Annotated in this window: 150 protein-coding genes, 1 tRNA gene and 10 pseudogenes (2 of these 161 cut by a window edge); 93 read left to right on the top strand and 68 right to left on the bottom strand. The window is 40.8% G+C overall.

Annotated features, from left to right (window positions below; genetic code table 11):
* Window positions 1–233: pseudogene (locus IPI59_14385) on the top strand (IS5 family transposase) (it extends 534 nt beyond the left edge of the window).
* Between the two features lie 92 nt (window positions 234–325).
* On the opposite strand, the gene IPI59_14380 reads toward IPI59_14385, so the two are convergent.
* The 5 genes from IPI59_14380 to IPI59_14360 all read right to left on the bottom strand — a co-directional run bounded on the left by IPI59_14380 (window position 326) and on the right by IPI59_14360 (window position 10,230).
* Window positions 326–907, bottom strand: a complete 582-nt coding sequence (locus IPI59_14380) for a PepSY domain-containing protein (GenBank protein ID MBK7528698.1) — start codon at window positions 905–907, stop codon at window positions 326–328.
* Between the two features lie 6 nt (window positions 908–913).
* Entirely contained in the window at window positions 914–1,702 is a 789-nt protein-coding gene (locus tag IPI59_14375) for a site-specific DNA-methyltransferase (GenBank protein MBK7528697.1), read from the bottom strand.
* A 132-nt stretch (window positions 1,703–1,834) separates the two neighbouring features.
* On the bottom strand, window positions 1,835–3,232 hold the full coding sequence (lpdA, locus tag IPI59_14370) for a dihydrolipoyl dehydrogenase (protein ID MBK7528696.1): 1,398 nt from the start codon (window positions 3,230–3,232) through the stop codon (window positions 1,835–1,837).
* Between the two features lie 134 nt (window positions 3,233–3,366).
* Window positions 3,367–4,065: a GTP cyclohydrolase I FolE gene (gene folE, locus IPI59_14365; protein MBK7528695.1), complete on the bottom strand. Its 699-nt coding sequence runs from the start codon at window positions 4,063–4,065 to the stop codon at window positions 3,367–3,369.
* Between the two features lie 141 nt (window positions 4,066–4,206).
* Window positions 4,207–10,230 carry a gliding motility-associated C-terminal domain-containing protein gene (locus IPI59_14360; GenBank protein MBK7528694.1) on the bottom strand — a complete coding sequence of 2,008 codons (6,024 nt, stop codon included), beginning with the start codon at window positions 10,228–10,230 and terminating at the stop codon, window positions 4,207–4,209.
* 310 nt (window positions 10,231–10,540) lie between these two features.
* Between IPI59_14360 and dnaN the strand changes: the two genes are divergently transcribed.
* Window positions 10,541–11,680, top strand: a complete 1,140-nt coding sequence (gene dnaN / locus IPI59_14355) for a DNA polymerase III subunit beta (GenBank protein MBK7528693.1) — start codon at window positions 10,541–10,543, stop codon at window positions 11,678–11,680.
* Window positions 11,681–11,767: 87 nt separating this feature from the next.
* Window positions 11,768–12,691 (top strand): methylmalonyl Co-A mutase-associated GTPase MeaB, encoded by a 924-nt coding sequence (meaB, locus tag IPI59_14350; protein MBK7528692.1) that lies wholly within the window; start codon window positions 11,768–11,770, stop codon window positions 12,689–12,691.
* A 23-nt stretch (window positions 12,692–12,714) separates the two neighbouring features.
* Here the strand turns inward: meaB and xseA are convergent, their stop codons facing one another.
* Complete coding sequence (xseA, locus tag IPI59_14345) at window positions 12,715–13,956, bottom strand: exodeoxyribonuclease VII large subunit (protein MBK7528691.1); 1,242 nt, start codon at window positions 13,954–13,956, stop codon at window positions 12,715–12,717.
* Window positions 13,957–14,116: 160 nt separating this feature from the next.
* On the opposite strand from xseA, the gene IPI59_14340 reads away from it, so the two are divergent.
* From IPI59_14340 to tgt, 6 genes are all read left to right on the top strand, one after another.
* Entirely contained in the window at window positions 14,117–16,531 is a 2,415-nt protein-coding gene (locus tag IPI59_14340) for a PAS domain S-box protein (GenBank protein MBK7528690.1), read from the top strand.
* Between the two features lie 46 nt (window positions 16,532–16,577).
* Window positions 16,578–16,994, top strand: coding sequence for a response regulator (locus tag IPI59_14335; protein ID MBK7528689.1), 417 nt, complete (start codon window positions 16,578–16,580; stop codon window positions 16,992–16,994).
* A 171-nt stretch (window positions 16,995–17,165) separates the two neighbouring features.
* Window positions 17,166–17,816, top strand: a complete 651-nt coding sequence (locus IPI59_14330) for a ribulose-phosphate 3-epimerase (protein ID MBK7528688.1) — start codon at window positions 17,166–17,168, stop codon at window positions 17,814–17,816.
* A gap of 160 nt (window positions 17,817–17,976) precedes the next feature.
* Window positions 17,977–19,668: a L,D-transpeptidase family protein gene (locus tag IPI59_14325; GenBank protein ID MBK7528687.1), complete on the top strand. Its 1,692-nt coding sequence runs from the start codon at window positions 17,977–17,979 to the stop codon at window positions 19,666–19,668.
* Window positions 19,669–19,735: 67 nt separating this feature from the next.
* Complete coding sequence (locus IPI59_14320; GenBank protein ID MBK7528686.1) at window positions 19,736–20,194, top strand: C40 family peptidase; 459 nt, start codon at window positions 19,736–19,738, stop codon at window positions 20,192–20,194.
* A gap of 16 nt (window positions 20,195–20,210) precedes the next feature.
* Window positions 20,211–21,347 (top strand): tRNA guanosine(34) transglycosylase Tgt, encoded by a 1,137-nt coding sequence (tgt, locus tag IPI59_14315; GenBank protein ID MBK7528685.1) that lies wholly within the window; start codon window positions 20,211–20,213, stop codon window positions 21,345–21,347.
* A gap of 115 nt (window positions 21,348–21,462) precedes the next feature.
* Here tgt and IPI59_14310 read toward each other — a convergent pair whose 3' ends face one another.
* The 5 genes from IPI59_14310 to IPI59_14290 all read right to left on the bottom strand — a co-directional run bounded on the left by IPI59_14310 (window position 21,463) and on the right by IPI59_14290 (window position 33,367).
* Window positions 21,463–22,194, bottom strand: coding sequence for a hypothetical protein (locus IPI59_14310; GenBank protein ID MBK7528684.1), 732 nt, complete (start codon window positions 22,192–22,194; stop codon window positions 21,463–21,465).
* A gap of 234 nt (window positions 22,195–22,428) precedes the next feature.
* Entirely contained in the window at window positions 22,429–28,680 is a 6,252-nt protein-coding gene (locus IPI59_14305; GenBank protein MBK7528683.1) for a hypothetical protein, read from the bottom strand.
* Between the two features lie 175 nt (window positions 28,681–28,855).
* A complete protein-coding gene (gene rlmN / locus IPI59_14300; GenBank protein MBK7528682.1) occupies window positions 28,856–29,926 on the bottom strand; it encodes a 23S rRNA (adenine(2503)-C(2))-methyltransferase RlmN in 1,071 nt (356 codons plus the stop codon).
* Between the two features lie 160 nt (window positions 29,927–30,086).
* Window positions 30,087–32,699 carry an ATP-dependent chaperone ClpB gene (clpB, locus tag IPI59_14295; protein ID MBK7528681.1) on the bottom strand — a complete coding sequence of 871 codons (2,613 nt, stop codon included), beginning with the start codon at window positions 32,697–32,699 and terminating at the stop codon, window positions 30,087–30,089.
* 242 nt (window positions 32,700–32,941) lie between these two features.
* Window positions 32,942–33,367 (bottom strand): NUDIX domain-containing protein, encoded by a 426-nt coding sequence (locus IPI59_14290; protein MBK7528680.1) that lies wholly within the window; start codon window positions 33,365–33,367, stop codon window positions 32,942–32,944.
* 127 nt (window positions 33,368–33,494) lie between these two features.
* Here IPI59_14290 and IPI59_14285 point away from each other — a divergent pair, with 127 nt between their 5' ends.
* From IPI59_14285 to IPI59_14275, 3 genes are all read left to right on the top strand, one after another.
* Window positions 33,495–34,346, top strand: coding sequence for a phosphoribosylformylglycinamidine synthase subunit PurQ (locus IPI59_14285; protein ID MBK7528679.1), 852 nt, complete (start codon window positions 33,495–33,497; stop codon window positions 34,344–34,346).
* A 188-nt stretch (window positions 34,347–34,534) separates the two neighbouring features.
* Window positions 34,535–34,705 (top strand): hypothetical protein, encoded by a 171-nt coding sequence (locus tag IPI59_14280; GenBank protein MBK7528678.1) that lies wholly within the window; start codon window positions 34,535–34,537, stop codon window positions 34,703–34,705.
* Window positions 34,706–34,828: 123 nt separating this feature from the next.
* A complete protein-coding gene (locus IPI59_14275; GenBank protein MBK7528677.1) occupies window positions 34,829–35,641 on the top strand; it encodes a hypothetical protein in 813 nt (270 codons plus the stop codon).
* Window positions 35,642–35,778: 137 nt separating this feature from the next.
* Here IPI59_14275 and IPI59_14270 read toward each other — a convergent pair whose 3' ends face one another.
* Window positions 35,779–36,654: a diacylglycerol kinase family lipid kinase gene (locus IPI59_14270; protein ID MBK7528676.1), complete on the bottom strand. Its 876-nt coding sequence runs from the start codon at window positions 36,652–36,654 to the stop codon at window positions 35,779–35,781.
* 87 nt (window positions 36,655–36,741) lie between these two features.
* Window positions 36,742–37,713 (bottom strand): hypothetical protein, encoded by a 972-nt coding sequence (locus tag IPI59_14265; GenBank protein ID MBK7528675.1) that lies wholly within the window; start codon window positions 37,711–37,713, stop codon window positions 36,742–36,744.
* A gap of 148 nt (window positions 37,714–37,861) precedes the next feature.
* Between IPI59_14265 and IPI59_14260 the strand changes: the two genes are divergently transcribed.
* From IPI59_14260 to IPI59_14230, 7 genes are all read left to right on the top strand, one after another.
* The gene (locus IPI59_14260; GenBank protein MBK7528674.1) at window positions 37,862–38,476 is read left to right on the top strand and encodes an inorganic pyrophosphatase; all 615 of its coding nucleotides are present in this window, start codon (window positions 37,862–37,864) and stop codon (window positions 38,474–38,476) included.
* Between the two features lie 135 nt (window positions 38,477–38,611).
* Window positions 38,612–41,287: a CotH kinase family protein gene (locus tag IPI59_14255; GenBank protein MBK7528673.1), complete on the top strand. Its 2,676-nt coding sequence runs from the start codon at window positions 38,612–38,614 to the stop codon at window positions 41,285–41,287.
* Between the two features lie 142 nt (window positions 41,288–41,429).
* Window positions 41,430–42,656, top strand: coding sequence for a prolipoprotein diacylglyceryl transferase (locus IPI59_14250; GenBank protein MBK7528672.1), 1,227 nt, complete (start codon window positions 41,430–41,432; stop codon window positions 42,654–42,656).
* A gap of 147 nt (window positions 42,657–42,803) precedes the next feature.
* Window positions 42,804–43,586 carry a MotA/TolQ/ExbB proton channel family protein gene (locus IPI59_14245; GenBank protein MBK7528671.1) on the top strand — a complete coding sequence of 261 codons (783 nt, stop codon included), beginning with the start codon at window positions 42,804–42,806 and terminating at the stop codon, window positions 43,584–43,586.
* A 120-nt stretch (window positions 43,587–43,706) separates the two neighbouring features.
* Complete coding sequence (locus IPI59_14240; GenBank protein ID MBK7528670.1) at window positions 43,707–44,045, top strand: hypothetical protein; 339 nt, start codon at window positions 43,707–43,709, stop codon at window positions 44,043–44,045.
* Window positions 44,046–44,224: 179 nt separating this feature from the next.
* Window positions 44,225–44,764: a biopolymer transporter ExbD gene (locus IPI59_14235; GenBank protein ID MBK7528669.1), complete on the top strand. Its 540-nt coding sequence runs from the start codon at window positions 44,225–44,227 to the stop codon at window positions 44,762–44,764.
* Between the two features lie 114 nt (window positions 44,765–44,878).
* Window positions 44,879–47,662 carry a hypothetical protein gene (locus IPI59_14230; GenBank protein MBK7528668.1) on the top strand — a complete coding sequence of 928 codons (2,784 nt, stop codon included), beginning with the start codon at window positions 44,879–44,881 and terminating at the stop codon, window positions 47,660–47,662.
* Here the strand turns inward: IPI59_14230 and IPI59_14225 are convergent.
* Window positions 47,659–48,576 carry a hypothetical protein gene (locus tag IPI59_14225; protein ID MBK7528667.1) on the bottom strand — a complete coding sequence of 306 codons (918 nt, stop codon included), beginning with the start codon at window positions 48,574–48,576 and terminating at the stop codon, window positions 47,659–47,661. The genes IPI59_14230 and IPI59_14225 overlap by 4 nt on opposite strands.
* A 165-nt stretch (window positions 48,577–48,741) precedes the next feature.
* On the opposite strand from IPI59_14225, the gene IPI59_14220 reads away from it, so the two are divergent.
* On the top strand, window positions 48,742–49,134 hold the full coding sequence (locus IPI59_14220) for a hypothetical protein (protein ID MBK7528666.1): 393 nt from the start codon (window positions 48,742–48,744) through the stop codon (window positions 49,132–49,134).
* Between the two features lie 204 nt (window positions 49,135–49,338).
* Window positions 49,339–52,244, top strand: a pseudogene (gene polA, locus IPI59_14215) (DNA polymerase I).
* A gap of 59 nt (window positions 52,245–52,303) precedes the next feature.
* Here the strand turns inward: polA and IPI59_14210 are convergent.
* Window positions 52,304–52,576 carry a CDGSH iron-sulfur domain-containing protein gene (locus IPI59_14210; GenBank protein ID MBK7528665.1) on the bottom strand — a complete coding sequence of 91 codons (273 nt, stop codon included), beginning with the start codon at window positions 52,574–52,576 and terminating at the stop codon, window positions 52,304–52,306.
* 14 nt (window positions 52,577–52,590) lie between these two features.
* The gene (locus IPI59_14205) at window positions 52,591–53,259 is read right to left on the bottom strand and encodes a hypothetical protein (protein MBK7528664.1); all 669 of its coding nucleotides are present in this window, start codon (window positions 53,257–53,259) and stop codon (window positions 52,591–52,593) included.
* Window positions 53,260–53,273: 14 nt separating this feature from the next.
* On the opposite strand from IPI59_14205, the gene IPI59_14200 reads away from it, so the two are divergent.
* Both IPI59_14200 and IPI59_14195 read left to right on the top strand, forming a co-directional pair.
* Complete coding sequence (locus IPI59_14200; protein MBK7528663.1) at window positions 53,274–54,215, top strand: diacylglycerol kinase family lipid kinase; 942 nt, start codon at window positions 53,274–53,276, stop codon at window positions 54,213–54,215.
* A 115-nt stretch (window positions 54,216–54,330) separates the two neighbouring features.
* Window positions 54,331–55,284, top strand: coding sequence for a DUF4349 domain-containing protein (locus tag IPI59_14195; GenBank protein ID MBK7528662.1), 954 nt, complete (start codon window positions 54,331–54,333; stop codon window positions 55,282–55,284).
* Between the two features lie 147 nt (window positions 55,285–55,431).
* On the opposite strand, the pseudogene IPI59_14190 reads toward IPI59_14195, so the two are convergent.
* A pseudogene (locus tag IPI59_14190) lies at window positions 55,432–56,684 on the bottom strand (MFS transporter).
* Window positions 56,685–56,916: 232 nt separating this feature from the next.
* Here IPI59_14190 and IPI59_14185 point away from each other — a divergent pair.
* The gene (locus IPI59_14185; GenBank protein ID MBK7528661.1) at window positions 56,917–59,295 is read left to right on the top strand and encodes a fibronectin type III domain-containing protein; all 2,379 of its coding nucleotides are present in this window, start codon (window positions 56,917–56,919) and stop codon (window positions 59,293–59,295) included.
* A gap of 259 nt (window positions 59,296–59,554) precedes the next feature.
* Here IPI59_14185 and IPI59_14180 read toward each other — a convergent pair.
* Window positions 59,555–60,321, bottom strand: a pseudogene (locus tag IPI59_14180) (IS5 family transposase).
* A gap of 204 nt (window positions 60,322–60,525) precedes the next feature.
* Here IPI59_14180 and IPI59_14175 point away from each other — a divergent pair.
* From IPI59_14175 to atpG, 7 genes are all read left to right on the top strand, one after another.
* A complete protein-coding gene (locus IPI59_14175; GenBank protein ID MBK7528660.1) occupies window positions 60,526–61,539 on the top strand; it encodes an amidase in 1,014 nt (337 codons plus the stop codon).
* A 356-nt stretch (window positions 61,540–61,895) separates the two neighbouring features.
* Window positions 61,896–63,170: a F0F1 ATP synthase subunit A gene (gene atpB / locus IPI59_14170; protein ID MBK7528659.1), complete on the top strand. Its 1,275-nt coding sequence runs from the start codon at window positions 61,896–61,898 to the stop codon at window positions 63,168–63,170.
* A 132-nt stretch (window positions 63,171–63,302) separates the two neighbouring features.
* Window positions 63,303–63,554 carry an ATP synthase F0 subunit C gene (gene atpE / locus IPI59_14165; protein MBK7528658.1) on the top strand — a complete coding sequence of 84 codons (252 nt, stop codon included), beginning with the start codon at window positions 63,303–63,305 and terminating at the stop codon, window positions 63,552–63,554.
* Between the two features lie 357 nt (window positions 63,555–63,911).
* A complete protein-coding gene (gene atpF / locus IPI59_14160; protein ID MBK7528657.1) occupies window positions 63,912–64,415 on the top strand; it encodes a F0F1 ATP synthase subunit B in 504 nt (167 codons plus the stop codon).
* Window positions 64,416–64,514: 99 nt separating this feature from the next.
* On the top strand, window positions 64,515–65,072 hold the full coding sequence (gene atpH / locus IPI59_14155; GenBank protein MBK7528656.1) for an ATP synthase F1 subunit delta: 558 nt from the start codon (window positions 64,515–64,517) through the stop codon (window positions 65,070–65,072).
* A 32-nt stretch (window positions 65,073–65,104) separates the two neighbouring features.
* Window positions 65,105–66,691 carry a F0F1 ATP synthase subunit alpha gene (locus tag IPI59_14150; protein ID MBK7528655.1) on the top strand — a complete coding sequence of 529 codons (1,587 nt, stop codon included), beginning with the start codon at window positions 65,105–65,107 and terminating at the stop codon, window positions 66,689–66,691.
* A gap of 116 nt (window positions 66,692–66,807) precedes the next feature.
* Window positions 66,808–67,734, top strand: coding sequence for an ATP synthase F1 subunit gamma (atpG, locus tag IPI59_14145; GenBank protein ID MBK7528654.1), 927 nt, complete (start codon window positions 66,808–66,810; stop codon window positions 67,732–67,734).
* A 106-nt stretch (window positions 67,735–67,840) separates the two neighbouring features.
* Here atpG and IPI59_14140 read toward each other — a convergent pair whose 3' ends face one another.
* Entirely contained in the window at window positions 67,841–68,722 is an 882-nt protein-coding gene (locus tag IPI59_14140; GenBank protein MBK7528653.1) for a methionine-R-sulfoxide reductase, read from the bottom strand.
* 44 nt (window positions 68,723–68,766) lie between these two features.
* Complete coding sequence (locus tag IPI59_14135) at window positions 68,767–69,438, bottom strand: hypothetical protein (GenBank protein ID MBK7528652.1); 672 nt, start codon at window positions 69,436–69,438, stop codon at window positions 68,767–68,769.
* A gap of 278 nt (window positions 69,439–69,716) precedes the next feature.
* On the opposite strand from IPI59_14135, the gene IPI59_14130 reads away from it, so the two are divergent.
* From IPI59_14130 to IPI59_14090, 9 genes are all read left to right on the top strand, one after another.
* On the top strand, window positions 69,717–70,523 hold the full coding sequence (locus IPI59_14130) for a (Fe-S)-binding protein (protein ID MBK7528651.1): 807 nt from the start codon (window positions 69,717–69,719) through the stop codon (window positions 70,521–70,523).
* A gap of 186 nt (window positions 70,524–70,709) precedes the next feature.
* On the top strand, window positions 70,710–71,849 hold the full coding sequence (locus IPI59_14125; GenBank protein ID MBK7528650.1) for a cysteine desulfurase: 1,140 nt from the start codon (window positions 70,710–70,712) through the stop codon (window positions 71,847–71,849).
* A 59-nt stretch (window positions 71,850–71,908) separates the two neighbouring features.
* Complete coding sequence (locus tag IPI59_14120; protein ID MBK7528649.1) at window positions 71,909–72,439, top strand: DUF4339 domain-containing protein; 531 nt, start codon at window positions 71,909–71,911, stop codon at window positions 72,437–72,439.
* A gap of 214 nt (window positions 72,440–72,653) precedes the next feature.
* Window positions 72,654–73,529: a succinate--CoA ligase subunit alpha gene (gene sucD / locus IPI59_14115; protein ID MBK7528648.1), complete on the top strand. Its 876-nt coding sequence runs from the start codon at window positions 72,654–72,656 to the stop codon at window positions 73,527–73,529.
* A 135-nt stretch (window positions 73,530–73,664) separates the two neighbouring features.
* A complete protein-coding gene (gene fabG, locus IPI59_14110) occupies window positions 73,665–74,426 on the top strand; it encodes a 3-oxoacyl-[acyl-carrier-protein] reductase (protein ID MBK7528647.1) in 762 nt (253 codons plus the stop codon).
* A 200-nt stretch (window positions 74,427–74,626) separates the two neighbouring features.
* A complete protein-coding gene (locus tag IPI59_14105) occupies window positions 74,627–75,562 on the top strand; it encodes an SDR family oxidoreductase (protein MBK7528646.1) in 936 nt (311 codons plus the stop codon).
* A 75-nt stretch (window positions 75,563–75,637) separates the two neighbouring features.
* Window positions 75,638–77,680, top strand: a complete 2,043-nt coding sequence (locus tag IPI59_14100) for a DUF3857 domain-containing protein (GenBank protein ID MBK7528645.1) — start codon at window positions 75,638–75,640, stop codon at window positions 77,678–77,680.
* Window positions 77,681–78,006: 326 nt separating this feature from the next.
* Window positions 78,007–79,374, top strand: a complete 1,368-nt coding sequence (locus IPI59_14095; protein ID MBK7528644.1) for a hypothetical protein — start codon at window positions 78,007–78,009, stop codon at window positions 79,372–79,374.
* A gap of 187 nt (window positions 79,375–79,561) precedes the next feature.
* On the top strand, window positions 79,562–81,352 hold the full coding sequence (locus IPI59_14090; protein ID MBK7528643.1) for an OmpA family protein: 1,791 nt from the start codon (window positions 79,562–79,564) through the stop codon (window positions 81,350–81,352).
* Window positions 81,353–81,562: 210 nt separating this feature from the next.
* Here IPI59_14090 and IPI59_14085 read toward each other — a convergent pair.
* Window positions 81,563–82,329, bottom strand: a pseudogene (locus IPI59_14085) (IS5 family transposase).
* Window positions 82,330–82,481: 152 nt separating this feature from the next.
* On the opposite strand from IPI59_14085, the gene IPI59_14080 reads away from it, so the two are divergent.
* The 4 genes from IPI59_14080 to IPI59_14065 all read left to right on the top strand — a co-directional run bounded on the left by IPI59_14080 (window position 82,482) and on the right by IPI59_14065 (window position 88,716).
* Entirely contained in the window at window positions 82,482–83,675 is a 1,194-nt protein-coding gene (locus IPI59_14080; GenBank protein MBK7528642.1) for a GlmU family protein, read from the top strand.
* Between the two features lie 450 nt (window positions 83,676–84,125).
* A complete protein-coding gene (locus tag IPI59_14075) occupies window positions 84,126–84,272 on the top strand; it encodes a hypothetical protein (protein MBK7528641.1) in 147 nt (48 codons plus the stop codon).
* Between the two features lie 5 nt (window positions 84,273–84,277).
* Complete coding sequence (locus IPI59_14070; protein ID MBK7528640.1) at window positions 84,278–86,728, top strand: T9SS type A sorting domain-containing protein; 2,451 nt, start codon at window positions 84,278–84,280, stop codon at window positions 86,726–86,728.
* Window positions 86,729–86,826: 98 nt separating this feature from the next.
* Window positions 86,827–88,716: a T9SS type A sorting domain-containing protein gene (locus IPI59_14065; GenBank protein MBK7528639.1), complete on the top strand. Its 1,890-nt coding sequence runs from the start codon at window positions 86,827–86,829 to the stop codon at window positions 88,714–88,716.
* A 383-nt stretch (window positions 88,717–89,099) separates the two neighbouring features.
* Here IPI59_14065 and IPI59_14060 read toward each other — a convergent pair.
* Window positions 89,100–89,893, bottom strand: a pseudogene (locus IPI59_14060) (transposase).
* Between the two features lie 674 nt (window positions 89,894–90,567).
* On the opposite strand from IPI59_14060, the gene IPI59_14055 reads away from it, so the two are divergent.
* The 6 genes from IPI59_14055 (at window position 90,568) to IPI59_14030 (ending at window position 96,200) form a co-directional block, all read left to right on the top strand.
* Window positions 90,568–91,395, top strand: coding sequence for a M48 family metallopeptidase (locus IPI59_14055; GenBank protein MBK7528638.1), 828 nt, complete (start codon window positions 90,568–90,570; stop codon window positions 91,393–91,395).
* A gap of 134 nt (window positions 91,396–91,529) precedes the next feature.
* Window positions 91,530–91,826: a thioredoxin family protein gene (locus IPI59_14050; protein MBK7528637.1), complete on the top strand. Its 297-nt coding sequence runs from the start codon at window positions 91,530–91,532 to the stop codon at window positions 91,824–91,826.
* Window positions 91,827–91,888: 62 nt separating this feature from the next.
* Window positions 91,889–92,782, top strand: a complete 894-nt coding sequence (locus tag IPI59_14045; protein MBK7528636.1) for a hypothetical protein — start codon at window positions 91,889–91,891, stop codon at window positions 92,780–92,782.
* A 52-nt stretch (window positions 92,783–92,834) separates the two neighbouring features.
* On the top strand, window positions 92,835–93,662 hold the full coding sequence (locus tag IPI59_14040; protein MBK7528635.1) for a 1,4-dihydroxy-6-naphthoate synthase: 828 nt from the start codon (window positions 92,835–92,837) through the stop codon (window positions 93,660–93,662).
* A 272-nt stretch (window positions 93,663–93,934) separates the two neighbouring features.
* Complete coding sequence (locus IPI59_14035; protein ID MBK7528634.1) at window positions 93,935–94,594, top strand: murein L,D-transpeptidase catalytic domain family protein; 660 nt, start codon at window positions 93,935–93,937, stop codon at window positions 94,592–94,594.
* Between the two features lie 133 nt (window positions 94,595–94,727).
* Complete coding sequence (locus tag IPI59_14030) at window positions 94,728–96,200, top strand: DUF4403 family protein (protein ID MBK7528633.1); 1,473 nt, start codon at window positions 94,728–94,730, stop codon at window positions 96,198–96,200.
* A 19-nt stretch (window positions 96,201–96,219) separates the two neighbouring features.
* On the opposite strand, the gene IPI59_14025 is transcribed toward IPI59_14030, so the two are convergent.
* The 3 genes from IPI59_14025 to IPI59_14015 all read right to left on the bottom strand — a co-directional run bounded on the left by IPI59_14025 (window position 96,220) and on the right by IPI59_14015 (window position 101,306).
* Entirely contained in the window at window positions 96,220–98,523 is a 2,304-nt protein-coding gene (locus IPI59_14025) for a CHAT domain-containing protein (protein MBK7528632.1), read from the bottom strand.
* Between the two features lie 13 nt (window positions 98,524–98,536).
* A complete protein-coding gene (locus IPI59_14020) occupies window positions 98,537–99,184 on the bottom strand; it encodes a tetratricopeptide repeat protein (GenBank protein MBK7528631.1) in 648 nt (215 codons plus the stop codon).
* 73 nt (window positions 99,185–99,257) lie between these two features.
* Window positions 99,258–101,306: an ABC-F family ATP-binding cassette domain-containing protein gene (locus IPI59_14015; GenBank protein ID MBK7528630.1), complete on the bottom strand. Its 2,049-nt coding sequence runs from the start codon at window positions 101,304–101,306 to the stop codon at window positions 99,258–99,260.
* Between the two features lie 376 nt (window positions 101,307–101,682).
* On the opposite strand from IPI59_14015, the gene IPI59_14010 reads away from it, so the two are divergent.
* Complete coding sequence (locus tag IPI59_14010; protein ID MBK7528629.1) at window positions 101,683–102,198, top strand: hypothetical protein; 516 nt, start codon at window positions 101,683–101,685, stop codon at window positions 102,196–102,198.
* A 132-nt stretch (window positions 102,199–102,330) separates the two neighbouring features.
* On the opposite strand, the gene IPI59_14005 is transcribed toward IPI59_14010, so the two are convergent.
* On the bottom strand, window positions 102,331–103,026 hold the full coding sequence (locus IPI59_14005; protein MBK7528628.1) for a zinc metallopeptidase: 696 nt from the start codon (window positions 103,024–103,026) through the stop codon (window positions 102,331–102,333).
* 164 nt (window positions 103,027–103,190) lie between these two features.
* Between IPI59_14005 and IPI59_14000 the strand changes: the two genes are divergently transcribed.
* The gene (locus IPI59_14000) at window positions 103,191–104,180 is read left to right on the top strand and encodes a hypothetical protein (GenBank protein ID MBK7528627.1); all 990 of its coding nucleotides are present in this window, start codon (window positions 103,191–103,193) and stop codon (window positions 104,178–104,180) included.
* A 15-nt stretch (window positions 104,181–104,195) separates the two neighbouring features.
* On the opposite strand, the gene IPI59_13995 is transcribed toward IPI59_14000, so the two are convergent.
* Both IPI59_13995 and IPI59_13990 read right to left on the bottom strand, forming a co-directional pair.
* The gene (locus IPI59_13995) at window positions 104,196–105,362 is read right to left on the bottom strand and encodes a glycosyltransferase family 4 protein (protein ID MBK7528626.1); all 1,167 of its coding nucleotides are present in this window, start codon (window positions 105,360–105,362) and stop codon (window positions 104,196–104,198) included.
* A 225-nt stretch (window positions 105,363–105,587) separates the two neighbouring features.
* The gene (locus IPI59_13990) at window positions 105,588–105,923 is read right to left on the bottom strand and encodes a hypothetical protein (protein ID MBK7528625.1); all 336 of its coding nucleotides are present in this window, start codon (window positions 105,921–105,923) and stop codon (window positions 105,588–105,590) included.
* A 344-nt stretch (window positions 105,924–106,267) separates the two neighbouring features.
* On the opposite strand from IPI59_13990, the gene IPI59_13985 reads away from it, so the two are divergent.
* The 3 genes from IPI59_13985 to IPI59_13975 all read left to right on the top strand — a co-directional run bounded on the left by IPI59_13985 (window position 106,268) and on the right by IPI59_13975 (window position 108,662).
* Window positions 106,268–107,212 carry a TraB/GumN family protein gene (locus tag IPI59_13985; protein ID MBK7528624.1) on the top strand — a complete coding sequence of 315 codons (945 nt, stop codon included), beginning with the start codon at window positions 106,268–106,270 and terminating at the stop codon, window positions 107,210–107,212.
* A 157-nt stretch (window positions 107,213–107,369) separates the two neighbouring features.
* Window positions 107,370–108,176: a hypothetical protein gene (locus IPI59_13980; protein ID MBK7528623.1), complete on the top strand. Its 807-nt coding sequence runs from the start codon at window positions 107,370–107,372 to the stop codon at window positions 108,174–108,176.
* Window positions 108,177–108,257: 81 nt separating this feature from the next.
* Window positions 108,258–108,662, top strand: coding sequence for a T9SS type A sorting domain-containing protein (locus tag IPI59_13975; protein ID MBK7528622.1), 405 nt, complete (start codon window positions 108,258–108,260; stop codon window positions 108,660–108,662).
* A 246-nt stretch (window positions 108,663–108,908) separates the two neighbouring features.
* Here the strand turns inward: IPI59_13975 and IPI59_13970 are convergent, their stop codons facing one another.
* From IPI59_13970 to IPI59_13950, 5 genes are all read right to left on the bottom strand, one after another.
* A complete protein-coding gene (locus IPI59_13970) occupies window positions 108,909–109,394 on the bottom strand; it encodes a YbjN domain-containing protein (GenBank protein MBK7528621.1) in 486 nt (161 codons plus the stop codon).
* Between the two features lie 157 nt (window positions 109,395–109,551).
* Entirely contained in the window at window positions 109,552–110,316 is a 765-nt protein-coding gene (locus tag IPI59_13965; protein MBK7528620.1) for a hypothetical protein, read from the bottom strand.
* Between the two features lie 15 nt (window positions 110,317–110,331).
* On the bottom strand, window positions 110,332–111,546 hold the full coding sequence (gene mqnE, locus IPI59_13960) for an aminofutalosine synthase MqnE (GenBank protein ID MBK7528619.1): 1,215 nt from the start codon (window positions 111,544–111,546) through the stop codon (window positions 110,332–110,334).
* Window positions 111,547–111,722: 176 nt separating this feature from the next.
* Window positions 111,723–112,814 carry an RluA family pseudouridine synthase gene (locus IPI59_13955; GenBank protein ID MBK7528618.1) on the bottom strand — a complete coding sequence of 364 codons (1,092 nt, stop codon included), beginning with the start codon at window positions 112,812–112,814 and terminating at the stop codon, window positions 111,723–111,725.
* Between the two features lie 356 nt (window positions 112,815–113,170).
* Window positions 113,171–113,656 (bottom strand): translation initiation factor IF-3, encoded by a 486-nt coding sequence (locus IPI59_13950; protein MBK7528617.1) that lies wholly within the window; start codon window positions 113,654–113,656, stop codon window positions 113,171–113,173.
* Between the two features lie 484 nt (window positions 113,657–114,140).
* Between IPI59_13950 and IPI59_13945 the strand changes: the two genes are divergently transcribed.
* The 3 genes from IPI59_13945 (at window position 114,141) to truB (ending at window position 116,570) form a co-directional block, all read left to right on the top strand.
* On the top strand, window positions 114,141–115,040 hold the full coding sequence (locus IPI59_13945) for a DMT family transporter (protein ID MBK7528616.1): 900 nt from the start codon (window positions 114,141–114,143) through the stop codon (window positions 115,038–115,040).
* A 23-nt stretch (window positions 115,041–115,063) separates the two neighbouring features.
* Entirely contained in the window at window positions 115,064–115,759 is a 696-nt protein-coding gene (gene trmB / locus IPI59_13940; protein MBK7528615.1) for a tRNA (guanosine(46)-N7)-methyltransferase TrmB, read from the top strand.
* A 94-nt stretch (window positions 115,760–115,853) separates the two neighbouring features.
* On the top strand, window positions 115,854–116,570 hold the full coding sequence (gene truB / locus IPI59_13935) for a tRNA pseudouridine(55) synthase TruB (GenBank protein ID MBK7528614.1): 717 nt from the start codon (window positions 115,854–115,856) through the stop codon (window positions 116,568–116,570).
* Between the two features lie 237 nt (window positions 116,571–116,807).
* Here the strand turns inward: truB and IPI59_13930 are convergent, their stop codons facing one another.
* From IPI59_13930 to IPI59_13905, 6 genes are all read right to left on the bottom strand, one after another.
* A complete protein-coding gene (locus tag IPI59_13930) occupies window positions 116,808–117,431 on the bottom strand; it encodes a DNA-3-methyladenine glycosylase 2 family protein (protein ID MBK7528613.1) in 624 nt (207 codons plus the stop codon).
* Window positions 117,432–117,456: 25 nt separating this feature from the next.
* Window positions 117,457–118,485 (bottom strand): PorP/SprF family type IX secretion system membrane protein, encoded by a 1,029-nt coding sequence (locus IPI59_13925; protein MBK7528612.1) that lies wholly within the window; start codon window positions 118,483–118,485, stop codon window positions 117,457–117,459.
* 376 nt (window positions 118,486–118,861) lie between these two features.
* A complete protein-coding gene (locus IPI59_13920; protein ID MBK7528611.1) occupies window positions 118,862–121,393 on the bottom strand; it encodes an ATP-dependent Clp protease ATP-binding subunit in 2,532 nt (843 codons plus the stop codon).
* A gap of 371 nt (window positions 121,394–121,764) precedes the next feature.
* Entirely contained in the window at window positions 121,765–122,859 is a 1,095-nt protein-coding gene (locus IPI59_13915) for an MCE family protein (protein MBK7528610.1), read from the bottom strand.
* Between the two features lie 178 nt (window positions 122,860–123,037).
* Complete coding sequence (locus IPI59_13910; protein ID MBK7528609.1) at window positions 123,038–124,003, bottom strand: hypothetical protein; 966 nt, start codon at window positions 124,001–124,003, stop codon at window positions 123,038–123,040.
* A 200-nt stretch (window positions 124,004–124,203) separates the two neighbouring features.
* Complete coding sequence (locus tag IPI59_13905; GenBank protein ID MBK7528608.1) at window positions 124,204–125,265, bottom strand: class I fructose-bisphosphate aldolase; 1,062 nt, start codon at window positions 125,263–125,265, stop codon at window positions 124,204–124,206.
* Between the two features lie 240 nt (window positions 125,266–125,505).
* Between IPI59_13905 and IPI59_13900 the strand changes: the two genes are divergently transcribed.
* Both IPI59_13900 and IPI59_13895 read left to right on the top strand, forming a co-directional pair.
* Window positions 125,506–126,432, top strand: a complete 927-nt coding sequence (locus IPI59_13900; GenBank protein ID MBK7528607.1) for a MoxR family ATPase — start codon at window positions 125,506–125,508, stop codon at window positions 126,430–126,432.
* Window positions 126,433–126,462: 30 nt separating this feature from the next.
* Window positions 126,463–127,488: a Gfo/Idh/MocA family oxidoreductase gene (locus tag IPI59_13895; protein MBK7528606.1), complete on the top strand. Its 1,026-nt coding sequence runs from the start codon at window positions 126,463–126,465 to the stop codon at window positions 127,486–127,488.
* Between the two features lie 7 nt (window positions 127,489–127,495).
* Here IPI59_13895 and IPI59_13890 read toward each other — a convergent pair whose 3' ends face one another.
* From IPI59_13890 to IPI59_13875, 4 genes are read right to left on the bottom strand one after another with little or no spacing between them, the layout of a single operon-like run.
* Window positions 127,496–128,320: a hypothetical protein gene (locus tag IPI59_13890; GenBank protein ID MBK7528605.1), complete on the bottom strand. Its 825-nt coding sequence runs from the start codon at window positions 128,318–128,320 to the stop codon at window positions 127,496–127,498.
* A 45-nt stretch (window positions 128,321–128,365) separates the two neighbouring features.
* Entirely contained in the window at window positions 128,366–128,791 is a 426-nt protein-coding gene (locus tag IPI59_13885) for a hypothetical protein (protein ID MBK7528604.1), read from the bottom strand.
* A 57-nt stretch (window positions 128,792–128,848) separates the two neighbouring features.
* A complete protein-coding gene (gene kdsB / locus IPI59_13880) occupies window positions 128,849–129,604 on the bottom strand; it encodes a 3-deoxy-manno-octulosonate cytidylyltransferase (GenBank protein MBK7528603.1) in 756 nt (251 codons plus the stop codon).
* Between the two features lie 17 nt (window positions 129,605–129,621).
* A complete protein-coding gene (locus IPI59_13875) occupies window positions 129,622–132,411 on the bottom strand; it encodes a hypothetical protein (protein ID MBK7528602.1) in 2,790 nt (929 codons plus the stop codon).
* Window positions 132,412–132,944: 533 nt separating this feature from the next.
* On the opposite strand from IPI59_13875, the gene IPI59_13870 reads away from it, so the two are divergent.
* Window positions 132,945–133,568, top strand: a complete 624-nt coding sequence (locus tag IPI59_13870) for a C39 family peptidase (GenBank protein MBK7528601.1) — start codon at window positions 132,945–132,947, stop codon at window positions 133,566–133,568.
* Between the two features lie 34 nt (window positions 133,569–133,602).
* On the opposite strand, the gene IPI59_13865 is transcribed toward IPI59_13870, so the two are convergent.
* A complete protein-coding gene (locus IPI59_13865; protein ID MBK7528600.1) occupies window positions 133,603–134,601 on the bottom strand; it encodes an NAD-dependent epimerase/dehydratase family protein in 999 nt (332 codons plus the stop codon).
* Window positions 134,602–134,711: 110 nt separating this feature from the next.
* Entirely contained in the window at window positions 134,712–135,668 is a 957-nt protein-coding gene (locus IPI59_13860; protein MBK7528599.1) for a hypothetical protein, read from the bottom strand.
* 215 nt (window positions 135,669–135,883) lie between these two features.
* On the opposite strand from IPI59_13860, the gene IPI59_13855 reads away from it, so the two are divergent.
* Both IPI59_13855 and gldC read left to right on the top strand, forming a co-directional pair.
* Entirely contained in the window at window positions 135,884–136,618 is a 735-nt protein-coding gene (locus tag IPI59_13855) for an RDD family protein (protein MBK7528598.1), read from the top strand.
* A gap of 68 nt (window positions 136,619–136,686) precedes the next feature.
* Window positions 136,687–137,064 (top strand): gliding motility protein GldC, encoded by a 378-nt coding sequence (gldC, locus tag IPI59_13850; GenBank protein ID MBK7528597.1) that lies wholly within the window; start codon window positions 136,687–136,689, stop codon window positions 137,062–137,064.
* A gap of 95 nt (window positions 137,065–137,159) precedes the next feature.
* Here the strand turns inward: gldC and panB are convergent.
* Window positions 137,160–137,976: pseudogene (gene panB, locus IPI59_13845) on the bottom strand (3-methyl-2-oxobutanoate hydroxymethyltransferase).
* Between the two features lie 219 nt (window positions 137,977–138,195).
* Here panB and IPI59_13840 point away from each other — a divergent pair.
* Window positions 138,196–138,789, top strand: a complete 594-nt coding sequence (locus IPI59_13840) for a GNAT family N-acetyltransferase (GenBank protein ID MBK7528596.1) — start codon at window positions 138,196–138,198, stop codon at window positions 138,787–138,789.
* Here the strand turns inward: IPI59_13840 and IPI59_13835 are convergent.
* Together IPI59_13835 and IPI59_13830 are read right to left on the bottom strand one after the other, a co-directional pair.
* Window positions 138,747–139,826 carry a stage II sporulation protein M gene (locus IPI59_13835; GenBank protein MBK7528595.1) on the bottom strand — a complete coding sequence of 360 codons (1,080 nt, stop codon included), beginning with the start codon at window positions 139,824–139,826 and terminating at the stop codon, window positions 138,747–138,749. The two genes, IPI59_13840 and IPI59_13835, sit on opposite strands and share 43 nt — an antisense overlap.
* Window positions 139,827–139,956: 130 nt before the next feature.
* Window positions 139,957–146,160, bottom strand: coding sequence for a T9SS type A sorting domain-containing protein (locus IPI59_13830; GenBank protein ID MBK7528594.1), 6,204 nt, complete (start codon window positions 146,158–146,160; stop codon window positions 139,957–139,959).
* Between the two features lie 5,211 nt (window positions 146,161–151,371).
* On the opposite strand from IPI59_13830, the gene IPI59_13825 reads away from it, so the two are divergent.
* The 3 genes from IPI59_13825 (at window position 151,372) to IPI59_13815 (ending at window position 161,242) form a co-directional block, all read left to right on the top strand.
* Window positions 151,372–152,343 carry an IgGFc-binding protein gene (locus IPI59_13825; protein MBK7528593.1) on the top strand — a complete coding sequence of 324 codons (972 nt, stop codon included), beginning with the start codon at window positions 151,372–151,374 and terminating at the stop codon, window positions 152,341–152,343.
* Between the two features lie 83 nt (window positions 152,344–152,426).
* The gene (locus IPI59_13820) at window positions 152,427–156,548 is read left to right on the top strand and encodes a PKD domain-containing protein (protein MBK7528592.1); all 4,122 of its coding nucleotides are present in this window, start codon (window positions 152,427–152,429) and stop codon (window positions 156,546–156,548) included.
* Window positions 156,549–156,574: 26 nt separating this feature from the next.
* Window positions 156,575–161,242 carry a gliding motility-associated C-terminal domain-containing protein gene (locus tag IPI59_13815; protein ID MBK7528591.1) on the top strand — a complete coding sequence of 1,556 codons (4,668 nt, stop codon included), beginning with the start codon at window positions 156,575–156,577 and terminating at the stop codon, window positions 161,240–161,242.
* Window positions 161,243–161,310: 68 nt separating this feature from the next.
* On the opposite strand, the gene IPI59_13810 is transcribed toward IPI59_13815, so the two are convergent.
* Window positions 161,311–162,024, bottom strand: a complete 714-nt coding sequence (locus IPI59_13810; protein MBK7528590.1) for a hypothetical protein — start codon at window positions 162,022–162,024, stop codon at window positions 161,311–161,313.
* A gap of 147 nt (window positions 162,025–162,171) precedes the next feature.
* Here IPI59_13810 and IPI59_13805 point away from each other — a divergent pair, with 147 nt between their 5' ends.
* Window positions 162,172–162,912 carry a hypothetical protein gene (locus tag IPI59_13805; GenBank protein ID MBK7528589.1) on the top strand — a complete coding sequence of 247 codons (741 nt, stop codon included), beginning with the start codon at window positions 162,172–162,174 and terminating at the stop codon, window positions 162,910–162,912.
* A gap of 13 nt (window positions 162,913–162,925) precedes the next feature.
* Here IPI59_13805 and IPI59_13800 read toward each other — a convergent pair whose 3' ends face one another.
* Both IPI59_13800 and IPI59_13795 read right to left on the bottom strand, forming a co-directional pair.
* On the bottom strand, window positions 162,926–163,351 hold the full coding sequence (locus tag IPI59_13800; protein ID MBK7528588.1) for a DUF5606 domain-containing protein: 426 nt from the start codon (window positions 163,349–163,351) through the stop codon (window positions 162,926–162,928).
* Between the two features lie 42 nt (window positions 163,352–163,393).
* Window positions 163,394–163,780: a hypothetical protein gene (locus tag IPI59_13795; protein MBK7528587.1), complete on the bottom strand. Its 387-nt coding sequence runs from the start codon at window positions 163,778–163,780 to the stop codon at window positions 163,394–163,396.
* A gap of 332 nt (window positions 163,781–164,112) precedes the next feature.
* Here IPI59_13795 and IPI59_13790 point away from each other — a divergent pair.
* Window positions 164,113–164,878 (top strand): annotated as a pseudogene (locus IPI59_13790) (IS5 family transposase).
* On the opposite strand, the gene IPI59_13785 reads toward IPI59_13790, so the two are convergent.
* Window positions 164,868–165,509, bottom strand: a complete 642-nt coding sequence (locus IPI59_13785; protein MBK7528586.1) for a hypothetical protein — start codon at window positions 165,507–165,509, stop codon at window positions 164,868–164,870. The pseudogene IPI59_13790 and the gene IPI59_13785 sit on opposite strands and share 11 nt — an antisense overlap.
* Before the next feature lie 280 nt (window positions 165,510–165,789).
* Here IPI59_13785 and IPI59_13780 point away from each other — a divergent pair, with 280 nt between their 5' ends.
* The 6 genes from IPI59_13780 to IPI59_13755 all read left to right on the top strand — a co-directional run bounded on the left by IPI59_13780 (window position 165,790) and on the right by IPI59_13755 (window position 172,958).
* Complete coding sequence (locus IPI59_13780; GenBank protein MBK7528585.1) at window positions 165,790–166,698, top strand: PrsW family intramembrane metalloprotease; 909 nt, start codon at window positions 165,790–165,792, stop codon at window positions 166,696–166,698.
* Window positions 166,699–166,708: 10 nt separating this feature from the next.
* The gene (locus IPI59_13775; protein ID MBK7528584.1) at window positions 166,709–167,296 is read left to right on the top strand and encodes a dephospho-CoA kinase; all 588 of its coding nucleotides are present in this window, start codon (window positions 166,709–166,711) and stop codon (window positions 167,294–167,296) included.
* A gap of 193 nt (window positions 167,297–167,489) precedes the next feature.
* Window positions 167,490–169,754: a T9SS type A sorting domain-containing protein gene (locus tag IPI59_13770; GenBank protein MBK7528583.1), complete on the top strand. Its 2,265-nt coding sequence runs from the start codon at window positions 167,490–167,492 to the stop codon at window positions 169,752–169,754.
* Window positions 169,755–169,771: 17 nt separating this feature from the next.
* Window positions 169,772–170,632 carry a hypothetical protein gene (locus IPI59_13765; protein ID MBK7528582.1) on the top strand — a complete coding sequence of 287 codons (861 nt, stop codon included), beginning with the start codon at window positions 169,772–169,774 and terminating at the stop codon, window positions 170,630–170,632.
* Window positions 170,629–172,149: a hypothetical protein gene (locus IPI59_13760; GenBank protein MBK7528581.1), complete on the top strand. Its 1,521-nt coding sequence runs from the start codon at window positions 170,629–170,631 to the stop codon at window positions 172,147–172,149. Before IPI59_13765 ends, IPI59_13760 begins: the two co-directional genes overlap by 4 nt.
* A gap of 20 nt (window positions 172,150–172,169) precedes the next feature.
* Window positions 172,170–172,958, top strand: coding sequence for a prolipoprotein diacylglyceryl transferase (locus IPI59_13755; protein ID MBK7528580.1), 789 nt, complete (start codon window positions 172,170–172,172; stop codon window positions 172,956–172,958).
* On the opposite strand, the pseudogene feoB reads toward IPI59_13755, so the two are convergent.
* From feoB to IPI59_13730, 5 genes and pseudogenes are all read right to left on the bottom strand, one after another.
* A pseudogene (gene feoB, locus IPI59_13750) lies at window positions 172,942–175,052 on the bottom strand (ferrous iron transport protein B). The gene IPI59_13755 and the pseudogene feoB sit on opposite strands and share 17 nt — an antisense overlap.
* Before the next feature lie 5 nt (window positions 175,053–175,057).
* Window positions 175,058–175,309, bottom strand: coding sequence for a ferrous iron transport protein A (locus IPI59_13745; protein ID MBK7528579.1), 252 nt, complete (start codon window positions 175,307–175,309; stop codon window positions 175,058–175,060).
* A 90-nt stretch (window positions 175,310–175,399) separates the two neighbouring features.
* Window positions 175,400–176,701 carry a replication-associated recombination protein A gene (locus tag IPI59_13740; GenBank protein ID MBK7528578.1) on the bottom strand — a complete coding sequence of 434 codons (1,302 nt, stop codon included), beginning with the start codon at window positions 176,699–176,701 and terminating at the stop codon, window positions 175,400–175,402.
* Between the two features lie 134 nt (window positions 176,702–176,835).
* Entirely contained in the window at window positions 176,836–179,577 is a 2,742-nt protein-coding gene (locus tag IPI59_13735; protein MBK7528577.1) for a TonB-dependent receptor, read from the bottom strand.
* A gap of 74 nt (window positions 179,578–179,651) precedes the next feature.
* Complete coding sequence (locus tag IPI59_13730) at window positions 179,652–180,416, bottom strand: class I SAM-dependent methyltransferase (GenBank protein MBK7528576.1); 765 nt, start codon at window positions 180,414–180,416, stop codon at window positions 179,652–179,654.
* Window positions 180,417–180,588: 172 nt separating this feature from the next.
* Here IPI59_13730 and IPI59_13725 point away from each other — a divergent pair, with 172 nt between their 5' ends.
* From IPI59_13725 to ruvX, 3 genes are read left to right on the top strand one after another with little or no spacing between them, the layout of a single operon-like run.
* Entirely contained in the window at window positions 180,589–183,606 is a 3,018-nt protein-coding gene (locus tag IPI59_13725) for a DUF2723 domain-containing protein (GenBank protein ID MBK7528575.1), read from the top strand.
* A 34-nt stretch (window positions 183,607–183,640) separates the two neighbouring features.
* Entirely contained in the window at window positions 183,641–185,224 is a 1,584-nt protein-coding gene (gene hemC, locus IPI59_13720) for a hydroxymethylbilane synthase (protein ID MBK7528574.1), read from the top strand.
* 23 nt (window positions 185,225–185,247) lie between these two features.
* On the top strand, window positions 185,248–185,658 hold the full coding sequence (gene ruvX / locus IPI59_13715) for a Holliday junction resolvase RuvX (protein MBK7528573.1): 411 nt from the start codon (window positions 185,248–185,250) through the stop codon (window positions 185,656–185,658).
* 5 nt (window positions 185,659–185,663) lie between these two features.
* Here the strand turns inward: ruvX and smc are convergent, their stop codons facing one another.
* The 5 genes from smc to IPI59_13690 all read right to left on the bottom strand — a co-directional run bounded on the left by smc (window position 185,664) and on the right by IPI59_13690 (window position 194,861).
* Window positions 185,664–189,218, bottom strand: coding sequence for a chromosome segregation protein SMC (gene smc, locus IPI59_13710; GenBank protein MBK7528572.1), 3,555 nt, complete (start codon window positions 189,216–189,218; stop codon window positions 185,664–185,666).
* Between the two features lie 115 nt (window positions 189,219–189,333).
* Window positions 189,334–190,905: a DUF853 family protein gene (locus tag IPI59_13705; protein MBK7528571.1), complete on the bottom strand. Its 1,572-nt coding sequence runs from the start codon at window positions 190,903–190,905 to the stop codon at window positions 189,334–189,336.
* 206 nt (window positions 190,906–191,111) lie between these two features.
* A complete protein-coding gene (gene rplS / locus IPI59_13700; GenBank protein MBK7528570.1) occupies window positions 191,112–191,483 on the bottom strand; it encodes a 50S ribosomal protein L19 in 372 nt (123 codons plus the stop codon).
* 150 nt (window positions 191,484–191,633) lie between these two features.
* The gene (def, locus tag IPI59_13695) at window positions 191,634–192,227 is read right to left on the bottom strand and encodes a peptide deformylase (GenBank protein MBK7528569.1); all 594 of its coding nucleotides are present in this window, start codon (window positions 192,225–192,227) and stop codon (window positions 191,634–191,636) included.
* Window positions 192,228–192,356: 129 nt separating this feature from the next.
* Entirely contained in the window at window positions 192,357–194,861 is a 2,505-nt protein-coding gene (locus IPI59_13690; protein MBK7528568.1) for a carboxypeptidase-like regulatory domain-containing protein, read from the bottom strand.
* 667 nt (window positions 194,862–195,528) lie between these two features.
* Between IPI59_13690 and IPI59_13685 the strand changes: the two genes are divergently transcribed.
* Both IPI59_13685 and IPI59_13680 read left to right on the top strand, forming a co-directional pair.
* A complete protein-coding gene (locus IPI59_13685) occupies window positions 195,529–196,470 on the top strand; it encodes a hypothetical protein (GenBank protein MBK7528567.1) in 942 nt (313 codons plus the stop codon).
* Window positions 196,442–197,092: a T9SS type A sorting domain-containing protein gene (locus tag IPI59_13680; protein MBK7528566.1), complete on the top strand. Its 651-nt coding sequence runs from the start codon at window positions 196,442–196,444 to the stop codon at window positions 197,090–197,092. Before IPI59_13685 ends, IPI59_13680 begins: the two co-directional genes overlap by 29 nt.
* 173 nt (window positions 197,093–197,265) lie before the next feature.
* On the opposite strand, the gene IPI59_13675 is transcribed toward IPI59_13680, so the two are convergent.
* From IPI59_13675 to rpsP, 4 genes are all read right to left on the bottom strand, one after another.
* Window positions 197,266–197,338 (bottom strand) — tRNA-Phe (locus tag IPI59_13675).
* Between the two features lie 118 nt (window positions 197,339–197,456).
* Window positions 197,457–199,682, bottom strand: coding sequence for a thioredoxin family protein (locus tag IPI59_13670; protein ID MBK7528565.1), 2,226 nt, complete (start codon window positions 199,680–199,682; stop codon window positions 197,457–197,459).
* Between the two features lie 594 nt (window positions 199,683–200,276).
* Entirely contained in the window at window positions 200,277–200,849 is a 573-nt protein-coding gene (gene rimM, locus IPI59_13665) for a 16S rRNA processing protein RimM (protein MBK7528564.1), read from the bottom strand.
* 91 nt (window positions 200,850–200,940) lie between these two features.
* Window positions 200,941–201,546 (bottom strand): 30S ribosomal protein S16, encoded by a 606-nt coding sequence (gene rpsP, locus IPI59_13660; protein ID MBK7528563.1) that lies wholly within the window; start codon window positions 201,544–201,546, stop codon window positions 200,941–200,943.
* Between the two features lie 890 nt (window positions 201,547–202,436).
* Here rpsP and IPI59_13655 point away from each other — a divergent pair.
* From IPI59_13655 to IPI59_13625, 7 genes are all read left to right on the top strand, one after another.
* Window positions 202,437–203,309: a hypothetical protein gene (locus IPI59_13655; protein ID MBK7528562.1), complete on the top strand. Its 873-nt coding sequence runs from the start codon at window positions 202,437–202,439 to the stop codon at window positions 203,307–203,309.
* 266 nt (window positions 203,310–203,575) lie between these two features.
* Entirely contained in the window at window positions 203,576–208,075 is a 4,500-nt protein-coding gene (locus IPI59_13650) for a T9SS type A sorting domain-containing protein (GenBank protein ID MBK7528561.1), read from the top strand.
* A gap of 63 nt (window positions 208,076–208,138) precedes the next feature.
* Complete coding sequence (locus IPI59_13645; GenBank protein MBK7528560.1) at window positions 208,139–209,971, top strand: PKD domain-containing protein; 1,833 nt, start codon at window positions 208,139–208,141, stop codon at window positions 209,969–209,971.
* A gap of 238 nt (window positions 209,972–210,209) precedes the next feature.
* A complete protein-coding gene (locus IPI59_13640; GenBank protein MBK7528559.1) occupies window positions 210,210–213,296 on the top strand; it encodes a SusC/RagA family TonB-linked outer membrane protein in 3,087 nt (1,028 codons plus the stop codon).
* An 83-nt stretch (window positions 213,297–213,379) separates the two neighbouring features.
* Entirely contained in the window at window positions 213,380–214,729 is a 1,350-nt protein-coding gene (locus IPI59_13635; protein ID MBK7528558.1) for a RagB/SusD family nutrient uptake outer membrane protein, read from the top strand.
* A gap of 63 nt (window positions 214,730–214,792) precedes the next feature.
* Entirely contained in the window at window positions 214,793–215,278 is a 486-nt protein-coding gene (locus IPI59_13630) for a hypothetical protein (GenBank protein MBK7528557.1), read from the top strand.
* A gap of 133 nt (window positions 215,279–215,411) precedes the next feature.
* Window positions 215,412–216,272 (top strand): hypothetical protein, encoded by an 861-nt coding sequence (locus tag IPI59_13625; protein ID MBK7528556.1) that lies wholly within the window; start codon window positions 215,412–215,414, stop codon window positions 216,270–216,272.
* Window positions 216,273–216,333: 61 nt separating this feature from the next.
* Here the strand turns inward: IPI59_13625 and IPI59_13620 are convergent, their stop codons facing one another.
* Together IPI59_13620 and IPI59_13615 are read right to left on the bottom strand one after the other, a co-directional pair.
* Entirely contained in the window at window positions 216,334–219,219 is a 2,886-nt protein-coding gene (locus tag IPI59_13620; GenBank protein MBK7528555.1) for a class I SAM-dependent DNA methyltransferase, read from the bottom strand.
* 114 nt (window positions 219,220–219,333) lie between these two features.
* Window positions 219,334–221,349, bottom strand: a complete 2,016-nt coding sequence (locus IPI59_13615) for a PD40 domain-containing protein (protein MBK7528554.1) — start codon at window positions 221,347–221,349, stop codon at window positions 219,334–219,336.
* A 341-nt stretch (window positions 221,350–221,690) separates the two neighbouring features.
* Here IPI59_13615 and IPI59_13610 point away from each other — a divergent pair, with 341 nt between their 5' ends.
* The 6 genes and pseudogenes from IPI59_13610 to IPI59_13585 all read left to right on the top strand — a co-directional run.
* Window positions 221,691–222,674, top strand: coding sequence for a pyruvate dehydrogenase complex E1 component subunit beta (locus IPI59_13610; protein ID MBK7528553.1), 984 nt, complete (start codon window positions 221,691–221,693; stop codon window positions 222,672–222,674).
* Between the two features lie 471 nt (window positions 222,675–223,145).
* Window positions 223,146–225,923, top strand: a complete 2,778-nt coding sequence (locus IPI59_13605; protein MBK7528552.1) for a cold shock domain-containing protein — start codon at window positions 223,146–223,148, stop codon at window positions 225,921–225,923.
* A 35-nt stretch (window positions 225,924–225,958) separates the two neighbouring features.
* Window positions 225,959–227,056 (top strand): agmatinase family protein, encoded by a 1,098-nt coding sequence (locus tag IPI59_13600; GenBank protein MBK7528551.1) that lies wholly within the window; start codon window positions 225,959–225,961, stop codon window positions 227,054–227,056.
* A gap of 65 nt (window positions 227,057–227,121) precedes the next feature.
* Window positions 227,122–228,888 (top strand): aromatic amino acid lyase, encoded by a 1,767-nt coding sequence (locus IPI59_13595; protein ID MBK7528550.1) that lies wholly within the window; start codon window positions 227,122–227,124, stop codon window positions 228,886–228,888.
* Between the two features lie 172 nt (window positions 228,889–229,060).
* A pseudogene (locus tag IPI59_13590) lies at window positions 229,061–230,205 on the top strand (cystathionine gamma-synthase).
* Window positions 230,206–230,309: 104 nt separating this feature from the next.
* Window positions 230,310–230,686: the 5' portion of a Crp/Fnr family transcriptional regulator gene (locus IPI59_13585; GenBank protein MBK7528549.1), read on the top strand. The gene runs 331 nt beyond the window's last position; the window shows 377 of its 708 coding nt (coding positions 1–377); it begins with the start codon at window positions 230,310–230,312; its stop codon lies beyond the right edge, outside the window.

Genomic DNA, 230,686 nt, shown 5'->3' with positions numbered 1-230,686 from the left:
GAGTTAATTGAAAATACCCGCAAAACGTTTGGGTGGGTGGTTGAGGTTGTAAGTAGATCGAATACAGCCTCGAAATTCGAAGTATTGCCAAAAGATGGATTGTTGAAAGAACTTTTGCATGGCTCGAAAGCTATCGAAGATTGAGTAAAGACTTTGAGTTCCAAACCGAAACGAGCCAGACAATGATCCAACTTGCCATGATAAAATTGATGCTTAATAGAATTAGAAAATAAAATTTAGACAGGCTCTTAGAGTTTGCTTTAATATTATATTTTGGTCTTTCGCCTTTAACATCCGGATTAAGCCAGTAGATGACACTGCCTTTTTAGTTCTCTGTTGTTTTTTTTCTCATTCTTTTGGGCCCATACCAAAGCCAAAATCCGGTTACGGTAAATATTAACAGGGCAACTCCCATAACAGAGGTATAAATTAGTTTAATTTGCCCCGAATTTGTTCCTGCATAATGGTCAAGTATTGAACCGTCATGTATTTTTTCAATAAAGTCTGACCGTCTTCGCTCAAGGTGGAGCAGTTTTCCGGTAGCCCCATCAAGTTGAACTCCCCAATAATGGTCGCTAAAAACAAATTTAACCATTCCTTTATTTTTGCGAATGTCTATTCTATCAAGCTCAAGCGATAAATCTTTTGAAACAGAGCCATGAAGCGTTTGACATGCAATTGTATGTAAACTGTCAATGGGTAACCAATCTTTCAGGTTTGTCGATGTTCCTTGGTATGACTTAGAAAGGATATATCCACCGCTGTGTTTTTTCCAACCCAATAAAATACCTGTTACCGCTATAAAAAAGAAAAATACAAACAGGCATGCACCAGTAATACGGTGAATTTTCCGGAAGTTTCTTAACACTTTTGCTTGTTTATTTCTTTTATTGCTGTTATCTGCCATTTTGTTTTATAGGTCGGCTACTTTTAAAATTCTGTTTTTTGCCAGTTCAAAATAGTTGGGGTCTAATTCAGTTCCTATTGATTTTCTGTCAAGATTTTGAGCGACCAGCAAAGTGGTTCCACTACCTGCAAACGGGTCAAAAATCAAATCGTTTTGATAGCTGAATAATTTTATGCATCTGTAAGGCAGTTCCTTTGGAAAGGGTGCTGGGTGCCCAATTCGTTTTTTACTTTCGCCTTTAAAAACCCAAACGCCTTGTGTCCAATTTTTAAATTCATCGCTTGTAATATCTGATATTTTGCTTCCGTTTGTTTTTTTCCATTCGTCTTTGTATAGCACTACAATAAGCTCAACCGGTGCAATTACAACGGGTGCCGAAGCCGATTTCCAAGAGCCCCAAGCTGTTCTTCTTGAAATATTCCCTTCGTTCCACACGATTGTTGATTTATATTTCCATCCAACGTTTTGCGCAATTTTTGTCAAGTCGGCACCAACAGCCCTATGTCCTCCTTTGTTTTTGTCTAACGGAATATTTAAACAAAACCTTGCCTGTGTTTTGCTCCAACTATAACAATTTTTCATCCATTGCTCTGAAAAGTCAAGATATTGCTCGTAAGTTAATCCGTCATTATTTGAATTATAGTTTATTCCAACATTATAAGGTGGCGAAGTTACAATGAGGTCAATAAATTGCTGGTCAAATAGCTGGTTGTCGAGTATATCGGCACGAAAGAGTAAAGTATTTTTATGACAAAAATAGGTATTGTTAAGTTTATGGTTTGGCGTTTGAGCCATATTTAATAAATTTCTTACTATTTCGTCCATTAAATTTTAATTGGCTGATAAAACTGCGTTGGCTATTACTTTTTTGCTTCGGATTACCCTAATAAAAAAATCAATAACTTTTTATGGACAAGCAACAAAAAATTACAAATGTATGACTTCGCCATAAGCGGCGGCGGCGGCTTCCATAACGGCTTCGCTCATGGTGGGGTGTGGGTGTACGGCTTTAATTATTTCGTGGCCGGTGGTTTCTAATTTCCGGGCGGCAACAATTTCGGCAATCATTTCAGTTACATTGTAGCCTATCATGTGTGCGCCTAACAGTTCGCCGTATTTGGCATCGAACACTAATTTTACAAATCCACCACTATGTCCGGCGGCTTTTGCTTTGCCCGATGCAGTAAATGGGAATTTGCCGACTTTTACTTCGTAACCGGCGGCTTTTGCTTTGGTTTCGGTATAGCCAACCGAGGCTATTTCGGGCGAGCAATAGGTACAGGCTGGAATATTGTTGTAGTCTAATGGTTCGGGGTGGTGGCCGGCAATTTTTTCAACGCAAATAATACCTTCGGCGCTGGCAACGTGTGCAAGGGCTTGTCCGGGCGTAATATCGCCAATGGCATAAACACCGGCTACATTGGTGCGGTAAAACTCGTCTGTAACAACCAAGCCTTTTTCGGTTTTAATGCCTAAGGTTTCTAAGCCAATGTTTTCGATATTAGCAGTTTGCCCCACAGCCGATAGCACTACATTGCAGGTAATTTCGAGGGCGTCGCCGCCTTTGTTGGGGGTTATTTTTACTTTACAGTCGTTACCTTTGGTATCAACGCCTTGTACGGCGTGGGCGGTAAGCACTGTTATACCCATTTTTTTATAATGTTTTTCTAATTCTTTTGATACTTCTTCGTCTTCGTTGGGGGCTATGCGGTCTAAATATTCGACTATGGTAACTCTGGTGCCAAGGCTGGCATAAAAATAGCCAAATTCGAGGCCAATAGCGCCCGCACCAACAACAACCATGGACTGGGGTTGGGTAGGCAGGCTCATGGCTTCGCGGTAGCCAATTATTTTTACGCCGTCTTGTTGCAGGTTGGGTAAGCTGCGACTGCGGGCGCCTGTTGCCAAAACAATATGGTTAGCAGTATAATCGGTGTTTTTTCCTTCGCTGTCGGTTACACTTATTTTATTGGCTGCTGTAAGTTTAGCAGTACCCATAATGGTGGTAATTTTATTTTTGCCCATCAAAAACTGGATGCCCTTGCTCATGCCGTTAGCTACCGAGCGACTGCGGCCTATAATTTTTTCAAAATTGGCTTGCACGTTGCCTACCGAAATGCCGTATTCGTCGGCATGTTTGAGGTATTCAAAAACTTGGGCGCTTTTTAACAGTGCTTTGGTTGGAATGCAACCCCAGTTGAGGCAAATACCGCCAAGGGCTTCGCGTTCAATAATGGCTACTTTTAATTTTAATTGAGCGGCTCTAATGGCTGCTACATATCCGCCGGGGCCGCTGCCCACAACAATCAAATCGAAATGACTCATGGTATAAAAAGAATGAACAAAATTAAATCCGGATGATTGGTTGCAAAGGTACAAATTTTTAAAAACTTAGGCTAATTTATCCGGAAAAGAACTTGCGAGGTAGTCGGTTATTTACAAGGTTTAGCTTTTAAATCTTATTCTATCTTAATCATGCGCAGAAATTCATTTCTAAAATCGGCCTGTTCAAATTTGCCAAAGTATTTTGCCGTAACAGTACTCGATTGCTGGTCGCCAACTCCGCGCGAGGCTACGCAGGCATGGTCGGCAACAAGTAAAACCGCCACATCGGGGGTTTGTAGGGTTTGAAGCATTTCATTGGCAATTTGCAGGGTTAGCCGTTCTTGCACTTGTGGGCGGCGGGCATAATATTGAACTAAACGGTTAATTTTACTTAAACCAATTATTTTATCTTTTGGAATATAGGCTACGTGGGCTTTTCCGGTTATTGGCACAAAATGATGTTCGCAGTTAGAATGGAAACTAATATTGCGTTCAATTAGTATTTCTTTGTAATTGTAGGTATTTTCAAACAAAGTTACCGAGGGTTTGTTTTCGGGATGTAAGCCCTGAAAAAATTCTTTTACATACATTTTTGCAACCCGGTATGGAGTTCCACAAAGGCTGTCGTCATTTAAATCGAGACCCAAAATCTCCATTATTGCCTTAAAATGTAGTTCAATTTGGGCAATTTTTTCATCATCGGTTAAGGTAAACGCATCGGGCCGTATTGGCGTATTGATATTGTGCAAAACATGGCTGTCGCCCAACAAGTCGTAGTACGCTTTGTCGGGGTACAAATCCGATTCACTTATTTTTTTTAATGTATTTTTCAAAATATATATATGATTAAAAGACAGTTAAATTTTTGCTTTTGCAACAATTATTGCTAATAACAAATAACGCAATAAAAAGTTGTTTCAAACAGCTTTTTGTGACTAAAAAAAGGATTTTCTTTGTTTGTAAAATGCAGTTTATTACCGTATTAAACTAATATTTCCGTGCCTGATTACTTCGTTTTTTTCATTATATAAAATAAACGAATATACTCCAATATTAATGTGCTTGTTTTTGTCTTTGCCGTCCCATCCGGATAAAGCGGCACCGGAAAAGAGGTTTTTACCATAACGATCGTAAATTTTTAACTTGTATTCTTGAAAAATGGCATTGTCTGCATCTGCAATTAAGGTTAGCCTATCGTTTATGCCGTCATCATTTGGCGAAAAGGCCGTTGGCAGGACCCATCTAATAGTATCGGAGTTTGTGGTGTTCACAGTTATTAAAAGGCTGTCGGAGGCAATACAACCTAACGAGTTTTGGGCCATTGCCACAATGCTGTAATTACCCGGATACAAAGCGTGTATGGTTGCCGTAGCAATATCAGTTGCTGCAATTTTTAAGGCGGCGGTATCGGTTGTAGCCCATGTTAAACTATACGGCAGTTGATGCGTAGCTGTTACTTCGCTTGTTATTAATGCCGATTGCCCTGTTTGTAGGATATTACTTGTAGCATTTATATCCAATTCAATATTAGTTACATGAACCGAGTCGGTATGGAAAGCGAAACAGCCGTCTTTTTCAACTGTTAAATTGAGTGCAAAATTGCCGGTTTTGGTTAACACTGTTCCGGGTATATTCCATCCGGAAAAATCTGGAGCCAAGCCGTCTAAATCCCAATACAATAGGGCATCACTTGGGCTTACGCCATTAGGGTTAATTTTTAAGGTATCGCCCAGGCAAAACCATGTAGCGTTAGTGCCAAAATTGGCGTTTGGTAATGGCAAAACTGTTAAAGTAAAACTGGTATCGTAGCTACATGCCGAATTAATATCGGTGTATTTATATAGTAAGATGTATTGGCCTTCGCCTACAATTTCCGGATAAAATTGACCATCAATAACACCTGCACCAAATAAATCTCCTCCTTCCGGATAAACTATTACAGCAACGGGTTCAGCATCGGCACAAAGTACGGTTTCGTTTAAATTGGTTTGCAAATTAACAGGTGGGCAACCATTTGTAACACAATTTACAGCTGCCGAGGTTAAACTGTTGCCACATGGCGCATTGCCTAAGGCCATAATGGTAATTGTTGCAGATTCATTGGGTTGTAAATTATTTATTGTCCAGTTTAATTCTGTTGGAGGCAAAATTTCGCTTCCTCCGGCCCAGTTTATCAAATAACCCGTATTGCCAATTACTTCGTTCCAGCCAAAAGTTATGCTGTTAATGGTGCTACTCAAGCAAAAAGGCTCGGGCGTAACTAAGGGTTCAATAACAGTTACCAAATTGGTAATTGGGTTTGCAGCGCAGCCGTTTAAGGCAGCAACTAATGTAACCGAATAAGTTCCAGCCGTTGGCCAGCTAATTGTATGGGGGCCTGGGCTGTTTAACTCGCTTGGATTTCCGCCTTCAATCGTCCAAACAAAGTCCATGCCGGGCAATACAGGTTCGGTGTAGTTGATTGTTATTTGTTGATTTGTGCAAACAAGGGTATCGCTTAAAGCCATGCCAACCGGTGGAAGTGGTAAAACAGTAAGGATATGCGTTTGGCTACTATCACAATTATTGCTTTGTGCGGTATAGGTAACGTCAAAATTGCCTTGCCCAAGGGCAGCAGCATTAAATTGAGTGGCTAAATTGCCATTGATTGTCCAAGTGCCGCCAGGCGTTGCGTTTGGCAGCAACAAACTGTTTAGGTCAATTGGGGCGGCCTCGGCACATATAGTTGGGTTAGTGGGCAGCCAGGCAGGGTCGGGTAGGGGGTTAATAATTATATTTTGATTAAAATTTGCACTACAAACACCATTGCTCACCACGTATTCAACATTTATTGAACCTGTACCCCAATTATTTGCATTTAAAGCGTTGGTGGATATGCCGTTAATGGTAAAACTTCCGCCAGATGTGCTATTAGCAGTTAAACTACTAATTAAATCAATGGGCGGGGCATTGAGGCAAAGGCTAGTTGGAAGCAAAAAATCGGCTGTTGGTTGCTCAAAAATTGTAATTGTAATGATGGTGTCGGCGGGGCATCCGGATAAAGGATTTTGGAGGGTAAAACTGATTTCATACATTCCCGGATCGGCATTATTGGCATCAATGGTTATGCCGTCTGGTAAAAAATGCGGATTATTGCCCAAAGGTGCGTTGATTATAGTCCAAGTTCCCAATTCAGGGGTAAGTTGGTAGGTGCTCAAATTAAGGGTTTGGGTATTGCAAATATCGGGCACAGCGCTAATTGCCAACGGTGGGCAAAGACAATTTTCTACCAGTACTTCTACAAAATATACCATATCGCTGCATGGCGCAGCGTTAGGCAAAGTGTAAGAAAAAGTATAATTTCCGGGACTAACACCGTTAAAATTCCAAATTCCGGCATTAAATATCGCTCCGCTATTATCAATATCAGTCCAAGTTCCATTACTGTTGCCATTTGAAATTAGGTCGGCAATATTCAACTCGCAACCTATGCCAACAGGCGCATTACAAACCTGCACGTTGTTTAATAGCTGTGCCGTATCGGGCGCAAAAACCTCGATAGTTGCCGTTGTACTTGCAGTATTGCACAAGCCCAAGGGGTCTGTAAACATATAATTAAAAGTATAAATGCCGGGCAGTTGCCCCAAAGCGTTAAAACTGCCATTAATAGCATTAAAAGCGTTGTTTTGCGATGGGGTAGCAGATGTTTCGCTCCACAGGCCGTTGCTGTCTTCGTTTATTAGCAAATCGGCAAGTATTTGTATGGCGTTGTTACCGTTACACAAGGGTAGGGTAGCAGGGGCTTGGCCGGCATTTGGGGCAATATATGTAGTCAGGGTTTGGGTGGCGGTGTCGGGGCAATTGCCGTTTGTTGTATAAGTAATGGTGTAGGTATTTGGTGCAATTAACGAAGCAGTATCTATTTGTCCTAAACTATCTATGGTAGCGCTGCCCGAAATGCTAAAATTGCCACCAGGGTTAGCAATACTATTTACAAATGGGGGGGCATTATTACTACCTAAACAGTAGTCGTTTGCCGACAAAGTAAAATTTGCTATAATTTGATTTTGTATTGATATGTTTTGGCTAAATGTAGCTACACAAGTGCCAGATGTAGTATAAGTTAGCGTGTAATTTCCGGATACACTGTTTGCAGGGACAATTAATCCGGATAAATTATCGAAAGCTAATCCGGATGGCGTAGCTGAAAAAATTCCACTTGTAGTCGTTTGAGGGTCAAAAATGGGCAAAAAAGTAGGATCGGTGGTGCAGGCGGCGGCCACCGGAAGGGTAAAATTGGCAATTTCGGGGGTATTTAAAATTATATTTACCAACTGCACATCGGTACAATTTCCAAGCGAAACCACTACCCAATAGCTGCCACTTGTATTAACTATGCTGCCAGTGAGCTGCGCCCCCGGCTGGCCGCTATTATCATAATGGTACGAAACATTTGCCAAGCCTAAATTTTGCCCTGTTAAGCCGATATTTGCTAAATCGGTACTTAGGGCACAAAGGGTTAAATCGGGAATAGGGTCGAGCAACGGGATAGCTTCAATAGTTATGGTTATTGACTGCGCTAAGCTGTTGCACGAGCCATTTGTTGCTTGTACCCAAACCGTGTAAATACCGGGGATAGTATTGTCGGCAATTAATCCGGATAAATTTGTGCCTGGCAAGATACTTCCCAAACCCAATAAAATAGCACCCGGATTTGAATCTGGGTCTTGATTGTACCAATAGATACTGTCAATACTTGTTGCACTTAGGCTGGGCAGCACCTGACCCGCGCAAATAGTTGCCGGTTGAAAAACAGTAAGTGCCGGAGTGGGTAAAATGCTAACAACCACTTCGGCGGCTTGGCTGGCGCAACCGTTTACCATCTCGACCACCCAAAAGGTATAATTTCCGGGCGCATTACCGTTGTTAACAAAGGTAGCGTAATCGGCACTAAATAAGGTGCTGCCATTGCCTATAACGGGGCTTGTAGGGTCAAGCGTTGGATTAGTGGCGTACCACGTTATTGAACCACCGTTATTGACTGTGGCGCTCAAATTTGGCAGAGATTGGCCGGCACAAATTGCTGCAGGGTTTTGTGTAAATGGTGCTACAGCCGGGGCTAAAACACTTATTATTAGCTCGGCGGCGATGCTTGGGCAATTGTTTTCGCTAAGGGTAGCCCATAACGAGTAACTGCCTGGCAAACCGGTATTTACATAGCTGCTGTAATTAGATGCCTGCAAAGGGTTTCCAAACCCAATAGGCAGCGCTAAGGGGTCAATATCGGGGTTGGTGGCATACCAAATAGGTTGGCCAATACCTGTAGTTATTAAATTAGGCAAGGGGCTGTTTTGGCACACAAAAACGGGTACCGGTATTGGTGGCATTGTTTGGGGCTGAACGGTAATTTGCAATGCTGTTGCCAGACTTGCACAGTTTTGTGGATTGGTTTGGTTTACCCAAATTGTATAAATTCCGGGCACAGTGGTGTTTACCCAAGCATTGTATTGTAAGGGTGGTAAATTGTTACCTGTTCCTATTGGCAGGGTGGTAGGGTTTAAATCTGGGTTTTGGGCATACCATACTAATGTGTAACCAGCTCCACTGCCGGTAGCACTTAAGTCTGGCAAGGCTTGTCCAAAACAAAGCGTCATCGGCAGCACAAGAGGCGCAGTTGGCAAGGGGTGTACGACCACATCAATAGTGTGGCTGCCAACACAGCCTGTTTGGTCGGTAACTTCAAGTAAAAGCGGGTAGGTGCCGGGTTGTAAGCCAGTTGTGTTTAGCGTTGTAGTTAAACTGTTGGTATTGCTAAGGTTGGGTGTTAAAATGCCTTTCCATTCGTAGAGGGTATAAATACCACTTGCGCCGGCAGCAATGGCATTAAAAGTGAAGGTTTGGTTTTGGCAAATTTGTAGTAAATTGGGTTCGGGTGGATTAATATTTACTTGCGGCGAAAAGCCAACATTAGTATAAATTGGAATGCTTGAGGCTTTTGTACTGCCCGAAAGCCCAATACCATCATCGGTAATAGTTATAACAATATCTAAATCTTCCGGATTAGTACACGCAAGGTCAATATCGCCCGTAAAACAAAATGTATATTTATAACAATCGTAGTCGCCGTCGTTGCCATCTCCGTGGGCGGGGTTATCTAAACGTGTATATTCCCAGTGAATTGTTTGGGTTACATCGTCAAAATAAGCATCCCAGTCGCCGGTATTGTAAAATCCGGTATTTATACCATCCGGATAAAAGCTGCTTAGGTTTTGCCAGCAATTACCCACTTGTACATCAAAATATTTTACCCACTCCCATCCACTATTTTCAATATAAACATCGTAGCAAAGTTGGCCACTTTGACCTGGCGAAGGGCAATATAAATCGTTGTTGTTCCACAATGTAGTATAACCGTTGCCAGTTGCACCGGCGCAGGGTGTTCCGCTGTCTGTTAGTCCGTCAGTATCAAATTCAATTCCCGAGGCAAAGCAGTCGGTTGAAATATCGTATTGGGTTACGCCGTCGCCTTCGCTGTCAATTACCAAATAGTAGGTGCCGCCGCCCGTTGGCACATTAAAATCGGTAACGGGCAAATTGGTGTCGGTAAAAGTACCGTTGGCAATATTAAAGGCAGCCCAGTCGCCGATTACGGCATCGCAAATACTGTTCGAGCAAACCACGCCCACTAAAAATACAACCAAATAAGGGTCGTTATCGGTAACATTGGTTAAGCCTATGCGCAAAATGGCTGCATCTGTTTCAACCGAGATTGCGTAAAAACGGTCTTTTCCGGGCAACGGAATAAGGTTTCCAAAGCCATCTGTGTAACAGTCGAAACTATTGGCAGCATTGGTTTCGGTTAGCGTTGATTGGTTGGTAAGCGTTTGGCTGCACAATAAGGCTACGGTATTTCCACATCCGGCATGGGTATAAAAACACCATCCGGATAAAAGCCATATTGCTAACAAGATAAAATCTTTTTTAGGTAGCTTGATATTATATGTGTATTGACAGGTCATTTTATGCATCCGGAGGTAAATGGGTCATTTTTAAGGGAAAATTACGAATTAAAATTGAAATGGGTTGTGTTTTTTTTAAATTACTGTTGTTTTTAAGTTATTCAGAATTTTAAGGGCGCAATTTGTTAGGGCAAGATGTTAAAGGAGAAATTTTTTGCCTTTAAATTAAGGAGCTAATTGTTAAATTTTAAATTGGATTTTGTACCTTTGACCTTTAGTTAAAAAATGCCTTGAGAATTTTTATCCTCAATTATTTTATTGACTTTTTGTATTTTGCCTAATTATTTCTTCATCTTGCTTATTTATATATATGACTCGTTTTGTTGTATCGGCTACTAATTTACTTAAAACCTTGCAAACTGTAAGCGGGGCAATAGGTACGAACGCTACTTTACCCATTTTAGAAGACTTTTTACTTGAAACATCAGGTGATTTGTTGACCATTTCCGCTTCAGACTTAGATACATCAATTGTACGAAGCATTGAAATACAGGGGTCCCCGGGCAATAACAGCGTTGCAATTCCTTCGCGTATTTTGTTGGATACACTTAAAACACTGCCCGAGCAACCCATTACGTTTGCCATTGACGCAGACCTGAATCAGATAGAACTAATTTGGCAAAACGGCTATTCTAAAATTGCCACTGAACCAGCCCGCGATTTCCCTCGCATTCCTGAAGTAACCAACGAAAAAAATGGCTTTTCTATACAAAGCAGTATTTTACACAATGCAATTAACCGTACCTTGTTTGCGGTTGGTAACGACGATTTGCGCCCCGCCATGAACGGCGTTTTAACGGCTATAAACAGCGAAGGTATTGTTTTTGTGGCAACCGATGCTCAAAAATTAGTTAAGTTTACCCATAACGAAGTTACCAGTGCCGAGCATGTTCAATTTATATTGCCCAAAAAAGCCTTAAATTTATTAAAAACTGCATTGCCTGTAAACGAAGACATAGCTGTTGCTATTAAATACGATGCCACTAATGCCCATTTTTTATTTAACGACACACATATTGTTTGCCGGTTAATTGATGCGCGCTATCCAGATTACGAGATGGTAATTCCACGCAATAACGATAAAAAACTTGTTGTAAACCGCAAAGATTTGCAAAATGCGTTGCGTCGTCTTTCCCTTTTTTCAAGTAAAAGTACTTATCAGGTGGTCTTTAAAATTTCTGCTGATATATTAAACTTAACAGCCCAAGACCTCGATTTTTCAAACGAAGCACACGAAAATATCCCTTGCCAGTTTGACGGCACTGAAGATATAAGCATAGCGTTTAATGCCAGGTTTTTACTTGACATGTTAAATAATATTGAAACCGAAGAGGTGCTATTTGACTTTTATTCACCTATCCGCGCCATTTTAATGTTGCCAACAGCCAACCAACCCAACGAAGATTTATTGATGCTGGTTATGCCAATTATAATAAGCTATAGCTCGTAGGGCAACAGATAAATAATTAAAGAGCCAATAAACAAATAAAATCAAGAGCTGACTGCAGTTTAACCTTTGCGACAGCAAAAAACAAAAATGCTACCAACAACCATTGCCAATTTATTACAATTAGTACAATTGGGGCAAATTAAGGCTTTGGCAAGGGCAATTTCATTAGTCGAAAATAATGCCGAAGGCAGCAATTTGTTGCTTCAATCGCTGCATTTTGAAAAATACACACCTGTTATTGGTATAACCGGTCCACCCGGGGCGGGTAAAAGCACCTTGAGCAGTGCCCTTACTGCCTTATGTGTGGCAAATAATAAAAAGGTTGCTATTGTTGCCGTTGATCCAACTTCGCCGTTTAACTACGGTGCCTTATTGGGCGACCGCATTCGGTTTAGCCAATGGTTTAACCACCCAAACGTATATATACGCTCGGTGGCTACACGCGGCTCGTTAGGTGGCCTGTCCGAAAAAATTATTGAAATCATTGATGTTATAAAACAAGCTCCTTTTGACTATATTTTTGTAGAGACAGTTGGCGTTGGTCAGTCGGAGGTTGAAATTGCAGGTTTGGCCGATACTACTGTGGTTGTTTTTATTCCGGAGGCGGGCGATGAAATTCAAACCATGAAGGCCGGAATCATGGAAATAGCCGATATTTTTGTCGTAAATAAAGCCGACCGCCCGCAAGCCGATTTGTTTGCCCTTAACTTAAAGAAATTAGTACACGAGCGGCCATATTCCGGATGGAAAATACCTGTGCTTAAAACAGTAGCAACAGCAAATACTGGTATTGCCGAGGTTTTAGAGCAAATAGAAAATCATACCCTTTCGGGCACGCAAAACCCAAAGCGGTTACATCTGCTAACTCAAAAGGCCCTGCATTTAATTCAGCAATTCCGCATGAGCGATGTCAATACCGTACTTTTACAACAAAAGATTAACCATGCTATAACAGAGAATCCGGCGTTTAACCTTTACGCATTTTTAAGCAAAAATGGCTATATGAAATAGTGTTATTCAAACAGGTTTACGCTTTATTCAACTTTTGACCTTAATTTGCCACTGTGCAATACTGTTTCAATTATTTGCCCTTTTGTAACTTGCTCATTATCAGTAATTAATTTGCCATTGCATCGCGTAATACTAAAGCCGCGGCTAAGTAGTTTTTCTACGTTATAGGCGTTGGTAATAGCCATAAGTTTTGCTAAATACTGGCTTTGGGTGTTTAAAAAATACTTAGTATAAACAGTTAGTTTTTGCTTGTTGTTTTGCAATATTTGTGCTTGTTGGTTTAAATTAAGAGCAGTATTTTGTTGTAATAATTGTTTTAATTGTAACAATTCAGTTGCCGATTTTTGTAGCAATTGGTTGGCAAATTGTTGTACGTTCAAACCTAATTGTTTTATTGCCCCTTCGAACCATAAAAATGAATTCAGCACCATTTCGGCCACTGCGGTTGGCGTTTTTAAAGCTGTGTGTGCCACTAAATCTGCAATAGTGTCGTCTTGTTGATGCCCAATGCCGGTAAGTATGGGCAGTGGGTGGTTGGCTATTGTTTGGCCTATTAAGTAGCTGTTAAAGCAGGCTAAGTCTAATTTGCTGCCGCCACCGCGTATTATAATAACGGCATCAAAAAGATGGGCTTGTTGGGCAATTTGATTTAACGCAGCGCAAACTTCGGGTTCGGCAGCATCGCCTTGCATGGCGGCGGCAAATAATTGGGTTTTAACAGCATAATTATATGGATTGTTGGCTAAATGATGCAAAAAATCGCCCAAACCTGCTGCTGTAGGAGACGAGACAATGGCCAAACGTTGTAAAACTACCGGAAGCTCTTGTAGGGCATTGAGGCCAATTAATCCTTCGTTGGTTAGTTGTTCAATAATTGCCTGCCGTTTTAGTTCTAAATCGCCAAGGGTAGCCGAAGGGTCTAAGCCTGTTACAATAAATTTAAAACCATAAACGGAGTGGTAGTCGAGGCTGCCTTGCAATAATAATTTGTTGCCTTTTTTTAGCAAATGGGTTAGGTCGCTGCCCCAACGCACACGCAAAGACTGCCCCGTGCCCGCCCAAATAACGGCAGGCATCCGGGCTAAAATTTGCCCATTTTGCTGCTCAACCAAATCGAGGTATAAATGCCCTGATGTTGCCGATTTTAGCTCTGAAATTTCGGCTAAAACCCAAAAACTTTGTGCTGCTAAAGGCTGAAACTGTTGCTTAATTAGCTCACTTAATCCGGATAAACTTAGTTCGCTGCGCGGCAAAATGGTACTCATGGTGTAAAATTGCAAAAAAAAACAGCAAAAATTGTCTAAATCCGGAAAAAAATTTGGTAGTTCGGCAAATATCGCCTAAATATGCAGAAAACTACAAAGACCATATTATACATGGCACTTTTTTTAGTTCTAACTTTGTATTTTTTTTATCTGATTCGCTATGCCTACTTATACAAATATCAAAAAACTTGAAGAAGAAAAACTGCTTTTACAAGAAGAGATAGAGCTTTTGCGCTCGCAGGTTGAGGCAATTAATGGCGATTTACGAGAGAGCGAGTTGCGTTTTTCGCAGTTGTACGAAGCAACTTTAGAAGGTATTACAATTTATATTGACAACAAAATTGTGTTGTTTAATAAGGCGATGTGCAATTTGTTTGGTTATACCGAAGCCGAACTTATTGATAGTTATATTGAAAGTTTATTTCATGCCAAAAGTTTTCATGAGGCTATGCAGCAGCTTGGGCAAAAAAATACTGAAGCCTTTGAATGCTCGTGTGTGCGCAAAAACGGAAAAGTTTTCCCTGCGCTTGTTCATGGCAAATTTGTACTGCATAAAGGGGTCGAGGCCAAAGTATTGGTGTTTAAAGATTTAACAAGAAGCAAAGAAGTTGAGCAAGAGCTAAATCAAAGTGAGCAGTTGTATCAAAAACTGTTTGAGGAGTCGCGCGATGCAATTTATATCTCGGGTGTTGATGGCGAGTTATTGCAAGTAAATGATGCTACCATTCAGCTATTTGGTTACGCCCCCGACGAAATACCAAATCTTAAAGCCTGGGATTTGTATGCCAGCGTTGAAGACCGTTTAGGATTTATGCGGGCTATGGAAGAATTTGGCTCGGTTAGTAATTACGAAGTAAAATTAATAAAGCGCGATGGCACCATTATGGATTGTTTGCTGTCGAGCAGTACCCGCCGCAATGCCAACCAAGAGGTAATTGGCTACCAAGGCATAATACGCGATATTACCGAGCGCAACCGCAACCGCGAGCTTGTAAAAGCGAAAGAAGTAGCCGAGCAGTCGGCATCATTGAAAGCCCGTTTTTTGGCCAATATGAGCCACGAAATACGGACCCCGATGAACGCTGTTGTAGGTATGACGAATTTACTTTTAACTACCGAAATTGACCCCGAACAAGAAAAATACGTAAAAGGTATTCAGGCGGCATCAGAGCATTTATTGGTTTTAATTAATGATATATTAGATTTTTCAAAAATTGAGGCTGGCAAACTGCAACTGGATATGGTTGATTTTAATTTGCAGGAGCTATTAGAGAATGTGCTGGAAACTTTTAAATTTAAAGCAAAAGAAAAAAATTTAACTTTAAAATTGGTGATGATGGAGGATACACACGCCTTGCCGCCAATTTTGGTTGGTGACCCCACCCGGATAACTCAAATTGTAATAAATTTAGTGTCGAACGCGATAAAATTTACCAACGAAGGCAGTATAGAAGTTAAAGTGGGCTTGTTTGCCGAAGATATTAAAAATGCCACCCTTTCTATAACAGTATCTGATACGGGCATAGGTATTCCGGAAGAAAAATTAGAACATATTTTCCATTCGTTTGAACAGGTCAGCCAAAACACAACCCGCTTGTTTGGCGGCACCGGATTAGGCTTGGCCATCACCAAAAAATTGGTTCAAATACATGGCGGCTCTATATCTGTGCGAAGCGAAATTGGCAAAGGCTCGTCGTTTGTGTGTTCTATTAAAGTGGGCAAAGGGCATGGGCGAACCAAAAGTTCGGCATTTATCAGACCCGATAAAGGTTTGGCACAATTAGACAATATCCGGATTTTGCTGGTTGAAGACAACGAATTAAATCAAGTTGTTGCCGTAGAAACTATTAAAAAATGGGGGAAAGACATACAAATTAATGTGGCCAATCATGGCCGCGAAGCCATTGATATCTTATCTAAAGATCCGGATTATGATTTGGTACTAATGGATGTGCAAATGCCCGAAATGAATGGCTACGATGCTACCCGACATATCAGAAAAGTACTGAAATTAACCCAATTGCCCATTTTGGCCATGACTGCCTATGCAACTACCGGAGAAGCTGAAAAAACTATCATGTCGGGTATGAACGATTATATTAGCAAACCTTTTGATCCGGTAAAACTGCACCGGAAAATTAGCAAATTAGCACTCCAAAACGGGCAACCTAACGAACAAACACAAGCAAGTAACGATATAGAACCCGAAACGCCAACCTCGGCCCCCGACCATATAACCAATTTTAGCTTTCTAAACGAAGCAACGAGTAATGATAATAGCCTTAAAATAAAGATGTTGGAAATTATGCTCCGAGAAACCCCCGATGAAATAGCCTTAATGGAACAATATTGCAATGACCAAAACTGGGAAAGATTAGGCAAAATAGCCCATAAATTCAAATCGACTATTACTTATTTAGGTTTAAACAACATTAAAGAAGTGTGCAAAACAATTCAATTTAATGCCGAACACAAAACTGATTTACAATTACTACCCGCAATGGTAGAACAGGTTAAAAATATTGCGCAATTAGCTTGTAACGAAATAAAAGCTGAATTGGCCAAACTGTATTAAAATAAAATTAAAATATATTATTTAACAAAAACAAACAAACATTATTATGAACGAGAATAATTACAAAATCTTTTTAATTGATGATGATATTAAAACCCTCATCATGTTAAAAAGCCAAATTGAGAACAGCGTTAACCTGCCCATTACAGTAAACGTATTTGCTTATGGCGAAAATAGCCTCGATAGAGTAACCGAAAACCCCGATATTGTTGTTTTAGATTACTTTTTGGATGGCATTCAAGAAAATGCTAAAACCGGATTAGATATTTTAAAACAAATTAAAGCCATTAGCCCCGATACAGCCGTTATTATGCTGTCGGGGCAAGAAGATATGGAAACAGCTTTGGAAACTATCCGGAATGGTGCCTACGATTACATCATAAAAAGTGAAAACTCAAATAATCGTTTGATGTTTACCATAACCAAACTTTTACTTGAAAAACAAGCCCAACAAGCGCAATAAATGAAAGAGCAAAAATATTGCCTGCTGTTGTAAGTTGGCTTTTAATTTTTAAGAATATCTTTGTTAGGGCAATTAGCAATACTTCATTAACTTTGTTAATTGCCCAATTTTATTTGAAAATATCTTTTCTCAAATCACATTTGTTATTTTAATTAAATTAACTGTTTGGTTATGCCAATTGTTGCCCCATCTATACTATCGGCCAATTTTGCCAACTTAGCTGCCGACATACAATTAATAAATCAAAGCCAGGCCGATTGGTTTCATGTTGATATTATGGACGGCGTATTTGTGCCTAATATTTCGTTTGGATTTCCGGTATTAAAGGCACTGCAAAAATTAGCTACCAAACCCTTAGATGTTCATTTAATGATTGTTGACCCCGATCGGTACATAAACGCATTTGCCGATTGTGGCGCTTCAACGCTAACCGTGCATTACGAGGCATGCACCCATTTGCACCGCAGCATTCAGTCAATACGCAAGGCGGGTATGCGGCCGGGCGTAGCCATAAACCCACATACGCCGGCAAATTTGTTGCAATATATTTTGCCCGATATTGATTTAGTTTGTGTCATGTCGGTTAATCCGGGCTTTGGGGGCCAAACTTTTATAAAAAGCAGTCTGCTAAAACTAAACGAACTGAAAACAATGCGGCAAACCTTATCGGCAAACCATGTTTTGCTTGAGGTAGATGGCGGCGTAGATTTTAATAATGCCCAAGAAATTTTAACAGCCGGAGCCGATATTTTAGTGGCCGGAAATACAGTTTTTTCCGCTGCAAATCCGGAACAAGCTATTGCTCAATTAAAAAATTTGTAACCTTTCAATTTGGTTACTTTCTAAATATAATACCGCATCTAAGTTGATTTAAATAAAATAAGACAATAATTTGTTCAAGTCGGTCTTTTAAATTAATATTGTGCTGTATTTTGCGCAGCTGTTTTTTTCTTGTATGCTTGTAATATAACAAATATGTTTTATGAATAAACCAGTACTTAGCTTTTTTTATGCAATTTCGCTCTTGTTGTTGCTAATTTTTAATGAAGCCTGTAAATCTAAATCGTCTAAAAAAGATGCCGCCAAAGAGGTAAAACCTGTTGATCTAACGGTTACAGCAGAAAATGCCTACTTTCCGGCTTTTTTCGATAGTACCTCAATTGACTCATTTTTACAACGCAACCCTTCATTTGCCGTCCACTCGTTAGAAATTAAAAATTTTTACCGGCAGCGCAATTTCCAATATGCTTGGCACGATTCGGTAGGCTTGGCCGAACACACCAACGCATTTATGAACCGCTTAGAGCAATCCTTAAATGCCCAACAACAAGCCGATTCAAACTTGGTGCACCAGGTTCAGGACATTAGCGACCGCGTGTATTGGGGTGCTAACAACAAAGTGAGTACCGAGCCAAATATTGAAGATGACCTGTTGTTGACGGCTATGTTTTTTCAATATGTAGCCCGCGAAAACAGCACAACCTCCGAAAAAGATATTAAAGAATTGGGTTGGTATATCCCTAAAAAGAAAATAGATTACCTGCAAGCACTCTCGGCCCTGCTTAACGATACCAACAAAATTGGGCAAATGCACCCCATGTATTTTTTATTGCAAAAACAATTGGTTGCCCTTAAAAAAATACAAGCCGATTACGATGCCAACCCAATAACCCAAAAACTGTCGAAATCAATACCCCCCGATGGAACCGACCCCATCGTTAAAACCATACGCAAAAAATTATACCAACTTAACGACCTTAAAACTCCCGATACAACAAGCGAAATTTATTCGAAAGAACTTTACGAGGCCGTAGTAAATTTCCGGAAAAGGCATGGCCTAAAACGCGACACAACCATAGCCGCCGACATGATTACCGCTTTAAACGTTCCCATCGCGCAACGAATAAAAACCATGTCTATTAACATGGAACGATTGCGCTGGATGCCCGCCGATATGTACCCCGACTATTTGTTGGTCAATATTCCGGAGTTTAAAGTACACGCCTTTAAGCACGACTCGCTGCAATGGAGCATGCGGGTAGTGGTAGGTAAGGAAAACACCAAAACCGTAATTTTTAAAGACGAAATGACGCACGTGGTATTTAGTCCATACTGGTACCCACCGCGAAGCATTATTCGGGGCGAAATATTTAACAACCTGAAACGCAATCCATCCGGATATTTAAGCCGCCAAGGGATGGAAATTGTAAACTCTGAGTCCGATAAAACACCCGTTTCTCCCGCAAGTATTGCCTGGAAAAACTACAACGCCGACAATTTTCCGTACATCATTAGGCAAAAATCCGGAGCTAAAAATGCGTTAGGCAAAGTGAAATTTATTTTTCCTAACGAACACAGTATTTATATGCACGACACCCCCTCAAAAAGCTTTTTTGAAAATACAACCCGCGCCCAAAGTCATGGTTGTATCAGGCTGGCCGAGCCGCAAAAAATGGCCGAATGGGTGCTGCGCAATAACCCCGAATGGACAACCAAAAAAATTGTAGAGGCAATGAACAAAGGAAGTGAAGTTTACGCCAAAATTACCCCCCCATTGCCCGTAATTATAGGCTATTTTACAAGCTGGGTTGATACTAAGGGAAACCTTAATTTTCGCCCCGATATTTATGAACGCGATTTAAGCATGGCTAAAAAATTATATGCTGAAAAATAAAGGAAAAATACTGTTTCTAATGTGGATTTTATTTGTTAGTGCGTTTATTTGGGCGATGATAAACCAAATGCCTCACAAAAACATTCCCGAACCCATTAAAATAGCTGTTCCGGAAACAAAACCAACCTCAAACGTAAATCCGGATAGTATATTGGCAACTGCACAAAAATTATTGGGTTCGCCCTATTTGGAAGGTGGTGAATCGCCCAAAGGTTTCGATTGTAGCGGCTTCGCTTATTACGTTTATCAGCAAAATGGGCTAACAATTCCGCGCAGTTCGCAAACATTATTCCAAGACGGGCAACCTGTCGATAAATGTTCAGCGACCAAGGGCGATATTATTGTTTTTACCGGGACCAATGCTAACGACACTACTGCCGGTCATGTAGGTATTGTTATAGAAAATATAGATTGTAAAATATCGTTTATCCACTCCTCTTCGGGTAAAGTTAATGGCGTAACCATCAGTTATTTAACCGATAGCCATTACGAAAAACGCTTTCTAAGCATTAGAAGATATTTGTGATTATTTACTGCTTTTTATGGTTTTTGAAATTAATAAATCAGATGCACACAGCAATGCACGTGCCGGAACAATAACAACCCAACATGGACAAATTGCCACTCCAATTTTTATGCCCGTTGGCACTAATGGCGCTGTTAAAGCAGTACACAGACACGAGTTGGCCAACGACATTAAAGCCCAAATTATTTTAGGAAACACGTATCACCTTTATTTACGTCCCGGATTAGAAGTTATTAAAGCTGCCGGAGGGCTGCATGCTTTTACGGGATGGCAACGCCCTATGCTAACCGATAGCGGTGGCTATCAGGTATATTCGTTGGCAACTATGCGAAAAATTACCCCCGAAGGCGTAAAGTTTCAATCGCATATTGATGGCTCAAGGCATTTGTTTACCCCCGAAAATGTGATGGATACCCAACGCATAATTGGCGCTGATTTTATAATGGCTTTTGACGAGTGCACCCCTTACCCCTGCGAATACCCGTATGCACAAAACTCTATGCACTTAACCCATGCCTGGTTGCAACGCTGCATAACAAGGTTTAACCAAACGCAGCCGCTTTATGGCTACCAACAAACGCTGATGCCCATTGTACAGGGCAGCACCTACCCCGATTTGCGCACCCGCAGCGCCGAGTTTATAGCCCAGCAAAACTGTCCTGCTAATGCCATTGGTGGCTTGTCGGTAGGCGAGCCAGCCGCCGATATGTACGCTATGACCGACCTTGTTTGCCAAATTTTGCCCCACAACAAACCGCGCTACCTAATGGGCGTAGGCACCCCCGAAAACATCCTCGAAAGCATTGCGCTTGGTATTGATATGTTCGATTGTGTTTTGCCTACCCGCAATGCAAGACATGGCCTGTTATATACTTGGCAAGGCGTTTTACACATAAAAAATAAACAGTGGGAGCGCGATTTTACCCCAATTGATGCACAAAGCACCACCCCAACAAGCCAATACCATACCAAAGCATATTTGCGCCACCTATTTAAAGCCGGCGAAATGCTTGGCCCTCAGTTGGCCTCCTTACACAATTTGGGTTTTTACTTAGATTTGGTTACACAGGCGCGACAGCAAATTTTATCCGGAAATTTTACCGCATGGAAAGCTGCTATTTTGCCAAAACTACGCCAAAAACTTGGGAGTTAAGCCAAACCTCATCCATCCGTTTAGAAGTAAGACCAAAGACACTAATTTTTTAATCCGGATAATTTTTAGCATTAAATAATATAGATATTTACTTTATAATGGGCAAAAACTTTGCCTATTTCACTGTGTTTCGTACAGCTCCAATATTAAATCCAAAACCCAAAAATGGGTTTATGGCTTTGGGTTTTGGCAAATCTACGAGCGCGTTATTGCTGTTTGCCCAAGTATAAGTTGACAAAAATCGCAGACCGCCAGTTAAATAAAAACCATATTGGAGTTTCAGTATATTTAGGTGCTTTTGTACTGTAAGCGCTAACTCAAGGTAGCTGCCCTTGCCTTTAAAAAGATAGGTTTTATTTTGCAGTGAATCGGGTAAAAACACATCTTTTACTTGTAATTTATCGGCGTATGGCAATAAGAGCAAATTATGATTAGTAAGGAATCCAAAATGTAGCGCGGGGCTGAGCAAAAACTTTTTAGGTAACTGATAATTATATTGAGGCCCGGCAAAAAAACTCAAACCATTTAATTGCGTTTGTTTAGTTGAAACACTGCTATTTTTGGCCGAACCTATTGTATAGCCTGCGCCTATATTTAGCGAAAGAGGATTGCCGGCGCCTAAAGTTAGGCACACCTCAAAATTTGCTACGCTATTGTCTAAACTGGGGTAGCCGTATTGGTTGAGCACCGCATTTACTTGGTCAAAATTTATCCTGTAAGCCTTACCAACAAATCCAACTGTAGTGTTTGGTTTTTGGCTAAACAAAGGCAGGCAAAATGAAAATAGAATTAAATATATCAAATGCTTTACGAAGTTGCTCGTATTATTAGCCAAGCTTTTTTTCATTTTAATAATGGTTATAGTATAGATTATTTGCAATATTGCAGCAGCAAATTTATTATAATTTTCTGACGTAGATAAACAAAATTTTATTTTTTTAAAAACTCATAATATTCAGGCAAGCTAATACCAAAATAAAGCAGGTAATTTTTTATGATTCAATAAAAAACTACCTGCATATATTATAGTGTTGCCAAAACCAACAAATATTTGTTTTTGGTACGTTATTAATTTACTTTGCTATTCAATGGTAAGCCTTATGCCTTCGCTGTGGCTGGCAAATTCGGGGGCATACATACATTGCATGGCGGTAATACCGTTCGAGAAATTGCCTTTTAGTTGCGCCCGCATGGGGTATTCAAATACATAAGTACCTTTGGGCAACCAATCAATAAAAAAGTTGGTAGCGGCATCTCCGGTACTTTCGTAATAGCCCAATCCCTCTTGCCATTTGTAGCGCGACAAAACATTTTCGGGTTCAAAGCCAGCGGCGCGCATATCTTTTAAATGCACATACTCCATGTCTCTGTCCACTCGTATTTCAATCCGGACTTTTACGCGGTCGCCAACTTTAAGGCGGGCATTATCGGTTAAGGCTACCAATTTTGCTCCCGATTTGGTAATTTCTTCTTTAAACACTTGTTTTTTAATATTCAAAGGAGTAGCGGCGGGGGTAATTTTATCTAAGTTTTCAAAATACTGCCAGTAAATTGCACCCCAGCCCGGACCTTCATCTTTTTTAGATACGGTAATATTTTTCATATTAGGCTGAATTTGGTCGCGTGTCCAGTTGGTTTTAAAATAGCCCGTTCCGGCTTCAACCTGAACTTCGGGCATATTGCGTGGGTTTAAGGTTTGGTTACCTATGGTAATTTCAACTAATTGGTCGCTTGCCAGCCAACTTGTACCTTTAAGCAGCAAGGCATAACAAGCTTCGGCGGTAGCTTTGGTTGTTTTCCAATCTTGGGTTTGTTTTTGTTTAAGCAACCAAATACGCATTTCCTCAACAGATTTTGCATCTTTTCCTACCTCGTCAAAGGCTTCAATTAATAAGGCTTGTGTTTCAATTGGCGCTTGGTACCAATACCATCCGGGCTGAACGTCTTTAAAATACATACCCATTTCTTCGTTGTAGGTGGCATTTTGGCGCATACTTTCTATTATTTTTTGGGCTGTTTGGTTGTCGCCATTATTAAACCTATGCAAAGCTAAGGCAATAAAACCTTGTAAATATTTGCTGCGGGTTAGCCAATATTTGTTGGCTTGTTTTAGGTAAAAATCAACGGCTTTTTTGCTTTCCTGCGCAACAGGCCACTCGGTATAAAAACTCCGGGTATATAAATAATGTGTTTCGGTATAGCCTAAATGGTCTTTCTCTAAATCAACTTTTGCCCTAACAAGGCGTTGGTAATCTTCGTCAATTTGGCGGTCTAAATAGGCAACGGCGTTTTGCAGCATATTTTTTATATCAGGGTCTTCGGTGGCTTGCCTTATACCTAATTTTTGCAAATGTCCAAACCCTGAGACAATATGTTGTGTAACCCAACGGCTGGTGGGCATTCCGGGGAACCACGAGAACCCACCATCGCCATTTTGGCGTTTTAACAGTTCTTTTTCAACACCTTTTAGTTCGCGGGTTATGCGTTCAATATCCAATAAAGTGCCAAGGCGTTTTTTTCGTTCGCTTTCGTTTTTGGCTTCGGCCACCCAGGGGGTTTCTTGCAAGAGCAACATTTTTAGCTCTTGATTTTTTTCTAAATTCGATAAGAGAGCCTGCCCTTGCGTGGAGTTGCCATTGGCGGCGGCAAGGGCTTCTTTTGTCCAGGTGTCAAACACTTTCCGGATGCGTGGGTCGCTGTTGGCAATATGGCTGGCAATACTGTTGGCATAATAGCGGCTGTAAATTTGCTCGGTACACTCGTAAGGAAATTCCATTAAATACGGCAGGGCTTGTATGGCGTACCATGCTGGTTGCGAGGTGTATTCGAGGGTTAGCGATTGATGTTTTAAGGTGTTTGACTGCTGGGCTTTTTCTAAATTGGTAAAGATAAAATTTTTGGTTTGTTTACCTCTAATGGGCAAGGGCATTGTTTCGGTAACTAACATGCGGTTTGTAAGTACGGGCACGCTGTTTTCTTCGCCGTCGCTAAAATTGCCTGCCCGCACTACCACCCGCCAAGTAACGGCTTGCACCGACTCGGGGACTTGAATTTGCCAATTTAAAGCCGAGCTTTGGCCGGCGGCAGCATTAAAGCTTATCCGGTTATTTTTATTGTTAAACAAGGCATCAACTGGCTGCATGGTTAAGGCATCGAATAGCAGCAGCTCGGCAGTTCCCGTTAAAGGTTTGTCGGTTAAATTGCTAACTTTGGCACTAAAGGCAAAGGCATCGTCTTCGCGCATAAAGCGGGGCGGATTGGGCATTACCATTAAGTCTTTTTGGGTTACAGCTTGCTCGTTTAAGTAGCCAATTTCTAAGTTTTTGGTATGAGCCAAACCTTTTAAATTCCAGCGGGTAAGGGCTTCGGGGATGGTAAACACCATTACCAACTCGCCTTTTTCGTTGGTTTGCAAATGCGGCATAAAAAAGGCTGTTTCGTTTAGGTTTTTCCGGATTTGAACTGGGGCATCAGCTTCGGTTTTTTGGTTTATATTTGCAGTTTTGTTGCGCTTGTCTTTGGGTTGCACTCCATCTATTACTGGTGCTTTTGATTCTTCTTCGGGTTCAGCGGCTAAAGTTACTATGCCATTTGTGGCCTTGTCTTCATCTCGGCTGTCGCCATTTTTCATGCTTTTCTTTGGTTGGGCTGCGGCAGGCATAGCACCACCAGCGCGGCTTTCGGAAAATCTGTAGGACATGTACCGATATTGGTAGAAACTAAAACCAAACCATTGCAGGGCATCGTAATATTGGCCGCTTGTGCCGGGGTAGTGGTTCCAGTTTGGGTCGTAAACCTGTGCCGATTGGTTGCTAAATAAATTATCGAAATTTATTTGGTTGTGGTAGTAATAAGTTGGGTAAATACTCATGCCGTAGCTGTGCGGCAAAAAAGCATCGAGCGAGGCATCGTACAGGGTTGCTACCATTTCGGCAGCCATTTTTTCGCCCTTGGGGCCTTTAACGGTAAAACGCCACTCTTCGTTTTGGCCGGGCAATAATTTGTTTCTGAAAGTTTGGGTTTCTATTGATAAATCTTTGTTGCTCCATGGCACATTAATATTAAAAGTTTGGCTAAAAGTTCGATTTAAACTGACGCAGGTTAAATAAACGGCAAATCCTCCACGCCAGGCCTCGTCCACTTTAATTTTAGTGGTTTGCTGGCCTTTTCCGGATGGTAGCCATTCGCGGCGCAGCAATTTGTCGTCAAATTTTACTTCTAATAAATAGTAGGCATTTTCTAAGGCCGAGCCGTAAGATACCATAATGGTTTGCCCAGGCTGGGCTGTTTGTTGCGAGCATTGTGCCCAAAACTGTTCAGCATCCGGAATTTTATCGTCATCAAAACTAAACAAGGTAAAGTATTTTTGCCATTTTACTTCTTGTCCAAATTTATCTTTAGTAGTTAATTCGGCCAAAAAATGCCCATTTTGTTGTTTGCACAATTTTTCAATATTAATTTTACTATCGGGCTTGGTGGTAATTTTTTCGTCAATTATTTTATCGGCAAGCGGCCATTTATCGGGGCGGTTTTCGTTGTTGTAAATATCGTTTGGGTAATTTGTTGTATAGTCGTTGTTGGCGAGCACAAATTTTGTTGGTTGTCCCCAAAGGCGTTTGCGCAAAACTTTGTTTGGCGTTTGTAATTTATGGATGGTTATATGCACGTCGGCTGCTTCGAACTGGCCGTTGAGGTTTTGTGTAGAAATAGCATAAGTGCTGCAAGTGTCGCGGTTTACGTTGTCGGGCAAACCGATATTGGCCAACAAGGCAACATAGCCAACGTTTACATTGGTGGTACTGCTGCGGGTTTCGCCGTTTAGGTCGGTAATATCGGCGGTTACGACATAGGTAAATTGTGGGCGGTCTTTGGCATCGAGAGAGCGGTCGGGGATGGCCACAAATTGAATGGTGAACTCACCGTTGGCATCGGTTAGGGCGGTGCCGTTGGCTATTTCGCGTTCGGGGCTTGATGGGTAAGGTCGCCACCACCAGCACCAAAACGGGTAATTAGCGCGGCGCACTACCCGGTATTTTACTTGTGCGTTGTCAATATTTGATCCGGCATAAGCTTTTGCCTGCCCTTTTACGGTAACTTGCTCGTCTATTTTATATGTTCCCTCAACAGGTTTAAAGGTAACTTCAAATTTAGGGCGTTTATATTCTTCAACTTGCACGTTTGTTGAGCCGTGGTCATTACTAATTGTCATGCTACCTTTTAACAATCCGGTTGGGGCGGTAAATTTGCCGTTAAAACTGCCGTATTCGTTTGTTTTTAGGTCTAAACTTGCTATCATTTCGCCATTAACATCATAAAATTTAACTGTAGATTTTGTGTCAGTCAGCAATTTGTTTTTGCCTTTGCCGTTGCTGGTTAGCATAATGCCTTTAAAGAAAATGGTTTGCCCGGGTCGGTAAATACTGCGGTCGGTAAAAAAGAAAGTTTGCCTGTCTTCGTAAAAATTGTTACTGGCGTAGCTATTATTTAAATAATTGCTATGTGTTAGGTGATCGTTTGTGTTGTTGTTGGTAAGCTCAATGCGTATATTGCCGTATTCATTAGGGCGTTTTTTTACTACAATAGCGCCGTTTTTGTCAGTTATTCCTTCTTGAAATTTATTGTCTTCGTATTTGCTGTTGCGGTTGTTGTAGCGGTTTAGCCAAATAGAGTAGGCTATATTTGGCAATGGCTGCCCTGTTTGCCGGTTCACTACGTAGTAGCTACTTTCGGTATTTTCAAAACCGTTGGTGTTTTCAAAAATTGCTAAATTGGTAATGCTAATTTCGGAATATGCCAAAGCGTTCGAGCCATCGGCGGTAAATTTTTCGTCGGCACTGAGCAATAAAATATAATCTTCGCCAATTTTTCCGGATTGGGTACTGATTTCGGCACTGTTTGGCTGGTAATCTTTATCGTTTGGCAAGGTGTATTGCCATGTTTTTTCGGGTGCTAAACTGGTCAAATAGCGCATTAGTTTGGCTTCGCGGTCGTTCCAGTCTGCGTTTATGCGTTTAATTTCTTTTTTAATGGCGGGTGTTGTGTGTATCCAGCGGCAAAATACGTGGTCAATATTTTTGTATTGCACCAAGGCGCGCCCTAGTTTGTCGGGGGCGTTGCTGGCCTCAACTTGTGCATTTAGGCTTTTGCCTTTGATTCGGGTTATTAGCGCTTTGCAATTTGTAGCACCACAGCTATCCAGAAATTTTTCAATGACCTTGTTGCAAATGTCAACGGCTTTAACTAAATCTTTTTGGTACGATGGGGCTGTTTCAGCATTGTATTTATTGCCTTGTTGTTGCCAGTACTTGGCAATTTCGTAGCTTATTAAGGCACTTTCGGGGTGGGTACTGTATATTTTTTGTAATTTCTCGTGAGCTTCTAAGCGCAATTCGGCTTTTCCGGGCAAAGTAGAATTGTTGTAAGCAAAGTTTAAGCGGTTCAGTTCAAGGTCAAGTAAGGGGGCAATATCTTTATCGTTCAGATGAAAACGGGTTAAGGCCTGAAAAATTTGAAGCGCGTAGTATTTCGTAGAAAGGGTGTCGGTGTTAGCAAAAGCAAATCCGGAAAAATTAGCTGCCTCGGCAAAAGCTTCGGGCTGGTTAAGTTCAAACTGGTCGGCAGCCTTTGTAATATTTGCCTGGTCGTTGGTAAAATAATCGAGGGTATTGTGTGCCAATAAATCGTAAAGGCTTGGGCGAAGTTGTTTTGAGCCCGCTTCTTCGTTTAAAATGGCCGAGTACCCTGCAAGTGAAATATTTTGCAGCGCATTGGTATTTTTAAGCGATTCTAAATATAAATTTGTTATTTCGAGGGTTAAACGGTTGGCGTCCCATGTTTCAAAATCTTCGGCGGCACCCGTTGGTGCTTCGGTACGGTTTAAAATTTGCCAACGGTTGTTTTGAAAGTGCTGCCAATAAACGCCGGCCAAAATATTTTGCAATAAAGGCTGTAAAGGTGGCTGCGAGGTGGCAATTTTTTGTTTTAGTTCGTTTACAATATTTTGTTGGCTGTTTTCTTCTTTGTAAGTGCGGTATTTGTAAATGTGCAGCAGTGCTTTTACCTGTTGTGGTATATTGTTTTGTGCGGTTGCTTTTTCGTAAATAGCGTTTACGGCTTTTTCGGCATCGAGGGTGCGCCCTTCGTTTTCGAGGGCAACCACGGTTTGCCAATCTTTTTCGTAATTGTCGGTGGGTGGGGTCATGGGCATGGTTTTATTAAATTTTTTAGGACTTGACGTGAAAGCGTAGCTTGCTATCCCTAAAACAATACATAAAAGCAGGGTGGCAGCAAACCAAAATTTAGTTTTCAAATGATGTTTGGTGTTGTTAGTCATGGTATAATTTTGTTGTTTTCTTGAAAGGGTAGCGTTGCTGTGCTATTTGTGTTAAAATTTGCACTAAATTTTTTAATTAAATTGATAGACAACAAGTAATAAGATGCAAAAAAAATGATTTTAGGTGCATGGCCTATCCGGCAATTGATTGATTAATTAGTTAGCTCAACAGGGCTTAATTTTTATTGGCTAACTGACCGCAGGCGGCATCAATATCTTTACCCCTGCTGCGGCGCACGGTTGTATTTACTTTGTTGGCCATTAAATAGTTTTGAAACTGAGTTAAACGATCTTCGCTGCTTTTGTGGTAGGGAACGCCCTCAACTTGGTTGTACTCAATTATATTAACTTTACAAGGTACGTATTGGCAAAATTTTACTAAATCGCGGGCATCTTCAATATTGTCATTAAAGCCATTAAAGGCAATATACTCGTAAGTAACTTTTTGATTTGTTTTTTTGTAGTAATATTGTAGGGCTTCGGCCAAAATAGCCAGCGAGTTTGTTTCGTTAATATCCATAATTTGGTTGCGCTTATAATCATTTGCCGCGTGTAACGACAGGGCTAAGTTACAACCGGTGTCATCGTCTGCAAATTGTTTTATTAGTTTGGCAACCCCAGCCGTTGATACGGTAATTCGCCAAGCAGCCATATTAGCCCCGGTTGCCGAAGTTAGCAGGTGCAAACTGCGCAACATGTTTTTATAGTTCAGCATAGGCTCGCCCATGCCCATATATACAATATTAGAGAGTGGTAAGTTGTAGTATTGTTGTGCCTGTTGGTTAAGCCAATAAACTTGGTCAACAATTTCGTCGGCATTTAAATTGCGAATACGCGCCATTTTTCCGGTAGCACAAAATTTACAAGCTAAACTACAACCTACTTGCGAGGAAACGCAAGCCGTCATTCTATTGTCGGCCGGAATAAGTACACCCTCAACCAAATGAGCATCGTGCAAAGCAAAACCTAATTTTATGGTGCCGTCGTTGCTGTGTTGTTGTTTGGCAATACTAACGGCTTTAATAATAAACAAGTCGTTGAGTTTGTCGCGCAGTGGTTTCGACAAATTGGTCATGGCGGCAAACGAATGTGCATTTTTTTGCCACAACCATTGGTAAACCTGGTTTGCCCTAAAAGCCGACTCGCCCATGTCGGTAAATTCTTGCCGTAACTGGGGCAGTTCGTAGCTTCGGATATCTTTTTTTATAACTGTTAATTCTTGTATAGGTGGATTTGCGCTGGTCATCATAAACACAAAATTACGTCAAAAATTGCAATATATTTATATTTTTTCCTGAAGGAAAAGTACGAACAAAGTATAGTGTATTGGTCCTAAAAAAATATCCGGATGCTTTGGCTATGTTAGCTAAACATCCGGATAATTAAATTGTTGAACGGTTATTGTTTTAAACTGTTACAGCCTCGTTTTTGCTGTAAAACACTAAGTCATCATCAATGGCATCTACCCATAAAATGCGGTCCTTATTGAGTTCGCCGGCTAATATTTGTTTCGATAAGGCGTTCACCACATATTTTTGGATCACTCTTTTTAGTGGTCTTGCCCCAAATTGCGGGTCGTAGCCTTTTTGTGCCAGCCAATCTAAGGCATCGGGGGTAATATGAATTTGGAAACCCTGTTTGGCAATCATTTCGTTAAGTTCGTTAATGCGCAACTGCACCACCTCGCGTATTTGGATTTGGCGCAAGGGTTCAAATACTATTATTTCATCAACCCGGTTTAAAAATTCGGGTCTGAACGACCTTTTCAACAATTCATCTAACTGCCGTTTGGTTTTTTGCAAGGTAGCATCCCAATCGCGTTCGTTTAATTGGTCAAAATTTTCTAAAATCATCTCTGCGCCTAAGTTCGAGGTCATAATGATAATAGTATTTTTAAAATTGGCAACCCGTCCTTTATTGTCGGTAAGTCGGCCTTCGTCGAGCATTTGCAACAATATATTAAAAACATCCGGATGTGCTTTTTCAATTTCATCGAGTAGTATTACCGAGTAAGGTTTTGTTCGCACTGCCTCGGTAAGTTGCCCACCCTCGTCGTAGCCAACGTATCCGGGAGGCGCACCTACCAACCGCGACACAGCGTGTCTTTCTTGGTATTCGCTCATATCAATTCGGGTTAAAGCATTTTCGTCATTAAACAAAAACTCGGCTAAGGCTTTGGCCAATTCGGTTTTGCCCACACCCGTGCTGCCTAAAAATATAAACGAGCCAATTGGGCGTTTGGGGTCGTGCAGGCCTGCCCGGCTGCGCCTTATTGCATCGGCTATTGCGGTAATGGCTTCGGTTTGCCCAATTACCCGGCGACCGATTTCTTCTTCTATGCGCAATAATTTAAGTTGTTCGCCTTCTAACATTTTGCTTACCGGCACCTGCGTCCATTTCGATACGACTGTGGCAATATCTTCGGCATCAACGGCTTGTTTTATAATTCGGTTGCTGCCTATTTGTTGTAGTTGTCCTTCTAATTGTTTAATTTCATCTTCGGCTTTTTTTATCAGGCCATAACGCAATTCGGCTACACGGGCATAGTCGCCGGCGCGCTCGGCTTGTTCGGCTTGTAGTTTATAGCTTTCAATTTGCAATTTTTGATGTTGAATTTGGTCTATCAGGTTTTTTTCGGTTTTCCATTTTGTCAAAAAGGCATCTCTTTGCTCGTTTAATCCGGATAATTGTTGGTTTAGCTGTGCGATTTTTGCTTCGTCATTTTCGCGTTTTATGGCTTCGCGTTCAATTTCCAAGAGTCTGATTTTGCGTTCTAAATTGTCTAATTCCTCCGGAAGTGAATCCATTGTCAGGCGCAATTTGGCAGCGGCTTCGTCCACCAAATCAATGGCTTTATCGGGCAGTTGCCTGTCGGTAATATACCTCGTCGAAAGCTCAACGGCGGCAATAATGGCTTCGTCTTTAATTTTTACTTTATGGTGGGTTTCGTATCGCTCTTTTAAACCGCGCAAAATGGCTATTGCATCTGTTTGGTTTGGCTCATCAACCAATACTTTCTGAAAACGACGCTCTAAGGCTTTATCTTTTTCAATGTATTTTTGATATTCGTTTAAGGTGGTTGCACCAATAGCTCTAAGTTCGCCGCGTGCTAAGGCCGGTTTTAAAATATTGGCGGCATCTAAGGCGCTTTCGCTTGCGCCCGCACCTACAAGCGTATGAATTTCGTCTATAAACAAAATAATTTCGCCCTCACTTTTTACCACTTCTTTTATTACTGCTTTAAGGCGTTCTTCAAACTCGCCCCGGTATTTTGCACCCGCCATTAATGCCCCCATATCTAAGGCAAAAACGGTTTTGTTTTTAAGATTTTCGGGCACATCTCCGCTAATAATGCGTTGGGCAATGCCTTCGGCAACTGCGGTTTTGCCCACACCGGCAGCACCTACTAAAATGGGGTTGTTTTTGCGCCGGCGGCTTAAAATATGGAGCAATCGCCGTATTTCTTCATCGCGGCCAATTACCGGATCAAGTTTTCCTTCAAGGGCTTGGTTGTTTAAATTGATAGCATACTTTTCGAGGGCGTTGTATTTTTCTTCGGCACTTTGGTCGGTTACTTTTTCGCCCTGCCGCAGTTCGGCAATAGCTTTTTCAATAATTGCGGCGGTGCATCCGGCCTCTTTTAGCAAACTGCTGGCCTGGCTGCCTACCTCAATAAGTGCCAGCAATAAATGCTCTACCGATACAAAATCGTCTCCACGTTTTTTTGCTATGCCCTGCGCTTTAAACAGCACTTGGTTGGCGGGCTGCGTCATGTATTGCTGGCCAACCTCGCCCTTGGTTATAGGCATTTGCTCCAATGCTTTATCGGTATTTTTTGTTAGCGATACCATATTTACACCTGCTTTTTTAAGTAAAAATGGCGTTACGCTGTCGTCGGTATTTAACAAACTGCGCAAGAGGTGCAACGGTTCAATAGCCTGATGGCCTAAATTATAAGCCAAACTTTGGCTGCCAGCTATAGCCTCTTGCGATTTGATGGTGAAATTATTAATATTCATGGTAATGTTGTTTTCGGTTGTTTTTATTTGTAAAATTAAGGGTTAAAATGCTTTCTATCTGCTTGTTATGCAAATGGTGTACCTAAGTAATAAAATCGGAAATTTTGCCCTGCACTTTTCCGGATATACGAAAAAATGGCAGCCGCATCCTTGTTATTGAGCCATAATGGCAGGATTGCAAATGCTTGATTTCAAAAATCACCCTCAAAATAAACAAAACTTTGTAGTAAAGGTTAAATTAATTACCAATTGTGTTCGCTGTACATTTGCCCGTTTTGGTAGGCCGCCAAAGCTTTAAGTGCGGCGCTGTGAGTGCGCGAAGGTAGTTCGTTTGTATTATACCATGCCACCGATTGAATTAGGTTGGGTTCGGCAGCGACTGGCTCGCCTTTAAATATGTCGGCAACAAAAAACAAATGAATTTTAGGTAATCCGGGCGTTTTTCGGTGCATAACGTGTATTAGTCGCAGGTTTTTGCGTTTAATTTTTATACCTGTTTCTTCAAATACTTCTCGTTTTAGTGCCTTATAAGCTGTTTCGTTGGCATCAACGTGGCCGCCGGGCAAGGTAAAACCTCCGCCTTGTAATAATTGCCGCTCCATGAGCAAAATTTGACCTTCTTTTTCTAAAAATAGACTTACCAGAATTAAATGAACGGCTTGTTTCAAGGGTAAAATTGTGGTTTGCTATAAATTTTTTAACGCGCAAAGGTAGTATTTTGTAATTAGTTTAAAATCAAAATTTTGTAATTGTTTTGCTTTGCGTAACTTTGTGCCTTAACTCCACCTAATTTATATGACAAATAATATTACTGTAAAAGCCTTGGTAATTACTGGGTATGGCATTAATTGCGAAGAAGAAATGGCAGCAGCCTACCAGTTTAGCGGGGCCAAGGCTGATATTGTTTTTATTAACGATATTTTAGAAGGTGATATTAGTATTCATGATTATGATATTGTTAATTTTCCCGGTGGATTTTCCTTTGGTGATGATATTTCCTCCGGAAAAGTGTTGGCTAATAAAATTAAATTCAAACAATTAACATCCGGAAAGACCTTGTTAGACGAATTGCAAATATTTCTAAACAATGGAAAGTTTGTAATGGGTGTTTGTAATGGTTTTCAGGTATTGGTAAAATTAGGGCTGCTGCCTAATATTGCCGGCAATTTTGCCCCTGAAACAACCCTTACCAATAATAACTCGGGGAAATACGAAGACCGATGGGTTTATTGCAAGGTGAACCCAAACAGCAAAACCCCTTTTTTATCCGGAATTGATAAAATTGCCCTTCCGGTTAGACATGGCGAAGGTCGTTTGTTAATAAAAAACGACTCGTTGCGCCAACAAATTATCGAACAAAATCTTAATTGCCTTAGTTATTGCGATGCTGCGGGCACAATTACCGGCGAGTATCCGCTAAATCCTAACGGTGCCGAACTTAATTGCGCTGGACTTTGTAGCCCAAACGGTCAGGTTTTTGGCTTAATGCCTCACCCCGAGGCGTTTTTAAGTTTTTATAACCATCCTAACTGGGGGCAATTGAAAAGGCAAAATCCAAACCACACCGAAGATGGCGAAGGGCTTCAAATTTTTAGAAATATTGTAGCGCATATAAAACTGCAGTATTTGCAGGCAGTTGCGCTTTAATTGTGCCTGTTTTTGGGTGGCCCTAAGCATGTTTGATGCTATTATTAGCAATTTATAAAAGTAAAAGAAGTATTTTTATGGCCTAATGCAATTGTATATTGACTTTGTATAATTTAAGACATTTCAGGCTAATTTACTAAGTTTTCGGTCCACAGTACAATTAAATTTATGGGTAACTACTCAGGTAAGTGTTCAAAGCAATATTTTATTGGCTAAAGAAAAAAGGTTACCTTAGCGCCGAGGCAGGCACTATCGAATCACGAACAGGCGGTTCTAATACCATGAATGCTGTCTTTGAAAGTGGTGCGCCAGGCCAGCGCGGCAACACCGACACTGCTTGGACTACCAACGGCGTTTAATTCGGTGCAATGGTAGTGTTATGCGCCTCAATTCTATCAATACCAATAAAAGCTGCACAATTGTACCATAAGATTAACTCGTTCTAAAAAACATAATAAATTAACTATTTCAATCCTACCACTATGACAAAAGAAGCATTACTTGACCTGCTTGCAAATAGCGAAATAGACAAGCTATTTGAGCAGCTAAAAAAGCATCAAGACAACGCCGAAGAGTATATACAGCTAAAAAGCCAATGGAACAGCCTAAAAAGTCGGCAGTTTTCAGGTACGGTTTCCGATGAACAAGCAAACCTCGAAACGGCAAAAGTACGCAAGGGTTTGCTCCACCTAGTTAACTCGTCTTTTGACGAATCCTCTACTGCTTCTACAGCCCCAACACACAATGGAGCATTTGCAAAATCGAATCGCATGCTACTATTGGGCTTAGGTGCCCTTTTGGCAGGCATTTTTCTGTTACTTCTATGGCAGCAAATAAAACAGAACCCCACCAATCCGTCACTTCCAAACAATGAACCCACAGCAGCGGCTACTACTACCAGTTCAAGCCCAAAAGTAGGTAATGCAGTTGGCAAATTAGACTTGTCGGGGGCGCAGCCTATTACATTGGCACCCGGCGACAACCAATACGAGCGCATCTATTCTGTAACAGATGGTGTTATAAAAAGCGTAGGCGGCGGGAAAAACCTTATTACTTTAAAGATAATTTTAAATTGTAATAATATCCTTAATTGTACATTTTACAGCAATAAACTCAGATTAGAAGCCCCCGAGCTTCCCGGACTTCTTGCCCCTTCTAACCATGTTGCAGAAGTCGTAGATGGTCATAGTTCTAGTGAGCGCGAGTTTAATTTTGAAGTAGATGATAAAATTAAGCAATTTAGCATTATTTTAGAAGACAAGGAAGATAAAAGATGGCATTTTAGCGTTCGCTAAAAACAAAAATATATATATTTTGTTAAGTATGTTTTTAAAATTGATTTTAAGTTGCCGCTCGAAGATTAACCAAACAATGATTGACGGCGTTTATTTAGGCCAAAATGCACCCTACGACCTTTACCATCAAGCGTAAATTACGGCACAATTACATTTAATGCGCTGGGCTTAATACCTATATGTAGTTCGTTGGTTGGATTTTTATAGGCATCGCCGTCAATTTGAACGTAGGCGTTGGGTGGTAATAACACTTTTGCCTGTGTTATAGAATGCAGTGAAACATAGTCGCTTGATTGTGCCCGCCCCATAGCCATTAAAGGTATTAAATAGCTGGCGCGCCAGCGCGGAAACTGTTTTACAATAGCCATTTCTAAAACACCATCATTTAACTGCGAATTGGGCGACAAGCCTACCTGGTAGCCGTATTGCCCTGTATTGCCAAAATTTAGCATAAAAATGCGCTCGGTAATAGTTTGGTTTGGCAGTTCAATATGGTAAGTTTGGACTTCGTAGCTAAAGTATTGATTGGCAATTACCCTTGTGTACTCGTTAAATCCGCGCCGTTTTATATTGTTAAAATGCTGCACTACTACGGCTTCAAAACCTGCCCCACAGTTGCTAAAAAAATAGCGGTCATTAACGGTGCCAACATCTATTAATTGGGTGTTGCCTTGGTTAAGATAGTTAATTGATTTGCGGGCGTTAATAGGAATTTTTAATTTGTAGGCAAGCCCATTTCCCGAACCCAAAGGAATTAACAACAAGGTGCAATTGGTGCCTACCAAAGCCGAGGCTACTTCGTTAATAGTGCCGTCTCCGCCGGCACCGCCTATGTATTTGTAGCCGCGCTGTACGGCTTGAGTTGCTAATTCTTGGGCGTGTTGGGGGCCTTCGGTAAATACAGTTTCAAAAACAAAACGCTTTTTATCAAGGGTTGAGCGCACTACGTCTGGTACTCGTACTTTGCTGCGCGCGCCTGCGATAGGGTTTATAATGATGAGTACTTTTTCCAAAATGGGCTACAAAACTAAATTGTGGTTTCCGTTGGGCGGCAAAGATAAAGGATTTACCCCTAAAAAAGTACAAAATAAAATTATTAGCTACCAATTGGTGGCATGCTGCAATTCGTATATAAGTAACGCTATAAATATTATAACTATTATAACAAAAATATAATGCTGGTATTTAAAAAACCAATTTTTAAAGGTGGTTATATAGCCCGATGCCGCGGATTTAGGCGGTTGTTCTATTTGCTGTGTGGATGGTGTTACTTGCGAATTGCCTATTACGCGGGTTAAAACGGGGGTTTTAGGTAGCGTTGGTGCTGTTTCAATGGCAGAATTAGATGTTTGCATGTCAATAGGGTAGGGTGGTGGGGGCGGTGGATTTTTTTTCCGTTCTAATTCGGCTTTAATGGCATCGGCAAACGACCCGGTATCGTTTTTTATTTTCTCTTCGAATGTAGGCGCGGCAGTAAGTTGTTTTAACGCCTCGGCTTTGGTTTCTTCGTCTAAATATATGGTTTTACCTCCAAAATTGTTTGTTATGGCTTGTTGCAGCCAGGCATCGGTAAACAACAAGCCGTTTGCAATAATTTCGTCAATTTGGTCGAGGTTAATTTGGTTTGCTTTGAAAAAATCGCCAACTAAAGTATTTATTTTTTTTGCTAACTGTGAGGTGTAATTGTTTTTAATTTCATTGCGTGGTATTATTATTGTGCGCTCGTTATACAAAAGGGTAAAATTTCGTTGAAGCTCCATGCTGTTACTTTTTTGAAAATCGAGCAGTAAATCCGGAAAATTAAGCTGGGGCAATAATTTAGTTAAATAGTTGCGCTCTTCGTTCGACTCCGGAATTGGCGGTTCAATGGCTTCTACTTCTATCAACTTTTTATAAACTAAAAAATATAATGTTTGGTATAATCGGTCATCTAAGCCTTCGTTTTCAAAAATTGTTGTTTTTGGGGCTTGCTGGTAGTAGTTTATATTTTCGGGGTGGGTAAAAAAAATGTACAACCTTAAATGGTCATCCGTTTGTTCGAGCAACAAGTAGGTATGGTTTAGCTGTAACATTTGCTTATTTTTAATGAATACAAAGGTAAGATATTTTTTAATTTTATAACGCTGTTTTGCCAAGACCGTGTTTTAAATACACGCATATTTAAAATTATCCGGAAAACGAAGTAAATTTGCCCCAAAATTAATATAAGCTATACAAAAAATGCCTCAACCTTTATTCAAAGCTCACCCTTGGCATGGCATTTCAATAGGTGCTAATGCTCCACAGGTAGTTACCGCTTTTATTGAAATAGTTCCGACAGATACCGTTAAATACGAAATAGATAAAACCTCCGGATATTTAAAAATAGACCGCCCGCAGTTATTTTCTAATATTGTGCCTGCTTTATATGGATTTTTGCCTCAAACGTATTGCGGAGAACAAATAGCCCAATTTTGCCGCACCCAAACGGGCAACAATTTGGTAACCAAAGGCGATGGTGACCCGTTGGATATTTGTGTGCTTTGCGAAGCAACCATTCCGCACGGCGATATTATAATTCAATGTATTCCTATTGGAGGATTTAGATTGATTGACAAAAACGAGGCCGATGATAAAATTATTGCCGTTTTGCAAAACGACCCCGCTTTTGGCCATTTGACCGAAATTAGCCAAGTGCCGCCTAAACTTATTAACAGATTGATACATTATTTTTTAACCTATAAAACATTGCCGGGCAATGCCCCCACGGTGCAACTATGCGGCACTTACGAGGCAGAAATTGCCCATCAAGTGATAAAGCATAGTGTATTTGACTATAAAAATGAAATAGCCTAATTTTAAGCTAATTCTTTCATAAATTTTTTTATGGCAATTTTATTTAATTTAAAATAACCACAACCTTTTCTTTTACAAAAAAACAATACCTTTACCCACAAAATCCAATCACCAAATTACTCAAATATTTCGTTTATGCTCCCAAATCAACACTTTAAATCTTTAACTACACTTATTTTATTTTTATTTGTTGGCTTTAGTATTAAGGCACAAACTATTGTCATTAACGAATACTCGTGCGCTAACCTCGACCAATATGCCGATGCTTATGATAAACATGAAGACTGGATTGAGTTATATAATCCGGCAGATCTGCCCGTAGATATTAGCGGCTATCATGTAAGCGATAAGAAAGAAGACCCTACAAAATGGACTTTTCCGGCCGGAACGACTATAAAAAGCAAGGGCTATTTGCGTTTATGGGCAAGTGGTCGCAACGAAGTTAGTGGGCAACACTATCATACAAATTTTAAATTGGTACAAACCAAAAAAACCTCCGAAATGATTACCCTGGCCAAACCCGATGCAGTAATTATTGATACCGTTGAAGTAAAAAAAACGCAAAAAGGCCATTCGCGGGGGCGTGTTACCGACGGTGCTGCCCAGTGGGGTATTTTTATGAAACCCACTTTGTTAAAAGCTAATCAAGGTAGTGTGGTTTACAACTCGTATGCCGACCGCCCAGATTTTGACCAGGTTGCCGGCCAATATCCGGGCCCAATTACGGTTAAAATTACCAATAACGAACCAGCTTCTACAATTCATTACACCCTTGACGGATCACATCCCGTTGTGTCCTCGCCAATATATACCGAGCCTATTGAAATAAGCAAAACAACCGTGTTAAAAGCCATTGCAATTAGCGATTCAAGTAATGTTATACCAAGCTTTATTGAGTTCTCGACCTACTTAATCAACGAAAACCACACTATTCCCGTCGTATCAATTGCAGGATATAATTTAGATAAATTAGCTAATGGCAACGAAAATCTTAAACCGCACGGAAGCATTGAATATTTTAATGTTGCCGGAGAGCGCAAAGCACGTGCTTACGGCGAGTATAATAGCCATGGGCAAGACTCGTGGGTTAATGACCACCGAAGCATTGACATTGTAGTGCGAGACGAAATGGGCTACGCACAACACTTAGACGAAAAAATATTTAGCCTGACCGACCGCGAGGAGTTTCAACGATTAATTTTAAGGGCTGCCGGAGATGATAATTATCCGGGCAATTTTTTACCCGACCACGAAGGTTGCGCGCACGTGCGCGATGCCTATATTCAAAACTTGGTAAAAGCCGGCAATATGCACTTAGATGTTCGCACCGCAACCAAAGCCATCATCTATTTAAATGGGGTTTACTGGGGCGTTTACGACCTGCGCGAACTGCCCGACGACCACGATTTTACCGAATATTACTACAACCAAGGCAAATACGACCTGCAATATGTTTTAACATGGGGAAATACATGGGCCGAATATGGCGGCGACAAAGCTATGGCCGATTGGGAAGACCTTGCCGATTTTGTATTGGATAATGACATGACAAAAGATGCAAATTTAGCCAAAGTTGAAGCCGAATTAGATATTGCCAGCTTAATTGATTATGTTATTGTAAATACTGTTACCGTTTGCTCAGACTGGCTTAATTACAATACCGGATGGTGGCGCGGATTTAACCCCGAAGGCGAACACAAAAAATGGGGCTATATTTTATGGGATAACGATGCCACTTTTGGCTACTACATTAATTATACCGGAGTTAAAGATACCTCAACCGAGGCCTTGCCTTGTAACTCTGAATTGCTTGAATTTCCTTCTAAAATTGAAATTGAAGATTCTTGGTATTATGTGAGCGATACCGTAGAGTGGAATGGTAAAACCTACTACCCCGGCGACTCAATTTTTATCAAAGGCTACGAATATACCGTAAATCCCGATAAAAACGACCACATGGCGGTATTAAATAAATTGCGCGAAAATCCAAAAATTCAACAATACTATTTATCAAGGTATGCCGATTTAATGAATACTGTGTTTAGTTGTGACAATATGTTGTATCAGTTAGATTCGATAGTAGCCGTTATTGAGCCCGAAATGCCTCGCCAAGCTGCACGCTGGGGTGGAAGCGTAGCCGACTGGAAGAAAAACGTAGAACGCCTCCGCAATTTTATAGCCAAACGCTGCAATGCTATTTATGACGGTATGACAGATTGCTACGACCTAACAGGGCCTTATGAGGTCGATTTTAACGTTAATCCACAAGATGTAGGAAAAATACAAATAAACTCAATTACCGTTGATAACTTGCCATTTAAAGCAAAATACTTTGCCGGATTAGATGTAAATTTAACGGCAATACCTAACGACGAAACTGCTTACGCCTTTAAAGAATGGACAACAACTGGAACAGGCATTGTAACCGATAAAAATACAGCTGCTACCACCTTGCAAATTGGCGGAAATACAGGTGTAACAGCTCAACTGTCAAAAATTGTTGGCATTGAAGACCCTGCCATAGATAGCCATACTTTCGAGGCAATAGCTGCCCCATCGGTAACGTACGGCCCAATAAATATCCGGATAAATTTGCCCCAGAACGCACAACAACTCAATGCAGTTTTGTTAAACTCAAACGGTGTTATTATGGGTAATTTGTTTCAAACAACAAAAACATTACCACAAGGCCAATACAATTTAGCCTTAAATTTGCAGGAAATACCCAATTTAACCCCCGGAATGTATTTTATTCATTTAAATACCGAAACTGGGCACCAAAAAACTATTATGGTTATGTTACAACCTTAATAACCCATTGAAATAAAAAATTATGTTTTAAGGGTGCAATAGTGCCAATTGTTCAACAAAATACCATTATTGCACCTTTATTATTTAGTTTGGCCATATACAAGGCTTGAATACGCACCACAATTAATTATATCAGAAATACATGTATCCACAAATTAGTGATTTATTGAGCGACCTATTAGGCATTAATATATGTTTACCCATACAAACCTTTGGTTTTTTTATGGCCTTGGGTTTTTTTGCCGGATTTTTGTGGCTTCGGTACGAGTTTAAACGACTTGAAGCGGCAGGAAATTTAACGGGTAAAAAAATAAATATTGCCATTGGCCAAAACCCAACAGCAGCCGAACTACTTGTTAATGGCCTAATTGGCGGCTTGTTGGGCTTTAAATTAGTGCCGATTGTGGCTAATTGGTGTGCGTTTTCAAAAAATCCACAAGATTATTTAGTAACCCGCGATGGAAGTTTAATAGGTGCTATTATCGGCGCTGTTTTAATATCCGGATTAATTTGGTGGAGCAAAAAAAAACAAGCCTTGCCCAAGCCGCAAATCGTTGAAGAAACAATATATCCACATCACCGCGTTGGCGATATTATTATAATTGCCGCCATTTTTGGCATACTTGGCGCAAAATTATTTAATTGGATTGAAGACTGGGAGGGTTTTTTGCGCAATCCTGTTAACCATTTATTATCGTTTGCCGGATTAAATTTTTATGGGGGCTTAATATGTGCCGCTATTGCACTTCTTGTGTATGCGCACAAGCAAGGCATACCGCCAAGGCGCTTGTTAGATGTAGCCGCCCCAGCATTATTCATAGCCTATGGTGTAGGCAGGCTTGGTTGCCATTTTTCGGGCGATGGCGACTGGGGTATAGCTAACCCACAACCCAAACCGTTCGATGGCATGCCAAACTGGGCATGGGCTTATCATTACCCAAATAACGTGGTTATGGCAATGAACCCCTCCGAAATTGCCTGCTATCAAAACCAGCAAACCCTCGAAATTATTACTAAAGATGTCCACGCTGCCTTGCCACCCGCCGAGGCTGTCCAATATGCCCACGCACTATGCGAGCCTGTATGGCCTACTTCGGTGTACGAGTTTATGTTGTGCAGTATCCTTTTTTTAATTTTGGTTGCCTTGCGCAAGCGACTGACCCCAGTTCCGGGTATTTTGTTTGCTATGTATTTGATTTTTAATGGTGTCGAGCGTTTTTTAATTGAAACCATACGTGTAAATGAGCGGTACAGCTCTTTTTTCAACTTAACTCAAGCCCAAACAATTGCTATTGCACTAATTATTTTGGGTATAGGGTTGGGAATATTTTTTTACCAGAAAAAAAACGAGCAGCCAAATTTAAGCTAATAAACTTGCCATTTGTTTGAACCATTTTAGCCACAATTTTTTAAAAAGTTGTATCTTTCCGCCCAAATTATAACGCCCCTTTTATATCCGGATGGTAAACATTAGTACCTTCCATTTGGATATTGTACTTCGATTGCATTAAATACCATGTCAGTTTTTATCCGGATATATCATAAAATACTATTACGCCCCTATTTGCCCCTTGTTGTTTTAGGTGTAGTATTGCTTTTTCTACTCAACCTAAATTTAGCGGCACAAACCAGCACAGGCATACCCGTTGACGAAACTAACCAAACCATGTTAAAACGCTATTTTGTTGAAGGCGGCTGGCAATACATGGGTTCAATACTAATTTGTTTTGTTTTAGGGCTGGCTATATGTATAGAGCGAATTTTACTGTTAAACCTCTCGACGACCAATAATCAACGCCTGCTCGACCGACTTGAAACAAGTTTTAAAAACAACGACCTAAACCAAGCAAAAGAAATTTGCCGAGCTACACGCGGCCCTGTTGCCGCTATTTTTCATCATGCCCTCGAAAGGGTAGGTGATGGCAGCTTAGATTTGGTCGAAAAATCAATAGCTTCGTATGGTTCGGTACAAACAGCAAAATTAGAGCGCGGCTTAACCTGGATAGCTTTATTTATTGCCATTGCCCCCATGCTGGGTTTTTTGGGTACTGTAATTGGTATGGTTCAAGCCTTTGATGCTATTGAAGCCGCCGGAGATATTTCGCCCACTTTGGTTGCACGTGGTATTAAAGTTGCCCTGCTAACAACCGTTTTTGGTTTAATTGTAGCTATTATTTTACAAGTTTTTTACAACTATTTAGTATCTAAAATAGACCATTTAATTATAGGTATGGAAGATGCCGCTATTTCGCTGATAGATTTGCTGGCAAAGTATAACACAACTAATCCACCAGAATAATATTAAGCTTCTAAACTTATTTTATCCGGATTTTTTTACTCCTTACTGAGAAGAGCACAAGCAAGCAACAAACAAAAATATCGAAAGAAAAAAATAAGCTTAATTTACTATTTATTTGTTATGCAAACATTCTTTACCAATTTTGGCATTCCGACAACTATAATTATGGTTATAGCGGCCATAGTAATATTGATTTGTTTGGAAATATGGCAATTGGTAAAACATTTGCGTGAAGACGATGTGAGAAGTTTAAAATCTTTGTATTCTTTTTTCGCTTTATCTGGATTAATTTTGGTTAGCTGGATTTTTGCCCGTCTTATGCCAATACCCTATTCAGCACAAAAATTAGCAATCACACAATCTCAAATTATTGACATAGGTATATATTTGACTATTTCTTTATTAGTTGTTGCCATTTTTGCCACTGTAGTAACCGAAATAATTAAGATGCTCCGCTAAAAGCCACCAGCCAAAAGCCACCAGCCAAAAGCCACCAGCCACCAGCCAAAAGCTAACAGCCAAAAGCTAACAGCCATCAGCCAACAGCTAAAAGCCATCAGCCAAAAGCCATCAGCCAAAAGCCATCAGCCAACAGCCACCAGCTAAAAACCATCTGCCCCCTACAAATCATATAAACAATGTTTTACAGGCAAAAACGCAGTATCCCCGAAATAAATGCCGCCTCAATGGCCGATATTGCATTTCTATTGCTCATCTTCTTTTTACTTGCCACCACAATGGATGTTGAAAAAGGATTGATGGCTACATTGCCACCGCTTGAAGACCCGGCCTTACCCGCCGCTCCACCACAAGAGGTATTGCCCCAAAACGCCCTCGAAATTACAATTTTGGCCGACAATACCCTGCAAGTCGAAAAATCTACCTTGATGATTGAACAATTACAAGAATATACCGAAAATTTTTTTAACAACTATGGCACAGACCCCCGTTTAAGCGAACACCCCACGAAAGGGGTAATTGCCTTAACAGTCGATAAAAATAGTACCTACCAAACCTATATTGAAGTACAAAATGCACTGAAATTGGCAGTTGATAACCTTCGCAATAACTGGAGCACCAAAACTTACGGCCAGCCTTACTTAAATATGCCCGAAGCAGAGCAAAAAAAAGCGCGCGACCTTTTCCCGCTAAAAATATCCGAAACCCAACTACCTTAATTAATACATAAAATTGATTGGACTAAGCAAATTCAACCTTTTTTGCTTAACTTTGTTCCTGTCTTTTTATACAATCATCATTCTAACGTCCAAACTAAATTATTTTATTTTAAAATGAATAAGAAAATCATGCATAAATATTTTACATTACTATTAGTGTTAATGGCTGGTATCTCCGGATGGTATGCTGTTAAACTAATTGAGAAGTATGAAAACAAAAACGAAATAGCCCCAAGAAGTTTTAAAGGCAAATATAAAATTAAAGATGAAGCGGGTAACGACCGATTTATAACGGGTGCACAGGGCGGCTTTGAATTAAACCTTCAACGAAGAGCCAATCAAAATACAGGATTAATACACCCCGAACATGTTTGGAAAGCGCGTTTTGAAGCCTACAACCAAGAAATCTCAAAATCTTGCGATGATAATGAAATTAAAAAGCCATTAATATGGGAAGAGTTAGGCCCAATTAACGTAGGTGGCCGAACCCGCTCGCTGGTTATTGATAAAAACAATCCCAACATGCTTTACTGCGGTAGCGTAGCTGGTGGCCTTTGGATGAGCAAAGATGCGGGCAACAACTGGAAACAAATTGCTATTGACGCAAATATTAACAGCAATACCATATCGGCCATGACACAAGCTGCCGATGGAAATATTTATATAGGCACAGGCGAATACCGATTTGATTCGGGAATTGCCGGCGACTCGAAAAGTTATTCCGCTTTGCCCGGCACAGGCGTTTTTAAATACAATCCAATTTCCGGAGAAATAACCCAATTACCACAAACCGTACCTAACTACGCCGGCGCTCCCGAGCAGTACGATTGGGCTTTTGTAACCAGCATTTCAGCACATCCAACAAATGCAAATATTGTTTACGCCTCAACAAACCGAGGCGTGTACATGACCAATGACGGTGGCACAACATGGTTTCAACCAAATGGTCTAAAATCAAAAGCGGCCGGATGGGATGTTGCCGTAGCTGCCAATGGGCGTGTATGGGCTGCGGTAGGTAGTACCGTTATGGTTTCGGATGCTAATGGTGAGAATTTTAGCAATTATGCTGGAAAAAACGGATTGCCGAGCAAGGATGTCCGGAAAAAAATTGCTATTTCGCCAACGCATCCTAATTATGTGTATATAGTCCTCTTAGGGAAAGACTTTGGCTGCATTAGTGGTATTTTTGAAACTACTAATGGCGGAGAACATTGGAACGAAATTACCGGAGAAGAAAACGCCTTGTTTAGCCCTTGCGCCTCGCATTGCCAATGCTGGTACGACCTTGCTATGACAGTTGACCCCTTTAACCACCGCCGCTTGTTTTTAGGTGGCGTAACCCTTTGGACATGGGCTGAAGACACCGGCTGGAATAGCGCAGCTAACGGAAATAGCGACCCATCAAACTATTATTATATACACTCCGATATTCATAATATTATTTTTGACCCTACCAAAAAAGGCCGCGTTTATGTAATTGGCGATGGAGGGGTGTTCAGAAGCACCGATGCCGATAATTTATATCCAACATGGAAGCATGTTTCAAAAAATTTTAACGTTACCCAGTTTTATGCCATGGGTGCCGGATTTTATGGCAATATTTTGGGGGGCACCCAAGATAACGGAACACAATACATATCTTACGACTATAATTCGAAAAAAAGCGCTACACACGTATTTGGCGGCGATGGATTTTATTCAGAAATATCGAGTATCAAACCTAAAGTATTGTTTTGCGAATCGCAATATGGAAATATGGAACGCTCCTCTACCGATGGTGATTCGTGGACATCTTTTTTTGATGACCATATAGATGCCGACCAAGATGGCAACATTGACGGGGGTGCTCCGTTTAGTACTGCTTTCTTTTTGTGGGAAAATTTAACCCGCTTCTACGACCTTGATGGTGTTATTGAGGCGAAGTTTGTTACAGGTGGCAATAATGGCATTGTTTGGGCTACCGACGAACCATTAAAATTATCGACCATACCCTATTGGTATAGTTTGGGCAAATTTAAATCGGGATTTTTAAGTGATTTTAGTTTTGTAACAAACGGAAAAACCGGATATGCAATTTCGAGCAGTGGCTCGTTAATGCGTTTTAAAAATATTGGCGCGGACTTGAAGGTTGAGGCCACCGAAATTGCCGCCTCTTCATTTAATGGCCGTTATGGCACTGGTGTTTACGTTGACCCCGGTAACCCAAACAATTTGGCTGTTACCTTGGGCAATTATGGCAATAATGATTATGTGTTCCTTTCAACTAACGCCTTTGGACTGTCGCCAAGTTTTACCTCCATACAGCATAATTTGCCCAAAATGCCTGTTTATGCCGTTGTAATGCTGCCCGATAATCCCGAGCATTATGTGATAGTTGGTACAGAACTTGGCGTGTGGTCGTATAACAAAAATACCGAATGTTGGACTGAATTTAGCAACGAAATGGGCCGCACTCCCGTGTTTAGACTTATTTTGAAAGACATGAAAACAGTAGGCTGTAAAGTTTTATACGCCGCAACACATGGACGCGGAATGTTCCGCTCAACAACTATTACCTACCCATTTTGCGATACCGCCTTGCCCGAAACTTTAACAGACTCTAATAATTTACAAACAAGCCAGCCAACCTTAAAAATATCGCCTAATCCGGCTTCAACCGTTGCCATTATTGATTTAAGTTTGCCAACCCAAGCACTTACTTCACCTACACAAGCAACCGTGCGGTTTTACTCCATTGATGGGCAGTTGGCTAAAACTGAGACAATTAACGATTTATTGACCGAACAACATACCGTTGGAATTAATTTGGCCGGATTAGCCGCCGGCATGTACTTGGTTGAGGTGGCGACACCCGCTTGGAGGGTGGCAAAACCTTTGTTGATACAAACAGCGAATTAATATTTTCCGGAATTTCTTTTGTTGCTTGCAGTTTTTTCTTCTAATAAATAATGTGCCAAATGGTGCGCGGGGCTTTGTATAATTTTCCCGACATGGTTAATATTGCGGGTTGCTAAGCAGTTGCGTAAAATTTGGGCAAAATGATGCGCTATTGAACCTACAAAATGCACCGTAACCGGAGATTTTGCCGGCGGCGTAAAAAGTAAATGTCCAAAAGGCTGAATAAGTTGGTTTTGTATAAATTCGTTAAAACAATGCTCAATTTGCTGCTTTACCCAGCTATTTTGCGCGTGTTCAAAAGCAAACAAGGCAAACCCCGACAGAAATTTTTTAGGATGTTTGTTGGCGTAAACTTCGGCTAAAACGGCTTCTTTATTAATATGAGGATACTTTTTTTTAAAATCATTCATCAATTCATCCGGAAGTTGCTTGTATAAATAGCCTTTAAGCATCCGGATTCCTATTTGTGTGCCGCTGCCCTCGTCTCCTAAAATAAAATCTAACGAGGGGTTGCCTTCGTATAAGGTTGTACCATCATAATAACAAGCATTTGAGCCGGTACCCAAAATACACGATATACCCGCATTTTTACCACAGGTGGCATAAGCGGCGGCTAAAATATCATGTTCAACAATAATTTGCCGGGCATCCGGAAAAACCTGACGCAGAGCTGTTTCAATTTTAAAACACCTTTCGGGGCTCGAGCATCCGGCACCAAAAAAATACAAATCCTTAAACTGGTTATTTGTTTGCATTAGTCCTGAGTTGGCCTTAATGCCGGCAACAATATCGGGCAACAAATGATGCACAGGGCTAAATCCCATTGTTTCAAATTCGGCAATAATGCCTGCTTTGCTGTTAGCCAATAGCCACGAAGTTTTGGTTGCACCGCTTTCGGCAATTAATATTGTCATTTTTTGTGTTAGATGGTTTGTGTTAAGCGTTGTAGTGGCAAAGTTACAATTTATCATTTAATTGAGCTTGGGGCTTAAATTTTCTTCGTCTAAAAATTGAGTGTATTAAATAAATTTACCGTATCTTGTGCCAAACTTTTTTTTAATTCAAAACATATCCTCCAAATGAAAAATTTACTTTTTATTTTATTGCTTGTAGCAACTGCTTGTTTTGTAGGTTGCAAAAAAGACAAAAGTTGCGCGATGGAAGGCAACTGGGATGCCAAATCTATAACCGTAGATGGCGTAGAAACTGTTGGTGCCGGAATAAACTCGGCAACTATTGAGTTTGAAGCCTGCGAAAACAATGTAGGCGATTTTAATATTGATTTTTTATACATAGATGGCACTTCTGAGAAATTGACGGGCGAATACGAAGTAAAAGAAGGCGATGAACTTCGTTTAACTTATAACGATGGCAGTTTTGAAGATTGGGACTTTGTAGTTAAAAATAACGATTTAACGCTAACAGGTAATATAAATGGCACAAGTATGATTATGAAGTTTGAAAAAGACTAAATTTAGCATTTTGCCCTTATATTAATAAAAGGCTGCAGTTTATAAGTGTTTATATACTGCGGCCTTTTTTGTATTTTAAGTTTAATAGAAAGTAAAATTACTTATCAACAACCCTCTTAACCATAAACCTTTGCGCGGCCACTATTTTGCCCAACCTAAGGCAAAACAAACAAAAAATATTATTTTTGCCCTAAATTTATTGCCATGCCCGCTTTAACCAAACCAAATCCAAACGCTAAACGACTGTTTTTGCTCGATGCGTATGCCCTAATTTTCAGGGCACATTTTGCATTTATTCGCAATCCGCTAATTAACAGCAAAGGCCTCAACGTGTCGGCAATTACGGGGTTTATGAATAACCTTTGGGATATAATCTCCAACGAAAAACCAACCCATTTGGGCGTAGCCTTCGATGTAGGGCAAACCGACCGCGCTGCCGAATATGAATTTTACAAAGCAAACCGCCCCGACTCGCCCGAAGATATAAAATTAGCTGTACCGTACATTCATCGTATCTTAAAAGCCATGAATATACCCGCCCCCGGCGTAGCCGGCTTCGAGGCCGACGATTTGATTGGCACCTTAGCCAAACAAGCCGAGCAACAAGGTTATGAAGTGTATATGGTTACCCCCGACAAAGATTATGGGCAATTGGTAAGCGACAAAGTGTTTATGTACAAGCCCGCATCGGGGTTTAGCAAAGCCGAACTGCTGGGCGTTAATGAAATACTAACAAAATGGGATATTAGCCGCGTTGACCAAGTTATTGATATGTTGGGTTTAATGGGCGACTCAGCCGATAATATTCCGGGCATTAAAGGGGTAGGCGAAAAAACAGCCATCAAATTATTAAAAGAGTTCGACAATATTGAAAATTTACTTGCCAATACCCATCTTTTATCCGGAAAAACCCGCGAACAAGTGGAGGCAGGTCGCGAAATGGCTTTGGCCTCAAAAAAATTGGCTACCATCATTTGCGATGCTCCAATAACATTTAATCCGGATGATTATGCAATAAATGAAATAGATAAAACAGCTTTGAGCGCAGTTTTTGCCGAACTCGAATTTAGAACCCTCGGCAAACGCATTTTAGGAGACGATTATGCGCTTAATACTGCTAAGGCTACCGCTGCTAAAAACCCACCAATGCAGCAACAAAATCCGGAAAAAAACACCACTTCAACAACAACTACTACCACCCAACTTGATTTGTTTTCTCAGCCCGCAGCTACTCAACAGCCTGCACTGCCTCAAACAGGTAGCACTGCTTTATTTGAGGAAAAAATTGAGCATGGGCGCACTATTGCCAATACACCACACGAGTATCAGTTGGCCGATACACCCCAAAAACGAGCGCTGTTAATTAGCGAACTGTTGCTACAAAAATTGGTGGCTTTTGATACCGAAACAACCGGAATTGATGCCAATAACAGCGAATTAGTTGGGTTGTCGTTTAGCTGGCAGGCTACAAAAGGCTGGTATGTGCCTATACCACCCGAACAAGATGCGGCAAAAGCAATTGTAGCCGAGTTTAAGCCTTTTTTGAAGCCCAAAACATAATAAAAATTGGTCAGAATATTAAATATGATTTGTTGATGTTGCGCTGGTATGCTATGGAAGTTCAAGGCGTATTAGAAGATACTATGGTAGCGCATTATTTATTAGAGCCCGAAATGCGCCACGGGATGGATTATTTAGCTGAAACATATTTAGGCTACACACCCGTTTCAATTGAAACTTTAATTGGCAAAAAAGGTGCTAAACAGCTAAGTATGCGGCAAGTAGCCGTTGAACGTGTGGCCGAATATGCCGCCGAAGATGCCGATATTACCTTGCAATTACATCAAAAATTTGCCCCTTTGGTGCACGCACCGCACCAGCAAAAATTGTTTGCTCAGGTTGAAATGCCTTTGGTTCGTGTTTTAACCAATATGGAGTTTGAAGGTGTTAAAGTTGATGTTGATTTTTTAAACAAATATTCAACCGTTTTAACCGATGAAATTGAAATCCTCCGGATTAAAATTTACAGCGAAGCAGGTGTGTCTTTTAATTTAGAGTCGCCAAGGCAATTGGGCGAAGTGCTTTTTGACCGGATGAAAATACCTTACGAAGGGCAAAAAACCAAAACAGGGCAATACAGTACCAACGAAGAAACCTTGTCGGCATTGGCTTTTAAATACCCCATTGCCGCTACTTTGCTCGACTACCGCGAATTAACCAAATTGCGTAGCACTTATGTAGATGCGCTTCCGCAGCTAATTAACCCCCGCACCGGACGCATCCATACCACTTACCAACAAACGGTGGCAGCTACAGGGCGTTTAAGTTCACAATATCCTAATTTGCAAAATATACCCATCCGCACCGAGCGCGGTCGCGAAATACGCAAGGCATTTATTCCGCGCGCCAGCGAATTTACCTTGTTAAGTGCCGACTACTCGCAAATTGAACTGCGCCTAATGGCAGCACTTAGCCACGACCAAAATATGCTCGATGCTTTTATGCAGGGTTTAGATATTCATACAGCTACGGCAGCGCGGGTATTTGGCGTTGCCCTGGATAGTGTTGATAAAGATATGCGGCGCAAAGCAAAAATGGTAAATTTTGGCATCATCTACGGCATTTCGGCATTTGGCTTAGCGCAACGCTTAGGCGTTCCGCGCAGCGAAGCCAAACAAATTATTGACGAGTATTTTAAGTCGTATCCACGCATTAAAGGTTTTATGGACGAGTGTGTAGCAAGTGCCCGGACAAATGGTTACACACAAACAATTTTAGGCCGTCGCCGATATTTAAAAGATATTAGCTCTAAAAACCCTACTATCCGGAATTTTGCCGAGCGCACCGCCATCAACTCGCCCATACAAGGCAGCGCTGCCGACCTTATTAAGGTGGCCATGGTAAATATTAACATAGAAATGGAGAAACGCAATTTAGAGTCGCGCATGATTTTACAAGTACACGACGAGTTGGTTTTTGATGTGTATAATCCCGAAATTGCCGAAATGCAGGACATAGTTAAAACCCACATGGAACAAGCAATTCCGGATTTGGCCGTACCTATTAAAGCTGAAACCGGAACAGGTAAGAATTGGTTAGAAGCGCATTAAACAAAAAGATAAAAAATTAGCAGAATTGTTGCCTAATCTTGGTAAACACGTGTTGTTTGTTAGGTTAACTTTTTATGCGAGCCATCGCAGTAGCCCAAGGGATGTTTGGTTTGCTTGCATCCACAAAACCAAACCGTAGTAGTTTCTTCGTAAAAATGAGTAATGGGGCGCAAATTGCAAGTAGTCTTATGCGTGCCATCGCAGCGTGGGTCGGTTTGGCTTCGCCCGCACGAGCACCACGAGAATTTTTTTTGTGCCTCGATGGTAACACAGTAGGGCGATTTTTGCTGAATAATGGGTTTGTCGGGGTCGTTATTTGGGTTATCGGTCATTAAGTTATTAAAAGTTATTTGTTGCTGTTTGAATTAGTATTTGTAGTATTTGTTTTTTGCGGAAAAGTGCTAAACTTTGTTTTACTATCCGGATTTGAAACGGCAATTTGTTTGGCATTTGCATCTAAAATAATTTGGGGTTGCCCATTTTGTGCAAGGTTTAGGTACCCACATCCTGCCGCATCATTGCCCGCATATAACATGGCTTGCCCTTGCGAGTTAAACAATTTTATACTGCACCCATCGGACTTGTTGCTTAGTTGCAAATTGCTGTTGTTAACCATATTGTTTAGTTGTACTAAGGCTCCTGATCCGGTTTGGTCGGCACTGAGGGTTATTATTTCTTTTCCTTGCATATTATAAATTGCCAGCGAACCGGTGGTTTGGCGAGGTTCAAGCACCATTAAGGTTTTTCCGGCCTCGTTTACCATTTCAAAGCGGTTGGCTTTTACAACAGGCTCTATTTGGGCAAAATTTGGAGCGTTGCTGCGCGTTGCACTTACAAATAATAAGGTTAAAAAACACAAGCCTAAAATGCCATTTAACAAGGTTAGGCGTTGAACTTTTGTTTCTAAACTGCTAATTTTATGCTCAAGGTTTACCATAAAAATAAAGGTATAAATTTTATTCGTATTGTTAATAATAGTTGGCAAAATTAGGCAATAAACACTAACTTGCAGCATTATTTTAAAGGGTTATGGGCTTATTAACAAAAAATGCTTGGTTTGTAATATTAAATCCTGCCTCGCGCATGGGAAAATCGTATAAAATATGGCAAAAAACGATTAACCCTTTATTACAGCAGTTGGGCATAAAATATGAATTGTACCAAACAACAGCCCCCTTACATGCTGCCGAATTAGTACAGCAGGCTGCTGCACAAGGTTATACCCAAATTTTGGCTGTTGGAGGAGACGGTTTATTACACGAAGTTGTGAACGGTTTAATGAAATTGCCAGCAGAAAAACGCCCTTTGTTAGGCGTAATACCTTGTGGCACTGGCAACGATTGGGTTAAAACGTTGGGAATTCCGGTTCAGCCCCAAAAATCGCTTGCCGCTTTTAGGACGGGTAAAATTAAATCTTTTGATGTTGCTAAGGTGAACGTTTCGCAACCCAATGGTACAAGTTCAAATTTTTATAGCTGTAATGTTGCCGGAGCAGGGTTTGATGGCTATGTAGCACAGGCAATGCTGCATTGGCCAAACGCAAAACGCTGGGGGCGGGCATCGTATTTTGCCGCTATTTTAAAAAGTATGTGGGCGTATAAAAATGTAAATTGCACGGTTACAACCAACGAGGGCCAAATTTATGAAGGCCCCTTGTATTTAATGGCAGCCGGAATTGGCAAATTTGTTGGCGGCGGCATGATGCTTTGCCCCAACGCAAGCCCCCACGATGGCTTATTAGATGTAACGTTAATAAAAGGCTTAAATAAATTGCAAGTACTACAACAATTACCCAATTTGTATAATGGCAAATTTATAGGCCATCCACAAATAGCTGTTTTTACTTGTAAATGGATTACCATTAATGCAGAAACACCTTTGTATTTACAGGCCGAAGGCGAGTTATTAGGGCATACGCCTATCCGGATAGAAATTATTCCGGAGGCAATACAAGTGGTAGTTCCAAATTAATTTTTCAATTTATGCACCTTTCCGGATATTTTTTGCATCTGTTTTTAATTACAACGTAACTAATTATTTACTTGTAAACATCTAAAAAAAAACTAAACCTTCAAACATACCAACCATGAAAAATCTTAGTTTTATTTGCCTTGTCGCAATTTTTTACCTAACTGCATGTGGCGGAGCAAATTATGAAAATAAAGCAGCTTATTCGTACAAAAGCGAAGCAGATGCAAGCACCCAAAGTCGTTCGATGCCTAATGTAGAGGCACAAGCAGCGCCGGCTGCCGGCAGTGGCGAAATTGCATTGGAAGGCAATGAAGACAGCCGCTTAAATCAAACAGGTACAACTGTTAGTTCCGGCCAAATTGAAACTGCTAAAAAAATAGTCAAAACGGCTAATATTGAGTTTCAAGTACAAAAATTTGAGGAGGATGGCAAAGCTATTAAAGCCTTGTGCGGCAAATATAAAGCCGATATTACCAACGAAAGTCAGCAAAGCGAGTCGTATAAGACGCGCAATTATTTAACCATACGTATTGCAAACGACCAGTTCGACAGTTTTATTGAGGAACTCATGGCTTTGTCGGTATATACCGACCAAAAAAACATCAGCACAGACGATAAAACAATGGAGTATGTAGATATTGATGCCCGCCTCAAAACCAAATTAGCGCTTGAAGCTCGCTACCGCGAAATTTTAAAACAGGCCAAATCCATTAAGGAAATTTTAGAGGTCGAGTCGCAAATTGGCCAAATAAGGGCCGAAATTGAATCGGCGCAAAGCAGGCTGAACGAAATAAACCGCAGTGTAGCGCGCAGTACTATTCACCTTACATACTACCAGAAATTGGACTATAAACCTCAGCCCACTATTGGCTTTTTTGGAAAACTGCTACAAGCCCTTGAAAATGGTTGGCGCGGATTTTTAGAGTTAATAATAGGCTTGGTAAATATTTGGCCTTTGATTATTTTGACGTTTTTGGGTGTTTGGTTGATAAGAGCATTTTTGAGGCGCAGGTCGGCTAAAAAATTGAAACTGCCCACCACCAACAACAACCAACAAAATATTAATTGATTAAATTAGGAAAAAGAAATCGAACTGTTCCTCGGAATTTGCAAGGCTTAGGTTTATCTAACTGAATTTTGAAGCAATCCGGATAAGTGTATGATTACAACCTTTAATAAACCAGACCAAAACAATAAGCTGATTTATTAAAGGTTTTTACTCCTCAACATAATCTAAGTTTTTGCCGTAAGTTTCATCTAAAAAATAAACGGCAAGAACAGCTATAACTGTGCTTGTTAGGCCTACAATTAAAGCTCCGTTAATGTAGCCAAAATTATTGCGTGCCAATAAAAACAAAGCAGTTATGGGCACTAAAAATCCGCGTGCCATATTGGGCACGGTTGTGGTGGTGGTAGCCCTTAAATTGGTGCCAAAACTCTCGGATGCCATTGTTACAAATACCGCCCAAAGCCTACCCCAAAACCCAATAAAAAGCATTTAAAATACAACATGTTTAACGAAATATTACTGCCCGAATACAAGTAAAAAAGCACCGTTAGCATTGATATGCCGTGAAATAAAAACATTACTTTCCGGCGACTTTTCCAAACCTGACTAAGCACACCTGTAACCAAATCGCCGACAGTTAAGCCTATATAACAATATAACACAGCTTCGGCCCCAGTTTTTGGTGGGTTAGCCATTCCAAACCCATTTTTGGCAAATTCGGGGGTTAGCGTAACCAAAATACCAACTACAAACCAAGTAGGCAAACCAATTAAAATACAGTTAATATAACGAAAAGCACGGCGTTTATTATTAAATAGCTGCAACAAATTGCCCCGTTTTACCTTAGCCTTCGATAAGTTTTTATACATTCCCGACTCGAAAGCCGAAACACGCAACACTAACAACAATAATCCTAAGCCACCGCCAACAAAATAAGCCGTGCGCCAGTCGAAAGTTTTGGCTACAAAATAAGCCATTACCGCCCCCACCATGCCTACTGTTGCTACTAATGTTGTGCCGTACCCCCGCGACTCTTTGGTCATAACTTCGCTAACCAAGGTAATACCAGCCCCCAACTCGCCTGCTAAACCAATACCGGCAATAAACCGCAGCCATTCGTACTGCTCAACCGTTTGCACAAAACCATTGGCAATATTAGCCATCGAATAAAGTAATATCGAGCCAAATAATACCGATATACGGCCAAATTTATCGCCGCTTATGCCCCATAAAACGCCGCCCAGCAACATGCCGGCCATTTGCCAATTTAGCAATAGCAAACCTGTGTCGGCTATTTGAGTAGGGTCGGTAATACCAATATCTTTAAGGCTTTGAACGCGAACAATGCTAAACAAAATTAAGTCGTAAATATCGACCAAATAGCCAAGTGCAGCTACAATAACTATTATATTAAAAACCGAGTTGCTTTGGTTGGGCGTTGAAGGTAAGTTTTCTGTCATAAATAGGCGTAAAAAGTCATTGTGTTTATAGAGAGGCGAATACTTAAATTGCGCCCCAAGTTACGAGATTTTTTAAACAAGAATAAAATCAAAATCCCAAAACAAGCACAAACATCCGGATATAATAAAAAACAAGCTTTACATAAACGCGCATTGGCACAACAAAATTTAGTTTAAAAAAACTATCTTTGCGCAATACATTACTACTTCGCATCAAAAAAAGATCAAACAAATGCAAAAGGCGCTACTATTTTTAATTATTTTAATTGCTGTAATTGTTATTACTCCATTCCAACTTATAGCCCAAAACAACCTCGACCGCTCGGTGCGGGTTAGCGCCGTAGTAACCGAATCGCCGGCAAGTATTACTTTAAACTGGGTATTACATGCCGATGCCACTGGTTATACCATTTACCGCAAAGCCAAAGGCGCAAGTTTTTGGGGCTCGCCCAAGGCTACTCTTACCGGTACCACCAATACCTGGACGGATAACGCCGTTATTGTTGGCAATACTTACGAGTATCGTATTGATAAATCCGGGGGCGCTGCAACAGGCTATGGCTATATTTTATCCGGAATTAAAGTTGCCGCCACACATAGTCGGGGAAAAATGCTGCTTTTAATTGACGACACTTATACCACGCCATTGGCAACCGAAATTGACCGTTTAATTGCCGACATGCGCGGAGATGGCTGGCAAGTTATCCGGAAAGATATTAGCCGTACCCTACCTGTTCCGGATGTTAAAGACATCATAAAAACCGAATACAACGCCGACCCAACCAATTTTAACACCCTCTTTATTTTAGGGCATATTGCAGTGCCGTATTCAGGAAATATTTACCCCGATGGCCACCCCGACCACCAAGGCGCTTGGCCTGCCGATGTGTATTATGCCGAAATGAACAGCACATGGACAGATGTAACCGTAAACAATACCGTAGCAAACCGACCCGAAAACGACAATATTCCGGATGATGGCAAATTCGACCAAAGCGCCATCCCATCAGACGTTGAGCTGCAAGTTGGGCGCGTAGATGTATATAATATGCCGTCAATAAACCCAGACGATGTGGTGCTAATGAAACAATATTTAAACAAAAATCATGCTTTTAGAACCGGGGCATTTACAGTACAGAGGCGCGGTTTGGTTGATGATAATTTTATGGGCTATAATATTGCTATTACCGGATTGCGAAATTTTCCGCCTATGTTCGATGCCGCTAATGTGGTTGATAACTATGTAAATGGTGCCGACTACGTTACCCTTTTAACCGCAGGCGATTATTTATTTACCTACGGCTGCGGCGGTGGATGGTACCAGGGGGCAAGCGGAGTCGCCTCTACCGGTACATGGGCTACCGATTCATTAAAAACTGTTTTTACTAGTTTAGCCGGAAGCTATTTTGGCGACTGGGATAATGCCGATGCTTTTTTGCGGGCACCATTAGCCTCAAAATCGCCTACTTTAATTAATTTTTGGGGCGGAATCCCACACTGGCCTATTCACTATTTTGCCATGGGCGACCCTATTGGGCTTTGTACTAAATTGTCGCAAAATAACGGTGGTTTATACGATGGCAATTTTAACGGCGCACAACGCTCTATACATATCGCTTTAATGGGCGACCCCACTTTGCGCCTACATAATATGGGTATGCCTACCTTGCTAACGGCAACGCCAACCCTTGACCAAACCAAAATTGACCTCAGTTGGACGGCAGCAACAGGCAGCATTTTGGGCTACCATATATACCGCACCGATAGCCTGCACAAAGCTTTTACCTTGCTAAACACCAGCCCTGTTACAGGCACAACCTACCAAGATGTAATGCCTATGGGCGGGCAAAATATATACATGGTTAGGGCTGTATTACTCGAAAACTCGGCAAGCGGCACTTACCATAACCTTAGTACGGGTACAATTAGCAATGCCGTAAATTTGCCAGTGCCTTTTTTGAAAATTAAAACACTACTGCAAGGGCCTTATGCCGGCGGTGGGCAAATGAATGCCACTTTAAAAAGCAAAGATTTAATTCCTTTAGCCCAACCTTATAATATAGCCCCATGGAATTATGCCGGCACCGAAAATACTGCCCTAATTCCAAGCAACGTAGTTGATTGGGTATTAGTTGAATTGCGCTCAAAAGCAGACAGCACAGTTATTCGTGGCCAAAAAGCTTGTTTTATTAAAACCGATGGACAAATTGTAGATGCTAATAACAATACAGAACTTAGTTTTCCCGGATTATCGCCCGGAGAAAATGTATTTATAGCGCTGCGCCACCGGAATCATTTGGCTGTTCTATCAAAAACGGCTTTAGCATTTAACAACGCAAGTTCGCACAATTTATCATTGCCGGCAAATATATTAGACGGGGGAACCCAGTTAGCCAATTTAGGCGATGGTTATTATGGGCTAAAAGCAGGAGATTGTAATGCAAATGGCACTATTACCGTAGCCGATTTTAATATTTACAGCAGCCAAGCCAGCCAAATTGCCGTTTACAAAGCTGGAGACTGTAATTTAGATGGCAACGTAACTATTAGCGATTTTAATAAATACCAGCCAAACACTTCGGCCATTGCAGTAGCCGTAGTCAGGTATTAGCCAGTTGAAATAATAAGTTTTTTGAACCGAAAGCGTTTTATTTGGCGCTACTTTCAAGAGGTTATGAGAACTTGTTTTTGGTAGCAATCATCCGGAAGTTAAAAATATCGGTATTGCCGTTAAGTGGTTCTTGCTTATTTATCCGGCAAAAGTCAAACCATTTTTTTAAACAAACATTACGCGCATAAAACATGTGTGGTAATAATATTTGTATTTCAAACTCCTAAACCCCTAACAAATTTCAGAGCCTGTCTAAATTTTATTTTCTAATTCTATTAAGCATCAATTTTATCATGGCAAGTTGGATCATTGTCTGGCTCGTTTCGGTTTGGAACTCAAAGTCTTTACTCAATCTTCGATAAGCTTTCGAGCCATGCAAAAGTTCTTTCAACAATCCATCTTTTTGGCAATACTTCGAATTTCGAGGCTGTATTCGATCTACTTACAACCTCAACCACCCACCCAAACGTTTTGCGGGTATTTTCAATTAACTCGCCTCTATACCCGCCATCAGCTACTATCTTTACCAATCTGCAAAACCTGCCTCTGAGGTCAGCTATAACCATTGGGGCTGATTTACTGTCATGCTCATTTGCCGCATGAACCACAACCGCTAAAAGTAGTCCCATTGTATCTACAATAATATGCCCTTTCTGCCTTTAACTTTTTACCCCCGTCAATCCCTCTGCACAAGCCTCCGACGCTTGTTGTCTTTACGCTCTGGCTATCAATTATACCAACACTTGGCGATGAAGCCCTGCCTGCTTGCTTTCGAGTCTTATCCCTGAGTATTTCATGGATGAGTTCTATCGTCCCATCCTTCTTCCACTTGGTAAAATAGTAGTAAACAAGCTTCCATGACGGAAAATGGAACGGCAGCATGCGCCATTGACAGCCAGTTTTAAGCAAATAGAACAGCGCATTAAAAATTTCTCTTAAACTGTGTTTTCGTTTCCGTTTGTCGTCTAAAATGCCTAATATTGCACTCCATTGACTATCGGTGAGACTGCTTGGGTAGGTTTTCATTTTACTTTATGTGTTTGATTTTCATAAAGCTATGAATTATTATTTAAACGTCAAACTGATAGTCTTTTATTCACATCTCTTTTAATAACTTTTTTCCTATCAATTTTTAGGACTGGCATGCCAATTTTTAATTTTTAGACAGTCTCTAACAAAATTGCCTCTTATAGAATAAACATTAGCTACACAAAACCAAACCAAACCACCATGCAACAAAAAAGCGGATTTACGATGTTTAGCTTAAACGAGTTTGAAGTTTGGCTTTTTGACACCCAAATAGCCCGCACTATTAACCACATACAAATACATCACACGCTAATTCCTAGTTACAAACAATTTAACAGCCACAGCCATTTTGACAATTTAGTTGAGATGCGCCATTTCCACAAAGTAAACAGAGGATTTAGTGATATTGCACAAAACCTAACCATTTTTCCGGATGGCAAAATAGCCCTCTGCCGCAGTTTTGAAAAACAACCTGCTGGCATTGCTAAACGCAATATTGGCGGCATTTGTATTGAAAATTTGGGCAATTTTGATGCGGGCAAAGATGAAATGACCTCGGCGCAAGCAGATGTTATTATACATGTTGTTGCTTTATTGTGTAAACGATTTGCTTTACAACCTACTATCGATACAGTTGTATATCATCACTGGTTTGATTTAAGCACTGGAAAACGCACAAATGGAGATAGCGGCATAACCAAATCGTGTCCTGGCACAAATTTTTTTGGTGGAAACAAAGTTGCAAACGCAAAAACAAATTTTTTACCCCTTGTGGCTGCTCAGCTAAAAGCGTTGACCAACCAAACACAGATTCCAAACGATGATGATTTGCCCGATAACAATTTATTAAAAAATTATGGAATGGTAACTGCAAACGCACTAAATATCAGAAACGGGGCTGGCACAAATTATCCGATTAAAATGGTTACTTTTTATGGGGCAATTTTACGCATTTACGAGCAATCTAACGGATGGGTGCGCGTATCGGCTAAACGAAACGAGTGGGTAATGGAAAAATATTTACAATTAGGCCAAAAAGCAATAGTAGCTGAAGTAGAATTGCTGAATGTGCGCACCGGGCCCGGCACCGAGTTTGAAATATTTGATCAATTAGCCGTAGAACAAGACGTATTAGTTTTTGAAAAACTGAATAACTGGTGCAAAATTGATTTATCGGGGTTGTGGGTAAGCGGAAAATATTTATCGTTTGTATGAATTTTTAAAAAGTCCGGATAGCGTTGAGACAAATAAATAATATCTTTATACCATCCGGATTTTTTACTGTTATTAGTTCGGTAAAATGTGTTATTTGCATCTTCTTTTCTTCAATTTTGAACTTGGTTTGCTCAAATTGTCTCTATTCACCCAAAATAAGTCCATAAATATTTTTTAGGACAAGGCCACTTTGTGGTTTTACCCGCTTTCATCAAAAATACCATTAAAAACCAACCAAGTTGATATGGTTTGTCAGTTGAAGTTTTAAAATAAATAAAACAAAACTAAAAAAGCGACTAAATGCTATTAAAATAAAAGTTTTGTTCGTATCTTTGCGCTGCCATTCAACAAAGTTTATGTTTTTAATATTTAAAAAATTCGTCAATATATTTGTTAGTGCGGCTTTAATGCTACTCCTACAAATTAGTGTTTTAGCACAAGACCATAACCATAGTCATGGCCCGGGTACCCCCCCGCACGACCATAGCGCGCCCGGTCATACGCACGCACCGGCAGCCAACGCAGCAACAAGCGGCCAAAACAGCCAAACGGAACAACATAGTTCTGGTGAGGCAAAAAAAGCCCCAGATATTAGCGGTATGATAATGAACCACATTGGAGACGCTAACGAGTTCCATCTGTGGGGGCATACTTCTATATCTTTGCCTTGCCTTGTGTATCATTTTAATCATGGTTTCGAGTTTTTTTCGTCGGGTGTATTTAACCACGGGCACAACTCGTATAACGGCTATGTAATGCAGCATGGGCGGTTGTATTTTGTAAACGACCCTTCGTTTCAAAAAGCCGGAAGTGTTGAGGTACATGTAATAGACGAAAAAGGCAAAAAACATGTTATAGCCAACAACGTAAAATATAACGATGTTGACCGAAGTAGTTTTATTGATTTTTCAATAACTAAGGTAGTGTTTACCATGCTGTTAGCCACCTTGTTAATGATTTTAATATTTACGAGCATTGCACGTGCCTACAAAACAAACCATGTTCCCAAAGGTTTGGCCTCGTTTTTTGAACCTATCATTGAATTTGTACGCGACAATATAGTAAAACCCAATATCGGCAAAAATTACGAAAAATACATGCCGTTAATGCTAACAATGTTCTTTTTTATTTGGATAAGCAATATGTTAGGCTTGATACCTTTTTATCCGGGAGGTGGTAACGTAATGGGCAATATATCGGTAGCTTTTACGCTGGCTTTTTTTGTTTTTCTAATTATTAATTTATCCGGAAAAAAAGCCTATTGGGGGCATATTTTTAATCCGCCGGGTATGCCCGGATGGGTTAAAGCCATTTTAGTGCCAATAGAAATTTTATCAATATTTATAAAACCATTTGCCTTAATGATACGGTTGTTTGCCAATATAGTTGCCGGACACATCATTATTTTAAGTTTTGTAGGTATTATTTTTATTTTACACCACATTGGCGGCCCAATTGCCGGATGGGGCACCGGACTTATTTCGGCCATATTTTTACTGTTTATGAATGCCCTCGAGTTATTGGTAGCCGCACTGCAAGCCTATATATTTACTATGCTGGCAGCCGTATTTATTGGGCAAGCCCTTGAAGAACACGACCACCACGGCGAAGAACAACAACACGCACATTAATAAAGGAAAAAATGACTTGTAGGTTACACAGCTTTGATTGAACACAAAAAAATAGGTGCCTCGCTAAACTCAAATGCTTTAAAACAAAAAATTAATAAACTTTTTTCTTCATATTTTAATTTTATTTGTAGTATGGACTTCATGCCCATTTTACTTGAATTAACGGGCAATATAGCCGCTCTTGGCGGTGGTATTGGCGCTGGTTTAGCTGCTTGTGGTGCTGGTATTGGCGTAGGCCGTATTGGTGGTTCGGCGGTTGAATCTATTGCACGGCAACCCGAAGCCTCGAACGATATTAGGGCTAACATGATTTTGACTGCAGCCCTTGTAGAAGGTGTAGCACTTTTTGGTGTGGTGGTAGGTTTGTTAACAATGTTGTTATAAGAGCCAATAAAACCATTTCCGTTAGTGTGCCAAACACCTAACCAATTGTTTCCCCGGCGTATGGCCGGGGAGGCAATTTTTAAAATTGAAAATCTATCAGTAAAATAACACAGTAAATTATTCTATTTATTTTCCGGATGTATGTATTTTTTAGCTCTGCCATTTAGCTCTAAACTCAAAATCAAACAGGCAAAAAGTTAAAGTAAATCCGGATAAAACACAAAACTCACATCAAAAACAAAGTATAACTGCCTAATTTCAACTATTATAAAAGCAAAACAAAAGGCATTTACCTTTGTCATTTTATCTAATAATTATTAACTACATATCTTTTACCATTCATAATTTGTACTCGTCATGGTGCTACTAAATGCTCTACTAACGCCCGATTATGGTCTTATTTTTTGGACGGCTTTAATATTTTTAATTCTGTGGTATTTTTTAGGTCGTTTTGCATGGAAACCAATTGCCGAAGCGCTAAAAAGCCGCGAAACCAAAATAACCGACTCGCTAAATGAAGCTCAAAAAGCCCGCGAAGAAATGGCTAACCTAAAAGCCGATAACGAGCGCCTTTTAAATGAAGCAAAAGAAGAGCGCGCCCGTATAATTAAAGAAGCAAAAGAAATTGGCGACAATATTGTAAACCAAGCAAAAGATAAAGCCAAATCTGAAATTGCCGAAATTAAAGAGGCCGCTCAACTTGATATACAAAATCAAAAAATGGCGGCAATTACCGAAGTTAAAAACCTTATTGGCACTTATGCCATCCAACTTTCAGAACAAGTATTAGGCCGTGAATTAAAAGACCGCAAAGAGCAAGAAACCTACGTTTTAGAACAAGTAAGTAAAATGAAATTTTAAGAACGACATTACTTGTCTTCATTTTACTTTATCGAAACAATACAAGACAAGTTATCTTATCCTCTTTTTTTCTTATTTTTATCATTATCGTAAATAAATATGTCTGTTCATAAAATAGCAACCCGTTACGCCAAAGCTTTGCTTGATTTAGCCATAGAGCAAAATCAACTTGATGAGGTTTACAACGATGTGCAAAAAGTAAACGATGCCCTAAAAAACCGCGACCTTTGGCTGTTAATGAAAAGTCCGGATGTAAACTACCAAAAAAAGCAACAAATTACCGATTTATTGTTTGGGAATTCATTAGGTATAATTATGAAAAGCTACTTGAAATTGGTAATTGGCAAACGCCGCGAATTTTATTTGCCGGAATTAGTAAGTGCTTTTTTAGAGCAGTACAAAATACACAAAGGCATTGTTAGCGCAACACTTACTACCGCTTTTGCAGCAACCGACGAAATTATTGCCAAAGTAAAAAACCTAATTTTAGAAAAAACAGGCAAAACAGCCGTTGAATTAGAAACTAAAATAGACCCAACTGTAATTGGTGGCTTTATATTAAAATTTAATAATTTACTTTACGACACTAGCATTTTTAATCGGTACGACCAACTTAAATTGGTATTTAGCGACACCACTTACGTTAAACAATATTAATAAAATTAACCGCAAAATAATTTTTTTCACTCATGGTTGAAGTTAGACCAGAAGAAATATCCGCCATATTGCGCCAACAGCTTTCGAGTTTTAAAACCGAAACTCAATTAGAAGAAGTAGGCACCGTACTACAAGTTGGCGATGGTATTGCCCGTATTTACGGCCTTAACCAAGTTCGTGCAGGCGAATTGGTTGAGTTTGAAAATGGCATTAAAGCCGTAGTATTAAACCTTGAAGAAGACAACGTAGGTGCCGTGTTGATGGGCACTTCCGAAGCCATCAGAGAGGGCGATACTGTGCGTCGCACCGGACGTATTGCCGCTATTCGTGTAGGCGAAGGCTTGGTAGGCCGGGTTATTAACCCACTTGGCGAACCCATTGACGGCAAAGGCCCCATTAAAGGCGATTTGTACGATATGCCGTTAGAGCGCAAAGCACCCGGTGTAATTTACCGCCAACCGGTAAACGAGCCACTACAAACCGGGATTAAAGCTATTGACTCGATGATTCCGATTGGCCGCGGCCAACGCGAACTTATCATTGGCGACCGCCAAACCGGGAAAACAGCTATTGCCATTGATACTATTTTGAACCAACGCGAGTTTTTTGAACGCGGCGAACCCGTTTACTGTATTTATGTAGCCGTAGGTCAAAAAGCCTCAACTGTTGCCAATATAGCAAAAATATTGGCCGAAGGTGGCGCTTTAGACTATACCGTTATTGTAAACGCATCGGCCTCAGACCCCGCCCCCTTCCAATTTTTTGCCCCATTCTCGGGCTGCTGTATTGGCGAGTTTTTCCGCGACACTGGCCGCCCTGCGCTTATCGTTTTTGACGACCTTTCAAAACAAGCCGTTGCCTACCGCGAAGTATCTTTGTTGCTGCGCCGCCCACCAGGCCGCGAAGCATACCCCGGAGACGTGTTTTATTTGCACTCACGCCTATTGGAACGCGCCGCAAAAATTAACGAAAACGACGAAATAGCCCGTTCAATGAACGACCTGCCCGACTCCATCAAACACTTGGTAAAAGGTGGTGGCTCGCTAACAGCATTGCCCATCATTGAAACCCAAGCCGGAGACGTGTCGGCATATATCCCCACCAACGTAATTTCGATTACCGATGGCCAAATATTCTTAAATAACGACTTGTTTAATGCCGGCGTTTTACCCGCCATTGACGTAGGTATATCGGTATCGCGTGTAGGGTCGGCAGCTCAAATTAAACCCATGAAATCGGTGGCAGGTACTTTGAAAATTGACCTGGCACAATATCGCGAATTAGAAGCTTTCTCAAAATTTGGTGCTGACTTAGATGCCGTTACAAAATCTATTCTCGACAAAGGTGCGCGCAACGTAGAGGTATTAAAACAACCGCAGTACACCCCTTATCCGGTTGAAAAACAAGTAGCTATTATTTATCTTAGTACAAATAATTTGCTTCGCGAAGTTCCGCAAAACAGAGTGCGCGAATTTGAACAGGTATTTTTAACTTCACTTGAAAAACGCCATCCGGAAGTATTAGCCCAATTGCGCGAGAAAAAAGGCGAAATCACTGCCGATTTAGCATCTAAATTGACTGAACTAGCTAAAGAATGTGCTTTATCGGTAAGTAAATAGTAAAGCGCAATAATCAAACCAATAAAAATAAAAGGTCGTAACACTACCTATACGGTTACGACCTTTTACAAGGTTTGAAATTAAATTTTAATTATAAAATATTTTTATAAATATATATGCCAGGTCAATTAAAAGAGGTTCGCAACCGAATTGTATCGGTAAAAAAAACGCAACAAATTACAAAGGCCATGAAATTAGTGGCCGCCTCAAAACTCAGGAAAGCCCAAGACCGTATCATTAAAATACGCCCTTATGCCGACAAACTTTACGGTATTATGGGCAATTTAATGTCGGGCGGCGATTCAGGCGGCGGGATGGCCTTTGGCACACAACGCCCTGCCGAAAATATACTTATAATTTTAGTTACATCTGACCGTGGCCTTTGCGGCGCTTTTAATTCGAGCATTTCTAAAATGGTGCGAAATACCATTAATACCCAATATGCCCAACAAAAAGCATCCGGAAATGTAACACTAATGTTTATTGGCAAAAAAGGCTATGACCTGCTAAAACGCGAGCCGGTAAAATTAAATACTGACTATATTAATCTATTCCAAGACCTTAATTTTGATGATAGCGCAGCCTTGGCCGAATTGATTATGCAGCAGTTTCTAAGCAAACAATACGATATTATACATGTTGCTTACAATCAGTTTAAAAACCAAATTGTTCAAATTCCGTTAGTTGATACTTTTTTGCCCGTTGTTAAATTAGAAAAACCAGATATCGCTAAAAAAAGTAGTGCCAAAAATGCCGGAAATGCCCCAAAAGAAGATATAAAACCCGATTACCTATACGAACCCGATAAAGAACAGATATTAAAAGAATTAGTGCCTAAAATTTTAAAAACACAATTTTTTAGATATTTGTTAGACAGTAATACCAGCGAACAAGGTGCCCGGATGACTTCAATGGATAATGCAACCAACAACGCCGAAGAGTTATTGCGCGACCTTAGTATTCAATATAACCGTGCCCGCCAAGCAGCCATTACCACCGAAATTACCGAAATTGTTAGCGGCGCCGCTGCCTTGCAAGGCTAATTAAAAGATTAACGCTAACTTTTTTTATATTTCAACTGATTTAGATATAGCCCCGCTTTTTTAGCACACTAATTGATGCTAATAAAATGGGGTTTTTCATTTCGATTTATAGCGCAACTTCGTTTTCCGGAAACAAAATAGTGCGTTTGGGCATATTTTCCGGATCTTTGCCTTGTCGTTGGTAATAATTCTGATGCTTATCTTCGGCGGGGTAAAAATTGGCAATAGGTTCAATAACGGTATCAATTTGATAGCCCTTTAAGATAAGTTGTTGTTTTAGTTGCTGTGCTGTTTCGGCCTGTGAAGGTGTGTAATAAAATATGCCGGAGCGATAATAAGATTTTAGGCCATGAGGATGCGTAAATTGGTAATGTTCAAAATAAGTTTGAAGCAAAGCTTTGGTGGTAACAATTTCCGGATTGTAGGTAATTTGTACTGCCTCAGTATGCCCACTTAAATTGTTTGCCACTTGTATTGATGTCGGAAAAGGCAAATGTCCACCCGTAAAACCAACTATGGTGCTGATAATGCCAAGCTGCTGCTGCCAAAAGTACTGCTTGCCCCAAAAACAACCACCCGCCAACACAATGCGGTGGTACTGATGATTATAAAGTTGAGGTGTAAATTTTAACGAAATAGAATTTACACAGTGCCTCGAATTTTTGAAGGTAAATTGTTCCCCGTAAAACACATGCCCTAAATGGCCTTGACAAGTTGCACAAACGATTTCTATCCGGCGACCATCGGCATCGGGCAAACGCAAAACCATCCCCGGAATTTCTTCTTCAAAACTTGGCCATCCACAACCCGATTCAAACTTGTGCTTACTTTCGTACAAAGGGCTGTTACATTGCCTACACAGGTAAGTACCGTTAAGTTTATGGTTATTATAGGTGCCGCTAAAAGGCATTTCGGTACCTTTATGCAATATAACTCTTTTTTCTTCGGGGGTAAGCTCGTTTAAAATAAGGTTAGGGTTGTTTTTCATGGCCTTGCAGATTCTAAACTTACTTGAAACAGAGCAAAATAGGTTTATCGGTATAAATTTAAGGGCATCGAAGCGCCAGTCGAAAAATCGTTGGTTCGACCTGTTAGCTCGTCCCCATCCCCACCTATAGTAAGCGTAGCTTCACCCGTTGTGCCCATTAAGGTTTGGTATTGCAGGTTTAAAGTGTTGCCTTGCAAATAGCCACTACCTGCCGCCGAAACTATCGGTTGCCCATAGTAATTCGTCATTTCTTGAAAAGTAACCTCGTTGCCGTACTGAGTAAATACATACGAAGCCCCCGTATTGTCGTCATACCAATTACCCGATAAGCTAATCCTACTGCTTTTTGCATCATCAACCCGACCGCCCCCGCCTTCGTTTTTGGCCATGTTCGCTTTCGCTTTGCGCTCTAAATCCTCAATCCGGCTTTGTAATTCGGCCTCTTTCTTTTGCCGTTCATTGGCCTCCATATCTTCGATCTTTTTTTCTAATTCGGTAATGCGGCCAGTACGACCCGGAGCATCAGAGCCACCATTATTTGATGGAGTTAAGGGTTCTACCTGATGTACGGGAGGTTTAGCCGGCTCGTCAGCAGGTTTGGGTTTTGTTAAATAGCCAGCATTTTGTAAACCAATAACTAAGGTTACAATACCACCGGCAACGGCAACAATTTTACCAACATGGCCAAGTAGGCCACTATCTTTTTCTTCGGGCATAATAGGCAGCAGTTAATTTAAAAAATATTAATGAGTGTATGACACAAAAATTTGGGCTAAAAGTACAGTATATTATGTAAATAAGCAAAATTTTTTTTTTGCTTCAAGCAAAGGATTAGAAGAAACTTGGTTTTAGAAAACTTAGATAAGTTCCGGATATTGTTAAATTATCCGGATATTGTGCCGGATTTTTGACTTTTATGCCACTCATCTTAATCTTTAATCTCCTTAAAAATTAAAAATTGTTTGTTGTTATTAATCATACCATTTAAGTAGTTATGTCAAATCAGCAACCTTTTACCGTACCCACAATGGCCGAAATGGCCGCCAACAACCAACAACCCGAAATATTATTTTGGGTGGGCTGCGCAGGTAGTTTCGACGACCGCGCCCGCCGCATTACCAAAGCCTTTGCCCGTATTTTGCATCATTGTGGCGTAAATTTTGCCATTTTAGGCCAAGAGGAATCCTGCACAGGCGACCCCGCACGCAGGGCTGGCAACGAGTTTTTGTTTCAAATGCAGGCAATTACAAATATAGAGGTACTTAATATGTATGGAGTTAAAAAAATTGTAACCACTTGCCCACATTGTTTTAATACCTTAAAAAACGAATATCCGCAGTTAGGTGGCCATTACGAAGTAATGCACCACACTGTTTTTTTGCAACAATTAATTAATCAAGGCCAGTTAAAACTTAAAGGCGGTGGTAGTTTTAAAGGCCAACGCATTACCTACCATGATTCTTGTTATTTGGGGCGCGCAAATAATATTTACGAAGCCCCACGCGAATTATTATCTCTGCTCGATGCCGAATTAGTAGAAATGCGCCGTTGCGGCTCGCGCGGGCTTTGCTGCGGTGCCGGGGGGGCGCAAATGTTTAAAGAAGAAGAAAAAGGAACACGCCGCGTAAACCAAGAGCGTACAGACGATATTTTGGCTGCCCAACCAACTATTGTGGCCTCGGGCTGCCCATTTTGTATGACCATGCTTACAGACGGCATAAAAGAACGCGAACAACAACAAACCGAGATAAAAGTAATGGATTTTGCCGAACTCATAGCTCAGGTAAACGATTTAATTTGATTTTACATGATTGTAAAAATGAATTTGATATAAGAACAACAAACAAGTACTGCCGATTAAGCTATCCTAAATTAAAATTAAATTTAATCAGCAAGAATAAAATCCGGATGATTAGCGGAACTATTTTCTTAATCAAATTACCTGTTTTTTATTACCCTTCACTTATTTCAATTTGTATAATCAGTTTTGTTGTACTTCGATTATGCCGCAACCACGCCCATTGACGAAGATGTTTTGAGCGAAATGATGCCCTATTTAACGCAGCACTGGGGCAACCCCTCGTCTATTCATAAATTAGGGCGCACAGCAAGGGCTGCTATCGAAAAAGCCCGGAAAACCATTGCCACAAGTTTAAATTGCAGTACAAGCGAAATTTTTTTTACCTCGGGCGGCACCGAGGCTGCCAATTTAGTTTTTAGAGGCGCCATACAAAACTTGGGCATTCGGCGAATCATTACATCGCCCATCGAGCACCATTGCGTAACCAATACCGCAAAAGCCCTTAGCCAACAACAAAATATTGCCATAAACTGGCTGCACCTAAACCAACAAGGCCAGTTTGAAATGGAAGAATTAATTTTTTTGTTAAAAAACGAGCCAAAAATACCCACCTTAGTAAGTTTAATGCACGTAAACAACGAGTTGGGAAATATTACCAATATTGAACAAATTGGTGAAATTTGCAACCAATACGGCGCATTTTTTCATACCGATGCCGTCCAGTCATTTGGATTTATGCCTTTAAGTGTGCAGCAAATTGGCTGCCATTTTTTATCGGGTTCGGGCCATAAATTATATGCACCCAAAGGTATAGGATTTTTGTACGTCAACTCTCAAACTACCTTGCCACCTTTGATTTATGGAGGTTCGCAGGAGCGCAATATGCGTGCCGGAACCGAAAATGTATCCGGAATTGTAGGCTTAGGCGCCGCCGCACAAGCAGCACACCAGGTTATGCCCAGCCGATATGCCCATCTGTTAGATTTAAAACAATATTTTAGAAGCCAGTTATTGTATTATTTTCCGGATATAACTATAAATGGCATTGCAGAGGATGAAGCATCGGCGGCAAAAATTTTAAACGTAACTGTTCCTGTGCCCGATTCTGGCCTTATAGTGGCACAATTAGATGTAGAGGGCTTGTACGTATCGGGTGGTAGTGCTTGTAGTTCGGGGGCCGAAGTAAAATCGTATGTACTCGAGGCCATCGGCTCAATGCGATATCCGGCAGTGCGGTTTTCATTTGGCAAAAATCAAACTAAATCAGATATAGACGAAGCAATTGCCATTTTGCGCCAAACTTGGGGCAGTGGAGCAAAAAAATGACCATTTAAACACCCAATTATAAAAATTAGCCCTTAATTTTGTAGCTAAATAACTGTAAAATGGATGATGTATCAAGGAAATATTATTGTTATATAGATGAGCAAGAAGTAGGGCCGTTAAGTTTTGACGAAATTATTCAGTTAGGCATAACTCCGGATACCCCCGTTTGGTACGAAGGCGTAACTGATTGGCGGCCGGCGTCAAGTTTTCCGGAATTTAAACCCGCTTTTAATGCCTCCGAGCCACCGCCCGCCCCCTTGCCAGCCTCAATAAGCGAAGGGTTTGGCATTCGCACCCGCCACGCATCGGCTACAGATAAGGCTATTGAATGGAACACAGGAAAACCAATAGCCGAGCAAACAAAATCTAAAAATAAAAATACCGAAGCAAAATTTTTAGCCTTAAAAGGCTTTTTTATTCTGTTCGTAGATTTGATATTGCTGACCTTAGTTGTAGAACTATTTGATTTAAATACAGGCCCGCAAAGGGCTTGGGAACCACCGTTTGCGGTTTTGGTAATGATAATAATACCCGCTTGGGCAGTCTATTATTTTGTAAAAGCTTTTCAAGCATGGACGCGCAATAAATAAAGATAAACTTTGCTGCGCTGCCAAATTAAAAAAACTAACCAACTCAAACATTCATCTCTTGTATCCGGAGAAAGATAGCAACCGCGCAAAAACATCCGGAAAGCCACTGGGTTAAGAAATAGCCAAATTTTAACTAAAAATGTGTACTTTTGCAGCCTATTTTTTAATCATCAACATTTAATAGCTGTAATCAATAGCATTTTATTTAATTTATATGAGCGTATTAGTAAACAAGCACTCGCGAGTGTTGGTACAAGGGTTTACCGGTAAAGAAGGCAGTTTCCATGCCGAGCAAATGATTGCTTACGGAACAACTGTAATAGGAGGCGTAACACCCGGAAAAGGGGGGCAAACGCATTTAAACTTACCCATTTTTGATACGGTAAGCAAAGCCGTAAATGCTACCGGAGCCAACGTTTCTATTATTTTTGTGCCGCCGCGTTTTGCCGCCGACTCAATAATGGAAGCCGCTGATGCCGGAATTGAGGTGGTAATTTGTATTACCGAAGGCATACCTGTACAAGACATGGTGCGGGCAAAACAGTTTGTTAAAACACGTTCAAAATGCAGGTTGATTGGGCCTAATTGCCCTGGTATTATTACCCCCGAAGAAGCAAAAGTTGGCATTATGCCCGGATTTATTCATAAAAAAGGTACGGTTGGCATCGTTTCGCGCTCGGGTACACTTACCTACGAAGCTGTTGACCAAGTTACTAAGGCGGGAATGGGGCAAAGCACCTGTATAGGCATTGGCGGCGACCCCATTATTGGCACTACTACAAAAGAAGCCGTTGAACTGCTAATGAACGACCCCGAAACGGAAGGTATCATTATGATTGGCGAAATTGGCGGCGGCATGGAGGCAGAAGCCGCCGAATGGGTTAAAAAACATGGCACTAAACCGGTTGTCGGTTTTATTGCCGGACAAACCGCCCCCGCAGGTCGTACTATGGGGCACGCAGGCGCTATTGTAGGAGGTAAAGCCGATACCGCCGCCGCTAAAATGGAAATTATGCGGCAATGCGGCATCCATGTTGTTGAATCTCCTGCTTTTATTGGCGAAACAATGCGTTTAGTTCTGGGTAAATAAATTACTTGGTTGACTTGTTAAATATAAAACCTACTAAACAAATAAATAAAATAGGTTTAGCGGTAAACAAGAAATTTTATCATAGAATTTGATATTTATATTTTATCATTTTACAGTACATTATTAAAATAGTCTATGTCGCAATTATTACTGCAAAATAAAGTAGCCTTAATTACCGGCGCCTCGCGGGGTATTGGCCGCGCTATTGCCGAAACCTTTGCCCAGCATGGTGCTGCCGTGGCTTTCACTTATATTTCAGACTCGTCGGCTGAAAAAGCCTTGGAGTTAGAAACCCACCTGCAAAACTATTATGGCATTAAGGCAAAGGCTTACCAAAGTAATGCTGCCAGTTTTAGCCATGCCGAAGCCTTGGTAAATAATGTATTGGCCGAGTTTGGCACCATAGATATTTTAGTTAATAACGCTGGCATTACCCGCGACAACCTAATGCTTAGAATGACCGAAACCCAATGGGACGATGTGATGAATAACAATTTAAAATCGGTGTTCAACTTAACCAAACAAGTACTTCGCCCTATGTTAAAGGCAAAAATGGGCAGTATAATTAACCTTAGTTCTATTGTTGGTATGCGTGGCAATGCTGGGCAGGCCAATTATGCCGCAACCAAAGCGGGCGTTATTGGCTTTACAAAATCGGTAGCACAAGAGCTTGGCTCGCGCAATATACGCTGTAATGCTATTGCTCCCGGCTTTATTGAAACCGAAATGACCCACACACTCGATGAAAAAACCAAAGCCGATTTTTTGAAAGGCATACCCATGCAGCGCTACGGCAAAGCCGATGAAGTGGCAAACGTAGCCCTGTTTTTAGCCAGCGATTTGGCAACTTATGTGAGCGGACAAACCATTAGCGTTTGCGGTGCTTTAAATTGCTAAAAAATTTAATTCGATTGATGATGTCAGCAGATAACCAAGTTGAAGGGTAATATTTTTAATATCATCCGGAAACCAAAAACGGTTAAACAAAAAAATTATCCGGATAAATTAATTGAAATCATTAAATTAATATACACACTTAATAATAAAGGTCTATCAACATAAAGTATTTTTTTATATATTACTAATTTACAGCTTTAATGCGTGTACTTATAACGGGTGCTGCCGGATTTTTAGGCTCGCACCTTTGCGATAAATTTTTAGCCAATGGCTACCAGGTAGTAGGCATGGACAATTTATTAACCGGAAGCTTGCGTAATATTGAGCATCTTTTTCCACAAAAAGATTTTTCTTTTTACCACCACGATGTTACCAAATTTGTTCACGTTCCGGGCGATATACATTATATTTTACACTTTGCTTCGCCTGCAAGCCCTATCGACTATTTAAAAATGCCTATCCAAACCTTAAAAGTTGGGGCTATGGGAACGCATAATTTGTTGGGTTTAGCCAAGGCAAAAAAGGCACGTATTTTAGTAGCCTCTACCTCTGAGGTGTACGGCGACCCCTTAGAGCACCCTCAAACCGAAGAGTATTGGGGCAATGTAAACCCAGTTGGCCCAAGGGGTGTTTACGACGAGGCCAAACGTTATATGGAGGCATTAACAATGGCCTACCATAACTACCACGGCATTGAAACACGCATAGTGCGCATTTTTAATACCTATGGCCCCCGGATGCGTATTGACGATGGCCGAGCTTTGCCCACTTTTTTAAACCAGGCAATGAACGGCCAAAACCTTACCGTATTTGGCAGCGGGCAGCAAACTCGCTCTTTCTGTTATGTCAGCGATTTAATTGATGGGATTTACCGCCTGTTACACAGCGATTATCACCTACCCGTTAATATTGGCAACCCCGAAGAAATTACCCTTACCCAATTGGCTACCGAGGTGATTGAGTTAACCAAGGCTAAGGTAAAAATTGATTTTAAACCTTTACCACAAGACGACCCCAAACAGCGTCAACCCAATATTACAAAAGCTAAAACCTTGCTAAACTGGTTTCCTCAAGTAAGTAGGCAAACCGGAATGGCCCAGACCTACGCCTATTTTAAAGAGATTATGCAACCTTAAAAAAAAATGCTGATACGGCTTTTTGTGAGTGGGTCAATTGCGAAGCAAAACATCCAATCATTATATAAATAAAAAATGAAAAATCAACTAACTACCTTTTCTCATTTTGTGTTAGCTAAACTTGCCCTTGCTGTTTGTGCAACTATACTATTTTTTGGTTTTGAACCGCAGTTAAAAGCGCAAGATGCCGAACCTGACTTAAATATGCTGCTCACTGTTTTGGGCTTTGAGTTGCCTCAATGGGATACCATACCTAAGTTGGAAACATTAAGCCCCGAAGAGGCCAAATTGTCGGCAGTAGTAATAACAGACCGCCGTTTGCACCAATATCAAGCTTCGCCCGATGACCCACAAAGCGCCGGATATCTACATTTGCTAACCGAGCACAAAATTATACGCATTAACGACGACAAAGCTGTTGAACAATTTAATAAAGTATATATTCCATTAGCAAACGATGCCGAAATTGTTAATGTTCAAGCCCGTGCCATTAGCGCCGATGGCAATAAAATTATAAATTTAGATAAAACTGCCATTAAAAACTTAGACAATGTTAAAGGCTACTCGAATATAAAATTGTTTGCCATTGAAGGAGTCGAAATTGGTGGCCAAGTTGAATACTTATACTCAATACTTAAAATAGACGATGATGTATTTGGGCGCGAAGTTTTTCAGAGCGATGTAGCCGTGCGCGATGCCTATTTTGAAATTATAAGCCCAAAATCGCTTGAGTTTGAAGCAGTTGGCTACAATGGTTTTCCGAAATCAATGCTTAAAACATCCGGAGATAAAAATATCCTATCCTGCTCCGTACATAATTTGCCCGCCTTATATGAAGAAACCTATTCAAATTTGCGCGCCAACTTAGCGCGCATAGATTATAAACTAGCCTACGACCGCAACCATTCGCTACCGAACAGAATGTACTCTTGGGAAGAAGCTGCTACATTTTACAGCCAAATTTTTTATCAACAGCTATCGAAAAAAGAAATCCGGAAAGAAATTAGCAAAACTTTAAAGCCTTTAAAATTAAAGAAATTATCTGTTGCGCAAAAAATATCGGCTATTGAAAATTATTTGAAAGATAATTTTGTGGTTACTGATGCCGCCGGCCCCGAGTTTGCGCGCATTGAAAACATGCTCGATAAAAAAACAACCAGCGAAATAGGCATGACGGTATTAATGGTAGCTTTGCTATCGGAGGCCAATATTACCCACAATATAGTACTTACCAGCAATAGAACCGAATATCGTTTTGATAAAAACTTTGATAATTGGGGCAATTTTACCGAAATATTATTGTTTTTTCCGGAGACGAAACAGTTTATTATACCTTCTTTAGTGCATTTTAGGGCGGGTATTGCGCCGTATCATTTAGCTGGCCAATTTGGGTTGTATATTGACCCAAAAACACATAAGGGGCAAGTAATGGAAATACCTATGCCAAAGGCAGCAGCTACTAACAATACTATTGATGCGAAAATTAATTTTGATGCAAACATGAACCCCAAGGCAAATATTATCCATAGTTTTACCGGATACCGTGCCATGGAGTACCGCGTTATTTATCAAATGCAACCCGAAAAAGAGGAGTTGATGAAAGAAATTTTGACCTCGGGCATGAAATCGCAAAACCTGCGCAATACACAAGTAAAAAACTACCAATTTGCCGACAACGCAAAGCCAGATTTACCTTTTACGGTATCGGGCGAGTTTGATGCTACCGACCTGATTGAAAAAGCCGGAAACAACTTTTTGTTTAAAATTGGCAATATAATTGGCCCTCAAACCGAGCTGTACCAAGAGCATGAACGCCAAAACCCTATTGACATGCAGTACCCCGTTGATTATAAGCGCATAATTACCATTGAAATACCACAAGGCTATGTAGTGAAAGGCTTAGACGACCTTAAAATAGATATTTACCAAGACGAAAAAGGCCAAAAAATTAACCGTTTTATTTCGGACTACAAACTTGAAGGCAATAAATTAACTGTTACCGCCAACGAATTTTACGATAAAATAAGTATGCCCGCAAAAGATTACGAAGCTTTTAGAGCCGTGATAAATGCCGCCGCCGATTTTAATAAATTGGTATTGGTTTTTGAGAAAAAATAAACTCTTGAAATTAAAGGTCAAAATTCCATCTTACATGCTTAATCCGGATGTTTTATTTTGTCCTTAAAAAACTATCCGGATTTTTATGCTATGATAAAACGAACTTTGTAAATATATCTTAGTGCTATCACCAAATTGAATAAAGGCTTCGCCTAATTTTTAGTAACATTTTTGAGCTTACTGCCATTTTTTTATACCTTTGTACTTAAACAGTAAGATATTATTTCAGCATAAATTTTTAACTTGTTTAGTGAACGCAACTATAACACCCACTTTACACGTTTACCCTGTTTAACTAAAAAAAATCCCAGTTTTAACCCGTTTTTATGAACAAAATACTTTTACTTTTTGCTTTTACATTGCTGTTTACACTGTCGGCGTTTAGCCAAGATTTTACTGGCTTTACCACCAATGCCTATGCGGGTGTTAATAGCCTCGAAGTTAATCCGGCAAACGTTGTTGGTACTATTTATAAATTAGATATTTGTCCTGCTGCTTTTAGTATTAATCAATATAATAATTATTTAGGCAAACATCCTACCATCCCTACCAAGTGGAAATTACCAAAATTTGCCCCCGTTGATTTTAATACCAACAACGCACCTCGTACCGATATTTACGAGCATGCCCGCTATGTAGGCCCATCGGTTTTATTTGATATTGACCGCTTTAGTGCTTTTGCCGTTACAACGCAAGCGCGCAGTGCCATGTTGGTAAATAATATACCCGCCAATTTAGGCCAAAGCTTTAACGCCGCCGACACACTGGCAAAACAACCAACCACCGGCAATGCTACCGACCTGAAAGTCAATTTTGCAAGCTGGACAGAGTTTGGCGGTACTTATGGGCGTTTGAGCTATTTTAATGGTGGCCACCGAATTAAATACGCCGCACGGGTAAAATATTTGGGCGGTTTGGCAGCACTTGCCGCCGATATAAGCTCATTAGATTATAGCACCACCAACGCCGATACCAATAATGTAACCATAACAGATGCAACTGCCTTATATGCCCATACACCTACTATGAAAATGGGCAAATTCAAATTTCAGGGAAGTGGTTTTGGTTTAGATTTGGGCATTAAATATTCGTTTTATAATAATGTTGTATTTGGTATATCTGTTATGGACATTGGCTCAATTAAATATAAAAAATTAGCACCAAGCGGGCAGGTAAAAGTTGATAATAGTTTTAATGTAGGTAATAATTACGGCTCGGTAGCCGAATTTGACGAATCACTTGAAAAAAATACAACCAATACACCTTCGGTGAGCGAGGTAATAGCTCAAATGCCTACGGCGCTTAGTTTTAATTTTACCGCTTTTTTATGGAAAAACGGCGTTTATGAAGGTGGGGGGTATCATAATTTTTATGTTAGTTTATTGGCTTACCAATACCTTAAAAATACAAATCCAAATGCCGATATACACGTTTCTGCACCGTCAAGTTATACGCTTACTGTTGGTTTTAACAGTTTTAGCACCAACTACGCCTTGCCTTTAACTATTAACGAGTTTGGCGATGTTAGTTTAGGCGGTATGGCGCGGTTAGGCCCATTTATTATTGGCTCAAAAAATGTACTTTCGTCTTTATGGCAAAAAGAGGTGCACACTACCGAAGTGTATTTTGGCTTAAAAATACCATTTATTAAACCAAAACCCACCATTGTTCAAGGTTGCCCCAAACGCTTCTAATATCTAATATCCGGAGAATTTACTACTGATTACACACTCGCCATACATCTTGCAATTAAGAAATAAAATTTTTAAGTATTTTTGGCTTTCTGTTTCTAAAGAAACTTTTTTCTTCATTTTTGCATTGCTATGCTGATATTAATAGCTACATGGTTATATTTTTTTACATCAACTTAATTAAATTTATATGATACTTCGCTTAACTGCATTTGGCAAATTTAGCATTGTTTTGCTTATTTGTGGCTTGTTATTTGGTGCCTATAAAACGGCACAAAATTTAGGATGGATAAAACCTAAAGAAGTTGCCCCATCAACGGTAATTGAAAAAGTTGAATTGCCCGATGCACCCAAAAATGCCAATTCAACCGTTGAGCCTGTAAATGCTCCGCAAGAAAAATTAGCTAAATTAAGTTCGCCGCCGGTAAACATATTAATTTGGGCTTGGAACTCGCAATTGGGATTGCTTTTTGCCAATGGCGGTGCCAAACCTACCGAGGGCAGTATTATGGCCAAAAACGGCGTAAACTTAAACATAACACGCCAAGACGATGTGTCGCAAATGCAGGCCTCGTTAATTAAATTTGCCGAGTCCTATAAAAATAATCCCAAAACTACAGATGGCACCCATTTTGTAAATATTATGGGCGATGGGGCTGCCGCTTTTTTAGCCGGAGTAAATCCCCAACTCGAAAAATTAGGTAAAGATTACCGTGCTCAAATAATTTATACCGCCGGACGCTCGTTAGGTGAAGATAAATTTATGGGGCCACCTGCCTGGAAAGATAATCCACAAACTGCCAAAGGCGGCGTAGTTACCGCTGTATTGCGTGACGGCGACTGGAATATTGTTGTAAAATGGTGCTCAGACAATGGCATTCCGGTTAATACCGATGAAACTACTTACGACCCCGATGCTATGAATTTTATAGCAGCAAATACCTACATAGATGCTTCTGAAAAATATATTAACGGCTATTCCGAAGAACGCGATGAGGTAAAAAAAGGTGTAAAAACCGGAAAAAAAGTAAAAGTGAATGTAGCCGGCGTTACCACCTGGACTCCGGGAGACGTAATGGTGGCTCAAAAAAAAGGAGGCCTAATATCTATTGTTTCAACCAAAGAGTATAATAGCCAAATGCCTTGTGTAATGATAGGTATTAAAAAATGGTTGGACGACAACCGCCCAACTGTCGAAAAACTTATAGAAAGTGTTGCCGCCGGAGGCGACCAGGTTAAAACTTACGCACCGGCCTTGCGCCGTGCCGCCGAAATTGCCGCTAAAGTTTTCAACGAAGAAAATGCCGACTACTGGGAAAAATACTACAAAGGCGTAATTGAAACCGACAAACAAGGATTAAAAGTTGAACTTGGTGGCTCAAGAGCAAACAATTTGGCCGATAATATGGAAATATTTGGCCTTAACCCCGGAAGCGTAAACATTGTAAAAATTGTTTACACCACTTTTGGCGATATTGTAAAAAAACTTTACCCCCAATTAGTGCCCACCTACCCCGCCGCCGATGATGTAATTAATACCACTTTTTTAGAGGCAGTGGCAAAACGCGCCGGCAGCAATATAGCAAGCCCCGACAAACCCGAATTTAGCCCCGACAATACCATCCGCGAAACAATTAGTAAAAAGAACTGGTCTATTGCCTTTGAATCGGGCAAAAGCACCTTTACCCCCGCCGCACAACAAACCCTTGACCAACTGTTTAACGATTTAGTAATTGCCGGCAACCTAAAAATTGAAGTAAACGGCCATACCGATAATGCCGGCGATTTTAACGAAAACATGAAACTATCAGAGCGCCGCGCCTTTGCCGTTAAAGAATGGCTCGAAAAAAAATCGCCTTCAAACTTTCCCGAAGGCCGCATAAATATTACTGCACATGGTAGCACCAAACCCATTGCCCCCAACGAAACCCCCGAAGGCAAAGCCAAAAATCGCCGGGTTGAAATTGTAATGGGTAAATAGAAATTTACATTTGTGTGCATTAAACGCATTGAAAAAGTTGAAGTATAATGCGATATAGAATAAACCATCCGGATATAATTTTATCCGGATGGTTTTTTTATTTTACAACCCATCACATTTCTAATCTAAAATATTTTTATATTGCACGCATTAATTAACGATCTCATTATGAGTAAACTCAGTATGGTAAACTAAGAGCCTGTCTAAATTTTATTTTCTAATTCTATTAAGCATCAATTTTATCATGGCAAGTTGGATCATTGTCTGGCTCGTTTCGGTTTGGAACTCAAAGTCTTTACTCAATCTTCGATAGCTTTCGAGCCATGCAAAAGTTCTTTCAACAATCCATCTTTTGGCAATACTTCGAATTTCGAGGCTGTATTCGATCTACTTACAACCTCAACCACCCACCCAAACGTTTTGCGGGTATTTTCAATTAACTCGCCTCTATACCCGCCATCAGCTACTATCTTTACCAATCTGCAAAACCTGCCTCTGAGGTCAGCTATAACCATTGGGGCTGATTTACTGTCATGCTCATTTGCCGCATGAACCACAACCGCTAAAAGTAGTCCCATTGTATCTACAATAATATGCCGCTTTCTGCCTTTAACTTTTTTACCCCCGTCAATCCCTCTGCACAAGCCTCCGACGCTTGTTGTCTTTACGCTCTGGCTATCAATTATACCAACACTTGGCGATGAAGCCCTGCCTGCTTGCTTTCGAGTCTTATCCCTGAGTATTTCATGGATGAGTTCTATCGTCCCATCCTTCTTCCACTTGGTAAAATAGTAGTAAACAAGCTTCCATGACGGAAAATGGAACGGCAGCATGCGCCATTGACAGCCAGTTTTAAGCAAATAGAACAGCGCATTAAAAATTTCTCTTAAACTGTGTTTTCGTTTCCGTTTGTCGTCTAAAATGCCTAATATTGCACTCCATTGACTATCGGTGAGACTGCTTGGGTAGGTTTTCATTTTACTTTATGTGTTTGATTTTCATAAAGCTATGAATTATTATTTAAACGTCAAACTGATAGTCTTTTATTCACATCTCTTTTAATAACTTTTTTCCTATCAATTTTTAGGACTGGCATGCCAATTTTTAATTTTTAGACAGTCTCTAAGTCATGGCAAAGATACAAATTATACTTTTTGATGATGTAGAATGGCAACAGCTATTGCCTTTAACACATACCCGCAGTGCGGCAACTTTGCGCGTGGGCATTTTAACTTTGGCCGAAAAATGGGCGGCTTACTCCGGATTACCAGTTGAAATTTACACCCAACCTTATTTACAAGCATTGTATCCAAATGAATATCCGGAAGAAAAATCAGCTTTTAAAATTTGGGTAAATAGTGCCATAATTCCAAATGCCAAACTGGTCGATTCTATTTGCCAAATTCCACCAAACTACATAGCCTTGCACCCTCAAACACATAAAATTGTAGCTGCTTGTACCCCCGCCTCTGTGCAGCATCCACCGACACATACAGCTATTAAAGATAATGTTGTTTTGTTGCCCAACTACAAAATGCTAACCCGCCCTTGGGACATTTTTACCCTTAACGGCACCGAAATTGAAAACGATTTTGCCCTTTTAACTAAAAATAAACAAAGCCAGCCACTCGGCGCGTTTAGCCAGGCACTAAACCCTAATAATAATATTTTTATAGCACCCGGTGCTAAAATTCAGGGTGCTTTTTTAAATGCCACCGAAGGCCCAATTTATATAGGCCCAAATGCCGAAATAATGGAGGGCAGCACTATAAGAGGGCCGTTTGCCCTTTGCGAAGGTGCTACGGTTAAAATGGGGGCAAAAATTTACTCAAATACTACCATTGGCCCTTATTGCAAAATAGGTGGCGAAGTAAGCAACAGCGTTTTTTGGGGTTATAGCAACAAAGCCCACGACGGGTTTATTGGCAACTCGGTAATTGGGGCGTGGTGCAATTTAGGTGCCGATACCAACTGCTCGAACCTTAAAAATAACTACAGTTTAGTAACTGCCTGGAGCATGGTTGAGCAAGCATTTATAGATACCGGATTACAATTTTGTGGCTTAATTATGGCCGACCATAGCAAGGCCGGCATTAATACCATGTTTAATACCGGAACCGTTGTAGGCGTTTGCTGTAATGTGTTTGGCGGAGGCTTTCCAAACAAATATGTTCCGGCTTTTAGCTGGGTGGACGCTGACAAAAACCTCGAAGCCTACCAACTGCCCAAAGCCCTGCGCGACATTAACCGTGTAATGGCAAGGCGCAACCAAACGCTTTCAACCGCCGAACAAGCGGCCCTAACTGCAATATTTTATGAATAATTCCCCGCCCGTCTAGCTAATAGTATAAATCCTGATTCTGACAATTTACGGAAGCAAAAGAAAAATTATGGTTCAGAAATTTTTTGCCCAAACATATACAACTTAAAATAAATGCCGTAAATTGCCGCTGTATTTAACCATATAACCGCCGTTTGCTATGATTTTTTGCTTTGCCACCCTCCGCACCGGCACCCTCCGCGCTTTAAGCAAGGGCAGGGGTAAATACTAAGCCCGTAGCTCACCGCCTTGTATTTATCCCTATCCCCCTCATCCGGAAGATTAACCCACTTCTGCGCCCCTCCAAGGAAATAACCCACCCCTGCACTCCAAGGGGGGGAAGTTGCGAAATCTTGCTAATCCGTTAATCCTATAAATCCCTGTTTCAGACAATATCCGGAATAAAAAACCACAAATCAAACCCATTTTTTAACTTCAAAAAAAACATTTTAAATGAAACATTTTTTTCTTAATTTTGTAGGCATTATACCTACAACAGCCCAACAGCCCAACAGCCCAACAGCCCAACAGCCCAACAGCCCAACAGCCCAACAGCCCAACAGCCCAACAGCTATAATATTTTTAAACCAACAAAGGTAATAATTATGGCGCTACTATTTATACTTAGTAATATGGCGGTGCGGGGGCAAGAACCCCTAAATGACTGCCTTGACAATATAAATTGGGTGCCCTTGGGTTTGGCAGGCCCATGCTCGCCGCTTGTTATAAATGGCGACCAAATTTGGACACCAAACAATAATTATTTTGTTTGGCAAGGCTGGGTAAACCCCGGCGACCCCATTAATATTAAAGTGCCAATTGTAGTTGAACAAGGCGCAAAACTCGAAATATATGGCCTAGATATAGGTTTTGCCCCGCATTGCAACCTTGTTGTAAAGCAAGGAGGACGTTTGGTTTTAGGCGACTCTAATGGTACGCCCGCGTATTTACACGGATTATGCCAAAAAGTATGGCAGGGTGTTCGTATTTTGGGTCCCGGTAGCAATGTCGCCAGAACTTATGACGACTATAATGACGGAGACGGCATTTGGCCCAATTACGCCACCTTTACAAATACAGGAAAAGCACTAATAGAAGATGCCGTAATAGGTATAGCTGCCATTGGTGAGCAAGTTTGCGAACCTGTTTACCCCTATGGTATTGATATATATACCGGATTTCATGATGCGGTGCGCAACGATATTTACCCTTTTGATGACACCCCCGTTTTTTCGTTGCCCAACTATATTACGCCTAACAGCAATAATTTTGAAGGTGGTGTTATTAAAACTTCGTTAGGGCTAAACTTAAATAAATGCTTCTATGGCATTGGCTTGTATAAATACGACAACCTGCCACCGCTGGGCAAGGCAAATGATTACACCTCCATTGAAGCAACCCTGTTTACAGCAACCGCTCCACTCCCAAAGCCCTTTGGCAACCACCAACCCCCGGTAACTACTACCGAAGCAGGCGTTTATTTTACCGAATACAAAAACTTGGTTATCGGAGAGGCAAGTAATATTAGTATTTACGACAAAAATACTTTTACTGCTATTAAATTTGGAATAAAGGGGCACATATCGAACAATATTAGCATTAAACAAAACCTTTTTACAAATTGCTATTCGGGGGTATATTACCAAAGTCTGCCATTAATTTGGCTTTTCGACAATATCGTAATTAAACACAATAATTTTGACGGCTGCCGGTATGCAACCGAACTAATAGGCTCGCGCAATGCACAGGTAGCCTGCAATGCCGTAAACCTTAATTTTACCGGACAAACTGTTATGGGTTCGCTTATACGAGGTACACATTTTAGCATTGTTGAACACAACGACTATTTAAATACCGACGAAGGGGTTATTGCCTACAATAACCACAATTTTAATACTACTATTCGCAAAAACTATTTTAAAGACAACTGGATAGGTGTTTATGGCATTGGCAATAACACCCCTATTAATGTGCGCTGCAATGCTTTTAGCGACCACAATATAGCCATTGGCACTTTTTTAGACCAAAATTCCACAGGGGCTTTTAGCGACCAAGGGGATTGTATTTCTCCTTTTTTTGATTACCCGATGAACTATTTTTCGCACCCCAACCAGCCACAACTTTGGGATTTATATACCGATGTTGCGAGTATTAGTTATGCCTATGCCTACGACAATCATTATCCGGAAATTACCCCAACTATTAACGATATCCTGTGGATAGATCCGGAAGATGGCTGTTCAGGTGACTCTTATATTGCCTTTCCCACTTTAGCAGCGCTTACGCAATATTTTTGTCCCGGAGATATTACCTGCGAATTAAACTCAGAGATAGCCCCTCCAGAAAGCAACGACAGCCTTATTAACCAAATAGCCCATGCAGCCTGGATTTACCAACAAAATGCCGATGACAGCGAACTAAAAGAACTTGAAGCACAGCCCAACAGCCTTTCGGTGCGCGTACTGCTGCCCTGGTATTTACAAACAAAACAATACGAAAAAGCAACTGAAACCTTGTCGGCATTTAAACCCATTAGCAGCGATGATACCTATTTAGTTGAGTTTTATAAAATAGCAATAACTGTATATCAATCGGGCAGATATTTAAACGATTTAACGGAAGAGGAATTAGATACGCTAATTAAAATAGCGCGTTACGACCAATCCACTTCGTTTTATGCCCAAGCATGGTATAGTTTGGCAACGAACCGGCATTATTTATTGCCCTACCCCAATTTGCCTGAAATTTTGCAACCCAAACAAGGCGATGGAAGCCAGCAAACCGGCAAAACAACAGGACTTGCAAATACAGGTTTTACGGCAAAAATGGTGGGCAATAGTTTAACCTTGTTTTATGCCAATACCGCTATTAACCAAACCAAAGTGCAGCTAAAACTATTCGACCTGCAAGGCAGAATATTGTTTAATAGCAGCCTGTTGTTTACCAATAATGCAGCTACCATACCTTTGGGCAATTTACCCGCAGGCATTTACTTATTACAAGCTGTTTTAGACAACCAAAAAATTTATACCCAACAAATAACCATTTTAAAATAATTAATTAATAGCAATAAAACAACCACAGTTGCTATTAAACAATTAACTACTGCATAGCTGGCAGTTGTGGTTGTTTTGCTTAAAAACAACTTTATACCATGAGAACAATTAATATTATAATATATTTACTTGTTGTATTAGCAAGCCTGCAATACGCAAATATAGCAGAAGCCCAGAACAAATATTTTAGCAAAAAATATGCGTGGACCAAACTAACTGGCACCTTTGTTTATCCCGATATCATGACCGATACCAGTTTTTGTGCTGCTGCCACAATTAAAAAAGAACAAAAATCTCCGAACTATATAGTCGCCGCCATTGTAAACTTAAAAGGCGATACCCTTAAAAGCAAAATTATACAATCAGATTATTGGCATACGCAAGTTTCTTCGGTAGTGTGCGACCCCGTGAGGCAGCGCTGTTATTTAGGCGTTACCGCTGGTAATGATGAGGATATACGGCAGGTAGCCATGGTTATAGAACTTAACTATAATTTAGATTCGTTGAGTACCTTAATTTTTGAAGATTTTGACGAGAAAAAAAATAACTTGGTTAGTGTTTGTTACGATTTAGAAATTGATGAAGCGCATGCAATTTACCTTTCAAAAACTGCATGGGTAAAATATGCTATGGGCGATAGTGGCAGGCGTTCGATAGCAAAAATTGATACCAATTTTAGCGTTGTTTACGATACCTTGTACGATTATATAGCTGAAAACCCCCACCGCGATAATTATTTTCACTTGCTCAATTTAGGGGGTGGCTTATTATTGGCAAGCGGTGGAGCGAACTATGTCCACAACCTTTCGTGGCTAAATAAAGGCGATATACTTGTTGAAATAATAAAAACCGCTACGGGCGATATTGCCAAATCGGCAATTTTTAATTTTCATAATGGCGACAGGATGGCTGCTGCAAGTAACCCATATATTGACGAGGAGGGCAATTTTTATTTCACCACCTTACATACCAATAGCCCCGCTACCAATAGCGAAAATCACCACACGGGCAGGTTAAAATTAGACCGGGAATTAAATTTGGTTTGGTATAAAGATAGTTTGTGTAGCAACTGTGTTCCCGTATTTGGTGAGGGTCTTTTAAAAAATAAAACGGGTTATATGGTTTATGCAGCAATTAGTCATGGTGACTCAAAAGCGAAAGAAAGTATTGTGTTGATGAAAACAGATAGCACAGGCAAAAAAATAGCGCATAGGCATATTTGGTACGATGGCAATAACAAATATAGTACGAGGGCAGAGGAAAGTATCTATGAGTTAAGCGATGGTAGTTTGTTATTTATTGGCTGGGTTTGGTTTGTTAATGGCGGCGATGAAGATGGTTATTATATGGGCGTTATCCACACCAACTGCATGGGCTTACTCACTGAGCCAAAAGCCAGCTACGAAATTGCCCAAAACGAGGGCTTAACCCTAAAGCTCAAAAATACCAGCCAATATGTTTACCCCGATAGTATAGACGGCGGTTTTTATGTTGTTGATTGGGGCGATGGCTCAAAAGATACTATCACTACCGATAAAGAGCCTACGCTAATCCATACCTACGCCCAATACGGCACCTATGATGTTGTACTTTATGGCTGGGTTTGCAACGACCTTAGTGTTTATGGGCAGCCACTGGGCATTTGGCCCGTTGGTATAAATTCCCCCCCGTGGGGGGGCGAGGGGGGGGATTCCCCCTCAGTGAGGGGGTTAGGGGGAGTTCCTCCTTCGGAGGCGTTAGGGGGAGTAACAACCAACCCCGCCCACCAAACGGCTACTATAACCCTCAACCCCAACTATACCCATTTAATACAACAAGGCGAATCCCTTGAAATTTTTAACACCCAAGGGCAGTTGGTTAAAACCGTTCCTTTATCATCAGGAGGGGAAACCACCACGTTTACCACAGCCAACCTAATATCCGGAATATATTACTGCCGCCTTCAAAACGATCCGGAGATAGAAGGCGTTAAAATGGTGGTGTGGTAATTTTTTAGGTAGAGGAGCATCTTGCCCCTTCTAAAATTCCGTAAACAATGAATTGAACTTGCCGAAACTTCTTGGTTCGGGTAATAAAGATTATAATACTACCACCTTCGGGGTAGTTTTTATTTGGTTTTTTTGTGTTTTAGGAGTAATGGACATTTTTAATGCTATTTTTTAGACGCTTGGTTCAAGTGGACATTTTTAATGCTGTTTTTTTATTCACTTTTTTACATTATTCTTGAATATTTTATTTCTTTGCATGTCTGTAAAAACGGAAACAAGCTCTGCTGGGGAGCAACTTGTCAGGGATAAAACAGATGCTTGACGAAAATGTCTTATCAAAGGCTTACTGTATATTGTAAGCCTTTGATATTTTCAGAAAGCCCTTATACCTTTAAAAACCCATCTATAAATTTCATTTTCCGTTTCATTGATAGGCCATTATGGTTTCTTAATTTGTTTTTTAAATCTGCGAAATGTCCATCAATAGCATTGGTTGTGTTAGGTATTTGAAGTTCCCTGTTATCGTGCCAAGTAAACAACCAGGTAAATTATTCTTCAAACTACGATAAGCACTTCTAAGCCTTTTATGCGTATAAAACGATTTGTTTGTAGTCGGATTTACAGTTCTCTCGTTTAGAAACACTTTCCATTTTTCAAGCCATAGCCCTAATGTTCCGACAAAGCTTTCTTTGTCTGTTTGCTTCATCAAATCTACAACATCCATCAGCTCTTGTGCAGCTTTTAGCTTTGGCTTACGGGTCAAATATCTTCGAATTATTGCTGCTTGATGAAACTGGCACATTTGAACAGGAATACCCTTAAACGACGCAATTAAGCCTTTTCTTCCGTCACAAACAATAGCCGAAATAGTAAAACCTCGCCTTTTTAACTCCTTAATTCCTTCTATATACAGCGCATTTGTCTCTGTCTTCACATAATATTTCAAAAGGTTTTCTTTGGTGTAGGCATCTTTAAAAAGCATTAAGCCAAAACCTCGCTCCCAATAGGTGGTGTCCATTAATACAACGACTACTCTACCTGTTTTTTCCGTAGCCACTATTTTAATCTTGTCTAACCGCCTTTGAATCGTTTTAACAGAACAATTATACTTGTGAGCTAACTGCAAATAGGTCTGTTTACCACTTTTGTATTCTTCCCATATTTGCTCGTTATTGATGCGTTGCCCACCTAAAAATTGTTTATTACAGCAGGCACATTTATATCGCTGTTTACCTTTTACTAACCCATTTTTCTTGGTAACAGAACTACCGCAGTAAAAGCACTTTTTTTATTCATAACCTTTGATTGTCCTCAAAGCTAATAATATTAAGCTTTCTAGACGATTTTAGCATCATTTTTGTCCATTAAGCCGTGTTTTATAAGCATTTCACCTCTTCGGGGTTTAGCAGCCGCTTGCGCAATCATCCGGAGATAGAGGGGTTAAGTTTCTGCTCTATTAATTCCCACTTTTGAGGGGATTTAGGGGGAGTTTTTCCCCTCCTCGGAGGGGCAAGGGGTGGGTTAATCCTATAAATCCCCATAATCCTATAAATCAAGGTTCAAGACAATTTCCGGATAAAAAAATAAAAATTAAGGCAATCATAGAATCCTATAAATCCTGTTTAAACAAAAAATTAAGGATGTTATTTTTTCTTAAATTTTGTTCTAAACCGAGCTGTTTGCTATATTAAACGAAGCTGTTTCGCAAAGGTCGAAATAAACAGTGTAAGATTTCGTTTTGAAATTTGTATCTTTGCCTTATTTTTTAATGAATTGGGCTAATTTTTAATCCGGATTTAACACTTGTTTACTACATATTTGTTTAATTTAGTTCTATTTTTTCTGTAATTAATGCCAATTCAAAAAACTATTTTTCTTAAAACATATCAACAGGCTATAAATTTTACTGCCAATTACTATCTAATTTTAGGCTTGTTCAGTTTGGTTTTAATGATTACACCCCAAAAAACAACAGCGCAATGCAACCCCGATGAATGGATTGAAGGTTGGTACGACTGGGCAAAAGGTTGGCAAAATTATGCCTTAGACCAGTTTCCAATAACAGATGCCGAAGAAATGGCCTGCGGCGACACTATGCACTTGGCTGTTACTAAAGACTACCAATTAATACCGCTTGCTCAGCACCCTAAAGGTGGCGTTTTGCAGCAAATTCTTCAAAATTTGGCGCAATACAAGCAGCGCAAAGGTATTAATTACACTTTGTATATAATAAAAGATGATAAAACATTAAACGCTTTTTCAATAGCAGGCGGTCGTATATATATAACTACCCGCATGATTAACTACGCCAACACTTTAGACGAGCTGGCCTTTGTAATAGCTCATGAAATTGCCCACGTTGAACAAAAACATGCTGCCCGCAAAATTCAAACAATTATTGCCAGCCGATATTACCTTGCCGAAAACGGTGATTTTGGCGCAGCTATTGCCAACGCGCTAACCTCGCCATTTGGCCAAATTGACGAGTACCAAGCCGACCGCGCCGGCGCCGACCTTGTTATTGCCGCCGGCTATGATGCCCGCAAAGGCTTAGACTTTTTTGAACGCATGGCAACCACCGAACGCTACGATTCTATTGAAAAAATGGTGCGCACACACCCTTATTCGGCTGAAAGATACGCTTGCTTGCACGATTATTTGAACCAAAAAGGAAAATAATAAATAACGACTTGGCATATTAATTGCACTTATTTGATTTTAGTTTTTTATCCGGATACCACAAGTAAATTAACAAAAAAACAGTACTTAATTCAACCAAACATAAAGCCCACTCCTACAAATTGACTTATTTTATGAAATTTTTATTTAGTTTGTTTTTACTAACCTTTTTTAGCTTTATGCCAGCCTTTAGCCAAATTACCGAGTTGAAACCGGGCGCAGCTTCAAGAAATGAACAGAGCGAGGCCGGTATTCAATTTTTTCATGGTTCATGGGAAGAGGTACTGAAAGAGTCGAACACAAAAAACAAACCTATTTTTATAGACGTTTTTACCAGTTGGTGCGGCCCCTGTAAAAAGATGGCGCGCGACGTTTTTACCCAACCTAATGTAGGCGATTTTTTAACGAATACTTCATTAACTATAAAATAGATGCAGAAAAAGGCGAAGGCCCCGAAATTGCTAGCAAATACGGTGTCAGAGCCTATCCTACCATGTTGCTTTTGTCGCCCCAAAAACAAGAAGTACTGCATACTATTGTAGGTGGACGTAGCCCCGAACAACTAATTGACGAGGCGCGCAAGGGTATTAACAACACCGAGATATTGGCCGACTACGAAAAGCAATTTGACAGCGGAAACCGCGAAATAGCTTTCTTACAAAAATATTTAAAAGAATTGAGCGTAACGGGAAAAACTAATGATAAAACAGAGGCTGTAACGAAAGCATTTATTTCCGGATTATCAAAATCTGATTACCAAAATCCGGATAATTTAAAACTACTATTTAATATGGCCACCGATATTGAGTCGCCAGCCATCAAAGCAATACAATCCAACCGCAAAGCCTTCAATAAAGCCTTTACCGCCGAAAGAGTTTCGACAACCTTGCAACGCGCTGCATTTAAAGCTGTTGATAAAGCCATACAAGCTAAAGACCCCAAACAAATGGAAACTATTACCGCTTTGCTTAAAAAAGAATCGGGCAAAGAAGGTAAACGCTATGTTATGCTGGCCAATCTTAAATTTTATAAAGGCGTTGAAGACTGGAACAGTTACCTCAAAATTGCTCAAAAAAACCTTACCTCTAACGAAACTGATGCTGTCGTGTTAAACGATGCAGCTTGGCAAGTGTATTTACATAGCGACGACCCTAAACTGATTGACAAAGCAATCGCTTGGGTTGAACAATCAATAGCTATAAAAAGCGGTTATCATAACAACGATACTTATGCGGCACTATTGTTTAAAACGGGCCGGTTAGCCGAAGCATTAGTAGCTGCCGAAAAAGCTATTGCCTTAGCTAAATTAGAGAAAAAATCGTCAAAATCAACACAAGAATTAGTGAACAAAATTGTAGCACAACGCAAATCGGCAACTACAAATTAAACGGAACTCCACACTAACTATCTAAATAAGTAACCCCGCCTTAATTAGTTCCATGCAAATTGGTTTTTCGCCCTGTCCTAACGATACGTTTATTTTTTATGCCTTGGTGCATAAAAAAATACCAACAATGGGGCTTTCTTTTGAACCTGTTTTGGCCGATGTGGAGGCTTTAAACCAAATGGCTTTTTCCGGAACTTTACCTATTACAAAATTATCATATTTTGCCTATATGCACGTAGCTAACCATTATCAACTATTACATTCGGGCAGTGCTTTAGGTAAAGGATGTGGCCCTTTGTTGGTGGCACGTAAGCACATAAATCTTGCTGAAGATGGCTATCATAACCTGCGGGTTGCCATACCTGGCAAATACACTACGGCTAATTTGTTGTTCAGTATAGCATATCCGGAGGCAAAAAACAAAACCGAAATGCTTTTTAGCGAAATTGAAGATGCCGTAGCCAGCGGGCAGGTAGATGTTGGCGTAATTATTCACGAAAATAGATTTACCTACCAACAAAAAGGTTTAGTATGCCTTTGCGATTTGGGCGCTTTTTGGGAAACAACCACAAAACACCCCATTCCGTTAGGCGGCATTGCTATACAACGAAGCCAACCACAAGCAATAAAACAGGCAGTAAATACGTTAGTAGGGCAAAGTGTACAATGGGCATTTGCCAACCCCGCCCAAACCATGCCATACGTGCGCCAATATGCCCAAACCATGAACGACGAAGTTATGAAGAACCACATAAACCTTTATGTAAACAATTATACGCTCAATTTAGGAGAAGATGGCCAAGTTGCCGTTCAAGCATTAATGCAAAAAGCCGTAACCAATCATCTAATACCCCACTTGGGCAATGATATTTTTGTGTAATCAAGTTTTGAAGCAACAAATATATTTTGCAATTATTTATCTCGTTTCATCAAACCCCAACCAAATTAGTTTAACCAATGCAGCAGTATCAAACCCCAACTAAAACTTTTAAAATAAAGTTACACCAAATTGTTATGGCGTTAGCCCTTATTTTAATTGCACAAGTTGGAGCGTATATTCAGTCAAAAATTGCGCATAATAATATAATAAACTCAGATGCAAATATATCAACCGCATCGTTAATTAATTTAAGTACCGAGCCTGCTTCGGTAATGCAGTTTAACGACTGTTTGTATAATTTGTATGAATTATTTGAGCTTGAAAAATATCAATTGCAAGAATCTGTATTTAGGCAAGCTATTACCGGATATGTAAATTTGAGGCAACAAGGCCAATTAAAAAATCCGGATATTTTAACCCTTATTGATTTCACCAAACCATCAACAGAAAGACGTCTGTATATGCTCGATATGAAAAACCATCGGGTAATAAGGCATTCGTTGGTGGCACACGGCAAAAATAGCGGAAATAACTACGCCAACAGTTTTTCTAACACCGTATCGAGTTTACAAAGTAGTTTGGGCTTTTATGTAACCGGCGGCACTTACGAGGGCGAACACGGCTATTCGTTGTATTTAAATGGCATGGAACCAGGTATTAACGACAACGCTCGCGAACGCGCTATAGTTATGCACGCCGCTAAATATGTTTGCGAAGAATATATACAAAAACATGGCCGTCTTGGGCGTAGCTGGGGATGCCCAGCCGTATCAACCAACGAGCACGAGGCTATAATTAGCACTATTAAGAACGGCTCTTGCTTGTTTATTTACCACAACGATACCCGGTACAGCCACAAATCTCGGTATTTAGATAAAAACCGGGCGGCAAATTGGCTCATGGCACAACCACAGGGCTGCGCCTTACTGTAAACCCCCCAAATTCAACTAATGTTTTATTTGATGCAGTTTAACCATTGACTTGCTGTTGCGGCATTTTAGCTATCTCTCAGATTCCGTTTTATAAGTATAAAAGCTACCTTCCCATTTAATACTATTTTTTTAGATGCGCTTCATAGGCCAAATACCTTCTGTCCGGATAAATAAACGCTATACAGTATGGTGTAGCTTGTTTATTTTGCTGCTTTTTAGTATTAACGCTTGCAAAAATTCGGTCAAGAAGCAATTTGTACGACTTGAACCACCTTCGCCTGCCCTGGTGCAAGCCACCCTCGAAAAACAATTGTCGGCACCCGAATCGTTTTTTACCATGCCCATAACCCTTGACCTTAAATTGGTTGAGCGCATGATTAACGAACAACTTGGCGAAGAACTATATACCTTAACAAACGACGAATTGCGCAGTAGTTTTCCTAAAATTAACGCCGACAATATACATGTAACAAGGCAAGGCCCCATAAGCGTATCAACTAGCGATAATTTAGTAAATATTTCAATGAATATCCGGATTGCGGGCGGTGTAAAAGCGGCACTATCCGGTCTTGCTTCGCCGCGAAAAGAATTAGATATTGAAGCAAAAATTGGCGCATCTATGTATTTTTACATAGATGATACCTGGAATTTACGCTCGGTAACAACGCCTAAATCTGAAGTTACAAAGGGGCTGAGTTTTGATGTTTTTGGTTATGAAATTTCGTTAAATAACCTCACTCAAAAAGTATTCGACAAGGTTTTGCCCACCATGATGCCCGGCATTGACCAAGCTATTAGCGACCATATTGACCTTGAAAGTACCGTGCATAATTTTTGGAATGAGTTAAAAAAAACTGTCTTGGTTACCCCATCGCCCAAGCCTGTGTGGGTGCAGTTTCAGCCCTCCGAAATGATGTATTCCCCTCCGGTAAGTTATGGCACCAATGCTTTAAAAATGAGCATCGCGCTAAAAACAAAAATTGTTACCTCAATTGGCCATAAGCCTCAACTAAGCATAGAAAGATACCCTCCGGCACCTATAAAACAGGTTCTAAACAACGATGACGGATTTTCTTTAAACATGCCGGTGGTAGTATTGCTCGATTCGATAAAACCTTTAGTACAAGACCAGCTTAAAGGCTTGAGTTTTGTAGTGCCGGGCAGTAACAAGCAGGTTGTTGTTAACGATATTGAATTGATGGGCAACGGCAAACAATTATTAGCTAAAATTGGACTGGGTGGCCAGTATGTGCAGGGAAATATATATGTGGTGGGTACACCTGTTTACCATAAAAACACCAAAACCATACGTTTCGAAGACTTTGACTATACCCTCGAAACAAGTAATTTATTAAAAAAACAGGCATCGTGGCTTATTAATAAGCTATTTTTAGATATGATACAAGAACGTCTTAGCTACGACCTTACAAACGACCTGATAAATGCTCAAAAAAGTATTTCTGAAGCCATTAATGGCTATCAATTTAATATGGGGCAGCTAAACAGCCATATCGAAACCCTTGAACCCACCAATTTACAGTTCGATAATAATGTGCTGCGATTAGACTTGCAGGTAAAAGGCAAATTAGATTTGCATATTAAATAGGTGTTTTGACTTTGTGGGTCTAAGTAAGCCGGCTGCTTCCGGATTTATTTTTATGCCTCGCAGCCATATAGACTAAGCCAAATCCTAATAATAAACTGCCAATTATAACCCACCACCATTTAAAATTACCCCATCCGGCATTAACGGTTAAAGGGTCGGTATTGCCTATTACAATAAAGCCAGCCCAGTAGTAGGGGTGTGTATGTTCGGGCGGGGCTACCTGTAAATAGGCTTGTTTTGCCTTTTGTAAGGCAAGGTGTTTGGGCATTCCATCCTGTAATAATTTGGTAAATGTTTCCATAATTATGGCGGTAGCTTGGCTGGGTACGCTCCACAAACTCATGGCTACCGAACTACTACCCGCATAACTAAAAGCCCGAGCAAGGCTCATTATTCCCTCGCCCCGGGCAACACGCCCCAAGCCGGTATTGCAGGCACTAAGTATAACTAAATCGGCATTAAGGTGCAGGGCATACATGTCCGATAAGTCGAGAAAGTGATTATTGGCGTTTACTTGTGTTTGGGTGAATACTAATTTTGAGTTGTTGGCAATGCTGTCGTTTATAATGCTGTGTCCGGCTACTTGCACAACCCTGTAATTAGCAACAGTAGTTAAAAATTGGTCTTTTGTGGCTTGTTCGGCAACAAAGGCATCGCCTTTCCACCTGTGCGCAATATTGGCAACAGTTTGGCGGGCTTCGGGCAGGTCGGTTAGGTTTTTGGTTAGCGAGTCGGCGGCTAAAAGGGCAGAATTATACAAGGGTGCGTAGCCTCCATAAGTCAATAAATTGGTATTGTGGCTTGGTGGCTGTGCAAACTGAACCGTAGCTGAAAACGCATAGCTAATGGCAGCATGTTGGCCTAAAAGGATATTATTTTGCGTGTTTTTTTCGGGGTTTTGTGTTGATGTGCTTTGTTGTGGGTCAATAATAGGCAAAACATCAAAAGGCAGTAAGCCCAAAACTCCGTCGGGGGCTATTATTATGAAATTAGCGCCTTGTATTGCGGGCACAACTGGTTGTAATAACCACTTTGAAAGGGTGTATGCTAATTGCTGATAGGCTTTTTTGGACGTTTTATGCTGTGCATAATTGGTAAAATGCGCATTGAACTTTAAAATGGTTTCGTTCAAATTATCCGGATAAAAAAATTGACTTATAATAACTGTATCTTTATTGAGGGCAAATATAAACAACGCGCTGTCTCCTAAAAAATACGAAAGATAAGCTGTTTTTGGAACTAAACTCTTTTGAATATCGGCAATGCTTAAGGTTTTTGTATTATGTTTAATCTGGTAATAGGCTGGATACTCAGATTCTAAGGCAGCAATCATTTGCTCGTATTGCTTTTGATGCCGTAGTAAACTATCTTGCAGGGCTATACTATCCGGATATTCGATGATATTTTGTTGTGCTTCTGCAACCAAATTGCGCAAGTTTTGTTCGGTTTGCATTAATTCATCCGGAATTTGTGAGAATGCTTTGCCTTGTAAATCGTTAAGTGCTAACCGCAAAATAAAAGCACGACTTTCCTCCATCAAATTAAAAGCCTGTTGCTGCCATTTAATTTGTTTTGTTTCATTGAAAAGGGCAAGACATGTGCTAATTGCCTGTTCGTAAACGTGGTAAACATGCTCTGAAACAGTTATTTTATCGTCTTCGCTGCCAAAGGTTTTTAAGGCTTGGGCACATTTTAAGCTAAGGATATAATAAGTTAAGGCCTGAATTTGTGCGGCAGTATCGTTGGGTAATATACTTGCAATCGCACGGCCTTTAAGGTGTAAAGCTGTCATTACCCACGAGTCGACAGGTAAGTTTTGAGCTAAGGGCATGGCTTGCCAACTCGAGTCGGTAAGGGTGGGCACAACGGCCATTAAAGCGTAGTGATAATTTTTTAGCGCCTCTTTTTTGTTCTGTATTTGCAGTTGAAAATTGCCTAAATCAACGTATAACATGGCTAAATCGCGGCCTTGTGCGTTGTGCGTATTTTTGGCGTACTGTATGGCCGTTTGTATGCTTGATATAGCGGCATCTAACTGCCCTAATTTATCTTCGAAAGAGGCTAACGAGCTATAAACACGGCTTAACAGGTAATTTGTACGGTCGTTTTGCGTTTTTTTAAGCAACTGAATAGCTTTTTGAGCTGCTGTTTTGCCTTTTTGGTATTGTTGACTTTGGTCGTAAATAAACAGCAGTACGTTATTAATTATTATTGCCTGCTGCGTTGCCGACAAATCGGGCAAATTTTTTACTTCGTTGTATAAGGCCTCAATTTTGTTGTATTGGTTGGTAAAGTGGTAAACAGGAGCAAGGTCGCAAAACACATCATCAATTGCTTTATTTTGTTTGTTTTTTTTTAGCCATTCTCAAGGCTTTTTCTAAATAGACAGTCGATTTTTTGTAGGCTAAATTTTTGCTGTGTGCTTTGGCGGCATTTCGGTAGGCATCAATAGTCCAGTTGTTTTCAATATTTAAAATATTGGCTAAGGTTATGGCTTTTTCGTAGGCAATTAAAGCTGCCTGTGGTTGGTTTAAACGGCGGTGCGATATGCCTTTGCGCACATAAACGGCTAAAAGTTGTGCTTGTTGTTCGTTTAAATTTTGGGTTATATTTTCAATAATGGTATCACAAAGGATTAATAGCTGTAAATACTCGGCAGGCTGGGTTGCGTCATACATAGTTACTGCCATGTGCGCCATGTTTGCATAAGGTATCCATTGTTGTGCATGGGCAAATTGTTCGGCGGCTTCTAAGTAACAGTTAAAAGCCAAATTATTACTGTCAAGGCTATGCCAAAATACTGCTGCCAACCTACATTCGTTGGCATACGAAGTGTCGGTCAAAATGGTATTAATTTTATTTGTGTCGGGCAAGGGTAAACTTTGACCTTGATTGCCCTGGTTTTGGGCTTGCAAGGTTGCTATATACTTTGGAAACGACAAAGCACATGCCAACAATAAAATACCACCAGTAAATAGTTTCATTCCTTTAACATTGTTAATAAGTGATTAATTAAACTAAATTGGCTGTAAAAACTGGCACTAACAATTTATTAGTCTAATCGCTTACAATTTGTTGCCGTTGTTGTTGAAGGGCGTCGTGTTCTACTTGTAATTTTTCCCAATTTTCCATTTCTACAGCTAATTGTTGTTTTAGCTGGGTATGGCGGACTAATTCGATGCTTGCATTTTGCTGATTTTGATAAAAATTAGGGTCGTTCATGGCTATTTCAAGGTTGGCAATGTCGGTTTCGATTTGTGAAATACGATTTTCGGTTTGATTTATTTGATTGGCAGCCTTGCGAATGGCACTGTCAATTTGCTTCATCTCGTCGTAGCTAAGTGTACGTTTTAAGCTGTTGGCTGCTTTTGCTGTGGTGGGCAATTTAGGCAAATTGATATTTTCGGTATTTTTATTATTTTCCGGATTTGCTTTGTTGCTGTTAGCACTTGTAGTTTTTAAATTCAGTGCATCTAAGCTATCAACGTTTCTATCTCTCAAAAAGTCATACACATCGCCAATATAAGGTTTAATCTTTTGGTCTTTAAACTCAAAAACCTTGTCGGTAAGGTCGCGTAAAAAATCCCTGTCGTGCGATACCACAATAAGCGTTCCGTTATAGGCTTTAAGGGCTTCCTTTAACACTTCTTTTGCGTACATGTCTAAGTGGTTGGTAGGCTCGTCTAAAAGCAGCAAATTGCAGGGCTCGAGCAGCAGCCTTGCCAAGGCTAAGCGCGATTTTTCGCCTCCCGACAAAACCTGTACTTTTTTATCAACATCCTCGCCCGAGAACAAAAAAGCACCCAATAAGTGGCGTACACGCAGGCGCATATCCCCCGAGGCTGCATTGTCAATTACCTCAAACACGGTGTTATTGCCATCTAAGGCTTCGGCCTGGTGCTGCTCGTAGTAACCAATACTTACGTTGTGCCCAAGGGTGCAAACCCCGTTCGTTGCAGGTTCGCGGCCAACTATAATTTTGGCCAATGTGGTTTTACCTTCGCCATTGCGGCCAACAAAAGCTATTTTTTCGCCGCGTTCAATTTGCAGGTTTAAGTTTGACAGCACTTCTTTTGCACCGTAATTTTTACTTAAATGTTGCAGCTCTACCACAATACGTCCCGAGCGCGGAGCATCCGGAAACCTAAAGTCTATAGCATCGCCTTCGAGGTCGTCAATTTCAATTCGTTCTAAGCGTTCTAATTTCCGGATTAATGTTTGGGCAAATTTAGCTTTGTTCTTCTTGGCTCTGAATTTATTGATAAGTGTTTGGGTGTGCTCAACAAATTTATCTTGGCGGTTTGCTTCGGCAATTTGTTTTTCGATGCGTTTTTCGCGCAGCTCCATAAACTCGGTGTACGAAGCACGGTAGTCGTAGGCTTTGCCCGATACTAGTTCGATGGTGCGGTTGGTTACAGCATCTAAAAAAGCCCTGTCGTGCGAGATTAGCAAAACGCCGCCCGGATATTTGGCCAAAAAACCTTCTAACCAAATAATTGCTTCAATGTCTAAGTGGTTGGTAGGCTCGTCTAACAACAAAAAATCATTGTTTTGCAGCAGAATTTTAGCCAGTTCAACCCGCATTTGCCAGCCCCCGCTAAACTCGTTGAGTGGGCGGTCGAAATCGCCATTTTTAAACCCCAGTCCTTTAAGTATTTTTTCAATTTGTTCGCGGGGGTTACCTCCACGTTGTTGGTCTAATTGTTCGTGGAGGTCGGCAATACGGTGTAGCAAACGCTCGTAGGCGGGTAAGGTATAATCAAAATCTTGGCTTTCAGTAAATTGCAATAGTTGCGCCTCAGCTTGGGCTAATTCTTTATTAATATGTTCGAGTTGGGCAAAGGCTTTTAGGGTTTCTTGGTAAACAGTTTGAGTAGGATTTAAGGCTAAATTTTGCGGTAAATAGCCCAAATTAGTATTGTTGTCCATACTAATATGGCCGGTGGTTGGCGAAAACTCGCTCATAAGCAGCCGCAGTAAAGTGGTTTTGCCTGCCCCGTTTTTGCCTACCAAGCCAATGCGGTCGCGCTCGGTAACGGTAAAGGTAATATTGTCGAATAAAAATTTGCCCCCAAACTGAACGGCTATATTGTTTAACGAAATCATTGCTTGCCTTGAGTTGTGCGAATAGAAATACGAAAATTGTTGTTTCTGCTATGTTTTGTCTTCAACTAATTATGTGCTTGCGCAGCAAAGATAGCAAAATGTTTTGTTTGAGTTGGCAGACGTAGCTACTTTGGACTGGTAATACTTTGCCTTCTATTATCATAACAAGTTGAAAAACATAGAACAGAGATTTTAGCTTCGCATAGTGTAGCGTTAGTTTTAGCGGTTTATGACTTACATATTTACCGTCAACTAAAAATAATTGTCTAATTTTGTTTACTTTTGGAGCGTGGATATGACCAATAAACCGCAAGTTTAGTATTATAACATAGTCAAATATTAGGTAGTTATAATTTCTTAGAGAAATAGATTTGCCATGATGAATTCTTCCTATTTTTTATTTATCTTAATTATTTCCGGATCTTGTTTGCTGCTGGCCTGCCAAAATGTGGGCAACAACAATAATAATAATCCGGATAAAAATACAAACACTGCTATTGCCACCACTACGCCAACTGAATTGATTGCAGCCAACTCAAACGATTCAACACTTTTTATAAACAAAACTTGTTTGGTATTTTTACAACCCGACAGCGCCGATATAGCCCAGTTAGAAAAGCAAATTGGCCACAACCAAGCCCATAATATTATGCGCGAAATGTTTGTGCATAAAGAGAAAGTAATGTTGTTAGCAGATTCTTTGGAATTGCCTACCATTGTAACAATTAAAAAGTACTTGGTTTTTGAGCTGCCTAACAACCAAACACAAATTGTAAAAGTGCGGCAAATTAACGGCGATTTAGTGATGTATAAATTTGGAAGCGCACCGCAAATTAGTGCAGCCAACACCTTTGGCAAAAATACCTACCAAAAATATTATGGGCAGCCATAAAGGATGGTAAAAATTTTAAGCATTGTATTAAATTGAAGCTCTGTTAAGCACAAAAAATCTGGATACAGTTTGATAGCGAGCACTACACAACTATATCCGGAAATATGTTAATAAATAAGAAAGCTAAGGAGGTTAATCGCGGCGGCCTAAAAATATCATGATGTAGTACAACAAAGTAGCCAACGAAGCTAAGGCAGCTACTACGTAGGTCATAGCAGCCCATTTTAGTGCGTTAAAAGCGGCATCATTTTTTTCTTGAGTCATGCCCGATACGGTGCCTTGTTTAAGCCAGGCCAAAGCGCGGCGGCTGGCGTCAAACTCAACGGGCAAAGTAATGAACGTGAACAAAGTGGTAGCACCAAATAAAATAATTCCTATTAGCAATAAAAGTTTACCAAATCCTGTGCTTAATAATAAAAGACCAGCCATTAATATCCAAGGCGTAAAATTGTTGCTTATACTTAGCAAAGGCACCATAGACGAGCGCATAGCTAAAAAACTATAGGCTTGTGCGTGTTGCACGGCGTGGCCGCACTCATGAGCGGCTACGGCAGCGGCTGCCACATTGGCCTCGTGATATACTACTTCGCTTAGGTTTACTGTTTTAGTTTGAGGGTTGTAGTGGTCGGTAAGTTGCCCCTCAACCGATATAACTTTTACATCGTTAATACCGTTTTCGCGCAGCATTTTTTCGGCAACCTCGCGGCCTGTAAGGTTAATAGGTAGTTGCGAGTATTGGGCAAAACGGCGTTTTAACATGGCACCAACAAACCAACTTGCGGCCATAGCGCCAAACGCAATTACCATATATACTGGGTCAAAAATCATAATTTAAGTTATATTGTTTTGATTAAATTTGTTTAAAACTGGGGTTATGAATTATGGGATATAATTAATATTTCAACTAAAACGTTAAAACAGCTGTGAAGGTTCCGGATAGTAAAATTTTTTTCACGTGTTTGGGTAAAACAACCTAAATTTGACCTTGGGTTATGGAAATTGTGTTTTTACCGCGTCCTGAAATTGATACCTATTTGTGGGATAAGGCTGTAGTTGAAGCCAAAAATGCACAAATATATGGTTTATCTTGGTTTTTAGATGCCGCTTGTGCTTTAAAATCCGGAAAAAATAGTGATAACCAACAATGGGCTGGTTTAGTTGCCGGCAACTATCAAGCAGTTATGCCGCTTCCTATCCGGAAAAAAATGGGCATTTCCTATGTTTATCAGCCCGATTTTGTGCAACAGTTAGGTGCTTTTTTTAGTCCTGATTTATCGGCTGCTGCTGTAAATCAGCTAAGTTACCAATTTTTACAAAGGGTGGGGCAGCAGGTAAAATTTGCCGATATTATGTTAAATGAAGGTCATTTTGCTGCGATAGACTACAAGGAGAATGAGCCAAAAACAGAACTAAATATCCGGATAAATAGTTTGTTGCCGTTACAGGCCTCTTACGAGGTTATTAGCCGAAACTTTTCAGGCCAAACTAAACGAATGTTGCGCCGGTTTACGGTATCGGGTTTACCGCAGCCACAACCAATAAGTTTGCAACAGGCCACAAAACTATATCAGCAGGTTGTTTTGCCTAAATTACCCCACGTAAACAACCAATTTGCAATAACACGGTTGTTAGCAATATCAAAGGCAGCCCAACAAAACAAGGCGGTACATGTTTGGGGCATACCCGACCCTGAAAATAGTTCTGAAATTTGTGCTTCGGTGGTGTTTTTACTTGGCTGTAACAGGTTAGTGTATTGGTTGCCTGCTGCTTTGCCTTATGCACGGCAGTCTGGGGCTTTGTATGCATTAGTGAATAAAATTATACAAATATATGCTGGGCAGCCTTTGCTAAGCCTTGATTTTGAAGGCTCGATGCAGCCCGGCATTGCCCGTTTTTTTGCCAATTTTGGTGCAAATACGGTTAATTATGCACATTGGCGCTACAATAATTTGCCTTATTTTTTGCGCTGGCTAAAAAAATGAAAACTTATTGGTTGTTTATGTTTTGTTGATTAGATTTTCCATGTCGGCCCACAATAAATTTGCCGTTTTTTGCCAACTGTATCGTTTTGCGTTTTCAAAACCTAATATGGTTAAATGATTAGCCAAATTAGGTTGTTGGAAAATTTGGATCATAGCTTGTTTAATTTCGTTGTAATCATTTGGATTTTGGACGATTAATGCTGCATTTCCGGCAACTTCGGGCATGGCGCTTCTTGACGAGATTATTACGGGTGTGCCGCAAGCCATTGCCTCAATAATTGGCACCCCAAACCCCTCAAAAAATGAGGTGTAAACCAATGCCATTGCCGAGGCGGCAATATCGGCTAACTGTTCGGTTTGGAGGTGTCCGGTAAAAACCACTTCGTCTTTGTAGGTAAGTTGTTGATAAATTTGGGTTATATCTTGTGTTTGCCATGCCTGACGCCCAGCAATAACCAATTTTGCCGGTGCCTGCCCTAATTGTTTACAAAAAGCATCGAATGCTAATAAAATATTGCCAATATTTTTGCGCGGGTGCAAGGCGCCAACAAATAAAAAATAGGGTTTTTGGTTGGTGTATTGCAGTCGTATTTGCTGTTGTTGCGCTTTGGGAATAGGTTTGAATAAAGTGTTGATACCGTTTCCGACAACACTAATTTTTTGTTCGGGAATTTGGTATTTCGTTACTAAATCAAGTTTAGTAAATTGGCTAACGGTGGCAATATGTTGGGCGTGGGTTGCAAATTTAGGGCTAAAATAACGGTAATATTTTGCTACCAAAGGTGGTACTTGCTGCGGGAGGTGTTCAAAAGCAAGGTCGTGTACAACCATATAAGTTGGCGTTTTACTGCGGAGCGAGCAATACCCGTCGGGAGAAAAAAATAGTTGGGGTTTTAATTTTTTAAGCAGGTAGGGTACGCGCCACTCGAACCAAGTGTACCATAGTACCGGATGCCTTGCCGGCGGATACAAGACATGAGGTATTACGTTTTTGCCATAAATGAACTGGGGGTGGTATGCCCGGTCAAATAAAAAAGCAAAATCAATATGTGGGTTTGCTTGAGTTATAATTTTTAGGGTCTCGTGTGTAAACCTGCCAATACCTTCTAATTTATTGTGCAATAAAAACCGAGCGTTAACGGCAATTAATGGGCGTTTTGCCTGGGCTTGAGAAACTATCATTTGCTTACAAACAACTCTAATATAACACTAATAAAAAAGTGAGGAAGACACAAAATAAAAAAATTTTGACCGCAAAATACGCATCAAATATGGGTTTGTAAAATGCCAAACATAAAAAAAGCACACTTGCCTTAAAAAATTTGGCAAGTGTGCAGTTTTTGAATTGTAAAAGCAGTGCTTACAATAGATAATTTCTACAAATCAAACAATTACAAAACAATTTAGTTATGCTTTGTTTTCGTCATCTTTGTTTAGCAGGTCTTGTGCTTTTTCTTTTACGCTGGCTAATTTTTCTTTAGCTACGTCAACCATGTCTTCAACCTTGTCTTCAACTTTGTCGTACAAGGCTTCGCCTTTTTCTAAAATACCACGAACGGTTTCGTTTTCTTTTAGGTTAGTGTACTGCTCTTCAACTTTGTCCTTTACGTTTTCAACAACGTCTTCAAGTTTTTCGGTAACGTTGCCAATAGTTTCTTTAATTGAGTCGAGCCAACCGCCGTCTTGTTGCTCGGTTTCCTTTTCAATTTCGTTTTCGTTGTTGGGGGTGGGAAAATCTACCATAATTGATAATTTTTTTGTTTTGTTATAAAAATATATATTGTTTGAAAAATTATGTGTCTAATTCGTTTAAAACAATGATGTTTTGTTACTTTTTGCGTTATTGATAATGTAGATGTAAAGATGCCATAAAAGTAACGAAATTTTGCTTAAAAAAATCCGGATAAAGTATGATTAAGCAAAAATATTCCGGAAAAAATGATAAAGGTATTTGTGTTTCTAAGCCTAACAAAATTAAATGATTTATAGTTCCTATTTATATGAATGCCGGAAAACTAAAATCGTTGTACTTTTGTTGCTGTTGGTAACTTTTTTTATTTAAAACAACAGTATGATTAAATTTTATTATGATTAGACTATTATTAGAACACGTTTTTTCTTTGTTTTGTTTAGTTTTTTGGTGGTTAATTTCCGGATTAATTATTTTAACAACTGCCGAAGCACAAAATGTAACAGCAGTCCAAACACCTAAAACCTATACAACAGCTATTGACACGAGCGCACGCACTTGGCTTTGGGAAATATCGGGCAAAAAACTTAAAAAGCCATCGTATTTAATGGGAACTATTCATTTGGTTTGGGCAGAGCATTTTGCTTGGCCAGCACAATTTGAGGCTAAATTTAAGGCAAGTAAACAATTGATTTTAGAGGTTGATATGGATGACCCCGGCTTAATATTTGCCACCATGATTGGTTCGCAAATGAAAAACGATACCACAATAGATCAGTTACTTAGTGCTGCCGATTTTGCGCTTGTTGATAGTTTTTTTAAAAACAAACTCGAAATGGACATTGCCATGTTTAAATCGTGGAAACCCATGTTATTACAAACTATATTATTGCAAGATGAAAAAACAAACAAACCAACAAAATCTGTTGAGATGGAACTTGTTCAGTTGGCCAAAGAAAAACAAAAAGAAGTACTGGGCCTCGAAACTATAGAGGAACAATTTGCTATTTTTGATAAAATACCTTATACCGAACAAGCTAACTATTTGTTGGAAGCTATTAAAGATGGCGACAAATCAATGACCGAATTTGAAACCATTATGAAAATTTATACCGAAAAAAATGTAAATGCCGCTGCCGCCGTTATGAATACCGATACCAAGTTCGGAAAATACGAAGATCTTTTAATGGGCAACCGAAATAAAAACTGGATAGATAAAATAAAAAATTATACCAAACAAAAACCAAGTTTTTTTGCCGTAGGTGCGGCACATTTAGGCGGTGAAAATGGCGTTTTAAATCTGTTACAAAAAGCAGGTTATACCATAAAGCCCGTTTTATAAATATTTTTTTCAAAAAACTTGTTTTATCTCAACAATTAGCTGTACTTTTACTTTTCGATATCCTTTTTCAAACTTTAATTTGCTTGTATAAGCACATTTTTCCCTTACCATAACAATTAATTAATTAATTTGTAGCAGCATTATAAAATCAATACTCATGAAACAAATACTTACCCTTTTAAGCTTGTTTTTGACCACATTATTAACTACTAACAACCAGATGCAAGCGCAAACCTGTGTTGGAACAGCTACTTTAAACGTAACCATTAATAACTGTAACACTTTGGTTAAAGTTACCGCCTTTTTAGAAGGCCCGTTTAATACCGGTAGCAATCAAATGCAAACTGGTTTAAACTTTCAGCCATTAATACCTACCACCCAGCCCTATAATACGGCACCTTGGAATTATGCAGGCACCGAAAGTTATACTGGTACACTTCCGACAACTGTTATTGATTGGGTTTTAGTAGAACTAATGAATATTGTTAATAACGACAATTTTACGGTTCAAGGCCGCAAAGCAGCTTTGTTATTATCTAACGGTAAAATTGTTGACCCCACCTGGACAACAAATAATGCTATTGACGGGGTACTTTTTGACGGCGCATTTACCGGGCAAACCCTTAGTGTGGCAGTTCGCCACCGCAATCACTTGGCTATTGTAAGCGCCAATCCGGTAGCCTTACCCAACGCAACTACAGTTGACCTAAGTATTGCAAATAATGTAATGGGCGGTTCAGCGCAGCTTAAATTATTAGGCTCTGAATACTGTATGTTGGCCGGCGATTACGATGCCAATGGCACTATTACCGTTGCCGACTTTAATGGCTATGCAACTGAATCATCGGGCATTAATAATTATTTTAAAGCCGATTTTAACCTTGACAAAAACGTTACCGTTGCCGACTTTAATTTGTACAAACCCAATTCAAGTAAAATTGGCGTTAAACCTATTCGCTACTAAATTGGTAGGAACTAATCTTGCTTTTAATTCTTGTCTAATTAGCTAAATTATTTTTTAAATAACCATCTGCCCGCATCATCAATGAAAAAGTTTATTTTAATGTTGCCGTTTTTTTGCTTTTTTGCAATTGTTTGTGGCAATACTGCCGCAGCTCAGTCGGGATGTATCGGCTCGGCCACGATGAATATTATCATTGAAGACTGTACCGGCATAGACAACGATGCCCACAATAGCAATATAAGAAACTTGTTTTCCATCACACCAAATCCTGCTGATAACTACTTGACCATACAAGCAAAAACAGCTGATGTTTGGCAGTTTGTTGCCGAATTGCAAACAATAACCGGACAACAAATTATAACCCAACATAACGCACAAATGGGACAAATAATTTGGCCTCTTGCTAATTTGCCCGCTGGTTTATATATGGTTATACTTAAAACGCCTAACGCTTATGGCACCGAAAAAATATTGATTACACATTAATTGAATCGAATGATTTTTTTTTGGAACTTGATGGTAATATTGACCAGCTAGCCTAATAATATTTTCTTTTTTATATCCGGATAAGTTTTGGTAATAAAACTTATCCGGATATTTTTTTCAACTTTTTTCTCAAGAAATAGACCTTGGGGTCTATTGCTTTAAAACAAAAAAACAGCAACAAGTATTAAAAAAAACTTGTTGCTGTAACCTAAACAAAGATAAATCTTTTTAATAAAACGCAGTAGCTTAACTTACCGGTGGTTTTTCGCCGGGGGTTGCCCATCCGGTATTGGGTGGTGGAGGGGTTGTGGTGCAGTACTTTTGTTTTAACTGGTCGTCGTAGTCATCGGCGTAAGTACCAACACGGTTTAACATAGCCGATAATTCATTTGAATCTAAGCCATCGGCTTCGCGAATAACACGCAAATATACCCAGGTTTTATAGACGCTAAAGCCAACACCATATAATTGGTGATTTAGCTCTAATAACTCTTGAAATAGGCCGAGTTGGTTTTGGACAGTGCTAAGGTCTAAAATAGGGGCAATTACTTGCACATAATAATTTTTGGTGTCGTTTTGGCCGTCAATAGTCCAAACATCAAGCCAAACGCTGGCCGAGCCACGCTTTAGGTCGTATTGTCCGGCTTTTTCGCCTTTGCAGGTATTAGGGTCAACTCCAAAGCTTTTAATGGTTGATTCTATGAGGGCAATTGTGTTTTCGAAAGTAACCATAGTTTAAAAAAAATATATTTAAGTTGGTAAAACAGATGATTATTGATTAAATAAGGAAAATACAAGGAGAAAATAAGAATTGTATTTCTGGTATGATGTTGGCTAAACCAATAATTATTATAGGTACGCAAAGGTATGCAAATAATTTAAGTGCTAATTAAATAAATTTGCTCAAAATCCATCTTTTTTGTAAAGATTCGTACAGGTTTTGGGCTTTTTCAAGTCTTGAGGTCTCGTTGGGTATTGCTTCTATAACTTTTAGTGCTGTTAAAACTTCGGTTAAATCGGCAATTCGCAGTAACAATAAATTAAGTTTTTTATTTTCGGCCAAGTACGAGCGTTGCAAAAAAACGGCAAGAATAGCCATAATAATACCTGTTGCCAAAAACAGGCTAATTAACATATTGTCAATATGGGTCGTTTTCCACAAATAAACGCTACTTACCGTAATAACAATAGCTACTAATCCGGCAATAAAAAGGGTTAAAAATTGAAGTTGGAAACGTCTAAACTGCACATCTAAGTATTGCGAGCGCAAAAAGCCCAAACCTTCCATCACTAACTGACTGATATCGGCAAGATATGGTGGCGAGTTAGGGTGTATTAATAATTTTTTATCGTTTTGGCTTTCTAAATCAATTAATTTGGCTTTGTTATCTTTGCTTGACACTAATACACCCATAAACAGAAAGGCAACCATGCCAATAAAAAACCAGCAAATAATAATACTTGTTATTCCTAATTTATAAGTACCAAAAGCGTGCAACAAAAGGACTATAGCGGGCAAACATGCACCAACAATAAACAAATAGCCTCCAATTTGAAAATCCCATTCGACTGTAGTATATAATTTGCGCTTGTTTTTTTCGAGTTCGGTGTTTTGCGCTTGTTGTTGCGGCGAGTTGTTATCAACAGAAGGCATGAACGTTTATATTTTTTAATTTTTTGATAGTAGAGGCAAATCAATAAAAGACTTTTTGCTGTCAGATGGCAAGCTATCATCGGTAAATGCTTCGTTTTGGTAATCGTGCAAGATGTTATAGAGGGTGTCTCGTTCAACCGGATGCCGCCCAACATCGCGTATTAAATTTACAATTTGTTGGGTATTTAATGCCGGATTTTGTTCTTCGGCGCCAGCCATGCTATAAATTTTTGTCGTATCGTCAATTGTTCCATCGAGGTCATTTACGCCAAAGGCTAACGACAATTGAGCAGTTGTTCGGCCAATCATAGGCCAATATGCTTTTAAGTGGGGAATATTATCTAAGTATAAACGCGATATGGCATAATTTCGCAAGTCTTCAATAACGGATACTTCGGGCAGGTGCGACATTTCGTTGTTGTCGTGTCTAAATTTAAGCGGAATAAAACAATTAAATCCACCGGTACGGTCTTGTAACTGCCGCAACCGTTCCATGTGGTCAATACGGTGGGCAAACGACTCGATATGACCATATAAAATAGTGCAATTGCTGTGCATACCTAAACTATGGGCTGTTTCATGAATGTCTAACCATTGTTGCGCATCACATTTATCGGCGCAAATAGTGTTGCGAATGTCCTCGTCAAAAATTTCGGCACCGCCTCCGGGTATTGAGTCTAATCCGGCATCGCGTAATTGTTCTAAGCCTTCGCGGTAGCTAAGTTTGGCCTTTTTAAACATGTAAAAAAGTTCAACTGCGGTATAGCCTTTTATGTGTAAGCTGGGGCGGTGTTTTTTAATTTTTTGCAGTAAGGAGCTAAAAAATGCCATATTCATTTGTGGCAACACCCCACCTACAATATGCACTTCGGTAACGGGTTTGCCGTCATATTTCTTTACGATTTCAAGCATTTCATCTTCAGTCATGGCCCAACCTTGTTCGCGTTGCTTTATTAGCCGCGAATACGAACAAAATTTGCAAGAATAAACACATAAATTGGTAGGCTCGATGTGAAAATTCCGGTTAAAATAAGTTGTATTGCCATGCTTTTGCTCGCGCACAAAATTTGCCAAAGCGCCAACAAACCCCAGTTCGCCTTGCTCATACAGCAATAAACCTTCGTTTGGCGTAAGTCGTTGACCATTAAAAATTTTATAGGCAATTTGTTTTAGTCCTTCGTGGTTTGGCAGGGCTATTTGTTGGCTAATTTCGTAATTGCAGATGTCCATTTTTGTGTATTTATATAAAATTTATACTTGACGAGATGAGAAGGGAAGAATAATTTGATGCGGAGCTAAAATTAAGAGAAATTGAATGCTTATTTATTGATGATGGCAGCATTTTTTGCTTAAAACATTTCCGGATTTATCCGGATAAGAAACAGATTGTTGTAATAAATTGGCAATTATCGTTGTGCGTAAGCATCCCACATATTAATAACGGTTTGAAAATCATTAGGTAGCTGCGATTCAAATTCCATCCATTGGTGGGTTGTTGGGTGTTCAAAACCCAGTAGCCGCGCATGGAGGGCTTGTCTTTCGATGGTATCAAAACAATTAGCTACAAATTGCCTGTATTTTGTAAAAGCAGTGCCTTTGGCCACTCTGTTTCCGCCATACAACAGGTCGTTAAACAAAGGATGCCCCATGTGCTGAAAATGTACCCTAATTTGATGTGTTCGCCCTGTTTCAAGTTTACATTCGACTAATGTTACATAGCCAAAGCGTTTTAAAACGGAGTAGTGTGTAATGGCGTGTTTGCCAAATGGCTCGTCGGGGGCATATACAGTGCGCAGTTTTCTGAGGGTTTTGTGCCTGCCGACTGGTAAGTTTATTGTTCCCGAATCGGCTTTTAAATCGCCCCAAGCCAGTGCGGTATAACGCCTATTTACTGTATGATGGTAAAACTGTTGTGCTAAGTGGGTAAGTGCGGTGCGGGTTTTAGCCAGCACTAATAAGCCCGATGTTTCTTTATCTATGCGATGCACCATGCCAAAGCGGTGTTCTTCGTTCGATAGCTCGTTAAACTGGCCTGTTTGTTGATAATGCCAAGCTAAAGCGTGCAACATGGTGCCGTTAAAATTGCCAATTCCGGGGTGCACAACTAATCCGGCTTGCTTGTCTAAAACTAAAAGAGTTTCATCTTCGTAAACAATATTTATAGGTATTTCTTCGGGCTCAATGGTATAATGTTGTACCGCCTTAGGCAACATAATAGTTATAATATCGCCGGGGCGTACTTTGTAGTTCGATTTTACTGGCTCGCCATTTGCCCAAAGGCTTCCGGCTTCGGCGGCATATTGCAAGCGGGTGCGGCTTTGCTCTAACCTGTTCGACAGAAATTTATCGACCCGCAATGCTTTTTGGTTGGGGTCGGCCACTACGCGGTAATGTTCGTACAGCGATTCGTCTTGTTCGGTTTCGTTTTCGGCTTCAGATTGGTAGGGGGCTACTAATTCGGGGTCAAAATTTTCGTCAAAATTTAAGTTGATGGGCATTGGTATTTTTATAACAAAACGTAGTCAAAAGGCAAGCAGGTTGTTTTTGGCTACCGATTATTCTTTTAATCGTATGATTGTATAAACAACAAAGTTAAACAAATTGAGTTTAAATTATTAGTTTAAGCCCTAAAAATAATTGAGGCTATAGTTTTTGAGACTTCTTTGAACAGGAATTAAACAGCATATCCGGATATTTAGCTGTTTTAGGCCATATTTAAAAAATGTGGCTTCGGGCTAAATTATCCGGATACTTAATTGGCAATATAAATCAACTGTCTCTGGTTTTAGGCTTGTTTATTATCTGAACAAGATGCAGAAATGTAAGGCAGTTTTATTATTGATGCAATCTAATTTTATTTCTTTTTGGGAGTAATGATAATGTACATGCGTTTACCTTCTAAACGTGGGGGGGCTTCGGGTGTGCCTACCTCTTCAAGGGCTTGGGCAAAGCGCAACAGTAATTGTTCTCCTCGGTCTTTATAAATAATGGCGCGGCCTTTAAAAGACAAAGTCGCTTTAACTTTTGCTCCTTCGTCTCTTAGAAATTTTTCGGCGTGGCGGGTTTTAAATTCAAAATCATGTTCGTCGGTATTTGGGCCAAACCTAATTTCTTTTAATACCGTTTTAATTGTTTTTGCTTTAATTTCTTTTTCTTTCCGCTTTTTTTCGTACAAAAATTTGTTGTAATCTATTATACGGCAAACGGGCGGGGTGGCGTTGGGTACAATTTCTACTAAGTCGGCTTCAAGCTCATCGGCTAAGGCCAAGGCTTTATGAATAGAATAAATACCGGGTTCTATATTTTCGCCAACTAAGCGCACTTCTGGTACGCGAATCATATCATTTAGTCGGTGTTCGGGTTCTTTTTCGCGCTGTACCAAACGGCGATTGTAAGGGGTGCGCGGTTGATTAGTGTTAATTGGAGGACGAGACAAATTAGGTGGGTTTTAGTAAAAAAAATGTTTAAGTTATTATTAAAAAAATAATTTTAAATGGTAACGTTTTTTATCCGGAAAATTGATGGATAATTAAATAAATCAATAGTATAAAGTAAACTTACTTATAAAGCTAATATTAACTGCAAATATCGTGCAAATAGTATTTACAAGGTGTGTTTTACAGGCTATTTTTTTTGCTCAAACCGAAAAAAATCAATTTTGGTTCAAAAGAATTCATTTTAGACACAAAAAATATGGCCTTAGCAAGTTTGATTCTGGTTTTGTGCTGTCAACAGTTCTTTATATCTTTATAAATACGCGCTAAAAGCCCTACCTTTGTGCGTTTTTGTACTGTCCACCATCAAATACATTGCTAGTAATATTTATGCAAGCTCGTTTTAGCGACTATGTTCATTTACATTTTATTGTATTTATATGGGGGTTTACGGCTATTTTGGGTAAACTTATTACCCTCCCATCGCTCGAATTGGTAGTTTACCGCACAGGTTTAGCCGCTATTGGTATGGCTTTGTGGTTATTTTTTACAAAAGGCTGGCGCAAAGTTTCGTTGCTCGATTTAGGTAAATTTAGCGCAGTTGGTTTGTTAATTGCCTTACATTGGTTTTGTTTTTTCGAGTCAATAAAAATATCGAATGTTTCGGTTGCGGTAGGTGGCCTATCTTGTTCTACTTTATTTACCAGTTTTATGGAGCCGATGGTTCAAAAACGCCGTATTTATTGGCCTGAAGTGATATTGGGAATTGGTGTAATTTTTGGTTTGTATTTAATTACACAGTATGCTTTCGATTACCTTGCTGGTATTTTGTTGGGTATAGCTGCCGGATTTTTTAGCAGCATGTTTGGTGTTTTTAACAAACAATTAGTGGCACAAAATCACCCGCCTCCTTTGTTATCGTTTTACGAGGTTGCCACTGTTTTTTTGCTCTTAAGTTTGGTTATGGTCTTTAATCCGGCAAAATCGGTTTGGCCTTGGCAGGTAAGCCTTTCTGATTGGGCATGGTTACTATTGCTGGCATGGGCTTGCACTACCTATGCGTTTATTGCCAATGTGTATTTGTTGCGCCGAATTTCGGCTTTTGCGGTAGCCTTGGCCGTAAATTTAGAGCCTATATATAGTATAATTTTGGCATGGCTAATTTTTAAAGACAGCGAACAAATGAATGCCGGATTTTACGCCGGTGCTTTTCTTATTATTTTATCGGTGTTCATTTATCCGTGGCTAAAAAAACAATTTAAATACTCAGCCCCTAACCCTAACCCCTAACTACTAACCCATAGTTACCTAAAATGGCCAAACGCAAACTACAAAAATTTGCCGAAATAGGGCAGATGCCTAATGTAATACAAAATTTCAACTGGGAAAATCCGGTTTTAATAAACCACCAACAAACCGAAGTAAAATTAAAAGGTAAATGGGCTTCAGCGTTTTTTAATAATCAACAACCAATTGTATTAGAGCTGGCTTGCGGCTATGGCGAGTATGCAGTGGCGCTGGGGAAATTGCAACCGCAGTTGAATTTTATTGGTATTGATATTAAGGGAAACCGAATCCACCATGGGGCAAAATTAGCGCTACAGCAAGGTTTAGGCAATGTGGGCTTTTTGCGAACCGGAATTTCATTGCTGCCTCATTTTTTTGCACAAAATGAAATTTCCGAAATTTGGATACCTTTCCCCGACCCCTATTTGCCTAATTCACAAGCCCGGAAACGGCTTACCTCGCCCCAGTTTTTACAACTATACAGGCAATTTTTACAACCACAAGGACGCCTTCACTTAAAAACCGACAGCGAACCGCTATATCAATACACCCTCGAAACGCTTGAGCAGACCTCCGGAGCTGCCATTATTGCCCATACAAATAATTTATATCAACACGTTTTATATCAGCAATTTCCTGCCCTGCAAATACCTACACGCTACGAAAGCCTCCGACCAAGTGGTGCCGATACCATTAAATATATCTGCTTTACAATTAATTAAATATTTGTAAATTGTTAGTTGTAAGCATTTCAAAAACTACATAAAACATTATCGTACCTTTGCAATTCAATTTCTGCCTAAATTATTCTATTCAATGCCATTTAATTTTGAAGCCGGCGAATTATTATTAGTTGATAAGCCCATACACTGGACATCGTTTGATGTGGTTAATAAAATACGCAAAGTTAGTCGTTGTAAAAAAGTAGGCCACGCCGGCACCCTCGACCCCCGTGCTACCGGATTGCTGCTTATAGGAACAGGCGCATACACCAAACAACTACAACACTTACAAGATTTTGATAAAACTTATACAGGTATGTTTCATTTAGGAGCTACCCGCCCATCTTTTGATACCGAAACCGATATTGATGCCGAATACCCAATAGCGCATCTGCATCCGGATTTAATACATGCTACGGCTAAACAATTTTTAGGCCAGCAAAGGCAAATGCCACCTCAGTTTTCGGCTGTAAGGCACGAGGGTAAAAAACTTTACCTTAGTGCCCGCAAAGGCGAGGTTAAACAAGTAGAGCCACGCCGCATTACCATCTACGCATTTGAAATTACTCATATAAATATCCCGCGAGTACATTTTTCAGTTACTTGTAGCAAAGGCACTTATATACGTGCCTTGGCCAACGACTTTGGCAAGGCACTGCAAAGCGGCGCATACTTGGCAACACTATGCCGCACCCATATTGGGCAATACGACCTGGCCAACGCCTGGCAACTGCCCCAACTTATTGAGGTCATTAAAGAACAAAACGCCTCAATAACAGCTAACAATATCAATACTGATACAGTTCTATAAAGTCGCCAGGTTTTATTTTAGCGGCCTCGCTGCCATAAATCCCCGTTAATAAAAAAGGAAGAGCAAAACGTTTCATTTCTGGCTAATTTAAATTAAAAAATTGTGTCTTGAGGCAAAATAACGCAATTTTATCCGGATAGCCAAAATTTTAATTAAAAAAAATTACTTTTTGAATAATTTATAAATATATTCTGAATTCTTTTTGAACAAAAATATTACTTGTCGGTGTAATTACTTTTATTTTTTGTCGTCTAACGAGCGCCAAAGGTAACGGCTGGCTATGCTTCGGTAGGGTTTCCAGGGTTCGGCAATAGTTTCCATAGCTTGGGCAAGGCTGCGTTGGGGCTGGTTAAGGTTAAGCTGGTAATGTAAAGCCATTGCTTTGCGAATGCCGAGGTCAAGCACGGGTAGCACATCTTCGCGAAACAAGGTAAACATCAGCAACATTTGAACCGTCCAGGTGCCTACGCCTTTAATTGGGGTAAGCAGTTGTAAAATTTCGTGGTCGGTTAAGGCTTCGAAATTAGTTTTATGCAGGTGGTTTTCCTCCCAATAGGCGGCAATATTTTGCAGGTACTGCGCTTTTGCATTCGACAGGCCAGCTGTTCGGAGGGTAGTAATTGGCGTATTTAACACCTGCGCGGTTGTAGGAAAAAAACCGTCGTAAAGGGCTAAATATTTTTTTTCGATAGCCAAAGCTGCTTTTCCGGATAATTGCTGGCCAATAATGCCACTCATAAGTTCGTGCAAAATTTGATAATTTGTTGGCTCGTACTTAATGGTGTGGTTGGCAATAATTTTGCTCATTACGGGGTCGACGTCAGCTAAATGTGCTTGTATGCTTGCTAAGGGCGTTGGCATAAATGATGAAGCAAAAACTAAAAAATTAAAACCTTGGGCAATATATTTTTTTGCTTGGCTGCCGGTTAAAACTGCCAACGTGCACAATTGAAATTTCGGGGCCGCCGCGGCCTTTGTTGTATGGTTGCAGCGAGCTAAGTGTTATATCGCAACTAAATAATATGCGGTACCGGTTGTATTCAACGCCCACTAAGGCAACGGCTGCATCTTTTAACCTATACCATGCGCCGGCGTGCGCCCGTATTGTATGTTTTGGGCCGGTGCTGCTTAATAGCCAACTTACATTACTGCCAATTAAAAATTCGGATGCTTTTTTTTGGGTGGTAAAGCATAAGGCGGGGTCAAAACTAAGTTGCCCAAGCTCAAAATTTGCTCCCGCGGCAATTAACGGTCTGATGCCCATTTGATTGTCGGCATTAAAAAACGAAGTTGCGGGTTTGTTTAAATGCAAAATCGCCCCCGAAATATAGGCATTCCAAACTTCGTTGGGGCGTATGTTTAAGCGTGCTCCGGCTTGTAAATCCAAATGCCAAAATGAGTTTGCAATTGGTGTTTCGCCGCTTGGCGCGTTTAAGTTAAAATCGTTTTCGTTCCATTGCGAGCTAAAATAGAGTTTATTCCAATTAATAGCTTTTTGGGTAAACATGGCACCAAATCCGGCAGATAGCGCGGCTTTACTACCCAATGCTTTTTGAAAACTTACCGCTCCCTGAAATTCGCTGGTGCTTAATATGCCATCTCCGGCTTGGTCATAAAGCATACGCAGACCCAGCCCAAGGCGGTCGCCGGCAGGCGAATTATAGACGCCAAAATCGGCATAGCCCGATACGGTTTGATATGGCACAGTAAAGCTGCCCCACTGGCTTCGGGCGTTGGCCCCCACACGGTAATCGCCGTCAAAATGTCCCACAGATGCCGGATTAAGTCGCAAATAGTCGGTGTAAAATTGCGAGTAATGGATGTCTTGGCCGTTCGCTAAAAACTGAACTAAAAGCAAACCACAAACTGTGGTTACTATAATTGTTTTTGTTGTTTTGTAAAAAGCATAACACATAATTAGCTAACTGTTTGGTATTTTGTTTATGGTTGTTGAGTTGTAGTTGCGCCGCTGTAATTAATTAATTAATTGATGCTGACAAAGTTACAGTAAAATATAAATGTGACCTTGATATTTACAAAATTAGGCTGTATTTCGGGAAAAATATTTGTGTTCGGTCTTCTTCCGGATATAAATTAATGGCAGAACTATCTATAAAACGTATAGGCTATTGTTTAGGGTGCTTCGAGTTAATATTCTTACAAAATTTCTTAAACAGGTGAGGTGCTTAGGTTGATAAAATAAAAAATCCGGATGGCAAGTTTGGCACATCCGGATTTTGGAAAATAGATTAGTTTTTAAAAGAACTGCTATCTTATTTATTTGCTTTGCTTTAATTATTTGAAATTTCAGGCTGCTCGGTAGTAGTAGAATTGGAAGGCGATTGCCGGCGAACGACTACTTTTTTATCTTCGTCTAAATCAATAATCAGGGTTGTTCCTTGCGGCAGTTGGTTAAGAAGCTCTTCGGCAAGGGGGTCTTCAATATATTTTTGAATGGCGCGGTGCAGTGGGCGTGCGCCGTATTGCGGGTCGAAGCCTTTTTCGGCAAGTAAATCTTTGGCTGCCTCGCTTAATTCTAAGTGGTAGCCTAAGGTTTCTATACGTTGGTATAAGTTGCGCAGGGCAATTTGTATAATTTGCAAAATTTCGTCTTTGCCTAAGGCGTTAAATATAATTACGTCGTCAATACGATTTAAAAACTCGGGCGAGAAAGTTTTGCGCAGTGCTTTTGTTATAGTGCCTTTGGTATGCGTATCTTCGTCATCTTCTTTTGCTTTGGTAACAAAGCCTACACCTTGCCCAAAATCTTTTAACTGCCGAACGCCAATATTTGAGGTCATAATAATCAGCGAGTTTTTAAAATCAATTTTACGGCCTAAGCCATCGGTTAATTGACCGTCGTCTAAAACTTGCAACAATATATTATACACATCCGGATGTGCTTTTTCAATTTCGTCGAGTAAAATTACCGAGTAGGGGCGGCGGCGCACTTTTTCGGTAAGTTGCCCACCTTCTTCGTAGCCAACGTATCCGGGAGGCGCACCTATTAACCTCGATATTGAAAATTTTTCCATATATTCGCTCATATCAATACGTACTAAAGCATCATCGCTATCGAACATATAGCGGGCAAGTGCTTTGGCCAGCTCGGTTTTGCCTACGCCGGTTGGGCCTAAAAATATGAACGAGCCTATGGGTTTTCGAGGGTCTTTTAGTCCTACACGGTTGCGTTGTATGGCTTTGGCTACTTTGCCAACGGCATCGTCTTGACCAATGATTACTGTTTTTAAATCAGCTTGCATTGTAAGCAGTTTATTGCTTTCGCTTTGAGCTACTCGTTTTACCGGAATACCCGTCATCATGGCTACTACTTCGGCAATATCTTCTTCATCAACGCGGTAGCGACGGGTTTTTGATTCTTCTTCCCATTCTTTTTTGGCATTTTCAAGCATGGCAGTCAATTTTTTCTCATCGTCCCGCAGTTGGGCTGCCTCTTCGTAGCGTTGCCCGCGCACTACTAAGTTTTTTTGCACCTTAATTTGTTCAATTTTTTCTTCGAGTTCGATGATATTGCTGGGTACGTGTATGTTTTTAAGATGCACACGCGCGCCAACTTCGTCTAAAACATCAATTGCTTTATCCGGAAGAAAACGGTCGGTTATATATCTTGCGCTTAATGTTACGCAAGCTTTAACGGCAGCTTCGGTATAAGATACATTGTGGTAATCTTCGTATTTATCTTTTATGCGTTCAATTATAATAATCGAGTCTTCAATTGAAGGTGGTTCAATCATTACCTTTTGAAAACGGCGGTCAAGGGCGCCATCTTTTTCTATGTATTGTCGGTATTCGTCTAAGGTGCTGGCCCCAATACATTGCAGTTCGCCGCGGGCTAAGGCTGGTTTAAAAATATTAGAAGCGTCGAGCGAGCCTGTTGCGCCGCCTGCGCCAACAATAGTATGAATTTCGTCTATAAACAATATTACGTCGCGGTTTTTTTCTAACTCGGTCATAATTGTTTTGATGCGCTCTTCAAACTGCCCACGATATTTGGTGCCGGCTACCAGCGCAGCCAAGTCAAGCATAACAATGCGCTTATCGTATAACACGCGCGATACTTTGCGTTGTATAATGCGCAAAGCCAAACCTTCTACGATGGCGGTTTTTCCTACGCCGGGTTCGCCAATTAAAATGGGATTATTTTTTTTGCGGCGGCTTAAAATTTGCGATACGCGTTCAATTTCAATCTCGCGGCCTACAATGGGGTCAAGTTTACCTTCTTCGGCTAGGCGGGTAATGTCGCGGCCAAAATTATCGAGTACGGGCGTTAGCGATTTAGTAGCTTGTTTGTTGCGTTGTTGCGAGTAGCCACGTTGCTCGTCTAATTCATCGTCTTGCTCGTTCGAGAATTGGTTTTGCACCCAGCCGGCTAAATTTAGTTGATTCAAAAAAGTATCATAATCCACATCAAATTGTAACAATATTTGCGAGGCAATACTTTCTTTGTTTTTTAGTATAGATAGCATTAGGTGCTCGGTATCAATGGTACTGCTGGCCAACGATTTGGCCTCTAAAGCGGTTAGTTTCAATACGCGCTCAACTTGCCTGCTTAGCGGAATGGTATTGGCATCGCTTCGGCGTTGGGTCTGTTGTTTTCCAATTGATTCTTCAATGGTATGACGCAACATAACAATATCAACCGACAATTTTTTAAGAATTGTCATGGTACTGCTATCGCGTTCGCGCAGAATCCCTAACAACAGGTGTTCAACGTATATTGTATCTTGCCCAAATCTAAGGGCTTCTTCGCGGCTGCACGAGATGATTTCGCGCACTTGCTGAGAAAATTTACTTCCTTCCATAGTTTTATAGAAACAAAAATTGCGCCTTATTAGTTCAAACTGCTAAAAAGACAGTTTTTGGCAGAACTTAGCTGCAAAATTGACTAAAAAAAGCAAAATAACCTAATTATAAAGGTTACTAAACTTTACTTATCCGGATTTTTTTGCTTGGTTGATTAAAATTTTTGCTTGTTTTGATTGGTTTACTAATTTGACGAAACTGAGGTTTACAAAGATTAATTCGAAATTGTATTTATTTGTGTGCCTATTTTGGGCAAAAAAAATCGTATGTTTTATCCGGAGCAAAATTTAAAACTAAATATATGCAATATTGTTCTTTTGTTTTTATCCGGCTTAATCTTCAATCTCTAAACTAAGTAGTTCTCTTATTTTCACTTTTCTTCTGATTTGGTAGGCTTAAAGTCCGGATCTTTTTTCCGGCCTTTATTGATATTTATCAGCGATACGCCTACATAATCTTTAGGGTGGGTTTGGAAATCGACTAATAATTCGTTCAAATTATGGGTTAGGGCTTCTAAATTGTGATACAATTGTTTGTCATTCATTAGCATTCCCATACTTCCTTCGGTACTGTTAATTTTTTTAATCAGGTTTTGGGCTTCAGCCAAAGAGCCATTGAGTTTATCAACAGTCTGTTTGATTTCTAACTCGGCAAGTTTTTTTGTAGCTGTATTTGTATTTTCCAAAACGCTGTTTAGTTTGGTCGTACTGCCCTGCAACTGCCCCGAAACAGCCTCAACATTCGCTAAAATATTGCTAACTTTAGGCAAATCCTTGTGCAATGTGTTATTGATACTAAGTGCTGCTCCATCAATAGTTTTAATGGTTTTTTGTAGTCCTACTAATGTTTTATTTAAGTTGTTTAAGGTTTCTTGTATTTGCCCCGATGCTAAAACCGTATTTACATGCGAAAGGGTTTCTTTTAACGTATCGGCCACCAATAACGCTTTATCTTTCATGGGTGTAACCTGCTCATTTAAAATATTTTTAGCGGTTTCCATCATCCCTATTTCCGAAACTCCTACAAACACATGGCCTTCGGGCGCAGACTTAACATTGGTAAGGTCAACTACTTTTTTAACTTTATTATGGGGTAGCGCAATATCTTTTTCGTAAGCCTCGTAGGTTAGCAATAGTGCTTTTTCGCCCATAAGACCAACGCTAATTATTTGTATGGTTGTGTTGGGCGGCACCAAGGTGTTTTTTGATACGGTAAAATGCACCTCAACTCGGTTAGCAGCAGTTACATCACTCGACCTATCGATAGATTCTACTAAACCTACGGGTACACCACTAATTTGTACTGGGTTGGCTACTAATAAGCCATCAACTTTGTCGAAAACGGCCACGTATTCTATGTCAGAGGCAAAAACTTTGCGACCTCGTAAAAAGTTGTAACCAAAAAATAAAATAACTAATGCAGTAACACCTAATATACCAACTTTAACTTCATTCGGAATTTTCATAGGGAATTGGCGTGTATTATATTTAATGTTGAGGGGGGAAAGGGCTTATAAAGTATATTATTGTAGGATATTAATTTTATCCGGATAAATTTTGCGCAAAAATACCATAAAATTAATCAAATTGCTAAAAAGCATTTTAATTCTGGCATAAAATACCGTTGCCTTTACCTAAAATCTATTATCTGCTTTGTTTTTCGACCTTTTTAGCCTGTTTTGCAGCTTTGCGATCGGCTTTTTTAGCTTTTCGGATAGCTTTTTTTTCGGCTTTGCTGGGTTTTAAGGTTTTTAGTTCTGTTTTGCCGTCATTCTCATTAGAAGATGCATTTGGTTGGTTTTCCTGAAGTTCGGCAGCATTGCGTTCGCGGGCTACTAAGGAGCGCTCGCTCTCAGCATTATATCGTGCTTTTTTGCGGTCGGCTTTAAGCTGGCGCTTATAGTTATGCTGTTGTAAACTGGCCTGTTGTTTTGCTTGCCCAACTACCCCGGCCATTTCTAAAGCGGCACGCTGGCGCTTAGTTTTTGCTTGGGTGTGGTGTTGTTTATTCAGTTTTGTTGCCTCATTCTCTAAAGCATGGCGCTGGTGGCGAGCTTGGTAAGCGGCAGCCAAGCTGCTGTTTTTTGCTTTTGTTGCTACTTCGGCGCGTACAAGTTGCGCATTTAGTTTGGCTTGTGTTTGCATACGCGAGGCTTCTAACAAATCGTGTTTGCGGTTGGCTTGTGCCTGCGCCGAAAAAGATAAACTATTGCGGTAAGCACTAATTTGTGCGGCTTTGCGGTCGCGCATAATTTGGGCGGTAGCCTGTTGCCGGGTGCGATATATATTGCTGCGTTCGGCCCTAAGTTTTTGGCGGTATGCTCTTTGCTCGGCCTTGGCATTTTGGCGTGTTGCTTTAAGTTGCCGCACTTGCTCTTTGTGCAAACGTTTGGCTTCGCGTTTCATTTCGCCGAGATAGGCTTTTTGTTGCCGTTTGGCTGCTCTGCGAATTTGTTTGGTATTAATTTTTTCGATCGAGGCGGTGTTTGCTGAGGCACCAACGCTATTTTGCCCATAGACATTATTGTTCGCAAGGCATATTAGGCTAATGCTTACGACTATCCAAACTGCTAAAAAAAAACGATTTAAACGAACAGAGAGTAAACGCATATAAAGTAGATGGTTAGAAATTAATATTAGCAAAGTACCTCCGGAAGTTAGGACGATAATTTAACAAAAAAGTTTCGACCGGAAATAAACTCATCCGGATGAAAAAAAGGAAAAATAACAACTCTCCGGATGAAAAAAAATCATCCGGAAAACAGTTTGAGCCTGAACAAAAAAAAATCAACTTAACTATATGCTTTTCTTTAGGCCAAACCAATTTCTTGGCACAAATATACATCTTGTATCGCGTTCAGCAATTCAATACCCTCGGCCATTGGGCGTTGAAAAGCTTTGCGCCCCGATATTAAACCCATACCGCCTGCCCGTTTATTAATTACGGCTGTGGTTACGGCGTCGGCAAGGTCGCTGGCTCCGCTCGATTCGCCCCCCGAGTTTATAAGGCCAATTCGCCCCATATAATTGTTTACCACTTGGTAGCGGCAAAGGTCAATGGGGTGGTCTGTTGTTAGCTGGCTATAAACTTTTGCGTGGGTTTTGCTGTATTTTAAGGCATTAAACCCGCCGTTATTAGTAGGAAGTTTTTGTTTGATAATATCGGCTTGGATGGTGGCGCCAAGGTGGTTAGCTTGTCCGGTTAAATCGGCGGATGCGTGGTAATCTACACCATCTTTTTTAAAGCTGCCGTTGCGAAGATAACACCACAAAACAGTGGCCATGCCAAGGTCGTGGGCATGTTCAAAGGCTTCGGCAATTTCTTGTATTTGGCGTGTTGCCTCGTCCGAGCCGTAATAAATAGTAGCGCCTACGGCGGCGGCACCTAAATTCCAGGCATCTTGTACGCTGCCGTATAAAACTTGGTCAAATTTATTAGGGTAGGTTAGTAATTCATTATGATTTATTTTAACCAAAAACGGTATTTTATGGGCATATTTTCGTGCTAAAATGCCTAAATTACCAAAAGTAGTGGCCACCGCATTGCAACCGCCTTCAATGGCTAATTGCACTATATTTTCGGGGTCAAAATAAATGGGATTAGGTGCAAACGAAGCACCGGCGGTATGTTCAATACCTTGATCAACGGGTAAAATAGAGAGGTAGCCACTGCCAGCTAAACGCCCATGATTTAAAATGGTTTGCAGGCTTCGCAACGTTTGAATATTGCGGTTAGAAACGCCAAAAATACGCTCAACAAAATCGGGGCCGGGGGCATGTAGGTGCTCTTTGCTTACGGTGTTACTAACGTGTGATAATAACGACTGAGCTTTGTCGCCTAAAAGGGTTTCGATACGAGATAAATTAGACATTTTTTTTGCAGTTTCGTTTATAAAAGAATTATTCCGGATAAAAAATGGGTTTTAACAAGGTTTAGCTTTTTTTACTCGTTTTATCCGGATATTTTTGCACCGCAAAGTTACAAAATCTATAGGATTAAAGGTAGTAAAATAGGCTTATAGTGCAATTAGCAACAAAAAGAATTAATCATTTACCACTATTTTTGCCTTGCAAACACCTGCACTAATTTAAGTTTAATTTTATCTGTAGAAATGCCTCAGCAACTCCATTTTAGCCAGTACGCTACTAACAATCAAACTGTATTAGAACGCGGCTTGTCTTCGCCGTTATTTAAGTGCTTGCCCGGATTAGATGCACCCGAATTTTATATTGCCTCGCAACCATTGGCCGATGCTGTAAATGTTGCGCTTGCGCTTGGCCAACCCCTTTTGCTTACCGGCGAGCCCGGCACCGGTAAAACTCAGTTGGCAAACAGTATAGCCTGGCAATTAAACTTGCCTTTGTATGTGTTTTACACCAAAACCAATACCGAAGCGCGCGACCTTTTTTATCGTTACGATTCGCTGGGGCATTTTCACGATGCACAAATTAAACAAGCCAACCATCAGGCACCACAGGCGCAACAATATATAGCCCTCGAAGCTTTAGGCAAAGCCATTGCCAACTCGCAACAAGAGCGCGCAGTAGTATTAATTGACGAAATAGACAAAGCGCCTCGCGATTTTCCGAACGATTTATTGCACGAATTAGAAGCAATGGAGTTCAGAATCCGCGAAACTGCCCAAACAATAAGTGTTTACGAGCCACACCGCCCCATTATTGTTATAACCAGCAACAGTGAAAAAAATCTTCCGGATGCTTTTTTGCGACGATGCGTTTATTATCATATTGCTTTTCCGGATAAAAAACAGTTGGCCGAAATTGTCGCCAAACGCATTCCGCTTAAAGCTAATTTTACACAAGGCATGGTTAATGCGGCTATCGACCATTTTATGCAAATCAGAGAAAGCGGTATGCGAAAAAAACCTGCCACCGCCGAGCTGTTGGCCTGGATACATTTGTTAAATGAAGCCAATATTGACCTAACTCAAGGTATTGAGCCACAAATTGCCCAACTTAGGGCAACTTATTCTATTTTAGCAAAAACCCACGAAGATTGGGAACTGTTGCATAAATAACAACTCTATATATTTTGCTAATTTTGCACCATGTTTCAGTTTGCAGTTATTGGCGTGGGAAATATTGGGTTTAGACACGCGCAGCTAATACAGGCTAACCCAAGCGCGCAGCTAAGTGCTATATGCGATGTAAATCCTGCCCGACTTAACGAGGCACATGTAGTCCTTAACCAAAACAGTTTGGTTACCACTACTGATTTTGAAGAGGTTCTACAAATACCGGAGGTGCAAATTATACATATTTGTACTCCTAACAATTTGCACGCACCTATGACTATTGCCGCCCTAAATGCAGGTAAACACGTAGTTTGCGAAAAACCAATGGCGTTATCAACCCGCGATTGTGATGCCATGATTGCCGCTGCCCTTAACAATAATAAATATTTGTTTGTGGTAAAGCAAAACAGGTATAATCCGCTGGTTGTAGCGGTAAAACAGTTGCTATTAAAACAGGGCTTAGGGCAAATACATCAGGTTGTAGTGAATTGTTTTTGGAACCGCAACGATGCTTATTACCAAAAACCAAGCTGGCGCGGCACTAAAAAACAGGACGGTGGCTGTTTGTTTACACAGTTTAGCCACTTTATTGACATTTTATATTATTTGACGGGCGATGCCGACTGTTTATCCGGATATGTGCAAAATGCTACGCATCAACATAGTATTGAGTTTGAAGATTCGGGGGCTTTTTTATTAAAATCACACGAACAACAAGCTGTTATTACGGTTAATTTTAATATTGGCGCTTTTGGGCAAAATATGGAAGGCTCAATAACTTTATTAGGAAGCGAAGGTGCCGTAAAAATAGGTGGGCAATACCTTAATACCCTCGATTATTGGCTTGTTAATAACTATCCTAAACCCGAATTGCAAACTATAGTACAACAACAAGCCAATGACTACGGCAGTTACAAAGGCTCTATGTCAAACCATGATAAAGTAATTGAAAATGTGATTGATACCTTGCTTGGCCGTGCTACCATTGCCACCAATGGCACGGAAGGCCGAAAAATAATTGAGCTAATTGAAAAAATGTATCGCAGTGTGGCGCGGTAAGTTTAGCTTACTTTTGAAATCGCAGCGTAAAGGCCGGCGAGTAACCTAAGGTTTGATGCCATGCCGAGCCAAAATCTATAAATATATGGTTGCCAACCTGCACACCTGCGCCTAACGATGCCTGCGCGGGATATCCGGAAATACCACCCCGAACAAAAAACTTTTTAGCGATGGCATATTCAACGGCTACTTTAAAAATAGGTTTTTCAACTAAGTTTTTTTCAATTTCGGCAAAAAACGACAAAGCATCAGTAGCATTAAACAACATTCCAACTTGCAGAATGGTGGGTAAATTATCAACTTGTGCGCCGGTAATACTTTGCTCTAATGGGTTGTGTAAATGACCTGCTAACCACATTTTGGAACTTGCTTTGTATAAAATACCCAAACCAAAATTAGGTTTAAAAGTGCTGCCATACTCGCCCATATTTACAGCATAACCTTGTAGTTGTACGCCTATTGAAAAATTTTTAAATAGCCTTCTGCCGTAAGCCAAAACAGCACGTGTTTCGTTGTAGGCGGGGTTGCCATAATAGGTAACACCCAGTCCAAAACTACCTGTTTTTTTTACCGGAAGTCCTAAACCTAATCCAAACGAGTTTATATCGCTTAATAAAAAATGATTTTCGGCGCTAACCTGCCCACTAAAACCTTTTAACAGCGCCAACCCCGCTGCATTATTAAACAAAGCCTCTATATTATTAGAGGCTAATCCGGTGAATGCTAATGCCTGCGACCTTGCGCCTACCTGGTTTTTATCATTTCCGGAATAAGCCAAAACAGAAATCAGCATCAAAATAAAACTAAAAAAAGTGTAATTGGCTGCACGCATAAACTATTATACTATTATTGTATGATTGTTGTTTTAAAATATTTGTTAGGGTTGCTTTATTCGGTTATATTCGCGGGTTATATTTTGGTCGCCAATTTGAAAAGCAAACTTATCTACACTTAACTTTTTTAGGGTATAACATGGTACTTCGCTGCCCAAATTAGTGGGGCGCAACGCCATACCTTTGTTGTTGGGGGTTTGCGACTGGCAGTTATCAAGCACTTCAAAAACTACATTCGATTGCATTTTGCCTTTATAAATAATAAGCAAATGGTCTTCTCTAAAGGAGGCTACGTTGTTGGGGTCATCTGCCGATTGCCAATCGCCTTGCAAGCGAGCTTGGGTGGTAGCGTTTGCCAGGGCGTTGTCGGCAGTAGCGCCGGGCTTGCAGCCTATTGCATAAATGGCCATTGCTGTAATGGATAAAAATAAGATGGCAGTGCAAGTGCCATACAAATGCAGGGGGCGCATATAAATAAAAATTTTGGCCAAAATTAGGTAAAAAATCCGGATAAATTAATAAAACGGCTACAAGTTATTTGCTTGCGCATATTCAATGGCGGCGGCTAAATCGTCGGGGGTATCAACCGATAGGGTAGGGTAGGAGGTGATTTGGGTAAAAATTGGCCAACCATGCGCTATCCAGCGCAACTGCTCTAACAGCTCGGCTTGTTCGAGGGGCGAAGGAGGCAGTTGCACAATTTGTTGTAATACTTGTGCGGTATAGCCATAAATGCCAACATGCTGGTAAAAAACGTGGTGTTGTAGCCAATTTTGGGTGGGGTGGTTGCGCAAAAATGGTATGGCCTGCCGACTAAAGTATATGGCCTGCCCTTGTTCGTTAATAACTACTTTTGGGTGATTTGGATTTAACAAGACTTCGGGTTCTGTTATTTTCCGGATGAGTGTTGCCAACTGCGCATCTGGGTTTTGTGTGAATATTTGAACAACTTGGTTTATTTGCTCCGGATTAATAAACGGTTCATCTCCTTGTATATTTATGACAATATTGGGCTTAGATGGTAGTTTTTCGATGGCTTCGGCGCAACGTTCGGTGCCGCTTTGGTGGTTGGTATGGGTTAAAATAGCGTGGCCGCCAAAATTGGCTACGGCTTGCATAATTTGAGGGCTGTCAGTAGCAACATAAACAGCGTTTAAGGCAGTAGCTTGTTTGGCCTGCTCATAAACACGCTGTATTAAAGTTTTGCCGGCAATTTGGCTTAGGGGCTTGCCCGGCAGTCGCGACGAAGCGTACCTCGCGGGTATAATGCCTACTACTTGCATAGAATAATGAATAGTGGTTAGTTGCCGATTTCTGAAATATTGACAGTGCCGTTGCTGCCACTCGTCCACGTAAGCGTGCAAGTATTTGAAGTAGCGTTGCACCCCGACACAATGGTATAATTGCCGGTTAGCGTCCAGTTATAAGCAACGCCCGAAACGGCCGGTACAGTATATGTATAAGTGTTTGCCAAACAAGTGTTTACTTCGCCGGTTAATGCAGGAGCTGCTATTGGTGTGATGGCTTGTGTGTATTGCCAAAGAGCTGCATCGTTTTGATTGGTGGCATCTTGGCTATATCCGGATGCTGTAATATACGAAGTATTGTTCGCATACCGGATATGAATATCGTCAGCAAGGTCGTTTAAGTCCGAGCTATGATTCCATGTAGTGTTGTAGGTTGTTAATCCGCTTGCACCGTTTATTTTGCAAAGCCTCATGTCGAAACTGCCATTGGCTAATTGGCTGTGGCCTGCCAACCATAGATTTCCGGCACAATCGAGGGCGTTGGCAGGTGCTTCGTCGTTTTGTCCGCTGTCAAAAATGTTTTTCCATTGCGGTACGCCATCCGGATTGTATTTGAGTGCTAACAAATCTGTATTGCCATTATTATTTACTGAATACCCGGAAACATAAGTATTTTCTACCTCATCAACACTAATATCGTACAAGCGTGCATCAATACTTGTACTGTCAATTTTTGTCCATAACAAGCTGCCGTTTGAATTATATTTTTGTGTTAAAGTGTGGATTTCGGCGTTTTTGCCCCGGCGGCCAGCCACCCAAATATTGCCGTTTTTGGCAGCAACAGCATCAAAACGGTCGTTTCCTAAATTGTTGGTATAGGTTTTAGCCCATTGTTGTGTTAGGGCGTTGTTGTATTTAAGTACTAAGCCTTCTTCGTTGGTAATCAGGCCAGTTTTGGCGGCAATGTAAATATTGTAGGCCTCATCAAAGACCATGTCGTAGGGTTTATCGTTGTTGGTAGCTGTGCCATAGGTTGCGTTGGCTATTAATGTGCCCGACGAATTGTATTTAAGGAGCACAATATCGTAAAGTTCTTCGTTAGTAGGGTCGGTGTCGGTATCTCCTACTACGTAGATGTTGTTGTTGGCATCGGTTAAAATAGCGACTGGTTCGTCGTCTTCCTTGGTTATTCCGGCGTATAAACTGTTCCAAAGTAAGGTGCCCGAGGTATTGTATTTAAGCACATAGAGGTCGTCATTGCCCGTGCCGGCCACCAATACATTGCCGGCGCCGTCGAGGGTAATGGCGGCGCCTTCATCCATTTTGTCGTCGGCAGCTATGGAGTTAAACTGTTGCGTCCATTGTAATACGCCTGCGCTGTTAAATTTTGCGGTTAAAATATTTCGCCCTTCTAAATAAGTGTGGCTGTATCCGGTGGCGTAAATATTGCCGTTGGCATCAACTACCGAGGCAAAAAATTTATCGCTGTTTTCGCCAAGGCCATTGTAGCGTTTCATAAACAACTGTGCCGATGCATTGTATTTAAACAGCAGCGCATCGGTAAAATTGGGGGCGCCGTTGTTGCCATAACCTACTGCAAAAGCGTTGCCGTCTGCAAAAACAAGGTTGTAGCCGCGGTCAATATCGTTGCCGGCATCGTTAAAATTAGTTAGTACGGTGGCAGCACCCGCGCCCGAGCAATAGAGGGTTAAAAAATTTACATCGGCGGGGTTATTGCTGGTAAAAGTATATCCGGTAACAAAGCAGTTGCCGGCGGCATCGGCCACAATACCTGTGCCGCGGTCTTCAAAGCCTGCATTGTAGCGGTTTACCCATTGTTGGGTGCCGGCGCTGTTGTATTTAATAGTGGCAACATCAAAGTCGTCGTTGGTGTTTTTACTTCGTCCGGTAACAAAAACGTTGCCGTTGGCATCAACATCAATGCCCGATGTGCGGTCGTTATCGCCAAAATCGTAGGTTTTAACCCATTGTTGTGCTCCCGACAGGTCGTATTTATAAGTTATATAGTCGTCATCGTCGCCGTTATCGGTTTCGCCGGTAACGTATAAAAACGAGGCATCGAGGGCTAACTCGTTTAGCACATCATCGTTGCCGCTAACATCAATATTTTTGGTAAATTGCAATACGCCGGATGTGTTGTATTTTAGCACTAATAAATTTTGATTGCCGCCGGCTGCTTCGGTAAATCCGGATATATAAACGTTGCCAGAAGCATCAATACCCAATGCGCTGGGTTGGTCGTTTAAATTGCCAGTTCCGTTATAGGTTTGTAGCCATTGTTGCACGCCGTTAGCATTGTATTTAATAACAACCACATTATTACTTATGGCAATGGTGGGGTCGGCATCTGATAATCCGGCAATAAAAACGTTTCCAGAGGCATCGGTAACAATACCAATGGCTTCGTCATAATCAGTGCCGGCGCCGTCGTAGCTTGTTTCCCATTGAAGCTGGCCACTGCTGTTAAGTTTGACGGTAAAAAAATCGTCGTCGCCAACGCCGGTAATATATACATTGCCCGGGGCATCTACGGTAATAGCTTTGGCTTCGTCTTTTTCGTCGGTATTGCTGTTGATGCGTTGTTCCCAAATTAAATTTCCGGAGGCATCGTATTTTAACACTAAAAAATCGCGCTCGTTGCCGGGGTAGTAGGTGTAGCCGGCGGTATAAATATTGCCCGAGGCATCTTTAGCAATACAATTTGTGCGGTCGCGGTTTTCTTTTGGTGTATTATTATAACGCTGTGCCCAACTAAGCGATTGTGCGCGGGTAGGTTGGTGGCAATATAAGGCAAGCAGCAGTAAAAAAATGAATAAAGACAAACTTGAGTTAGATACTCTTGAACAGACTATAAACATAATGGCGGTTAACAAGTTGATTGCAACTTAATAAATAAACAGGCGACAAAGTTAATTAAAATAGGGGTAGCTAAGGTAAAAGAAAAATTCTGAAAACCTTTAGAGCGAGAAAATTAAAGTTAAGACAATATAACACAAAAAGCATTTTCCGGATAAAAGCGGGGGCGGGCAGATAAAATATCAATATAATTACAATAAATCATAGTTCGGGTTGAATAGGCGAAAAAAATTATCCGGATGTAATTGTTATTCAGCTTCTTTGGAAGGAGACGTCTGTAGAAACTGGTCTTCCTTTCTCTGATTTTTAATTGCCAGCAATGTTCCAAAATTGTTTGCCTAAAATAAAAGTGTAAATTTGCAGGGCTGTGTGGTTTTTATTTGTAACAATTAAACATAATATAGCGCAAAACATCGAAGATTTACAGATTTGCACACAATAAATTAATTTTGCCCCAATTCTTGCCGGTTTTTAACCCGTACAAAAACAATTTATACACATGAAAATAATTAAACTTATAATACTGAGTTTAGCCATTTTATCGCCAAGTTTTACAAATGGGCAAAGTATTACGCAGATTGGCCAAAATTATTATACGGCGGGAATTCCTTCGGAGGAGTTTGAGTTTTTTTCTGCTGCTCAATCTACCGGAAGGCAAAGGCAAGCTAACTGGTGTTGGGCGGCTTGTGTTCAAATGGTATTAAACTATCATGGACTGCATATAACACAAGAACAGGTGGTTGAAAAAATTTACGGCGGTTTAGTTGACCAGCCAGCCGGAGAACAACAAATTATGTATGCACTTAGCGGCTGGGCGCCAAATGTTGATGGGGGCGTTTCGCAAATTTATTGCCAGCTTGGCCTTAACAGTGCCAATGAAATAACAAGCAATCTGGCGTATAAATGGCCATTAATTGTAGGGCTTAGTAATCCACAGGGGGGCAACGGCCATGCTTTTGTTTTAACAGCCATTTATTACACCACCGATATGTACAACAATACAATACCGTACAAGGTAGTTTTAAGAGACCCGTGGCCTGGAAATATTTCGAGGCAGGAAATGGATTGGTACGAATTTTCGAGTAGGTTAATGGTAGCTTTTAAAGTGTGGGTATCGCGATAATACAAGTAAAACGCGATATGGCGTAACTCAAAACCTATATTTTTAGTTTGTTTATGGTTAAAAACTCATTACAAACACGCTCAATAGTTTCGTTTATTGGCGTAAAATTAAACGCCGGAAAAGCTGCTTTAATTTTGCTGTTATCGCAAGGGCGATTTTTACTGGTAGTTGCCAAGGTTTCGCGGGTTAGCGTTGGTGCTCGGCCGGTTAAAAAACTTTTTATTCCTTCGGCGCGCCAAGCTAATTGTTCAAGCAATGGGGTTAGGGGTCGGTTTGAGGGTTTTTTGCCGTAAACCTGTGCTATTAAACTGAGAATATGCCGGTAACTAAGGTTCTCGGCACTTAAAATATAGCGTTCGCCTACAATTGTGCTTTGCATAAGTAATAACATTAAGTTGGCAACATCGCGCACATCAATAAATCCGGTGCCTCCTTTTGGATAAAAAGGCACACCCTCCCATGTTTGCCTAAACAACAAGGGCGAGCTTCGGTCAAAATCGCTGCCATTACTGCCCAATACCATACATGGATTAACGATTACGGCATTTAAACCTTCGGCTATACCGCGCCAAACTTCTAACTCGCCTTGCAGTTTGGTATGTGCATACCAGGTTGGGCGTTCTAAATCGCCGTCAAAGGCTTCGGTAATTTGGTTGCCATCCTTCGGGATGCCAAGCGCGGCTATAGAACTTACATGCAACATTCTTTCGACCCCGTTTTCAAGGGCGGCATTTACCACGTTGGCTGTACCTGTAACGTTAATTTGAAACATTTGAGGCCTGTCGCGGCGGGCTAACGACACAAATGCGCCTACATGGTAAACCTGTTTTGCACCACGCATGGCATTAAACAAACACTCTGTATCTAATATATCGCCCTCAACCCATTTCACATTAGACAATTGTAGCAAATGACCCGGTACTTTTTTGGGGTCTCGCGCTAAGGCTACAATGGGTAACGAGTTTGGCTGTGCATTTAATAAGGCTAATAAATTAGCACCAATTAATCCGGTTCCGCCAGTTACAAAAATCATAATGTAAAAACTTACTTATTGTTGTTTGATAGATTGAATTTATTTATCCGGATAAAATAGTGGTTTACTTCTAAAACTTTTATATCCGGATGATTCAGATAAATATTAAATTACTGTACTTTAAATCTTTTCCGTTGTGCCGGATAAAAAGTAGCCATTGGTGTTTTAAAACTGCTACCATAATTGGCCTTATACCAAGGCGAGATGCTTGGGTCGGCAGGGTTTGAGGGTATATTAAACGATTGTGCTGGCGTACCACCTTGCGCTAACAAAAACAGTTTTTCTCCGGATGTTTTATCTTGTGCTACATCAATTACAATGGCGGCATGGCCATCTTGCTGGTTGCCAAAACTAATAAACACATCGCCGGGGGCAATATCATTATAACTTCCGGGTGCAGGGCCTAAATCTTCGTTTAATGCTTCTAAGTCGGTGTTTTGAAAAATCAGCACTAAATACATTTTGTAAGTTCCATACGTGTCGTTGGGGTCGGCGTTTAAAGTCCAAGTTATGCCTGCGGGGTCAATTTGGGGTCGGTAGCCATCCATATAACGCGCAAAGTCAAGCGGGTAGCCATTATTGACATGAAAAACAGCCTGCCCCATACGGTTTACATGATACAAATACTCGGCCCAAAGGCGTATAATAGATTGTGCCGATTTTTGCAAATCTTTAATGCCTACCTCAATATTTAAAATAGCGGCATAATTTTTTTGATTTGGCATGGGGGTATTGTCGTATTTTAAGGCAGTGGTGCCTACCTCTCCAAGCGGCAGATGGCGGGCAAAATCGCCAAAAGTCCAGCTTTTTATAGGTAGGCGCTCGTAGCCATTGGGGGGGGCAATTCTGTTAGCAATAATATCGGCATCATCATAAGTAGGTGGAAGCCAATGCAGTTTGTATTTTTTGTTAGTATCGGGTATTTGCGCTGCATTTGTCATTTTATTTGGGTTGGGAGCTACCGTTTGCTGCTCGCTGTTATTAGCAGTTTGATTATTGGTATTGTCATTATTCGATTTACAGGCAACAAATACCAGCGCTATAAAACCTAAAGCTAAAGAAGGCATCCTATAATTTCTAAACAAAAAAAGCATAGTCATACAATTTCTAAACTAAAAAAATTACTAATTTTGGGTTTGGGTCGCCAAAGTTAGTGCGAGACGAGTATTTGCCCAAACAAACTGGTAAATTTTAAGAAAAAAAAGCTAAACCAGATAAAAAAAGTCTATCTTTGAGGACGAATTTTATAAAAAATAGCTTTAAATCTCTTGGATAGATAGGTATGTACACCGATGAAAGCATTTCAATTCTGACGACACAAAATGTTGTTATTGAATATCCGTTAGCTAGTTTATCGGATAGGTATTCAGGGGCGATTATTGATAATATTATTATTTTTACTACAGTAATTGCAACAGCCTTACTTTTATCTGCGCTTGATATCAACTACGATGACAGGGGTTGGATATTTTTTGCCTTTGCTGTTATTCCGGCCTCGTTATATACCTTACTTGCCGAAATATTAATGGATGGGCAAACAATAGGCAAAAGCATCATGCAGTTAAAAGTAGTGCGTTTAGATGGCAGCCGGGTTGGAGTGGTACATTATTTAATTAGATGGATTTTTAGACTTTTGGATATTAGCTTAACCTTGGGCGGGGCTGCGGTGCTCAGTATAATAATTGGCGGAAAAGGGCAGCGCATAGGCGATATTGCCGCCGGAACAACAGTCGTTTCGACCAAACAAGAAAACCAAACTTTTAACCCCAACTGGTTGGCCAATTTTACTAAACCCCAAAACCACCAAATAACCTACCCCCAAGTTCATTTGCTGACAGACGAGGACATCAACAAAATTAGGACTGTTTACGATGCGGCCATGAAACACACAAACTATAAACTTTTAGATGAACTAGCCGAAAGATTAGTAGAATTACTTAAAATTGATAACCCCATACAACCTGCATCGTCATTTATTGAAACTATTTTACAAGATGCCTATGCACTTGATGCGTAGTTTTTTAATAATATAATATCTTGTTAAATTAATCCCACTATTTACTATTTACTAAACAAAGACATACCATGCCAGCTGTTACCGAAAAAGACCAAAATAATGGTGTTGCTATCACCAACCAAATAATCATTAATGTAGGGCTAAATAGCCAAAAATTGCCAGTACAAATAAAATGGCAAGCCGATGGCCACCCCATCCCCGGAGAAAAAGACGCTAAAGCTATGCTAATGGCACTTTGGGATGAACAACAAAAAACCTCCCTGCGTATTGATTTATGGACAAAAGAAATGCAAGTACGCGAAATGCAACACTTTATTTTTCAAACCGTTTACACCATGGCCGATACCCTGCAAAAAGCCACAAACGACCCCGAAACGGCAGCCGAAATGCGCGAATTTGCGAATAATATGGCTAAAAAATGGGATTTATTTGTGAAGCGAACCTAAGTAAAACACTTAATCCGGCCGGATGATGTTGATGGCTATTGAGCAAAGCACACTGCCTTATCCGGAGAAGAAATTTATAACTTGGTGCTTCTCAATCAATACTGTTCTGATTCGTTCGGAAAATCGCGCAGCCTAACATCCTCAACATATTTGCTGACTGCTGATTTTATTTCGTCGCCAAGGTTAAGATAACGCCGCAAAAATCGAGGTTTAAACTCTTGGGTTAGTCCCAGCATGTCGTGCAATACTAAAACTTGCCCGTCAACACCGCCGCCGGCGCCAATACCAATTACCGGAATTTGTATTGCTTTTGCCACTTTTTTCGCCTAAGGCGGCGGGTATTTTTTCGAGCACTAAGGCAAAACAACCTGCTTGTTCTAACAGTTGTGCATCTTCTATCAGTTTATGGGCTTCGGCATCTTCTTTGGCCCGCACATTATAGGTGCCAAACTTGTATATCGATTGTGGCGTAAGCCCTAAATGTCCCATTACTGGCACACCAGCCGTTAAAATTCGGCTTATTGAATCGACAATTTCAGATCCCCCTTCTAATTTTACGCCGTGCGCGCCCGATTCTTTCATAATGCGGATAGTGGAGTTGAGCGCAAGTTTTGAATTGCCCTGGTACGAGCCAAAGGGCAAATCAACTATAACCAAAGCCCGGCTCACAGCGCGCACAACCGATGCGGCGTGGTAAATCATTTGATTTAGCGTAATGGGCAAGGTGGTTTCGTGGCCAGCCATTACGTTCGAGGCCGAGTCGCCAACCAAAATAATATCTATGCCGGCAGCATCAACCAATTTGGCCATCGAATAATCGTATGAAGTTAGCATGGCAATTTTTTCGCCGTGTTGTTTCATCTCTAAAAGTACACGGGTGGTAACTCGTTTTACATCTTTATGTACCGACATATAATAATAAATTAGTTGTATAAATAAATAAATTTGCCGCAGACAAATAGTGTGTTTAGTTAACGCTACTGCATTTTGGCCAGAAATGAATAATTTTGTGCGAAAGATAGGACGTTTTTTTCATCCGGATTAAAATTTGCAAAAATAGTTTACAGCCTCAGTTTTTTAACCAATACTCAAATTTAAACTGCTTACTTTTATTCGGAACTTTTTAAGTCTATGCTATATTTTCAATTTACACCCTTCCCTTCCATAAGTACTGCGCGTTTGCTCCTTAGGCAAGTTACCCCTGCCGATGCCACTCAAATTTTAGCCTTAAGGTCGAACCCCAATATTATGCGTTATATACCGCGCCCATTGGCTCAAAATTTAGCGGATGCGCTGCAACATATTGACCTGTATAATACGGGTATTGCCGAAAATATAAACCTGAACTGGGGTATTGCTTGGCAAAATCATCCGGATATTTTAATAGGGCTAATTGGCTATGTGCGCACGCAGCCCCAAAACCACAGTGCCGAAATTGGCTATCTCTTGTCGCTCGAAAATCAAAATAAAGGAGTTATGCACGAGGCGTTAAATGTTGTTATTCAATACGGGTTTAAAACCATGCAACTACACCGCATCGAAGCAGTTATTGACCCACAAAATACAGCATCGGAAAAATTGTTGCAGAAAAATGGATTTGTTAAAGAAGGATATTTTAAAGAGAATTGTTATTTTGATGGACAGTTTTTAGATTCGGTTTATTATACGCTTTTCCGGAAAAATTATTTGTCTGATATTATTGCCGTTGCAGACTCTGTTGAATAGGCGTTTTGCTTTGCAGGTATAAAAAAACTGTCTTCGTCTTTAAAACTAAGCCTTGTTGTTGATATATTTGCCAAAAAAGCTTGTTCTGATTTGTAAACTAATACGGGGTAAACTACAAAATAGCCCACAACAAATATAGCCGATACCGCAATGATGGCTATTTTCATTAAAATATGCATTTCGGTAAGGCGTGTTACAAAACCTTCTAAAAAGCCGGCTATAATAAAAAGTGGTATTAAACCTACCAATATTTTTGCGCCTTGTTGCACCCCTCGCACAAACGAAACACTCCGCGGATAGGTTCCGGCAAAGGTAATACTATTGCCCATGACCATGCCGGCGCAACCCGCTAATATAATTGCCGAAATTTCAATGGTGCCATGAATCCAAATTGTTAAAAACGAAGTTAAAAACAGCCCCTTCTGGTAAAAAAAATATTGAAAAGCCCCCAACATAACCCCATTCGAAAATAATACCCAGGCCGTACCCACCGAAAACAATATGCCTAATACAAACGCATAAAACGAAACTCTAATATTATTAAATGTAATAGCCAAAAACATAAAACTGCTTCCTTCTTGTTTATACACACCCATAGGGTCGCCTTTTTCAATATTTTCGAGGGTCATGTTTACATAAGAATCACCTAAAATGAGGCGTACAAATTTATCGTCGTTGGCCGCCGAAAAAGCTCCTATTAAGGCTGCTAAAGCAAAAATAATAAAGCTGTAGAGCAAAAATCGCCGCGCTTCGTACAGGAGCATGGGCAATTCGACCCGCCAAAAATGAATAAATTTATTAGTATCTGCTTTTTTGTTGCGATAAATGCTGCGGTGAACTTTAGCCGTAAGGCTATTTAAGTATTGTGTGATTTGGCTCTGAGGGAAAAAAGTTTTGGCATAAGCTAAATCATCGGTTAGCTCAATAAATAGTTCAGCCTTTTTATCTGGATGCAAATAATTATCGTTTCCGGATAAAATTTGTTCGAAAGTTTGCCATTTTTCGGCATTTCGCTTAATAAAAACAGGTTCGCGCATAGCGGCCAAAATTAGTAATTATGTTTTATATTAGCGTTAAAAATTTATTATCAGCCAACGAAAACAAATAAAAACCCTTGCTGTATTATGTTTACCATGCAACAAGGGTTTTTTTACTAAGCAACTTTGTTTACTGTTTGGCAATTCGGTGCGTTACCACCTCGTTTTGCTGGTTATAAATGCGCAAGTCGTATAACCCAGCGGGCAAACTGCCCATTTGAAGTTGGTAATTATTATTGCCTTCGGTTGCGTGCCAGGTAGTTTGTAAAGCTACTCTGCCGGTAATATCGGTTACAACAATTTTTAAGGTTTGTTGTAAGGGCGAGTTAATAGTAACCTGCAAGATGTCATTTGTAGGTATGGGTTTTACCGCAATGAGGGCAAAAACGTCTGTTGTGCGATACAGAGCTATAATGCCCGATGCTTTTTTAACAGCGCCATCAGTAGCAGTAGTTTGCAAATAATAATAATGCATTCCGCCAGTTTTTTCCGGATGAAATAGGGTGTAATTCCGGAAGTCTATACTATTGCCCGCACCTTTTAAAGTGCCAATCGAATTAAAATCTATACCATTAGTGCTGTGTAGTACGGTAAACAAAACGTTGTCGGTTTCGGTAGCGGTTGACCAGCTTAACATATTGCCAGCCGTTTGTACTTCGCCGGTAAAGGCCAACAAGGCAATTGGCAGGGCTACGCAATCTTCAATATCGCTGTTATCTAACACGGTTTGGCAGCCTTTCGAGTCGGTAATAAATACTTTGTAGCCATCTTCGTTTTTCATTTTGAACGAAAACGCACTATACTCACCAATACCCGCATAACTTACCACCAACGAGTCGTACTCGGTATAAACCTCGGCATTATAGGGTGCTTTACCGCCACTCACTAACACGCCTACGTCGTATTTTCCGGTTAATATAGCAGGCAAACAGTTGCGTTCTTCCTCAACTACGATGGGTTTTTCAATTTCGAGGTTTGCTTTAGCGCTAAGGCTAAAACAAGTTTCGGTTTGGGCTATAATTTCGCTGATTTGGTCGCCAAGTGCAAAGGTTGGTGCATTACTTTTTAATATGTTAATGGCATAAATACGGTACGTGCCATTGGGCTGCTTGGGCAACTCGGTTTGACTAATACCTAAAATTTTATCAACTTGATTGGCTAAAATATACCATTGTTCGTGTCCGGATGTATTATTATAACCTTCGCCCGATACTGGGATGCTGCCAACGTCATTGCAAATTATTTCCGGAGCTATTATTGTACCCGCGTTTGCCAAGCAATCGTTGTTGCCGCCACCTTCACAAGATTCGGGTGCATTATACGCAGCTTGCAAGGTTGAGGTACATCCGGCGTTAAATGCGGCTGTAACGGCAAGGTTTTTCTTGCCGTCGGCAGTCAAACCAGACATAACAAAATTAAAAGTACCACTTTCGCCAGGAACTACCTCAAACACACCCGTTTTACTGCCTATGGTAATTGATAATTGGCCAGACGGGGCTGCGCTATAACTAATATTTATAGTTACATTATAGGTGTTGGTTAAGGCATCGCATCCGGTTGGTATGGCCGTATTTACTGCTACTTCACAGGCGCACGATACTACGTCCATACAATATGCTGGGGCATCCATAAAATCGGTACATAAATTAATACCTGTCAGCATACCAATTAAAGGTAGTTGTGCTTCAACATTCGGAACGGTAAAAGGATCGACCAAGCCCGAATTTTTAGCCACATCTAATAAATTAGCCAATGTATATTTACCCGGTCCCAAAAGGGCATTAGCCGCCTTGTTAATTTCGGCTTCGTTATAGGCCATACCTGTGAAACAATAATTACCTTCGCTGTAGCCGCTAAAATCGAAAACACCATTTTTAGATAAGCCAACAATTAAACCGGTAGGGTCAGTTACAATAAAAGTGTAATTAGGCGTGCCCTCTAAAGGTCCCGACGGTTTGGTGGTAAAGCCCGCATAAGCCACCGATTTATTTTCGGCAGGTATGGGACTATTTTTACAAATCTCAAAATCTTTAGGAGCAGCAGCCACACCCGCGCTGGGCGTACAAATAATATCGGCGCAGTTTAGCACGTAAACAGTTACCGGATAAACTACGTCATTGCAGCCTGCGGTTGTTAAGGTATAGGCTAATTCAAATGTTCCGATTCCCGATTTTAGGCCGTCAAAAACTCCGGCACCCAAGCCGCCCGATGGTGGTGTGGTTTCCATCCATGTTCCGGTGCTGTCGCCGTCTATAATAAGCTCGGCTAAAGTTATTTGAGTAGGACCATCTGCCTCAACAGTACAGAGCAATACTGCATCCGATATGGTAGCCACTGGCGGTGCAACAGGTGTAAGCGTAGCGCTAACGCGGTTTGGACTTGCACAAGTGGGGTCGTTGGCGTTGATTATTTGCGCCCAATAGGTTCCGGCAGTTGAAGGGGTAAAACTAACGCCTGTGCCCAATAAATTGCCGCCTATTTCGGCATCGTACCAATTTACCAAATAATCGGCGCCGGGATTATCAACACTTACCGCCGGAATGGCCTCGTTGGTACAGTAAACACCGCCTTTGGGATTGGTAGCGTTTGCCGGAGGTACGCAGGTTTCGCAATCAACAACAGTTAAAGTTATTGGATATAATAAATCGGCACAAGGCGCAATAGCTGTTACGCGATACCATATCTTGTACGAGCCGGGGGTAATTCCTAAGGCGTTGAATACATTACTGCTAATTTTACCTAATTCCGGATTGTCGAAATCTTCTTCAAAATTACCATCAAAATTGCCATCAACAACCATGTCAAATAAGTTAATACTATTTGGATTTGGTCCGTCAAGAGCAATGCACAACGATGTTCCTGCTAAAACTACGGCAGGTTCGGGGGGTGTAATTTCGCTTAAAGTTACCGCCGTGCGCGAAGTACTTTTGCAACTGGTGAAATTAGCAAATTGCGTTTCGGCGTAATAAGTACCGGCTGCGGGAGGTAAAAATTCATATCCCGAGCTTAAGGCAGAACCTCCGGTTGGCACATCAAACCAAACTATCGTAAATTCTGGACCTGGGTCGGCAACGGCAATAATATCCGGAATACTGTTCGCGCAAAAAGTATTGTTAAATGCGCCGGTAGGCTTGGCGGGGGGCACACACTCAGTATCACAATATTTAACTGTAATACACCAGTTGGGCGCGGCTGCAAAATCTAAACAAAGTTGTACACCGGTTAAATTGCCAATTAGCGGTAAGTTTGCTTCTACGTTAGGCACGGTAAATGGGTCAACAAATCCCGAGCTTTCTGCTACTGTCAATAAATCGCCCAAAGTATAATTGCCTGGCTCTAATAGTTCATCGGCTGCGGCATCAACTTGTTTGTTGTTGTAGGCCAGGCCGGTAAAACAATATTCGCCTTCTGGTTTGCCGGTAAAATCAAATACCCCGGTATTAGTAAGGCCAATAATTAAGCTGTCGGGGCCAGTAACAATATAGGTATAATTAGGCGTACCCTCTAATACACCCGATGGGGGTACATCAAAGCCCGGCGATGCGCTTGAAAGGTTTTCGCTGGGGTTGTCGTTGTCTGCGCAGACGTCCAAATCGGTGGGCGGTGTTGGTACACCAGCATTGGCTTTACATTCTACATTTGCACAGTCAATAACATAAATAATAACTTCGTAGGTTTGGTCGGCGCATGGCTCGGCTTGCAAACGATAGCGCACCTTAAATGTACCCAAGCCCGATTTTAAAGCATCCCATCCGGTAGCTGAATATCCGGGCGACGGTGTTAGGTTTTCCCATATTCCATCGGTATTACCCCCTGCTATTAAATCGGCAAAAAACACTTTGGTTGCACCGTCAATAGCTTTAGTACAAAGTACAACTGCATCGGTAACGGTAGCAACGGGTGGGGCAACAGCAATTAGGTTTACTTCAGTTCTAACCAAACTTTTGCATAAAGGGTCGTCGGTGTTTTGTGTTTCGGCATAGTAAATGCCGGGAACTCCGGGTGCAAATACAGCACCTTGTCCAAGTTCGTTACCACCAGCGGCGGCATCAAACCAAACAATTACCTGATCAGGGTTTGGCTCATCAACTGCTATTTCGGGTATAATTTCGGTGGTACAATAGGTTGCCGATTGTGGGTTTGCAGGCGGGTTGGGTGGCACGCAACTTTCGCAGTCTATAACATTAATAATGGTCGTAAATATCAAATCGGTGCACGGTGCAGTAGCCTTAATTGTATAGTTAAGCGTATAAGTTCCGGGCTTTATGTTTGAGGCGTTAAATTTTCCGCCCGATATATTGCCAGTGCTGGGGTTTCCGGATGCTTCGCTCCATACTCCGGCAGTGTTGCCACTTAAAACAAGCGTGCTTAAGGTAAGATTATTCGGGAAATCCAAGCCTTTTGAACACAAATTGGTATTAATAGTTAAAGTAGCACCATTTGGCGGCGTTATAGCTGTTAAAGTTGCGGGTGTGCGTGTTGTAGATTTACAAGAGGCAAATCCCACGACCGAAGTTTCGGCATAGTAGGTGCCGGCGCTTGCCGGAGTTAAACTTGCCCCAACGCCGGCAATACTACCACCTACAGCTTGGGTAAACCAGGTTATAACAAAACCAGTACCGGGGTCGGCAACTGATATAGACGTTGTAGGGCTACCAACACAATAACTGTTGTTTTGTGGATTTGTAGGCGCAGCAGGGGTAACACAAGCAGTTTGACAATAGCCAACATCAACACACCATGCGGTAGCATTTTGGAAATCGGTACAAAGGGTTACGCCGGTTAAATTGCCAATTAGTGGTAAGTTGGCTTCCACATTAGGAACGGTAAAGGGGCTAACAAATCCAGACTCGGCTGCTATGGCCAACAAATCTGCTAAGGTGTAGTTGCCTGGGCCTAACAAGTTATCGGCGGCGGCATCTACCTGCGCATTGTTATAAGCCAATCCGGTAAAACAATATTCGCCTTCTGCAAATCCGGTGAAATTAAATGCGCCATTTGGGCTAAGTCCTATAATACTGTCGCCTTGATTGGTGCTACTTATAATAAAGGCATAGTTAGGCGTACCTTGAAGTACACCAGATGGTTGTTGTGCCCATCCGGATATAGGAGATGAGATGTTTTCGTTTGGGTTGCTACTGTCGTTGCAGGCTTGGGTATCTGTTGGTGGTATGGGTTCGCCGGCATCGGCATTACAAGCTATATTAGCACAATCAACCACATAAATAGTAATATCATAAGCAATATCTGCGCAGGGGGTGGCACTAACCGTATAGCGAACAGTATAAGTGCCCTCGCCGGCGGCTATACCATCAAATCCGGAGGGGCTAAACCCACCAGATGCAGGCATTGAAATTTCAGTCCAAGTTCCATCTGTTTGACCACTTGATATTAAGTCGGCAAAAGCCACCGATGTAGGGCCATCTTCGGCACTTAAACAAAGCACAACAGCATTATTTACACTTGCGCTTGGCGGGCTAATGCCTACCAAATCCACTTGGGTACGGGTAAGGCTTACGCAAGCAGCATCGCCACTAACCGATGTTTGGGCATAGTAGCTTCCGGGCCCCGAGGCGGTAAAACTTGCTCCAAATCCTACTGCATTGCCACCGACAGGCGCATCGTACCAGGTAATTAAATAACCTGTGCCGGGGTCGGCAACTGAAATAGCAGGTATGGTGTTAGTAGTGCAATACGTAGCACCTTGTGGGTTGGTTGGCGCAGCTGGCGGAACACAGTTTTGACAATCAATTACTTGAATAATAGTGTTATAACTGATGTTTTGACAAGGAGAAGTTGCTGTTAATGTGTAGGTTAGGGTGTAAGCGCCCGGCGGTATTCCGGATGCATTAAAATTGCTTCCCACCAAATTACCTGTACTTGGGTTAAGTGGATTTTCACTCCAGTTTCCGGATGAATTACCGCTAACTAAGGTCATCAAATTTATATTGTCGGGGTAGGTATTGCCGGCATTACATAAATTTGCCGATTGCTGTACTGTTGCGGGGTTTGGTGGATTAATTTTGGTTAGGGTTACGGCAGTACGACTTAACGACACACATCCTGGAAAATTGGCTATTTGAGTTTCGGCATAATATGTGCCTTCGTTTGCAGGGGTAAATACATTGCCTGTTGCTAACTGTGTGCCACCGCTGGGCAGGGTAAACCAGGCAATTTCAAGCCCAGTACCAGGGGCCGCTACTGATATTGAAACAGGGTCGGTTGTACTACAATATACTCCATTTTGCGGGTTGGTTGGCTGCGCCGGTGGCGTGCAAACTTGGCAGTTAATGGCCCTATACAATAAATTGGCTCGGCTTGGAAAGCATAACATAAGTCAATACCCGAAACGTTTTCGATTGTAGGTAAATTGGCAGCAACGTTTTCAATGGTAAGTGGCGAAATTAAGCCAACACTTGCGGCTAATTCTAATAAATATTGCAAGTTATAGTCGCCAGGGCCTACCATCACATCGGCGGCGGCATCTATTTGACTTTCGTTGTAAGCAAGGCCGGTAAAACAGTATTCGCCGGGCGGGGCATTGGTAAAGTCGTAGGCACCTGTTGGCGACAAAGCAAAAATACTGTCGCCAAGTTGGCTTGAGGTTATAATAAAAACATAATCGGGCGTGCCTTCGTTAGCCCCCGATGGATTATCGGAGAATGTTATAGCAGGCGATGTATTTTCGGATACAATATCGCTATCTACGCAAACTTCGGTGGCTGTTGGGGCGGTTGCTACCCCAGGATCCGGAACACAACAGTTTACAACACCATCAATAGTAACGGTGCAGCCAAAACTACCGTCTTCAATAATAACAGTATAGGGGTCGCCTTGTGCTAAAATGTCGCCACTTTTGTTGGGCGAGTTATTTGTTACTGCATAAGGACCGCCATCGCCGCCGGTTACTCCGGATAAATCAATTTGCAATCCTGTTGTACCAACGCAGTCGTAAATAATAGCCACGCCTTCTAAGGGGGCATAAACACTGTATTCAATTTGCACCGTGTCTTTGCAGCCGGCAATTGTGGTAATAATGCCCCAAAAAACGGTAGTGGTATTGTTAGTAAGCGTTTGCTGTGCTGGGTCGTCGCCGGGAGGCAGGCCGTTGGCATCGAGTAGTAGGCCGCCGTTGCCGGGTTCGCCCTTGTACCAGATAAAAGAATTTGTATTTGTTGGAGTAATTTGAGGCTGCAATGCCACTAAATTTACTGGTGCCGGATTAGCACACAAGGTGTTGGGTGTTGGTAAATTGGTATTAATTATAGGTAGTTCGTTTACCGGAACGCTAAAATTAACTGAGGCACTGCATCCGGTTGATGTTTGCGTAAATACAGCATAATATACTTCGCCTCCACCGGGCACTACATCTTCCGGATTTGTTATTAAAATACCTCCGGAATTTGGATTGCCGTTATACCATAAAAAGGTTCCCGGAGTTATTAGAATATTGATAATATCGTCTTCGTAGGTGGTAAGATTTACGTGTTCGCCATCGCAAATGGCAGCAGGGGTGGGTGTATTTAAAGATGGAAGTGTATGATGGAAAAACTGCATACTACTTATGCTAAAACAGTTGGTTTCGCTGCTTGTAAATTTTACCCAATACGTTTGGCCGTTAGTTGGGGTTACCAATATTTCGTTGTTGCCGTTGGGGTTAATAGGCGTGCCGCCGCTGTTGGGGTTGCCATTATACCAAATAAAACTACCTGGGGCGTTGGTAAATTGCGATTCATAGTCGCGCAAATCAACGGTTGTACCCGGGCAAAGGTAAGGCGACAATACGGGCAATAAATTAGGCGGATTATTGACGGTATATACTAAGGTAACTTTTGATTTGCAGCCTTGTGTATTGGTAACTACGGCCACGTATTTATCGCCGTTGCGGGGGTATTGCGCTTTAGGATTGTCGTTTGGTGGCGAGCCGTTATTATCTAAAATATAACCGGTGGGAATGCCATCCGGATCATTTTTATACCATTTCAAAGTCAATCCGGTTCCGCCATTTTTTATGTAGGTATCGTACTGTGTTAAATCAACTTTATCGCCTTTACAAATAGGGTCTATTTGTGGAGTTTGTAAATTGGGTGTTGGTTTAACGTCTATAAAAAGCAGGCAGGTTTTTTCGCAATCGTCATTACCTTCAGCCTCGAACAAGGCAAAATGTGCGCCCGAACTGGTTGGCGTGTAATTTGTTGGGTTAGTAATTAGCTCGGTACTTCCGCTGTTGGGGTTGCCTTTGTGCCAGGTGATTGTTCCGGGAATATTAGCTGTTGGGTTGAATTTTGTTAAATCTATGGCTGTTCCGGCGCAAACGCTGGTGCTGGTATTGCATCCGGTTAAACTAATATCGGGCAGTAATTTTATACATTTGGGTTCGCCAACGGTATTACAAGTTTGACAAATATAAGGAAAACTAAACGACTGGTTAAGGGTTACGTTTACGGTCCATTGAATACTCACACTCCAAAGCGGACTAATATTTACCCCCACAATGGTAATTGACGAGCCGTTGGGGTTTAGTGTCCAGCCTGTTTGGTTAAACGTGCCATCGTCATGTAGGCCGTTAAGTGCCGGAAAATCGGAGCTTGTGCCGCCATTGTCTAAGGGGTCGGGAAACTCCGAGCCGTCCATCCATAATTGAATATTGTAGGTTGTTGCGCCTTTGCAAAACGGAATATTTGATAGGGTAATGGTTTGGGTACGAATTTCGGGGCAAATAAACTGCCCACAATCAAACAAACTTGCCGCCGGAATATTAATGGTTCCTGATGCTGAAAATTTGTTCCCCGAAGTAGCCGTGAAACTTAAAAAAGGCATAAAGCAATAATCGCCTGCACCGTTGTACCATGATTGGCTGCCGTTATTGGTAAATGTGCCCATATTTCCGGGTGGGGTGGTGTATGGCCCTGTATATCGGCCTGCTGTAATGGCCGATGCCACTTGGCCATAAGGGTTGCTGTTTATGTCGCCTTGCATAATGGCGTAGCCCAATTTATAGCCGGGGTCGGCTAAAATAATGCCTTGGTTGTTGATATCAAACTGGTCGTTCCAACAAACAACATTATCGGGCGAGGTGGCTTTGCCGGGGTCGCTGTGGCAGTTGTCGGCTTCGTTGGGGCAGGTAACGGTTAGTGCTACGCTTGTTTTACAAGTTGTAGGCGCGGCTGTAAATTTTACGTCATAATTAAATACGGTATTGCCAGTTCCGGGCGATATATTAGCGGGCCCTCCGGTTTGGGTAATGGTTAAATTGCCGCAGTTATCTTCTAAAGTAAACTCACAATTATCAAAACTGCGTTCAAAATCAATGCCAAACCTGGGCAAAGGCCAAACAGTTAAATCGCCGCCGGCTATGTTTAGGGTGTCGGGGTCTTGAGGGCCGCCGCCCACTACATTGCATTTAAGGATGGCGGTAAAAGTTTGGGTTTGCGCTTCGCAACCATCGGCGGTGAGCGTGTGCGACAGGTTTAAACCCTCGCCAATTTTGATTCCATTTTTAAGCCACGAAAGGGTATAAAGTGCGCCTCCGGCTACTGTTGCTGTTAGGTTAAGTGTTTGCCCCTCGCATTGGGTTCCGGATAAATTGCCTGTTACCGAAGTTAAATAAGGGCATGGCTTACAATTTTCCTGAAAAATGCCTAAATTAACATTACAATCCGGGTCATCGGGGTTTTCAACTATCACCTCTACATAATAATTGTTGCTAAATGGGCCAATCTGATACACGCCGGCATCGGTTCCAACATTTAAGGTGTTGCCTTGCGAGTCGGTAATATAATACTCAGATGCACCGTTGTTGGCCGGAGGCGCAAAGGTAACATCTATGAAAAATTGATTAATATTTGGCGAGATACATTTAGTAACCGCACTTACAACCGGAGGCTCGCAAACGCCTTGGCATTGAACTAAATGAGGCGTTACTTGGTTGCAGCTATTTAGGCCATTGCTTACTATAACACTAAAAAACTGGTTATTTTGCCCGGGTAAAACAGGTAACACAACGCTGCCATCTTGCGTAGCTTGGCCGTTTACGGTAAACGAACTGCACGAAGGGGTTACGGTAATGGAACAAGGCGAGGTTGTGCTTGTGTTTTCAATATTGGTACTGCCAATTTGTGGATACACGTTTACATTGCCAACCAATACATTATTGGCTACTATTGAGCCATCTATACAGGTTATGGTTACGCGGTACTCGTGGTTTTGTACGCTACAAGTGGTGTTTTCGGGGTAAATAATGGGGTTGCCCGTTGTGCCATTGTCTATGATTAAGGTGCCATTCCTGAAAAAATCGTAGGTAACGGCGGTTGAGCCAGCGGGGTCAAGCAGGGTATTTAGCTGCAAAGGTGCGCCCGAACATACATTGCTTGATGAGGTACTGGCCGAAACAAAATCGGGGCAGCCTTCAAGCACACAAAACTCAACCGGAACGTCGGCGCATACGGCTGTGTTGGTGGTAAAAGCCGGGATAGTAATGGTGCTGGCCGATACGGTATATCCTACCGGGCCGTTGTGTGCTATAATTTTAACCGTCCAAGTTCCGTTAGGGTCGGCATTGAGGCCAAGTAAGGCAATATTTATTGGCGAGAGGCCATTGATTTGATCAATCGTAAAAGGGCCGGCAGCGTTTACATCGCCGTCGGGGGTGGTAAGCTCGAAGCTTACATTGTCGCTGCCATTTCCGGATAAAGAGATGGCTAAATTGCCGGTATATGTGGCAGGGCCTTCTTGAAAACAATATCCGGATAAAGTGAAGTTATGGGTAGAGCTGCCTCCAGCCGGTGCTGTTCCACTAAAGGGGCCTAAAACAAAACTTTGAGATGGTACAGAAGTGCCCGACGGGATACAAGGGGTAAACTCAAAACAGTCAATATTATTGCAATTTGGGTCGAAGGTAAATGACGGTCCCGTTTGACCGTTGCTCCATACCACCGAGCTTGAAAGCCCCGGCACCTGGCTACCTACCGTTGCCGAAATGGTAATATTTGAGCCATCACATAAAATATCTGTTTGGGCAACCGACGAAACACATTGTGCCCATCCGGATAGGCTGAAGCCTACAAACAAAGCTATTAATAGCAACAATAATTGAAAGCGGGTATTGAAATTGCGTAAAAAATAGATCATACTTTTCGATTGATTGTTTATGATGGATTGTTATTATATTAATAAGGGAGTTAAGCACAAAGGTAAGCAAATTATAAAAGAAAAAAATACTCCTTTACTTCAGTTAAGGTGTGATTTAGGGCATAATTTTTGTGAATTTGCTTTCAATTAAGCAAAATTCAAAATTCATAAACAAAGCACAAATTCAATTTTTTGTTTTCTATATAAATTATTAAAATTAATAGAATTAATATTATTTTTTTTATTTATACGATATTAACAATGTCGTCTAACTGACATTTTGTTTATTAACTAATTTAGTTTGAGTATTTACACTTTTAATCAACTTACTTTTAGCAATAATTTTTTCAACCGAAATTAAGGTCTTGATTTTTATAACAAATCAACTCTTTGCCACCCCATAAAACTATAATACATGGTAAAAATCTACACTGCTTTTTTTCTTTATGTTGTTGTTTTTTTATCCTCTAATACGGACATTTACGCCCAAAGTTTTACCTCGGTTGGCACCGATTTTTGGTTGGGTTTTATGCCCAACTATCAATCTCCACAACTTAAATTGTATATTACAGCTCAAGAGGATGCAACAGGTAATATTTCGGTACCGGGCACGGGTTATTCTTACGATTTTTCGGTGGCGGCAAACTCGGCTATTGAAGTTATTATTCCTAATGCCGATGCATACGTTAATGTCAATCAGACGATTGTAAACAAAGGGATACATGTTACAAGTGACCAACCCGTTTCGGTATATATGCTCAACTATTACCTACATACTGCCGATGCTTCGTTGGTTTACCCAACCCAAACTAATGGCAGCGACTACTTTGTAAGTGCGTATGCCGAAATTTTAGGCGGCGAATTTTTAATTGTAGCAACCGCCGATAACACAGAAGTTGAAATTACTCCTTCGGCTACAACATATGGTGGTAATCCGGCGGGCACAACCTTTAATGTTACTTTAGATGAGGGAGAGTGTTATTTGGTACAATCATCCGGAAACTTAACCGGCTCGCGTATTACCGGCACAGCTCCACCCGAAGATTGTAAAAAGTTTGCAGTATTTAGTGGCGCTGTTTGTACCAATGTAGGTGGTTGTGCGGCTTGTGACCATTTAGTTGAGCAAATGCCGCCTATTACTACCTGGGGACTTAATTTTGTAACTGTACCTTATAAAACCCGTGTTTCTGACTATTTCCAAGTTATAGCCGCCGAAGATAACACAACTTTTTATGTAAACAGCATTCCATATATGTTAAATGCCGGCCAAAATATGGGTTTAACCTTTGGCGATGCAAGATATATAAGCTCAGACAAACCCATAATGGTAAGTCAGTTCAGTCGGGGGCAAGTTGCGACAACACCAGTTCAGACCCTTTTTATATAGTACTTAGCCCCACCGAACTTACCCTGAATCAAATAACATTTAACGCTTTTATTTCGAGTATCATTACCAACTATTACTTGAATGTGGTTACCTTAACCGATAGTGTAGGAACTGTAACCTTAGATGGCGCTAATATAGCGGGAAATTTTGTTACCCACCCTTACAACTCCGACTATAGCTATGCCCAAATAGACATTTCGGATGGAACGCATACTTTGGTTGGCAGCGAAATGACTGCCTATGTTTATGGCTACGGATGGTACGAGTCGTATGGCTATGCTGCAGGGGCTAACCTCAAGCAACTGAATTTTGATTTGGTGTTAGATTCTGACACCATTAATTACAATCAATTTGCCGATACAACCTGTGCTAATACTCCCATTACTTTTATTGCAGAATATAACGATGATATATTGTATTATAATTGGAATTTTGGAGACGGTAATACCGGAGTTGGGCAATCAATTACGCACGCTTACGATGCTGCCGGAGTTTATGATGTTTGGTTAATTGTACAATTTGCAACTGCATGTGGCCCCGACTCATTAAAATCGACAATAGTGATTGATGGTTTAACCAATGCCTACAACAGTGATACCATTTGTGAAGGAAATAGCCTATTGCTGGCTGCCGTCGATGCCGACTCGTGGGCGTGGAACACCGGCCAAACAACACAATCAATAACGGTAACGCCGCTTAGTACAGAAACATATACCGTAACCTTAACCGGAAACTTACAATGTGATACAACCCAACAATTTGTCGTCAATGTTGAAAATATTCCGGATATAAATTTGCAAGCCAGCCAACCCTCTGTTTGCGTAAATGATACTGTTTCCGTAAACTTAGTACCCCCAATACCGCCCAACGAGAACCCAGTCTGGACTTTAGATGGGGCTACTATTATTTCGGGGAATGCCAACGATGGGTATAGTTTGCTTTGGACAACTAAAGGAACAAAAAATATTACCGTTCAGGCCACAACCGCCTTTGGTTGTACTAACAGCCAAACATTGGTAATTGATGTTATGGCTTGGGCAACGCCAGCATTATCAAATCCACCCCCACAATGTACAGGCAACCCAATGTTAGATTTGAGTTTGTATGATGATGATGCCTTTGTCGGTGTTTGGACTGGCGCGGGTGTTTCGGGCAATTTGTTTGACCCGGCGTTGGCCGGCCCCGGCAACCATATTTTAGTATTTACACCATCGGGTGCCTGTACCTTGCCTGCCACTGTTACCATAAACGTAGCGCAAACACTTACACCTAATTTAATTGTGCCACCAGTTTTGTGCACCGATAGTCCAACCCTTGATTTAAGTTTGTACGATGATGATGCTTTTACCGGAATTTGGAGTGGCACAGGCATCTCAGGAACAAGTTTTGACCCCGCCACCTCCGGACCCGGAAATTTCACCATAACCTTTACGCCTGACGGTTCTTGTAATTTGCCGGCAACTATTGCGGTAAATGTAAGCCCTAACACCACGCCAGCCCTAACACAGCCACCCCTCATTTGCTCTGATGATACTGCTTTAGACCTTAGTTTATACGACGATGACGCATTTACAGGCGTTTGGAGTGGCACAGGTGTATCCGGAAATAGTTTTGACCCCGCAGTATCAGGTATTGGCACGTTTACCTTAACTTTTACCCCCAATTCTCCTTGCAGTTTACCAGCCAGTTTTGACGTAACCGTTGTGCTTGCAACAAAACCTCAACTTACCCAACCCGACACACTTTGCACAACCAGCTTACCCTTAGACCTAACGTTATACGATGATGATACCTTTACCGGCACTTGGTCGGGGCCTGGCCTTACGGGGCCAACTATTTTTGACCCGGCAACTACAGGGGCAGGTGTTTTTGTTTTGGTGTTTTTCCCCGATGGATTATGCCAGCAACTAGCTACCTTAACCGTTAACGTTTTGCCTCAAGGCATACCTATATTAATTACACCTCCTAATTTATGCAATACCGACTTACCCATAGATTTAACCCTTTATGACGACGATACCTTTGCCGGAACCTGGAGCGGCACAGGCGTATCCGGAAATAGTTTTGACCCAGCCTTAGCAGGTGTAGGCACTTTTACCCTGACCTTTACGCCAACGGGTTTGTGTAATTTACCATCTAGTATAACTATTACAGTGAATTTGGCCGGGCAACCCGTTTTAATAACACCTCCTGTGCTGTGCACAGATAGTCCTTTATTAGATTTAACTTTATACGATGATGATGCTTATGCCGGGACCTGGGCTGGCACGGGCGTATCCGGAAATAGTTTTGACCCCGCCGCAGCCGGACTCGGAAGCCACACGCTTACCTTTACTCCGTCAGGGCCTTGTTTGCAGCCGGCAACAATTACCATTAATATAGAAGAAAAACTAACTCCAAGTTTAACAAATCCTAATCCAATTTGCGTTAATGAGCTTCCCATAGACTTATCCCAATATGACGACGACGCATTTACGGGAGTTTGGAGTGGCGCAGGTGTATCCGGAAATAGTTTTGACCCGGCTATTTCCGGATCCGGCACCTTTACGCTGACTTTTACGCCAACAGGTTTGTGCAATTTGCCTGCAACTATTCAAATTGTAGTGGTTGCACTTACCACCCCTAATATTACCACCCCCATTTTGTTGTGCCAAAACGACCCTGCTTTTGACCTAACTACTATTGCCGACCCAGCATTTACAGGCATTTGGTCTGGGGTTGGGGTTAGCGGTACTATTTTTGACCCAGCCATAACCGGACTTGGCAGCTTTGATATTGTGTTTACACCCAACGAATTTTGCGCTCAACCCACCACTATTCAAATAACAGTACAGCCCTTATGGCAACCCCAACTTACCCAGCCAAACTCATTATGCCAAGATGACCTGCCAATTGACTTAAATGTTTTGCTTGAACCAGGTTTGCTGGGTGTTTGGAGTGGCACGGGGGTATCCGGAAACCAATTTGACCCCAAATTATCCGGAACCGGTTCGTTTACCCTCACATTTACCGCCTCGAACCCACCAACAGGAGTTTGTCCGCAGGCTGCTACCATCCAAATTGCAGTAAATCCAACCGAAACACCTATATTAACCCAACCACCCTTAATTTGCAGCGCAGATGGCGTTATTGACCTCAACCAGTTCGCCGACCCTATGTTTACGGGGACGTGGAGCGGTGTAGGCATGTTAAATGGCTCAGAATTTGACCCACTCTTATCCGGAAATGGCAGTTTTACCTTTACTTTTACTGTTGGCGGTAATTGTGGCGAACCGGCAACCATTGAAATTACAGTAGAGCAAACTTATATTCCCACGCCATTGCCTTTGCCAACTGCTTGTATAACCGACCCCACACTTGACCTTACCCTATACAACGACCCAAATATGCCGGGCAAATGGAGCGGCCCAACAATAGATGGCAACGGTTGGTTTTTTGAACCATCTTGGTTAGATACTGGCTTGTATCAACTCACCTATACGCCAACCGGATTATTATGCTTCGAGCCGGTAGTTGTTGATATTACTATTTTACCCTCAAATACACCAAGCATACAATATATTGCTCCGCTTTGTGCTACCGAATCCGTCATTGACTTGGCTATTTACAGCGACCCTAATTATATTGGAACTTGGTCGGGTGATGGTGTTGATAACGACATTTTTGACCCCGCAATAGCCGGAGTTGGCATTCATACGCTTATTTTTACCCCTCAAGGCGACTGTAATTTGCCTGCAACTATTGACGTTGAAGTTATAGAACCATTAACGCCCAAACCATTAAATCCAAATCCACTTTGCGTTTTTGATCTTCCTGCTGATTTGGCACCTTATGGCGATGCAAATTTGCCAGGTACATGGAGCGGACCCGGCGTTAGTAACGACTACTTCGACCCTGCTTTGGCTGGGGCGGGTGTACATACGCTTACCTATACACCTAACGATGTATGCACATTGCCTGCTACGGCTTTAATTGAAGTAATTGCCCCTACTTTGCCGCAATTAACTACACCGCCGCCCTTGTGCCAGGGCGAAGCCCCCTTTGATTTAACCCCTTATGCCGACCCAAATTTACCCGGTGAATGGAGCGGTCCAGGTGTAACAGGCAATATTTTTGACCCCAGCCAAGCCAATAGCGGCGCAAATTGGCTTGTATTTACACCAACAGACGGTGTTTGTACCTTGCCTGACAGTATAAATATATAGCCGTAAATCCAAATGGAATACCAAATTTGTTAAATCCACCGCCGATATGCCAAAACGCTCCCCCAATTGGTTTAACCCAGTTTGCCGATCCATTGTATTCGGGCACATGGAGTGGAATGGGTGTAACCGGGGGCAATCAATTTGATCCGGCTTTGGCGGGTGTAGGCATCCACACCCTAAGTTTCGACCCTGACGGTGTTTGTGGAGACCTTGCAACTACTCAAATTGAAGTGCTGCCGGCAATTAGTATCGAACCGACAGTAGCTTATTTGTCGGCATTTGCTTGTAACGATGTATTTGATTTAGATAATTATGTAACCGATGCAAACGGCAATCCGGTTATTGGTGGCATTTGGTCGGGTGGGACTTTTATAAGTGCCGATGGGATATTTGATCCATCCGGATTATCGCCCGGCGATTTTACCCTAACTATTGATGTAATAATGCCAAACGGTTGCCCCTCAACTGCTACATTGTTGGTAAAAATTGCCAACCCGCTAACGCCCTTAGCCGTTGAACCAAATTTAAATATTTGTATTGATAATGGTCTTGTTGATTTAAGCAAATTGGTTTTGCCCCAATCGGGGTTTGGCGTTTGGAAAGGTACGGGTGTAAACAGTGTTACTAATCAATTTAATCCGGCGGTTGTGGGGGCAGGCAATTCTGTTAATTTAACTTATGAGCCTGTTTGCAATAATACAACGCTTATTGATGCTAATTTTACCTGTGTTACCGACTATTCGCCTGTTTGTGGCTGTGATGGGATAACCTATAATAACCCATGCGAAGCCGAGAAAAAAGGAGGTGTTATAAACTATACCGCCGGCCCTTGTAATTTAATATCCGGAGGTATTGGCGGCTGCCCCCAAAACAGTCAGACATTAACGGTAAATATAGGTGCTTTGCCTGTGGCCCTTCTTAATCCACCTCTTGGGGTGCTTTGCAATAATGGCGGCCAATCATTTGATTTAGATGATTTAATTGCGGTGGGAAGTGATTTGAATGGCGTATGGAGCATTAGTCCAAGTGTAAGCTTAAGTGCGGGCAATATTCTAAATCCGGATAGTTTAACTGCCGGAAATTATACGGTTACTTATATCGTAGCTGCTACGCCTCCTTGCACCGAGCCGTCTTCGGCTGCTCAAACAATTACCATTGAAACGGTTTCAATAAATGCTGGTACCGATTTTACCATTTGCGGCTTAGCAACTAGCATAACGGCCTTAGGCGATACCAACGGCAAATGGACAGTAACAAGTACACCATCGGGCACTGCAGTTGTGAGCTTTGCCACCCCTCTTGCTTTAACCAGCGATGTATTGGTAAACGAACCTGGGTTGTATGCTTTTACCCGCAGTGCAACCAGTGCTGGCGGTTGTATTGCTGCCGATACTGTAAATGTTTTGTTTACAAATTTGCTTAATGCCGACATACAAACCATTTGTGCTGCCAACCAACTTAATTATGACGTTGTTATTACGGTAACAGGCGGTAGTGGCAGCTATACTTTATTGGGTGGCAGTTTTACGGGGGGTAACCCTTATACAATCACAATACCCAGTAATACACCTTATTCCATTGTAGTTGATGATGGTGCTGACGGATGCCCACCTTTAAATTTTGATGGCCTTAAAGATTGCTCGTGCCAGCCAGATGCCCAATTGCCCCAACCTAATGCTATAAATTTGACATTTTGCCAGGGCGAGGCAATACCAAACTTTACACTTTCAAACACCGGCACCGAAACTTTTTATTGGTTAGCAAATTACAACGATGATATTAGTGCAGCTTTGGCACAAGGCTTAACATTTACACCAACTAAAGCCGGCACGTATTGGGTTGTGGCTGTTTCGGAGGGCAATTGCCCCAGCGATAAAATTGCCGTTACGCTTACCGAGCTACCCAAATCGCCCATTCCTAATAACTCGCCTTATCAATTTTGCGAAGGCCAGTCAATTGGTGTTTTGGTTGTACCTAATAGTGCAGGTGGCGAAATTGTTTGGCAAAGTGCCGATGGCTTAGACGATGGCCAAAGTGCTTCCGGATTTATACCTAACCGCACAACCCCGGGACTTTACGATTATATACTAACCGAAATTAAAACCGATGGCAGTTGCAATAGCCTTCCAACGCCTGTGAGCGTTGAAATTTTACCCCAAGTTAAACCTATTTTATTAAATATATCTAATATTTGCGAAACAGCTAACCCGCTTGATTTGTTGGCGTTTGTTGATGTTAATTACCCAAATGGCACTTGGAGTGGCACAGGCGTAGCTGGAAATAGTTTTGACCCCAGCATTGCCGGACTCGGAAGCCATATATTGACGTTTACGCCCGCTGGTTACAACTGCGCTTTAGAAAGTAATACTTCGATTACCGTCATAGACTGTGAAAACTGTTTTGGTATTGAAACACCGGTAAGCGGCAATCTAAGCACTTGTGACGGTGTTCCGATTGATTTAACAAGTATTGAAGCGCAGTTAGCTTTGAATGGAGATTTAACTTATTATTCCGGATTAGCTTGGTACGCCGATGCGAGTTTGACGCAACCGTTGCCTCCGGATGTATTTAACCACACAAAATCAGATAAATGTTCGCCCCAAACGGTAAATTTATATTTAGGTGCTTTATGCAGTTTAATTGGCACACCATTTCCGGCAGGTAGCGTAACAATTACCATTTATCCGCCCTTCGATGGTAGCTTAATTACCACCACTATTGGCGATTGTGCACCTCCAGAAATCAGTACTGCTTGTAGTTTGTATGAAATTACCCCTGTAAATGTACCGAGCGAGGTGAAACCTGGCCAGACGGGCACTGCCGAATGGATAGTTAGTTTTGCTGGCAGTACTTGTTTTAGTCAGGTAATAACTCAAACCTACGCTTGCCCAAGTTTATGCCCGGTAGCTGCTTTGGCAACCGCCCCACCCACCGAAGCCTGCTCGCAAGACGTAATAACAGCCTCAATAGCCATAACCCCCGATACCGCTATTTTAAATACCGATTACAGTGTGCAGTGGCTTTTGAACGGCAGCCCTATTGCCAGCGCTAACAACTTAACAGTAAATGCTACCCTGCCTTTTACCGACTGCGAACCTTTAATTGCCAATTTAGAAGCTGTTGTAACCTGTATTAATCCGGGTGGCCCCGACCAAGTAATTGCTGCTGGAACAATTACCGTTCAACCGCAATTTAACGACGGTTTACTAACCATTGGAAATAATAGCTGCCAGGTGCCAACAGTAACAACCTCATGCGCTTCATATAATATTGCGCCAACCGCATCGGTGCCTTTGGTTGTAAATCCGGGCGATAATGGTGTGGCCGAGTTTGAAGTTTCGGGTAATTGTTTTAACGAGCTGATTACAGTAGCCTACGGTTGCCCAAGTTTAAATTGCCCAACTGTTGCCGCTGCCTTAAGCAGTTCGATAGCTGTTTGCGAAGGCCAAATTGCCGATGCCAATAATTTAGCGAGTTGGCAAAGTGCTGTAGTTATAAATGACCCCGACAATATGGCAAATGGCTTTGCATGGTTTACCGATTCCGGATTAACTCAAGCCTATAACAACGAGCCTTTTACCTATTCCGGAGACGGCTGCACTCCTTCATCCTCAAATTTATATGTAGTATTACTTTGTAAAGATGGCAGCAAAATTGTTGCCGGCAGCGTAGCTGTTTCGGTTTTTGCCTCCCCAAATATGGCTGATTTTACCCAACCTGACCCCTGCAAGCTAATGATGAGCCAAGCCTGTAGTGCAGGTGTGGTTCAGTTAGAGTATGAAACCGTTAATGGCTGGGCTTTGCAACCCGATGAGGGCGCATTGAAAGCAATTTGGCGGGCTTACCAAATTGGCACACCCGATAATGATGGCGATGGCGAACCCGATTGTTTATTGTTAGGCGAAGTTGCAATTCCGGAAAATACGTTAACGGTAAATGCCGGTCAGGATTTGACAATTTGCGAAGGAGAAGTGGTTAATTTGTCGGCATTAGTAAACGGCAATCCGGATAAAATAATATGGACAGATATGAATATGGGTGGCAGTTTTGAACTTGCTAATAAACCTCAGTCAGAATATTTACCTTCAAAAATTGGCACTTATTTATTGGCTATCGAAACTAAAAATTTATGCTATACTAGTTCCGATACTTTGCAATTAATCGTTTTGCCCCAGCAAAATATAAGTGTTACTGCCGATTTAACTACTATAATTGTTGGAGGTAGCACGCAACTAAACGCAATAGGTGCTAAAACTTATATGTGGTCGCCGGCTGAAAGCCTCTCGTGTTACGACTGTCCTATGCCAATTGCCACACCAAAGGTTAGCACTACTTATTTTGTTGTTAGTACCGATGCCTGTACCGAAGGTAACGAAATTACTATTGAAGTGTTAAAACCTAACGATGTAGAGGTTGTAAACGCTTTTTCGCCAAACAATGATGGCGTTAATGATACGTGGCAATTAGCTGTTCAGGGGGCAACAATTCGCTACGAAGCAAAAATATACAATCGTTGGGGGCAAGAGGTGTTTACCTATGTAGGAAAATCGCCTACCGATGCTAATGCCGGATGGGATGGCCAACTGCAAGGTGTGCCCCAAGAGGCTGGCGTTTATGTTTACAGTGCGCTTGTTGTATTTGAAACTGAAAAAGAACCACACAGGTTTAAAGGAAATATTACCTTAATTCGGTAAGTAAGGTTTCTATTAACTACCGCAATTTGAAAATAAAAGTCGGTGCAAATTTTATATGCGCCGGCTTTTTATTGTGGGGCGTTCGTTGTAAAATATACTTTTTGTCCGGCAATTAGGGCATAAGGTGGTTCAAACGGCGGAAAATAAGTAGCACGTATATGGCGTTCAATTTTTTCGACCTCCCAGTTAAGGTCAATTTGTTTTAGCTGTTCAATTTCGTGCCGATGATGGTAGGTTGTGCTGCGCTGTTCAACCAATAAATGCTGGGGAGTTAGCTTGTAATTTCCGGATAAAATAGATGGCATTGTTGTTTCGAACAAAGCAATTCCGGCGTTAAAACTAAGGTCGTACAGGGTGGTAACCCAACAATTTTGAGGGATGGTAAACCTTGATTCGGCAATAATAGCGCCGGCATCAATACCGGTTTCAAGTTGGTGTAGCGTAACGCCAAACTCGGTTGCTTGGTCAATAATAGCAAACGAAAACTGGTTGCAACCCCTGTACTCGGGTAAAGGGGCTAAGTGTAAATTAAGTGCAAGTTTTTTTGCTTTGTCAATATGTGTTTGATTTAAAATACGGTGATATTGTACCGATATTATATAATCGGTTTCGGGAATTTGATTGGGATGGTTAATGATCGGAATTTGGTTGACCTTACATAAATTTTGCAAGTCGTTGGCAACTCCGGATGTTTGCAAAGCAGTGTTTCCGGATGAAATATCGGCGGCTATGATTTCAATTTGCAAGTTTTGTTGTTGCGCTACTAAGAATTGTAAACACAAAAATCCTATTTTTTTTGCCCTAAAAAAACCAAACGTTTGGGTTTATCCATAAAAATAAGCTGATTTTATAAAATTAACACAAAATTACGGTTAAATTGCTCTAAAAGCCCTAACTTTCGGGGTCAAAATAAAATGAATTGAATAACTATGGTTGACCTTAAAAAACTTAAATCGTTGTTTGTTGTTACCGAAGAACCTGTTACTACAGACAATACGACTAATTCGGATTCCGGAAAAAATACCGAGAACAACGAAAACGCACAGAATACCGAGAACAAAAACAATACTACTTCATCAAACAACGATAATTCCCAGTCTTCATCTACCAACCCACCTACTGCTATGCCCGGCGAAATTGACCAACGTTATTTAGATGTATTGCTGCACGCCATTGAGGCAAGCAACCGCGAAGGCTTTGATTACCTTGAATTTAAGAAAGCAGTTAAGGCAATGGAAAGCCTGCCTTTAAACGAGCAAACCCGCTACCAGTCGGCATTTGCCACCGCCTCGGCAATGGGGCTAACAGTGCAAAAACTCCTCGATTCGACATTGTATTACCGAGGTGTGCTCGAAAAAGAAAAAGAAACGTTTAGGCAGTCGCTCGAAAATAAAGTACGCGCCGAATTGCTTGGCCGCGATTCTGAAGCCGAGCGTCTTAATGCCGATTTAGCAAAAAAACAAGAGCAAATTGCAGCCTTACAACAAGAAATAGCCACCCAGCAACAACGCCTTAGCCAAATTCAGGGCGAAATTGATACCGTAAAAGGTAAAATTGAAGCCACTAAAAATAATTTTGTGGTAACATTCCAATTTTTGTCGCAACAGTTTGATGACGATATTGCCAAAATAAAACAATATTTAGGTAGTGGCAACCCGCCCGGCAAGTAAGTAATTAAAAGGCTTAAGCATTGCTGTTGGCATTTTCTTCCTCCGGAATTGGGTTTACTAAGTCGTGCTCCATTAATATTTGAAACCACTTAATTAGTTTTTTAATATCGCTGTTATAAACCCTGTCGGCAGCGTGTGTGGGTAAAATTTGGGTAAAGTATTGCCTTAAACTATCGCCCGATGCGTTAGCATCTGGAAGCGGCAGTTCGTTTAGGCGCGCTTTCATTTCAAGCATTACTTCTAATAAAGGTTTATTGTCTCCGTCGTTGGTAAAAATGCTAATACTATAAAGCGGCGAAAACATGTGATTGCGCGTTGGTACAAATTCACGGGTTTTGCTGGGGGTCAATGCTTGCATTACGGCGCCATCTTTGCGTTGCTGCACCATACTAAAAAGTCCCGATTTATTTGATATAGCAAATATTTCTTTAAATGTCATTAGAAAAACAGGTTAATAAAATAATTAAATGAGGGCGCAAATTTACAGTTTTTCTGGCATTTTATTGAAATAGCGCAATAAATAGGTTTGCAGCAGTAACTGTTCGCTGTTTAAGTTTTTGAGTTTGTTGGGCAGTGGTTTGCTTGGCCTGAAATGTGGCCATCCGTCTTGGTCGCGGTGGGTAAGCTCAAAATAGCCATCTAAACTTAGCAAAGTACAAACGGCAATATGCATTAGGTCTTGTTTTTCTTCTTTTTCAAATTTGCGGTGTAATTGCCCAAGTTCTTGCAAGCCAACTAAAAAGAGTAAGCCTTGCAGGTCTAAATTTTTGCCAAAGGTAAGCCTAAGCTCATGCAGCAAAACATTAAAAGTAGCGTTAATTTCTTCTTCGTTAATTAATGTAGGGCTAATATTATTTGGATTTACCATCCCTTATTGAATCTTTAAGTAGAATAAAAATTTAATGTAAAATAAACTTGTGATGTTTATAACAAAGGTACATACAAATTGATTAATAGGCAAACATAATTTGGTTTTGCCGAGCTAAGATAAATCCGGAAATAAAAGATTTTGAAGTTTACAAGGCAGCTTAGTCTCTTTGTTTTACAAAACTTAGAGACTGTCTAAAAATTAAAAATTGGCATGCCAGTCCTAAAAATTGATAGGAAAAAAGTTATTAAAAGAGATGTGAATAAAAGACTATCAGTTTGACGTTTAAATAATAATTCATAGCTTTATGAAAATCAAACACATAAAGTAAAATGAAAACCTACCCAAGCAGTCTCACCGATAGTCAATGGAGTGCAATATTAGGCATTTTAGACGACAAACGGAAACGAAAACACAGTTTAAGAGAAATTTTAATGCGCTGTTCTATTTGCTTAAACTGGCTGTCAATGGCGCATGCTGCCGTTCCATTTTCCGTCATGGAAGCTTGTTTACTACTATTTTACCAAGTGGAAGAAGGATGGGACGATAGAACTCATCCATGAAATACTCAGGGATAAGACTCGAAAGCAAGCAGGCAGGGCTTCATCGCCAAGTGTTGGTATAATTGATAGCCAGAGCGTAAAGACAACAAGCGTCGGAGGCTTGTGCAGAGGGATTGACGGGGGTAAAAAAGTTAAAGGCAGAAAGCGGCATATTATTGTAGATACAATGGGACTACTTTTAGCGGTTGTGGTTCATGCGGCAAATGAGCATGACAGTAAATCAGCCCCAATGGTTATAGCTGACCTCAGAGGCAGGTTTTGCAGATTGGTAAAGATAGTAGCTGATGGCGGGTATAGAGGCGAGTTAATTGAAAATACCCGCAAAACGTTTGGGTGGGTGGTTGAGGTTGTAAGTAGATCGAATACAGCCTCGAAATTCGAAGTATTGCCAAAAAGATGGATTGTTGAAAGAACTTTTGCATGGCTCGAAAGCTATCGAAGATTGAGTAAAGACTTTGAGTTCCAAACCGAAACGAGCCAGACAATGATCCAACTTGCCATGATAAAATTAATGCTTAATAGAATTAGAAAATAAAATTTAGACAGGCTCTTATATTTTCAAACGGCATAAAATAATTAGGAAGGCAAGTCAATGTATCGCCCTGTATCGTAAAATCGATACCTTTAAAACTAAGTTCCAAGACAGATTGGTTTAGTTCAACTTCAAAATAATTGTTGTTATTGGTCGAGTCTTTAATTTGCGTAGCTACATCCGGAAAAATTTGGTGTTGCAAGTACAAGTTTTCGCAATTTGGGGCATCAAAGTAAATGATGCCTTTATTGTTGCTCAATTCAGTAATAGTTGTTGTTTGCGTATTAATTTGGCAAAAGCCTAAAACGACCCCACTAACCAACTGAATCTTAGGTGCGTTAATAACAATAGTAGAGCCATTTTTATTGGCGTGGTAGGCCTGTTTTGTTACAGTAAAGTCAGATCCGGCAATTTTATTGCCCTGCAATTTTAAAGTATTGCCTTCAACGGTATAACTGCCGCTGGCTTGCCGGTCGGCTGCGCCATAACTAAAAAAAAACTCAAATTGGCCATTGGGGTGAAAATTAAAAGCAGCAGCCATTTCGCGCTGACCAGTAAGCACGTAAACACCTTCTATGAGCAATTGTGGAGGGCGGGTAGGCATAGTTTTATCCGGAAGTAAAAGGTAAAACAAAAAAAATAAATATAAAAACATGTAAGTAGGTAATTGAAAATTAATAGTTTGGCACTAAAAATTAAATGCAAATCTACGCAAATTACCAAAGTGTGTAGTGGTAGTAAAGTAGAAAACAATTTTTATTCCTATAGTTAATCAATAATCAAATATGCGTGTTTCGGCGCATGTATAACGTTTTGAAAAATATGAATTTCTATTTAAAAAAGTTGTAAACTTGCACTTTGTTTTGTTTCAAACAATATATTATTTTATATTAGCGTCTATCTAATTCTTTTATATGCTACCTTTAGTATTAGTAGCTATTTCCTTAGCCCCCGTAGTTGCCATTATTTGGTTTATTTATACTCGCGATAAATACGAAAAAGAACCCACTCGGCTACTTATTTTGGCTTTTGTTTATGGTTTAATAAGTGTTATACCCGCATTAGCCGGAAGTTATTTAGGCTCGCAAACGGGCATTAATCCTAATGCAGGTTTGTTTGATGCGTTTATTTTTGCCTTTGTTATTGTTGCTTTGGCCGAAGAGTTAGGCAAGTTTTTATTGTTGCGTTACGGACTTTTTAACCACAAATCGTTCGATGAACCTTTTGACGGCATTGTGTATTCGGTGATGATAGGGATGGGGTTTGCCGCCCTCGAAAACGTATTATATGCCCTCGATGGTGGTTTACAAGTTGCCATCCTCCGGATGTTTACTGCGGTGCCCGGACATGCCTCTTTTGGGGTAATTATGGGCTATTACGTTGGTTTGGCTAAGTTCGAGCCTCAAAAGCGCAATCAACACTTGCTAACGGGTTTGTTTGGGGCAACAATAGCCCACGGCACATACGATTTCTTTTTAATGCAAAATAGTATTCCGGGTATTGGTTTTGGTGCCTTTGTGGCCTTAGGGGTGTGTATTCGCTATTGCATTATTGCTATAAAAATGCACCAACATGTTTCACCGTTTAAAAATATGTCCGAAACGGCAAATACCAATCAATCTCAGTCTGATACTTATACAGTTAATAATACACAAAACCTAAATACAGCTTATAGCCCTGCCGAGTTAGATGTAATTGCGCAAATAACTATAAAACCTTATGTAGAAGAAAACAACGAGTTACCAGCGGATTCCAACCAAGAAGATGAGGAACAAACTGAAGATATAAATAAATCTCCCCGAAAACCGCCATTAATTCCTTAAGTAATTTTTTATGCTAAAAGTAGGTATAACCGGTGGCATTGGCAGTGGCAAAACCACCGTATGCCGTATTTTTGAAACACTTGGCGTGCCGGTTTATTATGCCGATGATGCTGCTAAATGGTTAATGGCAAACGATGCCGGCTTGCAAAATAATATCCGGAGTTTATTAGGAGAAGAAGCTTATTTTCCGGAGGGACAACTTAACAAGGCATTTATTTCCGGAAAAATATTTAACAATCCGGATGCTAAACAGGCACTCGAACAAATAGTGCATCCTGCTGTATTTGCACATTTTTCGGCCTGGCTGTTAAACCAAAAATCGCCTTATATTTTAAAAGAGGCAGCCCTATTAATAGAAAGCGGTTCGTATAAAACCCTCGATAAAATTATTTGCGTAACTGCACCCCAACACCTGCGGATAGCGCGCGTTATGCAACGCGACAAATTAAGCCGCAAACAAGTAATAACGCGGTTAAACGCACAAATGCCCCAAAGCGAAAAAATTAAACTCGCCGATTTTGTTGTAAAAAACAACCTTAAAAACATGCTTATTCCGCAGGTGTTGGCAATACATGGGGTTTTAATGAAAAAAGATTAGCGGCGGTAAAACGTATTATTTGGTTACTTTTTGTTATTTTTAATATAAAACTGCCTTATTACAAGTGGTTTAGTTTGTTAAGGAGTTAAATGCTCGCAAACCAAGTTGTATGAAAAAAAAAAAAAATGTTTAAATTTATTTGCATTTCATATATAGTTGATGTAATTTCGTGCAAACTTAAATAATTATTTTTATGAAAAAGCAATTCCTTTTATTCGTATTGGTTTTGATTGGCACAAACATGGTATTAGTAGCCCAGCCATCATTAGCTTTCCCCGATAGCATAATCTATCACCAACAAAAAGTTAGCTTACAGGTAGATAATTACGTAATGGTTTTTACTACAATAAGTCCCCTAACATCAGCTCAAGTTAATGCAATTGGGTATATACAAGATGTTGAATCGGTAGCTAAAATAAATGCTTTAGCAAATAGATATGCTGTACATTTTGTAACAACAGCGACACCAACAGAAATAACAACTGCCAAAAACCAAATTGGACAAATTGTTTCATTAATAACCGAAGCCCCGGTTGTGTTAAATTATGTACCTGATAGCTTTGCACTCGCGCGCCAAAATCTATATACAGCTATGGTGCATTACAACGAGGCTAAAAATAGTGTGCTTGAAAACAACCATCAAAGGCGTTTTATACCTGCAAAACGCTTAACCATTGAGTTAAAACCCATAGAAGGCGAATACAGCTATGATACAACTTTTAACAATTTGGCAACTACCTATAATTTAACTGCTATTAATGACACTAATAATACAATGCCCGAAAACGTAAAAGCTTTTAATGTACCAAATAGTCAATCATACGTTAATATAATTAATACTTTAAATACATTAAACACCTTACCATACATTGACAATTCTTATTTGCAGTTTGAAAATGATTATATTGATACCGAAGAAGGTAGCGGTACTAATACCGAATTAGGTAGTGAAACTTGTAGCGCTGATGTTGATGGTTTTGTTTGGCATAACAACGCCAACGGCAAAATTGGCTCGTGGGCTATAGGTGCAAACGACTTGCAAATTGCTTTTGATAGCGACGGTGACGGTGATGATGAACTACTTAGTATTGCCGACAACGGCTGGGCAACTTTACAAGCTTATAACGATGGTGTTTGGGATTACGTTTGGAGCAATTTTGGCAATTGGTGGCTTGGTGAAGTTGATTTAGGGCGTTTAGCCGGATATGTTGTCATGCAAAATGGCGATGCAACTGGCAAAGAGCACATTTTGTTTGTATTAAAGCCAAAAAATGGCGGTATTGGGCAGTCATTAAAACGAGAAGCAAAACTTGTTAGGTTTGCAACTACAAAGTGGGCTATTACTATGTGGAGCGGAGGCTCAGAGTTTTATGACATCAATGGCAACGGACCCTATTCTATAAATGTCTCTCCACGCTTTACCCCTTTTGACCACGATGGAGATGGAAAAGACGACCTATTTTATTTAGACGCATTAGGAAATGCTATTTTATGGTATTTTACCCCCGGAAACGCCGGAAAATGGAAACTAAATACCCGATGGAATGGCAGCGTGAATACATGGATTGGCGGAACTAACTTGAGCAATATACAAGCTGTTTACGCCCTTAGAGCCGACTCGTTAGATACCGCCGACGAACTGCTTTGTATTAATACACTTTGGGCAAATTTAGAAAATTTCGACGGCAATACTTGGACACAGAAGTTTAGTAACAATGGTACAGGGTACTTAGATAATAATGTTACTACATTTCAATATGTGCCAAGTTTTCATAAACTAAGCGATTTAGATTTTTATATGATAGCAAACGTTGATGGTGGCGAAGTAGCCGAAGAAATTACAAGTTTTGAAAAATATGCCAATAATAATTGGATAGAAATCCAATCGTACAATACACATCCAGGTAGGGTTATAGATGGTTTTCAATATGAATGGTGTAATTGGGGTGAGGGTAGCGTTTACGATAAAGTTAAGCTAAGCGATAAAATAAATTTAGCCTCAATTAAACTATGTAGCACCACCAATAAAGACCTAACACTAATTTGGGCGCCCGAAACCAAAATAAAAATGAATGTTTGGCCATTTACCTTTACCAAAAAAATGAAAGGGGTTGCAGGCATATTTAAAATTTCTGATAAAATAAGTTTTTACAAAAATGAAACTACCAATAATCCCATACCCGCCAATATTATAAGTAGCCATATTTACCCCAACCCTGCAATAAATCATGCAAAAATTAATATATCAAGCACAGCCTATATTGATAAAATTGACTTACAAATAACTGATATAAACGGACGAGTATTTGTTAAAAAAAATATGCTCATAGATTTACATGTTAATGAAGAGGCCACATTTGACATAGATATTGAAAATTGGCTACCCACCGGAAATTATATTTTAACTTTGCACTATGCAAACAAAATAATAAACACTTATAAATTGTTGGTTTTATAGATAAACAACGCTAACTTATGAAAACTACAACCCGTAAGTCATTATGTTTGCTGCTTTTGGCTTTACTCTTGTTTTTTACAAGTGCTTGCTCTTCAAAAGGCAATCGCGATTCGTACCTAAATATTCCCTGCGACAGCACTTCGTTAGATTTTGTACACTACGAAGATAGTATAGCAGTTTTAAAACTAATGGACGAGTTTGGCATACCGCGTAGGTCGAAACTTAGAGACACTATGGCGCAATATTATGGTTTTGGATTAAACTACTTACTTGCACGGGTAAGAAACCCCAATATTAACCGTAAAATATACGACAGCATAGCCCGCACGAGCCTGCCATACGAAAACACTATGTTTAAAAAAACAATATATTACGATTTGGAGGTTTGGGAGTTTTTTTTGTATGCTAATGCAGATGCAGTATTTCTTGGAAAATTAATAGATATTAATAATATTTACGACACTATAACATGCAAAAAGTATAACCAAGACTATATTGTAGAGGTAAATGAAATGTTGTATAATAATGGTAATATTGTTTTTGGCGATTATATAAAATTAAAAGATAGTTATGGTTATAGTGGTGCTTGTGCTAACGACCGTTCAGGGTATAAAACTATTTCAATAGTGATGGATGGTGTTGACATAAACAATATAGGAAGCACGTATATATATATAATTGATTTAAGTGGGTCGTCTCGAATGTTTGCTTTAGAGAAATTCTTTAAAAATATACCACAAAAATACAAAGATAACTTTTGCAATTCACAATTTATTATACATGCAATGCCATTATATTATGAAAAACTTGGTGGGGGTATAAAAAACAATGACAGTAAAAGTATTAAACAATTTCTTAAATTAATTCATACACCATGAAATTTTATTACATTTTTTTGTTATTTTTGCTCAATTTTAAAGTCGTAGCACAATTTGATTATTCGTGCACTTACAATAAAGTTGAAACTGATTATGATGGATACTATTCGGGGAGATGGGTTGATAGAAGCGACCCTTTCAACGAAAAACTGTGGGATTCAGGTGATGCTTATTCAATAGAATTTCAATTGCACCAAAACATAGTAATAGATAAGGTTTTTCATCAACAGGTTATAGTTGCGATGGGTATATGGAATGATTATGGTGCGTATAATGGTGAGTGGGTTTCGCCGGTTTTTACGTACAGCTCGCAATATTCTACAGCCAACGGAATATTAGAAGATGACAATATTAACTTAATTGGATTTGATACTTTCGGACATATTAATATTAACAATTGGGGTCATAAAGGAGCCGTAACAGTTGTTTATGCAAATAAATGTGGTGAGTCAAATTTAGCTCCTGTGATTACTGGTGTTGATATATTATTTAGCCCTACTATGAATTTTCAAAACCTAACACAAGACATAGTGGATACCACTGATGTTGTTGATTTTACATCAGTTGCAGTGCATGAACTCGGACATACCTTTGGCTTAGGGCATTTAGACAATATTGCTCATGCAGTTATGAGTCCGGGGTCATTTTATGTTTATGGAAGTATAAAAAAAACCTTATCACCTGAAGATTTGTGTATGGCTTATGTTCTTCAAAATTCAAATATACCTTGTACCGATTTTAAATCACCGTCTAATGAAGAAATTAGTGGTAATGGCGGCGGCGGCGGCGGTACCACTTGCAAGGCGGGTGTTGTGTCAAATTACAATGCTTATTTTCAGCGTGCTATGCTTAATTTTGAAAAAGAGTACCTAAGTAATAATGTTCCTAAAATAAAAAAAACCATTTTGCATAATTTTGACGATTTACAGAATGTAATTTACTCCGAAAACCCGTCAAGTAAGTTGTTACAAAAAAAATTAGACCATGTTTTAGGCGAAATTTACGATAATGTGCACGAGTCTTTTTCAAAAATAGCCCCTACCAATAAATTAAACCACAACGATATTGCTGCCATTTACGATTTTTTAAATACCCTCAAAACACAAACCACCAACAACGAAATAATTTCAGCCTGTAATTATATAATAAACTACCTACCTTATTTAGAAGATAAATCTGTTAAAGAAGCCCTTATAATACTCGATAAAGGAGAGATACCTAATAATATTAATTATAAAGACCCAATTACCATTGTTGGTTTACTTAACAACTACCCAAATAGCAAAACAGTTTATTTAGATTATTTTTTAAACATACAAGGCGAATTTAATTACAATATATTAAATCAAAATGCACAGGTTGTAAAAACCTTTAGCGAATATCAGTATGCCGCCAAAAACAGTCTGCCAATATCAATAGACAAGTTGCCAAATGGCATTTATTTTATACAAGTGATGCATAATAAAAAACCAATAAACAACCCACCTAATTACTTGCGTTTTATAGTATCTAAGTAAGCAACTATTGTATTTAGTATATGATTAGTTACCCAACATGGCTACCCCAACAAGCTTCGGGCTGGTATATGTTTATGGTGGGTGTAGCGGCAGTAATGTGTAGCATTTTTTTGTTAGGCTATACCCTATGTCGTTCAAAAAAAATGCTAAACCCTGTTGGCGTATTCTTTATTGTTTTTGTTCTAACTCAAATAGGGTTGTTAGGTGCTAGGGTTTATTCGGTGTTTGAAGATGTGATACTGCACTTTAAAAGCGGCGAGCCACTAAGTAACTACCCCTTGCGCGATAAAATGAACAGCGGCGGTTTTAGCTATTATGGCGGATTGTTATTAGTTATGGCTTGTATTTATGGTTTTTCAAAGTGGTTTTCGTTAAAAAAATTACTTGAAATAGCAGATATTTTAGCTATTACAGTTTGTATTGGCTATTTTTTTGGAAGGCTTGGGTGTCAACTATCCGGAGACGGCTGTTACGGAACCTATACTACCTTGCCGTGGGGTATGCACTATATAGATGGGCAGTATCCGAGTTTATTACCAGCACATCCTGTACCCATTTACGAAATGATTGTAACCGGCATATTATTTTTTTACTTACTATGGCTCAATGAACGCAAACAATTTACAGGGCAAATATTTTGCCTTTACCTAATTATAAGTTCATTATCGCGTTTTATGTTTGAATTTATTCGGAACAATTCAAAATTAGCTATTGGCTTAACATTCACACAATTCACAGCGTTAGCAATTTTTTTATTCAGCATTTTATTAAGGCAACGCATTAAAAGTTCTGTTAGCTCATTACCCTAAACACCAACCAAGCGGCAAAATAGGCCATGGCAGTCATGTAAAACAACATTATTAAAGTCCATTTCCAAGAGTTGGTTTCGCGCCGGGTAATGGCCAAGGTGCTCATACATTGCATAGCAAAGGCGTAAAAAATCAACAACGAAAAACCTACTGCGGGCGTATAAACGGGCTTTCCGGATTTGGGGTAGGTGTCGCGTTTCATTTTTTCAATTAGGGTTTCGGGGTGTTCGGTGGCAATATCACTTTCAATACCATAAATAGTAGCCATAGTGCCTACAAACACCTCGCGGGCTGCAAAACTGGTGAGTAAACAAATGCCAATTTTCCAATCGTAGCCAAGTGGGGCAATGGCAGGCTCAATAAAATGCCCGATACGCCCTGCATACGAGTTTTTAAGCCGTTCGGAGGCGTGTTGTTGTGCTAAGACGTGTATTTCTTCTTCGGGGCGGGGCGTTTGGCTTTCAAGTAAGGCTTTTTGCTGCTCGTATTTTTGGTCAATTTCTTCCATGGTTTGACCAGGCCCATACGAAGCCAACAACCACAAAATCAATGAAATGAGCAAAATAATTTTTCCGGCTTCTACAACAAAAGTTTTGCACTTATTGTAAATTCCTAAAACAACATTGCGCCATCTTGGACGGCGATATATGGGCATTTCGGTTAAAAATAAAGGGGCATTGCTTTTTTGAGGTAAAAACATTTTAAATACTAAGGCCGACCCCAATGCAGCGACAAAACCCAGTACATACAAGCCCATCATAGTTAATCCCTGCAAGGTTAAAAAGCCCAAAACGCGCGTACTTGGAACAAACATGGTAATTAGCAAAATGTAAATGGGTATCCGGGCCGAGCAACTCATAAGCGGTAAAACCATAATAGTTAGCAACCTTTCGCGGGTTGAGGGTATGTTGCGAGCCATCATAATTGAAGGAACCGCGCAGGCCATACCACCAATTAAAGGCACCATGGCACGCCCGCTAAATCCAAATGGGCGCATAATTCTATCCATTAAAAATACAATACGTGCCATATACCCCGACTCTTCCAAAATTGCCAAAAGAAGAATAAAAAAGCAATTTGGGGTACAAAAACCAAAATTCCACCCAAACCCATTAGCAAACCATCGGTAAGCAGGTCGGTAATCCAAAACTCGGGCATAATTGCTTTTAAATATCCGGCTAATTTTGCAATACCGCCATCTATTAAATCCATCGGCAATGAGGCCCAACTAAAAATTGCTTCAAAAATTAGCAGCAATAGCACAATAAACACCAAATATCCGGCAACAGGGTGCAAAAGTATGGCATCTATTTTATTTGTAAATTGTTCGTCTTTTGTGGGTTTGCGGCCTAAAACGCCGTCAATTAATTTCCGTGCCTTGTGTTGCCGCCAGTGCAAATCATCTGCTTGATGGTATTGGGCTTGAACTTCATTAATTTGTAACTGTGGTTGGCTATTTTTATTTAATTTACTTTGTAATAGTTTTAAAAATGCTTGGTATAAATTGCTTGTTTGCTCTTGTTGTGCAAATGCTTCGAGGGTTGAAGTTAAATCGGGTGGAATTTTAAAAAACTTCGAATAATTTTTTGTTTCAATAGGTTCGGTAATGGCTTGTTTAAGTGCCGTTATGCCTGTTTGTTCGCGGGCCGAGATAGCCACAACCGGGCAGTTTAATTGCTCAGATAGTAGCTGGGTATTAATTTTGATGCCTTCGTTATGCAGTATATCGGCCATATTTAAAGCCAAAATTAAAGGTATTTGAAGGTCAATAACTTGAGTAGCCAATGCTAAACTGCGCTCGGGTTGGGTGGCATCAATAACCAAAACAACCTTATCCGGATAATCGGGTTGATTGGTTTGAAGCAGCGTTTGAATTGTTATTTCTTCGTCTTGACTATTTGCATACAGAGTATAAATTCCCGGAAGGTCAATAACAATAGCTTTTTGACCATCGGGTAAGTTTAATTGCCCTTGTTTGCGGTCAACAGTAACGCCCGGAAAATTTCCAACCTTTTGGTTGAGGCCCGTGAGCAGGTTAAATAACGAGGTTTTTCCGGAATTAGGGTTGCCAATAAGGGCTATTTTTAACGGCATAGTGTTTAATTGTCGGTTAGCTCGACCCATATCTGTTTGGCGGCATGTTTTCGAATACCTATTTTAGTGCCATTTACAGCAATAGCAATGGGGCAACCCCAAAGCGCAATATTGCTTAATTTTATAGTATCGCCACATTGTACACCCATATTCAGCAATGCGTTTTTTAACTCAGGATGGTTAACGGCAAACAAGATTGCTGTTTGCCCAAGACGCAGTTGGGTTAAAGGTATTGGCTGTATTTTTGGGCTTGGCATAAATGATTTATTTAAACATAGTCTAAATAAGCCACAAAGATAGTATAATCTTGGCAATAGTGGCAAAATTTTGTGGCACTGTTCAAATTTTTAATAGTCGTATTTTTCTTTCCATCGCTGGCGCAGCCATTTCCGGTATTCTTCTTCGCGGGTATTGGCAGCTGGCTGATATAGTTTGGTTTGCGCTATTTCTTCGGGCAGGTATTCTTGGGGCCAAAAGTTGCCTTGTTTTTCGTGTGGGTAAACGTACTCGTTGCCATACCCCAACTGGCGCATTAAGCGAGTGGGAGCATTGCGCAGGTGCATGGGTACGTTTAAGTTTCCGGTGTCGAGCACTAATTTTTTGGCGGCTTTTAAGGCAGAGTAAACACTGTTGCTTTTGGGCGAGCAAGCCAAATAAATAGCAGTTTGTGTAAGTGTTAAAGCACATTCCGGATACCCAATTTTAGCAACTGCATCAAAACAGGTATTGGCAATTACCAAAGCGGTAGGGTTGGCATTACCTATGTCTTCGCTGGCTAATATCAGCATCCGGCGGGCTATAAACTTAGGGTCTTCTCCACTTTCTATCATCCGAACCAAATAATATATGGCTGCATTAGGGTCGCTTCCGCGCAGCGATTTTATAAAGGCCGATATAATGTCGTAATGTTGTTCGCCCGATTTGTCGTAGCGCAGCAACAGTTGTTTGCCCAACTCATCGGTTAATTGGTTGGTAATGCGCAAAGGCTCGTTGGTTGGGGGCTGACTTTGTACTAAAAACTCTAACAGGTTCAGCAATTTGCGGGCATCGCCCCCCGATAGTTTAAGCAAAGCCTCGTATTCGACCAATTCAATATTACGGCTGCGCAAATATTCATCGTTATGGATGGCAAATTGTACTATACGCAGCAGTTCGTCGGCGTTTAGGGTTTCAAGTACAAACACCGAACACCTTGACAATAAAGGGGCAATTACCTCGAACGATGGGTTTTCGGTAGTAGCACCAATAAGGGTAATTATGCCCTTTTCGACTGCACTAAGCAACGCATCTTGCTGCGCTTTGTTAAATCTGTGAATTTCGTCTATAAATAACAGGGTTTTGCCTTGCCCTGCTGCTTTGTCAATGGCTTCGCGCACTTGCCGCACCCCCGACTCGACTGCATTTAGCGTAATTAATGGCAATTTAGTATGGTTGGCAATAATATAGACCAAAGTGGTTTTGCCAGTGCCGGGCGGCCCCCACAAAATTAAAGACGGCACAACGCCCGCATCCAAAGCCTTTCGCAAAAGCGATGTTTTGCCCGTTATAACCTGTTGCCCAATGAACTGATCTAAGTTTTTGGGGCGCATACGTTCGGCCAGTGGAGGTGTCGCCGAAAATAAATTATCCGGATAATATTGGTTGTTCATTGGGCAAATTTAGAGTTTTTGTGTAAATTTAAGACTTCAGATTGCTACTTGGCTTTATTTTTTCCGGATGAAATAAGTGATAGTTCAAGCAACGAGTAAACATCCGATAATTAGTTTTTAAATCCGGATATTAATTAAAAATTGACTTGAACGCCTAAATTTAATCTACGACCCTGCCCAAAAAAAACTTCAATCTTTTCAATTTCGTAACCATCACGGGTACTGGCATCACTTATATACTCGGTATTAAGTAAGTTTAAAATATTGCCATAAATACGGCCATTCATAGTTTTACCGAGTTTAAAATTGTACCCCGCGCTTAGGTCAAAAAGTTGATAATTGGGGGTTTGCCAACTTTCGCGGTCGGCATTGGGGCCGGTTAAAAATTCGGGCTGAAAATCGGAGAAATTTTTGCCGTAATAAATACCTTTTAAAGTAATATACGCTTTTTTGATGGGTTCAATCCGGATGCTGCCGCCAAATTGCACTTGGGCTGCATCGCCTACATGCACACCTTTGGCGCTAAAATTTAGGTTGGCGGTAGTCAATTCAGTCGAGTCTAAACCTTCGGTTGCCTCAATAACTGCTTTGGCATTGCTGTTCCAAATCCAATCTCCCACGGACGAGAGCAGTTCAATTTTTAACCATTTCAATGGTTCAATAGCGGCATCTAATTCTACGCCCCGGTGGTCGGCACGTAATCCGGCAACATTGGCGGTTATACTGTTGCCATCAACATCTTCAAAGCTAATAATTAAGGGTTTGTTGAGCCAAGTTGTGTTGTAGGCGTTAAAATTTACTGCCACATTTGCCGATTTGTAACCCAGCCCTAATTCGGTCGCTATTATTTTTTCGTTTACAAATTCGTCGTATTTAGAGTTAGAACTGCTAAATACGTTTCCGAATGGGGGTGCTTTGTCTAAATAGCCTACATTAACAAAAGCGTTCATGCGTTCGCTAAAATTCCAGTTGGCCCCAGCTTTGGCTGTAAATCCAGGTATAATTACTTTGGGCGTGGTTGAAACCCGCAAATTTGGGTTTCCCCATTTTATAGTATCGCCGGTTGTTGTTATATACCAGTTTTTTGGATTATAACCTACCGCCTGATAGACCCATCCGGTGTCTGTTTCGAGGTCCCATTTCTGGTAGCGGTCAATGCGTTGATAGGCTGTAACGGCGCCAGTGAGGTTTACAAATGCGCTGATATTACCTTTGTCGTACTCGAGTTGGGTAAAAGCGCCGCCCCAATCAACCAAGCCGTCATAATTTCGGCGTATGGGGTCGCCTTTTTTGCGTTGAATGGCGGCTCCGGCCACATCTATGGTGTAGTTGGGTGTTTTATCGTTGTAAAAATCGCCGCCAAGCAAATCATAAACTTCGGCGGTGTGGATGCCCTTGTACGAACGGCCATCTAAACCTCCGGAAAAAGTTAATAGCTCGTTTAGTTTCCACTCGAAGGTAGATAAAAGTCCGTACCAAACGTGGTTGTTTATACTTGCTTGTAAAATAATGGTACTTGCACGAGGCGAAACCCCATCCCAAAACAGTGGGTTTGCATTGGCATTGTAAGATTTTTGATAGTCGTATTGCCCACTTGCATTGGTTGGAACAGTGCCAAAATTAGAGGTGCCACCTCCGTTTCCTAAGGACAAATAAGCGATGTTTGACCAGCTAAAATTGCGATGTGGAGCAAAAAAATGCTTTAATGTTATTTGAGGCTTGTGGTAGAAGTTTAATTGCTCGGTTAGTGTTTCGGTTTCCGGAAGTATGGTGTCGCCGTTGGCAAGTTTCCAGCGCTGAATATTACCCCAGTGCAAATTGTATTTTAATCCGTTATTATAGATAGGTTTTGTGCTTTTGGCCATTCCGGAGGTGTCAACACCTAATTTTGCTGCCCAGTCTGTACTGTAAACGGCAATTTTTTGTTTAAAACCTGCCTGCGCGTGTTGTTGTGGTGCGCCAATTGCCGATAGTCCCAAGGTGTGTTTACCTAATTGTTTTTCGAGTTTGGCAAAATAAAACCAAGCTTTGCTCCATGTATTGTCTATAAATCCGTTTTGTTGGCGGTACGAGCCAGTAAAAGTAAAGCCCCAGCCATGTTTCATCCGGCCGGTAGTACCTGTTAAGGTTGTTTGTAAAAATCCTTGTGTACCTATTTGCTGTTTTATTGAAAAGCTTTTTTTTGCTTCGATACCTTTAGTTAACATATTAATGGTGCCACCTACCGAGGGCAATGCCAATTTTGATGCCCCAAGGCCGCGCTGCACTTGCATACTGCGGGCAACCTCGCTTAAACCCGACCAATTTGACCAATAAACCCAACCATTTTCCATATCGTTTACCGGCACGCCATCTATCATAATGGCTATGTTTCGCTGGTTAAACCCTCTAATTGTAACTCGTGCATCGCCATCGCCGCCGCCTTGCTGGGTGGCATAAACGCCGGGGGTACTGTTAAGCACCATGGGTAAATCTTGTACGCTAACCTGCTCTTGAATTTTTTCGAGGGGTACGGTGCTAAACGCCACGGGGGTTTTACGGCTTCGGGCAACGTCGGCAACTACTACAACTTCGCTCATTAAATCATTTTTTTCTTCGAGGGTAAAGTTTAAAGTTAAGTTTTGTGAGGCGGTTAATTCAACGGTTTTTGTTTGAGAAATATATCCGATATAACTTACTTCAATGGTTGAGGCTCCGGCGGGCAATTCAAGTTTGTAGTCGCCATTATAATCGGTAACAACGCCATTATTGCCACTCCGGATAGCTGCCCCAACGAGTGGTTCGTTAAGCAACACACTGCGAACGCTGCCTTGTATGGTAGCAGTTTGGGCAAGCAAAGTTGTGCTGCTGCCAATGGATAGTTTTAGGACAATCAAACAGCAAATAATAGCAATAAAACGGATGTTCGGCATATAATTGTTAAAAGTTAAATGTATATTTATAATGTTCATTATTTATGCGCAATGGCCAATAAGTCGAAACAGTTTTTGTCGGCGTTTTTTAGGTGATAATCGCCAACTTGTATATCGTTTACTAAATTTGGATTGCCTTTTTTTAATTTTTGGCGGTTAAAGCGGTTAAGTATATCGTAGGGAATTTGCAATAATTGGCGAGGCAATTTGTATTGCAAATTAAAAATATCGAAGCGGGTAAATTTCCGGACCGATTTTTTATTGTCTTCGTAGTATTGCATTACTTTTTCGTTTCCATATACGCCCTGCATATCAACTTTGCTAAAATGTGTTTGCAAAAGTTGCGTCAGTTCGGTATGGGTGTATTCGCGCACATGCCATGGGTTGCGCGTTAAAGACATAGGGCGGTTGGGGGTAGTTAAAACTAAAACACCGCCTGGTTTAAGCACCCGCGCCAATTCTTTTACAAATTCTGCATCGTTTTCGATATGTTCAATCACCTGAAAACTTACCAACGAGTCGAATTCATTGGAAGGGTAGGGCAGGGGCGGTACGCTGGCTTGGGTAAAATGCAAATGTTTAAATTGTGTTGTCCAGTTGTTTAAATTGGTTTTAAACTTATCGAGTGCATGGTAGGTTTGCACTTTATCGGCTAAAAGTGGAATTCCGTAGCCTTCGCCGCAGCCAACTTCTAATAATTGGCCGTTTACCAAATTGGCAGCAGTATGGTAGGCCACCAAATGTCGTTGGTAAATTACATTATCTGATCCGTCGTGCGATGAAATTCGTTCGGCTGTTTGCATAAATATCTTTGTTGTTTGAGGTTTTCAAGCTCAATTTTCCTTAAAAAAGCACAAATTTAGGATTTTTAACTGCCTTATTATGCTATTTACGTGATTTGACCCGTTAAAATTACTGCACACCCAATAAAATTCCTAATTTTGCTGCCTTATTACCATTTATAGCCTAATTTGCATGGATACCCAACGTTTTAACCAATTTATAACCTATACTGGTTGGCTTGTTTTTTTAATTTCCGGAATTACATATACCCTTACCATTGAAGCGACTACCAGCCTTTGGGATTGTGGTGAGTTTATAGCTTCTTCATGGAAACAACAAGTTGTTCACCCACCCGGGGCATCAACATTTTTAATGATTTCGCGGATGTTTACCTTGCTTGCCGCCGGCGACCCCCAATTAATAGGTTTGACTATAAACTTTATGTCGGGGCTATGCTCGGCATTTGCCATGATGTTTTTATGCTGGGTAACTATACATTTAGCCCGAAAACTCATTACTCCGGACAATGCAACCGACAACCAATACACAGCGGGGCAAGCCTGGACAATTTTAGGCGCAGGTTTAATAGCCGGCTTGGGTGGCACTTTTACCGATAGTATTTGGTTTTCGGCTGTCGAAGGCGAGGTGTACTCTATGTCGTTAATGTTTACAGCTATGGTAGTTTGGGCAGCCTGCAAATGGGATGCCCGCGCCGACAAACCAAGTGCCGATAATTGGTTGTTATTTATTGGTTTTATTATTGGGGTTACACTTTTTGTCCATTGGTTAAATATTTTAGCTATTCCGGCAATTACTATGGTGTACTATTTTAGACGCTACAAACCTACCTGGCCAGGTGCAATTACGGCATTTATTATTGGTAATGTATTGTTGGGCTTCATTTTGTCGGGTATTATACAAGGTGTAGTAAGTGTGGGTGCTGCCTTCGAATTATTTTTAGTAAACGGAATGGGCATGCCTTTTAATTCGGGTGTTTGGTTGTATTTAGTATTGTTAATTGGCGTTATGGCATTTGGCTTGTGGTGGTCGCACAAAAACAAAAAAATATTAGTAAACAGTGCCTTGTTGTTTGCCATGTTTGTACTTATTGGATACAGCTCTATTATTACCATTGTAATTAGGGCAAACGCAAATACCAATATTAACATGAACACGCCAAGTGATATTGTTTCGTTAGATGCCTATTTAAAACGCGAACAATATGGCTCAAGACCATTATTAACCGGATATGATTTTACCGCCAAAGTGGTTGATACCAAAAAAACAGGCACCAAATATTTTAAAGGCGAAAAAAGATACGAAGACGTAGGCGATAAAATTGAATACGTTTTTGACGGTAAAAAAATGTTCTTCCCGCGTATTTACAGCACCGAAAGCGACCACCGCCGCCTATACGAACGCTGGTTAGATTTAAAACCCGGAGAAAAACCAACTACTGCCGACAACTGGAAATTCTTTTTTAAATACCAAATTGGCCACATGTACGTGCGCTATTTACTTTGGAATTTTGTAGGCCGCCAAAACGACGAACAAGGTATGGGCGATATTCGCGATGGCAATTGGCTATCCGGAATTGGCTTTGTTGACAGCGCCTTCTTAGGCCCCCAAAGCAATCTTCCAGAGGCAATAAAAAATCATCCTTCGCGCAATACAATGTTTTTTATTCCCTTGTTAATTGCCTTGTTAGGTGCAATTTTCCAATTTATGTCTAACAAGCGATACTTTGGCGTAGTAACTTTATTGTTCCTGTACTTGGGCGTAATGATAATTATTCAAGGAAACTCGCCACCTGTTGAACCGCGCGAACGCGATTATATTTTTGCCGGCTCGTTTTGGGCCTTTAATATTTGGTTGGGCTTGGGCGTAGTTGCCATTTTCGATATGCTGGGCGGCCTACTTAAAAACCAACAAGCCCGCAGCATTTTAGCCATTGGCATTGCCGCCTTGGCTCCCTTGTTAATGGGCGCACAAAACTGGAATAATCACGACCGCAGTAACCGCTTTGCCGCCCGCGATTTTGCCGCCAACTACCTAAATTCATGCGCACCCAATTCCATTATTTTTACCCAAGGCGATAATGACACTTACCCACTATGGTACGCCCAAGAGGTCGAGGGCATTAGGCGCGATGTGCGGGTGGTAAACCTTAGCTTACTGGGCGTTGACTGGTATATTGACCAACTGCGGCGCAAAGTTAACGATGCCGACCCCGTACCAATGACCCTAACCCCCGAAAAATACCGAGGCACCGAGCGCGATATCGTTCCCTTTGTTGCCAAACAAGATATTCCGGCTGATGCTTACGTTTCGCTCGATAATGTGATGAAATTTATAACCTCTGAAAGTTCGAGTGCAAAAGTTACCGGATCCGGACGGCCTATGAACTACCTTCCTACAAAACGCATCAAAATGCCCGTTGACCGCGAAGCAGTTTTGGCATCGGGGGCTATATCGCCTAATGATGTGCCATTGATGGAACCCGAAATTCAATGGGAAATAACCAAAGATAATTTATATAAAAACGACCTGCTTGTTTTAGATATTGTAAATGCCAATAACTGGAAACGCCCTATTTATTTTGCTATTTCGGTGTCGCCCTCAAGTTATTTGGGTTTAGAGAAATATTTCCAGCTCGAAGGTTTGGCCTATCGCATTGTACCCGTTGAAGCCAAAGGCGTTGAGCCTTATACCGGCAAAGTTAATCCGGATATTATGTATCAAAACATGATGAGCAATTTTAAATTTGGCAATATTAAAAATCCGGATGTTTTGGTTGATGCCGATCTGACGCGGATGGTGCATAATTTTAGAGGTAATTCAGCCCGTCTGGCAGAAGCGTTCATTGATAGAGGCCAAAAAGACAAAGCCGCCGAAGTGCTAAACCGCGCCATGACCGAAATGCCCGACAGTGCCGTTCCTTTTAATATGTATTTGTTTCCAATAATATCGGCCTACTACGAAACCGATGATATGGAGAACGCCAATGCTATAACCGACCGCACCACCGACCGCATTGCCCAAGACATTGCCTACTACAAAAGCCTGAAAGGAAAATACGCCGCAATGTATAAACGCGAATTAGACTCGAGCGAAAACCTGATGCGGGTAATTATTCGTATGCTCACCGAAAAACAACAAACCGAAATGGCCAACAAAGTACAGGCCAAATTAGATGCTATTGGCAAATAATTGAGGCGAGCCGACAAATAACATAATCAAATAAATGCAAACATCTACTATTGTAATTGGTACACGAAGTAGTGAGTTGGCATTATGGCAGGCGCATTACACCCGCGACATATTGCTTGAAAATGGTTTCGAGGTGCAACTAAAAATTATTAAAACCAAGGGCGATGAACTGCTTAACTTGAATTTTAATAAAATAAACAACAAAGGGATTTTTACCGATGAAATTGAACAGGCCTTACTAAGCAAAAGTATTGATTTGGCGGTGCACCTGTACGAGGATTTGCCAATAACGCCTACCTCCGGTTTGTTAATTGCCGGATGCTCAGAAAGAGAAAACCCTGCTGATTGGCTTATTATCCGGAAAACTGCCGTAGATAGGTTTTCTGAACTTAGGCTGAAACACAAGGCAGTTGTCGGAGCAGTCTCGGCAAGGCAAATAGCGCAGTTTGCAGCCCTGCGCCCCGATGTGATTTTAAAAAATATTAGCGGAAATATAACAGCCCGTTTAAGTCGCCTAAATAACGATTGTGATGCCGTTTTGTTGGAGGCAACCGGACTAAATCACTTAAATTTAAGTAAAATTCTAAGTAATTTTGAAATTGTTGAATTAAAACCACATCAATTAGTGCCCGCACCTGCACAAGGAGTATTTGCCTGGCAAATTCGGGAAGACGATATTGAAATGGAAAAAATAGTGAGGCAGCACCTGAATAATTTTAAAACCGAAATTGTTACCCTCGCCGAACGCCATTTATTGCGTAAACTTGACGGCGACAATAAAAAACCTATTGGCATTTATATTAATAACGATTTTTTGAGCGATTATCACTTATGGGCTTCGGTGGCAGATAGCCAAGCAGATTTTCCTTTTCAAATAAAAATTACGAACCCCGACCCCGAGAAATTGCTTTTACATGCTGTGGCCACACTGAAAAACCCTGCACAACAAACTATTTTCATTAGCCGCGATATAAATATAAATAAAGATGAAGGGTATTTTGCCCGAGCAGCCAAAGCTTTTAGGCATACTGTTTACGCACAATCATTAATTGATTTCCTTCCATTGCCGTATCAACTTCCGGATGCACCCTTTGATTGGTTGTTTTTTTCGAATGTGCAGGATGTTCAATATTTTTTTGCCCAAGAACCCAATATTTCCGGAAAAAAAATAGGTGTTGTAGGCTTAGGAACGCTTAGGGCTTTATGGCGGGCAGGTTTTGAGGCCGATTTCGTAGGAAACGAAGCCCCGCCCGAACAAATTGCCTTGAGTTTTACAAACTGTGTCAATGATGATGGTACAGTTTTGTTTCCACAGGCAATTAATAGCATTGAAACGTTGCCCCAGCTTATTGCAACTACAATTAAGGTTTTGCCCTTGCCGGTATATAGTATAATTAAAAAAACCAATCTGGTTCTTATCCCTAAGCACCAAATTGCTATTTTAACCACCCCACTTAACGCGCAGGTATATTGCCAAAATTACGATATTTGTGCGCCGAATAAGGTTATAACTATTGACGAAACAACCGCACACGCCTTACAAGAAATTGGTTTTACTAATGCCATTGTTGCGGCTTATCCGGATGAAATAAGTTTAGTAAATTTGTGTTATTTGTAAACATAGCGCTTGAATTTTATAGTATGTCAAGGATAATGGGAATAGATTTTGGTACAAAACGAGTGGGTATTGCCGTTACCGACCCGCTTCAAATTATTGCCACCGGGCTTACAACCATTAACACTAATGATGCGTTGCCCTTTATTAAACAATATATAGCAACCGAGCCGGTTACGTGCATTGTCATTGGGCAACCTACTAATTTAGACGGCACACCCACCCATGCTACGCATCCGGCCAATTTGTTTGCCCAAGCCTTGGCTAAGGCCTTCCCCGATATAAAAATTGTTCGCGAAGAGGAGCATTACACTTCCAAAAATGCCATGCGGGTATTGGTTCAAAGCGGTGTTAAAAAAAAACAACGCCGCAACAAAGCCTTGTTAGACGAAGTTAGCGCAGTACTAATTTTACAAACCTATTTGGGGCATATTTAATTAATTTAAGCTGCCAACTCTCTAAAATCAACGGCTACCACTTTGCTAACGCCTTCTTCTTGCATCGTAACACCGTAAATAATATCAACACTTGCCATAGTGTTTTTATTATGTGTTACAATAATAAACTGCGATTTGTCGGCAAATTCGCGTATAATTTTAGTAAATTTGCCTACATTATTATCATCTAAGGGGGCATCTACCTCATCTAATATACAAAAAGGCGCAGGTTTTAACAAATACAACGAAAATACCAAGGCCAAAGCTGTCAATGATTTTTCGCCCCCCGAAAGTTGGTTGATGCTTTGTGGTCGCTTGCCTTTAGGTTTTGCCATTATTTCAATAGGCGAGTCTAAGGGGTTATTAGGCTCAAGTAAGGTTAGGTCACATTGGTCTTCGTGGGTAAACAACGACCTGAAAACATATTGAAAATTTTGCCTAACTGCGTTAAAGGCGGCCATAAATTTTTCGGTTGCGGTATCTTCTATCTCTTTAATAGTTGCCAGCAACGAGTTTTTTGCTGCCAATAAATCATCGCGCTGCGTAACTATAAAATCATATCTTTCTTTAATTTCGTTATAAGCCTCGATGGCTAAGGGGTTAATTTCGCCGTAGTTTTCAATGCGTTTGGCTTGTTTGCTAACTTCTTCTTCAAGGGTAGTGCGGTCTAAGTCTAAGTTCGGCTCTTGCTCTAATAAATCGTCTAAATTAACTTTGAAGGCAAGGCTCAACCGTTCTTTTAACGACAATAATTTAATTCGCAACTCGTTCGAGCGGTCTTTTTGGGCGTTTATTAAAACTTCGCTTTGCTCTTTGCGTTTTTGAAGTTCGCGTTCAGTTTTTTCTAATTCTGCTATATTGCCTCGCAGATCAAAATAAGCTGTTTCGGCTTTTGTTACTTGGTTTTCAAGTGTATTTTTTTGTTGGTAAAGGTTTGCCAAAGATGCATCATATTGGCTAAGTTGTTGTTCGTCGGCAAGTAGTTGGTTGGCAGTTGTTGTGGTGTCGCTGGTTGCGGTTGTTAATTGCTGTTTAAGTTCGGCGAGTTGTTGGGTTTTAAATTGCAGGTTTTGTGTAATACTATTTAAACGGTTTTGCTGTTTATGAAACTCAATATTTTGTTGGTTATAGTCTGCCGAGGCCTCCGTTGCTTCTGTTTCGGCCTGCGAAAAATTTGTTTGTAGCGCGGCTAATCCGGATATATGTGTTCCTTTATCGTACACCAAATCCTGCAAGGTTTCTTGTAGCTGGGAAATTTCGGCACCAGTTTCTGCTATCCGGATTTTTAATGCTTGTTGTTTTGTTTCGCTTTCTTGTAAAAATAAGTTGGCATTCTCAATTCTAAAATTAAATTGCCCCAATAAATTTTGCAGTTTGTTGGCTTCGGTTCTATGGTGCTGAACGAGTTGCTGTTTATTTTTAAGGTTTGTGTTTAAAGCTGTCAGGTTGGTTTGTTGCTGCTGGCGTTGGGTGGTTAGGGCGGTAGCTGTTGTTTCAAGTTTTGTAATTTCTTTGTTTAATTGCTCAAGGTGCCGGGCTTTGCCTATACGTTTGCCCTCGTAAGCACCTGCCGAGCCACCCAATATACTCGTTCCTTGTGCTATCAGCCTTCCGTCTGGGGTTACTATCGTTTGATTTTTAGGACTTAATTGCTCAAATGCGGCGGTATTGCTTACAATAAATACATTGTTTAATAATTGTGTAAACAGAGGCAGGTATTGGTCGGCGGTTTGCACGAGGTCTAAAGCATAAATGGCTTCGGGATGTGGTTTTTCATGTTGTTTTTTATCCGGATTTTGTTTTGCTGCAGTATTGTTGGCATGATTCAAAACAAAAAATCCAGCTTTGCCTTTTTGGGCGGTATCTAACAGTTTAATAGCCTGCATCGCCTCGTTAATATCGTTTACCACATAGTAGTTTAACCAGGGTTTCAGCACATTTTCGAGGGCTGCCTTATATTGGTCGGGGCACGAGAAAGTGTCGAGCAATAATGGTGCGGGTTGCCAGTTTTTATTTTTTTGCAAATACACTATCGAGTCCGGAAAACCTTCTAAACTTTCGACCAAACTTTTAGTTAGTTTATACTCGTTTCGTTTGGCATCAAGTTGTCGTTGTTCGTGGTTAAGCGCATTGGCAATTTGGTCAATTTGCTGTTGTGCTATGCTAATTGCCTGCTGTATGGTTGTTTCTTCAGCAAGTTCGGCTTGCAATATTTCGCTGGCATGGGTTAATTCGTTTTGTGTTTTGTTGCGTTGGGCAATAAAATCGTCTAATTCGCTTTGTTGCGATTGAAATTTAATCCGGTTTGTATTTATTTCTGTCGAATAGGTCTCTTTTTGAGAAGTTTTAACGGCAATTTGCTTTTCGGTGTCAAAAATCTGGCGTTCGGTATCGCGCAGTACTGCCTGCAATCGGTTTAGCTGGTTTCGAAGTGGCTCAAGTGCGGTGCGTTTTGTATTGGCAATGGCTTTAAGCTCGTTTAGCAATTGGGTTGTTTTTTCTAAAATAGCTGTTTCACCGGTTTGGTCGTGGTGCAAAATATCCACTTCTTTTTGAAGGTTTTGCCTCAACGTATTTGTTGTTTCAATTTGCCGGGTTAATTGCTCGCGTTTTTCGCGCAGAAAACGGGTATTTTGCGTTAGTAAACTTTTATCGTTTTCGGCTTTGTTAACAATTTGCAAATGGTCGTTAAGTTGTTTTTGTATTAGTGCCAGTTCTTGTTCGTGTGTAAGTGCAGTATTTTTTTGTTCTTCAATTTGGGCTTCAAGGGTAGCCATTTGGGCTTCGATGGCAATTTTTCGGTCGTTTTCTTGTTTTAAATTGGCATCGTTTGTTTGATGCACCTGTTTAAAATCGGCTAATTGGTATAAAGTTAGGGCAATACTTGTTGTTTTGTAATCTTCTTTTAGCTGATAATATTTTTCGGTTCGTTTGGCTTGGCGTTCTAAGGTTTTGAGGTTGGTTTCTATTTCGTGTAGCAGGTCTTCTACGCGCTGAAGGTCGGCATCGGTACTTTCTAATTTCGATAAGGTTTCTTTTTTCCGGATTTTGTATTTGCTAATGCCGGCGGCTTGTTCAAAAAGGCGGCGGCGCGAGTCGTCGTTATCATTAAGCAATTCATCAATCATTTTAAGCTCAATAATAGCATATGAGTCGCTACTAATTCCGGTATCCATAAATAAGTTATAGATGTCTTTCAGTCGGCATTTGACGTCATTTAATCGGTACTCACTTTCTCCGGTTCGGTATAAAATACGGCTAACGGTAACATTGCTAAACTCGGTTGGCAGCAGGTTGCGGGTATTTTCGAAGGTTAGCGCTACTTCGGCCCGCCCCGACGATTTTCGTTTTTTAGTGCCATTAAAAATAATATTATCCATTTTTTCAAGGCGCAGAGCCTTGCTGCGTTGCTCGCCAAGTACCCAACGAATGGCATCAACGGTATTTGATTTACCGCAGCCATTAGGGCCTACAATGCCGGTTAGGGCGTCGTTAAAATGAATAACAGTTTGGTCGGCAAAGCTTTTGAAGCCTTTAATTTCGAGGGTTTTTAATCGCACAACAACAAACAAAGAGAAGCGTAAAGAAAATAATTAGGGTGGGCGGTATTTGAGCTAATTGATAAGGGTGGGGGTGATGGTGTTTTTTTATTTTTAGCAGAAAATTGTTAAGTAATTAAAACCAACTGCTTCGTTTTTTGCTTGAGGTGGTTTTGCGGCCACCAATGCCCAATACCCCCAGCAATCCGCGGGTAAGTTCGCGGCCAACAGTGCGGCCAACCTGCCTTACCATGGTATTTTTGGTTAGTTTTTCAAACCATCCGGGTTCGTCTTTCTCGGTTTTACTACTATTTGAGGTTTCCTCTTCTTCATTAACCTCTTGACCTTGTGCAATGCGTTTACTTAAAATTTCGTAAGCACTTTCGCGGTCAATGTCTTTGTTGTAATCGGCTGCAATTTCTGAGGCGCACACCAAATCGTCAATTTCGTTTTCGGTCAATACATCCATCCGGCTGGCCGGGGCGCACATTAACACGGCGGCTAAGGGGGTGGGTCGGCCTTTGTCGTCTAAGGCAGTAAAAAGGGCTTCTCCAATACCCAGATTCGTAATTACCTCGTCGGTATCATAAAAATCAGATAGAGGGTAGTTTTCGGCGGTAAGTTTAATATCTTTGCGGTCTTTGGCGGTAAAAGCGCGCAAGGCATGTTGCACTTTCATACCTAATTGCCCAAGCACGGCATTAGGCACATCTTGTGGGTTTTGGGTACAAAAAAACAAGCCAACCCCTTTTGAGCGTATCAGTTTTACTATCGTTTCAATTTGGTCTAATAATGCCTGCGATGCTTCGTTAAATACCAAATGTGCTTCGTCAATAAAAATTACCAATTTTGGTTTGGGCAGGTCGCCGGCTTCCGGAAAAGTTTGGTAAATTTCAGATAATAAACTGAGCATAAAAGTCGAGAAAAGTTTGGGGCGGTCTTGAATATCGGTTAAACGGACTATAGAAATATAACCTTTTCCGGATTCATCGCGGCGCAACAAGTCTTTTACGTCAAATGAGGGTTCTCCTAAAAACAGGTCGGCGCTTTGTTGTTCAATTTCTACAATTTTGCGCAATATAGACCCCGACGAGGTTATGGCGATATTGCCATATAAATTTGTAAATTCGTCTTTGCCTTCGTTGGTGGCAAACTGCAATACTTTTTTAAAGTCGTTAAGGTCAAGCAGCGGCAGGTTATTGTCGTCGCAATATTTAAAAATAACAGCTACAACGCTGGTTTGTGTTTCGTTTAAATCAAGAATTTTTGAAAACAGAACAGGTCCAAATTCCAACAGTGTAGCGCGCAGGCGGGTGCCTTTTTGGTTCGACAAAGTTAATAACTCAACCGGATATTGTGTGGATTGCCACTCGATACCTATTTTTTGGTGGCGGTCGGCAATTTTGGGGTTAGGGGATCCGGGCTGGGCTATACCGCTTAGGTCACCTTTAATATCCATGCAAAGTACGGCTACGCCGTTTGCCGACAGTCCTTCGGCAATTAGTTGCAAGGTTTTGGTTTTTCCGGTGCCGGTAGCACCCGCAATTAAGCCGTGCCGATTAAAATTTTTAAGCGGGGCTTTAATGATACTGTTTGGCACAACCTGACCATTTAACAGGGCAATACCCATATTAATATAGGCTCCCGAAAACTGATAGCCAGCAGCTATTTGGGCTTGAAAATTGCTGATAATATCTTGTTGCGACATAAACTATTGAATGAAAAAATAATATGAATATACTAATATAACAAAACAAAGCGCTGCACAAAAGGAGGTTACCAAATGCACAGCGCTTTAAATATTTATTGGACAGATGATAGTAGCGCTAAAGGTGGGTGTAAAAAACTAAGCCCAGCAACAAACGATACCAATTAATAAGTTAAATTTGACGCAATAAACAGCAATTTAAACAATTAATTTGCGTGTTTGGCAATACGTCTTTCTTTAATACGAGCTGATTTGCCAAATTGTTCGCGCAGGTAAAACAAACGTGCGCGGCGCACTTTACCAAATTTGTTTACTTCAATTTTATCAATAGAGGGCGAGTTTAGTGGAAACACCCGCTCAACACCTATGCCATCCGAAACTTTGCGTACGGTAAAAGTGCGATTTGGATTGTTTTCGCCGCCACTTATTTGTATAACGTTGCCGCGAAACATTTGTATGCGCTCTTTGCTTCCCTCGCGGATTTTGTAGTAAACAGTTACATTGTCGCCCGATTTAAAATTTGGGTGAGAAACGGCTGGAACTAACTCAGCGGTTAAGGTTTGAATCATGTCAGACATACGAAAATAATATACTATAATTTATAATATTATTGTTGATATTTAGAATAACTTCCTGTTATTGCAAATAGAGTGCAAAGGTACACTTTTTTTGTAAAACTTGTTGTTGCCATGCAAAAAAATATCCGGAAAAAGTATAAAATTACTATGCTAACGGGTTTGGTTGTACTTCATCCGGTAAGGTGTTGGAACGTCTCCGCGCGAAATGCGGTCTAATTTTTTCTTAATTATTTGTTTTCTGAAAGGCGAAATAAAATCGGTAAAAAGTTTTCCTTCAATATGGTCGTACTCATGAAAGATTACACGCGCATTAAAGCCTGTATAGGTCTCTTCATGAAAATTAAAGTTTTCATCGTAGTATTGGATGGTTAATTGCTCGGGGCGGGTTACGTTTTCGTTGATGGTTGGAATACTAAGGCAGCCCTCGCTATAAGCCCAAGGTTGGCCTTGCGTATTTGTTATTTTGGCATTAATAAATACTTTTCTGATGGCTTCGTCGGGGCTTAGGCGTTCGTTTCGCTCTTCGTCGTCTTCGTTTTTTTTATCGAAAAGTTGTAAGGTGTCAACAATAAAAATCCGGATGGTAAAGCCAACTTGTGGCGAGGCCAAACCAACGCCGTGTGCGTTGTACATGGTTTCAAACAGGTCGGCTATAAATGGTTGTAAATTCGGGAAATCGGGTTTAATATCGGTACAAACTTTGCGCAAGGCAGGGTGGCCATACGCCACAATAGGTAAAATCATTAATTAAAATTGAATTATAATATATAGTTGCTGTGAGGTTGAAAAAAATTATTGCTCACAAACGATGGGGCTACAAAGTTAGGCAATTTTTTAAAATTTTTTGTAGTGGAAAGCAGATACGGTAAAGAGCTATTCGGCACTTGCGTTAATGCCAACAGGCAACGAAAAACTTAGCTGGAAACTATTATCCGGAAAAGGCTTTGTTAGGCTAAAAACGTAATCAACCCTAAAAAAGTTTAAAATATTTTCAAAGCCAACAAAAGCTTCGGCATAATAGATATTGCCATTATAATGAAAAGCCCTACATCCGGCAACATTTTTTAGTTTAAGTTTCCTAACATAAGGTATTTTATTGGTAAAAAACACATCAAAATGATGTTCGTAAAGCACTTTAAAATAAGGTGTGCTGGTGTAGTAGCTATATAAATCTATCAGTTGGAACTGCAAATTGCTACTTTGCGGCAATAGAAATTCGTTTCCGTTTATAAATTCGTAATCAACAAAGGGCAGGTATTTTTTATTGGGGAAAAATCCGGCAATAATTTGGTAATCTGCTTTTCCAAGCAAACCCATATTAAGGTTTTGAGTTATTTTTAGTTGTAATTTATCGAAATTAACTTTATCGTTTTTGCTGCCTTGCCTTCCGTTGATATAGGTAAGCACAAACATGGGCCAGTTGCTGCCGTAAATGCGTTTTTCGTTGGGCAGCCGTTCGTATTTTTGTTTAGGCCAGTATTTTAACTCAAATTGTGTTATGATGGCTTTGTGTGGGTTAAAAGGCAGTGGGGGCGTATTGGCCGTAAATTCGCGCAACAAAGCGGGTCGCCAGCTAAAATTACTGCTGTTATTAATAGGCAGGCGGTTATACCAGCCCGTAGTTAGGTTAGCTGTTAAACCGTTTAATATTTCGCGCTGGTAGTTTATTGTTATTTCTTTTGCTTCATACAGTCGTAAATAATTTAATTTATAGATTAAAGTATAGATGGTATTTGTTGTTTCCGAAATCGGGTTTTTGGCATCCCATTGTTTTACAGTACGGCCAAATCCAATTTTAATGCGTTCATTCGTTAGGCTATTTCCGGCGTATATTGCAGTAAAATGAGGATTGAAGTGTTTATTGGCTATTCCGTACCGCAAACTTGTTTTAAACAGGAGTTTTTTGTTGGCGGGCAAATTTTTCCGGAAACCTAAATCGCAAAGCAAGCGCATCCCTTCAATTGTGTTGTGTTCAAACCACAAAAGTGGCGGACTTGTGTTCATTAACACACCTTTTTTGCTGTTTTGGTGACTAAATCCGAGCAATAAGGTATTTAAACCAAGTTTATTAACGACCTTGTCAACCGAGTCTTTATAGGCTGCCGACTCGTGGTGCAAACGAATGGTTTCTTTCCGGCGGTAATCAACAGTTTCATCTTGGGTTAGTGGAATTGGGCGTATTTTTTGCCAATAAACCGAGTCGTTTTTTACTACATCTGGGGCAATGCGAGTTATTTCGTTAGGTGCTAATTTAAGTGCATTTTTTGTTGGGTTTACGTTGTAATTGCTGTAATTGTTAAGCTGAAAACCACCAAATCGAAATATTAATACTTTGGCCGAAAAATCGAAACGCTGGTTAAGCATTACCCAAGTAGTATCGTTTACGGGCGCGTAAGTCTGCGAAATTGCCAGCGAATCGGCAATAGATAAATTTGGGTTTCCCTTGCTTAGATGTAAATTCAAGCTGTGTATTCGCCAAGTATCGTCTTGTATAAAAATATGGCCACTAAAAACGGGGTCGTGTGCGCGTTTGGGCAAAACGGCAATTTTGTAAATAAATCGGCTGTCCTCAATGGTCATGCCTTCTAATTTGTAATGGTAATAAAAAAGGGCGTTGTTGGCAATTGGCGATATTAATCCGCGTTGGGCAATACCCCCAGCATCAACTAAATTTTCGTAAAAATTTATATTAAGCATTTGGGCGCGGTTAAAGCTAACGCCTTGGTTGTCGCCGCTAATTTTTGATGACAATAGCACTTCGCGGAAATCGTTTGGCGGTTCGACGTATAAATCGCTTAGGGTTTCGCTTAAATAAATGGTGCCGGTTCCGGATGTATCTAAGCCAATTTCGCTCCAATTTATAGGTTTGCCAAATATTTTGTCGGGTGCGTCGAGTAATTTGTAATGTCCTTTGGAGTAAACCCGGCATAAATAGCGGGTAATTTGTTTCAAATAAAAACGGCGTTGGGCTTGGCAATTCCGGATGATTTGGTAAGCCGGGTCTTCTTTTCCGGGGGTAATAATTACTTCGTTAAGCTGGTAATTGTTTTCGGTTAGAACAATATTAAAGTTTTGTGTTTGGCCGGTTGCGTTAATGGGTGTTTCGTATTTTTGGTAGCCAATAAATTGCACTGCTAAAATATGATGGCCATTTGGTATGGTTATTTCAAATTGGCCGTTGGCATTGCTTGTTGTGCCGGTAGTGGTATTTTTGAGGTAGATGGTTGCATAAGGCAGTACCTCGTTGTTTTGGTTTGTAATTATGCCTTTAATTTGGGTTTGCGCCCATAAAATATTCGGGTAAGCCGGAAGTAAAATTAAAAGCAAAAACAGCAGTAAAAAATGCAGCGCTATAGTTAAGGATTTGGTTTTGAGCATGATTTTTTTGAATGGCTTTTTTTTGAGGTGCAATTTGATATTTTATGGTTTGCATCATGCCGAAATATATATTATTTTAATATTTAAAAACAAACGTAGATTTGACCATTTATTGTTGAGTTAAGCATGTTATACAAACACCTCTTGCTTGTGTTTGGTTTAAATGTACAAGAAAATGAGTTATCCGGATAAAAAGCAACGGCAAACAAAATTCTGCCCACTATTTATTCTTATAAATCAAACTTCAAGACGAATTTTTTTACTCAACGCATACAAGTTAAATAAATGCCGTAAATTGCCGCTATATTTAACCATATAACCACCATTTGCTATGATTTTTAACACTTCGCCCCGCACCGGCACCTCCCGCGCTTTAAGCAAGTGCTGGGGTAAATACTAAGCGTAGCTTACCGCCTTGTATTTGCCCCACCTCCCCCCTCTTCGGAAGATTAACCCACCCCTGCGCCCCTCCGAGGAGGGGAAAGTGCAAAATCATGGCAATCCGTTAATCCTATAAATTAGTGGTTCAGACTAATTTTCCGGAATAAAAAGAAATAATCAAGCCAATCGCATAGTCAAAATAAATCACATTTCAAGACTTTTTTTTACTCACCTGCTTAGACTACAACTATTTAAGGCTATGAGCTATTTTACACTACAATATTTTATGAATACAAAGAACATTTTTTTGACTATTATATACTTTTTAGCAACCACTAATGTAAATGCGCAAATTGGCTACTCTAAAGTAATTGATGCCTTCGAAAACTACACAGATTTCGCAAGAATAATAACAATACAGCCTGATGGCTTGCTGTTGGGATGCCAGTTAGATAAAGGTTGGGACGGCACTTTTGGGCTATTAAAAACCGATTTTGATGGAAATAAAATTTGGAGCAAATATTATAGTCCTGAACTTGATCCCTTATTATCCGACTATTTTGAAAAAAATGGCAAACTGTATATTACCACCCAATGTCCCTACCCCCATAGTTTAGATGTTTGGATTGTATGTGCCGATGCCCAAACTGGCGATACTTTATGGACAAAGACCCTAATAGACACCACCTATAATAATTATACCTACAACATTATACCCACCCTTGACGACGGAATATTAATAACGACTAATAAAAGTGCAGGAGATGGTTTTAACAGTATTTGGCTAATAAAAACCGATAGTTTGGGCAATACTTTATGGGACACCTTGGTTGGCACTAAACATATTTCATTTTCTAACCCAATGTCAACAATTCAATTGCCCGATAGCAGTTTTATGGTGTCGTTTATGGGTTGGAAACTACCTAACCCTTGGAATGACGATGGCTACCATGGCCTAATTAAAGTAGATAAAAATGGTAAAGAACTATGGACGCGGTTTTATGAGAAAATAATTGGACCACCAATAAATTACTTCAACGATATGATTGCCTTAGCCGATGGCAATATATTAATAGTAGGTGCGCGTAACAAGGCATTTTTAATAAATGGCCCTTATACAAGTGGCTTGTTTAAAATTGAACCCGAAAAGGGCGATACGATAAAAACAGCCATAGTAGGCGATTATTTTGGCGACATCTATGATATTGGATATTGCCCTATGCGCTAATGGCGATATTATATGTACCGGTCGTGTTGCACTATTTCAATACCCCAATCAACCAAAGGAATTTACTTATGGTGGGTGGATTTATAGGGTAACGCCAAATTTAGAATTGGTATGGGAACATTATATTTATGATGTAGGTAAAGCAAGCGAAAATGAGTTGTATAGCATCATCGAGGCCCCCGATGGCAGTATATATGCTGCTGGAGATATTACCCCAAAACTGGGGCTTGGAAGCGAAACGTGGTTGGTAAAACTCTCTGCCGATGGTTGTATAGACGATTATTTAAACTGCAACGAAAATTTGCAAATATACACCGCCATTTCCCCACCGCCCCAACAGTGGGGTGCTAATTCCCCCTTTTTGAGGGCGTTAGGGGGAGTAACCCTCAACCCCGCCCACCAAACCGCTACCCTAACCCTCAACCCCAACTACACCCATTTAATAAAACAAGGCGAAGCCCTTGAGATTTTTAACACCCAGGGGCGGTTAGTAAAAACCGTTCCTTTGTCATCCGGAGGAGAAACCACCACTTTTAGCACCGCCAATTTAATATCCGGCATCTACTACTGCCGTCTTCAAAACCATCCGGAGATAGAAGGGGTTAAAATGGTGGTGTGGTAAATTTTTTAGGTGAAGGGGCGTCTTGCCCCTTCTAAAATCCCGTAAACGCTGAATTGAGCTTGCCGAAATTTCATAGCTCAGACGATTTCCGGATAAGAAAAACTAACGCAACAAACAACAAAAAACCCCTTGCAAACGAATTTTGTTGCAGGGGGTTTCTACGTGTTATCTTGTGGTGTGGGGCGGGATCGAACCGCCGACACATGGATTTTCAGTCCATTGCTCTACCATCTGAGCTACCGCACCATCCGGTTGTTGGTGTATTTAATGTTTTAAAAGGGAATTGACCCGTTTTTTTAAAACTGTGCGCAAAGGTACGGCATTTTTTTAAATCGAGCAAATAAATTGCTTAGGTTTTGCAAAATTAATTTGCCGATGCTGTTTTTTTGCAAACTGGCAACGCTTCAAAGGTATTTTGTTTAAAATTGCTAAGTCCACCTTCTAAATAAGTTTTAAACACTTCGGGGTCGGGGTCGTAGCCCATTGGCTGTTGTTTTAACATGCGCTCGCTGGGGTCGAGCAAAATGTACCAGGGTTGGGCGTTATTGTTGTAACAAGCTATTTGTAATTGTGCCCATTTATCGCCAACGGTTTTGGCAGTTTTTGTCCGGCCTTTCGAGTCGGTATATTGAAACACATCATTTTCGAGTAGTGGAAGTCGCTCATCCACATAAAGGGAAACAACAACGTAGTCGTTTTTGAGTTTTTCAATAATTCCGGGTTGATGCCATACTGTTTCTTCCATTTTGCGGCAGTTTACGCAGGCCCATCCGGTAAAATCTACAAAAATGGGTTTGTTTTCTTTTTGTGCCAAGGCTAAAGCATCGTCGTAATCGTGTAAACAGTTTAAATCGTGGGGGCAGTGGCCTAATTTAGAGTAGCTATAAAAATCGGGGGGCGGAAAACCACTAATCATGGTTAGTTTACTGCCAAACAAGCCTGCGGTTAGGTATCCGGCAAATGCCAGGGTTAAAATGCCCAAACTGCCGCGCACCAAGCCCAATTTTTTCATCCGGCTGTCGTGCGGAAACCGTATCAAGCCAAACAAATAAGCAGCCATACCTAAGCAAATAATAATCCACGAAATTAAAAAAGCTTCGCGTTTTAGCAAGCCCCATTGTTTTACTAAGTCGGCGTTCGATAAAAATTTTATGGCTAAGGCCAATTCAATAAATCCTAATACCACTTTTACACTGTTTAACCACCCGCCCGATTTTGGCAGGCTGTTTAACCATCCGGGGAAGGCGGCAAACAAAGCAAACGGTACTGCCAAGGCCAACGAAAAACCAGCCATTCCTAAAAATGGTCCAATCAACCCGCCCGCCGCAGCTTGTACCAGCAAAGTGCCAATAATTGGCCCTGTGCACGAAAACGAAGTGAGCGATAAGGTTAAGGCCATAAAAAATATGCCAATAAGCCCGCCTTTATCAGCGGCGGCATCTGACTTGTTGGTAAGCCATACGGGTAATTGAATTTCGTAGAAACCAAAAAACGAAAAAGCAAAGAATAAAAATACCAAAAAGAAGGCAATGTTTACCCATGGGTTGGTGGCTAAATCGTTGAGGGCGGTTGCACCAAACAACATAGTAACCAACATGCCCAAGCTAATATAAATTCCAATAATACTTAAGGCGTAGATAATGGCATTGGTTAAGCCTTTTTTACGTGTTTTGCTTTGTTTGGTAAAAAAACTTACGGTAACGGGCACCATTGGAAAAACGCAAGGAGTAAGCAGCGCTAATAAGCCCCCTACAAAGCCGGCAAGAAATATTCCCCAGTGGTGTTGGTTGTTGGTATTATTGTTGCCCAATGTTGTGGTTAATGTTGTTGCGCCTTGGTTAGCGGCGGCGTTTGTTGTTGGGGTGGTGCCTATGGTAAAGGTCTCGTCTGTGGGGGGCAGGCATTTTACATCATCGCAAACCATAAAATGAACTGTGCCCGAAATAGCGGCGTTGGGGTTGGTAACGCGCACTTTTTGCACAAATTCAACCTCGCCGGCATATTTGGTGAGTTTCATATTAAAAATGGGGTCGTGGCCTTCTACTTTTTTGCTGCCGACTTCGTCGGGTTTGGGGCTAAGCAGGGTATAGTCGCTTGATGGTGTAAAGTTAATAGCGGTTGGTTCGGGGCCGCCGGCGGCAAGGTGTTGCGAGTAAATATACCATCCGGGTTGTAAATTAGCTTTAATTTTAAGTAGCCATTCGTTATTACCTAAATCTTGTTTTTCAAAGGTCCATGTTACCGGATTGTGTATATTGGTATTTCCTAAATTATTGCTGTCAAACAAATCAGGATTTGAGTCGGTGGTAGTTGTTGTTGTTGCCGCCGCAGTGTTGTTGTTTGTGTTTGATGGATTTGCTGCCGAACCGGGTATATTCGCAGTATTATTTCCGGATATTGGGTTGCTTGTGCCGGGCTGTGTGGGTGTAGGGTTATTACCTCCGGAATTACCACTATTGGCGGGTGGTGTTATTAGTTTGTTGGTATTCAGTATAGGGTCGGGGGGGGTATCTGCCGATTTGCTGGCGGCTAATTTTAGTTCAACTTCTTCATCTCTAAATGGCACGCACTCTCGGTCATTGCAACTCATGCCGTCAATTGGAATTACAAAACTAACTTCGGGCTTTAAAATTTTTACTTTTGCCTTAAATGTGCAATGTTCTTTGTATTTTTTTACTACAATTTCGAACATGGGGTCTAAGCCTTCAATGGCTTTGCCTTCTTCGCTTATTTTGCCAATTAATTGCACATCTTTTGCTTCGCTAAAATCGAAAAAAGTGGGCTTCGGGCCGCCATCGGGCACATTTTGCGAATACAAATACCAACCTTGCGGTGCCTGGGCATCAAAAATTATTAAAAACTCATTATTTCCCAAATATTCGGTTTTAACTTTAAAATCAACTACATCTTTAACCTGACCTTGTAAATTAAGGGTTAAAAACAAGGCGGTTAGAAAGTAGAATAAAATGGAAACTGTTTTTTTCATGGCGCTTATATTTTATTTTTTAGCATGTTTGTTTTTATGATGCTATGAAAATATCTTGATATAAAGTAAATTGGCTGCAAAAATACGAAGGTCGAAGTGATTTTGCCATTAATTAACGGAAATTAACCGCATAAAGAAAAATCTTGAAACATACGGGCAAAATTATCTACATAATTAGCTTTTTGACGAACAAAAAATTTAGGTTTCGGTGTCCAAATCATCCGGAATATGCGGAGTTGTTTGCAGGTACAATGCTAATAATCCATCCGGAAGTGTAAAGTTTATGCGCTTGCTCCTCCGGTCTATTTTTGTTATAAAATGGTCGTTAAGTGGAATTAACACTTCGCGATTTTGATAAATTACTTGTGCCAGTTCATTTTCCGGAAGATAATAAATGTCTTCAATTTTGCCTAATTCGGTATTGCCATCAAAAACCTTGTAGCCTATTAAATAGTTCAGGTCGTTTTCATCTTGAAGATAGGCTTCGAGGGGGGCGTTTTCAAAATAAATATCTTTGTGTTGTAATGGTTCGGCGGCGGTTTTGGTGGCAATATTTTCAAACTCAAGTTCGCAACTAAACTCGGTGCGAATAGTTTTTACAAAATAAGGCACAAATTGGTTGTTTATATGCAGGTATAAATGCTGGGGTAAAGCGGTTTGGTCGGCTAAATAATCTAAAAAGAAAACCTCAAAAGAGGCTTTAATTGCTCCTTTGAGGCCTTTAGTTTTAACCAGTCGCCCAATTTTTACGAAGTGATTGTTGGGTTGCATGGTTTGTCAGTAGTCGTCAAGCAAGTGGGTAAATAAAAATTTTATTTAATTAATTAGTAATGCTTGTATCGTTAAGTTCAATTATAGTAATCTAAGCGTTTTCGTCTTCGCTGCTTGGCGTGTCGTTGTTATTATTGGGCGCATCAATTTCAGCTTGTACTTCTGTTTGGGGCTGAACTTCTTCGGCTACGGTTTCAGCATCAGCGGTGGTTTCAGCCTCGGCGGCAGTTTCGGGCTGCTGAGGCGTTGTTGCGGGTGGGCTTTCAATAGTGGCGACTGGGGTAACGGTTACCCTGGGTTTAAAACTTGGTTTTGGTTTGTCTGCCACCCACGAAGCAAGCGCAACGGTATGGTTTGTTTTTTTGGCCTTGCCATCTAACCACGCTTTAAATTGGCTCTCCACTTGTTCTTGGGTTAAAGCACCTTTGGCTAAGCCGCGGTGCAAGTGTTTTAGGTAAAGTACTCCCGCTTTTGAAAGCAAGGAACGAACGGTTGTAGTTGGCTCGGCGCCATTTTTAAGCCATGTAAGCGCGCGCTCGTGGCTAATTTCCATGGTGCCGGGTTTAGTGTTAGGATTATACCAACCAATACGTTCAATAAATTTACCATCGCGCTTAGCGCGAGAGTCTGCTGCAACAATATGATAAAAAGGCTTGCGTTTGCTGCCTTTGCGTTGCAATCTTAACCTTACAGGCATTGTTTAAATTAAAATTTAATTGAGGTGAAAAAAACTTGCCGCAACTATTTACGGCTTTCGTATAGAACAGTAAAAATTAAAATGAAGGGCAAAGTTACAACTTTTTTGTGGTAAGCAAGAAGTTTTTTACAAATCTGGATTAGGTTGAAAAAGTAGCGGTTTTTTAATTTTTTTAGCCTAATGCATACAGGCTACAATAAAGTGTCGTACATTTGCCACATATAGCCGTTTCTATATATTAAGGCTTAATTTTTCACTCACAATTTAACCGCCGTTTGCTATGGTTTTTTGTTTTGCTACTACCGCCCGCACCGGCACTTGCTACACTTTAAGCAAGCGCTGGGGTAAATACTAAGCCGCAGCTCACCGCTTTGTATTTGCCCCCCCCGTCCTTGCAGACACGCCCCTCAAGTAGAGAAATTGTCTCGTCTGTCTATCTTCGCCTAAATTAATGTTCAACTCCTTCGGAGTTGGGGGTTTGTGGTCCTACGTTTTGTCTATTAACATTACAATCCTTCGGAGTTAAAGCTTACCCTCGATAGAAAACTAACCCACCCCTGCGCCCCTACGAGGAGGGGAGGGTGTGAAATCTTGCTAATCCGTTAATCCGCTAAATCAGTGGTTCAGACAATATCCGGAAGAAAAAGAAAAAATCCTGTTAATCCTTAAATCAAGCAAATCCTGTTCAAGACAATTATCCGGATAAAAGAAAAAACCACAAACCAAACCCATTTTTTAACTTCAAAAAAACCATCTTAAAATGAAAAATTTTTTTCTTAATTTTGTAGGCGCTATACCTACAACAACCCAACAGCCCAACAGCCCAACAGCCCAACAGCCCAACAGCCCAACAGCCCAACAGCCCTAAAAATTTAAAAACTGTAAAGGTAATGCTTATTTTTTGGTGCTTGCTTACCATTTTTAACTTAAAAACAAGTATAGCCCAGCCGGCCTGGAACCCCAACTGGCAATGCCTAAATGCACAAGACAGCAGTATTTTATACGCCGACTGCCCGCGATATGTGCGCATAGCCATACATTACATAGGTTTCGATGGGTTTACGCCCACGGGCAACCATGCCATTAACCCCAGCGTTTTTCCGTACTGCGATTACACCGGCTACGATTTTGCCCGCGATGTAGTAAACCACATGAACAGAGTGCTAACGGTAAACCACCCGCAAAATATTTGCAATGGCTGGTTTTATTATTCGCAATTTATGTACGACGAAAACGGCAACCAAGTACCCAACCCCAAATATAACCCTTTAATTTGGGGCGACCCCGATTTTACCCTCCCCCCCGCTGCCCCGCCTTACGGCTTTAGGGTAGCTTTAAGCGGTGTTTACTGGCTGCCCGATACAATACCAACCGATGCCTCGGGGCCCAATGATGTAAATTTTTATTTACACCCTAACTGCCAAAACCCCTACGACACTGATTGCACGGGCGGGGTAACTAGTACAAATGGCTGCCATATTTTTAACGTTGGCAGCGGTAAGGCCGCCGGTAGGGCAGGGCTACTTTTGCACGAATTAGGCCATTTTTTATCATCAAACCACACATGGTTGTTTAATTACGAATGCCCCATGCCTTATGATACAGAGCTTGTTATGGGACCCGAAGGTCATTTTCAGCGTATTAATAATATTGATGAATTTAACAATAGCATAGATTGTCCTTTCCTTACCAGAAACCTTTACGAACATATTCAGGCTGAAATGGAAGATTTTCCGGATGATTCTATTCATTTTTTCAATTAACAGATTCCTTAAAAAATGCACATCCGGAGGTAGAGGAATGTATTGATGTATTAGAAAACTTAAACTGGGAAGCCTGGACCAATTGCCAAAACACTATTCCGTATTACAATAGCAGCCAAATAGCTCTTTGCGACCCCATTACATTAGATACAAACTATCAGGGTCAAGCCGGTTCTATTATAATTAGGCACAATGCAGTTGGGCATGATGACCCACTACCCGATACCCAAAACAATAGTAATATAGGTAATATTTTTGATTCAAAAGTGCCTAAATCGTTACAGTTTTTAATAAGTTACGGCGATACACCCGAAGAAATTACCAATAATGTAATGGACTATTCGAACCTTGCTTATGGTGGGCTAACCCCCTGCCAAATAGAACAAATACACGACTACTTAACTACGCATACCAATATTTGGTTTGGTGATAACCTTACCATAACCGCACCGCCATCTATAAGCAATTTGGCAGTAACCTGCAACGAGGCTAACCACAGCGTTATAAGCTGGGAGGGTGCTGCCAACAGCGGCTATATTATTTGCTATTCGACCGACTTCAATACCCCGCCAATATGCGACACACTGCTGCTACCCCCTAACGAAAACGGTGTAATTATTACCCCCGATTTAACTAATGCCTATACTAATTATGAGTTTAGAAATTTGCAGCCCAATACCGACTACCTATTTACCGTAACTGCTTTTAATACCAACTGCCAAGGCACCGACACGCTTTTCAGCGATAGTGGCAGCATAAACCTGCTAACAACCCCAAATATACAACACATTATAGAAGGCAGCCCCTTGTGGATAAACCCACTCGACAGCACCCAACAAGCCATAATTTGTATAGAAGTGAACCCCCTAACCGGCGATACCCTAAGCATTAACCCGGCTATATTGCAGGTAAACGATACAATTTACGACAGCACCCAACACGTAGTGCGCTGGTGGGTAAATGATTTTTTGCCCCAAGACACCACTTTAATTGACGACCAACCCTTGGTTACCACCCAGCCCGGCACCTATACCCTTTTGCTAACCAATACCTCTGAACAGTGCTCGGCTTGTACTACCTTTGAGGTAACGACGCATGAAATTGGGGTAAATTTATTTACGGTCGAGGGCTTTATTTGTTGGGGAAACACTTTAACTTTTACCAATTATACTTTACCGGCCATACCCATTGAGAGCATTACTTGGTATAGAAACGGTAATTTATTAGCAGGTGAAACCAACGACACGCTATTACTTACAGCACCCAAAATTAGTATTGGTGATAATGCTTATGTGGTTGTGGTAAATTATACTAATGGCTGCCAAGCCTCCGATACCATTACGGGCGAAGTGAAAAGTATCTCCACAACCTATCAACACGACCACCATTGTACGCAAGAATTACCCTTGCTCTTAGTGAATGATTCGGTGGACCTTTGGTATAAAGATGGGTTGGCAATACCCGGCGCAGTTAACGATAGCCTTTGGGTTACAGAGGCGGGGGAGTATGTAGCCTATAATGCTTTAGAAACTTTAGAAACAAGTTGCAAATCTAAGTCGGCAGGTTATTTTATATATTTGTATGATAGCCCCGTTATTAATTTAGGTGCCGATACTGCCTTATGCCAAAACCAAGCACCTTTAACCTTAGATGTAGGCACGCCGCCAACTACTTTAAACCTATATCCGGATGGGGTGCAAACCGTATGGAACACTCCGGATGGTTTTACCATAGGTCAAACGTGTACCGCCAATACCACCGGGCAATATATTGCCACCACCACCTATACCTATATTTATGATATAGATCAAACCCATACCTGCACCACCACCGACACCATTCAAGTAACCATAAACCCCCTACCCACCGCTACCATTAGCCCCACCCCCGATGCCAACGGCTTTTTATGCGGCGAGTACCTAACCGAGCTAACCGCTTCGGGAGGGGTAGCCTACCAATGGTCAACAGGCGTTACTACCCAAAGCATATTGGCATACTTTCTGCCCTATCAATACACTGTAACCGTTACCGATGCCAACGGCTGCCAAAACAGCACTTCGGTAATTGTGGGCTACCGAGCCCTTGCCGATCTTGGCGCCGATATTGCCGTATGCCAAGACCAAGTACCCATTACCCTAAGCACCCCCACACCCCCAACCACCAATACTGATGAGCTTGAGGTAGCCTACCTGTGGAATACCGGTGCAACCACCCCCGCCATTAGCGTAACCCAATCAGGTACTTACAACGTTACCGTTACCTACACCAACAAATTTGGCGAGCAAACCTATACCTGTACCGCCACCGACACCATTCAAGTTACCGTAAACCCCCTGCCCACCCCCTCCATTGCCAACGATAACCTGTACGATTGCCAAACTACTGCCGCCACCCTTTGCGTACAACCACAAAGCTACGACAACTATTATTGGAGTACCAACGAAACAAGTCCCTGCATTACCATTGACCAACCCGGTACCTATACCCTTACCGCCACCACCCCCGAAGGCTGCCAAAACAACGCCACCTATACCGCCACCGATTTTGACCTTACCGGCTACCAATTTACTGCTGATGTGGTTATTGCCACCAATACCACTTGGAACGCGGCAAGTTTTGCCCAAGGCATTATGCGCACCAAAGGCAATATAATAGTGCAGCCCGGCGTAACCCTTACCATTGATAACCTAACCCTGCATTTTGCCGACCAAAAAGGTATTATTGTGCAGCAAGGTGTGGTAAATGATGTGCCATTGGCGGGTAAACTACTAATTACCAATAGCCACCTTACCAACGACATTTGCCAACCCACCCAACCCTGGCAAGGCATACAACTACACGCCGACCAAACCCAAGCACAAAACACCCCCGCCCTTATTGATGCCTACCACGCCCACCTTAGTACCCAAAACACCACTATTGAAAACGCCATGATGGGTGTAGCTGCCGGCAAAACCGTTATTACCCAAATAGCCCCCAATTTGCAACAAATTGAAGAATTTGGCGGCGGTATAGCCGCTATACACAGCACCACCTTTAAAAATTGTGCCGTAGGCGTAAAACTACACCCCTACCAGTTTGCGGCTGCCACCACCATAAAAAACAGCCAATTTATGATAACCGACCCCTTTATTGCCTCCTACAACAACCCCGCTAACAGCTATATAGGTGTTTGGTTGAAAAGCATTAACGGCGTAGCCATAACCGCCACTACGTTTAACAATACCAATCCAACCGTTTTCGATATAGAAAAGCAAGGCATAGGCGTATTGGCTGTTAATGCCGACCTGCGCCTTGGGCAATATTATAGCCCCATTGACGGCGCAAACCTAAGCTGCACCTTTACCAACCTAAGCAAAGGCATAGATGCCTACGGCAGCGCCAATGTGTATAATGCCCTGCAAATTTGGCACAATACTTTTACCCAAACTCGGCGCGGCATAACCCTTAACGGCAACGCCTATTGCACGGCTATTGGCAACACCTTTACCGTACCGCAGAGTAATAGTACCAATAACAATACTTATGCTTATTGGTTGCAAAATGCCAACGGCTGCCTTATTGCCAACGACAGTATTGCCACTGATAATATTGATATTGGAAATCATTTTACCTTTGGTATTGTGGCTAATGAAATTGAAAACGGTAGCGATATATTAGACAATACTTTTACCGGAGTTTTTGAAGCTGCTAATTTGTTTATTGGGCAAAACGACAACCTAAATATTACTTGCAATAGCTATAAAGATTTGAATATTGCCGACTGGCGTTTACTCGACCTTGAAGATATCCAAAATAATAACGTAATTCATACCGGACGACTAAACGAACAAGGTGTTTGTATTTTTGACGAAATGCTAAACGAACCCAACCACAACCAATGGCATAGCCCCACCAACGAAATGCCTAAAGCACATTGGCACATTAACAATGCAAGTACCGACCCCAATTTTTCAGTTGTTGTAAAATGGGACGAAAACTGCCCCGGATGCGAACCAACCGACCTAAATGGGGCAGTAAATGCCGACTATTATTGTAAATCTTCTGACGATATATGTCCTCCATTATACAACTCGGCTAACGGCAATGGCGGTGGTATAGGTATAGGCAGCGATATTGGTATAGCTGCCATTAACGATACTATAAGGCAATATATAGCGCAAAACAACTACACCAATGCTTTGCAATGGCAAACAGTAATGCCCAATACCTGGTATTATTTATCAACGGCTACGAGTTATTTGCAGCAAGGCAATTTTGGGCAAGCACAAAATGCCATGAACAATATTAGCAACACCCAACTACAAAAATGGTATCAACTAAACTATGAGTTACTACAAGATACTTTAGATGAAGATGCCGTATTAGACAGTTTGACCATATTGGCTAATTACCAAAAAGGAACTTTGGCAAGCACTTTGGCAGAATCTGTATTGGCAGAACATGAAAATACACTACAGTTACGCAATGTAGGTATGTATAATAATGGCAAAACCAAAAACAGTACTATTGTAGCAAACAATAACGGGCTGTTACAAATACACCCCAACCCGGCAAAAAATAAGGTTACTATTAGTTACCATACCCCAGTTGATGATGCCAGTTTAGTAATAAGCGATATTACCGGAAAAATAGCCTCGGTTATCGTCTTTGAAAGCGAACAGATTACTATTGATACGCAGCACTTACCTTCGGGCATTTATATTGTAACATTACAGCAAAACCATACTGCCTTAGCTATGGTTAAACTTGTTGTAACCAAATAGGCAATAATTGATTAATACGGTAGGGGCGGGCATAGCCTACCCCTGCCTCATTTTGTTAAAACAATGAAAAAATTACTCATTATCTGTTGCTTTTTTTTAGTAGTACCAGCAAAAGCACAAAATAATTTACCGGTAACTTATTTTAACCGAACTTACGATGCCGACACAACCATTGAGGGCTTTGCGAGTGCAATACCGTTAAAAGATGGTTATATAGCCGCGGGCATTTTAGGGTTTAACCCCCCCATTAATAAACATGCAACTGCTATGCGCAAATATGATTTAAAGGGCAACATTGTATTAGAAAAAGTATTTGAAATGGATAATTATAGTAGGTTTATGTATGGTGGCAGTAGTTTTATTCAAACAAAAAGTGGTAATTTTACGATGGTCTTTAACATAACCATACCTGTATATGGCGACCAAGTACGCATTATACATTTTACCGAAGCAGGCGATACTTTGTGGAGTAAAACCTACGGCGATACTGCCGACCAAGTACCATATACCATTATTGAAACAAGCGATAAAGGGTATTTTGTTGCTGGCTGGCAACAAATTGGTTTTGAATATACCAACATGTATGCGCTAAAAATAGATAGTATTGGCGGTTTTGAGTGGAAAAATACTTACGCACTCAAAAGTGATTCGGACGTTATTTTAGAACATAGTGCTGGTTTTGGTTGTGTAGAAACTAAAGACGGAGGTTTTTTAATAAGTGGTTATGGGTATAAAGGCAATAAATTTGATTACCAAATGTATGTGGTAAAAACCGATGCTTTAGGGAAAGAGCAGTGGCATAACCACTACGGAGGGGCGTTTAACGAAACCGGTGCTTTACTTTATCAAAGCAAACCCAATACCTGCTTTGTTTTTGGAAGTTCATATATAGATATAAACGAAGATTACAAACCCGATATAACAGTACTAAGGGTTATTGTAATAGATTTGCTCAACAAAGGCGTGGAACTTTCTAATAAAACTTATAAAATGGGAGATTATATTGGTATGACAAGTACGCCTACAAAAGCAAATCAAAACGAAATTATTATGGCAGGCATAGTTTTAGACAAAAAAAACAATGCAGGTTGGGGAGCTATTATTATTAAGTACGATTTAGCCTTAAAAGATACGGTCTGGGTTCAAAAGCACCATTCAGAAGATATTTATTACGACGACGAATACCTTCGCGATGTGCGCCCCACGCCTGATGGAGGGTTTATTGCCGCGGGTTTTGTTTTAACCGCCCCGCAACGGTCGTGGTTAATAAAAACCGATAGTTTGGGTCAAACTTGTAGTTTTGTAGGCTGCGATAGCCTTATAATAAAAAACTGTTTGGGGTATTACACCTTACCGCAACTATCATTTAACACCTACCATATAGATAACGGCATTGTTTTGTTTAACAATTTGTCGCAGCAGGTATATACCGATGAGCCGGGTGGTGGGCATTACCTTTGGCAGTTTGGCGATGGCACCGAGCAAATAAGCAATAGTAACGAGTCGGTTATACATACCTACCCCACTAGCGAGGGTAGCTATACGGCAACCCTTAACGCCATACTTTGCGGCGATACCACCAAACTATCCCAAACAGTACAATTATGGGCGGTTGGCTGCCAACCAATTCCGCAACACGCAGCACCAACCAATATTAATGAGGTGTTGGTTTTAAAACCAAACCCAGCTACCAATATGGTACAGTGTAAATTTTTGCAATATAACCCTGCCCAGCAAAACACCACCCTGCTGCTCTACAATACCCAAGGAGTAGTAGTTAAAAAAGTGGTGCTAACTAATACCGAAACCGCTTTTTCCGTAACCGACCTACCCAAAGGCGTTTATTATGCCCATTTGCCAGATTATGCCTATTTTTATAAGCTAATTGTGCAGTAAAAAGCGGTTATTTTGTTTAATCCGGATAAAAAGTCCTGCAAATCCGTTAATCCGCTAAATCAGTGGTTCAGACAATATCCGGAATAAAAGCAAGTAAATCATGTAAATCATATTTCAGACAACGTTAAAAGGCAAAGCAGGTCTAAAGGGCGAATATAGTTAGTGCATTAATAGTTTTATTTGTATTTTTGTGGGTTAGTTAAGTTCTAAATGACCTGTCAACTTTAAACTTGTTCAAATGCAAAAAAACTACAAACGATTTTTTACCCTTGCTGTTCCTAAATTTTGGCTGTTTACCCTTATCTTTTTATGTTTTGGATTTAATACTTTTACCGCCGCTGCACAAGCAATTTTAAGTGGTACTGTAACCAACCAAAACAACGAAACAATTCCGGGGGTTGCCGTTAAAATAATTGGCACGCAACAAGGCACAATTACCGACATTAATGGCTACTACACCTTAAACTTAGCAGGGGGCAATTATTCGCTCGAATTTTCTTTTGTTGGTTACGAAAAAATAAACCGGACAATTACCTTGGCCGCCAATAACCCACAAGTACTAAACATTACGCTTGCCGAAGAAAGCAAACTAATGAACGAAGTGGTAATTGTTGGGTACGGCACACAACGCCGCCGCGAGTCGGTAGGTAGCATAACAAAAGTTGATTCGAAAGAATTAAAAGAGGTTATCGGCGCAAGTTTTCAAACGCAGTTGCAGGGCAAAGCGCCGGGGGTAAATATTATCCAAAATAGCGGTGCAGCCGGCGCCGGCGCATTAGTGCGCATCAGAGGGAACAGTTCAATAAGTGCGGGTGGCGACCCCTTGTATGTTGTTGACGGCATTCCGATAGTACAAGATAATTTTGCCTTAGGCGAAAATAACGGCGCAAACAATAATCCGCTAAACGCTATTAATCCCAACGATATTGAAAGTATTGATATATTAAAAGATGCCTCGCAAATTGCCATTTATGGCTCGCGCGGAGCTAACGGTGTTATCATTATCACTACTAAATCCGGAAAAAACACCAACGGCAAACCAAATTTTGAGTATAGCAGCAATATCGGCCTGTCAAAACCAACGAAAATTGTCGAACTGTTGAATGCCCAAGAGTGGCTGGCCGTTAGGCAAGAGGCTTGGGAAAACGACGGCAATGTAGGCCGCGCCCCCCTGCCTTTAAACCTGACTTATAGCGATATTGAGGGAAACGACACGCGCTGGTACGATTATATAATTGGCACCGGAGTAAAACACGAGCATAATTTGGGCATGAACATGGGTAAAAAAAACTGGCGGTTTTATTTGGGTGGCGGATATAGCGATGCAGGCTCTTATTTAAAAGATAACAGTTTTGAACGCATTAGTGGCCGTGCCAATGCCGAAGTACAAATTAGTCCTAAAATAAACCTAAAATTTAATACATCCTTAGCGCGTGGCTTAAACCGGCGCGTGCACGAGGCCTGGGCTGGTGGGCTTGGTACGGCGCAAACATCGGCTTTGCCCATTTACCCAATTTATAACGAAGATGGCAGCTATTTCAACCTGTACGGAAACCCCATAGCCCAGCGCGAACTACAAAAAATACGTTTCCGCGAATGGAAAAGCATCAATAATATTAACCTAATTGTTAGCCCAACAAAAAATATTGACTGGCTGCTTAGTGGCAACTACGAATACGCAAAAATTGGCTCGTTTATGCACGAAGACTCCCTGTGGACAAGCACTTACGACATTTCAAAACAATTTGAACGGACTACAAATAACGCCTCAGCTTACAGCACTTTGTCGTATAAATTGCCCTTTGCCAACACCAAACACGGCCTAAAAATTATGGGCGGCGTTGAATATCAAAGCAAATCATCGAGCCGTTTTATTCAGGAATACCAAGATGTGGACAATTATATGTTTGCCAATTATAATACCGGAAGCAATTTTGATACCCTAACTTATGACGACCGCAAAGACTACGGCGAACTGTTTGCCAGCCTGTTTGGCCGCATTAACTACCAATTTAACGACCGCTATTTTGTACAAGGCGTATTTCGACGAGATGCCTCTTCAAAATTTGGCTCAAATAAACGATTTGGAAATTTCCCCTCTATAGGCGCCGGATGGATTATTTCGGAAGAAGCATTTTTAAAAAATAATCCGGTACTAAACTACTTAAAACTAAAAGCAAGCTGGGGCATTACCGGAAACTCAGATATTGCCTGGACAGAACAATTTGCCATTTATGTTATTGACTCGCTTGGTGGCTATAATGGCAAACCTCTTCAATATCAATCAAAATTAGAAAACCCCGACTTGCAATGGGAGGAAGTTCATGCCACAGATATTGGCCTTGAAATTGGCTTATGGAAAGACCGTGTAACCGCCGATATTTCGTGGTACCGGAAAATGACAACCAAGGGATTTATTAGCGAGTCGTTGCAAGCCTCTTCCGGAATTGATGCCCTTGAAAGTTTCCGGAATGTAGGTAAAATTCGCAACAGGGGCATCGAAATAGGGCTTAATACCCGCAATATTGTAACGCCATCCTTCTCTTGGTCAACCGAATTAAACATTGCCTTTAACCGAAACAAAGTGTTAGAAGTAGGCACAGCCACCCCCGATGCCTTAGATGGCGGTTTTGGCGATGTTAGGGCAGTACCCGGATACCCCGTTACCTGCAACTATATTGTTCGTTTTTCGCACGTTGACCCCAGCACCGGCCGCCCCGTTTATTTAGACAAAGAAGGCCACGAAACCTTTGTTTACGATGTGGTAAATAACCGTGTGCCTATTGCCAACCAACCCGATTATTTAGGCGGTTTTACCAACACTTTCAGGTATAAAAACTTTGCGTTAAGCGGTTTATTTACTTTCTCGCAAGGCGGTTATATTTACGACGATGCCGCCAAACGGCAATTAGGCGTTGTTACCGACTGGAATATGCGCCGCGAAGTACTTGACCACTGGACACACGAAGGCCAAACAAATGCCCCCTTGCCAAAACTAACCATGGACATGACCAACTGGGGCGGTAACGACAATTTTTGGCAAAACAACCACTCACTTTGGTTAGAAGATGCCTCGTACCTGCGCCTTAAAAATGTTAGTTTAGACTATACTTTTTACCCAAAAAATAAAAAAGTATTGCGCAGCATCGTTTTTCGACTTTCAGGAACCAATTTGCTAACCTTCACCAATTACTCCGGATGGGACCCCGAAGTAGGGCGGGGCCGCGAAAATGCACAACAACGCAATATCGGCGGCTCGAATGTAACGTATTTAACACCACCACAGGAAAAAACATACAATATTGGTATCAATATAAATTTTTAATCCGGAAATACGGAAATCACCCTTCCACTTAAAATTTTAAATAAATGAACTATAAATATCTGTTTTTCTGTTTTTTTAGCCTGATGATATTGTTGTTAGCACCTGCCTGCAGCGATAATTTTTTAGAAATACGCCCCGATGAGGCCATTCCCCAATCGGAGTTTTTTAAAACTCCCCAAGATGCCCAAAATGTACTAAACGCCGCTTACGACGCCATCACCTACGATGCCAATGTTTGGATTTTAAGCGAAGTAATGGCCGATAATGTAAACGGCGTAAATTTGCAAGGCGACCTTAAAACCCACTACAATTGGACGACCGACATATTTTTAGGTACAACGCGAGGTCTAATGAGCAACTCGTATTTAGCTATTGGCCGCGCTAATTATGTGTTAGATTATATGGATAATATTTCCGGACTATCTGACGCTGAAAAGGCAAGACTTCGTGCCGAGTGCTTATTTATACGCGGTATGATGCACTTTGAATTAGTGCGTTATTTTGCCCAGCCTTGGGGCTATACAGCCAACAATACGCATTTGGGCATACCCATCCGGATTCATTATGGCGGCGATTTAGTTAATCGAAGTACGGTTGCACAGGTTTACGAGCAAATAATTGCCGACTTAACCGAAGCGGCCAACCTACTACCCAAAGCAAACGGCAATTATGCAAATGTGTGGGCGGCAAAAGCTTATTTGGCCAAAGTTTATTTTCAGCAAAACGATATGCCAAAAGCCTTAGAAATGGCCAATGATGTGATAAATAACGGCGGTTTTGCCTTGGCGCCAACGCCTCAGGATATTTTTGTAAACGGCGGCACAACCGAAGCCATTTTTCAGTTAGTTAGTACCAGCCTAACCGATAACGCCGGCGCAGGCATTAGCGGCCCTTTCCGCACTATTGACAACGGCGGCATTCTGTCTGCCGATATTTATGCAGCACAAAGCCTATATGATGCCTATGGCGGCGATACCACCGACTTGCGCCTCAAATGGTACCAAATTTACGACGGGGGCGCTTCGCCGGTAGTGTTGTGCAATAAATTCCCTTCCGCCACCTATTTTAACGTGCCGCGTATGCGTTTGGCCGAATTGCTGTTAATTGCCGCCGAAGCTAACGCCGAAACCAATAATTTAACAGCCAGCCATACCGCCCTAAACAGTGTGCGCACCCGTGCGGGATTGCTGCCGGCAAATGGTCTCAGCGCTGCCGAATTAATAGCTTTAACCCGTACCGAACGCCGCCGCGAACTTGCCATGGAGGGCAACCGCCTTCACGAGCTAAAACGAATAGCCCTGCGCGATACACCTAATTTGCTGATACGAAATATAGCACCGTGGAACTGCAATGGTATGGTTTGCCAATTTCCGGATAATGAATTGCAAGGCCATCCGGATATGGAGCCAAACCCTGCCGGCGGCTGTCAGTAAAACTTTAAATTAAAAGTCAATTTTTTGCAATCAAATTATAAATTATCTTTATTAAATTTAGTCATGAAATATTTTGCCCTAAATGCACTTTTATTTGTTTTATGTGTCTTTTTTTTAACAACCAGCTGTTCTGAAGAAAAAGAATACATACTACAACCTGCCCCAAGCAAAATTGAAGGCTTGGCCGACGAATGGGAGCTAAAAACAATTTATCAAATAGACAGAAGTCAAAAATTAATATTAGAACCCGTTCCCTTTGATGTAACAAATGTGTTGCTGGCTAACGGAGCTACGGCCTCGGCCTCGTTTACCGCTCAAAAAACCTATACCCTTAATTTGGGCGATATGCCTAATTATATAGGCACAACAACAGGTTCGTGGGCTTTTGACGACGAACTTTACCCAAGTAAAATCATTTTAAATGGCCTCGATACTTTGGCTTTGCTTAAACCCACCCGACCAATTGATAAAATTTTATCGGTTGAGGTGGTGCGTACCTGCGCCGGCGTGCCAACTGTAGCCTATCAATTTGATTTTGAGAGAAAATAAAAAGTAGGTGATTTATAATTTTAGTACACACAAATTGAAGCTTGCGCCAGATTATAAATTTAAAAACATCCGGATAAAAAAACGATATTGTAACAACAACAATTTTTATTTCCAACAAAAAAATAATATAATAATGAAAAATTATTTATTTATACTATTTTTCTTCTTAGTAAGTTTATCGCTTGCCGCCCAAAAAAAGGCATGGGTTGAGCCAAGCGGAAACGATTTTGACCCCACCAAACCTTGCAAATTATTTATTGATATTAGCCAATGCGAGTGCCAGCGGTTAGTTGGGCACCCCGGCCCCTTGTATATTTGGACGTGGATGCCTGCCGACCCCGTTATTGGCAATGGAAACTGGACCGCCTCGAACACCGCTCTTGAAATGAAAAACGAAGGCGGCGATGTGTGGAGCTTCGAAATGACTCCGACTGAATTTTATGGCGTAGATGCCGCTACGGTTTACCAAAAAGATTTTATGTTGTTGGCCAAAGCCTTAGACGGCACCGGCGAAGGTGGGGGAGGGTGCAACGAAGATAAAACCGAAGACCAAAAAGTTACCGTTGACCCACCAAGCACAGGGCCACGCAAAGTATTTTCTTTTCCGGATATTGTTGCCAGCGACAACGGCCCCATTGTGCGCATTACTAACAACGATGTGTTTAGCATCATCTACGACCCAAAATTAGAAAAAAAGGCCACTATGTTAGGTGCCACCGAACTATGGGTATTTGTTAATGCAACCGGCACCGATGATAAAATTTACAAATTAGGCCCGTTGAGTAAAGTAAGCGATTTTCCGCAGCAAAAAATGACCCTTCGCAACGATGGCATTTTTGTACACAGCCTAATACCAGCCCGCTTTTTTGCCGGATTATTGCCCGATGGCGTTAAAATTGCAAAAATTGAATACCAAATAATAAAGCAGCCCCTTAAAAACAGCGATGATGCCGTTGACGGCAAATTTTTATATACCTTAGAAAATTGCGAGTGAATGCAAGTTATGACATAGCTTATTTGCCAAACGACTAAACATATAAATCGGCTGTAATCAATTATTTTTTGTTTTTCTTCGCTTTTACAGTTGTAAATAAATCTGCCGTGTATTTTTCGTAGAGTTCAAATAAAAACTCCATTCTGTTAGCTTCGCTTGTAAATGCTTGTGGTCGGTAAGCCAAGTCCACCGCTTTGTCTAACTCGTTATGTGCTTTTATTAAAACTGGTGGCATTCCATCTGGTTCGTATAATTCAGCCATCGTGTTTTTTTGAAAATTTGCTCTTGCATCTAAAACCTTTTGAGCGGCTGTTTCAATGGTTTTTATATGCTTTTCTGTTGGATTTTCCGGCCAAGGAAAGTTATTATAAACAATACTATTTGAATAGCGATAATCACTTTTTAAACGACCACAAGTGTTTTTGATCCAAGCCATATGCATTAGGGATGTTAGAATTCCAAAATGAAATAACTTAGCATTAGGAATTATTAAACATAGGTTACTCGCTATATCCTTTGCATCCATAAAACCAATAGGAATATACTTTCTTCTTTCCGAAGAAACGCTTGGAATAATTACATAGTCAGTTTCTTCGTGTGATTTGAAAGCAAATTGGCTTGGTGTTTCAGCTAACTTTTGAGTATCTTTTCTATCACTCTCTAACCGAAATTTTCTAACATTTGCTAATCGCTGCATTAAAAAACTTGATGATTTTATTTCACTAGGATCAAAATTTTTATCCGTAAACCATAAGCAATATCTAACTCTTCCATTTATGAATTCTTCACTACCATAATATCGTCTAATATATTTATCTATGAAAGGTTCTTTTACTAATGCTAAATTTTTTTCTTTTTCATCTAATATAAGCCAGCCTCCATCAATAGGTTGATTGCCAAACTTAATTTTTGGTACTTCACAAACAGGATTTGTTCGTTTAAAGATTAAAATATCTTTTGCATCAACCAAATACGGATTGATATTTTTTGCTTTCAGTTCGTGTGCTTCGCCTTTGATGTCTTCATAGTCAAAAATGCTTTTGTTTGTGGTGTCGTAGTTAGCGAAGCCAATTATCACACAATAAACGGCTGCATTTCCTTTTGCTTCGTTGCTCCATTTAAAAGTACGGTGTGCAAAATGAATTTTAATATTGTATTTGTTGAGCATTTGCCCCCACAGAATGCTTGTTTGTTCTCCTTGCACAATAGAGTTCGTAGAAACAAAAGCTACCTTAATTTTTGTACCTAGTATATATTTTGCTGCTTTAATATACCAACCTGTTACATAGTCTAAAATGCCGCTTCCGTCTGCGTTGTCAAACAGTTTTACAATTTGATTTCGTTGGGTTTGCTTCATTAATTTTGAACCAATAAACGGCGGATTACCTAAAATATAGTCAAACTTTATGGCAGGTGCATCTTCCGGATTTTTACCTTTGTGCACCTCAAAAGTTTCTGCTTGAACGTTCACTGTTTTATAGGTTGATTGAGGTTCTTCAACCAAAAAAATGGCAGCATGTTTTGTTATAATATTTATTGTATTTTCCGGATTTAACAAAGTTTGCCAATCGGTTTCTAAAGCATCGCCGTGAATAATTTTAGCAGATTTTTTAAGCGGCAAACGCACAAAGTATTGCCCAAACTCGTTGCTAATTTGCATATTCATTTGGTGGTCAATAAGCCACATGGCAACTTCGGCAATCCGGGCAGGAAATTCTTCGTATTCAATTCCATACATCATATCAACATCGAGCCAAATAATATCGCTTACGTCAATTACTCGTTGTCCTGATTTATTTAAAGCCCTCAAAATTTCAATTTCAAGCAAACGCAATTCTCGGTAAGTAATTACAAGGAAGTTTCCGCAACCGCAAGCAGGGTCAAGAAATTTTAGTGTGCTTAGTTTTTTATGAAATTCAGGAAGTTTGTTTTTGTTGTCTTTTATGCGTTCAAACTCTTTCCACAGTTCGTCTAAAAAAAGCGGTTTAATAAGTTTTAAAATATTGGTTTCGCTGGTGTAGTGCGCGCCTAAGTTTCGGCGTTCTTTGGGGTTCATTACGCTTTGAAACATGGAGCCAAATATAGCAGGCGATATTTTACTCCAGTCAATGTAACAGCAGTTAAGTAATGCTTGTCGCATTTTGCTGTCGAAACTTGCCGTAGGTAGGTTTTCTTCAAAAAGTTTTCCGTTTACATACGGAAAGTCGGCAAGTTGCTCGTCTATATTTTTAAACCGGTTTTCTTTCGGTGTGTTTAATACTTGAAATAATTCTTGCAATTTTGCGGCAAGGTCGCTGCCGTCTTCGTTTGTTCGTTGCTCTAAATAATCTTGAAATTGTTGTTTGTTAAAAATCGTTGTGTCTTCGGCAAACAAACAAAATAAAATACGAACCAAATAAACTTCTACCGGATGTCCGGTGTAACCTATCTCTTCCAGTCGGTCGTGCAATTTGCCCATTAACTCTGCTGCTTTAATGTTTGCAGGGTCTTGCTCTTTGTAAATCTTTTTTTGATACCCTAAGATGTAACCGAAATGCTGAACATTATTTACAAGGTCGCTAAGTTTAAATTCTATGATTTTGTCTTCCTCAAGGTCGTAAAGCCTAAAGTTTTCAAAGTCAGAAACAAGGATGTACTTTGGCAATTCATGTTGTTTTAGCCCGTATGTATATTCTTTGGCTTGTAGGTAGGCTTTCTCAAGGTTTTTGCCCCGGCTTTTCATTTCAATTAAAATTGTTCCTTTCCAAAGTAAGTCAATATAACCGTCTTTGTCGTCCAGTTTTTTTACTCTGTGTTCAAAGGTCGAAACACGTTTACTACTAATTCCAAACACATTAAAAAACTCAACTAAAAAAGGTTTTGCGTCCGCTTCTTCGTTTGAAGTGGCTGCCCATTCTTTTGAGAACTTTAGTGCTCTGTCTTTTATTTCATTCCAACTTAATACCATTTTTTTATTGGTTTGTAGTGTGTACCCTTAGTTTGCCTTTATAGACATCGTGTGGATTTATGGAGATATTGAGATTTTTACGCCGTATTCATTAGTTTGATTGTTTAGCTGATTTTACAAAATAGTAAACTCGGTGCGGCGGTTGGCAGCGCGCCCCTCGTCGGTGGTGTTGGGGGCAACAGGCCGGGTGTCGCCGTAGCCCTTGTACGACAAACGGTTTGCGTTAATGCCTTGGGCAATTAAATAGTTATAAACAGCTTTGGCGCGGTTAACCGATAAAGTTTGATTGGCCGCTGCCAAGCCTACATTGTCGGTATGACCCGATAATTCGATGCGCATTTCGGGGGTTTGGTTGAGCAGTTCTACCAAGCGGTTTAATTCCGGATAAGACAAGGGTTGAAGTTCGTATTTCCCGGTTTCAAAAAATACATTTTTAAGCACAACGGGCGCGCCAACATTCCAGCTTATTACTTTTTCGTTGGGGCCTACAATAGTGCGTTTTATAGGCTTTAATTTAATATCTATTAAAAAAGGTTTATCGGGTGGGTTGGGCGTATCTAATGAAAAATGGTCGCTGTAAAACAAATAATTTTCTTTATTTACATTACACATATAATTTTTGCCCAAGGGCAGGGTAAATAAAAACTCGCCGGTTAGCGGGTCGCTTGATGTGGCAATGACTATTTTGCCGGTTTGTAAATCAGTTATATCAATATTTGCACCCAGTTCGCTTTTTGTTTCAGCATCGGTAATTAAACCCTTGCCATAGGTTACAAAGTTAGGTTGGAGGTTTTTAGGCAGTTCAAAATAGAAAATATCAAAGCCCGCCGAGTCGGTAAGTGCCGAATAATAAGCGTATTGCCCGCTTGCGGTAACTGCCAGCCCCCCTTCGTTGTTGTAGGTATTTATAGGGTAGCCTAAATTTTGTGGTTTTGCCCATTGTCCGTTTGGCTGTTTGCGGGTCATAAATAAATCGTTATCGCCCATGCCAACATGCCCCGAAGATGAAAAATAAAACGTTTGCCCATCGGGGTGAATAAATGGTGTTTGTTCATCTCCGGATGTATTAATGGGTTCGCCCAAGTTCTTAGGGGTAGTCCAAAAATTATCTTTTAAATAGCTAACCCAAATATCAATACCACCCAGCCCACCGTTGCGGCGACTACAAAAATACAGTTCCTGCCCATCGGCACTAAGGCAGGGCTGCGATTCCCATCCGGGGCTATTAACAGGATGCCCCAAATTGTAGGGGCCTTCCCAGCCATCGCCACGCCTTATCGAGTAATATATATCGAACCCCCCCAACCCATCTTTACGCCCTTCGGCGGCAAAAAACAGGCGAGTACCATCGGGCGAAATGCTAATAGCACCTTCGTTTGTTTCGGTGTTAATGGGTTGGCCAAGCGGTAAAGCGTATTTCCAGTGGTTGGCTGTATCTTTGCGGCTTATATAAAAATCTTCATTCACGCGAAGGTCGCGCCCAATGCGGCGGGTAAAAACCATGGTTCCTTCATCGGCGGTAATCATGGGCAAATATTCGTCGAACCGCGAGTTAATGGTGCTGTCTAAGTGGATAGGCTTAAAAGTTACCGGATTTTTTATTGCTTTTGCGGCAAATTTGCTGTTTTCGAGCAAGTTTTTGGCTTTTTTTACGCGGTCGTCCCAGTTTGCGGGTACTTTTTGAGTCAAACTTTTTTCGAGGTGTAGGGCTGCGGTATCGTAGTTGCCCAATTTTTTTTCAATTTCGCCCCATTTTAAATGCACCATAAATTGGTTTTTAGGAGTTTTACCCCGCTCGAGCATGGTTGTATAGATTTTGCGCATATCGGCATATTTTTTTTGCGCGGTATATAAGTCGGCAAGCTCGTTGTAAGCCTGTAAATAGTTAGGGTATTTTTTGATAATTTTTTTAAATATTTTTTCGGCTTCGGTTGGGTTGTTTTGTATAACCAAATAATCGCGTGCCGAGGCAAAAAGTTTATCGGCTTTTGATGGTTTTTTTGCCGTTTTTGATTTGCTTTTTGCTGCCGTTTTTGGTTGAGCCTGTATTGCTGAGTTGTTGCTATTGCTTATCAGGCAACAAAATATAAAGATAAGCAGCGATAATATCCGGAAAAAATGATTGACCATAATTGTTAATCGAAACGAAATTTCTAAACAAATTATTATTAAATGATGGGTGGCTTTTCTTATTTTCGGTCAATTGCGGGGTAAATATAGCTTGTTTTACTTGATTTTTAAGCATCAAAAATTAGCATTGCGTTGATTTAATTTATACTTAAAGGTTTTGTTTTGTATTTCGCCAACCCTGTTTATTTGTCTCTTATGGTATTTGAATAGGAGAAATTTGACTGTTTTTTATCCGGAATAAATAGTAATCGAAACAAACAAGTCTATTTAAAAATCCGTATCTTTGCATTTTTAATTTTTTCTTGTAAAATAAACCTCAAACTTTAAAAATAATATTCTAAATGCGAAGATTAAAACTTAGAGAGGCCTTGGGCGAAGCCATGAGCGAGGAAATGCGCCGCGATGAAAATGTATTACTAATGGGCGAAGAAGTAGCCGAATATAACGGTGCTTATAAGGTTAGTGAAGGCATGTTGGCCGAGTTTGGCCCCAAGCGCGTTATTGACACACCTATTGCCGAACTTGGGTTTGCCGGAATTGGTGTTGGGGCTGCCATGGGCGGTTTGCGCCCTATAATTGAATTTATGACATGGAACTTTGCTTTGCTTGCCTTTGACCAAATTATTAACTCGGCGGCTAAAATACGGTCAATGTCGGGCGGGCAATTTACATGCCCTATTGTATTTAGAGGGCCATCTGGCAATGCCGGGCAATTAGCGGCACAACACTCGCAAAGCTTTGAGTCGTGGTTGGGCAATACACCCGGATTAAAAGTAATTAGCGTAGCTAATGCTTACGATGCCAAAGGCTTAATGAAATCGGCCATACGTGATAACGACCCGGTTGTTTTTATGGAGTCGGAGCTTGCTTATGGCGAAGAAACCGAAGTTCCCGAAGAAGAGTACCTTATTGAAATAGGCAAAGCCGATGTTAAACGCCCAGGAACAGATGTAACCATTGTGTCGTTTAACAAAATGATGAAGGTTGCCCTAAAAGCCGCAACCGAGTTAGAAAAAGAAGGTATTAATGCCGAAGTAATTGACCTGCGCACCATTCGCCCATTAGATTACGACACCTTAATTGCCTCCTTGAAAAAAACTAACCGGATGGTTGTAAATGATGAAAGTTGGCCTTTTGCCTCTGTTTCGAGCGAGGTGGCTTACATGATGCAAAAACGGGCTTTTGACTATTTAGATGCCCCAGTTTTGCGTATTAATAGCGCCGACGTATCGTATGGGTACGCACGCGCCTTGGTTGATGCAACCGAGCCAAGTATAAGCCGCACTGTTAAGGCTGTAAAAGAAGTAATGTATCTTAAAAAATAGCCAAATTAAGGCCTTACTTGCCTCGAAGCTTATGCAAAAATGAACTAATGCTATGAACCGACTAAGCAATTTAATTAAGAGAACAACAATCTTTTAAAAGGTAATTGATTTATTAATTGAGATTGTTTGCTTAAAGTGGTTGATAGTTTGTTTTACAGGTTCATAACATTGTATTTTACTCATTGGCATTTGTTTTGCAACGGTTTTGTTACAACTTGTTGCTTTATTGCCTTTTATTTTGAATCAAACGAAAAAAACAGAGCATTAAACCTTTATCCTACTATAAATCAATTCTGCGCTAAACTAAACGCTTTAAAAAAAGAACCACTACCTCTTTCCAACTGTTGCCCTTATCTTTTTTGCCTGACAGATTAAATTACATAACAAGAAAAGAATATAAAATTTTGCCTTTTGGCCTTAAAACAACAGATTGAGAAATTACTCACCTAAACCGAACGCCATTTTATTAACATGAAAAAAAAACCTGCTCAAAAATATAACCTCGACTATTTTATTATTGATGCAACCAATGTTTGTTATTGGGAAGATACCTCGGCCCCGCCCTCGTTAAACCCATTGTTGCAATTATTGGTTTGTTTGCACCAAAGGCAATACAATTTTTTTTGTATTTTCGATGCCAGTACGCCGCGCAAACTTTTAGACCGCCACCGCGATATTTACGAGCGTTTGCTGACTAATAAAGAGTATTTCCATCAAATAATGGGGGGCAAAAAAGCCGATGGCTTTGTACTTGAATTAGCCCACCGGTACGGTGCTTCGGTAATTAGCAACGACCAATACCAAGAGCCTCGCTACAATAAATATACCTGGAAAGAGCGCGAAGCTTTGCCTCAGCGACTTTTTATGGGCGAGGTAATTAATTTTATGGGCAACAGGCATTTAATTTTGGCCGATTTAGATGTTAATACTACTATTGAACCTTCGACCGATAAACTTTTTGAGGAATTGTCTTCGTATATTTTTCCTAACGACACTAATATTCTATCCGGAAAAGTAAAGTTTTATAATGTAAACGAGGGCTGGGGGCTTATTACCTACGAAACGGATGTGTATGTAACAGCAGGTAATATTAAAAACAATTTAACAGTTGGGCAGCAGGTGCAGTTTACCATAGCCGAAAACGAACGCGGTATTTTTGCGCTTAATATAAAAGAAATACCCTCGAAAGAACCGCAAAGAGTTACCGGACTAATTGATAGCTACGATGACCGAAATACATCGGGCACAATAAAAGTGGACAGCACCGGCGAAATTATATTTTTTTACCGCTCGTATTTTAGAGATGCCATTGCGGGTGATATAAATAAAGGTATGCCCATATCGTTTGTAATTGGCAATAATAAAAATGGGCTTTGTGCACGCGAGATTTCTATTATATTGCCTACCCCCGAAGAAAAAGAATTGCGCAGCCGCCTACATCGCCTTGAAGTGGATTTGCGCAACAAAGACAACGATTTAAAAGCCAAAGACAATACCATACAACAACTGCGCCAACGAATTGGCAATTTGCAACAAAACGCCGAGCAAAAATTGGTTACTACTACCAATAACGCCAATACCAATACCAATACCAACGGAAATGGCAATGGCGGGCCAAAAAATGAGCAAAAACCCCTACAAGATATACAAAACCAGCCTGTAAATTCTGAAATATCCAATAAAAATGAAATAAACGCCGAGCCGCCTTCACTACAAACAATACCTGTATTTAACAGTACTGAAAAAACACCTCAACAAAAACAACAACAACCGCATAAGCAGCAAACAAATAAACAAGGGCAACCGCAAACTAAAAATAAAATATCAAGTTTGGTAAAGAAAGAGGGTAAAAAAGAAGAACTTAAACTGCACGAGCCTGCAAACGAAAATAACAACCTAATTAATCCGGATGAAGTAAACCCAACAATTAATGTTGTTGCCGATACTTTAACAAATCAACAACAATCAAAAAACGAGCAAGTTAATACTGCACCTCAAAAAACAATACAACCTGCCAATCAACAACCCGTTCCCGCTAAAAAAAGACTAATTATTCCGGGTAAAATTGAGTTGCCAACCATAACACAAACACACACGCCCCAATTATCAACACCTGAAAATAATATTACAACTACCACCGATACAAACAATAATACGCAATCACCTGCCTTACAAACACCCGAAATTATAAAAGAAGAAACTCCAAATACGATTGAAAAAACTAAGGAGAAAGCAACCATTGCAGATGAAAAAATAACTATTAATAAAAATGATACCAGAGCGAAGGGGAAACAGACTGCCAAAGAAAAAAATGAAGCGGCAAAAGAATCGACTAAAAAAGTAATTAAAAAATCAACTGCTCCAATTGCTCAAGATACTATAATTACAAGTTCTCCGCCAGTTACGCCTACCGAGCTTGCGCCACCAGTTGTAATAAATACACCGCCTCAAAAAACAGACGAGGCTAAAACTTCGGTACAACCCAAGGTTAAAAAACAAAAACAACAACAACCCACCTCAAAAGACAAAACAGTTGAGAACAAAGAAAAGCCAAAACTAATAAAACAAACAACTGCCGAGAAGACAACAAAAGAAAAACAATTAAACACGATTGATGCACATTCAAAAACACCATTGCCAGTAGCAGGCAAGAAAAAAAATCCGGATACAGATAGTAAAAAAATAACTGCCGTTAAAAAAACAACAGTTCCGACAGTTAAGACAGCCGGAATACCAGTTCAAAAATCTCAACCCGAGACAAAAAAGCATCCGGAAAAAACAGCTAAGAAAGTTGAGCCTCCTAAAAAGAATGTTTCCCAAACCCAAAATACAAATGCAAACATTAAACCCACCCGAACTGCCGTTTACTACAATACCCCCGAACGCCGCACAAACTGGTGGAACAATTTAGAGCCACAATGGCAAAAAGCCTTTAACGTACTGTTGCAAAAAGGTGAAACTACCACACCGCCTACCGATGCCCAACTGGCTGAAATTTTTACCACCTCCAAAATCACATTTTTTAAAACAAGCAAAACAAAACTCAGTTTTAAACTAACCAATACATCCGGATTAAAAAGTTTAACTAATTTAACAGCCCTAAACTTGGCGGGGCATAATATTGCCAACCCAAGTGCCGATATAGCTCAGTTAGGTCGTTTAGAGCAATTAAATTTGTCGCATAATCCGCTTACAAACCAAGAAAAAACGGCTGTTGAGCAATTAAAAATTAAAGAACTCAAACTATAAACCCAAACCCCAAACCCCAAACCCCAAACCCTAATATGTTGTCTGCACCTGTTCCGCCCAATTTTGACCCCAATGCCCCCGGAGATATAAATGGCAATTTGTTTGGACTTCCGTTTAATTATGACGATTCGTTGGTAGCAATTTTGCCCGTTCCTTGGGACGTTACCACATCGTACAACCCCGGAACCCATGCCGGCCCCGATGCTTTGCGCAATGCTTCCCTCCAAATAGATTTATACGACCCCGATGCGCCCGATTTTTGGCAGCACGGCATTTATATGTTGCCAACGCCCGCCAACTGGCTTGAAAAAAATGCCGAACTCAGGCCCTTAGCCGAACAAGTTATAAACGCATTGAGCCAAGGGCAAACCATAGGAGATGATATAAATTTAATGCATCACTTGGCCGCAATTAACGACAACAGCCACGCACTAAACGATTGGGTTTATGCCCAAACGGCGCAATGCCTTTGCGATGGAAAAATTACAGGTCTTGTGGGAGGTGAACATAGTACCCCCCTTGGGTTTATTAGGGCGTTAAGCGAAATTCATAACGAATTTGGTATTTTACATATAGATGCCCATGCCGATTTGCGCCACGCCTACGAAGGTTTTACCTACTCGCACGCCTCAATTATGTATAATGCCCTGCAATATCCACAAATTACCCGCTTGGTAAGTGTTGGTCTGCGCGATGTTTGCGATGAGGAAATGGAACGAATAGCCGATAGTAATGGCCGGATACGTGCATTTTTTGACCGCGATCTTAAAAACCAAATTTATATAGAGCGCAAACGAACCTGGGCCGACCAATGCAAAAAAATGATTTCAAAATTGCCCAAAAAAGTATATATAAGCTTTGATATCGATGGCCTTGACCCCTCATTATGCCCCAATACAGGTACGCCTGTTCCGGGTGGACTTAGTTTTCACGAAGCTGTTTATTTATTACATTCACTTGTAAAATCGGGAAAACAAATTATCGGTTTCGATTTATGTGAAGTAAGCCCCAGCCACGACGGTACCAACGAGTGGGATGCTAATGTTGGCGCACGTATTTTGTACAAATTATGTAATTTTGCAATAGAAGCGCGGCAGCAATACATCCGGAAAATGAGTAAACGCAGTACCTAATATCAATTTAAAAACAATCATAACAAATTAACTCCTCAAACGCCTCCTAATTAATTAAATTATTTATGCCAACTGCCGCTACCGCGTCTGCTTTGCCCTCAACTGTTAATTTAAATGGCAAGAACTTAACTTTACAGCAAGTAATAGCCGTTGCTTGCCATCAGGCAAAAGTAACAATAGATACAAGCAATTTAGCACCCGCCCTCGATTTTATAAACAAGGCAGTTGCCAATAAAAAAGTAGTTTATGGCGTTACAACCGGATTTGGCTCGAAAGTAGATACCTCCATTGATGCTACCGATGCCCTTGAATTACAAGTTAATTTATTGCGCTCTCATGCCTGCGGTGTTGGTGAACCTTTTTCCGAGGCCATTGTTCGGGCAATTATGGTCATTCGGTTAAATACTTTGCTTATAGGCCATTCGGGCGTGCAGCAAACAACGGTACAGCAATTAGCCTTTTTGCTAAACCACAATATTTTGCCCGTAATACCCCAACAAGGGTCGGTGGGTGCCAGCGGCGATTTATGCCCACTATCGCACATGGCCCTGCCCTTAATTGGCGAGGGCGAAATACACTATAAAGGGGTGCGTTATGCCACTTCCAATTTCATAGCACAAAAAATACTACCCAATTTTAAACCCGTTACCCTTAGTTATAAAGAAGGGTTGGCACTAAATAATGGTACAACTGTAATTGCAGCCGTAGCCGTAATAGCCCTTCACGAGGCCAAAAAAATACTCAATTTAGGTACTTATAGCGCAGCTTTAATTTTTGAAAGCTTAGGTGTGCGCAAAGAATTTTTTGATTTTGACGCTTTTCATCATGCCCGAAAACACTCCGGACAAACTGCTATTGCAAAACAACTTAAAAACCTGCTAAAACGCTCAAAATTAGTCGGAATTACACAAACTCAAATTTTACAACTCCTCTTAAAACATCGTTTAATTCCAGCGACTTATGTAGATGCTGTTACAGATGCAATTCAGCATCCGGATAAACAACTATCGCAAACTTTGTTCCATCAATTAAAAACTAATGGCGAAAAATATACCTATTTAGCCGATATTGTAGCGTTTGCCCGCAAAAAATGGAAACCGCAAGACTCGTATTCTGTGCGGTGCTTTCCGCAGGTGTTTGGTGCCAGCAAAACGGCTATTGACCACGCCGAAGCCATTATTGCCAACGAGTTAAACGCCGCCGTTGATAATCCACTTATTTTTGCTAAGGACAATGAAGCAATATCCGGAGGTAATTTTCATGGGCAACCTTTGGCGCTGCCGATGGATTATCTTAAATTGGCAATTGCCGAAATGGGTAATATTGTTGAGCGCCAAATTAATAAAATGATGGACGCAAACAATAACGATTGCCTGCCTAGTTTTTTAGTTGAAGGCGTGGGTTTAAACAGCGGCTTAATGATTACCCAATATGTGGCCGCCTCGCTGGTGTCTGAAAATAAAGTATTGGTGCACCCAGCCAGTGCCGACTCAATACCTACTTGCGAAAACACCGAAGACCACGTCAGTATGGGAACTATTGCCGCCCGGCAAGCACTTGAAATTGCGCAGAATGTTAAAAAAATTATAGCCATTGCAGTGCTCACAGGCCGCTATGCCGTTGAAATGCGCATGTCGCAGTTTGCAAAGGCAGGGCTACCCCATGATACGGCCAACTGGCTTTCGCCACAAACGTTTATATTTTACAAGGCAGTTGCAGAAACCCACTCAATTGAAAAACCCACACAAACCGACCGATTTTTAACTCCCGAAATAGAAAAAATTATGGCAAATTTTGATTTTGATGGTAAACTCAGCCGGTTTGGAATGTAAGAAACCCAAAACTTCATTTTTTGTTATTAAATTTGCAAGAAATGAATAGCTATTTTACTGAAATGGCTCGGTTTAGGCCACGACATATTTGTCTTTTAATCCGGATAAAATAAAGCAATAAATATAGAAGCATTACATCACGTTCATTAAAAAACAATTATATTACTTAAATATGAAATTTGCCACCAAGCTCATTCATGCGGGAATGGAACCCGAGCCACTAAGTGGGGCTATTATGACCCCCATTTATCAAACCTCAACTTATGTGCAAGCTGCACCTGGCCAGCACAAAGGTTACGAGTATGCCCGCACGCAAAACCCCACCCGCACGGCATTGCAAGCTAATTTGGCTGCCCTTGAAAACGCCAAACATGGGTTTAGTTTTGGCAGCGGTATGGCTGCAATTGATGCTATGATGCGTCTTTTTAATCCGGGTGATGAAATTGTAGCAAGCAACGATTTGTATGGAGGAACTTATCGTATTTTTACCAAAATTTGGGAGCGTTACGGTCTAAAATTTCATTTTACCGACATGCGAAACCTCGAAAGTATAACGCCGTTGCTCAATAAAAATACCCGGATGATATGGCTTGAAACGCCCAGCAACCCCATGTTAAGTATTATTGATATTGCTTCAGTAGCCCAAATTGCCCGCTCGTATAATATTTTGCTGGGTGTTGACAACACTTTTGCTTCGCCTTATTTGCAAAACCCCATTTCGTTAGGCGCAGATGTGGTTATGCATTCGGTTACAAAATACATAGGTGGCCACTCGGACGTTATTGGCGGTGCTTTGCTTTGTAATGATGATGATATTGCCGAAAAATTGCGCTTTATTCAAAATGCGGCCGGGCAGTACCCGCACCTATGGATTGCTTTTTGCTGTTGCGAGGTATAAAAACATTACACGTAAGGATGGAACGGCATTGCGAAAATGCTCTTCAAATTGCCCAGTTTTTAAACGGACATCATAAGGTTAAACAAGTGCATTACCCCGGATTGCCAACTCACCCTGGCCATAACCTTGCCAAACAACAAATGCGCGGTTTTGGCGGCATGTTGTCGTTTTCGTTGCATAACGACAGCCTCGAGGCTGGTACCAAAGTATTGAGTGGTACCCATTTGTTTTCGTTAGCCGAATCGCTTGGCGGTGTGGAATCGCTTATTGGCCACCCCGCTACCATGACCCACGCCTCGATACCTTACGAAGAGCGGGTAAAAACCGGTGTACTTGATTCGTTAATTCGACTTAGCGTTGGAATTGAAGATGTGGACGACCTGATTGAAGACTTAGACCATGCCCTTAGTTTGGTTTAATTGAGGTAGTCTTATAAATGCAGAGTATCGCTAAAATTTAATTAGGCTTATATTGATTTATAACTTAAATTTGAGGCGATTTTTACAAACCTTAATCTTAGCTTATGCGTTTTTCATCTGATATTGGATGCGAGAATTGTAAATCGATACTTAAATCAATATTTTACACCTTAAATAACGACCAACTACAATTTTTACTTGTAAATAAAAGTTGTTCGATGTATAAAAAGGGCCAATATATTTTTAACCGAGGAGCACACCCTCAGGGATTGTTTTGCGTTCATTCGGGCAAAATAAAATTAAGTCGTACCGGAGATGAAGGGAAAGAACAAATTGTTCGTTTAGCCGGAGAGGGGGATGTTATTGGATACAGGGCATTACTAAGTAACGACCGTTACCAGTCATCGGCAATAGCCCTTGAAGATGCAGCCATTTGCTTTATTCCACGCCAAATTTTTTACGATTTGCTGGCAAGTAATTT

It is taken from the genome of Sphingobacteriales bacterium (assembly GCA_016706405.1).
Taxonomy (GTDB): Bacteria; Bacteroidota; Bacteroidia; order Chitinophagales; family UBA2359; genus BJ6.
The sequence above is the reverse complement of the archived record's forward strand: the minus strand, read 5'-3'. Positions and strand labels throughout refer to the sequence as shown.

Coding starts and splice junctions, on each gene's coding strand:
- IPI59_14380 (MBK7528698.1), bottom strand. CDS start 907: ATGGCAGATAACAGCAATAAAAGAAATAAACAAGCAAAAGTGTTAAGA.
- IPI59_14375 (MBK7528697.1), bottom strand. CDS start 1,702: ATGGCTCAAACGCCAAACCATAAACTTAACAATACCTATTTTTGTCAT.
- lpdA (MBK7528696.1), bottom strand. CDS start 3,232: ATGAGTCATTTCGATTTGATTGTTGTGGGCAGCGGCCCCGGCGGATAT.
- IPI59_14360 (MBK7528694.1), bottom strand. CDS start 10,230: ATGACCTGTCAATACACATATAATATCAAGCTACCTAAAAAAGATTTT.
- dnaN (MBK7528693.1), top strand. CDS start 10,541: ATGACTCGTTTTGTTGTATCGGCTACTAATTTACTTAAAACCTTGCAA.
- meaB (MBK7528692.1), top strand. CDS start 11,768: ATGCTACCAACAACCATTGCCAATTTATTACAATTAGTACAATTGGGG.
- xseA (MBK7528691.1), bottom strand. CDS start 13,956: ATGAGTACCATTTTGCCGCGCAGCGAACTAAGTTTATCCGGATTAAGT.
- IPI59_14340 (MBK7528690.1), top strand. CDS start 14,117: ATGCCTACTTATACAAATATCAAAAAACTTGAAGAAGAAAAACTGCTT.
- IPI59_14335 (MBK7528689.1), top strand. CDS start 16,578: ATGAACGAGAATAATTACAAAATCTTTTTAATTGATGATGATATTAAA.
- IPI59_14330 (MBK7528688.1), top strand. CDS start 17,166: ATGCCAATTGTTGCCCCATCTATACTATCGGCCAATTTTGCCAACTTA.
- IPI59_14325 (MBK7528687.1), top strand. CDS start 17,977: ATGAATAAACCAGTACTTAGCTTTTTTTATGCAATTTCGCTCTTGTTG.
- IPI59_14320 (MBK7528686.1), top strand. CDS start 19,736: ATGCCTCACAAAAACATTCCCGAACCCATTAAAATAGCTGTTCCGGAA.
- tgt (MBK7528685.1), top strand. CDS start 20,211: ATGGTTTTTGAAATTAATAAATCAGATGCACACAGCAATGCACGTGCC.
- IPI59_14310 (MBK7528684.1), bottom strand. CDS start 22,194: ATGAAAAAAAGCTTGGCTAATAATACGAGCAACTTCGTAAAGCATTTG.
- IPI59_14305 (MBK7528683.1), bottom strand. CDS start 28,680: ATGACTAACAACACCAAACATCATTTGAAAACTAAATTTTGGTTTGCT.
- rlmN (MBK7528682.1), bottom strand. CDS start 29,926: ATGACCAGCGCAAATCCACCTATACAAGAATTAACAGTTATAAAAAAA.
- clpB (MBK7528681.1), bottom strand. CDS start 32,699: ATGAATATTAATAATTTCACCATCAAATCGCAAGAGGCTATAGCTGGC.
- IPI59_14285 (MBK7528679.1), top strand. CDS start 33,495: ATGACAAATAATATTACTGTAAAAGCCTTGGTAATTACTGGGTATGGC.
- IPI59_14275 (MBK7528677.1), top strand. CDS start 34,829: ATGACAAAAGAAGCATTACTTGACCTGCTTGCAAATAGCGAAATAGAC.
- IPI59_14265 (MBK7528675.1), bottom strand. CDS start 37,713: ATGTTACAGCTAAACCATACCTACTTGTTGCTCGAACAAACGGATGAC.
- IPI59_14260 (MBK7528674.1), top strand. CDS start 37,862: ATGCCTCAACCTTTATTCAAAGCTCACCCTTGGCATGGCATTTCAATA.
- IPI59_14255 (MBK7528673.1), top strand. CDS start 38,612: ATGCTCCCAAATCAACACTTTAAATCTTTAACTACACTTATTTTATTT.
- IPI59_14250 (MBK7528672.1), top strand. CDS start 41,430: ATGTATCCACAAATTAGTGATTTATTGAGCGACCTATTAGGCATTAAT.
- IPI59_14245 (MBK7528671.1), top strand. CDS start 42,804: ATGTCAGTTTTTATCCGGATATATCATAAAATACTATTACGCCCCTAT.
- IPI59_14240 (MBK7528670.1), top strand. CDS start 43,707: ATGCAAACATTCTTTACCAATTTTGGCATTCCGACAACTATAATTATG.
- IPI59_14235 (MBK7528669.1), top strand. CDS start 44,225: ATGTTTTACAGGCAAAAACGCAGTATCCCCGAAATAAATGCCGCCTCA.
- IPI59_14230 (MBK7528668.1), top strand. CDS start 44,879: ATGAATAAGAAAATCATGCATAAATATTTTACATTACTATTAGTGTTA.
- IPI59_14225 (MBK7528667.1), bottom strand. CDS start 48,576: ATGACAATATTAATTGCCGAAAGCGGTGCAACCAAAACTTCGTGGCTA.
- IPI59_14220 (MBK7528666.1), top strand. CDS start 48,742: ATGAAAAATTTACTTTTTATTTTATTGCTTGTAGCAACTGCTTGTTTT.
- IPI59_14210 (MBK7528665.1), bottom strand. CDS start 52,576: ATGACCGATAACCCAAATAACGACCCCGACAAACCCATTATTCAGCAA.
- IPI59_14205 (MBK7528664.1), bottom strand. CDS start 53,259: ATGCTGCAAGTTAGTGTTTATTGCCTAATTTTGCCAACTATTATTAAC.
- IPI59_14200 (MBK7528663.1), top strand. CDS start 53,274: ATGGGCTTATTAACAAAAAATGCTTGGTTTGTAATATTAAATCCTGCC.
- IPI59_14195 (MBK7528662.1), top strand. CDS start 54,331: ATGAAAAATCTTAGTTTTATTTGCCTTGTCGCAATTTTTTACCTAACT.
- IPI59_14185 (MBK7528661.1), top strand. CDS start 56,917: ATGCAAAAGGCGCTACTATTTTTAATTATTTTAATTGCTGTAATTGTT.
- IPI59_14175 (MBK7528660.1), top strand. CDS start 60,526: ATGCAACAAAAAAGCGGATTTACGATGTTTAGCTTAAACGAGTTTGAA.
- atpB (MBK7528659.1), top strand. CDS start 61,896: ATGTTTTTAATATTTAAAAAATTCGTCAATATATTTGTTAGTGCGGCT.
- atpE (MBK7528658.1), top strand. CDS start 63,303: ATGGACTTCATGCCCATTTTACTTGAATTAACGGGCAATATAGCCGCT.
- atpF (MBK7528657.1), top strand. CDS start 63,912: ATGGTGCTACTAAATGCTCTACTAACGCCCGATTATGGTCTTATTTTT.
- atpH (MBK7528656.1), top strand. CDS start 64,515: ATGTCTGTTCATAAAATAGCAACCCGTTACGCCAAAGCTTTGCTTGAT.
- IPI59_14150 (MBK7528655.1), top strand. CDS start 65,105: ATGGTTGAAGTTAGACCAGAAGAAATATCCGCCATATTGCGCCAACAG.
- atpG (MBK7528654.1), top strand. CDS start 66,808: ATGCCAGGTCAATTAAAAGAGGTTCGCAACCGAATTGTATCGGTAAAA.
- IPI59_14140 (MBK7528653.1), bottom strand. CDS start 68,722: ATGAAAAACAACCCTAACCTTATTTTAAACGAGCTTACCCCCGAAGAA.
- IPI59_14135 (MBK7528652.1), bottom strand. CDS start 69,438: ATGCCCGAAGAAAAAGATAGTGGCCTACTTGGCCATGTTGGTAAAATT.
- IPI59_14130 (MBK7528651.1), top strand. CDS start 69,717: ATGTCAAATCAGCAACCTTTTACCGTACCCACAATGGCCGAAATGGCC.
- IPI59_14120 (MBK7528649.1), top strand. CDS start 71,909: ATGGATGATGTATCAAGGAAATATTATTGTTATATAGATGAGCAAGAA.
- sucD (MBK7528648.1), top strand. CDS start 72,654: ATGAGCGTATTAGTAAACAAGCACTCGCGAGTGTTGGTACAAGGGTTT.
- fabG (MBK7528647.1), top strand. CDS start 73,665: ATGTCGCAATTATTACTGCAAAATAAAGTAGCCTTAATTACCGGCGCC.
- IPI59_14105 (MBK7528646.1), top strand. CDS start 74,627: ATGCGTGTACTTATAACGGGTGCTGCCGGATTTTTAGGCTCGCACCTT.
- IPI59_14100 (MBK7528645.1), top strand. CDS start 75,638: ATGAAAAATCAACTAACTACCTTTTCTCATTTTGTGTTAGCTAAACTT.
- IPI59_14095 (MBK7528644.1), top strand. CDS start 78,007: ATGAACAAAATACTTTTACTTTTTGCTTTTACATTGCTGTTTACACTG.
- IPI59_14090 (MBK7528643.1), top strand. CDS start 79,562: ATGATACTTCGCTTAACTGCATTTGGCAAATTTAGCATTGTTTTGCTT.
- IPI59_14080 (MBK7528642.1), top strand. CDS start 82,482: ATGGCAAAGATACAAATTATACTTTTTGATGATGTAGAATGGCAACAG.
- IPI59_14075 (MBK7528641.1), top strand. CDS start 84,126: ATGAAACATTTTTTTCTTAATTTTGTAGGCATTATACCTACAACAGCC.
- IPI59_14070 (MBK7528640.1), top strand. CDS start 84,278: ATGGCGCTACTATTTATACTTAGTAATATGGCGGTGCGGGGGCAAGAA.
- IPI59_14065 (MBK7528639.1), top strand. CDS start 86,827: ATGAGAACAATTAATATTATAATATATTTACTTGTTGTATTAGCAAGC.
- IPI59_14055 (MBK7528638.1), top strand. CDS start 90,568: ATGCCAATTCAAAAAACTATTTTTCTTAAAACATATCAACAGGCTATA.
- IPI59_14050 (MBK7528637.1), top strand. CDS start 91,530: ATGAAATTTTTATTTAGTTTGTTTTTACTAACCTTTTTTAGCTTTATG.
- IPI59_14045 (MBK7528636.1), top strand. CDS start 91,889: ATGTTGCTTTTGTCGCCCCAAAAACAAGAAGTACTGCATACTATTGTA.
- IPI59_14040 (MBK7528635.1), top strand. CDS start 92,835: ATGCAAATTGGTTTTTCGCCCTGTCCTAACGATACGTTTATTTTTTAT.
- IPI59_14035 (MBK7528634.1), top strand. CDS start 93,935: ATGCAGTTTAACGACTGTTTGTATAATTTGTATGAATTATTTGAGCTT.
- IPI59_14030 (MBK7528633.1), top strand. CDS start 94,728: ATGCGCTTCATAGGCCAAATACCTTCTGTCCGGATAAATAAACGCTAT.
- IPI59_14020 (MBK7528631.1), bottom strand. CDS start 99,184: ATGAAACTATTTACTGGTGGTATTTTATTGTTGGCATGTGCTTTGTCG.
- IPI59_14015 (MBK7528630.1), bottom strand. CDS start 101,306: ATGATTTCGTTAAACAATATAGCCGTTCAGTTTGGGGGCAAATTTTTA.
- IPI59_14010 (MBK7528629.1), top strand. CDS start 101,683: ATGATGAATTCTTCCTATTTTTTATTTATCTTAATTATTTCCGGATCT.
- IPI59_14005 (MBK7528628.1), bottom strand. CDS start 103,026: ATGATTTTTGACCCAGTATATATGGTAATTGCGTTTGGCGCTATGGCC.
- IPI59_14000 (MBK7528627.1), top strand. CDS start 103,191: ATGGAAATTGTGTTTTTACCGCGTCCTGAAATTGATACCTATTTGTGG.
- IPI59_13995 (MBK7528626.1), bottom strand. CDS start 105,362: ATGATAGTTTCTCAAGCCCAGGCAAAACGCCCATTAATTGCCGTTAAC.
- IPI59_13990 (MBK7528625.1), bottom strand. CDS start 105,923: ATGGTAGATTTTCCCACCCCCAACAACGAAAACGAAATTGAAAAGGAA.
- IPI59_13985 (MBK7528624.1), top strand. CDS start 106,268: ATGATTAGACTATTATTAGAACACGTTTTTTCTTTGTTTTGTTTAGTT.
- IPI59_13980 (MBK7528623.1), top strand. CDS start 107,370: ATGAAACAAATACTTACCCTTTTAAGCTTGTTTTTGACCACATTATTA.
- IPI59_13975 (MBK7528622.1), top strand. CDS start 108,258: ATGAAAAAGTTTATTTTAATGTTGCCGTTTTTTTGCTTTTTTGCAATT.
- IPI59_13970 (MBK7528621.1), bottom strand. CDS start 109,394: ATGGTTACTTTCGAAAACACAATTGCCCTCATAGAATCAACCATTAAA.
- IPI59_13965 (MBK7528620.1), bottom strand. CDS start 110,316: ATGCCTTCTGTTGATAACAACTCGCCGCAACAACAAGCGCAAAACACC.
- mqnE (MBK7528619.1), bottom strand. CDS start 111,546: ATGGACATCTGCAATTACGAAATTAGCCAACAAATAGCCCTGCCAAAC.
- IPI59_13955 (MBK7528618.1), bottom strand. CDS start 112,814: ATGCCCATCAACTTAAATTTTGACGAAAATTTTGACCCCGAATTAGTA.
- IPI59_13950 (MBK7528617.1), bottom strand. CDS start 113,656: ATGATTCGCGTACCAGAAGTGCGCTTAGTTGGCGAAAATATAGAACCC.
- IPI59_13945 (MBK7528616.1), top strand. CDS start 114,141: ATGCAAGCTCGTTTTAGCGACTATGTTCATTTACATTTTATTGTATTT.
- trmB (MBK7528615.1), top strand. CDS start 115,064: ATGGCCAAACGCAAACTACAAAAATTTGCCGAAATAGGGCAGATGCCT.
- truB (MBK7528614.1), top strand. CDS start 115,854: ATGCCATTTAATTTTGAAGCCGGCGAATTATTATTAGTTGATAAGCCC.
- IPI59_13930 (MBK7528613.1), bottom strand. CDS start 117,431: ATGCCAACGCCCTTAGCAAGCATACAAGCACATTTAGCTGACGTCGAC.
- IPI59_13925 (MBK7528612.1), bottom strand. CDS start 118,485: ATGTGTTATGCTTTTTACAAAACAACAAAAACAATTATAGTAACCACA.
- IPI59_13920 (MBK7528611.1), bottom strand. CDS start 121,393: ATGGAAGGAAGTAAATTTTCTCAGCAAGTGCGCGAAATCATCTCGTGC.
- IPI59_13915 (MBK7528610.1), bottom strand. CDS start 122,859: ATGAAAATTCCGAATGAAGTTAAAGTTGGTATATTAGGTGTTACTGCA.
- IPI59_13910 (MBK7528609.1), bottom strand. CDS start 124,003: ATGCGTTTACTCTCTGTTCGTTTAAATCGTTTTTTTTTAGCAGTTTGG.
- IPI59_13905 (MBK7528608.1), bottom strand. CDS start 125,265: ATGTCTAATTTATCTCGTATCGAAACCCTTTTAGGCGACAAAGCTCAG.
- IPI59_13900 (MBK7528607.1), top strand. CDS start 125,506: ATGCCTCAGCAACTCCATTTTAGCCAGTACGCTACTAACAATCAAACT.
- IPI59_13895 (MBK7528606.1), top strand. CDS start 126,463: ATGTTTCAGTTTGCAGTTATTGGCGTGGGAAATATTGGGTTTAGACAC.
- IPI59_13890 (MBK7528605.1), bottom strand. CDS start 128,320: ATGCGTGCAGCCAATTACACTTTTTTTAGTTTTATTTTGATGCTGATT.
- IPI59_13885 (MBK7528604.1), bottom strand. CDS start 128,791: ATGCGCCCCCTGCATTTGTATGGCACTTGCACTGCCATCTTATTTTTA.
- kdsB (MBK7528603.1), bottom strand. CDS start 129,604: ATGCAAGTAGTAGGCATTATACCCGCGAGGTACGCTTCGTCGCGACTG.
- IPI59_13870 (MBK7528601.1), top strand. CDS start 132,945: ATGAAAATAATTAAACTTATAATACTGAGTTTAGCCATTTTATCGCCA.
- IPI59_13865 (MBK7528600.1), bottom strand. CDS start 134,601: ATGATTTTTGTAACTGGCGGAACCGGATTAATTGGTGCTAATTTATTA.
- IPI59_13860 (MBK7528599.1), bottom strand. CDS start 135,668: ATGCCTTCTTTAGCTTTAGGTTTTATAGCGCTGGTATTTGTTGCCTGT.
- IPI59_13855 (MBK7528598.1), top strand. CDS start 135,884: ATGTACACCGATGAAAGCATTTCAATTCTGACGACACAAAATGTTGTT.
- gldC (MBK7528597.1), top strand. CDS start 136,687: ATGCCAGCTGTTACCGAAAAAGACCAAAATAATGGTGTTGCTATCACC.
- IPI59_13840 (MBK7528596.1), top strand. CDS start 138,196: ATGCTATATTTTCAATTTACACCCTTCCCTTCCATAAGTACTGCGCGT.
- IPI59_13835 (MBK7528595.1), bottom strand. CDS start 139,826: ATGCGCGAACCTGTTTTTATTAAGCGAAATGCCGAAAAATGGCAAACT.
- IPI59_13830 (MBK7528594.1), bottom strand. CDS start 146,160: ATGTTATGCTTTCCAAGCCGAGCCAATTTATTGTATAGGGCCATTAAC.
- IPI59_13825 (MBK7528593.1), top strand. CDS start 151,372: ATGGTAAAAATCTACACTGCTTTTTTTCTTTATGTTGTTGTTTTTTTA.
- IPI59_13805 (MBK7528589.1), top strand. CDS start 162,172: ATGGTTGACCTTAAAAAACTTAAATCGTTGTTTGTTGTTACCGAAGAA.
- IPI59_13800 (MBK7528588.1), bottom strand. CDS start 163,351: ATGACATTTAAAGAAATATTTGCTATATCAAATAAATCGGGACTTTTT.
- IPI59_13795 (MBK7528587.1), bottom strand. CDS start 163,780: ATGGTAAATCCAAATAATATTAGCCCTACATTAATTAACGAAGAAGAA.
- IPI59_13780 (MBK7528585.1), top strand. CDS start 165,790: ATGCTACCTTTAGTATTAGTAGCTATTTCCTTAGCCCCCGTAGTTGCC.
- IPI59_13775 (MBK7528584.1), top strand. CDS start 166,709: ATGCTAAAAGTAGGTATAACCGGTGGCATTGGCAGTGGCAAAACCACC.
- IPI59_13770 (MBK7528583.1), top strand. CDS start 167,490: ATGAAAAAGCAATTCCTTTTATTCGTATTGGTTTTGATTGGCACAAAC.
- IPI59_13765 (MBK7528582.1), top strand. CDS start 169,772: ATGAAAACTACAACCCGTAAGTCATTATGTTTGCTGCTTTTGGCTTTA.
- IPI59_13760 (MBK7528581.1), top strand. CDS start 170,629: ATGAAATTTTATTACATTTTTTTGTTATTTTTGCTCAATTTTAAAGTC.
- IPI59_13755 (MBK7528580.1), top strand. CDS start 172,170: ATGATTAGTTACCCAACATGGCTACCCCAACAAGCTTCGGGCTGGTAT.
- IPI59_13745 (MBK7528579.1), bottom strand. CDS start 175,309: ATGCCAAGCCCAAAAATACAGCCAATACCTTTAACCCAACTGCGTCTT.
- IPI59_13740 (MBK7528578.1), bottom strand. CDS start 176,701: ATGAACAACCAATATTATCCGGATAATTTATTTTCGGCGACACCTCCA.
- IPI59_13730 (MBK7528576.1), bottom strand. CDS start 180,416: ATGCAAACAGCCGAACGAATTTCATCGCACGACGGATCAGATAATGTA.
- IPI59_13725 (MBK7528575.1), top strand. CDS start 180,589: ATGGATACCCAACGTTTTAACCAATTTATAACCTATACTGGTTGGCTT.
- hemC (MBK7528574.1), top strand. CDS start 183,641: ATGCAAACATCTACTATTGTAATTGGTACACGAAGTAGTGAGTTGGCA.
- ruvX (MBK7528573.1), top strand. CDS start 185,248: ATGTCAAGGATAATGGGAATAGATTTTGGTACAAAACGAGTGGGTATT.
- IPI59_13705 (MBK7528571.1), bottom strand. CDS start 190,905: ATGTCGCAACAAGATATTATCAGCAATTTTCAAGCCCAAATAGCTGCT.
- rplS (MBK7528570.1), bottom strand. CDS start 191,483: ATGTCTGACATGATTCAAACCTTAACCGCTGAGTTAGTTCCAGCCGTT.
- def (MBK7528569.1), bottom strand. CDS start 192,227: ATGATTTTACCTATTGTGGCGTATGGCCACCCTGCCTTGCGCAAAGTT.
- IPI59_13690 (MBK7528568.1), bottom strand. CDS start 194,861: ATGCTCAAAACCAAATCCTTAACTATAGCGCTGCATTTTTTACTGCTG.
- IPI59_13685 (MBK7528567.1), top strand. CDS start 195,529: ATGAATACAAAGAACATTTTTTTGACTATTATATACTTTTTAGCAACC.
- IPI59_13680 (MBK7528566.1), top strand. CDS start 196,442: ATGATATTGGATATTGCCCTATGCGCTAATGGCGATATTATATGTACC.
- IPI59_13670 (MBK7528565.1), bottom strand. CDS start 199,682: ATGAGTTGCAATGACCGAGAGTGCGTGCCATTTAGAGATGAAGAAGTT.
- rimM (MBK7528564.1), bottom strand. CDS start 200,849: ATGCAACCCAACAATCACTTCGTAAAAATTGGGCGACTGGTTAAAACT.
- rpsP (MBK7528563.1), bottom strand. CDS start 201,546: ATGCCTGTAAGGTTAAGATTGCAACGCAAAGGCAGCAAACGCAAGCCT.
- IPI59_13655 (MBK7528562.1), top strand. CDS start 202,437: ATGCTTATTTTTTGGTGCTTGCTTACCATTTTTAACTTAAAAACAAGT.
- IPI59_13645 (MBK7528560.1), top strand. CDS start 208,139: ATGAAAAAATTACTCATTATCTGTTGCTTTTTTTTAGTAGTACCAGCA.
- IPI59_13640 (MBK7528559.1), top strand. CDS start 210,210: ATGCAAAAAAACTACAAACGATTTTTTACCCTTGCTGTTCCTAAATTT.
- IPI59_13635 (MBK7528558.1), top strand. CDS start 213,380: ATGATATTGTTGTTAGCACCTGCCTGCAGCGATAATTTTTTAGAAATA.
- IPI59_13630 (MBK7528557.1), top strand. CDS start 214,793: ATGAAATATTTTGCCCTAAATGCACTTTTATTTGTTTTATGTGTCTTT.
- IPI59_13625 (MBK7528556.1), top strand. CDS start 215,412: ATGAAAAATTATTTATTTATACTATTTTTCTTCTTAGTAAGTTTATCG.
- IPI59_13620 (MBK7528555.1), bottom strand. CDS start 219,219: ATGGTATTAAGTTGGAATGAAATAAAAGACAGAGCACTAAAGTTCTCA.
- IPI59_13615 (MBK7528554.1), bottom strand. CDS start 221,349: ATGGTCAATCATTTTTTCCGGATATTATCGCTGCTTATCTTTATATTT.
- IPI59_13610 (MBK7528553.1), top strand. CDS start 221,691: ATGCGAAGATTAAAACTTAGAGAGGCCTTGGGCGAAGCCATGAGCGAG.
- IPI59_13605 (MBK7528552.1), top strand. CDS start 223,146: ATGAAAAAAAAACCTGCTCAAAAATATAACCTCGACTATTTTATTATT.
- IPI59_13600 (MBK7528551.1), top strand. CDS start 225,959: ATGTTGTCTGCACCTGTTCCGCCCAATTTTGACCCCAATGCCCCCGGA.
- IPI59_13595 (MBK7528550.1), top strand. CDS start 227,122: ATGCCAACTGCCGCTACCGCGTCTGCTTTGCCCTCAACTGTTAATTTA.